The organism is Streptomyces sp. NPDC059355 (genome assembly GCF_042752335.1).
Lineage (GTDB): Bacteria > Actinomycetota > Actinomycetes > Streptomycetales > Streptomycetaceae > Streptomyces.
In genome coordinates, this window is record NZ_JBHYXN010000003.1 from 45296 (window position 1) to 271807 (window position 226512).

Sequence of the window (226512 nt, forward strand, 5' to 3'; positions counted from 1 at the left end):
CTCCGGGGGGGGGGTGGCCCGGGGGGTCACCCCTAAGGGGCGGCGGCGGGGGGGGGGGGGCCCGGCCCCGCCTCGGTGGTGCGGGGTGAAGTGGTGCGTACCGCCCCGCGGTGTTTCGTACGGCCTGCGTCGCCCGTACGGGGCATCAGCCGCCGGTGGCCGGCCGGGCCGCGGCCCGGGCCGTGGCGGCGGGCCGCTCGGCGTGGGCCGGACGGCGGCTGCCGGCCGGCGTGACCGGGGTCCGCTCGGACCGGATCAGGTGCGGCCGGCCGGAGACGTGCGCGGCGGCCCGGGGCACCGGGGCGTGCGCGGAGCCCGCGGCGGCCGCCTGCGCGGACGCCGGGACGGGCGCGGCGGAGGGCTCCGGCGGACCGGCGGGGCCGGTCGCGGGGGCGCCGTCGGCGAGCCGGAGCTGCCACTTGCCGCCCGCGGAGAGCAGCGGGGTGAGCGCGGTGGCGACCGGGACGGGCACGGTTCCGGTCTCCAGCCGGCGGCGCAGCCGCTCCCGCAGCGCGAAGACCCGGGCCTCGACGCCGGCGATCAGGGGCTCGAACCAGGGCAGCGCCAGCATGATCAGCAGGCCGGCGGTCCAGCCGAGCAGGACGTCGCTCACCCAGTGGGTGCCGAGATACACGGTGGTGGCGCCGACGCTCAGCGAGACGACCGCGGAGAGGATGGACAGCACCCGGCGGGTGACCGTGGTGGACGCCAGGTAGGCCAGGATCCCCCAGGTCACGACGGCGTTCGCGGTGTGGCCGGAAGGAAATATATCGCCGCCGGCGAAGAGTTCGGCGGAGCCGATCTGCGTGGCGTAGTGCGGACCGAGCCGGCCGAGGCCGAGCTTCACCGAGCCGACGGTGATGTTGAGCAGGAGCAGGGCGACGCCAAGGGCGATCAGCGGGCGCAGGGTGTGCTGGCGCCAGGAGCGCCAGCCGAGCCAGGCCGCGACCATCACCGCCGTGGGCCCGCGCTGGCCGAGGACGACCAGGTAGTCGAGGAAGGCGTGGATCTGCGGCCACTGCTCGTACGGCCGGAAGAACATGACCTGCCAGTCCAGGCGGACGAGCCAGGACGTGGTCAGGACGGCCACCACGATCGCGAGGTAGAACGCGAGGGTCGATCCGAGGAGCACGACGCGGTGCCGGCTCATCTGCGGTGTTTGCAGATGAGCCGGTCGCTCTGGTTCCCGGTCCAGCCGGGCGAACACCCGCTCCAGACGGGTCAGGATTTGGTCGGTACGCACTCAATCGACGTTACCGCGCGCCGATGGGCAGCCCGGTCGAATCAGGGGCTTTGTGATGACCATGTGATGTGGAGTTGGTCTCACGTGGAGCTTAATTCCGGGGATTCCGGCATTAGTTGGAGCCGCCTTGATCCAATGCCCTGGCCATTCTTTCGCATACGCAGCCGCGCTTTATCACCGCAGCTCAATTACTTTGCTGAAAGATGGATCGGAATGATCCATTCCGTTACGTGGTCCCACCACGGGCGCCGGGGCGAGCCCCTACGGAGGCCCCGACCCGTTCAGCCAGAAGGCCCCGTACAGCGCCGACGCCAGCGCCGCCGCCCCCAGCACCGCGACCGCCCGACCGGTCCGCCACCGGGCCAGCGCCACCGCCGCCGGCAGCAGCAGCGGGAACGCCGGGAGCAGCAGCCGCGGCTTGGAGCCGAAGTACCCCGACGCGCAGAGCGCCAGCGCCACGACGATTCCGCAGTAGACGAGGAGCGCGGCCGGCTGGCGCCGGCGTACGCACAGCCCGTACAGCCACAGCACCAGCACGACCCCCGCGATCAGCCCGATCCCGGCGGGCGCGGCGGAGGAGGCCAGCTTCGCCCCGATGAACCGGGCGAACGCCCAGCCGCCGTCGAAGCCGTTGCCCCAGCCGCCCTGCACGTCCAGGTAGCCGAGCAGCCCGTCGTCGGTGCGCGCCCCGACCCACAGCACGTACGCGGCCGCGCCCAGCGGAGCCAGCACCGCCCCCGCCGCCGTCCGCCAGGACCGCTCACCGCCCCGCCACGCCAGAGCGGCCGCCACCCAGACCGCCGCCACCACCGCGGCGCCGACCGGGCGGGTCAGCCCCGCCCCGGCCGCGAGCAGGCCGGCCGTCAGCCACCGGCCGCGCAGGGCCCCGTACAGCGCCCAGGCGGCCAGCGCCGTGAACAGCGACTCGCTGTAGGCCATGGACTGCACGATCCCGACGGGCAGCGCGGCCCAGACCCCGGCGGCGAACACCCCGGCCCGGCGGCCGTACAGGAGATCGGCGACGGCGAAGATCCCCCAGGCCGCCGCGAGCCCGGCCACCACCGAGACCACCAGTCCCGCGGATCCGTACGACAGCCCGGTCGGCGCCGAGACCAGCCGCTCCAGCCAGGGCAGCAACGGGAAGAAGGCCAGGTTCGAGTGGACGTCCCCGTTCGGGAGGTGCACCTCGTAGCCGTACCCCTCGGCGGCGATGCGGGCGTACCAGAGCGAGTCCCAGCGCGCCGACAGCAGCGTGTGCGGACTGCTGCCGACGGCCGCGCACCAGAGCGCGAGCACGGCAAGCCCGAGCAGCCGGACCGCCGCGAAGACGGCCAGGGCGGGCGCGGCCCGGCGAAATCCAAGATCCTTCACGGGCATGATTATCGGTGGCGTCCGCGCGTGCCGTCGGCGCAGAACCACGGGTCGTGACCGCGCGTGTACACGGAGGAGGGGAGAGGGGGCGGGCGGGGTGGAGCGAGTGGCGCACACCACACCGCGGCCGTCGCCGGGGTGAGAGCTTGGCCACGTGTCGGACAGGCGAACTCGCGTACGCTGTCGCTTCACTCGCGTGTCGATGCCGGACCCCGTAGGACGCCGCTCAGTGCACCACCGCCGTGGCTCCGCAAACGCTGGTCCGCCGAGTGCGAGCGATCATCTGGGAGGTACATGCATGTCGGGGACGAACGCGGCCGCCGTCCGGCTGAGGCTGCGCGCCGCCTCCGGCGGGACCAACCGCTGGCTCGTCCTCGGGGTCCTCTGCGTCAGCCTGGTCCTCGTCGCGCTCGACGCGACGATCCTGCACGTCGCCGTCCCCTCCGTCACCGAGGACCTGCGCCCCGGCCCGGTCGAGCTCCTGTGGATCGTCGACGCCTACCCGCTGGTCTGCGCGGCCCTGCTGATCCTCTTCGGCACCCTCGGTGACCGGGTCGGCCGCCGCCGGATACTCCTGCTCGGTTACGGGCTCTTCGGCGCGGCCTCCGCGCTGGCCGCCCTGGCCGACAACGCCCAGGTCCTGATCGCCGCCCGCGCGCTGCTCGGCGTCGGCGGCGCGATGATCATGCCGGCCACCCTGTCGATCCTGCGGCAGGTCTTCCCCGACCGGCGCGAGCGGGCCCTCGCCATCGGCATCTGGACCGCCGTCGCCGCCGTCGGCGCGGCCAGCGGACCGGTCCTCGGCGGGTTCCTCGTCCAGCACTTCTGGTGGGGCTCGGTCTTCCTCATCAACATCCCGCTCATGGCGCTGATCCTGCCGATCGGGCGCTGGCTGCTGCCGGAGTCGCGCGGCACCGCCGACGGGCCGTGGGACGTGGTCGGAGCGCTCATGGCCGCCGCCGGCGTGCTGGGCTTCGTCCTCGGGGTCAAGAGGATCGGCGCGGAACGCCGGCTCTTCGACGCCGAGGCGCTGGTGCCGCTGCTGCTGGGCGTGGCGCTGCTGATCTTCTTCGTACGGCGGCAGAGGCGGCGCACGCACCCGCTGATCGACATGCGGATGTTCTCGCGCGCCGCGTTCTCGACGTCCGTCGGCTGCATCGTGCTCGCCATGCTGGCGCTGGTCGGGCTGGAGCTGATCGCGGTCCAGTACCTGCAGCTGGTGCTGCACCTCAGCCCCCTGGAGACCGGGCTGCGCCTGCTGCCGCTGACCTTCGCGGCCATGGCCGCCGGGGCCACCGGGTCGTACACGCTGGCCCGGATCGGGCCGCGGACGATGGTGTCGCTGGGCTTCGTGCTGACGGCGTTCGCCGTGCTGCTGCTGACGTTCATGGGTCAGCACGACCGGCCGGTGCTGCTCACGGCCGGGTTCATCCTGCTCGGCTCCGGTCTGCAGACCACGCTGTTCGCGGCGTACGAGTCGATGCTGAGCGAGGCGCCCGCGGCCACGGCCGGCGGGGCGGCTTCCATAGGCGAGACCTCGTACCAGCTGGGCGCGGGGATGGGCATCGCGCTGCTCGGCAGTGTCATGAACGCGGCCTACGCTCCGGGGCTGACGCACGTCCCGGGGGTGTCGGCGTCGGACGCGGCGGGGGCCGCGAACTCCCTGGGCGAGGCGTACCAGATCGCGGGGGCGCTCGGGGGCGCGGCGGGGGAGTCGCTGTACGCCGCGGCGCGGCAGTCGTTCGTGCACGGGCTGCACGTCACGCTGGTGGTCAGCGCCGGGCTGTTGCTTGCGGGGGCCGTGATGGCGCTGAAGCTGCCGCGGGTGATGGAGTGTCCGGACCCCGCCGAGTGCGATGCCGGCGCCGAGCCGGTGCGGCTCCCCGCCCAGGCGGGCCCCGACGCCGCGCGCGTCCCCGCTGCCGCGCAGCCGGACCGCGACCCGGCTCCCCGCCCGGCCTGACCGCCGCGCGGGCAGGTGGGGGTGGACCGCGGGCGGCCGCGAGGACAAACTTGCACCGCTAGGTTTCGAACCGCAGGTCCGCACCAGGAGGCGCCGTGCCCTTCGTACCCACCGATCCGCTCGGGATCGACGAGCTCCTCGCGCCCGAGGACCTCGCCATCCGCGACACCGTGCGCGGCTGGGCCGCAGACCGGGTGCTGCCGCACATCGCCGGGTGGTACGAGAGCGGCGAGCTGCCCGGGATCCGGGAGCTGGCGAGAGAGCTCGGGGCCCTCGGGGCGCTCGGGATGTCGCTGGAGGGGTACGGCTGCGCCGGGGCCTCCGCCGTGCAGTACGGGCTCGCGTGCCTGGAGCTGGAGGCCGCCGACTCCGGGATCCGGTCCCTCGTCTCCGTACAGGGCTCGCTCGCGATGTACGCGATCTGGAAGTACGGCTCCGAGGAGCAGAAGCAGCGCTGGCTCCCCGGCATGGCCGCGGGCGAGCTGATCGGCTGTTTCGGGCTGACCGAGCCCGACGTCGGCTCCGACCCGGCGGCCATGCGCACGTACGCGAAGCGGGACGGCACCGACTGGGTGCTGAACGGGCGCAAGATGTGGATCACCAACGGCAGTGTCGCGGCCGTGGCCGTGGTGTGGGCGCAGACCGACGAGGGGATCCGCGGTTTCGCCGTCCCCACCGACTCGGCCGGGTTCTCCGCACCCGAGATCAAGCACAAGTGGTCGCTGCGTGCCTCCGTGACCAGCGAGCTCGTCATGGACGACGTACGGCTGCCCGCGGACGCGGTGCTTCCCGGGGTCACCGGGCTCAAGGGGCCGCTGGGCTGCCTCAGCCACGCGCGGTACGGGATCATCTGGGGGGCCATGGGCGCGGCGCGCGCCAGCTTCGAGGCCGCGCTCGACTACGCGAGGACGCGCGAGCAGTTCGGCAGGCCCATCGGCGGCTTCCAGCTCACCCAGGCGAAGCTCGCCGACATGGCGCTCGAACTCCACAAGGGCATCCTGCTCGCCCACCACCTGGGCCGGCGGATGGACGCGGGCACCCTGCGGCCGGAGCAGATCAGTTTCGGCAAGCTCAACAACGTCCGCGAGGCCATCGACATCTGCCGCACCGCGCGGACCATCCTCGGTGCCAACGGGATCTCGCTCGAATACCCCGTCATGCGGCACGCCACGAACCTCGAGTCGGTGCTCACCTACGAGGGCACCGTCGAGATGCACCAGCTCGTGCTGGGCAAGGCGCTCACCGGGCTCGACGCCTTCCGGTGAGGGCCCTGCTCAGCTCTGGTTGAAGAAGTCGCGCGAGCGGCCGGCGGGCTCGCCGCTCACGATCTGGGTGTCGGCCGGGGTCAGCAGGAAGACCCTGGTCGCCACCCGCTCGATCGAGCCGCGCAGGCCGAAGGTCAGACCGGCCGCGAAGTCGACCACGCGCTTGGCGTCGGCCGGGTCCATGGACGAGAGGTTCACGATCACCGGGACGCCCTCGCGGAACAGCTCGCCGATGCCGCGGGCGTCACGGAAGCCGTCCGGGGTGACCGTCGCGATCCGCCGGCCCTGATCGACGGCCGACTCGGACGCGACCTTGACACGGGGGTCGGTGACCCACTGGTCGCCGGGGCCCGAGACGGAACCCTGAGCGGCCTCCGCGTAGTCGTCGTCGTAGTAACGCTCGTCGTCGCTGTCCTCCACGAGACCCAACCAGGCACTCGCCTTGCGTACCGAACCCATGGACGCCTCCTTTCACCGCGGTCGGTTGTCTTCTCTCCGCTGCCCCTATGGTCGTCCATGATGCTGACAACGCGCCAAGTGGATAGCCGCCGCGCAGGGTTTTCGTGACGGTACTGGTGCAGAACATCCGTTGCACCGTCAAGCTTCCTGGCGGCTACCGCTGCTGTCTGAGTGAAAATACGACCGCTGCCGCCGTGTGGGTGACCGACACGGACGTATGGGTGAACGATCCCGCTCGATACGATGCGCATCACGCACGCGTATGACACACGGGGGACCGGTTTGTTCGGCATCGTCAGACCCTGCTCGCACCGGCTGGGAGAGCGCTTCAAGACCGAGTGGATGGCCCATCTCTGCGGGCTGTGCCTGGCACTTCGCGCGGATCACGGACAGTTCGCCCGGATCGTGACCAACTATGACGGCCTGCTCGTCTCCGTCCTGACGGAGGCTCAGTCCGGACCGGCGCCCGGCTCGCGGCGCACGGCCGGCCCCTGCCCGCTGCGCGGGATGCGGACCGCGGCGGTGGCCAAGGGAGAGGGCGCGCGGCTCGCGGCCGCCGTCTCGCTCGTCCTCGCCTCGGCGAAGGTACGGGACCACGTGGCGGACCGGGACGGGCTGTTGGCCCGCGCGCCGATCGCCGCCGCCGCGCGCAAGGTGGCCCGCGGCTGGGACCGGGCCGGCGCCCGTGCCGGGGCCCGGATCGGCTTCGACACGGCCGTCCTCGTCGACGCCGTGGACCGGCAGGAGGGCATCGAGGCGCTCGCCGGGCCCGGTACGCCGGTGCTCGTGGTGACCGAGCCCACGGAGACCGCGACCGCCGCCGCCTTCGCCCATACCGCGCAGCTGGCGGGACGGCCAGGCAACGCCCCCGCGCTCGCCGAGGCGGGCCGCTACTTCGGGCGTCTCGCGCACCTGCTGGACGCGGTCGAGGACCAGGCCGCGGACGCCGCCGCGGGCGCCTGGAACCCGCTCACGGCCACCGGGACCCCGCTCGCCGAGGCCCGGCGGCTGGCCGACGACGCCCTGCACGGCATCCGGCTGGCGCTGCGCGAGGTCGAGTTCGCGGACGCCGGGCTGGCCCACCGGCTGCTCGTGCACGAGCTGAAGACCTCGGTGGACCGGGCCTTCGGGGTCAGTGGCTGCGCGCACACGGGCGGGCGCGCGGACATGAACGCCGCGGGGCAGGGCGGCCACGGGGCGCCGCCGCAGGGCTACGGCCCGGGGCAGGCGGGCCCGTACGGCAGTGGTCCGTACGCCGGTCAGGGCGGTCAGGGCGGCACCCCGTACGGCGGGAATCCGTACGGCGGTGGAGGCGCGGGCGGGCCCGGCGGGCCGTGGCTGCCCGGGCCGCCCATGGGACCCGGCGGCGGCCTGCCCCCGCAGAAGCCGCGCCGCGGGCTGCTCGCCGGCTGCGCGGTCTCCATCGGGCTGTTCTGCACCTGCCAGCTGTGCTGCACCGACCACGAGGGCCCGTGGTCCCGCAAGAAGCGGGACGCGTGGTGCGAGGCCTGCGACTGCGGCAACGGCTGCCCCGACTGCAGCGGCTGCGGTGACTGCTGCAGCTGCGACGGGTGCTGCTGCGACGGGTGCTGCTGCGACTGCTGAGGCCCGGTCAGACACCCACGGGGCCGGACGGCGTACAGGGGAGATTCCCGTCCGGGTCCGTGTGGAAGGGTTGAGCGGCATGAGCGATGACTCAGATGACGCAGACGATCCGAAGACCGCCTGGCGGAAATGGCACGAGCATCGGGTGGCTTCCGTGTCCGCCCCCTACGGCCCTCTCTCCCTCATCGGCACCCACTGGCTCTCGGACTACCCGGAAGGTCGAATTCCGGCCGTTCCGGGGCGTTGGCGCGCCATCGAGGGCGGGGTGGCGCTGAGCGCCTCCACCGAGGACGGCCTCGGCCTCGACGGCGAGCCCTTCACCGGTGACGCCGTACTCGCCGCCGACGAGGCCCCACCCGCGCACTCCCGGGTCGCCGCCGCCCACGACCTCCGGATCACCGTGATCCGGCGCGAGGGGGAGTGGGCGGTCCGGGTCTTCGACCCCGGCTCCGCGGCTCGGCGCGCCTTCGCCGGCATCGAGGCCACCCCGTACGACCCGGACTTCGTGCTGCCGGGGCGCTTCCGGCCGTATGCCGAGGACCGGACCGTCCAGGTGGCGAACGTCGACGGGCGGGCGCGCGGGTTCGGTCTCGGCGGCGAGCTGAGCTTCGCGTACCGGGGCGCCGAGCACACCCTGCAGGTCGCCGTCGACGAGGACGACGGCAGCCTCTGGGCCGTGATCGGCGACGCCACCGCAGGGAGCTCCAGCTACCGCTTCCGCTTCCTCAAGCCGGGGGTTCCGGACCCGGTGGACGGCTCGATCACCGTCGACTTCAACCGGACCGTGCTGCCGCCCTGCGCCTTCGCCGACCATTTCATCTGCCCGTTCCCGCCACCCGGGAACACCCTGCCCTTCGAGGTCGCGGCAGGCGAGCGGAGGCTGAAAGATGCCCTTGCCGCCCGAATCTGACGCCGAGACACTCCCGACAGCGCCTTCCGAGGGCTTGTCAGGGGCACGACGAAATCCTGTGCGCCCGCCGTACCCCCGGCTGCGCCTGACGGGCTCCGGCGCCCCCCACTGTCCGCCGGGCCCCCGATCCCTCCCGGGAGGACGAGAAGTGAGGATCAAGAGCATCACCCGTACCCGGCTGCTCGCCGTGGCCGCCGGCCTGGCGGCCGTCGCCGGGCTCGCCGCCCCCACCGCGGCGAGCGCGGACACCGGCTTCAGCGCGGCGCGGCTCGCCGCGGCCGGAGCCTCCGTCCAGCGCGCCGACGTCGCCGGCACCGCCTGGTACACCGACCCGGCCGGCGGAACCCTCGTGGTCACCGCCGACTCCACCGTCTCCGCCGCGGACATCGCCAGGATCCGCAGCGAGGCCGGAGCCGACGCCGGGGCCCTGCGCATCGAGCGCACCCCCGGCAAGCTGCGCAAGCTGATCTCCGGCGGCGACGCCATCTACACCTCGGGCTGGCGCTGCTCGCTCGGCTTCAACGTGCGCAGCGGGAACACGTACTACGTGCTGACCGCCGGGCACTGCACCGACGGCGCCGGCACCTGGTGGACGAACTCCTCGCACACCACCACCGTCGGCTCGACCGTCGGTTCGAGCTTCCCGACCAACGACTACGGCCTGATCAAGTACGCCAGCAGCTCGCCGGTGCCGCCGGGCACCGTCGGCAGCCAGGACATCACCAGCGCCGCCAACGCCACCGTCGGGATGTCCGTCACCCGGCGCGGCTCCACCACCGGCACCCACGGCGGCTCGGTGACCGGCCTCAACGCCACGGTCAACTACGGCGGCGGCGACATCGTCTACGGCATGATCCGCACCAACGTCTGCGCCGAGCCCGGCGACAGCGGCGGTCCCCTCTACTCCGGCACCCGCGCCATCGGCCTCACCTCCGGGGGCAGCGGCGACTGCACCTCGGGCGGCACCACCTTCTTCCAGCCCGCGGTCGAGGCCCTCAGCGCCTACGGCGTGAGCGTGTACTGACCCGTCCGCCCTGCGGCACAATGAGCCCCCGCCCGACTCCCGGGCGGGGGCTCGTCTTTCGGGGGAATAGGAGTAGCGCACATGGCCGGTGCACCTTCCGCGCGGGGAGGCTCCGCATCCGACGCGCAGCGGCGGATCCGGCGCAACCGCTGGCTGTTCACCGCACCCCTGGTGCTGCTCTGCCTCCTGGGTGTCGTGCTCGTCTGGGAGATCGTGCGCGGGAACATGTCCGAAGCCTCCCGCGCCCACTGGCCCTGGCGGCTCCAGCTGATGGGCGCCGAACCCCTCGCGAGCCTGCTGGCCGTCGCGGCCGGCGCGGTCCTGGCCCGCGCCCAGTACGCCCGTACGGTACGGCCGATGCTGGGGTGGCGCTCCGAGTACGTGGCGGGGGAACTGCCGGGCGAGTCGAAGGCCTGGAGGACCGGAGTCCTCAACGGCGGCCAGCACAACGTGGGGGTGCATCGCGTCGACTACTTCGTGGTGATGCAGGGCGATCCGTCCGACGGGCGGCCGGTCCCCGAGGGGGCGTGGCTGAGCTTGGGCGAAGCCGGTGAGCGGCTGGGCGAGGTGGGGCTGCGGCCCGCGGTCGAATTCCGCCTGGTCAGCTTCGGGGCGGGATTCCCGCTGGTGGCGACCGGTACGTACGAGACGATAGCCGTGGGGGTGTTCTCGAAGCGGTTCATCGACGAGGTGCGGGCGCTCCACATGCGCATCCAGGTGGTGGACAGCGTCGGGGACATGCACGAGCGGGTCATCGACTGCCTCAAGGGGGCCCGGGAATCGGTGGCCGCGCCCGTGGAGCAGCCTCGGGCGGCTGCACCGACGGTGCCCGTCCCCCGGACCGCGCCGCCCGCCGGATGACACCCCTTACGGGGACACCCCCTGAGCCCGCAGCCAGTCCAGCGCCTCCGAGAGGGCGTACTGCGCCGCGAAATGGCCGGCTCCGGGCTTGAGCACCGCCGTGCCGTGCCCGATGCGTTCCGCGAGCCAGTGGAAGTGACCCACGGGGGAGAAGACGTCCTCGGCGCCGTGCCAGAGCATGACGGGCCCGGTGATCCCTCCCGGGTCGAAGCCCCAGGGCCGGCGGAACGCGAGGGAGTCGTCCAGCCATCCGTACGCGGAAGTCCGCAGCGCCTCACGGAAGTTGTCCAGGACGGTCCGGCGGACCCGGTCGTCGGCCAGGACCCGCAGGTCCGCGGCAGGGAGGTCCCCGCGCAAGTCCTCGAGCAGCCGGCCGGGATCCCGGCGGATCTCCTCCGCCCGGGCGGTGAGGCGCAGCTCCAGCGCCGCCGGGTCGTGGTCCGCGAGCGTGTAGTGCTCCACGTTGTACGGGGTCATGCCGGCGTACCAGTCGAGTCCGGCGCCTTCGCGGGGCGCCATGCCGACCAGGCAGGCCGTGGCCGTCACCCGGTCGGGGAGCAGGGCCGCGCAGGCGAGCGCGTGCGGGCCGCCCCCGGACCGGCCGACGACCGCGAATCGGCCGACGCCGAAGGCGTCCGCGACGGCGGCGGAGTCGGCGGCCGCGTCGGCCACGCATCGCCCCGGTGCTCGGCCGGAGTCCCCGTAGCCGGGCCGGTCGTAGGCGAGGAAGCGGACGTGCGGATGGCGCTCGGGGGCGTCGCCGAGCGCGACGCCGAGGCGGCTGCCCGGCATGCCGTGGTGCAGCAGGACCGGTGAGCCGTCGGGAGCCCCCCACTGCTGTGCGATCACCTTCCGCCCGCCGCCCCGGCCCACCTCGATGCGCATCCCGGCTCCCTCCCGCTCCGACGCCCCGTCTCCGATGGAAGCACGGCCGGTATGCGGCGGGGCGGGAGATGCGGGGAACGAGACGGTGGACGGACTCGTCCAGCGGGCGCCGACGGCGCTCGGCCGGTTCGAGGCCTTCGACCAGGAGCAGGTCGCCCACATCGTCAAGAAGGCCTCGCCGGCCGCCTTGGGGCAGCACGGTGAACTGGCCCGGCTCGCCGCCGAGGAGACCGGCCGCGGGCTGTTCGAGGACAAGGCCGTCAAGAACCTCTTCGCGTGCGAGCACGTCGTGAACTCGATGCGCGGTCCGAAGACCGCGGGCGTCATCCGGCGCGACGAGCTGAACGGCATCACCGAGATCGCCGAACCCGTCGGCGCCGTCTGCGCGATGACCCCGGTCGCCAACCCGGACTCGACCACCGTCTTCAAGGCGCTGATCGCCCTGAAGACCCGCAACCCGATCATCTTCGCCTTTTCCCCGCGCAGCGCTGCTCGGCCGAGGCGGCCAGGATCGTCCGGGACGCCGCTGTCGCGGCCGGCGCCCCCCGCCGACTGCGTGCAAGGGGTCGAGCAGCCCTCCATGGAGGCCACCGGCGCCCTCATGAACCACCCGGGCGTCTCCACCGTCCTCGCCACCGGCGGCAACGCGATGGTCAAGGCCGCCTACTGCGTGGCTCACGGCCGGGCCGGCGCCCTGCTGCTGCCGCATGTGATCCGGCACAACGGGACGGTCTGGCACAAGGCCACCCCGTGGCCGAAGGCCGGGGTCCACCGGGCCCCGGAGCGTTGCCAGGAGATCGCGAGGATGCTGGGCCTGCCTGCCTGCCTGCCTGCCGCGACCCCGGCCGAGGGCGTCGAATCGTACGCCCGCGCCGTCGAGGAGCTGCACGCCTGGTGCGGGATCCCGGCCTCGTTCGCGGAGGAGGGCGTGGGCGGGCAGGCCTTCCCGGAGGCCCTGCCGGCGCAGGCCGTGAACGCGTACGCCGACCGTGCGCGCCGACCGCCTGACACCAGATCACCGGGAACGCAAGGGCCCGCCCGGGCGCACGGAAACTCCCTGGCGGGCTTTCCGTGCACCCCCTCCTAGGTGTGCGGGACGAGCAGGGCCGCCGCCGAGCGGGCCCGCTCCAGGGACGCGGCCCGGTCGGCGCCGCGCTGCCCGAGCACCACCCGGGTGCTCAGCCCGTCCAGCAGCGCGAGCAGCTCCGAGGCCCGGGCGGGTACGTCCAGCGCGGCGGCGAAGCGGCCCTGGTCCACGCCCTTCGCGAGGAGGGCCTCCAGGTCCCGCTGCCAGCCGTCGTCGATCTCCTGCTGGGCGGCGCGCAGGTCCTCGTTGGCGGGGGTGCGGGGCCACAGCTCGATCCACAGGGTCCAGCGCGGATCGCGGGGGCCGCGCGGCAGGTACAGCTCCAGGAAGAGCGCGAGCTTGCGGTGCGCGGTGACCCGGCGTGCCAGCAACAGCGTGCGCTCCGCGGCGAGTCGGTCCTCGCTCCAGCGCAGGGCGGCCAGCAGCAGCCGGTCCTTGCTGCCGAAGTAGTAGAGGATGTGGCCGCCGCTGGTGCCGAGCCGCTCGGCGAGCGCGGACATCGTCAGCTCCGCCAGACCGCCCTCGGCGATCGCCGCCATGGCCTCCTCCAGCATCCGCTCCTGGGCGATCCGCCCGTCGCGCCGCCGTGCCGACCCCGCTGCCCCGGCTGCCCCGGCTGCTCCCGCCACCCCTGCCGCCTTCCCGATCTTCGTGGCCCGACCTTATCCCGGACAGGGTCTTGACGCGGTCCCGATCGGCGGCGCATCTTGAATGCCATTCAAGAACTTAGAACGTCATTCAAGGTTCAGCGGGTCCACAGTCAGGGGTACGGCGCATGACGCAGCAGGATGCGACGCAGGAGACGACGGCCGACGTCGACGAGGTGTTCCGGGTCGAGACCCACGGCATCGACCCCATCCCCGACGCCGAGCGGCACGGCGGCGCCCAGGACCTCTTCTGGCTCTGGTTCGGCTCCAACCTCACCTTCACCTACGTGATCAACGGCGCCCTCGCCGTGGCCTTCGGCCTCTCCTTCTGGCAGGCCACCGCCGTCGTCGTGATCAGCGGACTGTCCTTCTTCGCGGTCAGCGCCGCCGGGCTCAGCGGCATCCGCACCGGCACCGCCACCCTCGTCATCTCCCGGGCCGCCTTCGGCGTCCGCGGGAACTTCCCGGCCGGCGTCCTGAACTGGGTGGTGAGCATCGGCTACACCATCGTCAACACCGTGGTCGGCACGCTCGCCCTGGAGGTGTTCTTCGCCGAGGCCGGCCTCGGCGAAGGCACGGCGGTACGGGCCCTGGCGCTCGGGATCACCCTCGCGCTCACCTTCGCCGTCGCGATGTGGGGCCATGCCACCGTGCAGTTCGCCGAGCGCTGGATGGCCTACGTCCTCGCCCTCGGCTTCGGCGCGCTGCTCGTCTTCCTGCTGCCCGGCGCCCAGACCGCCGCCCCCGCCGGAGCCGCAGCCCCGGGCCTGTCCGGCTGGAGCCTGGCCTTCGTCGTGATGCTGGCCGGGCCCTTCTCGTACCTGCCGATGCCCGCCGACTACACCCGCTACCTGCCCCGGACCACCTCGCTGAAGTCGATCACCTGGATGGGCGCGCTCGGCGGGTTCGTCTCCTCCGTCGCCCTCGGCGTCGCCGGGGTCGCCGCGGCCACCCGGACCGACATGACCGACGCCGTCGCGGGGGCCGAGAGCCTGCTTCCGGGCTGGTTCCGGCCGGTGTTCCTGGCCCTCGTGCTCGGCGGCTCCGTCACCAACTCGATCATCACCCTCTACTCCTCCAGCCTGAACCTCCAGGTCCTCGGCATCCCGTGGAGCCGGGCCCGCGCCATCGTGATCAGCGCCGCGGTCACCGCCGCCGGTTCGCTCGCCGCGCTCTTCCTGACCGACTTCACCACCTCGCTGCTCTCCTTCCTCTCCCTCCTGATCATCGTGTTCGCGCCCTGGGGCGGGGTCTTCCTCGCCGACATGCTGCTGCGCCGCTGCCGCTACGACTCCGACGCGCTCCATGCCGGGAGCGCGGGCGCCTACTGGTACCGGGCCGGCTATCACCCCGCCGGCCTGGCCGCCCTGCTGGCCGGCATGGCCTTCGCGGCGCTGACCTGCGATTCCGAGCTGTGGACCGGCCCGCTGGTGGCCCCGCTCGGCGGCGCCGACCTGACCCTGCTCGGCTCGGTCGTCTCCGCGCTCACGTACTGGGCCCTCGCCCGCCGGGTGCCCGCGTACGTCCCGGCCGCCTGACCCCTCGTACCGCCCTCCGCCCCCTCCGCCCCCCTCTGCACAGGAGCACCACCCATGCCGCACCCCTTCCCCGCCGACCTGCTGCTCACCGGAGCCCGGATCCACACCGTCGACCCGGACCTGCCCGAGGCCGAGGCCCTGGCCGTGTCCGACGGCCGGATCGTCTGGCTCGGCCCGGACGCGGAGGCCGCCGCCTGGGCGGGCCCGGACACCGAGCGGATCGACGCGGGCGGCCGGCTGGTGCTGCCGGGGTTCGTCGACGCCCACAACCACGTCCGGCTCGGCTCCGACGACGCCTGCGTACAGCTGGCCGGAGTACGCACCCTGGAGGCGATCCTCGACCGGATCGGGGCCTGGCGGGAGGCGCATCCGGACGCCGAGTGGATCGAGGCCGAGGCCTTCGACTACTCCGCGATCCCGGGCGGGCGGATGCCCACCGCCGCCGACCTGGACCCGGTCACCGGGGAGGTCCCGGCGGTCGTGCTCTCGTACGACGTGCACACCGCCTGGCTGAACACGGCCGCGATGCGCCGCCTCGGGGTCGCGAAGGACCGTACCGACCTGCCGTTCGGCACCGCGGCCGTCGATCCGCAGACCGGCGAGCCCACCGGCTTCGTCAAGGACTTCGCGATCAAGGGGCTCTCCCGGGACGGCCACCGGGCGCTGCGCGAACTCGGCGTGCCGTGGGCCTCGCCGGACCGGCAGTACGGGCGCCTCGCCAAGAGCCTGGACGACGCGATCGGCTTCGGCATCACCACGGTCGTGGAGCCGCAGAACTCCCTGGACGACCTGGAGCTGTACGAGCGGGCCCGCGCCGAGGGCCGGCTGCGCTCGCGGATCGTGGCGGCGCTGTTCCACCCGCGCGGTACGACCGAGGAGGAGCTCGACGCGTTCGCGGCGGCGGCCCGCATGTACCCGGGTGACCGGCTGCGGGTCGGGCCGCTCAAGCTGTACATCGACGACGTGGTCGAGCCGCGCACGGCCGCCCTGCTGGAGCCGTACACCGGGTGCGGGGCGCACCGGGGCGAGACCTTCTACCCGGCGGAGGAGTTCGCGGAGCTGCTGGCGCGCCTCGACGCGCGCGGGTTCCAGTGCTTCGTGCACGCCACGGGCGACCGGGGGATCCGTACGGTGCTCGATGCCGTCGAGCACGCCCGTGCGGTCAACGGGCCGCGGGACGCCCGCCACCAGGTGGTGCACGTGGAATGCCTGGACCCGGCGGACGTGCCGCGCTTCGCCGGGCTCGGGGTGGTGGCCTGCATGCAGCCGCGGCACTGCGCGCCGGAGATCGCCGGGCCGGGTCAGGACTGGGCGGAGAACGTGGGCGAGGAGCGCTGGCACAAGGCGTGGCCGATGCGGAGCCTGGCCGAGGCGGGGGCGGTGCTGGCGTTCTCCAGCGACTGGAACGTGGCCGAGATGGACCCGATGATCGGGATCTACACGGCGGTCACCCGCCGCCCGCTGGACGGCGGGGACCCGTGGCAGCCGGCCGAGACGGTGGACGTGGCGACGGCGGTGTACGGCTACACGATGGGCTCGGCCTACGCCAACTTCCTGGAGGCGGACCGGGGGTCGCTGACGGTGGGCAAGGCGGCGGACTTCGTGGTGCTGTCCCGGGACATCCTGGCCGTGGCCCCGGAGCGGATCCCGGGCACGGTGGCCGAGACGGTGGTGGTCGCGGGCGAGGTGGTCCACAAGGCCCGGGTGTAAAACTGCCGGACGTTGGTTGCACACGGGTCTCCGAATGGACGGAGATCTGCCATGCCCCCTTCGCTGAAGCCGGTGAGGCCGAGCGCGCCCGGCTGGGCCAGGGCGCTCGGCTCCATCGGCTTGACGGAGACGGCCTGGGCGGCGGGGCCCTGGCGGTTGCGGAACCCGAGGAGGCCGTTGCCGTGCTCGCTGCCGCTCGTGCCGCCGCTGCTCGTGCTGCCGCCCGGGGTGCTCATCGAGCCGCCGCCGCCCCTTCACCGTCCGGCGCGTCGTCCGGGAGCCCACTGCCCACGGCGGCCCCCGGGCGACCCCTGCGGAAGACCGCGCAGGTCACGGTGACGGCCGAGCCGAGCACCGCCCAGGCGGCCAGCACCAGCACCGGCCCGGCCGCCGCACTGCCCTCGAAGTACGTGATCGAGCGCGCGGCGTACGTGCCCGCGCCCGGTGGCAGGGCCGGGCCGATGGCCCTCCAGAACGGCGGCAGCAGCGGATACGGGTAGGCGCCGCCCGCGCTCGGATTGCCGAACACCACCACCAGCAGGATCGCCAGGCCGATGCCGACGACGCCCGCCACCCCCTGGAAGGCCAGGGTGATCGCCCCGACCGCGAAGACGACGAGGGTGCCCAGCCCCCACAGGGCCATGATGCCGCCGGGGAGCGCGCCCAGGACCGGGCCCGCGATGACCGTGCCGAGCAGCCCGGCGGCGATCGCGTACAGCAGCAGCGCGCCGAGCCGGATGAAGGCGCGGGGGGAGTTGGCGGGCCGGGCGCCGGCGCTGATCGCGAGGATCGCGGCGCACAGGTAGCCGCCGACGCACCAGCCGATGACGAGGTAGAAGGCGCTCAGGCCGCGTGCGTCGCCTGCGGCGGCCGGGGCCACGTCGACGACCCGCACGGCTCTGCCCCGGGCCTGCTCGACGCGGCCGACGACCTGTTCGAGGGCCTGCGAGAGCGAGGCGCCGGCGCCGCTCGCGACCAGCAGCCGGTCGGCCGGGGCGGCCGGGTCGATGACCAGCGCCCCGTCCACGTCCCGGTCTTTCACCTCCGCCGTCGCGGCCGCCTCGTCCTGGACCGCGTGCGGGTCGAGCGGTTTCCCGGGCAGGTCGGCGAGCTGCTGCGCGGACTGCTCGGCGACCGGCCGGGCGGGGGCGGCCACGGCGATCGGGATCTCGCTGGGCTTCGGCTGGTGGAAGGCCCCGATGTAGGAGGTGACGAAGGCGAGCTGGAGCGCCAGTACCCCCACGAGCAGCAGGGCGGCCCGGACGGTCACGGCGTCCTTGACCTCGGCGAGGAACCCGGCGGACGGAGGCGGGGAGGTGGGCTGGGTCATGACTCACACGCTCGGCGTACGGGGGACGGCACGCAGCAGGGGCGGGCCGAATGGATGACGGGGTGGGAGGCGGCCCGACCAGCAGGGTCTTCGAACGAATGTTTCGCACGGATATTCGAATTGCTCTATGGTGGAGACGGGGGTGGTGTTCACGTTCGAGCGAAGCAGGAGGCCGCGGGTGCCTGGTTTTACGCATCTGCACACCGTTTCGGGGTTCTCCATGCGCTACGGAGGCTCCCACCCCGAACGGCTGGCGGAACGCGCCGCCGACCGGGGCATGGACGCCCTCGCCCTGACCGACCGCGACACCCTCGCGGGCGCCGTCCGGTTCGCGAAGGCCTGCGCCAAGGCCGGGATACGGCCGCTGTTCGGGGTCGACCTGGCCGTGTCGCACGCGGCGGGCTCCGCGGGGCCGGGGGGCTCCGCGGGACCGGCCGGGGCGGCCGGTCCGGCCGGCTCCGGCGAGCCGTCCCACCGGCGGCGCAGCCCCGTGGCCGGCGGAGCCTTCGTCGACGAGTCCGCACCCCGGGCCACCTTCCTGGCCCGCGACGGCGCCGCCGGCTGGGCCGAGCTGTGCCGCATGGTCACCGCCGCCCACGCCGCGGCCGGCGGCGGCCCGCCGCTGCTTCCCCGGGCGCAGCTGCGCGGCGAAGGGGTGTACGTACTGCTCGGGCCCGGCTCCGATGTGGGGCGGGCGCTGGCCGCCGGCCGGCCGGACCGGGCCACCCGGCTGCTCGCGCCCTGGCGGGAGGTCTACGGGGACTCCCTCCGCCTGGAGGCCGTCGACCACGGCCGCACCGGCACCGGCCCCGGCTCGCTGCGCCTGGCCGCCCGTACGGTCGGCTTCGCCGCCGAGCAGGGCGTCCCGGCCGTGCTGACCAACGCCGTCCGGTACGCCGACCCGGGCCAGGGCCCGGTCGCCGACGTCCTCGACGCGGCCCGCCGGCTCGTCCCCGTCGACCCCCGCGGTCTCGACGGCGGCGAGCGCTGGCTCAAGGGCCCCGCCGCCATGGCCGCGGCCGCTGACCGGATCTGCCGGGCCGCGGGCCTGCGCCCCGCCGACGCGCGCGGGCTGCTCGCGCAGACCCTGCGTACCGCCGAGGCCTGCGTGGTGGATCCCGAGGACGACCTCGGCATGGGCTCCGTGCACTTCCCCGAGGCCCACCTCGTCGGCGCGGCCCACCGCACCGCCCAGCGGGTCCTCGCCTCCCGGGTCTCCGCCGGCATGGTGCTGCGCGGCTACGCCGACGACCGCGCGTACTGGGAACGGATGCACCACGAGCTGGACATCATCGCCTACCACGGCTACGCCTCGTACTTCCTGACGGTCGCCCAGGTCGTGGACGACGTACGGGAGATGGGGATCCGGGTGGCCGCCCGCGGCTCCGGCGCCGGCTCCCTCGTCAACCACCTCCTCGGCATCGCCCACGCCGACCCCGTCGAACAGGGCCTGCTGATGGAGCGGTTCCTGTCCAAGCGCCGCCACGTCCTGCCCGACATCGACATCGACGTGGAGTCCGCCCTCCGGCTGGAGGTCTACCGGCGGATCATCGACCGCTTCGGCACCGAGCGCGTCGCCACCGTCTCCATGCCCGAGACCTACCGGGTCCGGCACGCGATCCGCGACGTCGGCGCCGCCCTGTCCATGGACCCGGCCACCGTCGACCGGCTCGCCAAGGCCTTCCCGCACATCCGGGCCCGCGACGCCCGCACGGCCCTCGCCGAACTACCGGAACTGCGCGGCGTACACGGCGGCGTGCGCGGGGAGGAGTACGGGCGGCTGTGGGAGCTCGTCGAGGCGCTGGACGCGCTGCCGCGCGGGATCGCCATGCACCCGTGCGGGGTGCTGCTCTCCGACGCCTCCCTGCTCGCGCGCACCCCCGTGGTGCCCACGAGCGGCGAGGGCTTCCCCATGTCCCAGTTCGACAAGGACGACGTGGAGGAGCTCGGGCTGCTCAAGCTCGACGTGCTGGGCGTACGGATGCAGTCCGCGATGGCGCACGCCGTCGCGGAGATCCGGCGCGGCACGGGGGAGGAACTCGACCTGGACGACCCGGCGCAGGTGCCGCCGGGCGACCCGGCGACGTACGAGCTGATCCGCTCGGCCGAGACGCTCGGCTGCTTCCAGATCGAGTCCCCGGGCCAGCGCGACCTGGTGGGACGGCTCCAGCCCGCCACCTTCGACGACCTGGTCGTCGACATCTCGCTGTTCCGGCCCGGGCCGGTCGCCGCCGACATGGTGCGGCCGTTCATCGAGGCGCGGCACGGGCGGGCCCCGGTCCGCTTCCCGCACGCGGACCTGGCGGACGCGCTGCGCGAGACGTACGGGGTGGTGGTCTTCCACGAGCAGATCATCGAGATCGTGCACGTCATGACCGGCTGCGGGCGCGACGAGGCGGACCGGGTGCGGCGCGGGCTCTCCGACCCGCAGTCGCAGGCGCGGATCAAGGTGTGGTTCGCGGCGACGGCGGGCGAACGGGGCTACTCGGCCGAGGTGATCGGCCGGACCTGGGAGATCGTCGAGGCGTTCGGCAGTTACGGCTTCTGCAAGGCGCACGCGGTGGCCTTCGCGGTCCCGACGTACCAGTCGGCGTGGCTGAAGGCGCACCACCCGGCCGCGTTCTACGCCGGGCTGCTCACGCACGACCCGGGGATGTACCCGAAGCGGCTGCTGCTGGCGGACGCGCGGCGGCGGGGCGTACCGGTGCTGCCGCTGGACGTGAACCGGTCGGCGGTGGCCCACCGCATCGAACTGGTGTCCGAGGCCGGGACTCCGCCGGTGTGGGGGCTCCGGCTGGCCCTGGCCGACGTCCACGGCATCAGCGAGGCGGAGGCGCGGCGGATCGAGGACGGGCAGCCGTACGGATCGCTGCGCGACTTCTGGGACCGGGCCCACCCGGGCCGGCCGGTCGCGGGGCGGCTCGCGCAGGTCGGGGCACTGGACGCCTTCGGCGCCAACCGGCGCGACCTGCTGCTGCACGTGGCCGAACTGCACGGCGCGCAGCGCTCGGCGGGAGCCCGGCCGGGCAATGTCCAACTCCCGCTGGACGGCGGGCGGTCCACGGCCCCGGTCGGCCTGCCCGACCTGAACGAGGCGGAGCGGCTCAGCGCGGAGCTGGGCGTGCTCGGCATGGACGCCTCGCGGCACCTGATGGGGGACCACCACGCCTTCCTCGCGGAGCTGGGGGTGGTCCCCGCCCGCAGACTGCGCGAGATGGAGCACGGCCGGACGGTGCTGGTCGCGGGGGCCAAGGCGGCCACCCAGACCCCGCCGATCCGGTCCGGGAGGCGGGTCATCTTCACCACGCTGGACGACGGGACGGGCCTGGTCGACCTCGCCTTCTTCGACGACAGCCACGAGGCGTGCGCGCACACCGTCTTCCACTCGTTCCTGCTGCTCGTACGGGGTGTCGTCCAGCGGCGCGGACCGCAGAGCCTGAGCGTGGTCGGCGCGGCGGCCTGGGACCTGGCCGAGCTGGTGGAACTGCGGGCCGCAGGCGGCCTGGAGGCGGTCGCCGCCCGCCTGGCGGAGCCGCTGCCGGGTGACGGGGACACGGCAGGTGCCGCCGATCCGGGGCGCCGCATCCACCTGTCCACCGGATACGAGATGAACCCGTGGGCCGACCTCCAGCCGGCCGGCGACCGCGCCGCCACCGGCCGCAAGCTGTGGCACTCCAGCCCGGGGAGCGCGGGATGACCCCGGCGGGCGGCGTCCTGCACGTACGGTGCGCTCCGGCGCTGGCCGAGGAGGGGTACCGCGAAGTCCTGGAACTCCTGCGGGAGTTCTCCCCGACGGTGCAGGCGCTGCCGCCCCGGGCGGCGCTGGTGCACGTACGCGGCGCGCAGCGGTACTTCGGCGCGGACGCCGGCCGGATCGCCGAACTGGTGCGGCTGCGCGCGCTCGCCCGGCTCGGCACCGACGTACGGATCGGGGTCGCCGGGACCTGGGCGGTGGCGGCGACGGCCTCCGCCCGGATCCCCGGGCCCGGCGGGGTCCTGGCCGTGCCCGAGGGCGGGGCGGACGCCTTCCTGGGGCCGCTGCCGGTGGAGGCCCTGCACGGCGTCGGCCCCAAGCAGGCGGAGGCGCTGCGCGGGTACGGACTGCACACGGTCGGCGCGGTCGCGGCCGTATCCCCGGGCACCGTCGAACGGATCCTGGGGCAGCGGGCGGGCCGGCTCGCGGCGGAACGCGCCCGCGGGATCGACCCGCGCCCCGTCACCCCGAAGGACCTGCCCCCGTCGGCCGCCGTCCGCAGCGGCTTCACCCGGCACGAGCTCGACGGCCCGCACGCCCGGGCCGTGCTCCTCGCCCTGGTGGTCCGCCTCGGCGCGGTGCTGCGCGGCCGGCGCCAGGCCGCCCGGGCCCTGTCGCTGACGCTGCAGTTCGCCGGCGGCACCCGCTGGGAGCGGACCCGGCGGCTCCCCGAGGCGTCAGGGCACGACGAGGACCTGCGGGCGGCGGCGTACCGCCTGCTGGACGCGGCCGGGCTGCAACGGGCCCGGCTGACCGGCATGGTGCTGCGCGCCGAGGACCTCACGGGCGCCGAACGGGCGTCCCGGCAGATCTCGCTGGACCCGGTCCGCGAGGCCCGCCTGACGGTGGAGGCGGCCGTCGACCGGGCGAACGCCCGCTTCGGCCCGGGCACGGTCCGCCCGGCGGCCACGTTCCGCCGCGCGGCCTAGGTCGTGTCGTCAAAGTCCCGTCTGACCGGCGGGGCCTGGCGGCGGTCCCGTGGGGCGGCGGCAACGCGTCCGCCTCGGGCGGGACTTGACGGACGATCGTCCCGGCCTCGCGCCGGGGGGCCGACACGCATTTTTTACTGACGCGTAACTTTCAAGTTTTGCTACTCGCCCGTAATTTGGCCGAAGCAGCACCCCCTTGTGATCCGGATCACGGGACAAACCCCCACGTATTTCCCTGACCCGCAAGGAGATCACTCGATGCTGCCTTGGCGACGCCTGCTCCGCCCGCTGGCCGTCCTCACCCTCGCCGCCGCCCTCGTCGCCCCCGCCGGCGCCGCGCAGGCCGCGTCGGCACCCAGCAGCGGCTGGAACGACTGGTCCTGCAAACCCTCCGCCGCCCACCCGCGCCCCGTCGTCCTCGTCCACGGCACGTTCGGCAACTCCGTGGACAACTGGCTCGGATTCGCGCCGTACCTCGTACACCGCGGGTACTGCGTCTACTCGCTCGACTACGGGCAACTGCCCGGCGTGCCCTTCTTCAACGGGCTCGGCCCCATCGACAAGTCGGCGGGCCAGCTCCAGGTGTTCGTCGACAAGGTGCTGGCCTCCACCGGGGCCCCGAAGACCGACATCGTCGGCCACTCGCAGGGCGGCATGATGCCGAACTACTACCTGAAGTTCCTCGGCGGCGCCCCCAAGGTCAACGCCCTGATCGGGCTCGCCCCCGACAACCACGGCACCACCCTGGCCGGGCTCACCCAGCTGCTCCCGTACTTCCCCGGCGCCGAGGACCTGATCAGCTCCGCGACCCCGGGGCTGGCCGACCAGATCGCCGGATCCCCCTTCGTCACCAAGCTGAACGCGGGTGGGGACACCGTCCCCGGGGTCCAGTACACGGTCATCGCGACGAAGTACGACGAGGTCGTCACGCCCTACCGCAGCGCCTTCCTCCAGGGGACCGGCTCCAACGTGCGCAACGTCGTGCTCCAGGACCTGTGCCCGCTGGACCTCTCCGAGCACGTCGCCATCGGGCTCACCGACCGGATCGCCTGGCACGAGGCGGTCAACTCCCTCGACCCGGCGCACGCCTCCCGGACCACCTGCGCGTCGGTCTTCGAGTGACGCGCAGGTGACGGGCCGAGGCCGGTGAAGCCCTCCGGCTAGCGGCCGCGGCGGCCTAGCGGCCGCGGCGGCCCGGCGCCGTCGCACGGCGTCGGGCCACGCCGAACATCACGGCCGCTCCGACGGCCAGTACGCCCGCCCCGGCGATCGCGATCGCCGGGGTCGCGGCGCTGCCGCCGGTTTCGGCGAGGTTGGTGCCCGCGGGAGAATCCGACGGGACGGGGACCGGGGCGAGGGCGGTGCTGCCGTTCGTCTTCGGGTCGTTGTCGCCGTGGCCGTTGTGCTCGACGGTGGATTTGCTCTCGCCGTCCGCGATCTGCTGGTCCGTCGGGGCCTTCGGCGCGTCCGAGGGGCGCTCGCCCCCGGTGGAGGGCTTGGTGGAGGGCTTCGTGCCGGTAGCCGTACTCGGCTTCGTGCTCGGGGTGGTGCCGGTGCCGCCGTTCGCGCCGCCGTTGCCCCCGCTCCCGCCGTTGTCCTTGCCGAACACCACGTCGGAGCAGGTGTAGAACGCCTCCGGGCTGTCCGAGCGCTGCCAGATGCTGTAGACCAGGTGCCGCCCGGACTTGTTCGGCACGCTGCCGGAGAACACGTAGTCCCCGTTCTGCATGCCCGGGTCGGTGGCCTTCGCGAACGGAGCCGGCTCCAGGTCCGACCACTTCAGCGGCTTCGACGGGTCGTAGCCGTCCTTCGTGACGTACAGCTCGAAGGAGCCCTTGTGCGGGGCGGTCCCCTTGTACCGGAAGGTGTGCGGGCCCGATGCCATCGGGCTGGCCGGCCAGTCGGCGCGGGCCAGGTCCAGGCCCCGGTACTTGTCGTTGCCGGCGGAGCAGAGCTGCCCGTTCGGGATCAAGGAGCGGTGGTTGCCCGCAGCGTTGGCGATGTTCACCGCGTTCCAGTCGTAGAACGCCTGCGCGCCGCTCGCCGCCACCGCCGCCTTGCAGGCCGCGGACTTCGGAGACTCCGGCCCCTCCGCGTAGCAGGCCGCCACCCGGCTGACCGGGTCCGTCATCGAGCCGTGCGCGGCCGCGGGCCCGGCGGCGTACGCGGCCACCGCGAGCGGGGCGAGGCCGACTGCGGCGATACGGGTCACGGTGCGGCGGGGGCTTGCGGGCATGGGCGGATCTCCTTCGGAGCGGCGATGGGGCACCACGGGCGTGGGTGTGCCGGGAGCCGGGCCGGGCGGCGCCGCCCCCCGTGGGATCCGACGCCGCCCCGTGCCCTCCTCGGCCCCGCCAAGCTAGCCCGCATCACCCCCGCCGCCACCCCGTTCGGCCCCCTCCCGAAGATCCTTACGCTCCGCTTAAGGCACCGGTAAGCAGCACCCAAGGAAGGGGGACCGCGGCCCCCTTCCACCCCAAGGTCTCTGGCTCCCCACCGTCCAAGTCAGTCCAGGAGAATCCGCTTCGTGTCGCCCCCGGTGGCTCCCCATCTGGCTCCCAGCTCCGAGCGCTGACCCTGCCCGGTTGGTTATGACATCGAGGGCTCGGCAACAGCACCGTCAGAGACCTGCCGTCACTGACCAGGAACGGCCCACAAGGGCTGCCGCGCCATGGAAGGGTGGAGCGATTCTGTACCGAAGGGCGATGGCATGTGCGTTCCGTCGGACGGGCCCGCAGATCGATTCGTGCCGGCGCCCGGCAGCCCCCATCGGCTGCACCTCGTCGAGTACCAAGGTGGCCTAGGTCTCTGCGAAGACGCGCCAGGGCTGCTGGTTGGCCCGACTGATCGACGGCTTCAGCTAGCTGGGCTCTATGTGACCAATGTGCGAGGAGTCGGGTACTACCCGGAGGCGGCGCGTCGGGCTGATCTGAGCCCAGGGCGCCCGCTGCGACTCGTGCCCGAGCTGCACGATCCCCATGACTACTTCCCCAACAGCCAGGCGTGAGCACGAAGGGCAGTCGACGGGGTCTTCCGCGGGGGCGGAGACACCGGCGACAGCCACGGACGGCCCAGGAGGACGGGAATCCGTCCTGACCTGCGGCGTACTTAAATGTCGCGGAACCTACAGCGCACGTCCGCGACCTGAGGGGACGCATGCAGCACCGATCTTGACCAGTCTGGGAGCAGCCGTCATTGGTCGGTGCTGGTCCCCCTAGGCCGCCCTTTGACGGCCCACCGACGGCCCAGGAGAGTGGACGCTCCCCAGGTGTAACCCGCTACAGCCCAGTTCATGCTCGGAGAAGTAGCGCTTCACCTCTCCTGCCGCAGGCTCCGAGCGGCATTCTTCGCTGCCTGCTCCACCTCGGAGCGCGACACTCTCTCAAGCGCCGCGTACGCGGTTACTGCCTCGTGAAACGTCTCGGCCGCCGTGCGCCATTCCTTCAGCTGCGCGTCGAAGGCTCCTCCTTCGAGGCCGGCGAGTTTCGCTTGGGCTTCCCTCGTCGATCGCTGCAGATCGATCAACTCGTCCGGGACGTCCGTCACGGCTCGGTGCCCACCTGCCTGCTGCTGTGGCCCAGGCGTGTGGTCTTTGGCTGCCGTATGGCGCGAATGTCCGTCGGCTTGCTGCTCCTTCCAGGTCCGCAGTGTCCCGTCCGTACTAGGTCGAGTTCCTACACCGTAGTGATCCACCCAGATCTGGTAGTCGCGGTTCGTCGTCCAGAAACCGCTCCGTTCCAGCGGCCTCACGGGCACGACCAAGCCGGCGGGAGCCTGACGTATGAAGTCGTCCAGAGTGATGGCAGTGGGCTGCGAGTCGACGTGAGTGGAGCCGCAGCCGGCAAAGCGCTTCAGGGGGCAGCGATGCCCCTCTCGGCTGGTGCACTTCCATGCAAGCACCTTCCGGTACCCACCAAGGATGCGAAGTTCGTAGCGCGGGTTCTCGATCTGTGGTAGGCGAGCCTGGTTGGAGCGGAGCATGGCGACGCTCGCCCCAGTGGCGATGATGGAACTGTCGGTATGCCAGGCAACTGCGTCCCGTTTGGCGGCCAGGGAGCGACGTGTCCGCTCCCTGGCTCCGTACCCTTGCTTGAATGGCGAGTGCTGCATCTCGTACGAGAGGTGCAGATCTCCAACGAGAAGAACATCGGAGCGCGTACGGCCGTCGCTGGCACGGGCCTCACGCCGAGACTCAAACCCTTCAGACTCACCTACCCGCTCGACGCGATCGCAGTACGCCTTGTGCTCATCGCTCTCCAACGCTTGGTACGGATGGTCGGCGCACTCATTGGGCTGATGGGCGATGACACGGCCGCCGTTGCGACAGAAGGTCCTCATCCAGTGGGTGACCTTGTCGTCATCCCAACACCAGGCGCATTTCACAAGCTGGCGGCGCGTGGAGTCACGATTGTCGGCGACCAGCTGCTTCCACTCGATGTCACTGAGCTTCGTGGCATCAACCTTGCCTCGGCCGTCGGTGAGGTAGATGAGGTTGTTGTGCACGACGGATCCGCTCCTCTGCTCCAGGGAACTTGAGTAGCCCAGTGACACTTGCGGGCATCCAGGGCCAATGGTGCAGCAGATCGCTGACAGCAAAGCCCCGCTTTTGTGGAGCGGGGCGTGCCTCCGCCCGCCGCTATTTCCCTCGCCTCGATTCGGAGAGGAGTCATCAGCGCCGACGGGCGCCGTGGGTTGAACCACCAACATTCACTTGGAGGTCTGACCAGTCGAGTCACCCACTTGCGTACTGTGCCGTCCTCAGCTCTCCAGATCATCGTGGAGGGCCCAAGTCAGCCAGGGCGAAGGTCTGCTGCGGTCAGCCTGGACAGGCAATCTGCCGTTGTGAGGTTGCCACTCTGCTCCTTTCACTGCAGCCATGACAAGACATAGATCGCTAGCGCGTTCATGCCCACGGCAGCAACCGTTTGAACCACCGTGGCCAGCGGCAGTGGTCCCAGTCCCTGAGGTGTTCCACTGCAGTCCGATCTGGCCGTCTTCTTCTGACAGCGACCCATGTGTGCCTCCTCCTGGTTGTACTTCCAGCATTGGGTGCTCCCCGCAGGGCATGCGCAGTTCGCGTCACAACCAGTCAGTTCGCGGGTTCGTGTAAGTGGCTGACCTGCAGCGGACACTCGTGCCATCCTGCGATGGAGACACTCGGAGACACTTGGGGGACCAGTGGGGACGGCAAGAGGGAAGCGCGGGCTGGCAATGCCGCCAGAGGAACAAGTGCCCCCTGGGCCACACCGCCAGATGCTTGCCGCACTGCATGACACCTACGCTGCAGCTGGCCGCCCGGGGCTTCGTCAGATCTCGCAGGGGCTACTGCTCGACGACTCCGCCCCGGCGACGCTCAACTATCAGGCAATCGGGAAGATCCTTAACGGCAAGCAAATCCCAAGCCCGAAGCAACTGACCAGTCTGGCTGGATGGCTCCTCCGCGAAGGGGTAAGCGACGGAAGGTCCGGAGAAAAGGAGTTCCGGCAATCCATCGATCGCCTTCAAGCCCTATGTCGGGCTATCCATCAAAGTCAGCAAGGAGTTCGAGCAGGTGGCGCAGAAGTGCCCCCCGCCTCAACAGTCAATTCAGATCGTCAAGTCGAAGACGAAAGGATGCTTCTAGGTTGCATGATACTGTCATCCGATGCAATTTCAGACACTGAAGGGGTGATTGGTCCAGACGACTTCACCGATGATTTCAATAGAAGGGTGTACCTCGCCCTGATGGATCTCTATGAAAACGGTAAGAGCGTCTCTCCCGAGGAAATCCTCGAAAGAATGGGCAGCCTATCGGCGATCATTCCGAGTCGAGCTGCGCACCTCCTGCACGGCATCGTGGCGGCTGCCCCTGAGCCCTACGCCGGAGAAATCTACTCCGCTCGAATGTCGAAGAGATCTCTGGCGCGCGAGATAGCCGCGGCCAGTGAAGAGGTGGCAGGGCTTGCAAAGTCAATATCCAAGGCCGACGAGCCGGATATCGAAATTCTGTCTCGACTCATAGAAGACAGGCTCCTTGGTGCTGCATTTCCGCAGTACTCAACATGCCGGGCAGTGGATGCCATTGAAGGAGCCCTTGATGTAGTGGAGGCGCTTGGTTCATCGCGGGTGCCCCTGGGTATACCTTCTGGGTTTCGAGACCTCGATCGCCTGAACTCGGGATTCCAGCCGGGTGAGCTGGTCGTGGTCGCGGGAGCTTCCAGGATGGGTAAATCCACGCTGGCGCTCAACTTCCTTCGCGCCTGCTCCATCGCCAGTAACCGCCCCAGCGTTCTAGTGTCCCTACAATTCACCCGCTATGAGATCATGATGCGCCTAATGTCAGCGGAGGCGCGTGTTGCACTACATCACATGACCTCCGGCGTCATGGATGATGTGGATTGGACCCGTCTTGCGCAGAGAATGCCGAGTATCAGTGGCGCCCCGATACACATAATTGACGAACCTGATTACTCGGTTGGTGAACTAATTCGAACCTGTAGAAAGCTAGCAAAAGTCGACGGGGTTTGCCTTGTGGTGATCGATAGTATCGATCTACTATTTCCTGGCCTCGAAATGGCGAGCGATGAAAGGGGGCGGAGTCTTGCTGCCGCGACGCGGGAGCTCCGTGCCATGGCGAAAGAGCTGGACCTTGTCGTGATAGCTTTCTATCAATTGGGGCGCGTTATGGTCGATCACCGCGGCACCCCCCGCCCTGAGCTGCATCACATTCCATGGGTCCTGGAAAGCGCAGCGGATATCGTGATTCTCCTACATCGCGAAGATGCGTACGAATTGGACACCCCTCGGGCGGGTGAAGCCGACTTCTTCATCGCCAAGAGCCGCACGGGTCCTTCCGGAGTTATCGTCACGGCTTTTCAGGGGCACTACGCGCGTTTTGTCGACATGAGTGAATCTTAGCTCTGCTTCCAACTCTTTGGGCTAATTACGCCTTCCTTGTCGGGGGAGTGCGCGCTGATGTTAATCCTCCGCTATGCGCCCAACGCGTTTAAGTGATTAGCGAAACTCGCCGTGAGGCCCGCCGGAACTGTATGAGCCTTTTCTGAGGTAGTGTGCGACGGGAAGCCGATAGTTTCACTCTTAGTGCATTCCCTCATTCCTGGTGTGAGAAGAAAAGGGTGCTCACTCGCATAGTGATTTGCTGCCTCGTAACCTGGGCGGGCGAGATCAGGGTCGGCGTGGAGCAGGATCGAGGTCTCGATCGCACCGGCGTGCATGTCGGCGTGGGACTTTCTGCACAGGTCGGCTTGCTCGCGAGCCCGGCCCCAGTCACTCAGCAGCTGGCGTGCGAGGCTTGGAGCATGCGGCAAGCCTCGGAAGGAGAACGAGTGTCGGAACAGATCAGTCCTCGCGGCACGTTCCTGAAGATCGCTGAACGTCTGAAGGCTCGGATCGTCGACGATGTGAGCATGGCTGAGCTTCCGTCACTGGCCGAAGTGATGGCTGAGTACGCCGTGTCCCGCGGGCTGGCGCTACGGGCGTTCAAGGTGCTCCAGCAAGAGGGCGTGGCTGAGCCGGTGCCTGGGGCTCGGTGGCGTGTCTTGCGTGAGGGGCAGTATGAAGATCGACGACCACTTGCCGAGAGGATCGCCGAACTGATCACGGCTGACGGGCTGGAGGTGGGGGCACCCTTCCTCAGCGAAGGAAAGCTGAGCGCCCGCTTCAAGGTGTCCCGCCCGACCATCAGCAAGGTTCTGACGCAGCTGGAGGCCGCCGGCCTGCTTACCGAAGGGGGGCAAGGTAAGCGGCGCTCAGTCCGGGCCCTGCCATCCCAACAGGAGGACTTGAAGTCTTGACCACCACCACGCTGACCGAATGGGCCTACCCCCTGGCTGAGTCGCTGCTCGCCGACCCGCTTCCGCGTCGCTGGGCGCATTCCCTCGGCGTCGCCGAGCGGGCCCGCGCCATCGCGGGAATCCTGGGTCCGGATGCCGAGCTGTTGGAGGCCGCGGCCGTGCTGCACGACATCGGCTACTCGCCGGACCTTGCCAAGACCGGGTTCCACCCGCTCGACGGCGCCCGTCACCTGCGGAGTGTAGGCGCAGACGAGCGCGTCGTGCGGCTCGTCGCACACCACTCGTGTGCGTGGATGGAGGCCGACGCGCGGGGCCTGCGGGACGTACTTGAGAGCGAGTTCCCGCGCGAGGAGGAAGACCTGGCTGACGCCCTCTGTTTCTGCGACATGAACACCACGCCGGACGGCATGCCCACGAACCCCATGGACCGGATCACGGAGATCGCTGGCCGTTACGGTCCGGAGAGTTTGATCGGGCGGTTCATCCGGCGAGCCGAGCCAGAGATCCTGATGTGCACGGTTCGCGTGCTCACCAGGCTCTCGACGGCGAAGGCAGCCCTGGCTTAGCCGATGTAGGGCGTGTTCCGGGCCGTGTCCATGGCGTGCTCGATTCGGAGCCGCATCGTGGAGTGGATATCGAGGTCGGCCAAGTCCGCAGGGGAAGCCCAGCGGACCTGCGTCGTCTCGTCACTCGTCCGAAGGTCCCCGCCGACCGGCCGCGCGCGGAAGCAGATGCTGAACTGCTGCCGGGCCTCACCGTCGTCGTACAGCATCACGTGGCCGGGGTCGGTGTAGATGCCCGACAGGTCGACGACCTCGGCCTTTATGCCGGTCTCCTCCCAGACCTCACGCACAACGGTGTCACTGATGGACTCGCCCACATCGTGGCCGCCCCCGGGAAGGGCCCAACGACCGTTATCCGAGCGCTGGATCACCAGCACCTCGCCCGCGTCGTTCTGCACGAAGGCCACGACGGAGGGGACGACGCTGTTCGGAGCTGGGCCGGCGGGGTCGTGTAGATAGTCGATACGTCCCATGCTCATGCTCCCGTGAAGTCGTGGTCGGCCACTGGGCGCGCTTGGCCCCAGGTCTGTTCGATGCTATTCGCGTAGGTGTCGAAGAGGCCGCCGCCAGGGAGACGGCGCAGGTGGAGCACCGGGGCCATGAAGGCGCCGATGCCGTACACGTGAGTGTTCACAAGCATGTCGTCATCGGCGCGGAACAGGCTGTTGTAAAGCGTCGCGTCATGGAGCCGGATCCCGATGTCAGGGTGGCCGGCGAGTAGCGGCCGGTAGTTCATCAGGGCATTGCGGATCTTGCCATCCATGATCCGATGACCTTCGTCGATGCCGCGCTGCCGGACCGCCTCGCAGCTAGGGTCCCCGAGTAGGAGGCGCACCTGGGTGCTGCCCGACACCTTTCTCTTCAAGATCTTGTGGAACTGCGGGTCCTCGGACAGCCAGAGCCCCGCGTAAACAAGCACGTCAACGTGACTCTTGGCACGGTCGTATATCTCGCGCCAGAGTCCTGCCGGCACCATGTGCCGGTGCGGGTAGACGGTTACGATCTCCGCCTTGCTCAGGTCCGTGGACGACTCGACTGCCCGCTCGTCGTCCCACAGTGTCGTGACGCTGACGCCGAGCTCAGCGGCTACGGCGTACTGGTGGCGCCGGTACGGAATCTTGCCCTGCGTGATCCAGCGTTCCACGGTCTTCGCGTTGACGCTGATGGCCTCCGCGAGCTGCTGAATGCTCATCTTCTTGGCGAGCAGGGCCGACCGTAAGCGCTCGTTGGACATCTACACCCCCTGGTGGGACGTCTTGGGAGCTCTTGACGGTAGCCAGAAGGCCCCGATGTGTCCACGTGCGAGGTAAACAACGCCCCTGACCTGGGCCGATTCTGATGGTGCGCCAGGAAGTCTCGGCGTGAAAGCGATGAACATCCGCGGACCTGCTTGACGGAAGTCGCTGTAGTACCTGTAATAGAGGTACCGCATCGGTTCGCGGGGAACGTGAAGCGCCCTACCCCTGCTTTGTCTGCTCCAGCTGGTCCCCATGCTTCGCGGTGGGTTTCCACGGCCGCTCCGGAGCGCTGTTTGAGAACTGAAGAGTGATCGTGCGGGGCTGACGCGAGTCGGCGGTCGCGGTAGGTGCCCAGGGCGAGGGTCCGGGGGCAAACCGCCGTGACGGACGCCGGCTCCCCCTATGCGCTCGGCAGGCGCCACCCGGATTCGGGTGGGGGGAAGGACAGCGGGGCCCCAACGCACGTGGCGGCAAGAGTGAGACCGCCCCCGTGACGACCGGGTGAAGTCGTCGGCGGCACGCCAACCTGCACCGATCCGTGCAGGCCGCCTGCTGGCGTCAGAGCAGTGACGATGACGCACCCGATTCCCGGTTCGGGACCTGCATGCAGCCCAATGGCGCACGGGTGAAGTCCGGTTTTCAACTCTTCTGGCCTCGCAGCTCTCGCGCTGCGGCCGACTGCCTCCTCCGCCCGTCTCGTACGGGCGGGGTTGAGGGGAGCCGGGGCCGGTTCGTCCGGCCGGTTTCACATTGTCTTCGCCTGCTCTCGTCTGGAGTTCTCGTGCACGCTGCAACGTTCGCGACTGTCTTCGCTGCCCTGTACGTCGCTCACAGAGTGGGTGACCACTGGGTGCAGTCCTCCTGCCAGGCCGCCGACAAGGGCAAGCCGGGCTGGACCGGCCGCCTGGCCGACACCCGCCACGTAGTCAGGCTGACCGTCACCAAGCTGGCTCTCCTGCTGCCGGTCGCCTTACTCCTCGACCTGCACCTCACCGCCGCCGGCCTGGTGCTCGGTCTGGGCGTGGACGCGGTCACCCACTGGTGGGCCGACCGCCGCTCCACCCTCGCCTGGCTCGCCAAGGTCACCGGCAAGAGCGAGTTCTACAGCCTCGGCACCCCCGCCCACCCTGCACACCCGGCCACTGCCGTCGGCGCCCCGGCAGCCCACCTCGGGACCGGGGCCTACGCGCTGGACCAGTCCTTCCACCACGTGTGGCTGCTGGTCGCTGCGCTGATCATCGCCACCGTCTGACCCACTCCACCTGCCAAACGCAGTGCAGCCCCCGGCGTTCCCGCGCCGAGGGCTGCTGAGCCGTACACCTGCTAGGGAGAACACGACTCATGAAGCACATCGCTGCACTTCAGGACGTTGTTACGCCGTGGTCCGACGGTTTGGAGCCGTCGGACGCGGAGCTGGACGCGATCGAGGCCGAGATGCCGCTGGTGCTGGCCGAGGTCGAGTTGCTGGACGCGCTGATCGTCCTGCTGGACCGGCCGGCGTCCGAGTTTGACGGCCGCCGGATCCGCCGGGCCCACCACCGGGTCCTGTCCGCCCGCCGGGACGCGGCCAACCGCGCCGCCGGTACGCAGGTCTCGGGGGACGCGGCATGAACGAGCGCACCGAAGCGGCTCACGCCGACCTGCTGGACGCGATCGTGGAAGCCCTCAACGTGCCGCTGCCCTCGATCGCCGATGCGGACGAGCGGCTCTACTACCGGCTGCTGGCCCGCCGAGCCCTGGCCGTGCGGATCGTCATCGCAACGAACCGCGTCGTCAGCCGGGACCCGCAGCTGGCCGCGGACGCGATCCGCGTCCAGACCGCCGAAGACCCCGTCACCTACGCCCTGTTCAAGGCCGCGAAGGACGGGGGCGAGTGGTGAGCGGCCGCCCGCTGACCGCGGCCCAGAAGGCTGTCCTCGGTCTCGCGTTCGCCCCGATGCTCGCCACGGGCGCGGCCGGCGGCTACGGCACCTACTCCAACATCAAGGGCGCCTACAACTCCGGCACCGCCCTCGGCGCGGTCGCCGCCGGTGAGGGCGCCACCGCCGTGCTGGCGCTGGTGCTGCTGGGGCTGACCATGCTGGGGCAGTCCTCACCGGCCGTGGTCCGCGCAGGCCTGTGGGCCCTGCCGACCGCCGCATCGGCCATGTCCGCCGTCGCCGCCCCCGACGGGCCCCGCACCGTGATCTACGCGATCACCCCGCTGGGCATGTCGGTCTCGGCCGAGGGCATGGCGTTCCTGGCCCGGCGGATCGTGGTGCATGTCGACGGCCGGGACGCCGAGGCCGAAGCGCGGGCGGCGGCCGTGGTCCAGGCCCTGGCCTACCACCGCGCCCGCGCCACCAACCACCCCGACAAGAAGATCCGCAAGCGCTCGGACCGGGCCTCGTGGCGCCTGGCCCGCAAGGTCGGCACCGCCGACACCACGCTCGGGGCGCGGCTGCTGGACGTCCAGCGGGAGCGGATCACCACCGGCGCGGACGTCGCCCTCGGCGACATGTTCGCGATCACCGTCACACCCCCCACCGCCCCCGTCACGGCAGGGCGTGACGCCGTCACGGCGGCCGTGACTCCCGCCCTCCCGCCAGCACCCGAACCGGGTGCCGGGGAGGGGACCGTCACGGATGAGCGTGACGGGGAAGACACGCAGGTCAACGACACGCTGACCGGCCTGGACGGAGAACGCGTCACACCCGCCGTCACGCCTGCCGTCACGCCCGTGACGCTCGACCAGCTCGCCGCCATCGCCGGAGTCTCCACCCCGCTGATCGGGGAGCCGCTGACCGACGAACAGATCGTCGTCGTCCTCCGGTACCTGCGCTACTCCGACGACCCGCCCTTGTCCTACCGGCAGACCGTGGCTGCGTTTCGCGAGTCCGGATTCACCGGCGGCGAAGCGCGCATCCGCAGCGCCTGGGCCACCCTCATGGCCCAGGAAGAGAGCCCCCGGTGACCACCGTCTACCGGTGGCGCCTGGCCCCCGACGGGCTCGCCACCCGCCGGCAGCTCCGAGCCCTCGGCCTGCGCCCCGGCGGACAGGACGTCGCCGCCCAGGTCGAGCGGCCCCGCCGCCGGCGCGGCCCGCTGATCGCCTACCTCTACCGGATCGACCTGGCCCGCCCGGTCCGGCCGATGAGCGTCCGCCGAGCCGCAGCCCTCGCGAAGGCCAACGCGACCCGCCGCTGGTGCCCGGCCTGCCGCCGGGATGCCGGATACGTGATCCCGGCCTCCCTCGGCATGTGCACCCCGTGCGCGGACACCCCGCGCCCCACCGCCTGAACACACCAACTCTTCAAGGAGTTCCAGTGACCTCCCAGACCGCCACCTCCACCACCGCCACCCAGGCCACCTCGCAGGGCTCCCACGCCTGGGTGCTGACCCTGGAACTGCCCGGGCGCGAGATGACCACGCAGTACGGCACGTGGACCCCGGCCAACGGCGCCACCCGCCACAACGTGTTCATCGCCCTCAAGGAGCACCTCGTCGCCCAGCAGCCGCAGATGGCCTCCGCCAACACGATCTTCTTCAGCCTGGAACCCAACCAGCTCTGACCCTGCGCGGCCCAAGCCCTGAAAGGAGGGAGCCGCCATGTCCGGTATCGACTGGGACGAGGAGTTCACCCGCATGAACACCGAAGCCCCCGAGAAGCCCAGCACGTCATCCAAGTTCTCCGCCACGATCGGCAAGCTCGGCGGGGTCCGCCGCAACACGGCCGCGCTCGCCGTGTGCGGCACGATCGCCGTCCTCGCGGTGTGCGGCACGGTCGTGGCCGTCACCAGCATGCAGGGCGAACAGGCCGCCCAGGACCGTGCGCGGGCCAAGGAGAACGCCGCGAACACCCTGGTCGAGGCACAGGCCGACAAGGAGCGCGCGCAGACCGAGGAAGCCGCGGCGAAGACCCTCTACGAGCGGGAGCTGGCCGTCTACCTGGAGTGCATGAAGGTCCGGGCGGCGGCCGTCGCCAAGGCCGCCTCATGGGAGGTCTCGAAGATCCCCGCCTGCACCGCCCCGACCCTCGGCGGCGGTACAGCCCCCAAGGCCAAGGAAGAGTCCACCGGCGCCGGCGGCTCCCTCACCTCCAGCCCCTGGCTGTGGGTGGCGCTCGTCGGCGGCGGCGGACTCATCGCCTACAAGAAGCTCTCCGCGCCCTCCGGTTCTAGCTCCGGCGCGGGCGTGATCGCCTCCGTGAACGACAAGGGATTCACCTTCGAGAAGGGTGCGTGAAATGACGCTCCAGTTCTTCGCTCTGGCCCTTTTCTGCTGGGCCGTGTTCTTCACCTTCAAGAAGACCAAGGGAAAGCAGATGGCGATCTGCCTGATGCTGATCGTCTCCGGGATCTTCCTGCCGTACACGCCGTTCAGTACCGAGATCCGCGGCACCCTCGAATCGGTCTTCAACACGGCGAACACCACGGTCAGCAACATCGGAACGTCACGCTAGGCAACCTCCGTACCCGGTTACCGGTTACCGGTTACAGCCCGCAGGCGCCCAGTTCTGAACGTACCGGGGGCCCGAACCGGCGTCCGCAGGGCCTGTAACCGGTAACCGGTAACCGCCATCAACTACACAGTGTCACCTAGGGAGGGTCGTGGAACTCCTCGTTCTCCTCGCCATCACCTACCTCGTAGGCGTCGACAGCACCCACGGCAAGTACGAGAAGGCGGGAATCAAGAAGCCCCCACCGAAAACGCAAGCCAAATGGTCTCCGACCCGGGCACCGGACACCTTCCGAAACGCCGCCTACAACGCAGCCGCGAAAACGCATTACGGGCTTCTGGCGGGCGCGCATTGGGCCGGGGGGCTTCGGGATGGGTGGCGTTCCGCCTACCTGAAAAAGCCGGGCGTTAAGCCTTCCGGTCCGCCCTTCTCTCAGCCTGCGCCGGGGGCCTCCGCACCCACCGCGGGGACCACCGTGCCGCCGAAGCCCACGGTGCCGCCCAAGCCGACCACACCCCCGACACCGCCGCCCACCGCAGCCCCGCCGGCGGGGCCGACGATCCCGCCGCCCGGCACGATCCCGCAGCCCCGCACCGTCAAGCTCCCCAACCAGATCAGGACGGACCCCGCGATGCAGCCCAACCCGCCCGTTCCGCACACCGCGACCGTGGACGCCAACGGCGTCCACGTCACCACCGCCGCCGGGAAGTCCCGTACCTACAGCGGGGGTGAGGTCATGACCCTGACCCAGGTCATCGACCTCGCCGAAGGCGCGGCCACCCTGTGCCAGACCACTTCCGAGGCCTGTTTGGCACTCGTCGACGAGTCCGAGCAGGTCGCCGCGGACTGCGACGTGCTCATCGCCGAGATCACCGAGAAGGACGTCGGCGCGAACCTCATCGCCAAGTGCGAGCACCTCAAGGAGCAGCTCGACCTCCAGGCCGCCGCCGCGAAGAAGCTGCACGACCAGATCCAGGGCGGCGAGGAAGCGTGCCGGACTGCGTCCGCGAACGCCGAGGTCCGCCACGGCGGCATCTTCCGGGCCGTGGCGGACTCCCCGCTGACCAAGCCCGCCGAACGCGACTTCTACAACGCCCGATAGCCGAGGAGAGGCCCGCATGTCTGCCACCGAATCCCTCAAGGACGCCGCGACCTACGCGGCCCTGCGCACCAAGCTCGCCTGGCTCACCCACCAGGTCCACGCCCACGCCGACACGGTCACCCAGCTCGCCTCCGACGTCGACGAGATCGCGGAGCAGATGCAGGACGCCGCCGAGACCATGAAGGCGCTGGCCGTGGACGACGCCACCACCGCCGAGTTCGCGGACGCGGCCCTGACCATGACCGGCGCCAAGGATGCGGCCAGCGCCTACACGGCCGCCGCGGACGGTGCGGCTGCGGCCGCCGATGACGCGAAGAGCACCGTCGAGTCCGATCACGGCGGCATCGCTGATGCCGTGGACACGTCTCCGGTCGAGATGGCCGAAGCCGCCTTCTACGCCCAGCAGTAGGGAGAAGGGCCATGGGGCCGACCCGAGCACAGTTCATCCAGTACGCGCCCGCCGCCCTCGCCGTGGCATCCGTGTCCGCCGGCCCCTGGTCCGCCCTCGCTGCAGGAGCGGCGGGAGTGGGGGCGTGGGCCGTCAGCGCCTCCGCCCCCGTCCTGCGCTCCCTGATCGCCTGCGGGATCACAGCCACCGGATGCGGCATCGCCGCTCACCAGGTCCTGGCGAGCGGAATGGATCCGCTGTTCGCCCTCGGGCTCGCTTTACCGGCCGGAGCGGCCGTCCTCGCGCACTACCGCAACACTGGCGGCGAACTCTCCGCGCTCCCGGCCGCGACCACGACCAAGGAGGGGCAGAGTTCGCAGGCTCAGCTCATCACCGCGTGGTGGACGGAGTTCATCTGCGGCCCGACCCAGACCGAGGGCCGCAAGCTCATCCAGCCCGGGGCCCGCCTCGCGCACGTCGCCCTCGAGGCCGGGGACGACTTTGTGTCGTTCACCGGGATCATCACCCTGCCCCAGGGCCAGCAGGTGAGGGTGAAGGCAGCGGACATCGCGTCCGTCTACCAGATCCCTGTCTCCCAGGTGGAGATGGGCGACCCCAAGCACTACGCCCCGAATGCGCTCCCGGTCACCGTCCACCTCAAGAAGGCAGCCCAGCAGCCGCAGATCGCCGCCGGCGGAGCGCCCAGGACACCTGAGGAGCTGTGGGCCGCGCACGTTGCTGTCCCGGAAGGGGCGATGCCCGGCACCACCCTGACCCTCACCCGCTACGACGGGCCCCTGGACTGGGAAGGGATCGCCACCCGCGACCGGAAGGCCATCGGGACCGTCAACATCCAAAACCTCGCCGGGAACCTGGACCTGGAGACGATCCAGATCGCTCTGGCCCCGGCTGACAAGCCCTCGCAGATGGGGGTGCGCGTGATGAAGGAGCACGCGCTGATGCACGGCACCATGCTCTCCGACGTGGTGGACGAGCTGGCCATGGACTCCCGCGGATACATCCGTCTCGGAACCTACATCGACGCCCGCCCCGCACTGATTCCCCTGGCCCAGCCCGGTTCCGGCGCCCGCCACCTCTACCTCGTCGGCGGGTCCCGCTCCGGGAAGTCCGGATGCCTGGAACAGGTCCTGCTCTCCGCCCACCGCTCCGGCATCGCCGTGATCCTGGCTTCCCCGCAGGCGGGAACGATCGCCGGAGCGGACCTGGCCGCGTACTGCGGCGACGGCCTGGACGAGGCGATGGGCGCGCTGCGGCTGGCGTACGCGCTGATGCTCGACCGCGAAGCCCGCTACCGCTCACCGGCCTTCCCCTTCACCGACCCGCTGATCCTGATCGTCATGGACGAAGCACACATGCTGCTGTCGGTCTCCTCGCCGTACCACGCGGAGGCCAAGGCGATCGTGGAGCAGCTCACCCGCCGGTCCCTCAAGCGCGGGATCGGCGTGGTCCTGGCCACCCAGACCCCGCTCGCCGAAGACCTCGGGAACTCCACCGTCATCCGCTCCCAGCTCCTGATCGGCGGCGGCGCGGTATTCCTGCGCTGCGCCAGGGGCCAGGGCTCCCTGGTCGGGGCGAACGCCGTCGAGGGCGCGGAGGGCATCGACCTGTCGATGATCCCCTCCTCCTGGCCCGGCCAGTACGCCAAGGTCGCCGACCGGGACATGAGCAGCGGTCTGGACACGGCGGCCGCCGCCGGTCCCGAGGACGGCACCTTCGGCCTGGGCTACCTCCTCACCCCCGGCTCGCAGGCCGTCCAGTTCCGCTCCCTGCACCTGGACGTCCCGCCCGCCTCCCTCGCCGGAAGCCACCCGCCCGTCACCGTCGAGGACTGCCAGGCCTGGCAGTACCGGGAGGCGATCACGCAGACCCCGGTGGTCGACCAGCGAGGCAAGAACCTGATCGGCAGCCTCACAGACCTCCTCACCAGGGCCGAGCAGGGCCCGGCTGTGCCGCAGCAGCAGACCCAGAACGACCCCGTCGGCCCCACGGCTGCCTCTGACGGACAGGAGCTGATCAAGCCGCGAATCCTCGAACTCCTGCGTCAGGAATCGATCCCCATGACCGCCGAGACCATCGCCCGAAAGCTCGGCACGTCCGCCAAGAACATCAAGCCGCGCCTGTCCGAGCTGAAGAAGCGAGACGAGATCACCAACGAACACGGCCTGTGGAGGGCAGCATGACCACCCGCACCGAAACCCACTTCACCCCCGTCGAGCAGGACCTGTACGCGAAGGCGTTCCAGCTCCTCGACCCCACCCCGGAACCGGTCGCCCTTGCGGCCCCGGCCGTTTCCTCACCGGTGTCCGTCATCCTCGCCGCGGGGCCGGTCCACCGGCCGGGCCCGGTCGAGGAGACCCTCAGCGACGCCCTCGCCTTCCTCGACACCCGCGGCTGGGCCAAGCACCGACTGATCCACCCCGAGGGTGCCCGCTGCTCCATCGGAGCGCTGCGCGCAGCGGCCGGCGCCCGCAACGCCGCTTACCGGGACGCCGGAAGGCTCCTCCTGGACGAGGCTCGCCGCCAGCACGGCCAGCACTGGGAGGCGATCCCGGCCTGGAACGACTCCCACACCGGACCGCAGGTCCGCAGCGTCTGGGAAGCCGCCATCCAGCGCGCCCACCACCAGAACATCTGAGGCTGGAGCCGTCCGTGTCGTTCTCGTTCACCGACCCCAAACCAGACCGCAACCGCTCCGACCGCTCCTTCACCTTCACCGAACCGGCGGACGTAGAAGAGAAGCTCCAGACGATCACCGATCTGGCCCACGAAATCCTCCGCCTCACCGCCGAGGTGCGCAGCCAGATCCGCAGCTGAGCACGCCCAGCAGAAACGACGAGGGCGGCCCCGTCTCACCAGAGTCCGGGCCGCCCTCACCCGTGTCCGGGCGCGCCACCGGCACCCTCAACAACCGCTGAAAGGCGACCGCGTGAACCAGCCCTTGAGGAGCGCGTCGCCGACGCGCTCGCCCTCCTAACCGGAACACGCACCATCCGCTGCCCGCACCCCGGATGCAGGGTCTCGGTCCGCTACCGCAACGTCACCCCCGACGAGGCCAAGCGCCTGACCGACCTGGCCACCGACCACACCCGCCACTGAGAACAGAGAGGGCGGCCCCGTCTCGCCAAAGCCGGGCCGCCCTCATCTCCCGATCGACTCAAGACCTGGAGGTCTCCAGCATGACCCAACAGATGCTGCCCGCGCACCTGCGCGTGGCGCTCGACCTCGCCCGCCGGGGCGTGCCCGTGCTGCCGTTACGGGCCGACAAGGGCCCCATGGGCAACTGCCCCCTCTGCCGTGACAACGCCTGCGGTGGTCGCCCCGGCATGAAGGTGCCCGGCCCCTGCCAGTGCCTGGCACCTTGCCACGCATGGGCAGCAGCCAGCACCGACGCCAGCCTGCTGACCTCGACCGCATGGCGTGCCGCGTGGCGTCAGGCGGGCGCGGTCGGCTACCACCCTGGCGGTGCCGGGGTGACCGTGGTTGACCTCGACAACCAGGCCGCAGTCACCTGGGCCCACCAGACCCTGCCTGCCACCCGCACCGTGAACAGCACCCGTGGCCAGCACTGGATCTACCGAGGCACCATGCCCTCCGCGAACGGCGTGCGGCCCGGCGTGGACGTCAAGTCCCTCATGGCCTACGCCCGCTGGCTGGGGCCCGGCACCGGCACCACAGCGCTCCTGCCCGATGCCGTCCGCGACCTCGCGGCGAAGGAAGAGGCCACCCCGCCCTCAGGGGTGGGGGTGGCCTCTTCATCTCCGGTCCGCGCCACGTGGGACCGCCACGTGGCCACCGGGTGCCGCCACACCGAGACCTACGTCCGTACCGGACTCACCACCGGCCTGGCCAAGGTCACGGCCTGCGAGAAGTCCGGGGCCGGATCGCAGGCCTTCGCTGTGGCCCGCTTCATCGCAGAGCAGCACACCGCCTGCCCCGGCCCCTGCGGGCTGGCTCTGCTCGGGCGGCAGATCACAGCCGCCGCGATCTCCGTCGGTGTCCCCGAGCCGTACGCCGAACGCGCCGTCCTCCGGGGCTTCGCTACGGCCGGGGCGGTCTCATGACCACCGCCGACCAGCACCCCGCCGAACCGGCCCCCGCCACAGGCAGCAGTAGCGCGCCGAAAGTCGTCGCCGAAGGCGTCCCTTCATCTGTTCGCCCTGACCCGCACGCCGACGACGGACGCCGGCCGATGGCCTGGCTCCACATCGGCGCGCCCGGCCGCGGGGTGACCCCCTCCGTCTGGTCGTGGTGCAGGTGCGGCAGGGACCTTTTCGCCGCCGGCCATCGGCGCGCGCTCGCCCTGATCGCCGACCACGAGCAGCACCGCGCTCTTTGTCCCCGCATCACTCCGCAGGAAGGGAGGAAGCCCGCATGAGCCTCGCCAAGGAGCTCCCCGCTCCGTCCAACCCTATGGCTGTCGCCCGCCGGATTGTGCCGGACTGGGAGGACGAGCAGGGGCGCTTGCGTTGCCGGCGCTGGCGGGGAGCGTGGATGCGCTGGACCGGGACCTGCTGGCGCGAGTTCGAGGAGCAGCAGATGCGCGCCGCCCTCTACAAGCAGTTGGAGCACGCCACCTACGTCGCCGGCACTGACAAGGACGGTCTGCCGGAGGTCAGGGAGTGGGCTCCCACCCGCACCAAGCTCAGCAACCTCCTGGACGCCCTCTCCGCCATCACCCTCCTGCCCTCCGAAGTGGACGCTCCATCCTGGATCGGGAGCGAGGACTCCGCGGCGGATCGCAGCCCGATCGTCGCCTGCCAGAACGGACTCCTGCGGATCCGGGACCGGGCGCTGCTGCCGCACACGCCCGGTTTCTTCAACCTCGTCTCTGTGCCGTTCGCCTACGACAGGCACGCGGCGGCCCCAGCCTGGGAGAAGTTCCTGCAACAGCTTTGGCCCGACGACCCCAGCGCCATCCAGGCCTTGCAGGAGTGGTTCGGCTACGTCCTCTCCGGTCGCACCGACCAGCAGAAGATCCTGCTCATGAAAGGGCCCACCCGGTCCGGGAAGGGCACCATCACCCGGATCCTGACCGAGTTCGTCGGAAAGAAGAACATCGCCGGACCCACCCTTGCCAGCCTCGGCACCAACTTCGGGCTGTCCTCGCTGGTCGACAAGCCCTTGGCCGTCATCTCCGACGCTCGTCTGACCGGCAACGAGGGAGGCCAGGTAGTAGAACGGCTCCTCACGATTTCGGGCGAGGACACCATCGACATCGACCGGAAGTACCGCGACCTGTGGACCGGAAAGCTTCCGACCCGGTTGATGATCCTCACCAACGAGCTGCCCAGCTTCGGGGACAGCAGTGGCGTGATCGCACGACGGTTCATCGTCCTCAACATGACCGTCTCGTGGCTCGGCAAGGAAGACACCACCCTTGACGAATCCCTCAAGCGCGAGATGCCTGGGATCCTGAACTGGGCCCTTGACGGACTCGCCCGGCTCCAGCAGACCGGACGGATCACCCAACCCGCCTCCTCGCAGGACGCGATCACGATCATGCAGGACACCGCGTCCCCGACCAGCGCATTCGTTCGCGAGCGCTGCACCACGGGCCCGGACTGCGATGTCCCCGTGGATGCCCTGTGGAATGTCTGGCGGGAGTGGGCCGAGGACAACGGCGTGCGTGCCGGAACCAAGCAGGTCTTCGGCCGCAACCTCCAGTCGGTCGTCCCCAAGCTCCACCGGGAACGTCCCCGAGACGAGTACGGCCGGCAGATCCCGACGTACACCGGGATCACGCTCAACCAGTCCGCTCCACATTCCCCTGAGTCGCGACTCAAGCGACTCAACCCCGCTCAGACCGCCCTCTGAGCCGCTCTGAGTCGCTTGAGTCGCGACTCAACGCAATGTGGATCCAACATCGCCCAAGACCGAGGAAGGACAGAGACCAGCCCATGGCTCTCGTGGTGGTGCCTGAAAGGCGACTGCACAGCGTTGAGGAAGCCGCGGAACTGTTGAGCGTGGGTCGTTCCACCGCCTACGAGGAGATCAGGCTCGGTCGCCTGCGCACTGTGCGCTCTGGCCGGCGACGTCTTGTCCCCACCGAGTACGTCGACGAGTACGTCGAGCTGCTCAAGCGTGAGGCCGAGGCCGCCGCGTAGCACGCAACGACCCTCAACGGGGCCGCCCCAAGTGGGGGCGGCCCCGTTCTCATGCATGAAAGGTGCCAATGGACGGAGAACGACCCGCCCGTAAGGCGGCGAATGGCGAAGACTCGATTTACTGGGACGCTTCCAAGGGCCGGTACGTCGGCGCGATCTCCCTTGGCTATACCGCGGCTGGCAAGCGCAACCGAGCCAAGGTCTCCGGGAAGACCAAGGCCGATGTCCGGCGGAAGCTGAGAGATCTCAAGAAGGAACTGGAGAAGGGCGCCAAGGCTCCGGCCAACTACACGGTCAAGCAGGCCGTTGAGGACTGGCTGGCGCAAGGACTCAAGGGCAAGGCGTCCACCAGCGTGGACACCTATCGCAGCCTTGCAGCCACGCACATCTACACGGAGCTGGGGGCAGCGAAACTCAGGCTGCTGGAGGCCGATGAGGTCGACGACTGGCTCGACGGTCGTGCGGAACTGCTCGCTACGACGTCTCTGCGAATGGTCCTCTCCATCCTGCGCCGGTCAATCACGCATGCCCAGCGGCGAGGCAAAGCCATCCGGAACGTAGCCGAGTTGGTTGAGGCCCCGGAAGGCAAGGACGGCAGGCCCAGCAAGTCACTTTCGCTGGAACAGGGAGAGGCCGTCCTGCGCGCCAAGACAGGCAGTTGGATCCATGCCTACGTGGTCCTGGCGTTGCTGGTCGGGGTGCGGCCGGAAGAAACTCGCCCGCTCACCTGGTCGCATGTTCATACCGGACTTGCTGATGGGCGCCAGCCGTATGTCGACGTATGGCGCTCCGTTCGCAGCCACGGCGACACGAAGACTCGTAAGAGCCGCCGATCCCTGGCCATGCCCAAGCAGGTGGCCGCAGTGATGGATGCCCACCGCGCACGGCAGCAGGCCGAGGCCAAGGGCGCCGGCCGTGAGTGGACCAGCGAGGGCCTCGTCTTCCCCACAGAGGACGGGGAGCTGCGGACCGCCTTGAACGTGCGCCGCAACTTCCGCATTCTGCTGAAGGAGGCCGGCATCGAACGGCCGGCGGAATGGACGACACGAGAGCTGCGGACGAGTTTCGTATCGCTGCTCTCCGACCACGGTCTATCCATCGAAGTGATCGCCCGCATCGTCGGACACACCGGCAGTAGCACGACCGAGCAGGTCTATCGGAAGCAGCTGCGGCCGGTGATCGCGGAGGGCGCGGAAGCGATGGATCAGATCTTCCCGCGCGGGGCGGCCGAGCCGCCCCTAGCTTCACCATCGCAGTGATTCACATCCCGTGGCTCCCAGCTTGGCTCCCCGGAGCCAAGCTGGGAGCACAGGGCAAGCCTCTGACGTGTTTTAACGCGCCTCTCGGGCCCTGCCCGCGCTTTACGCTCCGCTTAAGGCACCGGTAAGCAGCACCCAAGGAAGGGGGACCGCGGAGCCGCCCTATCCCACTTCGGCGCCTCTGCGGGCCCACTCCGTCGCCGAGAAACACGAGGCGAGCCACAAGGCCTCGGGCATGTTGAGGATGATCCCGCCGATCAACGGAATGGGCGCGATGCGCCGGAGTTCTTCCGGGAAATCGCTGCCGAACTCGGGGCCCGGCGAGGAGCCGCCCGGTATGAGCAGGCGGGCAGGGGTGATGGGAACCGGATCCCAGTCGAGGTCGCTGTGGAGGAGGGTGGCGTACGGCTCTCCCGGGCGCTGCCAGAAGATCAACTGCTCGTCGCAGTCGTTGACCCAGTGCAGGACACGGTCCGAGCGGTCGAACGAAACCCCCGCCATCTCGCCGAGGTGGGCCAGCACGGCGTTCCGGCCCCGGTACCCGCCGACGTACGCGCGGGCCTTGTCGACGAAGGCAGCCAAGGTGGCGTCGTCCAAGACCTCGGTGTCGGGCAGCCGGACGGTACGCGGCCGGCGCCCCTTCCGGCCCCCGACACGAAGCTGCTCGGTGGCGTTCGCCCAGTACAACCGCTCCGTATCCGGATCGAAGACGACGCAGAACACGGGCACATTCCCCTTGGCCCACGTCTCGGCGTGCTGTCGCACCGGTACTCCGTAGCCGTACGGCTTCCGCCACGAGGCACCGCCCTTGACCTGCACCTTGATGACGTCGTTGGTCACACGGCCGGCCTCGGCGAAGGTGACGAACAGGTCCTCGCCGTAGTCGTTCTGCCCTGAGATCTCCTCGACCACGTGGTCGTGCCTCTGCAGGAGGGTGCGCAGTGCGTTCACCGCCGCCTGCTCGATCCGCCGCCCACTGGGAATCGTCGTCATGCCCTGCCCCTTCACCACGCGTTGGTCCGACCACCCTGGCATCTGCCACTGACGCCGGGGTCACGGGAGCCGGGTTCAGGTGAGGAGGGCGGTCAGGCCTTGCGGGGTGTGGGCCCGGGCGGCCAGGGCGTCGAGGGCGCGGACGGCTTCCGCCGCCGCCTGCGGGTCGCTCTCCGCGAGGCCGCTCGCCGCGAACTCGTCCTCGTCCAGGCGCAGGACGGCCGCTCCGTCCGCCGAGACCCACAGGTCCAGGTCCAGGTCCTCGACGAGGATCCCGTCGTCCCGCACCTCCGCCGGGCGCGTGATGTCGCAGTACCAGCCCTTGAGGACGCCCTCGCCCGTCCGGACCTCCTTGACGGCGTACCAGCGGGTCCGCCAGAAGTGCTCGGTGAACACGTCGCCGGGCTCGAAGCGCACGAAGCCGAAGTCCCGCACGCCGTCCGCCGCCCAGGGCGCCCGTACGGAGATTCGGTCGCCCGTGTCGGCGACCAGGGCGGCGGGGTAGCGGATCTTGGTGCGGCCCGCCTTGGTGAGGGTGACGGTGAGGCGGTCGGTCATGTCCTGTCCTCCGGTTTCGTCTGCTTCTTGGCGAAGCGCGACTCGGTCGCGCAGATCTCGTACCCGAACCACTTGTTGACGGCGAGCATCGGCTCGTTCCCCGCGTCGTTGCCCGTGAAGGCCTCGGTGTAGCCGGCGGCACGGGCCCGGCGGAGCGAGTCCGTCTTGGCGAGCTTGGCCAGCCCGCGGCCGCGGAAGGCCCGCAGGGTGCCGGTCATCGCCGAGCCGTAGCGGGTGGCGCCGTCGGTGCGGGCGGCGCAGAACGCGGCCACGACCCCGTCGACCAGGACGACCCGGGTCAGCTCCCGGTCCAGGGCCGGCTCGTTCCAGACGCTGCCCAGCCAGTCCTCGTAGTCGTCCAACACCTCCGGTACGTCACCCGGCTCGTCGGCCGACACCGCCGCGTCGGCCTCGAACAGCGGGCGCGGGTCGGCGGCGAAGGCCGAGGCCGGGCGGAGCTCGACCCCGGCGGGCAGGACCGCCGGGAGCTCCGGCAGCGGGCCGGAGGCCAGGTCCAGGCGCAGGAAGTGTGCGGAGCGGGAGGCGCGGTAGCCGCGCCGCTCGGCGAAGGCGCGGTGGGCCGGCTCGTCGAGGACCCAGGCGTACGTGTCCACCGCGCCCTCCGCGGCCAGGTACTCCTCGGCCGCGTCCAGCAGTGCGGACCCGGCGCCGAGACGGCGGTGCGCGGGGTCCACGTAGGCGTTGACGAAGGCCTGGCCCGGCTCGGGGCTGCGGTGGGCGAGTCCGAGTTCGGCGGTGCCCACGACGAGGCCGTCCCCGGTCTCGGCGGTGAGGACGCGGTAGCGCTTGCCGGGGTGCGCGGTGGCCAGCTCGTAGGCCACACCGGCAGGTGTGGTGATCATGAAGGGCAGAGCGGCGCGGCGCACCCGTACGACGGACTCCGCGTCCGAGGGATCGCCCGGGCGGAGCTCGCGGATCTTTACGGTCATGGCGCCGACCGTAGGTGCGGGAGCGGGGCGAATGCCTCCGAATTTCCCGGCGGATGGGGGAGAATCGCCGGGTGACCTCGACGAACCTGAAGATCCGGATCGACGGCGCGGCCGGCGCCGCAGCCCCGTACGAGCAGCTGCGCGCGCAGATCGCGCAGGCGGCGCGCTCGGGGGAGCTGCCGGTCGGGTACAAGCTGCCGACGGTGCGCGGGCTCGCCGAGGAACTGGGGCTGGCGGCGAACACGGTCGCGAAGGCCTACCGGGCCCTGGAGGGCGACGGGGTGATCGAGACCCGCGGCCGGAACGGGACCTTCGTCGCGGCGGCCGGCGACGGGGCCGCCCGCGAGGCGGCCTCCGCCGCCCAGGCCTACGCGGAGCGCGCGAAGCGGCTGGGCCTGAGCTTCGACGAGGCGACGGCCGCCGCCCTGGACGCCCTGCGCGCCCGCTACGGGAAGTAGGGGTTGTCCGCTAGCTCTTGCGTCGCAGCAGCTGCGCCCGGAGGTGGTGCTGCAGGGGCTGTCCCATCGCCGCCATGTCCTGCTCGATCGTCAGCCCCTCTTCCCCGAAGGCGTACCGGCGCCGCATGGCCATGACCTCCTTGGCCTTGGGGGTGCGTGCCACGGTCTCCGTGGCGATCTCGATCTCCGATCCGGACACCCGGCCGACGTACGTCTCCACGATGCCGGTCGGGTGCGCGAGGACCACCTCCAGCGAGGCGTCGGGCAGGACCCGCCACCACCCGGATTCCCGCCCCGAGGGGCGCAGGACCGTGCCGGACCCGTCGATCAGCCAGGCCCGCGACTCGTAGCGCAGGAAGGGCCGGCCGTCGTGGCTGAAGGTGATCTCCTGCTCGTACCGGAACCCCTGTTCCAGGGTCGGGTACTCGCCCCGGCCCCGGCCGTGCCAGCGCCCGAGGAGGGACAGCACCGGCCGCAGCTGCGGGTGCGGCTCGGGGCCCTCGCCGAGGACGTGGCTGTCGGGGTACGGATTGTCCTGCGCCGGCTCGGGCACGTGCACTCTCCTGCTCGGTGGGTGTCCCCGGCTGCTCCGGCCGGGTCCGGGGCCCATTGTCTTCGGCGCGCGTGCGCGGCCGGTGCGCGCCCCGCCCGCGAGGGCACTACAGGTAGAGGCCGGGCTCCGCGCCGTGCAGGCCCTGCGGCGGCAGCAGCGACGCGGGGCCCGCGCCCCGGCGCAGCGCGAACAGCTCGGCCAGCGTGGCGCCCTCGCGCGACACCCCCTCGTCCGTGCCCAGCCAGTCCACCGCCTCGCCGTGCGTCAGCCGGCCGACCTCGATGCGGGCCAGGCAGCGGCCCGGCCGGACGACCGCCGGGTGGAGCCGCTCCAGGTCCTCGTTCGTGGTCACCCCGACCAGTACGTTGCGCCCCTGCCCCAGCAGCCCGTCCGTCAGGTTCAGCAGCCGCGAAAGCGCCTGGCCGGCCGTGTGCCGGGCCTCGCCGCGGATCAGCTCGTCGCAGTCCTCCAGCAGCAGGAGCCGCCAGCGGCCCTTCGCCGTGCCCTCGTCCTCGCCGATCGCGATGTCCATCAGATAGCCCACGTCGTTGAACAGCCGCTCCGGGTCCAGGACGCAGTCCACCTGGCACCAGTCCCGCCACGACCGGGCCAGTGTCCGCAGTGCGGAGGTCTTGCCCGTGCCCGGCGGCCCGTGCAGCAGGAGCAGCCGGCCCGCGATGTCGTCCGGGGTCACCTTCATCAGCCGGTCCATCGCCCCGGCGACCGGCGCCGTGTAGTTGGGCCGCACGTCCGCCCAGGTCCCGGCGGAGATCTGGCGGGTCGTCCGGTACGGGCCGCGGCGCGGGGAGACGTACCAGAAGCCCATCGTGACGGTCGAAGGCTGCGGTTCGGGCTCGTCCTGCACCCCCTCCGTGGCCTCGCCGAGCACGCAGGCGGCGAGTTCGTCGCTGACCGCCGTCACCGTGACGTCCGCGCCGCGGCTCCAGCGGGAGACGAGCATCGTCCAGCCCTCGCCCTCGACGAGCATGGCGCTGCGGTCGGAGTCGCGCGCGGAGCGCAGCACGGTGGCCCCGGGCGGCATCAGGGTCGCCTCCGCCTTCACCCGCTCGATCGTGACGCTGTGCGAGTACGGCTGTTCGCCGGATGCGAACCGGCCGAGGAACAGCGCGTCCACGACGTCAGACGGTGAATCGCTGTCATCGACATTGAGCCGGATCGGCAGCGCGTCATGCGGGTTGGCTGGCATGGCGCCCATGATCCGGCACGAAGTGGCCTCCTGCACCCGTGTTTCGCTGGATCGGGTGCCCAAGTTCCCTCTTCAAACGCACCGCTGGTGAAGGTTCGGGGCGCAACTTCGCGCCGAAAATTCTTGGCACAAACACTTCCGGCCATGCCCGGCTCCCATTACCACGGACTCAGGAGTAACTCCCGAGTAACCCCCGCGTACCTCCCCCCACAAGGAGCCGCACACATGAGCATGAAGATGTCGCGCTTCGCCGCCCTGACCTCCTCCCTGTTACTCGCCGCAGGCGCCGCCCTGTTCGGCGCGGGACAGGCGGCCGCCGCCACGGCCGACTTCGGCTACGTCGCCCTCGGCGACTCGTACTCCTCCGGCGTCGGCGCCGGCAACTACGACAGCGGGAGCGGCAACTGCAAGCGCACCACCCGCGCCTACCCGGCCCTGTGGGCCGCCGCCCACGCCCCGCAGACCTTCTCCTTCGCCGCCTGCTCGGGCGCCCGTACGGGTGACGTCCTCTCCGGCCAGCTCTCCCCGCTGAACTCCGGCACCGACCTGGTCAGCATCACCATCGGCGGCAACGACGCGGGATTCTCCGACGTCATGACGACCTGTGTGCTCCAGTCCGAGTCCACCTGCGTCAGCCGCGTCAACCAGGCCAAGGCGTACGTCGACTCTACCCTCCCCGGCCAGCTCGACCAGGTCTACGACGCGATCCACGGCCGCGCGCCCGGCGCCCACGTCGTCGTCCTCGGCTATCCCCGCTTCTACAAGCTGGGCGGAAACTGCGTCACCGGCCTCACCGAGGGGGAGCGCACCGCCATCAACGGCGCGGCCGACTACCTGAACGCCGCCATCGCCAAACGCGCCGCCAACCACGGGTTCACCTTCGCCTCGGTGGCCGGCGCCTTCACCGGCCACGAGATCTGCTCCGGCGACGCGTGGCTGCACAGCGTCAACTGGCTCAACATCGGCGAGTCGTACCACCCCACCGCCGCCGGACAGTCCGGTGGCTACCTGCCCGTGTTCACCAACGCCGCCTGATCGGGGCACTGCAAAGGGGCGCCGCAGAGCGGCGGCTCCGGGTCGGGGGCCACGCATCGCGGCTACGAATCGGCGGCCTCCGGGCCGGCCGCTTCCGACGCCGGAGCCTGCGCCTCCGGCGTTGTCGGCCCCGCGGGCACCGGCCCCGCGGGCACCGGCCCCGCGGGCACCGGCCCCGCGGGCACCGGCCCCGCCGTCACCGGGGCGGCCGGCGTACCGCTCGCACCGGGAGAGGGGGAGGCCCCGGCCGGCGGGGTCTCCCCCTCCCCTTCCGCCGCCTCGCAGGTGACGGAGAACTCCATCCACTCCGAGGCGGTCGGAGCGGCCCCCCGCACCTCCAGCCGGACCGCGTCGGTGAAGGTCGCGCTCGGGTAGTACGTCAGCTCGGTGTGGTCCAGCTGCCGGCTCGGGGGGCCGTCCGCCCCGTACGTGACGGACTGCCAGCCGGGGCCGGAGGTGACCCCGCTGCGGGTCGCCCAGCGGTACTCCAGCACGGCGGGCGTACGGTCCGCCTCGACCGTCGCCGTGAAGGCCGGCGCCCGCTCGGCCGGCGGCGGACACGTCCCGCGGAAGTCATCCCGCAGGGCGTGCACCGCCACTGCGAACCGCGGTGCGGGCGTGGCCGACGGGGAAGCGGACGCGGACTCCGACGGTGACGGTGACCGGGACCCGGAGGACGACTGCGATGCGGACGCGCTCCCGGACGTCTCCGGCGAGGCGGTGGCCGGGGCCGTCGTGCCGGTGCCCCCGGTCCCGCCCGACTCCTCGCGGTCCTTGAGCAGCAGCCATCCCAGGGCGACGACCGCCAGCAGCAGCACCACGATCCCGGCCGTCAGCACCGCCCCGGCCCGCCCCTCGCGCGGCGGCGCCCCGCCGCCGGGCCCGGATCCCTCCGGAGCGGGCCCCGCCGGAGACCCGGACAGGGGCAGGGGCATCGGCACGGGCATCGGCGGGGTCGGCCCGTCCTGGCGGCCGCCGTGCCCGCCGTGCCCATGGTGCGCCGTGGCCGTCGGGGAGTCCGGGCCCGACACCGCACCGCCGAAGGCGCGCAGGATCCCGCCCGCGCCGACGATCCGCAGCATCCGGGAAACCTCCGCCGCGGGCAGCCGCTCCTGCGGGTCCTTGCGCAGCAGCCCCTCCAGTACCGGCGTCAGGGGGCCGGCCCGGCGCGGCGGCGGCAGCTCGTCGTCCACCACCGCCCGCAGGGTGGACAGCGGGGTGTCGTGCCGGAAGGGCGTGACCCCCTCGACGGCGGCGTACAGCATCACCCCGAGCGACCACAGGTCCGACTCGGGTCCCGGGTCACGCCCGAGGGCCCGCTCCGGCGCGAGGTACTCGGGGGAGCCCACCACCTCGCCCGTCATCGTGATCGAGGACGAGCCCTCCAGGCTGGCGATCCCGAAATCGCTCAGCACCACCCGGCCGTCGTTGGCGATCAGCACGTTGGCGGGCTTCACGTCCCGGTGCAGCACCCCCGCCTCGTGCGCGGAGCGCAGCGCGGCCAGCACCTGCTCCCCGAAGTGCGCGGCCCGCTGCGGGGTGAGCGGCCCGTCGGCCTCCAGTACGTCGGCCAGCGAGAGTCCGCGTACGAGCTCCATCACGATCCAGGGCTTGCCGTCCTCCGTGGCCACGTCGTAGACGGTGACGACCCCGCGGTGCGAGACCCGGGCCGCCGCCCAGGCCTCCCGTTCGAGCCGCCGGTACATCCGCCCGATCGCGGCGCCGTCCAGTCCGGCCGGGGCCCGTACCTCCTTGACGGCCACCTCGCGGCCCAGCACCTCGTCGCGGGCCCGCCACACGGTGCCCATGCCGCCCCTGCCCAGCTGGTCGATCAGCCGGTACCGGCCCGAGACGACCCGACCCGGGGCGGATTCCCCGCCCGGTTCACCCATGTTGTCACTCATGCGAGCCCCCAGGTGTGTCCGTGTGTCGGCGGGCGGTCACTCCAAGTTAGCGCAGTGCGTGCCGCCTGGCCCCGGTCCGCTGCGGGGCGCGCGCGCCCGGCCGCCGAACGGCCCGGCGAGGCGCAGGCGAAGAGGCGGTCGGGGGCCCGCGCGAGATCGCCGAGGTGCCGGCCCCCTGCGGAGAGTAACCGTCGACTCCGCTGAGTAACCGTCAACTCCCCGTCGCCATAGGGGTAATTCACACCACCGGGATACCCGAGCACGACGTGGGGGCGATAGGGTTACCCTGCCCGGGCCGGGTGCCCTCGTACGGGTGGGGAGAGATCATGGAACAGATAGCAATGCGCAGCAGGCCGCCTCGCGTGCCTGCCATCACCTGTGGCAGCGGTGCGACCAGCTCGCGCCTCGACCGCCACCTCGCCGTGCTGGGCGGACCCGCCGTCCCCCACCGCGAGGCCGCGGAGGCGACGCTGCTGATGCGCGAACTGACGTCCCGCGACCACACGCACCGTCTGCGGAGCCGGAGCGCGCGCGTCTCGCTCTTCGCGCCGCTGCGCCGTCTGCGTCGCACGCTCTTCGGCAGCCGCCGCTCGTAACAACGTCCCCGACCGACATTGGTTTCGCCCCGGCCCTACGCGACCACACCATCCCGGCGAAGTGTCGTGATCTGCGCGCCCGTCATCCCCAGGGCGCGCAGCAGGGCCTCGGTGTGTTCGCCGAGCGCGGGCACCGCACCCATGTGCGGTGCCGCGCCTCCCGGCAGTCCGATCGGCGGCAGCAGTGCCCGCAGCGGACCGGCCGGTGATCCCACCTCGCGCCAGCGGTCCCGCGCCGCCAGCTGAGGGTGCTGCGCCAACTGCGCCACCGAGTTCAGCCGCGCGCAGGCGATGCCCGCCGCCTCCAGCCGCCCGATCGCCTCGTCCGCTCCGAGCCCGGCCAGCGCCTCGGCGACCACGGCGTCGGTCTTCTCCCGGCCCCGGGTGCGCGCCGCGTTGGTCGCGTACGCCGGATCCTCGGCCAACTCAGGCCGCTCCAACACCTGTTCGGCGAGCCGACGCCACTCGCGGTCGTTCTGCACCGACAGCAGCACCCGGTCCCCGTCCGCCGTCGGGTAGGCGTCGTACGGGGCGATGACGGCGTGCGCGAGGCCCGTCCGCACGGGCTGCTCCCCGCCGTGCATGGTGTGGTGCAGCGGATGGCCCATCCACTCGGCCAGCGCGTCGAGCATCGAGACCTCGACCCGGCCCCCGCGCCCGGTGACCCCGCGGCGCAGCAGGGCCGCGAGGACCCCGGAGAAGGCGTACATGGCCGCCGCGATGTCCGCGGCCGGGATTCCCGCCTTGACGGGCTGCCCGGGGGTGCCGGTCACCGAGACCAGCCCCGCCTCGCACTGCACGAGCATGTCGTACGCGCGCTTGTGGGCGTAGGGGCCCTCGGGCCCGTACCCGGAGATGTCGACGGCGACCAGCCGCCCGTACCGCGCGCACAGCGCGGCCGAGTCGAGGCCGAGCCGGGCGGCGGCTCCCTGGGCGAGGTTCTGGACGAACACGTCGGCCCCGTCGAGCAGCCCGTGCAGGACCTCCAGGCCGCGCGGGTCCTTCAGGTCGAGCGCGATCGACTCCTTGCCGCGGTTGGCCCAGACGAAATGCGAGGCCAGTCCGTGCGCGGCGGTGTCGTAGGCGCGTGCGAAGTCACCGCCGTCGGGCCGCTCGACCTTGATCACCCGGGCGCCGAGGTCGGCGAGCTGTCGGGTGGCGAAGGGGGCCGAGACGGCCTGTTCGACGGCGACGACGGTGACACCGTCGAGGGGGAGCGGTTCCACGGGGAGGGGTTCCGCGGGGCGTGCGGGTGCGGGTGAGTCGGCTGTCATGACAGCCTGCCTACCTGCTGGGACCCCGGCTTGTCACCAGGCGCGGCGCCGAGGCCGCCGGCGCCGCCGGCCGGGCGCACGGCTGCGCGTGCCGTCAGAGCAGGGCGAACTGGCCGCCCGGGCCCTCCTCGTGGTGGTCCAGTACGGAGGCCGGACGCCGGGCCCAGCGCGGCGGCGGCAGCACCCCGGCCGCCGTCAGCTCGGCGGCGGGCAGCGGCGGCCCGGCGGTGAACGCCGCCCGCTCCGGGGCCAGATCGGCCAGCAGGGCCAGGGTGGTCACCAGCGCCGGCAGCTCGGAGGTCCAGGACTGCGGCCACGCGGACGGACCGAGCGCCTCCAGTCCCTCGGCCTGCGGATCCCGGTGGGCGGTGCGGGCGGCGAACCAGGCCTCCAGCACCCGCGTACCGCCCTGCACCTCGTACTCCCAGGCGCCCGGCGGCACGGGGGAGACCGTCCCGGTCCCCAGGCTCAGGGTCTCGGTCTCCGGGTCGTACGCGAGCCCCTCAGGCCAGGCCTGGACCGCCGAGCGGACGTACGGGCGGCGTCCGCCCGGCAGCCGGGGCGGCTCCGAGCCGGGCCCGCCGCGCAGCTGGACGGTGAGCAGCCGGTGCCCCAGCTCCAGTCCGGCCCGCCAGCGCCCGGTATCGCCGGTCAGCGGGACCTCGTAACCCCGGGGGCCGGGGCGGCCCGCCGCGAGGATCCAGCACAGCACGTCCTGCGGGGTGACCCAGCCGCCGTAGCGCTCGCCCAGCAGTGGCAGAAGGCCCGGCGCGAGATTGGGCTCGGCGCCGCCGGGGCGCCGGTGCAGCGGGCGGATCCGGCCCAGCCTGCCGGCCGGGAGGTGCGGGGTGACCAGCAGCTCCGGGGTCTCGACGGCGAAGAGCTGGTGCTCGTCCAGGACCCGCCACAGCTCCGGCCGGGCCAGGTCGATGAGCCGCTGGTCGGGCAGCAGCCACTGCTCGTCGAAGGGATCGCGCAGCACCCGTACGGGGTCCGGGCAGGGTCCCGGCGCATCGGCGAAGCGGGCGGTCGACGGCGAGCGCCGGCCGGGCAGGGCAGCCGCGCCGGTGGTGGGCGTACGGCTGCGGCTCGGGCGGAACAGCCGCTCCCGCTCGGTGCCTTCGGCGCCGGTCAGGGCCGCCCAGCGGGCACGCAGGGCCGCGCGGTCGGGGGCCGCCACCCAGGCCCGGCCCAGGCGCAGGCCGCCCACGGCCCAGGGCATCAGGTCGTCCAGCAGCGGTACGTCTTCGCTCACCCGGCAGATGGTAGCGACGGGAGACGGCGGGCGGGGGCGTGGGAGCGGCATGGGCGGGGGCGTGGACGCGGGCGTGGCCGGGCTGGGTGCGGGCCGAAGGGCTACGCTCCCTATATATGGATATGTTCCGATGTCGAGGAGGAGGCGGACATGAGTCACTACGACGAATACACGACTCCGTCGCAGGCCGAGGGCGAGCGGCTCGACGAGGACATGGACGAGAAGGAGAAGCTGCAGCACCACCACCCCGAGACGGTGCGGACCACGCCGTCGCAGGCGGAGGGGGAGCGCAGCACGGACGACGAGGGGAAGTGACCCCCTCGGGGCGCGGCGGCCCGGCCGTCAGGTCGCGTCGACCGTCACCGTGAACGAGAACCGGTCACCCCGGTACCGGATCCGCGCCACGTCCACGACCCGCCCATCCTTGTCGTACGTCACGCCCGTGTAGTGCAGGATCGGGCTGAGCAGCGGCACCTGGAGCAGTTCCGCCGTCTCCGGGTCGGCGAGCCGCGCCTCGACCGTGTCCGTGATCCGGCTGATCTTCACGCCCACCACGTCGCGCAGTACCTTGGTCATGGGCCAGCGCGCCAGATCGGCCAGGTCCACGGCCTCGGCGAGCTCCGGGCGGACCGCGTTCTCCGCCCAGTTCGTCGGCTCGCCGCTCTCCCCGTCGTGACGCAGCCGGCGGTACGTGACCACCTCGGCCGTGTCCGGGAAGTGCTCCAGCAGCTCCCCGGACACGGCCGTCCGTGCGTGGCCGAGAATCGTCGTACGGTCGCCCGACTGCTGCGCCACGATCGCGTCGACCGATCCCAGCAGCCGTACCGGCGCCCCGCGCCGCGCGCCCGGCTCGATGAAGGTGCCGCGCCGCCGGTGGCGGCTGATCAGCCCCTCGCCCTCCAGCTCCTTGAGCGCCTGGCGCATGGTCAGCACGCTCACCCCGTAGTGCTCGGCGAGCTGCTCCTCGGTGGGCAGGCGCAGCGAGGCGTCCGGGGTGCGGCCCAGTATCGAGGCGCGCAGCGACTGCGACACCTGGTACCAGAGGGGCAGCTTCCGGTTGAGCACGAGCGAGTCGGGGGCGAAGGCGGTCACGGGTGGTTCTCCGTACGGACGGGGCGTGGGGCGCGGGGCGCGTGCTCCGGGGTGTGCGTGCTCCGGAGTACGCGCCTGGGGGTGTCCTGCCGGTCGGGCCGGGATCGCGGCGTGACACCCCCCGGCGATATTAGGCGCGGAAGTGGCGCTCGAGCCCCTGCCAGACGTCGTCGTATCCGCGCTGGAGGTGTTCGGCGCCGGCCGCCTGGGCGGTGGCGGTGATCGGCCAGCGGGTCTCGAACATGAAGGCCAGGCCGTCCTCGATCTTCTGCGGCTTCAGCTCGGCGGCGCTCGCCTTGTCGAAGGTCTCCCGGTCCGGTCCGTGCGCGGACATCATGTTGTGCAGTGAGCCGCCGCCCGGGACGAAGCCCTCCGCCTTGGCGTCGTAGGCGCCCTCGATCAGGCCCATGTACTCGCTCATGACGTTGCGGTGGAAGTACGGCGGGCGGAAGGTGTCCTCGCCGACCAGCCAGCGCGGGGCGAAGACCACGAAGTCCATGCCCGCCAGCCCCGGGGTGTCGGAGGGCGAGGTCAGCACCGTGAAGATCGACGGGTCCGGGTGGTCGTAGCTGATGGAGCCCAGGACGTTGAAACGGCGCAGGTCGTAGACGTACGGGGCGTGAGTGCCGTACCAGGCGACCACGTCGAGCGGGGAGTGGTCGTAGGTGGCGGTCCAGAGGTTGCCGCAGAACTTGTTGACCACCTCGGTCGGGCGCTCCACGTCCTCGTACGCGGCCACCGGGGCCCGGAAGTCGCGTGCGGCGGCGAGGCCGTTGGCGCCGATCGGGCCGAGGTCCGGCAGCTCGAAGGGGCGGCCGTAGTTCTCGCAGACGTACCCGCGGGCGTCCTCGTCCAGCAGCTCCACGCGGAAGCGCACGCCGCGCGGGATCAGGGCCACCTCGCCGGGGCCCGCGCTGAGCAGGCCGAGCTCGGTGCGCAGCAGCAGGCCGCCGCGCTCGGGGACGATCAGCAGCTCGCCGTCGGAGTCGCTGAACACCCGGTCGGTCATGGAGGCGTTGGCGGAGTAGAGGTGGATGGCCATGCCGCTGCGCTGGGTGGCGTCGCCGTTGCCGCCCAGGGTCCACAGGCCCGCCAGGAAGTCGGTGCCGGGGGCCGCGTCGGGGAGCGGGTTCCAGCGGAGCCGGTTGGGGTCCGCGGGGGCCTCGGTGAAGGGCGCGGAGCGCAGGGCGCCGTTGTCGGTCCGGGTGAAGGGCGGGTGGGCCGCCGAGGGGCGGATCCGGTAGAGCCAGGAGCGCCGGTTGTGCCCCCGGGGCTCCGTGAAGGCGCTGCCGCTGAGCTGCTCCGCGTACAGGCCGAGGGGGGAGCGCTGGGGCGAGTTGCGGCCGGCCGGCAGGGCGCCGGGGACGGCCTCCGAGCTGTGCTCGTTGCCGAAGCCGGTGAGGTACTCCAGTGCCTCGGCCGTCTTCCTGGCCTGCTCGGCCTGCTCGCTCATGGGTGCTCCCGCTCTGTGACAGTCGAAGGAATCCTATGGTCGACAGTAGGATTCCGCGGCTCGCGCGTCAATGGCGCCCGGGATTTCGCGCTGCCGCAGGGGATCCAAAAAGATGAACATTGCTCTACTCTCACGCGCATGTCGTGGACCCGCAGGTTCCCTGCCGTGCCGGCGGCGCTCCTCGCCGCCCTCCTCGTGCTCCTGTCCCTCTTCGCCGCCGCGCCCGCCGCCCGCGCGCACGAGGAGCGCCCCGTGACCCTGCCGGACGGCTCCGGGTCCGTGCCCCGGTACCGCACGGCCGAGCCCGATCTGGTGGTCTGCAAGACCGACCGGCCCGCCTTCGAACGCCGCATATCCGCCTTCCCCGAGGAGCTCAGGCAGCGCAACCTGGCCCTGTACGAGCGGTGCGAGAAGAGCGGCTACCGGCACCTCCAGGAAGCCGTCGACGCCGTGGACCGGCCCGGCGTGAACATCGCGATCCTCCCCGGCCTGTACGAGGAGGAGCCCTCGCTGCCGAAGCCGGCGGGGGAGTGCGCCGGGCTGAAGGCCCCCGACTCCGCGCTGGGCTACCAGATCCTGACGTACGAGCAGCAGGTGCAGTGCCGGCACAACCAGAACCTCGTCGCGATCCTCGGCAAGACGGACCTCCAGATCGAGGGCACGGGCGCGAGCCGCCAGGACGTGGTCATCGACGCCAAGTACCAGAAGCTGAACGCCATCCGCGCCGACAAGTCGAACGGCATCTACTTCCGCAACTTCACCGCGCAGCGGACCACCTTCAACTCGCTGTACGTGCTCGCGGGCGACGGGTTCGTCATCGACGACGTCCTGACCAGGTGGAACGACGAGTACGGCTTCCTGACCTTCGCCAGCGACCACGGGCTGTACAAGAACTGCGAGTCGTACGGGAACGGCGACTCCGGCATCTACCCCGGCAGTGCCTCCGACATCAACGACGGGCGCGGCTACGAGGTCCCGCGCTACTCCATCGAGATCACCGGCTGCCACAGCCACCACAACATGGTCGGCTACTCCGGCACGGCGGGGGACTCGGTCTGGGTCCACGACAACGAGTTCGACTCGAACATGGGCGGCGCCTCGATGGACAGCGCCTTCCCGGGGCACCCGGGACTCCCGCAGAACCACGCCAAGTTCGAGCGGAACCTGATCCACGACAACAACGCCGACTACTACGGGTACGTCGCCGACGGCACCTGCGCCAAGCCGCCGATCGAGCGCGGCTACGAGCAGGGGGTGGTCTGCCCGCAGATCTCCATGCCGCCGGGCACGGGGATCATCACGGCGGGCGGCAACTGGAACGTGTACGAGAACAACTGGGTGTACGGGCACCGGCGCGCGGGCTTCTTCCTCTCGGCGGTCCCGGCCTTCATCCGGGGCGAGGAGTCCTGGGGCAAGCAGGCGGACACCTCCCACCACAACCGGTACGCCGCGAACATCCTCGGCAAGGACAAGTCCGGCGCCTCCCGCCCCAACGGCATGGACGTGTGGTGGGACGGCCAGGGCCGCGGCAACTGCTGGCAGTCCGCACCCGACGGCTCCACCCCGGGCACGCTCCCGCACTGCGGGGACCGCCGCGGCGAGGTGTCGGGCGGCTCCTCCCGGCTGGTCGGCGAACCGGTGAAACTCGCCCAGCTCCTCGTCTGCGCCGACTACAGCGTCCAGGCGCGCAAGCTTCCGGCCGGCTGCGACTGGTACGGCGCACGCGGCCTGGAGCGGGTGGAGACCCAGATCGCGCTGGCGGTCGCGGCGGTTCTGCTCCTCGTCGGCGGGGTGCTGTGGTGGCGCCGCCTGCGCGGGTCCCGCCTGGGCACGGCGGCCTCGCTGCTGGGCCTGGCCGGGCTGGCCCTGGACGTGGCCGGCTCCACGACGCCGCTCGTGGGCACCGCCGTGCCGGCCCTGGCCCTGCTCCTGCTGGGCCTGTGGTGGACGGGCGCGGGCCTCGCCCTGCGGCCCACCCGCCCCTGGTCGGCGCGGCTGACCCTGCTCCTGGCGGCCCTCACCCTCCTCGACGCCTTCGACAAGGCCGTCCTGATGATCCCCTGGACCCCGATCGGCCCCTCCTGGGCGCGGGCCCTCGTGGCCGTGGTCTGGGTCCTGTGGGCGGTCGTGGCCTCGGCCCGCCCGGCCACCCCGGGCGGCGACCCCGGGGCCGACCGTGTGCCGGCGCCGGCGGCCCCGACCCCGGCGCCGCACACCGAGGCCGCCCCGGACCCGGCATGACCCCCTGCCCCGCCGGCCGCGGCCCCGACCCGACCCGAGCCCGCCCCGCGTACGGCGGCCTCCGAGGCGCGGGCGCCCCCCGAAGCACCGGCGACCCCGGATCCGGCACCGCGCCCCTCGCCCTGGCAGCGCCGAACACAGGAGGCCACCCGTGACCGACCGGCCCGAGAAGCCGCTCGACGACCGCCCTGCGCACCGGGCCGGGTGCAACGCCCGCGGTGTGCCGCCCCGCACGGCCCGCGGGCGCGGCCGAACCACCCGCACCGCGGCGCTGCTCACCGCCGCCCTCCTGCTCGTCGGCGGCGCGGCCGCGGGCTGCGGCGGGCGGGCCACCACCCACCACAAGCCCGGCACCAGCCACGAGCAGGCCACCGGCAGCGTCGGCACCCTGCTCGATGCCCAGGACCCCGCCAGCCACCGGCTCCGCGAGGTGCCGACCGAGGGTGCGCCGCAGGTGCAGCTCGCCGCCCGCCCCGACTCCGAGGACGGCTGGAACCTCCAGCTGACGGTGAAGAACTTCCGCTTCACCCCCGACAGCACCGGCGGCGCCGCCCTCCCGGGCGCCGGTCACGCGCACCTGGAGCTCGACGGCCGCAAACTGGCCCGGCTGTACGGCCCCTGGTTCCACCTGCCGGCGGCGCAGGTGCCCGAAGGCGCGCACACCCTGACCGTCCGCCTCTACGCCGACGACCACACCGCCTGGGCCGTCGCCGGCAAGGCGATCGAGGGCACGCTCCAGCTCAGCGCCGGCGCTGCCGGCCCCGGTCAGGCCGGCCACGGCCACACTCCGCCGTCGGCGCCCCCGTCACCGCCGCCGTCGCAGGCGCCCGCCGACCGCACGGTGACCATCACCGTCCGGGACGGCAAGGTCACCCCGGCCCCCGGCCGCACCGAGCTGCGGCGCGGGGAACGCCTCGCCCTGCGCGTCACCAGCGACCGCGCCGACACCCTGCACGTCCACGGCTACGACAAGGAACTCGCCCTGCCGGCAGGCCAGGAGGCCGTCCTGGTCCTGACGGCCGACCGTACGGGCCTCTTCGAGGTCGAGACCCACGAGTCCCGCCTCGTCCTGACCCAGCTCCTCGTCCGGTGACCCCGCCGCCGACCCGCCCCGCCCGGTTCCCCTTCCGCGGAGGGGAACAAAGCCGTACGGGCGAACCGTGGTGACCCCGGTCGTGCCGGGTCTCGGGCCCGGGCCCGGCGCGGGCGGTGGGGGCGGGGGCCGGGGCGTGGTCCTTCGCCCGGCCGATCCGCTCACCACACTCGCGCACGGGATCGGGTCCCAGCACGATCTGCCGATCTCTCCCTTCTACGCCTTCGCCGGCGCCTTCACCGCACTGCTCGTCTCCTTCCTCGCGCTCGGTCTGCTCTGGTCCTCCTCCCGGTTCCGCGGCGACCGGTCGGGCCTCGCCCTGCCCGCAGCCCTGGAGCGGATCGCCGACGCGCCGGCCACCCGCACCGCCTTGCGCGGACTCGGCCTCGCCGCCGCCCTCGCCGTCCTCCTCTCCCTCCTCCTCGGTCCCGACGACCCCGCGCGCAACCCCGCCCCCGGCGCCGTCTACGTCCTCCTCTGGGTCGGCCTCGTGCCCGCCTCCCTCCTCCTCGGCCCCGTCTGGCGCCTGCTCAACCCGCTCCGCACCCTCTACCGCCTGTGCCACCGGCTGTCCCGCGCCCTGCGGCGGCACGCGCACGCCCCCCTCCCCGTGCACGCCCCCCTTCCCGCCCGGCTCGGCCAATGGCCCGCCGCCGCCGGGCTGTTCGGCTTCACCTGGCTCGAACTCGCCGCTCCGGATCCCGCATCCACCACCACCCTCCTGACCGCCCTCGCCCTCTACACCGCCGTCCACCTCGCGCTCGCCGCCCGCTTCGGAGAACGCTGGTTCGCCGACGCCGACGCCTTCGAGGCGTATTCCGCCCTCCTGGCCCGGCTCTCCCCCCTCGGCCGCCGTAGCGACGGCCGCCTGGTGCTCCGCAACCCCTTCCACGGACTCGACGCGACACCCGAGCGGCCCGGACTCGTCGCCACCGCCTGCGTCCTGCTCGGCTCCACCGCCTACGACGGCTACTCCGACAACCCGTCGTGGATCGACACCCTCCAGACCTCCCCCCTCGGCCGCACCCCCACGGCCACGCTCGGACTGCTCGCTTCCATCGCCCTCGTCGCCACCCTGTACTGCCTCTGCGCGGCGGCCACCTGCCTGGTCTGCGGCCCGCACCCGGGCCCGCTGACCGCCTTCGCCCACTCACTCGTGCCGATCGCGCTCGCCTATCTCGTCGCCCACTACTTCTCCCTCCTCGTCACCGAAGGACCACGCACAGTAATCATGGCACTGGGCACTGACAACGCCCCGGAACCCTTGTCGCCACTGGGCCCCGGCGGCCTCGCCGCCCTCCAGGTGATCGCCGTCGTCACCGGCCACGTACTCGGAGTGATCGCGGCCCACGACCGCTCCGTACGCCTCTTCCCGCCCGCCAGGGCCGTCGCCGGCCAGCTGCCGCTGCTCGCGCTCATGATCACTTACACGATCGGGGGCATCGGCCTCCTGCTGAACTGAGACCGCTGCTGAACCGAGGAGCCAGGAGCGGCATGATGGACCCCGTGCCCCCCGCCCACCCCCTGCGCCGGACGCCGATCCAGCAGCGCAGCGCCGACCGGCTCGCCCGGATCCTCGACGCCTGCGCCGAACTGCTCGACGAGACCGGGTACGAGAACCTCAGCACCCGGGCCGTCGCCCTGCGTGCCGGCGTGCCCATCGGCTCGGTCTACCGCTTCTTCGGCAACAAGCGGGCCATGTCCATCGCCCTCGCCCACCGCAACCTGGACCGGTACACCGACGCCATCGCGGACCGCCTCGACGCGCTCCCGGCCGGCGACTGGCGGCCCGTCGTGGACGCCGTGCTCGACGAGTACCTGGCCATGAAGCGGACCGTCCCCGGTTTCGCGTTCGTCGACTTCGGGGTGCCCGCCCCGCCTGCCGAGGGCCCGGCCGCCGACCCCAACGGGCTGGTCGCCGTACGCCTCACCGAACTGCTCGGCGCCCACCTCGGCCTGACCCCGGACGCCACCCTGCAGCGGGCGGTCCTGGTAGCCGTCGAGGCCACGGACGCGCTGACGAAGCTGGCCTTCCGCGCCGATCCGGCCGGCGACCCCGGCATCGTGGCCGAGACCCGGGCCATGATGCACGCGTACCTGTCCCGCGTACTGGACTGACCCGCACTCGGGAGGCCCCTCCCGCGCACCGGCCCCTCCCCGCCGTGCCAACCGGTCGGTATGCTCGGACCCGCCCGCGTGTACGTGTCGCAGCCTGCCGCCCCTGGAGGGCCCATGCCCCGCACCGCCCTGCGCATCTGCCCCCTGTGCGAAGCCACCTGCGGCCTCACCCTCACCATCGAGGGCACCGCCGTCACCGGCGCCCGCGGGGACCGCGAAGACGTCTTCAGCCGCGGCTTCATCTGCCCCAAGGGCGCGGCCTTCGGCGCGCTCGACGCCGACCCCGACCGCCTGCGCACCCCCCTCGTCCGCCGCGACGGCCGCCTCCGGGAGGCCACCTGGGAGGAGGCGTACGAGGCCATCGCAGCCACCGTCCCGGCCCTCGTGCGGGAGTACGGAGCCCAGTCCGTCGGCGTCGTCCTCGGCAACCCGAACGTGCACACCATGGCGGGCAACCTGTACCCGCCGCTCCTGCTCAAAGCCCTCGGCACCCGCAACTTCTTCACCGCCAGCACCCTCGACCAGATGCCCAAGCACGTCTCCAGCGGGCTCCTCTTCGGCGACCCCTTCGCCATCCCGGTCCCCGACCTCGACCGCACCGACTTCCTGCTGCTCCTCGGCGCCAACCCGGTCGAGTCCAACGGCTCCCTGTGCACCGCGCCCGACTTCCCGGGCCGGCTCAAGGCGCTGCGCGCCCGCGGCGGCACCCTGGTCGTCGTCGACCCGCGCCGCACCCGCACCGCCAAGCTCGCCGACCTCCACCTCGCCCCGCGCCCCGGGAGCGACGCCCTGCTGCTGGCCGCCCTCGCGCACACCATCCTCGCCGAGGGGCTCGCCGCCCCGGGCGCCCTGGAGGAACGGACCGAGGGACTCGGGGAACTCGCCGACGCCCTCGCGCGTTTCACTCCTGAGGCCGTCGCCCCCGCCTGCGACCTCACGGCCGCCGAGATCCGCGACCTCGCCCGCGCCCTGGCGGCCGCGCCCACCGCCGCCGTCTACGGGCGGATCGGCAGTTGCACCGTCGAGTACGGCACGCTCGCCAGCTGGCTGGTCGACGTACTGAACATCCTCACCGGCAACCTCGACCGGCCCGGGGGCGTCCTCTTCCCGCTCCCGGCCGCCGGCCCGCGCCCGCGCCCCGCCGGGCCCGGAAAAGGCTTCACCCTGGGCCGCTGGCGCAGCCGGGTCAGCGGCCACCCCGAGGCCAAGAGCGAACTGCCCATCGCGGCCCTGGCCGAGGAGATCGAGACGGCCGGGGAGGGGCGGATCCGGGCCCTGGTCGCCATCGCTGCCAACCCGGTACTGTCCGCCCCCGACGGGCGGCGCCTCGACGCGGCCCTGTCCGGGCTCGACTTCATGGTCAGCATCGACCCGTACCTCAACGAGACCTCCCGCCACGCCCATGTCGTGCTGCCCCCGCCGCCGCCCTCGCAGAGCGCGCACCACGACTTCGCCTTCAACGGCTTCGCCATCCGCAACCAGGTGCGCTACAGCCGTCCTGCGGTCCCGCTCGAAGCGGGCCGGCTCGACGAGTGCGAGATCCACGCACGCCTCGTCCTCGCCGTCTCCGGCGAGTACGGGACCGCCGACCCGTCCGCGGTCGACGAGACGGTGATCCATGGCGTCCTCGCCAAGGAGACCGCCGACCCGCGCTCCCCGCTGCACGGGCAGGATCCGGCGCGCCTGGCCGGCCTGCTCACCGGGGAGAACGGCCCCGAGCGGCGGCTCGACCTGATGCTCCGACTCGGGCCGTACGGTGACCGGTTCGGCTCCGCCCCGCATGCGGGACCGGGCGAGAGTGAGGGCGAGGACGCGGGTACGGGTGAGTACGCGGGCGGAGGCGCAGGCGGGGGGCTCGGCCTGGAGCGGCTGCTCGCGCACCCGCACGGCATCGACCTGGGCCCGCTGGCGCCCCGGCTCCCGGGCGTGCTGAGGACGCGCAGCGGCAGGATCGAGCTGCTCCCGGACCCGATCGCGGCCGAGCTCCCCAGGCTGCGCGCGGCGCTCGCCGACCGCCCCGCCACCCTGGTGCTCGTGGGCCGCCGCCATCTGCGGTCCAACAACAGCTGGTTGCACAACGTTCCGGCCCTCACCGGAGGTTCCAACCGCTGCACCCTCCAGGTGAATCCCGAGGACGCCGGCCGTCTCGGCCTCACCGAGGGCGGCCTGGCCCGGATCACCGCCGACGGCGGCAGCCTGGAAGTCCCCGTCGAGGTCACCGACACCGTCCGCACCGGCGTCGTGAGCCTCCCGCACGGCTGGGGCCACGACCGCGAGGGGGCCCGGCTCTCCGTCGCCTCCGCCGCGCCCGGCGCCAACGTCAACCAGCTCCTCGACGGCTCCCGGCTCGACCCGCTGTCCGGTACCGCGGTGCTCAACGGCTTCCCCGTCGAACTGACACCACTGCCCTGAGCTGGGGTTTTGCTCGTATTGCTCACGCGCTGACGTCTTGTTGACGCGAGGAGGGGGGCACCTACGTTCCCTGCATGCTGACCTTCCTCGGCTTCGCCATGATCGCCACCTTCCTGGTTCTGATCATGATGAAGAAAATGTCGCCCATAGCGGCGCTCGTCCTCATCCCCGCGCTGTTCTGCGTGTTCGCAGGAAAGGGCGCCCACCTCGGCGACTACGTCATCGACGGCGTCGGCAAACTCGCACCGACCGCCGCCATGCTGATGTTCGCCATCGTCTACTTCGGCGTGATGATCGACGTCGGCCTGTTCGATCCGATCGTGCGCGGCATCCTGCGCTTCTGCAAGGCGGACCCGGTGCGGGTCGTGGTCGGCACCGCGGTCCTCGCCGCGATCGTCTCGCTCGACGGCGACGGCTCGACCACCTTCATGATCACCGTCTCGGCCATGTACCCGCTCTACAAGCGGCTCGGCCTCAGCCTGGTGGTCATGACGGGCGTGGCCGCCACCGCCAACGGAGTCATGAACACCCTGCCCTGGGGCGGGCCCACGGCCCGCGCCGCCACCGCCCTGAAGCTCGACGCCTCCGACATCTTCGTCCCGATGATCCCCGCCCTCGCGGTCGGCCTGCTGTTCGTGTTCGGCCTCGCGTACGTCCTCGGCCTCAAGGAACGCCGCCGGATCGGGACGCTGGTCATGCCCGGGGATGCGGAGCAGGTGGCAGCCGAGGCCGAGGCGCCCGCCGAGGAGCGTCTGCCGGTCGCCACCGCCACCGCCGCGGGGTCCGCCGACGCCGGGACCGTCGTCGGCTCCGCCGGGTCCGCGGCTCCGGCCGAGCCGTCCGCCCCCTCCGCCCGCACCGGCTCCGGTGACGACTCCGGCTCCGGCTCCGGCTCCGGTGACGACTCCGCCGCGCACGAGGGCGGCTTCCAGGGCCTCGACCCCCGCCGTCCGACCCTGCGCCCGCGCCTCTACTGGTTCAACGCCGGCCTCACCGTCGCCCTGCTCGCCGCGATGATCGCCGAGCTGCTGCCCATCCCGGTGCTCTTCCTCCTCGCCGCCGCCCTCGCCCTGACCGTCAACTTCCCGCACATGCCCGACCAGAAGGCCCGGATCGCCGCCCACGCCGACAACGTCCTGAACGTCGCCGGCATGGTCTTCGCCGCAGCCGTCTTCACCGGCGTCCTGAGCGGTACCGGCATGGTCAAGCACATGGCCGACTGGCTCGTCGGCGCCATCCCCGAGGGCATGGGCCCGCACATGGCACTGGTCACCGGCCTGCTCAGCCTGCCCCTCACCTATTTCATGTCCAACGACGGCTTCTACTTCGGCGTCCTGCCGGTCCTCGCCGAGGCCGGCGCCGCCCACGGCGTCTCGCCGCTCGAGATCGCCCGCGCCTCGCTGGTCGGCCAGGCCCTGCACATGTCCAGCCCGCTGGTTCCCGCCGTCTACGTCCTCGTCGGCATGGCCAAGGTCGAGTTCGGCGACCACACCCGCTTCACCGTGAAATGGGCGGCCCTCACCTCCCTCGTCGTCCTCGGGGCAGGGATGCTTTTCGGCATCATCTGACCCCCGGGGCACTGGCGGGCCGAAAACTACCGGCGGTAGTTTGTAGGGTGGTCGAACGAGGTCAGGTCTACGCGTCCACGTGTTCGTGCGTGCTCGGGAGGAAAGCCATGAAGGCCCACGACGGGATGTACATCGACGGCGCATGGCGGCCCGCCGCCGGACGCGAGCGGATCGAGGTGATCAACCCCGCCGACGAGCAGGTCATCGGCGGGGTCCCGGCCGGGAACGCCGACGACGTGGACGCGGCCGTGCGCGCGGCACGCGCCGCCTTCCCCGCCTGGGCGGCCACGGCCCCGGCCGAGCGGGCCGCCCTGATCGGGGCGCTGCGCGATGTGCTGGTCGCCCGCAAGGACGAGTTCGCCGAGATCATCACCGCCGAGCTCGGCTCCCCGCGGGGCTTCTCGGAGATGGTCCACGTGGGGGCGCCGATCGCGGTGTCCTCCTCGTTCGCCGAGCTGGGGGCCTCGTATGCCTTCGAGGAACGGATCGGCAACTCCACCGTGCTGCTGGAGCCGGTCGGTGTCGTCGGGGCCATCACGCCCTGGAACTACCCGCTGCACCAGATCGTTGCCAAGGTGGCACCCGCTCTCGCCGCCGGCTGCACCCTCGTCCTCAAGCCCGCCGAGGACACCCCGCTGACCGCACAGCTCTTCGCCGAGGCCGTGCACGAGGCGGGCATCCCGGCGGGCGTGTTCAACCTGGTGACCGGGACCGGCCCGGTCGCCGGCCAGGCACTGGCCGCGCACGAGGGGGTCGACCTCGTCTCCTTCACCGGCTCCACCGCGGTCGGCAAGCAGATCGGCGCCACGGCCGGCGCCGCAGTCAAGCGCGTCGCCCTCGAGCTCGGCGGCAAATCGGCCAACGTCATCCTGCCCGGGGCCGACCTGGCCAAGGCCGTCGCGGCGGGCGTGGGCCACGTCATGAACAACTCCGGCCAGAGCTGCAACGCGCTCACGCGGATGCTCGTCCACCGCGACCAGTACGAGGAGGCCGTCTCGCTCGCGGCCGCCGCCGTCGCCAAGTACCCCTCGGGCGACCCCGCCGAGCCGGGCACCCGCCTCGGCCCGGTCATCAACGCCAAGCAGCGCGACCGCATCCGCGGATACATCACGAAGGGCGTCGAGGAGGGCGCGCGGCTCGTCGCGGGCGGCCCCGAGGCGCCGTACGCGCAGGGGTACTTCATCGCCCCGACCGTGTTCGCGGACGTCACGCCCGAGATGACCATCGCGCAGGAGGAGATCTTCGGACCGGTGCTGTCGATCCTCCCGTACGAGGACCAGGACGAGGCCCTGCGCATCGCGAACGGGACCGTGTACGGGCTGGGCGGCGCGGTCTGGGCCGCGGACGAGGAGACCGCCGTCGCCTTCGCGCGCCGCATGGACACCGGCCAGGTGGACATCAACGGCGGCCGCTTCAACCCGCTCGCGCCCTTCGGCGGCTACAAGCAGTCGGGCGTCGGCCGCGAGCTCGGCCCGCACGGCCTGGCCGAGTACCTCCAGACCAAGTCGCTGCAGTTCTGAGCCGCCCGCACCAGCGCCAGCACCAGCAGCAGACCGGCACCAACACCAGCACCAGCACCAGCACCCGCTCCAAGCCGCCGCCCCGCACTCCTGAGCCCGAGAGACGGAATCGACCATGGTCCGCGCCGCCATCCTGCCCGCCGTCGGAGCCCCGCTGGAGATACGGGAGATCGTCCTGCCCGATCCCGGCCCCGGCCAGGTCCGGGTGCGGCTCGCCGCAGCCGGTGTCTGCCACTCCGACCTCTCCCTCACCGACGGCACCATGACGGTCCCCGTTCCCGCCGTCCTCGGCCACGAGGGAGCGGGGACGGTCCTGGCCGTCGGCGAGGGCGTCACGCACATCGCCCCCGGCGACGCCGTGGTGCTCAACTGGTCCCCGTCCTGCGGGGAGTGCCACCACTGCTCGATCGGCGAGGTCTGGCTCTGCGCCAAGGCGCTCAGCGGGGTCGGGGCCGTCTACGCCCACGACGCCGCGGGCACGCCGCTGCACCCGGGGCTGAACGTGGCCGCGTTCGCCGAGGAGACCGTGGTCGCGGCGAACTGCGTGCTGCCCGCGCCCGCCGGCATCCCGCTCGCCGAGGCCGCCCTGCTCGGCTGCGCCGTCCTCACCGGCTACGGCGCGGTCCGCAACAGCGCCCGGGTGCGCCCCGGCGAGTCCGTCGCCGTCTTCGGTGTCGGCGGAGTCGGCCTGGCCGCCCTCCAGGCGGCGCGGGTGGCCGAGGCGGGCCCGATCGTGGCCGTCGACGTCTCCCCGGCCAAGGAGGAGCTGGCCCGGGCGGCCGGGGCCACCGAGTTCGTGCTCGCCTCCGACACCACCGCCAAGCAGATCCGCGCCCTCACCGGCGGGCAGGGCGCCGACGTCGCCGTCGAGTGCGCGGGCCGGGCGGAGTCCATCCGCGGAGCCTGGGACTCGACCCGCCGCGGCGGCCGCACCACGGTCGTCGGCATCGGCGGAAAGGAGCAGAAGGTCGCCTTCCACGCCCTGGAGATCTTCCACTTCGCCCGCACCCTCACCGGCTGCGTGTACGGCAACAGCGACCCGGCGCGCGATCTCCCGCTGATCGCCGACCACGTCCGCGCGGGCCGCCTCGACCTCGGCTCGCTGGTCACCGACCGCATCACCCTGGACGGCATCCCGGCCGCCTTCGAGGCGATGCTCGCCGGCAAGGGCGGCCGCTCGCTCGTGGTGTTCTGACCGCCTTCGCCCCAACCGCCGTGCGTTCCGACGGCGTTTCGCTTTGACCGCGTTCCGTTCCAACCGCCTTGCGGCCGTCCGCTAACCGCCCGTCGCCCGACCCGTCAACGCCTCGTACTGGAGGGCCAGTCCGTCCAGCAGGGCGGCGAGGCCCGTCTCGAACGCGCCCTCGTCCACCTCGCGCCGGCGCTCCGCCAGCAGGTGGGCCTGGCCCAGGTGGGGGTAGTCCGACGGGTCGTATGCGCCCTCGTCGTCCACGAAACCCCCGGCGAACGAGCCCACCGCCGAGCCCAGGATGAAGTACCGCATCAGCGCGCCGATCCGGGTCGCCTGGGCCGGCGGCCACCCGGCCTCCGTCATCGCGCCGAACACCGCGTCCGCCACCCGCAGTCCCGCCGGGCGCCGGCCCGGACCGCGCGCCAGCACCGGAACGATGTTCGGATGGTCGGACAGCGCGTCTCTGTACGAGTGCGCCCAGTCGTGCAGGGCGCCCTGCCAGTCCCGGCCCGCTCCCGGCTCGAACATCGACAAGTCGACCCGCGCGCTCACCGCGTCCGCGACCGCGTCCAGGATCTCGTCCTTCGTGCGGAAGTGGTTGTACAGCGACGGCCCGCTGACCCCCAGCGCGGCGGCCAGCCGCCGCGTCGACACGGCCCCCAGCCCCTCCGCGTCCACCAGCGCGCCCGCCGCCTCGACGATGCGGTCTCTGCTGAGGAGGGGCTTGCGCGGTCTGGCCATGCGCCACATAGTAGGGCCTGCCCGCCATAAACTACCGGTGCTAGTTAACCTGCTGGTCGACCCGGCGCCGGACCGCCCGGAGGTGCCCGGTGAATCTGGAACTGAGCGAGGAGCAGGAAGCCGTGCGCCGGCTGGCCCGCGAGTTCACCGAGCGCGAGATCGTCCCGTACGCCGCCGAGTGGGACCGCGCGGAGAGCGTGGACCGGGCCATCGTCAAGAAGCTCGGCGACCTCGGCTTCCTCGGCCTGACCGTCCCGGAGGAGTACGGCGGCTCCGGCGGCGACCACCTCGCCTACGTCCTCGTCACCGAGGAGCTCGGCCGCGGCGACTCCGCCGTGCGCGGCATCGTGTCCGTCTCCCTCGGCCTGGTCGCCAAGACCCTCGCCGCCTGGGGGACCGAGGAGCAGAAGCGCGCCTGGCTGCCCCGCCTCTGCTCCGGCGAGGCGCTCGGCTGCTTCGGCCTGACCGAGCCCGGCACCGGTTCCGACGCGGGCAGCCTCACCACCCGCGCCGTGCGCGAGGGGGACGCGTACGTCATCAGCGGCAGCAAGATGTTCATCACCAACGGCACCTGGGCGGACGTGGTCCTGCTCTTCGCCCGCACCGGCGACGAGCCCGGCCACCGCGGGATATCCGCCTTCCTCGTCCCCGCCGAAACCCCCGGACTCACCCGCCGGGAGGTCCACGGCAAGCTCGGCCTGCGCGGCCAGGCCACCGCCGAACTCGCCCTCGACGGGGTCCGCGTCCCCGCCTCCGCGATGCTCGGCCCCGAGGGCAAGGGCTTCTCCGTGGCCATGTCGGCCCTCGCCAAGGGCCGGATGTCGGTCGCCGCAGGGTGCGTCGGCATCGCACAGGCGGCGCTGGACGCGGCCGTCTCGTACGCCGCCCAGCGCGAGCAGTTCGGCAAGCCGATCGCCCACCACCAGCTGGTCCAGGAGCTGATCGCCGACATCTCGGTCGACGTGGACGCGGCCCGGCTGCTGACCTGGCGGGTCGCCGACCTCATCGACCGCGGGCAGCCCTTCGCCACCGAGTCCTCCACCGCCAAGCTCTTCGCCTCCGAAGCCGCCGTGCGCGCCGCGGGCAACGCCCTCCAGGTCCACGGCGGTTACGGCTACATCGACGAGTACCCGGCCGGCAAGCTGCTGCGCGACGCCCGCGTGATGACCCTGTACGAGGGCACCAGCCAGATCCAGAAGCTGCTGATCGGCCGCGCCCGCACCGGAGTGTCCGCCTTCTGAGTACCGCATCGGTTCCGAGTGCGCATCGGTTCTGAGTACGCACTTGAGTACGTGCGCGGAGGCGGCCGCGGCCACCTCCGGCCGATGCTGGGCCCATGAACGAGACACCGGTCAAGCAGCGCAATTCGGCGGCGTATTACGGTCAGGCCCTCGCCTCCTTCGCCGTCGCCACCTGTGCCGTCGCCGTGGGGATCTACCACCTCCAGGTGGGCGGCTGGGTCCGCGCCTTCCTCGGCATCGCGGTCCTCTACCTCACCACCTCGGCCTTCACCCTCGCCAAGGTGATCCGGGACCGTCAGGAGCTCACCCAGATCGTCACCCGGGTCGACCAGGCCCGGATGGAGAAGATCATGGCCGACTACGACCCCTTCCAGCCGAAGGTCTGAGCGGCGGCCGCCGTGTCCCCCAAGGCTGCTAAGCGCTTGCTCACCCTCCGGTAAGGTGTTCCTTCCACAGGACGAAGAGGGTGAGCGAGCGATGGACAGCGCGGAGGAGACGACCGGCGGCTACCGGCCGTGGTCGGAGGTCACCCCCGACGCCGCACGGCGGCTGCTCGTCGCCGCCGTCGAAGCGTTCGCGGAGCGCGGGTACCACGCCACCACCACGCGTGACATCGCGGGACGGGCCGGGATGAGCCCGGCCGCGCTCTACATCCACTACAAGACCAAGGAAGAGCTGCTCCACCGGATCAGCCGGATCGGCCACGACAAGGCCCTGGAGATCCTGGAGAGCGCCGCTTGCGGCCCGGGTTCGGCCGCCGAGCGGCTCGACGCGGCCGTACGGTCCTTCGTGCTGTGGCACGCCGCGCACCACACCACCGCGCGCGTGGTCCAGTACGAGCTCGACGCCCTGGCCCCGGAGCACCGCTCCGAGATCGTGGAACTGCGCCGGCGGAGCGACGCCGCCGTGCGCCGCATCCTCGCCGACGGGGTCGCGGCGGGGGAGTTCGACGTCCCTGACGTCCCCGGCACCACGCTCGCCGTCCTGTCCCTCTGCATCGACGTGGCCCGCTGGTTCAACACGGCCGGCCACCGCACGCCCGACGAGGTCGGCGCGCTCTACTCCGACCTCGTCCTGCGCATGGTCGGAGCCGCCCCGGACGGACCCGGCACGTCTCGGTAGCCGCGCGGAACCGGAGCCGGGTCCGAACCGGGAGCGGCTCAGAAGTAGTAGCGGGACAACGACTCCGCGACGCACACCGGCTTGTCGCCGCCCTCGCGCTCGACCGTGACCGTCGCCGTGACCTGGACCCCGCCGCCCGCCTCCGTGACCTCCGTGATCACGGCGGTGGCGCGCAGCCGCGAGCCGACCGGGACCGGCGCCGGGAAACGGACCTTGTTCGTGCCGTAGTTGATGCCCATCTTCATCCCCTCGACCCGCATGATCTGCGGGACCAGGCTCGGCAGCAGCGACAGCGTCAGATATCCGTGGGCGATGGTGGAGCCGAAGGGTCCGCCCGCCGCCCGCTCGGGGTCCACGTGGATCCACTGGTGGTCGCCGGTGGCATCGGCGAACAGGTCGATCCGCTTCTGGTCCACCTCCAACCACCCGCTCGGACCGAGCGGTTCCCCGGTCCCTGCGCGCAGTTCCTCGGCGGACGTGAAGATCCTCGGCTCGGCCATGCGTCTCCCTCTCCCTGGCGATGTCGGGCGAATAAGCGCTTGCTCAGCGCGCTGCTCAGCATGCTGGGGCCGCATGTATCTGTCAACGACACGTCTGTCAACGAATGTCGGACCGGCCGACTACCCTCGGCCTCGTGCCGCAGATTCCCGAAAAAATCCACGAGCTCACCGTCGGCCAGCTGTCCGCCCGCAGCGGCGCGGCCGTCTCCGCGCTGCACTTCTACGAGACCAAGGGCCTGATCAGCAGCCGCCGCACCGCCGGCAACCAGCGCCGCTACAGCCGCGACGCCCTGCGCCGGGTGGCCTTCGTGCGCGCGGCCCAGCGCGTCGGGATCCCGCTCGCCGCCATCCGCGACGCCCTCGCGCAGCTCCCCGAGGGGCGCACCCCCAACCGGGAGGACTGGGCCCGGCTTTCGGAGGCCTGGCGCGCCGAACTCGAGCAGCGGATCACCCAGCTGGCGCGGCTGCGCGACCACCTGACCGACTGCATCGGCTGCGGGTGCCTCTCGCTGAAGAACTGCGCCCTGTCCAATCCGGACGACGTCTTCGGCGACCGGCTCACCGGCTCCCGGCTGTAGCCGCGGCACCGGCGATCTCGCGGGCCGCCGCCACCAGCTCGGCGTTCGACCGCGCCGGGCGGCCGTCCGGCAGGTGCAGTACGTCGCCCACGCCGATCCGCGCGCCCGCACCGCACCGCGCGGCCAGCCGCAGCACCGGCCAGGCGGCGGCCTCCCGGCCGAACAGCAGCAGCGGTACCGGCGGCAGCCACCTCAGCCCTGCCATCAGCGCCGGATCGGCCGAGGCCAGCTCCACCGCGAGCCGGATCCGCGCCGGATCCCGTACCGGCCAGGCCAGGAACCGCGCCAGCGGCCCGGGCTCGGTCCCCGGCCCGGCGCCCGGCTCCGCCGCAAGCCCGCCGTCCGCCTCCCCGCCCAGCGGAACCACCGCGTCCACGGCCACGCCACGCGCCAGCAGGGCCCGCGCCAGCTCCTCGGCCCCCGGCTCCGCGAAATGCACGACCGCCCGGTCCGGCAGCACCGTCCATGACCGGACCCGCTCCAGCCGCCCCGCCGGATCCGGCTCGGCCCCGATCCCCGCGGACACCGAAAGCGGTACGGAGACCCCCGCGCCCCGCATCGCCTCCAGCAGCGGCCCCACGACCCGGGGCGACAGGCTCTCCCGGCCGCACGGGGTCCGCGGATGGACCAGCACCTCCCCGGCCCCGGCGGCCACCGCCGCCAGCGCCGACTCCACCAGGTCCGGCGGGGACAGGGGCACGGCACCGCCCTCGGCGCCGCCGCGCGCCCCGTTCAGCGACACGGACACCGAAACCGGCCCCTCCGCGGAGACCGGCCCCTCCGCCGAAGCCGGCCCCGTCACCGCGCCACCCCGAGTCCCCGCCGGATCACGCCGCCCCCGCCGAAGCCGGGTCCGTCATCGACACGACGTCCGCCAGCGCCGGCCTCGGCACGACGATCCCGCAACCCGCGCACACCGGACCGTCCCAGGCCCAGGCACCCTCCCAGGTGCGATGCCCCGAACGGGGCCCCCGTCTCTGCCCCGGCCCGTGCGCGGGCCAGCGCAGCTCCTGCTCCCCGCAGACCGGGCACCCCGTCCCCGGCTCCGACTCCAGCGCCGCGACCAGCCGCCGCAGCACCTCGCCCAGCGTCCCGTCCGGCCGCACCCCCGGATCGGCGCAGCGCACCACCGCGTCCCCGCTGCCGCCCCAGGCCCACTCGGGCCGGCGCAGCCCGTGGTGCTTCTCCCGCCGCCGCCGCTCCGCGAACTGCCGCTCGTACTCCAGCCAGACCGCCCGCGCGTCCTCCAGCTCCTCCAACGCCGCCACCAGCCGCAGCGGATCGGCCCCCCGGTCCTCGGGTGCGATGCCGTGCCGGTCGCACAGATGCCACCACGTCGCCCGGTGCCCGTACGGAGCGAACCGCTCCAGGCAGCGGCGCAGCGAATGGCGCCGCAGGGCACGGTCATTGCGTGCGTCCCGCACCTGGTACGCCAGACTTCGGAATCCCGCCATCACACCTTCACCTCCGTCGCGCCCACGCCCGCACCGGGGGGGCGTCGTACTAGGTCGAACGACGACGCACCGTGAGATGTGCCCAACATGCCCGGCCGGGTGCGGGCGCATGCGGGGGCGGTCGAGGCGTACGGGTGGCACGTGGCCGGATGTCAGCGCCCCATGCGCCCCGCGGCAACCACGAGCCGGGCCAGCTCCTCGTGGCAGATGTCACTGTGCGCCCCCGACGGCGGACCGCCGCGGCGCACCACGGACCCGGTGTCCACACTGACGCAACCGGCCTCGGGGACCCCCGCGCGCAGGGCCGTTTCGAGGGTGAGCCGCGGCGCGCCGGGCACCGCCTGCACCCCGTCGTGACCGATCGCGCCCCACCGCTCGTCGAAGCCGAGGAGACCGGCCGAATCCCCTGCCATCCGCGAGGCCAGCGGGTAGAAGACCTTGAGGGCCGAATCGAACGGGGAGTGGCAGGCGACCACCGGGCCGTCGACCCTGCGCTGCATCCCGCGCAGGGCGCCGCCGCTGCCCTTGTCGTGGGGGAGCCGGTCGGTGAAGGCGTAGTGGGAGAAGGCCCCCTGGAGCAGGGTCGCGGATTTCACGTACCGGGCGCCGTCCGGCACCGCGCGCAGGGAGAAGGAGACCACCCGGGCCCCGAAGCTGTGCCCGATCAGATGGATCCGCAAGGCCGGTCGGCGGCCCGCCAGTTCGGCCAGCACCGGCCCGAGGCCTCGTTCGCCGACGACCCCGGCCCGCTTCTTCATCTGGTAGTACGTGGCCTGCCGCAGCAGCTCCTTGGCGCCGTTCCACAGCGCGTGCAGGCCGCCGCCGGGGGAGAAGCCGGGTCCGGCGGCGTCCCCGGACGGCGCGCCCGCCTCGACCAGCCCCTCGGTGAGGGCGCGGCACACCTCCAGCACGTCCAGCGTGAAGAGGGCGGGCACGTCCCGTACGGCCGGCCCGGCGACGGCGGCACCCGGCCCGGCGAGACCCACCGCACCCACCGCACCCGCCGCATCCACCACGTCCACGCCCGCCAGCTCCCGTACCAGCGCCCCGAACTCGGTGAAGGCCGCCGCCGACTCCGGCCGGTCCTCCAACAGTTCGGCGACCCGGTCCAGCTCCGCCACCCGCCCCGGCCAGAACTCCCCGAGCGCCCGCAGCGTGGCGGGGTCCAGGGCCGTCCCGTGGCCCGGCTCCGCGAGCGCGCCGTGGGGGTCGAAGTCCGGTATCGGCTCGTCCGAGAACCGGATCGAGGGCCAGACGACCCCCACGTACCCCAGCCGCACCCCCGACCCCACGAGCCCGGGGAAGGGCGCGTAGAAGCGGTCGAAGAGCCGGGTCGAGGTCGCCCGGTCACTGTTCCAGCCGTGCGCGAACACCAGCAGGTCGGTGGCCTCCAGCGCGGCCACCGCATCCCGGGTGCCCGGGTCCACGTCACCCTCGGCATCGAAGGTCAGCTCCGCGTACGGACCGACCCCGATCCCGCCGCCCGCCGCCGTTGCATCCGACATGAGGTCCCCTCCGCGCCGTCTCTCCGGTGCCGTCCAGCATCCTGCCGTCGCCCTTACCCGGCCAGACCCGTGCAGCCCACGGATTCACGAGAATTCACGAGGATTCACGGGTCATCACACGGATCGACACGCGTCCACGCGGGTTCAGGGGTAGAGCAGGTACCGCCCCCGCACCTCCGCGAACCGCTCCAGCCCCGCCGCCCAGTCGCCCGCGATCTCCTCGACCCCCGCCCCCGCGTCCACCATCTTCCGCACCCGGTCCGAGCCGGTCAGCTGGTCGATCCAGTGGTCCGAGCGCCAGGCGAAGCCGCTCCACGTCCGCTTCGCGGTCACCAGCAGCCCGATCCCGGCCCGCACCGGGTCGAAGGCCGCCCGGTCGTGCACGATCAGGCGGACCCCGCCGCACACCTTCCCGGTGAACTTGGAGAAGGTCGGCGTGAAGTACGCCTCCCGGAACCACACCCCGGGCAGCCCCAGCGCCTGCGCCGCCTCCGCCCAGCGCCGGTCCACGCCCTCCGCGCCGACCACCTCGAACGGCGTGGTCGTCCCGCGCCCCTCGGACAGGTTGGTGCCCTCGAACAGGCAGGTTCCGGCGTACACGAGGGCCGTGTCCGGCGTCGGCACGTTCGGACTCGGCGGCACCCAGGGCAGCCCGGCCGCCCCGAAGAAGGAGTCACGCCGCCACCCGGTCATCCGGACGGTGCTCAGGCTGACCGGCTTCGCCGCCAGGAACTCGGCGTTGAACAGCAGGGCCAGCTCGGCCACCGTCATCCCGTGCGCGAGCGCGATCGGCTCCCGGCCCACGCCGCTCGCGTACGCGCTCTGCAGTACGGGCCCGGCGGCCCGCCGGCCGCCCACCGGGTTCGGCCGGTCCAGCACCACCACCGCCTTGCCGGCCAGCGCGGCCGCGCGCATGCAGTCGTACAGGGTCCAGATGTAGGTGTAGAAGCGCGCCCCGACGTCCTGGATGTCGAAGACGACGGTGTCGATCCCGGCGGCCGTGAACACGTCCGCGAGGTTCTGGCCGCTCTTGCCGTACGTGTCGTACACCGGCAGCCCGGTCGCCGGATCGCGCCCGGCCGTCTCGGAGTCGCCCGCCTGCGCGGTGCCGCGGAACCCGTGCTCCGGCCCGAACACCGCCACCAGCTTCACCCGCGCGTCCGCGTGCAGTACGTCGACCAGGTGGCGGGCGTCGGCGGTGATCCCGGTGGGGTTGGTGACGACCCCCACCCGCCGGCCGGCGAGCAGCCCGTACCCGTCGGCGGCGAGCTGTTCGAAGCCGGTGCGCACCCGCTCGGCGGCCGCGTCCGCGTGGTCCGGGGCCGTGCCCGGCGCCGCGCCGACCGCTCCCAGGGCACCCAAGGCCCCCGTCGTCCCCGCCAGTCCCAGCAGCCCCCGTCGCGACAGCGTCATCCGGCCACGCTAGGTGCCGTCCCTCTTCCACCCCGACATACCGACCGGTTAGTCTGCCCGGCATCCGGCCATGAACGCCGTGAACGCCATGAACGCCATGAACGCCATGAACGCCATGAAAGGTGATCCCGTGAGCGCGTACCAGGACCAGCGAGTCGTCGTCACCGGCGCGGGCGGCGGCATCGGCGCCGCCCTCGCCCACCGCTTCGCCGCCGAGGGGGCCACGGTGGTGGTCAACGACCTCGACGCAGCCAAGGCCGCCGCCGTGGCGGGCGAGATCGGGGCCGGGGCGATCGCGGTGCCGGGCGACGCGTCGGCCGTCGTCGCGGAGGCCCGCGAGGCCCTCGGCGGCCGGGTGGACGTCTACTGCGCGAACGCCGGACTCGGGTCGGGCGGCGACGCGTTCGCCGACGAGTCCGTGTGGGAGGCGGCCTGGGACACCAACGTCATGGCGCACGTCCGCGCGGCGCGGCTGCTGCTGCCCGACTGGCTGGAGCGCGGGAGCGGGCGCTTCGTGTCCACCGTCTCGGCCGCAGGGCTGCTGACCATGATCGGGGCGGCGCCGTACAGTGTCACCAAGCACGGTGCGCTCGCCTTCGCGGAGTGGCTCTCGCTGACCTACCGCCACCGCGGCCTCCAGGTCCACGCTATCTGCCCGCAAGGGGTCCGCACCGACATGCTGACGGCAGCGGGCTCGGCGGGCGAACTCGTCCTCGCGCCGACCGCGATCGAGCCGGAACCGGTTGCGGACGCACTGTTCGACGGCATGGAGAAGGGCCGGTTCTTGATCCTCCCGCACCCCGAGGTGGCGGACTACTACGCCGCCCGGGCCACCGAACCGGACCGCTGGCTCACCGGCATGAACCACATCCAGCAGAAATGGGAGACCAGGTGACGCCGCCGAGCCCGCCCGCCCGGCCCTCCCGCTACGCCGCCAAGCCGTGGCTGGGCCTGCTCAGCCCGGCCCAGCGCGCCCCGGTCTCCCCGCCGCCCAGCCTGCTGCACGCCTTCCGCGAGGCCGTCGCCCGGGCCCCCGAGCGCACCGCGCTGGCCTACTTCGACGGCCGCATCGGCTACGCGGAGACCGACGCGCTCTCCGACTCCGTCGCCGGCCACCTCGCCGCGCACGGCATCGGCCGCGGCGACCGGGTCGCCGTCATGCTCCAGAACACCCCGCACTTCGTGCTCGCCGTCCTGGCCGCCTGGAAGGCCGGAGCGGTGGTCGTCCCGCTCAACCCCATGTACAAATCAGGCGAGATCGGGCACATCCTGCGCGACTCCGGGGCTGCCGCGCTGGTCTGCGACGGTCGCGCGTGGACGGCGTACGCGGCCGAGGCGGTCCGCGGCACGGCCGTACGGGTCGCCCTGACGGCCTCGGACCGGGACTTCCAGACCCGGAACGACCCGCGCGTCTTCACCCCGCCGGAGCCTGTGCCGACGGAACGGGACGCCGCTCCGACCGCCGGGCGGGACGCGGGGCAGGTCGCTGCGGTCGCCCCGGTGACCCTCGCCGACCGCACGGCCTCCGACCGCACCGCCTCCGGCCTCACCCCCGCCGACCTCACCGCCGTGGCCCGCCTGGGCCGGCCCGCCCCGCCGGACCCCGCCCTCACCGCCGCCGACACCGCGCTCATCAGCTACACCTCCGGCACCAGCGGCACCCCCAAGGGCGCCATGAACCCGCACGGGGCGCTCACCCACAACGCCGTCCGGCAGGTCACCGGGCACCCCCTTCCCGAGGGCGCCACCTACTTCGCCCTCGCCCCCCTCTTCCACATCACCGGCATGGTCTGCGAGCTCGGCGCCTGCTTCGCCAACGCCGGCACCCTCGTCCTCGCCCACCGCTTCGACGCCGGCGTCGTCCTCGACGCCTTCCTCGCGCACCGCCCCGCCTACACCGTCGGCCCGGCCACCGCCTTCATGGCCCTCGCCGCCCACCCCGAGGCCACCGCGGACCATTTCGCCTCCTTCCGGGTGCTCTCCTCCGGCGGCGCCCCGCTCCCGCCCGCCCTCGTCGAGCGCCTCCGCGCCGCCTACGGCTTCTACCTGCGCAACGGGTACGGCCTCACCGAGTGCACCGCCCCCTGCGCCTCCGTGCCCGTACACCTCGAAGCCCCGGTGGACCCCGCCTCCGGCACCCTCTCCGTGGGCCTGCCCGGCGCCGACACGCTCGTACGGATCCTGGACGAGCAGGGCGCCGAGGTGCCCTTCGGCGAGACCGGCGAGATCGCCGTCCGCGGACCCCAGGTCGTCCCCGGCTACTGGGGGCTGCCCGCGGACACCGCCAAGGCCTTCCCGGACGGCGAACTGCGCACCGGCGACGTCGGTTTCATGGACGCGGACGGCTGGCTCTACGTCGTCGACCGCAAGAAGGACATGATCAACGCCTCCGGGTTCAAGGTCTGGCCCCGCGAGGTCGAGGACGTGCTCTACACCCACCCCGCCGTGCGCGAGGCGGCCGTGGTCGGCGTCCCGGACCCGTACCGCGGGGAGAGCGTGAAGGCGTACGTGAGCCTGCGCCCCGGCGCCTCGGCGGAGCCGGAGGAGCTGTCCGCGTACTGCGCCGCGCGCATCGCCGCGTACAAGTACCCGCGCCAAGTGGAGATCCTGCCTGTCCTGCCGAAGACGACGAGTGGCAAGATCCTGCGACGGGAACTGTGCGACCGAGGCTGAAAACAGCCGTACGGTCGTACAGCGGCTCCCACGGCTGGTCGCACGGCTGGTCTCACGGACCAGGGAACAGGAAGGGAAGGTCAGCGCCATGGCTGCCAGGACCACGGAGCCCGAGGGCACGCACGAGACCCCGGTGCCGCAGCGGCTGCTGGCCGTCGCCACCCGGCTCTTCGCCGAGCGCGGCTACGACCGCACCTCCGTCCAGGAGATCGTCGAGGCGGCCGGAGTCACCAAGGGCGCGCTCTACCACTACTTCGGATCCAAGGACGACCTGCTGCACGAGGTGTACGCGCGGATGCTGCGCCTCCAGCAGCAGCGCCTCGACGTGGTGGCAGCCTCCGGCGCCCCGGTCGAGGAGCGGCTGCGCGCCGCGGCCGCCGACGTCGTGGTCACCACCATCGAGAACCTCGACGACGCGGCGATCTTCTTCCGGTCGATGCACCAGCTCAGCCCGGAGAAGTTCAAGCAGGTGCGGGCGGAGCGCCGGCGCTACCACGAGCGGTTCCGGGCGCTGGTCGAGGAAGGCCAGCGCACCGGGGTGTTCTCCACCGCCACCCCCGCGGACCTGGTGGTGGACTACCACTTCGGCTCGGTCCACCACCTGTCCACCTGGTACCGGGCGGACGGTCCGCTCACGCCGCAGCAGGTCGCCGATCACCTCGCCGACCTGCTGCTGCGCGCCCTGCGCCCCTAAGGTCCCCAGGTCCCCAGGGCCACCCCCTAGTACGTGATCTCCTCGCCGGCGGAGTTCCAGACCCGCGCGTAGCCCGGTTCGCTGCCCGGTATCCAGTTCGGCTCCAGGATCGACAGGCATCCCGGCTCGTGGCGGAACACCGGGGCGAGCTGCGGACCGGGGCTGTAGTCCGGCCACGCGACGAGGAGGTGGTCCCCCGGATCGAGGACCACCTCCCAGGCGAGCGGTTCGAACCACACGGACAGCGGGTCGGGGCCTTCTGCAGCCACCTTGAAATGGATCACGACCCGGAGCGTACGGGGCCGTCGGCTACGGGGCGACCTTCAGGAGCTTGTTCGCCGTGCCCGCCGAGGGGTTGGTCACGGCCCCGCTCGTGGCCGCGGCCGTCAGCGCCGCGGCCGTCTGCGCCGGGGTCGCGGACGGGTGCCCGGCCAGGTAGACCGCCGCGGCGCCCACCACGTGCGGGGTGGCCATCGAGGTGCCCGAGATGGTCTTCGTACCGGTGTCGCTGTCGTTCCAGTCGGACGTGATGTCCGAACCCGGCGCGTACAGGTCCACCACGGAGCCGAAGTTCGAGAACGAGGACTGCTCGTCGTCGATGGTGCTCGACGCCACGGTGATCGCCTCGGGAACCCGTGAGGGGGAGCCCTGTCCGGCGTCGGCGGACTCGTTGCCCGCCGCCACCGCGAAGGTGACACCCGAGGCGATGGCCCGCCGTACCGCCTCGTCGAGCGCCTCGTCCGCGCCGCCGCCCAGGCTCATGTTCGCCACCGAGGGGCCCGAGTGGTGCTGGGTGACCCAGTCGATCCCCGCGACCACCTGCTCGGTGGTGCCGGAGCCGTTGTCGTCCAGCACGCGCACCGCGACCAGCTTCGACTTCTTGGCGACGCCGTGCGCGGTCCCGGCTATGGTGCCCGCGACGTGCGTGCCGTGGCCGTTGCCGTCGTCGGCCTTGTCGTCGTTGTCCACCGCGTCGAACCCTGACGTCGCACGGCCGCCGAAGTCCTTGTGGGTCGTCCGTATGCCGGTGTCGATGACGTACGCCGTCACGCCCTCGCCGGCGCTGTCGGGATAGGCGTACTTCTTGTCGCCCGCCTTGGCCGTCTGGTCGATCCGGTCCAGACCCCATGACGGAGGGGTGTCCTGGGTGGCCTTGATGGTGAACTTCTTGTTCTGCACGACCTTGCCGACGGCCGGGTCCGCGGCGAGCCGCTTGGCCTCGGTCTCGCTCAGCCCGGCGGCCGAGAAGCCGTTGACCCCGGAGCTGTACGTGCGCTTCAGCTCGCCGCCGTACTTCTTGGCCAGCTCCTCCTTGTTCGCGGATGCGTCGAGGATGACGACGTAGCTACCGCTGATCGCACCGGGTGCGCCCAGTCCGTAGACCGTGCCCTCGGCCGGTGTCGCCGCCCCCGCTAAGGGGCTGGCGATCAGGGCCACGGCGGCCGCGGCCGCGGCTCCCGTGCCGACCGCCGCGTACCGGAAAGTGCGCGAGCGCTTGTGAGTTGCCATCTGGAGAGTTCTCCTCTTGCTGACGTGTGGGGCGTCAAACTTTCTGGAGAACCCTGTTCCGATTGACAGGCGCAAATCAAGAACGTACCGGCGGTTCGGGGTTGTTCAACAAGGTTTCTTGAAAGGCCCCCCGCACCGCCTTCACGCCGCACATGAGTTCGGACGAACTCCTGCACGATTTCTGCACGTTCAGGAGCGGCCCGCGTACTTCCTCAGCTCCCGGTGCGCCAGCGAGCGCTGGTGCACCTCGTCCGGCCCGTCCGCCAGCCGCAGCGTCCGCGCCGCCGCCCACAGCTCGGCCAGCGGGAAGTCCTGGCTCACCCCGCCCGCACCGTGCAGCTGCACCGCGTCGTCCAGGATCCGCACCACCGCCCGCGGGGTCGCGATCTTGATGGCCTGGATCTCGGTGTGCGCGCCCCGGTTGCCGACCGTGTCCATCAGCCAGGCCGTCTTCAGCACCAGCAGGCGCAGCTGCTCCACCGTGACCCGGGCGTCCGCGATCCAGTTCTGGACGACCCCCTGCGCGGCCAGCTCCTTGCCGAAGGCGGTACGGCCCACCGCGCGCCGGCACATCAGCTCGATGGCCCGCTCCGCCATGCCGATCAGCCGCATGCAGTGGTGGATCCGGCCCGGGCCGAGGCGGGCCTGGGCGATCGCGAAGCCGCCGCCCTCCTCGCCGATCAGGTGGGCGGCCGGCACCCGGGCCCCGTCGAAGACCACCTCGGCGTGGCCGCCGTGGTCGTGGTCCTCGTACCCGTACACGGTCATCGCGCGGCGCACCTCGACACCCGGGGTGTCGCGGGGGACCAGGATCATCGACTGCTGGCGGCGCGGATCGGCGCCTTCCGGGTCGGTCTTGCCCATGACGATGAAGATCTTGCAGTCCGGGTTCATGGCCCCGGAGATGAACCACTTGCGTCCGGTGACCGTGTACTCGTCGGCCCCGCCACCGCTCGCCGAACGCTCGATCCGCGTCTCGATGTTCGTCGCGTCCGAGGAGGCCACCTCCGGCTCGGTCATCGCGAAGGCGGACCGGATCTCCCCGGCCAGCAGCGGCTCCAGCCACTGCTTCTTCTGCTCCTCGCTGCCGAACTGTGCGAGCACTTCCATGTTCCCGGTGTCCGGGGCCGCGCAGTTGGTCGCCATCGGCGCCAGGTGCGGGCTGCGGCCGGTGATCTCGGCGAGCGGGGCGTACTGCAGGTTGGTCAGCCCGGCGCCGTGCTCCGCGTCGGGCAGGAACAGGTTCCACAGGCCCTGACGGCGCGCTTCGGCCTTCAGTTCACCGAAGACGGCCGGGGTGTCCCAGGGCGAGGCCAGCCGTGCGCGCTGCTCGGCGGCGACGGGTTCCGCCGGGTACACGTACTCGTCCATGAACGCGAGGAGCCGCTCGCGGAGTTCCTCGGTCCGGGCGTCGAATGCGAAGTCCATGGGTGTGTCTCAGCCTTCCTGGCCGTTTTCGAAGGGCTGGAGGCCCTGGAGGGTGGTCAGACCGTGCTCGATGAACACCGGGACCAGATCGCCGATCCGGTCGAAGCCCGCGCCCACCGTCTGCCCGAGCGTGTAGCGGTAGTGGATGCCCTCGAGGATCACGGCGAGCTTGAACCAGGCGAAGGCGGTGTACCAGGCGATCGCGCCGGTGTCCCGCCCGGAGCGGGCGGCGTACCTCTCGATCAGCTCGGCCGGCGTCGGGTGGCCGGGAGCGCCGCTCGTCGTGCTGACCGGGGAGTCCGTCAGCCCCAGGTCCGAGCTGTACATCACCAGCAGCCCGAGATCGGTCAGCGGATCCCCGAGCGTGGACATCTCCCAGTCCAGCACCGCCCGGATCGTGTCGTCCGGGCCGCCGATCAGTACGTTGTCCAGGCGGAAATCCCCGTGCACCACGGTCGGGGCCGGGGAGACGGGGAGCGAGCGGCCGAGCGCGGCGTGCAGCTCGTCGATGCCCGCGAGCTCACGCCCCCGGGAGGCGTCGAGCTGCTTGCCCCAGCGCCGCAGCTGCCGGTCGAGGAAGCCCTCGGGGCGGCCGAAGTCGGCCAGGCCCACCGCCTGCGGATCCACCGCGTGCAGGTCGACCAGGGTGTCCACCAGACCCAGCACCGCCCGCCGGGTCCGCTCGGGCCCGAGCCCGGCGAGCTGGCCGGCGCTGCGGTACGGGACCCCGTCCACGTACTCCATCACGTAGAAGGGCGCCCCGAGGACCGACTCGTCGTCGCACAGGAGCACCGGCTCGGGCACCGGCACGGCCGTGCCGTGCAGCGCCCGGATGACCCGGTGCTCGCGCTTCATGTCGTGTGCCGTGGCCAGGACGTGCCCGAGCGGAGGGCGGCGCACCACCCAGCGGCCGGCCCCGTCGGTGATCTCGTACGTGAGGTTCGACCGCCCTCCTTCGATCAGCCGACCGTGCAGCGCCCCGGCCACGAGCCCGGGCCGCGCCCGGTCGAGATGGCCGCGCAGCCGCTCCAGGTCGAGGCCCCGGGGGCCGGGCGAAGCGGACTCTGACGCTGAGGTCATGGTGCGCACCTCCGTGCGGAGTGGACGAGAAGGAACGAACGAGTGCCATCATGCCGACCAGTCGGTATGTCGTCCAGTGCGCACGGCGAACGAGTGCGGGCCGGAGGGGGGTCCCCTCCGGCCCGCACCCCGGCTCACGCGTGGCAGAGGATCGGCGTCCCGCCGTTCATCACCGTCATGTCCTGGAGCACCGCCAGTATGTCCAGCGGCGCCCCCTCCGGTCCCCCGGCGAGCTCCGCGTACGCCCGGTGCAGGTTCGCCACCAGCCGCTCGCTCTCCCGCCAGGCCGCGAACTCGCCGAGATCGGCCTCGCGCGCCGCCTCCAGCGGGCTCAGCCCCTTGGCCCGGCCCTCCCGGGCCAGCTCGGCCACGTACCGCAGGTAGCGCTCGGTGGCCTCGTACGCCGACGGGTCCGTCAGCGGCCCGTGCCCCGGTACGACGGTCTCCGCGCCCAGCGAGCGCAGCAGCTCCAGCGCCCGCAGCGAACCGGCCAGCGAGCCCATCGCCAGGAAGGGCGTGCCCTCGGCGAAGACCAGGTCGCCGGTGAAGACGATGCCCTGCCGCGGCAGGAACACGATCGAGTCCCCGGTGGTGTGCGCGACGCCGGGGTGGATGACCCGGACCTCCGTCTCGCCGAGGTGGAAGGTCATCCGGTCGTTGTACGTGAGGTCCGGCGCGGTGATCTCGACCGAGCCGAAATCGGTGGCCGGCCAGATCAGTTCCAGCTGGTGCCCGGCCGCGATCTGTTCGGTGCGCGCGTTGTCGTGCCCGAGGATCAGCGCCTCGGGGGCGAAGACGGCGTTGCCGTACGTGTGGTCGCCGTGGTGGTGGGTGTTGACCACCGTGCGCGGCAGCGGCACCCCGGCCGCCACGACCGCCTCGCGCAGGGCCAGGGCCCGCCGCTCGGTGGCCGCGGTGTCGATGAGCAGGGTCCGGCCGCCGTCGCTCACGAAGCCGGCGTTGTTCAGGCACCAGCCGCCGTCCGGCTGGACGTAGGCGTACACCCCGGTCGCGGGCTGGACGAGGTACGGCTCTTCGGCGGTCATGCGTGCTCTCCCCGGGTCGCTCTGACAAGCGGTCAGCATCCTGCCAGTCGCGGCGGCGCCGGGGGAGGGCGGGGTCAGTGGTCGTCGTAGTGGCCGTCGTGCTCGGCGTGCCGGTGCCCGTCGTGCACGTAGTCCACGTGGTCGCCGTGCTGCACCGCCTCGTGCCCGCAGGCCGGCCCGTGGGCGTGGTCGTGGTCCTCGTGGGCGGCGTGCCCCGCGGGCTCGCACTCGTCCCAGTGCCCCGCGTGCTCGCGGTGCAGATGGCCGTCGTGCGCGTAGTCGACGTGGTCCCTGTGGGAGACCTCGGTGTGCCCGCAGTCGGGGCCGTGGGCGTGCGCGTGGGTGGAGTGTTCCCGGTGCATGGTCGTCATGGCGCCGAGGCTAATGCGGAACATCCCTTATCGCCCGTTCTGTTCCGGGCGGCGCGGACAAGCCGGATCATCCGACAGGCAGCTCAGAAGATGACCGCCACCGCGAACACGGACAGCGCCACCGTGCACGCCACCGCCGCCAGCGCCACCCGCGGCGCGAGCCCCGGTGGCCGGGCCGCCGCCAGCTGCCGCACCCGGCGGTGCGCGATCGCCAGGAACGCCAGCCAGATCAGCACGATCACCGCCGCCCCGAGCACCTCCACCGCGGAGCCCGACCCGCGCAGCGCCGTCCGCAGGGCCAGCACCGCCGTCACCGAGCACGCCAGCGTCGTACGCCGCCACGCCAGCCGGGTCCGCTCGGGCTGCAGCCCCGCGTCGCGGCCCGCCGCACCCGAGGCCGTCACGGCCGGCTCGTCCAGCCCATCAGCACCACCAGCACCATCGACACCGCGACCAGCCCCACCCCCAGGCTCAGCACCACCGGGAACCGGGAGATCGGCAGGTCCTCGCCCCGCCGCATCGCCCGCTCGCACCGCACCCAGTGGTTCACCGCCCGCAGCGCGCACGCGGCGCCCACCGCGAGCAGCGCGAGGGACATCCCGACCCGCACCCCCCAGCGCAGGTCCGGCAGGAACTGGTCCACCGCGAATCCGCCGCCCACCAGGGCGAGCGCGGTCCGGATCCAGGCCAGGAAGGTCCGCTCGTTGGCGAGCGAGAACCGGTAGTCGGGGGTCGCGCCCTCGTCCCTCACCCGCTGCGGCGCGAACCACAGGCGCACGTCCTTGACGAAGTCGATCACCCCGTCAATCTACTGGTGACGCTGCCGGTGCGCGCGCAGCCGCCGGTACGCCTCCAGTCCGTCCGGCACCCACTCCCACCCACCGTCCGCGACCCGCCCCGCCAGCTCCTCCTCGAAGAGCCACGTGTGCCAGGCCACCTCCGATTCCTGAGGCCGCACCGGCAGCTCGCAGCGCACCTCGTGCACGTACGACCACCAGGCTCCGCCCGGCCCCTCGTACAGGAACTTGAACAGCGGCGCCGGCTGCGCCAGCCCCACGACGCCCAGCTCCTCCCCGGCCTCCCGCAGCGCGGCCTCGGCGTAGCTCTCGCCCGCGCCGACCACCCCGCCCACGAACATGTCGTACGCGGAGGGGAAGACCAGCTTCGACGCCGTCCGCCGGTGCACGAAGATCCGTCCCCGCGCGTCCCTGGCCTGTACGAACACGCACCGGTGGAGCAGTCCGCCCGCGTACACCTCGCCCCGCGGCGCCCGCCCCGTCACCCGGTCGTCCCGGTCCACCACGTCCAGCACTTCGTCAGCAGCACTCACGCGGCTCATCCAACCACCGCTGTTGACTGGTTACCGCTCCGTAGCCAAGGATCTGCCCCACCACCGACCGGAGGACGGGTTCGCCATGACGTACGACGCAGACGTGATCGTGATCGGGGCGGGGCTCGCCGGCCTCGTGGCCACCGCCGAGCTCGTCGACGCGGGCCGCAAGGTCATCCTGCTCGACCAGGAGCCCGAGCAGTCGATCGGCGGACAGGCGCACTGGTCCTTCGGCGGGCTGTTCTTCGTCGACTCGCCCGAACAGCGGAGGATGCGGATCAAGGACAGCCGCGAGCTCGCCCTCCAGGACTGGCGCGGCACCGCCGGCTTCGACCGCGAGGAGGACGCCTGGCCGCGCCGCTGGGCCGAGGCGTACGTCGACTTCGCGGCCGGTGAGAAGCGTCCCTGGCTGCACGCCCGGGGCGTCCGCTTCTTCCCGGTGGTCGGCTGGGCCGAACGCGGCGGCTACGACGCCAACGGCCACGGCAACTCCGTACCCCGCTTCCACATCACCTGGGGCACCGGACCCGGCCTCGTCGCCCCCTTCGAGCGGCGGGTCCGCGCCGGGGTGGCCCGCGGCCTGGTGCGGCTCTGCTTCCGCCACCGGGTCACCGGGCTCGCCCGGACGGCCGGCGCCCTGGACACCGTGACCGGCGAGATCCTGGAGCCCTCGGACGCCGTACGGGGCACCGCGAGCGGCCGCGAGAGCACCGGGGCGTTCTCCCTCCGGGCCCAGGCGGTGATCGTGACCAGCGGCGGCATCGGCGGCAACCACGACCTCGTGCGCAGGCAGTGGCCGCAGCGGCTCGCCGCCCCGCCGCAGCGGATGCTCTCCGGGGTCCCGGCGCACGTGGACGGCCTGATGCTCGGCATAGCGGAGGAGGCCGGGGCCAGCCACAAGGACCGGATGTGGCACTACACCGAGGGCATCGAGAACTGGAACCCGATCTGGGCCAGGCACGGCATCCGCATCCTGCCCGGCCCGTCCTCGCTCTGGCTCGACGCCACCGGCAAGCGGCTGCCCGTACCGCTCTTCCCCGGGTTCGACACCCTCGGCACCCTCGACCACATCATGAAGACCGGCCACGACCACACCTGGTTCGTGCTCAACCAGCGCATCATCGGCAAGGAGTTCGGCCTCTCCGGCTCCGAGCAGAACCCGGACCTGACCGGCAAGTCGGTCCGCGACGTCATCGACCGGGCGCGCCAGGCCGTACCGGGGCCGGTGAAGGCCTTCATGGAACACGGCGCGGACTTCGTCGTCGAACGCGACCTCGCCTCGCTGGTGCGCGGCATGAACGCGGTCACCAAGGAAGACCTGCTCGACGAGGAGACCGTCCGCCGGGAGGTCGTGGCCCGGGACCGGGAGATCGCCAACCCCTTCACCAAGGACCTCCAGGTGACGGCCATCCACGGCGCCCGCAGGTACCTCGGCGACAAGCTGATCCGCACCGCCGCCCCGCACCGGATCCTCGACCCGAAGGCGGGCCCGCTGATCGCCGTACGGCTCTCCATCCTGACCCGCAAGTCCCTGGGCGGCCTGGAGACCGACCTGTCGTCCCGGGTCCTCACCGGGTCGGGCGAACCGCTGCCCGGCCTGTACGCGGCGGGTGAGGCGGCCGGCTTCGGCGGCGGCGGGGTCCACGGCTACCGCGCCCTGGAGGGAACCTTCCTGGGCGGCTGCATCTTCTCGGGCCGCGCGGCCGGCCGCGCCGCGGCCGAGGCGGTGGGCTGACCCCTCAGGGGATCGGGAGTATCTCGACGACCCGGAAGCGTTCCGCGACGACCGGCGTGTCGTCGGCCACCGTGAACTCCGGGTCGCCGAGCACCTCCCGGATCTGCGGACCGTGCCAGTACCGCTCGTGCGCAGCGCGCCATTCGGCCACGGACCTGTACCCCTCGCCCTCGTCCAGCGCGTGCGCGAGGTCCACCTCCGCGAGCGGCAGCACCCGTACGCCCGTCACCTCCAGGACGGCCACCGGACGCTCCGCGGAGTCCATGACCGCCATCCGCTCGCTCACCACCGGCAGCGGATCGCCCACGACGGTCGCCGCCGCGGTGGCCGCGAACGAGTTGAATCGCGCCAACTGTCCTCATCTCCACACCAGTTGAAACGCGCCACGCAGTGGACTGGACCTTGACGCGGAGCTGTGCGTACCGGTTTGCTGTGCGTGATCATCCAGCCAAACCGTCCGCCCGCGCCCGTGTTCTGGAGGGAAACCCGCGGATGTCCCCGCCTCCGCCGCCCCTCGGCCGCGCCCGCAAGCGGGACGCCCAGCTCTTCGACCCGGCCCTGTGCGACACCGAACTGGTCGACGTGCGGTCCCAGTTCACCCAGGGCCGGTGGGCCAAGGCCCGCTCCCTCCTCGTCACCACCGGCGACGACTGGGACCGCCGCGGCCACCGCCTCGTCGTGCTCGCCGAAACCCCGGCCGCCACCGCCTGGGCCCGCGAATGGCTGCTCGCCGAACCCGAGAGCCCCGACGCCGCCACCCTGCTCGCCTGCGCCGCCGTCTTCACCGCCCTGCGCCGCAAGGGCACCCCCGAGGCCGCCGAGGAGGCCTGCCGCCGGGCCGCCGCCCTGCTCCCCGCCGACCCCACCCCCTGGCTGGGGCTGCTCATGCTCACCCGTGCCTTCGGCACCGAGGAGGAGTTCAGCCGCCACTTCGACCAGGTCCGGGCCCGCCACCGCGAGCACCACCACGCCCACCACCTGATGGTCGCCAAGCTGGCCGAGCACACCCCCGCCGCCGGCCAGGACCCGCTCCACGAGGTCTACGACTTCGCCGCCTGGGCCGCCGAGGAGTCCCCGGCCGACTCCCCGCTCGCCGTCCTCCCGGTCATCGCCCACGCCGAGCGCTACCGGGTGCTCGCCGCCACCCCGGGCCGCACCCCCGACGGGGCAGCCGCCCACTGGTCGAGCCGCCGGGCCCGCCAGGTGCTGCGCTCCGCCTTCGACTGGTGGCTGGAGTGGGAGCGCGAGGACCACCCCCGCAACCGGGTCGACCTCAACTTCCTGGCCCACGCCAAGCTCTGCGAGGGCCGCCCGGCCGAAGCCGCCGCACTCTTCCACCGCATCGGCAGCCATGCCACCCCCGCCCCCTGGTCCTACCCGGACCTCGACCCGCACAAGGCCTTCCTCGCCGCCCGCAGCGTCGCGCTCGGCACGGCCTGAAGCGGCAGGGCTGCACAGCACCCCGCTCGACCGCACCCCCGCCCCGCACGACCTTCCCCCGGACCTTCCCCCGAAAGGACCCGCCATGGCGACGGGCAGATCCACCACGCTCGGCACCGCGCCCGAGATCCGCACCTACAAGGGCCAGGACCGCGCCCTGCGCGCCGACCGCCTCGGCACCGCCGGACTGCTGCTCTCCGTACTCGCCGCCAGTGCGCCCCTGATGGTGGTCGCCGGCGTGATGCCCACCACCTTCGGTGTCATGGGCATCGTCGGCCAGCCCCTGCTGTTCGTGATCCTCGGCGTCGTGCTCGCGCTCTTCGGCATCGGCTACGCCGAGATGAGCCGACACGTCCACAACGCCGGCGCCTTCTACGCGTACATCGCCCGCGGCCTCGGCCCCACCGCGGGCGCAGGCGCCTCCCTCGTCGCCCTCGTCGCGTACAGCGCCATGCAGGTAGGCGTCTACGGCATCCTCGGCTTCGAGGTCTCCGGCCTCTTCGCCACCTACCTCCGGATCGACCTCGCCTGGTGGATACCGGCCCTGGCGGCCGTCGCCCTCACCGGCGCGCTCGGCTGGCTCAAGATCGACCTCAATGCCAAGGTCCTCGGAGTCCTCCTCCTCATCGAGGTCGTCCTCGTCCTCGTCTTCGACATCGCCGCCCTCGGCAAGCCCGCCGCCGAAGGCATCTCGCTGCACGCCTTCAACCCCGAGACCCTGAGCGGACCCGGCCTCGGCACGGCCCTGTGCTTCTGCATCGCCGCCTTCGTCGGCTTCGAGCAGTCCCCGGTCTATGCCGAGGAGACCAGCAAGCCCCACATCGTCGTCTCCCGCGTGATGTTCCTGGCCGTCGGCTTCGTCGCCCTCTTCTTCGCGTTCAGCGCCTGGGCCCTCACCGTCGCCACCGGCCCCTCCGAGGTGGTCAAGAGCTCCGCCGAAGCCGGACCCGGCCTGCTCTTCCAGCTCACCGAGGCCCGCCTCGGCACCACCTTCACCGACGTCCTGCACGTCCTCTTCGTGACCGGCATGTTCGCCGCCATGCTCAGCTTCCACAACGTGGTGGCCCGCTACGCCTTCGCCATGGGCCGCGAGGGCCTGCTCCCGGCCGCCTTCGGACGGACCAACGCGGGCACCGGTGCCCCTGCCACCGGCTCGCTCCTGCAGACCGTCGTGTCCGTCCTCGTCGTCCTGGCCTTCGCCGTCACCGACGACAAGCCGGCCGGGGACCCCACCACGCCCGTCCTGCACCTGTTCACCTGGATGGGCAACGTCGGCGCCCTCGGCGTGACCCTCCTCATGGCCGCCGCCTCCTTCGCCGTCATCGCCTTCTTCGTCCGCCGCGGCACCGCCGGCGCCCAGATCTGGCGGCTCGTCGCGGCCGGTGCCGCAGGGATCGCCCTGCTCGCCATCGCCGTCTACACGGTGAAGGACTTCGACGTCCTGGTCGCCGCCGAGAAGGGCTCCGCGCTCAGCTGGGTCCTGCCCGGGATCATCGGCGCGTCCGCCGCGGGCGGACTGCTGTACGGGGCCGTCCTGCGCGGCCGCCACCCCGAGGTGCACGCCCGCATCGGCCTCGGCAACGAGGCCTTCCGCCTCGACCAGGCCGCGGAGGCCGACCCCCGCACCTGAGGTCCGCTGCTGCGAGCCGCTGCCTCGCTTTCCAGTGCATGCATTGCCCCCGGCATCCGTTTCCATGGTCGCCGGGGGTTTCTGCGTGGGGAGGCCGGGTTTTGGCCAGGGCCGGGGCTCATGGTCTCCTGGGGCGACAAAAACCACCGGAACCCCGCACAGGTGACACCACCCAGCTCCCCTGCACGGCGGTCCGGGTCTGCCTGTCCCACCCACGAAGGCGAAGTCCTACATGAGTGACCGCACCTTGACCGAGGCCCCCGCCCCGGCGTCCTCCCGCCACGTCGACGCCGGTGACGAGGGGTACAGCAAGGACCTCAAGTCCCGCCACATCAACATGATCGCCATCGGCGGGGCGATAGGCACCGGCCTGTTCCTGGGCGCCGGAGGCCGGCTCGCCAACGCGGGCCCCTCCCTCGCGATCGCCTACGCGGTGTGCGGCATCTTCGCCTTCTTCGTCGTCCGGGCCCTCGGCGAGCTCGTGCTCTACCGCCCCTCCTCCGGCGCGTTCGTCTCCTACGCGCGCGAGTTCATGGGGGAGAAGGGCGCCTACACGGCCGGCTGGCTGTACTTCCTGAACTGGTCCACGACCACCGTGGCCGACATCACCGCCGCCGCGACCTACGCGCACTTCTGGTCCATGTTCACCAGCGTCCCGCAGTGGGTCCTCGCCCTGATCGCCCTCGCCGTGGTCCTCACCGCGAACCTGATCTCGGTGAAGTACTTCGGCGAGATGGAGTTCTGGTTCTCCCTGGTCAAGGTCGCGGCCCTGGGCATCTTCCTGCTCGTCGGCATCTACCTGGTCGTCACCGGCCACCCGATCGACGGCCACACCCCCGGCCTGTCCTCCATCACCGACAACGGCGGCATCTTCCCGTCCGGCATGCTCCCGATGCTCCTGCTGCTCCAGGGCGTGGTCTTCGCGTACGCCTCCGTCGAGCTGTGCGGAGTCGCCGCCGGCGAGACCGAGAACCTCGAGAAGATCATGCCGAAGGCGATCAACTCGATCATGTGGCGCGTCGGCCTCTTCTACGTCGGCTCGGTGATCCTGCTGGCGCTGCTGCTCCCGTACACCTCGTACTCCTCGGACCAGAGCCCCTTCGTCACCGTCTTCGACAAGCTGGGCGTCCCCGGCGCCGCCGGCGTCATGAACCTGGTCGTCCTGACCGCCGCGCTCTCCAGCCTGAACTCCGGGCTCTACTCCACCGGCCGCATCCTGCGCTCGATGGCCATGTCCGGCTCCGCGCCGAAGTTCACCGCCCGCATGAACAAGGGCAAGGTCCCCTACGGCGGCGTGCTCTTCACCGCCGCCTTCGGCCTCGCCGGTGTCGGCCTGAACTACCTGATGCCGAAGGACGCCTTCGAGCTCGTCCTGAACTTCGCCTCGCTGGGCATCCTCGGCACCTGGGCGATGGTCATGATCTGCTCGCTCTTCTTCTGGCGCCGCGCGCAGGAGGGCAGCCTGGAGCGCCCGTCCTACCGCCTGCCCTGGGCCCCGTACACGCAGATCGTCACGCTGGCGTTCCTGGTCGCCGTACTGGTCCTGATGTGGTGCGACGGCGGCGTCGGCCGCACCACGGTCCTGTGGGTCCCCGTCATCGGTGCCGCCCTCGTCGGCGGCTGGTTCCTGGTCCGCCGCCGCGTGGCGGAGATCGCCGCGAACCGCTGACCGACCCCGGACGCCCGCCGCCAAGCAGAAGGACCCCGCCCGAGGGCGGGGTCCTTCTGCTGTGTCGTGAGGCTTTGGATCAGGCCTTCTTGACCACGCCGGACTTCAGCTGCATGGCACCGAAGCCCTCGATCCTGCAGTCGATGTCGTGGCCGTCCACACCGTCGATGAGCCGGATGTTGCGCACCTTCGTGCCCGCCTTGATCCCGGACGGGCTGCCCTTGACCTTGAGGGCCTTGACCACGGTCACGCTGTCGCCGTCGCTGAGCACGTTGCCCACGGCGTCCTTGACGACCTTCTCGCCGGAACCCTCCCCGGCCTGCGCACCGCCCTCGGCGGGAACCCATTCGTGGCCGCACTCGGGGCACACCACGAGGGCGTTCATCTCGTAGGTGTACTCACAGGAGCATTTCGGGCAAGGGGGAAGGTTCTCGATCACGGCTTCAGGGTAGCCGCAGCGAGAACAGGCCGGACAACGCGAAGAACCCCACCGAAGTGGGGTTCTCGCTCTGTGTCCGAGGGGGGACTTGAACCCCCACGCCCGATAAAGGGCACTAGCACCTCAAGCTAGCGCGTCTGCCATTCCGCCACCCGGACAAGGTATCTGTCTCGCGTCCCTCGCGGGCCGTTCCGACGTGGAAAACATTACCAAACATTCCGGGGTCCTCGATCACACCCCCCGACGGCCGAGGATCCCCTTGGGGAGAGCGGGGTGAAGCGGGAGGATGGGGAGGCAGTCGGTACCGATCAGTGGGAGGAAGCAGCGTGAGCGAGTCGAGCGCGGGCAGGACCGTCTCGGGCGAGGACGAGGTCGTCGACCTCTGCCGGGACCTCATCCGGATCGACACCAGCAACTACGGGGACCACTCCGGTCCCGGGGAGCGCAAGGCGGCCGAGTGGGTCGCCGAGAAGCTCGCCGAGGTCGGGCTGGAGCCGCAGATCTTCGAGTCCCACAAGGGGCGCGCCTCGACCGTCGCGCGCATCGAGGGGGAGGACCCGTCGCGGCCGGCCCTGCTGATCCACGGGCACACCGACGTGGTCCCGGCCAACGCGGCCGACTGGACGTACGACCCCTTCTCGGGCGAGATCGCCGACGGCTGCGTGTGGGGCCGCGGGGCCGTCGACATGAAGGACATGGACGCGATGACGCTGGCCGTCGTGCGCGACCGTCTGCGCAGCGGCCGCAAGCCCCCGCGGGACATCGTGCTGGCCTTCCTCGCGGACGAGGAGGCGGGCGGCGTGTTCGGCGCCCGGCACCTCGTGGACAAGCACCCCGGGCTCTTCGACGGGGTCACCGAGGCGATCGGCGAGGTCGGCGGCTTCTCGTTCACCGTCAACGAGAACCTGCGGCTGTACCTGGTGGAGACCGCCCAGAAGGGTATGCACTGGATGCGGCTCACGGTGGAGGGCACCGCGGGCCACGGCTCGATGACGAACAACGACAACGCCATCACGGAGCTCTGCGAGGCCGTGGGCCGCCTCGGCCGCCACCAGTGGCCGGTGAGGGTCACCAAGACCGTACGGAGCTTCCTGGACGAGCTCTCGGACGCACTCGGCACCCCGCTCGACCCGGACGACATGGACGCGACCCTCGCCAAGCTCGGCGGCATCGCCAAGATGGTCGGCGCGACCCTGCGCAACTCGGCGGCCCCGACCATGCTCGGCGCCGGCTACAAGGTCAACGTCATCCCGGGCCAGGCCACCGCGCACGTCGACGGCCGCTTCCTGCCCGGCTACGAGGACGAGTTCTTCGCCGACCTGGACCGGATCCTCGGGCCGCGCGTGAAGTACGAGGACGTGCACGGGGACAGGGCGCTGGAGACGGACTTCGACGGGAAGCTCGTCGACGCCATGCAGGGCGCCCTCAAGGCCGAGGACCCGATCGCGCGGGCGGTCCCGTACATGCTCTCCGGCGGTACGGACGCGAAGTCCTTCGACGACCTCGGCATCCGCTGCTTCGGGTTCGCCCCGCTGCAGCTGCCGCCGGAGCTGGACTTCGCCGGGATGTTCCACGGAGTGGACGAGCGGGTGCCGGTCGACGGGCTGAAGTTCGGCGTGCGTGTGCTGGACCGATTCATCGACAACTGCTGAGAATCGGCAAGGTGTGCGTTTCTCACTGGGAAGAGTGAATGCACTCATACGCTCGTAGCCCTGGTGATGCCTCCTCGTTACAGGTGGTGCGGTCCGCGGCTGGGACCGCAATTGCCAACTAGGAGGAACAATGTTCAAGAAGGTTGTAGCTGCTGCGGCTGCCACTGGTGGTCTGGTTCTCGCGGGTGCGGGCCTGGCCCAGGCCGACGCGGGTGCCCAGGGTGCGGCCATCGGCTCCCCGGGCGTTCTGTCCGGCAACGTCGTCCAGGTCCCGGTCCACGTTCCCGTGAACGTCTGCGGTAACACGGTCAACATCATCGGCCTGCTGAACCCGGCCTTCGGCAACACCTGCGTCAACGCCTGACGTTTCTGAAGTCTTGGGCCCCGGAGCGCATTCCAGCGCTCCGGGGCCGCCGGGCTTCAGGGCCCGGCCGTTCGTACATCGCAGGGGGACAAACGCAATGCGACGACAGGCAGCGGTCACCAGGAAGACCCTGATCACCATGGCGGCGGCGGGGGGTGTGCTCGCGCTGGGTGGGGGTTACGCACACGCGGACTCCGGCACGTCCGGCCATGCCGTGAACTCTCCGGGCGTGGCGTCCGGGAACTCCGACCACGTACCCGTGGATGCTCCGGTGAACATCTGCGGCAACACCATCTCGGTGGTGGGGCTGCTCAACCCGGCCTTCGGGAACCGGTGTTCCAACGACTCGGCCACGCCGAACCACCCCGGTCACCCGGGGCACCCGGGCAACCCCGGCCACCCGGCCGAGCCCGATGAGCCGGACGAGCCGTGCGACGAGGACGAACCGCACCACCCGGGCCACCCCGGCAACCCGGGCCACCCCGGCACTCCTGGCAACCCCGGGACTCCCGGCAACCCCGGAACCCCGGGCACGCCCGGTCAGCCCGGCACTCCGGGCACGCCCGGCAACCCCGGCCAGCCCGGCACTCCTGGCACTCCGGGCAACCCCGGAACCCCGGGCAACCCCGGCCAGCCCGGCAACCCCGGCACTCCGGGCAACCCCGGAACCCCCGGCCAGCCCGGCAACCCGGGTACACCCGGCAACCCAGGTACGCCCACCGGGCCCGGCGCGGGCGGTCTCACGCCCGTCACCCACCCCGGCCAGGGGATCGCGCCGGCCCAGCAGGCCGGACTCGCCGCCACCGGCGCGGGAGACGTCCTCGGCGTGGGCCTTCCGCTCGCCGCGGGCACACTGCTGGCGGGGGCCGTGCTCTACCGGCGCGCCCGCAACGCCGCCTGACGGGCGGCGGCGGCCGTACGGCGCGGGCCCCGATCCGGGGCCCGCGTCACCCGTCCCGCGTCACCCGTCCCGCGTCACCCGTCCCGCGTCACCAGGTGGCGCGGACCTGACGGATGATCCTCCGGCGCAGCCGTACCCGGCGGCTGCCGTCCCGGTACAGCGCCAGCCGGTCGATCTCCCAGTTCCCGTACTCGGCATGGTCGGTGAGCAGGCGGGTCGCCTCCTTGCGGGGCACACCGCGGGGCACGTACACGTCGACAAATTCGTATTCCGGCATCGCATCTATTGTGCGGGCAGAGCCCTGCTACGGATAGCGTCTGCACTATGTCTGATGCCGCTCTGCCCAGTGTTGCCGAGGTACGCGCCGCCGCCGAGGCGGTCAAGGCCGCTCTCGACCGCCACCTCGCCGCGGTCGAGAGCAGGATCGGGGACGAGGACCCGGCCGTCTACGCCGCCTTCAACGAACTCGCCGCCGCCGCCGAGGAGTACGACGAGCTCCTCTACGACCGCTACGACGAGGTCACCCCGTTCGAGATCCCCACGCCCGAGGACGGTGTCCCGTACACCGGCCCGGCGGAGCCCGCGGCCTTCAGCGTGCTCATCCGCCGTGACTACGCCGTCGTCGAACCGCCGAGGCTGATCGCCCAGGCCGAGCGCGTCGCTGCGCACGACCGCGAGGCCGAGCTCGCCCTCGACGGTGGTACCGCCGGTGCGCTGGGCGTGCTCTTCGGGGAGTACGAGCCCGACGAGATCGCCTCCCGCTACAAGGAGTTCGGCCTGGAGGAGGGGGACTCCACGCTCTGGATCGCGGCCTCGGAGGAGGTGACGGAGCCGGGGGAGTGGCTGGGCTCGCCCTTCGGGCACACCGATCCGCAGGACGTACTGCACCGGTTCGACGTCAGCTCCGTCTTCGACGAGGAGACCGACGACTTCGACGGGGACGAGGAAGAGGGCGCGGGCGGCCAGGCGGCCCGGCCCGGCCTGACCCCCGCCTGATCCCGTTCCGCGCACACGACACCGCGGCCCCCGTCCCGGAAGGGCGGGGGCCGCGGTGCGTACGGGTCACTCCGGGATCATCGCGGTGTCACTCCGGCTGCTCCTGCGCCGCCGCCACGAGCGCCCGCAGCAGGCCGGTCAGCCGGGTCGTACGCGGCTTCGGCAGCACCCCGGCGACCGCCTGCGGCAACGCCTGGTCGACGCCGTGCACCACGGAAAGGTGCCGCTCCGCCCGCCCGAACGCCGTGTACACCCAGTCCCGGGAGAGGGCCTGCTCGGCGTCCTTGGGCAGCACGACCACCGCGGCCGGCCAGCGCGCGCCGACGGCCTGGTGCGCCGTCACCGCCCAGCCGTGCCGCACCTGCGCCTCCACCCGCTCCTTCGGTACGACGATCCGCGCGCCGGCCGCGTCCAGGTGCAGCCCCTGCGCGTCGGCCGACACCACCCGGGCCGGGACGGCCCGCCCGGGCGCGGGCACGTGCACGACGCGGTCGCCGGGGTCGAAGCCGCCGAACCGGCCGGGGCCCGGGTTCAGCCGCTCCTTGAGGGCCGCGTTGAGCGCCCTCGTACCCGCCGGGCCGCCGTGGCCCGGGGTGATCACCTGGACCGCGTCGGCCGGGATCCCGAAGGCGCGCGGTACGGACTCGGCCACCAGCTGCACGGCGCGGTGGACGGCCTCCCCGGCGGCCTGCACCGGGACGATGACGACCTCCTTGCCGGGGGCGTCGACCTGGTGGAGCTCGCCGATGCCGATGCCCGAGACGAGTTCGCCGATCGGGCCGGGGTCGGGGGTGCGGGAGACCAGCTGCGGGCAGGCGCGGGCCGCCAGGACATCGGCGAACACCCGGCCGGGTCCGGCGGATCCGAGTACACCGGGGTCCCCGGAGAGCACCAGGCGGGCCCCGTCGGGAACGGACTCGACGAGCGCGGCGGCGGTCTCCACGTCCAGCTGCGGGGCGTCGAGGACCACGAGCAGGTCCACGGCGAACTGCCCGTCGGCGTCCCGGCCGGGCCCGGCGGCGCCGGAGAGCAGGTCCGCGACGGTGACGGCGCCGTGCGCCGGGGTGTGCGCGGCCAGGCAGACGCGCAGGCCCTGGTCGCGGGCGGCGGCCAGCAGGGCCAGCGGTTCGGCGCGGGCGGCCTCGCCGCCGGTGTGGGTGACCAGGCCGTGGCCGGAGACGGCGCGGATCAGGTCGGCGCCGGGGCCGGCGGTGGCGGCCTTCTCCCAGTCCGCCGGATCGCCGAAGGTGTTGGCCAGCCGGGCCAGGCCGTCGGCCAGGCTCTCCTCGGCCAGCGCGTAGCCCTCCAGGCCGACGAGCACGCGGACGGGCTGCTCCTCGCCTTCGGCGGCGGGCGGGCCGAGCGGCTCCTGGAAGACGAGGACGGCGCCCTCGCCGATGGCCTGCTCCAGGGACTCGGCGGGGTCCGGGACGCCGTACTGGGCGAGGGCGGCTTCGAGGGTCGGTGCTTCGAGGGCGGTGTGCCCCTTGAGCGCGGCCTGCTCCAGCAGCCAGCCGAGGAGCGAGGCGGCCCGCCGCTCGTCGCCGGGACCCGCGCCCTGGCCGAGCAGGGCACGGGCGAAGCCGTCGGCCTGGGTGGGGCGCACGCCGGCGACGGCGAGGAGCCGCCAGGGGTCGTGGGCGAGCTGCTCGGCGGCGTCCTCGCCGAGGGCGGTGGCGGCCGGGAGGGCCAGTGCCTCGGGGGCGCCGCCGCGGGCGAGCACGGCGCGCACGCCGTCGACTCCCGCGGCGGTCGGGGCCGCGGCCGCGGGTTGGGGGGCCCGGGGGGCGGCCGGAGCCTCCGGGGCCCGGCGGGGGGCGGTGGGGGCCTCGTCGAAGTACACGGGGGAGGGCTTCTCCCCGCTCTCCACGGCCCGTACGGCGGCCAGCAGGTCGGCGGCCTTCCCGCTGAGGTTGGCCCCGGCCTCCACGGGCCCCTGCCGCTCCGCCTTGCGGCGGGCGATGCGCTCCCGCTCCACCTTCTGCGCGGCCAACTCGGCGGCGGCCTCGCTGACCACCGGCTGCGCGGCTTCCTCCGAGCCGCTCGGGGCCGCGGGCTCCGCGGCTTCCTGCGCCGCGCCGGCCTCGTCCTGCGTCGCGCCGGCCTCGTCCTGCGTCGCGCCGGGTGCGACCGCACCGGGGTCGGTGGGCCGGTCGTCCGTCCCGGCTCCTCCTGCGGGGCTTTCCCCCGCCCCGGTTTCCGAGGGTGGGGGCTCGGCCTGACGCCCGGCTTCGCCGGCGCCCTGCGGCTCCGCCGCTCCCGTGCTCCCGGCTTCGCCGGAGGGGGAGTCCTCGGCGCCCTGCGGCTCCACCAGGTCCGGGTCGGGGGCGGGCGTGGGGGCCGCGGAAGCGGCTTGCGCGGCTTGGCGGTCCGTGCTCACAGCGTGCTCCAGTCGTGGTCGGGGTAGCGGTGCACGGGCGCCGACACATCGTCCAGCGCCCGGCAGATCTCCTCCGGAAGAGTAAGCGGCTCCACCGACAACGCCTCGCTGAGCTGCGCGGACGTCCGCGCGCCCACGATCGGCGCGACCACCCCGGGCCGGTCCCGGATCCAGGCCAGAGCCACCTGCAGCGGGGTCACCGCCAGCCCCTGGGCGGCCGTGGCCACCGCGTCCACGATGCCGCCCGCCGCCTCGTCCAGGTACGGGTCCACGAAGCCGGCCATGGTCGGGGAGGCGGCCCGGGAGTCCGCCGGGGTCGTACCGTCCCGGTACTTGCCCGTCAGGACGCCGCGGCCCAGCGGGGAGGAGGGGAGCAGCCCGACGCCCAGGTCCAGGGCCGCGGGCAGGACCTCGCGCTCCACGCCCCGCTGGAGCAGCGAGTACTCCATCTGCGCCGATGCCAGTCGCGTCCGCGCCCCCGGCGCCGCCAGCTGCCACGTCGCCGCCTTCGCCAGCTGCCAGCCCGAGAAGCCGGCCACCCCCGCGTACCGGGCCCGGCCGCTGCTCACGGCCAGGTCCAGCGCTTGGAGGGTCTCCTCCAGCGGGGTCGTCGGGTCGAACGCGTGCACCTGCCACAGGTCGACGTGGTCCGTGCCGAGCCGGGACAGCGAATCGTCCAGCGCGGCCAGGAGGTGCCCGCGCGATCCGTCGACCCGGCGGTCGGCGGCCCGGACCGAGCCCGACTTCGTCGCGATCACCAGGTCACGGCGCGGGACCAGCCCGTCGATCAACTGCCCCAGCAGGTACTCCGCCTCACCGCCCCCGTACACGTCGGCGGTGTCGACGAGCGTCCCGCCCGCCTCCCAGAACGTCTTCAACTGCTCGGCAGCGCCCGACTCGTCCGGACCCTCCGCGGAACGGCCCCAGGTCAGGGTGCCGAGGCCGATCCGGGACACGCGCAGTCCGGTGCGGCCGAGATGCCTCTGCTCCATGACCGCTGAGACTACTGGGGCACTGCCGCGGGAGGCCTTGGCGCGCTACAGTCCCCCGCAGACGTACGTTACTGATCGGTAAACCGGCAACACCGTAAGGGGACGACACATGCGGCTCGGCATCAATCTCGGCTACTGGGGCGCTGGCATGGACGCCGACAACCTGGCCGTGGCCCAGGAGGCGGACCGCCTCGGCTACGACGTCTGCTGGGCGGCGGAGGCCTACGGCTCCGACGCCCCGACCGTGCTCGCCTGGGTCGCCGCCCAGACCGAGCGCATCGACGTCGGCTCCGCGATCCTCCAGATCCCGGCCCGCCAGCCCGCGATGACCGCCATGACGGCCGCCACCCTCGACTCCCTCACCAAGGGCCGCTTCCGGCTCGGCCTCGGCGTCTCCGGCCCCCAGGTCTCCGAGGGCTGGTACGGCGTCAAGTTCGACAAGCCGCTCGCCCGCACCCGCGAGTACGTGGAGATCGTCCGCAAGGCCATGACCCGCGAGCGCCTCAGCTACGAGGGCGAGCACTGGACCCTCCCGCTGCCCGGCGGCCCCGGCAAGCCGATCAAGCTCACCGTGCACCCGGAGCGCGAGCACATCCCGCTCTACATCGCCGCCATCGGGCCCAAGAACCTGGAGCAGACCGGCGAGATCGCCGACGGCGCCCTGCTCATCTTCCCCGCCGCCGAGCACCTGGAAGCCACCGCGCTCACCCACATCCGGGCGGGCCGCGAGAAGGCCGGACTGACCATGGAGGGCTTCGACGTCTGCCCGACGGTCCCGCTGGCCGTCGGCGAGGACGTGACCGCTCTGGCCGACATGTTCCGCCCGTACACCGCCCTGTACGTCGGCGGCATGGGCAGCCGGAAGCAGAACTTCTACAACCAGCTCGCCCAGCGCATGGGCTACGAGAAGGAAGCCGCCGAGATCCAGGACAAGTACCTGGCGGGCGACAAGACGGGCGCGGCCGCGGCCGTCCCGCACTCCCTGATCGACTCGACCACCCTGCTCGGCTCCGTCGAGCGGATCGCGGACGGGATGCGGGCCTACGCCGAGGCCGGGGTCACCACCCTCACGCTCGCCCCGGCCGGTTTCACCCTGGACGAGCGGATCACCGCCCTGCGGGCCGGCACGGAGGCCATGGAGCGCGCCGGCCTGGCGTGAGTCCGGGAGGGGCCTCTGCGGCCGTGGTGGGGGCTCGGGGGTCTTCCCCGCCACGGCCGACACAGGCACAACGCGGGCGGCGCCCTCCGGGTTACGCCCGCGCCCCCACGCCTTCCCGTCGTTCATTCGGCCGAGTGGCGCCACCCCACGGTTGCCGGGCCCCCGGATCGGCCGTTGACTCGATGCATGCTCTCTGCCCGCAGCCTGTTCCAGGAGATCGTCGACAATGACGACTCGTTCCAGCTGTTCTGCTCCATCGCCGCCAGCGGGGAGTCCCAGGGCGGCTGGGAGAACGCCCGGATCGCGGCGCTGGTGCCCGGGGGCATGCGCGAGCTCGCGCCGAAGATCACCCGGCACGGCGCCGACGAGGACAAGCACGGCCGGATCTTCAACGCCCTGCTCCGCAAGCGCGGCCTGCCGCCCGTCCCCGTGCCGCCGGAGACCGACTACACCATGCTGCTGGAGCGGCGCGGCATCGGCCTCGCGCACGAGAAGCTGCGCCGCGACGAGCCGCTGACCGAGGAGGACATCCTCGTCTACCTCGCCCACAGCCGGGTCACAGAGCAGCGCGCCGCCGACCAGATGCTCATGCTCGTCCGGTGGTTCGGGGACCACCCCGAGGTCGGCAGGGCCGTCCGCATGATCAGCCACGACGAGGACAACCACCTCGCCTACTGCCACGAGGAGCTGCTCCGCCTCGTCCGCGCGGGGCACGGCCGGACCGTCCAGCGGGCGCTGCGCGACAGCGCCCTCGCCGAGATCTCCATCTACCGGGACGTGAGCCTCGCCGTCATGGACCACATGGGCCGGCTGCTGCGCTGGCCCGCGCCCAAGGCGGCCGCGCTGGCCGCCGGGATCCGCGCGACGTACGCGTACGAGCGGTTCGCCGGCTGGCACCGGATGATCGGCCTGCGCATGCCGGAGCGGCGCGACGCGCTGGGCGGCGTACCGGTGACCACGCCCGAGTACGCGTGACGCCGCTGCCGGCTACAGCCAGCCGCGGGTCTTGAACAGGCGGTGCAGGCCCAGACAGGCGCCCACCATCACCAGGATCACGACCGGATAGCCCCAGGGCTGCCGCAGCTCCCACATGTGGTCGAAGTTCATCCCGTAGATGCCCGCCACCATCGTCGGGACGGCCGCCATCGCCGCCCACGCCGAGATCTTGCGCATGTCGTCGTTCTGCCGGACGCCCATCTGCGCCAGGTGCGCGGCCAGGGCGTCCGACAGCAGCCGGTCCAGGCCCTCGATGTACTCGCTCGCCTTGGTCAGGTGGTCGGCGACGTCGCGGAAGAACGGCTGCGCGTGCTCGTGCACGAAGGGCACGTTCCCGAAGGCCAGCCGGTCCATCGGCTGGAGCAGCGGGCTCGTCGCCCGGCGGAACTCCAGCACCTGCCGCTTGAAGCCGTAGATCCGGGCGGCGGTGTTCTTGGTGTCCGTGGCCTGCGGAGCGAAGACGTCCGCCTCCACCTCCTCCAGGTCGGCCTGGAGCTCGGCCGCGACCTCGATGTAGTGGTCGACCACCGCGTCGGACACCGCGTACAGCACCGCCGTCGGACCGTGCCGCAGGACCTCCGGCTCGTGCTCCAGCCGGTGGCGTACGGCGCGCAGCGCGGCTCCCTCGCCGTGCCGGACCGTGACCACGAAGGAGTCTCCGATGAAGAGCATCAGCTCGCCCGTGGTCACCGTGTCGGTGTCGTCGTCGTACATGACCGGCTTGAGGACGACGAACAGCGAGTCGTCGTACACCTCCAGCTTGGGGCGCTGGTGCGCGGTCAGCGCGTCCTCCACCGCCAGCCTGTGCAGCCGGAACTCCTTGCTGACGTGCTCGAACTCCTCCTCCGTCGGCTCGTACATGCCGACCCAGAGGAAGGCGTCCCCACTGGCCCGCGCCTCGTCGAGGGCGTCCGAGAGATCCTCGGGCGCAGGAGAGCGGCGGCCGTCCCGGTACATGGCGCAGTCGACTATCACGGACGGCATTCTCCCCCGCCCGCACCCGGCCCGCACGCAGCGGCCACGCCTTAGGCTGAGCGCCATGGCCACGCTGATCCTCGTACGACACGGGCGGTCCACCGCCAACACCGCAGGGCTGCTCGCCGGATGGACGCCGGGAGTGGCCCTTGACGAGCGCGGCGCCGAGCAGGCGGCCGCGCTGCCCGAGCGGCTCGCCGCGGTCCCGCTCGCCGCCGCCGTCACCAGCCCGCTCCAGCGCTGCAAGGAGACCCTCGCCCCGCTGCTCGCCGCGCGCCCGGAACTGGAGCTGCACACCGACGACCGGATCGGCGAATGCCATTACGGGGAATGGTCGAACCGCAAGCTCTCGGAGCTCTCCGACGAACCCCTGATGAAGATCGTCCAGCAGCACCCCTCGGCCGCCGCCTTCCCCGGCGGGGAGTCGATGCGCGCCATGCAGGCGCGCGCCGTGGACGCCGTACGGGAGTGGAACGCGCGGATCGAGGAGGAGCACGGGAGCGACGCCGTCTTCCTGATGTGCTCGCACGGGGACATCATCAAGTCCCTCGTCGCGGACGCCCTGGGCATGCACCTCGACCTCTTCCAGCGCATCCACGTGGACCCCTGCTCGGTCACGGCCGTCCGCTACACGCCGACGCGCCCCTTCCTGCTCCGGCTCGGCGACACCGGGGACTTCGGCTCCCTCGCCCCGCGCCCCGCCCCGGCACCGGACGCCGCGGCCGCCGCCGCGGCGGACACGCTGACCTTCGAGAGCGCGACCGAGGACGGCGGGAACGCCGTCGTGGGGGGCGGTGCGGGCGCGGCTTGATCGAACGGCGCAGTAGGGTGGACTGGCTCAAATAATCGCCGCACCCGTGCAGCACCGCCCCCGCCACCGAGACTTGGAGACTGGACGTGCCCCGTCAGGTGTTCCTCTACGACCCGCCGGACCGCTTCGTGGCGGGCACGGTCGGCCTGCCGGGACGCCGTACGTTCTTCCTGCAGGCCTCCTCCGGCCCCCGCGTCACCAGCGTCTCCCTGGAGAAGACCCAGGTCGCGGCGCTGGCCGAGCGGATGGACGAGCTGCTGGACGAGGTCGTACGGCGCACCGGGGGCAACGCCCCGGTCCCGGCCGTCGCCCCCGCCGAGGCCGCCGACACCGCGCCGCTGGACGTCCCGGTCGACGAGGAGTTCCGCGTCGGCACCATGGCCCTGGCCTGGGACGGCGAGGAACAGCGGATGATCGTCGAGGCGCAGGCGCTGGTGGAGCTCGACGCCGACTCGGAGGAGGACCTCGCCGAAGCGGAGGAGCGACTGCTCCAGGACGAGGAGAACGGCCCGCCGATGCTGCGGGTCCGCCTCACCGGCGCCCAGGCCCGGGCCTTCGCCAAGCGGGCCCTGGACGTGGTCAACGCGGGCCGGCCGCCGTGCCCGCTCTGCAGCCTGCCGCTGGACCCCGAGGGGCACGTCTGCCCGCGCCAGAACGGCTACCGGCGCCAGGCGTGAGCGCCACGGGGGAACTTGAGGAGCTGCTCGCCCGGGGCGAGCTCACGGTCGTCGGCCGGATCCGCGAGGCGTCCAACGCCGTGCTGCTGTGCACGGTGGCGTACGGGGGCGTGAGCGCCGACTGCGTGTACAAGCCCGTCAAGGGCGAGCGCCCGCTGTGGGACTTCCCGGACGGGAACCTGGCCCGGCGCGAGGTCGCCGCCTACCTGGTCTCCGAGGCCACGGGGTGGGGCCTGGTGCCGCCGACCGTGCTGCGCGACGGACCGTACGGCGAGGGCATGGTCCAGCTGTGGATCGAGTCCGGGGGCGACGGGAACGGGGACGGGGCTTCCGGGGACGCCGGGCTCCCGTCCGGGGACGCCGGGCCCCCGTCCGGGGACAGGTCCCCGGACGGGGAGAGCGGCGACGGCAGCGGCCTGCTGGCCCTCGTCGAGGGCGAGGAGGCGGGGGAGGGCTGGAAGCCGGTCGCCCTCGCCGACGTCGGACAGGGCCGCACCGCCCTGCTCGTCCACGCCGACGACCCGCGGCTGCGCCGGCTCGCCGTCCTCGACGCCGTGATCAACAACGGCGACCGCAAGGGCGGCCACCTGCTGCCCGCACCCGGCGGGCGGCTCTACGGCATCGACCACGGCGTGACCTTCCACCGCGAGGACAAGCTGCGCACCCTGCTCTGGGGCTGGGCGGGCGAACCGCTGACCGGCGAGGCGCGCGAGGTGCTCACCGCCCTGGCCGCCCGGCTGGCCGACGGGGAGCCGCTCGCCACCCGGCTGGCCGAACTGATCACCCCGGTCGAGCTGGCCGCCGTACGGGACCGGGTGGCCGATCTGCTGCGCACCGGAGTGCACCCCCAGCCGTCCGGGCAGTGGCCGGCGATCCCCTGGCCGCCCGTCTGAGCAGGCCGGTCGGGGCGGACACCGCTCTGGCACAGATCCGGCCAGACCACAAGACCGCCGATCAAGCCAACAGTGCAGGTCCGGTTCGTTTTCGAAACACACGTCCGGTTAGGCTCGACACATGCATGCCTGGCCCGCTTCTGAGGTCCCCGCTCTTCCTGGCAAGGGCCGCGACCTCCAGATCCACGACACCGCGACCCAGGGGACGATCACCCTCGCCCCCGGTCCCGTCGCCCGTATCTACGTCTGCGGCATCACTCCGTACGACGCGACCCACATCGGTCACGCGGCGACCTACAACGCGTTCGACCTCGTACAGCGCGTGTGGCTCGACACCAAGCGGCAGGTCATCTACGTCCAGAACGTCACGGACGTGGACGATCCTCTGCTGGAGCGGGCACTGCGCGACGGCCAGGACTGGACCGAGCTCGCGGAGCGCGAGACGGCCCTCTTCCGCGAGGACATGACCGCCCTGCGGATGCTGCCGCCGCAGCACTACATCGGCGCCGTCGAGGCCATACCGGGCATCGTGCCGCTGGTGGAGCGGCTGCGCGAGGCCGGCGCCGCGTACGACCTGGACGGCGACGTCTACTTCTCGGTGGAGTCCGACGCCAACTTCGGCGCCGTCTCCCACCTCGACGCCGAGGCGATGCGGCTGCTGTCCGCGGAGCGCGGCGGCGACCCGGAGCGCCCGGGCAAGAAGAACCCGCTGGACCCGATGCTGTGGATGGCCGCCCGTCCGGGCGAGCCGAGCTGGGACGGCGGCTCGCTGGGCCGCGGCCGGCCCGGCTGGCACATCGAGTGCGTCGCCATCGCCCTGGACCACCTGGGCATGGGCTTCGACATCCAGGGCGGCGGCTCCGACCTGGTGTTCCCGCACCACGAGATGGGCGCTTCGCACGCGCAGGTGCTGACGGGCGAGTTCCCGATGGCCAAGGCCTACGTGCACGCGGGCATGGTCGCGCTGCACGGCGAGAAGATGTCGAAGTCGAAGGGCAACCTGGTCTTCGTCTCCGCGCTGCGGCGCGCCGGGGTGGATCCGGCGGCGATCCGCCTCGCGCTGCTCTCGCACCACTACCGGGCCGACTGGGAGTGGACGGACGAGGTCCTGGAGCAGGCGGTGGCCCGCCTGGAGCGCTGGCGCGCGGCCGTGTCCCGCCCGGACGGCCTCCCGGCCGACGCCCTCGTCGAGGAGGTCCGCGAGGCCCTGGCGAACGACCTGGACGCCCCGGCCGCCCTGGCGGCCGTGGACCGCTGGGCGGACGCCCAGAACGCCTCCGACGGGGACGACGAGTCCGCGCCGGGCCTGGTCTCGCGCACGGTCGACGCCCTCCTGGGCGTGGCCCTGTAAGGCACCGCGGTTGAAACCGCCGATGCCCCCCGACCGTCCGGTCGGGGGGCATCGGCGGTTTCGGCTACGCCTCGGGGGCGTCATCCTCGCCGGGCTCGGTGTCGGCCCCCGGCTCGGGGTCCGGCGTGCGCTTGGGCGGGCGGGTCAGGCCGCTGCTCGTATCGCGCAGGTACGAGCCGTCGCCCGGCTCGGCCGAGGGGGCCGCCGGGTCACGGCGGCGCAGGTACCGCTCGAACTCCCGGGCGATGGCGTCGCCCGAGGCCTCCGGCAGGTCCGCCGTGTCCCGCGCCTCCTCCAGCGTCTGGACGTACTCCGCCACCTCGCTGTCCTCAGCGGCCAGTTGGTCCACGCCGAGCTGCCACGCCCGCGCGTCCTCCGGGAGTTCGCCCAGCGGGATCCGGATGTCGATCAGGTCCTCCAGCCGGTTCAGCAGGGCCAGCGTCGCCTTCGGGTTCGGCGGCTGCGAGACGTAGTGCGGCACCGCCGCCCACAGCGAGACCGCGGGGACGCCCGCGTGGGTGCAGGCCTCCTGCAGGATGCCCACGATCCCCGTCGGTCCCTCGTACTTGGTCTCCTCCAGGTCCATCGTCCGAGCCAGGTCCGCGTCCGAGGTGACCCCGCTGACCGGCACCGGCCGGGTGTGCGGGGTGTCCCCGAGCAGCGCGCCCAGGATCACGACCATCTCCACGCCCAGTTCGTGCGCGAAGCCGAGGATCTCGTTGCAGAACGACCGCCACCGCATGGACGGTTCGATGCCCCGCACGAGCACGAGGTCACGCGGCTTCGCGCCGCCGATCCGCACCACCGACAGCCTCGTCGTCGGCCATGTGATCTTCCGTACCCCGTTGTCCAGCCACACCGTCGGCCGGTTGACCTGGAAGTCGTAGTAGTCCTCGGCGTCCAGTGCCGCGAAGACCTCGCCCTTCCACTCCCGGTCCAGGTGCGCGACCGCACCGGAGGCCGCGTCACCCGCGTCGTTCCAGCCCTCGAACGCGGCCACCATGACCGGGTCGATCAGCTCGGGCACGCCCTCAAGCTCGATCACCCAGGTCTCCTTCCGAAGTTCCCTTGCGTACGTGGGCCAGCCTAAGCCTTGAGGGGACACCGGCCACAGCCCACGACAGAGGGGCGGTTCCCCTCGGAACCGCCCCTCTTCCCCACCTGCGTACGAGCTATGCCTTGCGGCCCAGCATCTCCTGGACCCGCGCGCGCACGGAGTCGTCGTCGAGGCCGCGGACCGTCACCGTGGTGCGGCGGCGCAGCACGTCGTCGACCGTCTCGGCCCACTCGTTGTCACGGGCGTAGGCGACCTGCGCCCAGATCTCCGGGCCGTCCGGGTGGATCCGCTCGGCCAGCGCCTGGTCCTCGTTCGCGAGGCGCGCGATGTCGAAGGCCAGCGAGCCGTAGTGCGAGGCCAGGTGGCGGGCGGTGAGCGGGTCCATCCGCGTGCCGGGCTCGCGGTCCACCAGGAGGCGGTGCGCGACGGCGTTCGGGTTGGCGACACCGGGCAGCGGCACGCGGCGTACGAGCGACTTCACCGGCTCCATGTCGTCGGTGAGCGGGCTGCCGGGCAGCTTGGCCAGCTTGTCCATGACCACGCGGCCGATGTGCCGGTACGTCGTCCACTTGCCGCCGGCCACCGACAGCATGCCGCCGGCGCCCTCGGAGACGACGGTCTCGCGCTTGGCCTTCTCGACGCCGCCGGGGCCGCCGGGCAGCACCCGCAGGCCGGCGAAGGCGTACGTCATCAGCGAGCGGTCCAGGTCGGCGTCCTTCACCGAGAAGGCCGCCTCGTCCAGGATCTGCTGGATGTCGGCCTCGGTGGCGCGCACGTCCGCCGGGTCGCCCTCGTACACCTCGTCGGTGGTGCCGAGCAGCAGCTGGTCCTCCCAGGGGAGGGCGAAGGTGATGCGGTACTTGTCGATCGGGGTGGCCATGGCGGCCTTCCACGGCGACTTGCGCTTCATGACGATGTGCGCGCCCTTGGAGAGGCGGATCGACGGCATCGAGTGCTTGTCTTCCATGCGCCGCAGGTGGTCCACCCACGGGCCGGTGGCGTTGAGCACGACGCGTGCGTCGACGCCGAACTCGGTGCCGTCGAGGCGGTCCTTGAGCTCGGCACCGGTGACCCGGCCGCGCGTCGTGCGCAGGCCGGTGACCTCGGCGTGGTTGAGGACGACGGCGCCCGACTCGACGGCCGCGCGGACCGTCATGACGGCGACGCGGGAGTCGTTCATCTGGTGGTCGTAGTAGACCGCGACGGCCTTGAGGTTGTCCGTCTTCAGACCCGGGTTGTCGGCGGCGGCACGGGCCGGGGATATGACCTTGCCCATGCCGTCGCCGAAGGCCGAGAGGGCGGAGTAGGCGAAGACGCCCGCGCCCAGCTTGGCCGCACCGACCGGTCCGCCCTTGTAGACCGGCAGGTAGAAGGTGAGCGGGTTGACCAGGTGCGGGGCCACGTCCTTGGCCAGCACCCGGCGCTCGTGGTGGTTCTCGGCGACCAGCTTGACCGCGCCGGTCTGCAGGTAGCGCAGACCGCCGTGGACGAGCTTGGAGGAGGCCGAGGAGGTGGCGCCGGCGAAGTCGCCGGCGTCCACCATGGCGACCCGCAGACCCGACTGCGCGGCGTGCCAGGCCACCGAGGTGCCCAGGATTCCACCGCCGATGACCAGCAGGTCGTACGTGGCCTTGGCCAGCTGCTCACGGGTCTCGGCGCGGCTCGCGTTGGAACCGGCGGTCGGGTGCGTACCCAGCGTGGGAACGCTCTGCGGGTTGCTCATATCTCTCTTAGCTCCTCGTCGATTGACTCAGCTGGTGCGGTCAGCTGGCGTCTTCGTCGTCGACCCAGCCCATGGACCGCTCCACGGCCTTGAGCCAGCTCTTGTACTCGCGGTCCCGCTGTTCGGCGGGCATCCGCGGGGTCCACTCCGCCGCGCGGCGCCAGTTGGCGCGCAGGGCGTCGGTGTCGGGCCAGAAGCCGACGGCCAGGCCGGCGGCGTAGGCGGCGCCGAGGCAGGTGGTCTCCGCGACCATGGGACGGACCACGGGGGCGTCCACGAAGTCGGAGAGGGTCTGCATCAGCAGGTTGTTGGAGGTCATGCCGCCGTCGACCTTGAGGGCCGCGAGCTCGACGCCCGAGTCCTTGGTCATGGCGTCGGTGATCTCGCGGGTCTGCCAGGCGGTGGCCTCCAGGACGGCACGGGCGATGTGCGCCTTGGTGACGTACCGGGTGAGGCCGGCGATCACACCGCGGGCGTCGGAGCGCCAGTACGGGGCGAACAGGCCGGAGAAGGCCGGCACGAAGTAGGCGCCGCCGTTGTCCTCGACCGAGAGCGCGAGCGTCTCGATCTCGGCCGCGGTTTTGATCATGCCCATCTGGTCGCGCATCCACTGGACGAGCGAGCCGGTGACGGCGATGGAGCCCTCCAGCGCGTAGACCGGCTTCTGGTCGCCGATCTTGTAGCCGACCGTGGTCAGCAGGCCGCTGTAGGAGTTGATGACCTTGTCGCCGGTGTTCATCAGCATGAACGTGCCGGTGCCGTACGTGGACTTGGCCTCGCCCTCGGCGAAGCAGGTCTGGCCGAAGAGGGCGGCCTGCTGGTCACCGAGCGCCGAGGCGACGGGGACACCGGCGAGGACGCCTTCCTTGACGTGGCCGTAGACCTCGGCGGAGGACTTGATCTCGGGGAGGATGTCGGTCGGGACCTCCATCGACTCCGCGATCTTCGGGTCCCACTCCAGGGTGTGCAGGTTCATCAGCATGGTGCGCGAGGCGTTGGTGACGTCGGTGACGTGCACACCGCCCTCGGCGCCACCGGTGAGGTTCCAGATGACCCAGGAGTCCATGGTGCCGAAGAGGATGTCACCGGCTGCGGCGCGCTCGCGCAGGCCCTCGACGTTGTCGAGCAGCCAGCGGGCCTTCGGGCCGGCGAAGTAGCTCGCCAGCGGCAGGCCGGTCTCGCGGCGGAAGCGGTCCTGGCCGACGTTGCGGCCGAGCTCCTTGCAGAGGGCGTCGGTGCGGGTGTCCTGCCAGACCAGCGCGTTGTGCACCGGCAGGCCGGTGTTCTTGTCCCACAGGACGGTGGTCTCGCGCTGGTTGGTGATGCCGACGGCCTTGACGTCGGCGGCGGTGATCTCGGCCTTGGCGATGGCGCCGGCGACGACCTCCTGGACGTTGGTCCAGATCTCGGTGGCGTCGTGCTCGACCCAGCCCGGCTTCGGGAAGATCTGCTCGTGCTCCTTCTGGTCGACGGCGACGATGCGGCCGTCGCGGTCGAAGACGATGCAGCGGGAGGAGGTGGTGCCCTGGTCGATCGCGGCGATGAAGGGGCCGGTGCTGCTGGTCATGTGGCTGCTCCTGGCAGGTCTGGGTAGGCGGAATCAGGGGCGGTGCGGATCTTGCGAAACGTGCCGAGGCTGATCAGGCGAACGCGAGGTTGTACAGACCACCGGCGAGGGCGGCACCGACGAGCGGGCCGACCACCGGGATCCAGGAGTATCCCCAGTCGGAGCCGCCCTTGTTGGGAAGCGGCAGCAGGGCGTGGACGATGCGCGGGCCGAGGTCGCGGACCGGGTTGATGGCGTAGCCGGTCGGACCGCCGAGCGAGAGGCCGATGCCGACGACGACGAAGGAGGTGATCAGGACGCCGATGACGCCGAGGCCCTTGCCGTTGTCCTGCAGGCCCTGGGTCAGGATCGCCAGGACCAGGACGGCCGTGCCGATGATCTCGGTCGTGAGGTTCTGGACGACGTTGCGGATCTCGGGGCCGGTGGAGAAGACACCGAGCACCGGACCGGCCTGGTCGTGCGGGTGCGGGTCCTCGGGGCCGAGCGTGGCGTCACGGATGTGCTCCGGGTCCGCGAGGTGCACGCGGAACTGGCCGTAGTAGGTGACCCACATGAGGACCGCGCCGAGCATGGCGCCGAGGAGCTGGCCGGCGAAGTAGACCGGAACGTTGCTCCAGTCGCCGTTCTTGATGGCCAGGCCGACGGTGACCGCCGGGTTGAGGTGCGCGCCGGAGAGCGGGGCGGCAACGTAGGCGGCGATCAGAACGGCGAAGCCCCAGCCGAACGTGATCGAGAGCCAGCCTGCGTTCCGTGCCTTGGAGCTCTTGAGCGTGACGGCGGCGCAGACGCCACCGCCGAGCAGGGTGAGCAGGGCGGTACCGATGGTCTCGCCGATGAAGATGTCGGAGGTGGACACCCGCGACTCCTTTGTCTTGCAGGGGTGGGCGGACACCGGGTCCCGTCCGGTGGTCCGCGCACTCGGTGAGTGGTTCACCGGTCCTTGGCCTTGCCACAGCCTAACGCGTATTGCCGGTAGGTGTTCGACAATGCCGACCGATGAACGGCAGTTTTCATCCCAGGTGAAGAACGCGTCAAGGGTTGGCCAGGCCAAAGTGTCGGATCGTTACCACTAGGTGCGATCAGCCAAACCCAGCCATCAGGTGGCCGGGATATGGCGAAAAGAGGGCAGAAAGCGGCCAGGGAGTGGCCGAAAACGCGCTGAAGGGGTCTAGAACCGGCCCGCGCCGAGATCGCGTGAAACAGCACGCGCACAGTCCCGTACGGACGCCACGAGGCTCGCACGGGGCTCCCCGGACTCCCCGCACACCCGCTCCACGGCCCCCGCGACCGCCACCGCGCCCACCGGCATCCGGCGCCGGTCGTGGATCGGCGCCGCCACCGAGGCGATGCCGTCCCACGTCTCCTCGACGTCCGCGGCCCAGCCGCGCGCCCGGGTCAGGTCGAGGATCTCCTCGAAGCCCGCGCCGTCGGTGACCGTCCGGGGCGTGAACGCCTCGCGGTCCGCCTCCATCACCTCCGTATGGGCGACGGGGTCGTACGCGGAGAGCACCTTGCCCAGCGCCGTCGAGTGCAGCGGCTGCATCGCCCCCACCTCCAGCACCTGGCGGCTGTCGTCCGGGCGGAACACGTGGTGCATGATCAGCACCCCGCTCTTGTGGAGCACGCCCACGTACACGCTCTCGCCGCTCGCCCGGGCCAGATCATCCGTCCAGACCAGCGCGCGGGCGCGCAGCTCGTGGACGTCCAGATAGCTGTTGCCCAGGCGCAGCAGCTCCGCGCCCAGCTGGTAGCGGCCCGAGGCGGGGTCCTGCTCCACGAAGCCCTCGGCCTGCAGCGTGCGCAGGATCCCGTGGGCCGTGCCCTTGGCCAGGCCCAGGGAACTGGCCACGTCCGAGAGGCCCAGCCGGCGCTCGCCGCCCGCCAGGAGTCGCAGCATCGCAGCGGCTCGTTCGAGCGACTGGATGTTCCGTGCCATCGCGCAGCCTCCTGCTGACGTAGTTCGACAATGCCGAACAGTACCGGCCCATGCCGACCTTCCGCATGGTTGGGCAACTGTTCAAGCCTCCGTCGACCAGGACACCCCTGGTAGACCCCCGCGCACAGAATGCAGTCCGCCACGTGGGACAGCCTCACCGGGGCAGGTGCTGCGCGGTTACCCTGACCGCGTGCACCCTTGACACAGCGAGGGTGCAAAGCCGACAGCCGTCGCATCCCAGGGAGCACAACCATGGCCTCGTTGCCGAACCCGCCCGCTGACACCCAGACCCGGGCCGATGCCCTCCGGGAGGCGCTCGCGACCCGCGTGGTCGTCGCCGACGGAGCCATGGGAACGATGCTCCAGGCGCAGGACCCCTCCATGGAGGACTTCCAGCAGCTCGAAGGCTGCAACGAGGTGCTGAACGCCACCCGCCCCGACATCGTGCGCTCCGTCCACGACGCGTACTTCGCGGTGGGTGTGGACTGCGTCGAGACCAACACCTTCGGTGCGAACTTCGCGGCGCTCGCCGAGTACGACATCCCCGAACGCAACTTCGAGCTGTCGGAGTCCGGAGCCCGCATCGCCCGCGAGGTCGCCGACGAGTACACCGCCCGGACCGGACAGCAGCGCTGGGTCCTCGGCTCCATGGGCCCCGGCACCAAGCTTCCCACCCTGGGCCACATCGACTACGCGACGATCCGCGACGCCTACCAGGTCAACGCCGAGGGCCTGATCTCCGGCGGGGCCGACGCCCTGCTCGTCGAGACCACCCAGGACCTCCTGCAGACCAAGTCCTCCGTCATCGGCGCCCGCCGCGCCATGGAGGCACTCGGCGTCTCCGTCCCGCTGATCTGCTCCGTCACCGTCGAGACCACCGGCACCATGCTGCTGGGCTCCGAGATCGGCGCCGCGCTCACCGCGCTGGAGCCGCTCGGCATCGACATGATCGGCCTGAACTGCGCCACCGGCCCCGCCGAGATGAGCGAGCACCTGCGCTACCTGGCCCGCAACGCGCGCATCCCGCTCTCCTGCATGCCCAACGCCGGCCTGCCCGTCCTCGGCAAGAACGGCGCGCACTACCCGCTGTCCGCCCCCGAGCTCGCCGACGCCCAGGAGACCTTCGTCCGCGAGTACGGGCTCTCCCTCGTCGGCGGCTGCTGCGGCACGACGCCGGAGCACCTGCGCCAGGTCGTCGAGCGGGTCCGCGGGCTCAGCCCGGCCGTCCGCGAGCCCCGCCCGGAGCCGGGCGCGTCCTCGCTCTACCAGACCGTCCCGTTCCGCCAGGACACCGCGTACATGGCGATCGGCGAGCGGACGAACGCGAACGGCTCGAAGAAGTTCCGCGAGGCCATGCTCGACGCCCGCTGGGACGACTGCGTCGAGATGGCCCGCGACCAGATCCGCGAGGGCGCGCACATGCTCGACCTCTGCGTGGACTACGTCGGCCGCGACGGCGTCGCCGACATGAAGGAGCTCGCCGGCCGCTTCGCCACGGCCTCGACGCTGCCGATCGTCCTGGACTCCACCGAGGTCCCCGTGCTCCAGGCGGGCCTGGAGAAGCTGGGCGGCCGCGCCGTCATCAACTCGGTGAACTACGAGGACGGCGACGGCCCCGACTCCCGCTTCGCGAAGGTCACCCGGCTGGCCCGCGAGCACGGCGCCGCGCTGATCGCGCTGACCATCGACGAGGAGGGCCAGGCCCGTACCGTCGAACACAAGGTCGCCATCGCCGAGCGCCTGATCGGCGACCTGACCGGCAACTGGGGCATCAACGAGTCGGACATCCTCATCGACACGCTGACCTTCACCATCTGCACCGGCCAGGAGGAATCCCGCAAGGACGGCATCGCGACGATCGAGTCGATCCGCGAGCTCAAGCGCCGCCACCCCGACGTCCAGACCACGCTCGGCCTGTCCAACATCTCCTTCGGCCTGAACCCGGCCGCCCGCGTCCTGCTGAACTCGGTCTTCCTCGACGAGTGCGTCAAGGCCGGCCTGGACTCGGCGATCGTCCACGCCTCCAAGATCCTGCCCATCGCGCGCTTCGACGAGGAGCAGGTCACCACCGCCCTCGACCTGGTCTACGACCGGCGCGCCGAGGACTACGACCCGCTCCAGAAGCTGATGGCCCTCTTCGAGGGCGTCAACACCAAGTCCCTCAAGGCCGGCCGCGCCGAGGAGCTCATGGCGCTCCCGCTCGACGAGCGGCTCCAGCGCCGCATCATCGACGGCGAGAAGAACGGCCTGGAGGCCGACCTCGACGAGGCCCTGCAGACCCGCCCCGCCCTCGACATCGTCAACGACACCCTCCTGGAGGGCATGAAGGTCGTCGGCGAGCTCTTCGGCTCCGGCCAGATGCAGCTGCCCTTCGTGCTCCAGTCCGCCGAGGTCATGAAGACCGCGGTCGCCTTCCTCGAACCGCACATGGAGAAGACCGACGACGAGGGCAAGGGCACCATCGTGCTCGCCACCGTCCGCGGCGACGTCCACGACATCGGCAAGAACCTCGTCGACATCATCCTCACCAACAACGGCTACAACGTCGTGAACATCGGCATCAAGCAGCCGGTCTCCGCGATCCTCGAAGCCGCGCAGGAGCACAAGGCCGACGTCATCGGCATGTCCGGCCTGCTCGTGAAGTCGACCGTGATCATGAAGGAGAACCTGGAGGAGCTCAACCAGCGCAAGCTGGCGGCCGACTACCCGGTGATCCTCGGCGGCGCCGCCCTCACCCGCGCCTATGTCGAACAGGACCTCCACGAGATCTACGAGGGCGAGGTCCGCTACGCCCGCGACGCGTTCGAGGGCCTGCGCCTGATGGACGCCCTGATCGCCGTCAAGCGCGGCGTGCCCGGCGCCTCCCTGCCCGAGCTCAAGCAGCGCCGCGTCGCCAAGCGGGACACGCCCGCCCTCCAGGTCGAGGAGCCCGAGGAGAAGGGCGGCCGCTCCGACGTCGCCGTCGACAACCCGGTCCCCACCCCGCCGTTCTGGGGCACCCGCGTGGTCAAGGGCATCCCGCTGAAGGACTACGCCTCCTGGCTGGACGAGGGCGCGCTGTTCAAGGGCCAGTGGGGCCTCAAGCAGGCCCGCGCCGGCGGGGCCACGTACGAGGAGCTCGTGGAGGGCGAGGGCCGGCCGCGGCTGCGCGGCCTCCTCGACAAGCTGCACACCGAGAACCTGCTCGAGGCCGCGGTGGTCTACGGGTACTTCCCCTGCGTCTCCAAGGGCGAGGACCTGATCATCCTCGACGACGACGGGAACGAGCGGACCCGCTTCACCTTCCCGCGCCAGCGCCGCGGCCGGCGCCTGTGCCTGGCCGACTTCTTCCGCCCGGAGGAGTCCGGCGAGACCGACGTGGTCGGCCTCCAGGTGGTCACCGTCGGGTCCAGGATCGGCGAGGCCACGGCCAAGCTGTTCGAGTCCGACTCGTACCGCGAGTACCTGGAGCTGCACGGCCTGTCGGTCCAGCTCGCCGAGGCCATGGCCGAGTACTGGCACGCCCGCGTCCGAGCCGAGCTCGGCTTCGGCGGCGAGGACCCGGCCGCCGTGGAGGACATGTTCGACCTGAAGTACCGCGGCGCGCGCTTCTCGCTGGGCTACGGGGCCTGCCCCGACCTGGAGGACCGCGCCAAGATCGCCGACCTCCTCCGGCCGGAGCGGATCGGCGTCCACCTCTCCGAGGAGTTCCAGCTCCACCCGGAGCAGTCCACCGACGCGATCGTCATCCACCACCCCGAAGCGAAGTATTTCAACGCACGCTGACGCGGACCGACGTACACTTGTCGGTCCCATACAGGCCGGCCGCCTGTTCCCCGGGTCATGCCCGCGGGGAAGAGGCGGCCGGCCTTCTCGTCCCCTGAGAGAGGTGTGTGCCGGATGACCAGCACCGTTCCCGCGTCCGTCGCCCGTACGGCCGACGGGCATGCCCTGCAGGCGGTGCTGCTGGACATGGACGGCACCCTCGTCGACACCGAGGGCTTCTGGTGGGAGATCGAGGTGGACGTCTTCGGCGAGCTCGGCCACCGGCTGGAGGAGTCCTGGCACGATGTCGTCGTCGGCGGGCCGATGACGCGCAGCGCCGCCTTCCTCATCGAGTCCACCGGCGCCGCCATCACCCTTTCGGAGCTGAGCGTCCTGCTGAACGAGCGATTCGAGGCACGGATCGCCGATCAGGTCCCGCTGATGCCCGGCGCCGAGCGGCTGCTGGCCGAGCTGGCCCTGCACAACGTGCCCACCGCCCTCGTCTCCGCCTCGCACCGCAGCGTCATCGACCGGGTGCTGCGCACCCTGGGCCCCGAGCGGTTCGCGCTGAGCGTGGCCGGCGACGAGGTGGCCCGTACGAAGCCGCACCCCGACCCGTACCTGCTCGCGGCCCGCACCCTCGGCGCGCACCCCTCGCGCTGCGCGGTCATCGAGGACACCGCGACGGGCGTGGCCTCCGCCGAGGCCGCCGGCTGCCGGGTCGTGGCCGTGCCCTCCGTCGGCACCATCGCGCCCGCGCCCGGCCGCACCATCGTCCGCTCGCTGGAGGAAGTGGACCTTCCGTTCCTGCGCTCCCTCATCACTCCGATGAACTGATCGCATACGCTCAGTGCCGAACGGAATCGTGGTGTGACCGAGGTCCCACGGAAGGATCTTCCGTTCCATGGCCTGGAGGCTGAAATTCCATCCTTTCCGTGGCAGTTTTAACAGGTGACCTTTGTCACCCGCCAAGCCCCCGACGGACCTGTCCGGGGGCTTGGAAACCTGCCCTTGTGTCCGGATTGATCAGCTCCTGACCGAATCTGCGATGACCGGGACATAGACAGGCAGTCCGCACCCATCACCGTGCGATTACGCCCCAAGTCCTGCCAGTTCAAGCCATCCCCTCCCAGACCACTAATGTCGACGCGGGCACTACGCCGCACCTCTGCCGTCCCGGACGCACACCCATGTGCCGGAACCGCGTGGACCGATCGTCACAACACCGGCCCGATCGTTCCGCCCTGAACGGGCGACCGCCGCGAAGTGCCCTTTACGCCGCTTTGAGCAAGTGCCGGTCAAGGGAGTACTTCCAGCATGAACCGCAAGACCCTGGTGCTGACGGCCGCGGCCGGACTGCTCACCCCCACGCTCGCCGCCTGCGGCAGCACGAGCGGAGGCGGAGCGGGATCCGGAGTGATCGTCGTCGGAACCACCGACCGGTTCGAGGCGGCCGACTACGCCCCCGCACCGTTCGACCCGGCCTACGCCTACGACGCCGGTGCCTGGAACATCCTGCGGCAGACCGTCCAGACGCTGATGCACACCCCCCGCGGCGGCGGCCAGCCCGTCCCCGAAGCGGCCTCCGACTGCCGCTTCACCGACACGGGCAACGAGAGCTACCGCTGCACCCTGCGCTCCGGCCTCAAGTTCGCGAGCGGCGAGCCCCTCACGGCCAAGGACGTCAAGTTCTCCATCGACCGCGTCCTCGCCATCAAGGACGAGAACGGCCCCTCCTCGCTGCTCTCCACCCTCGACACCGTCGAGGTGAAGTCCGCGGACACCGTCGTCTTCCACCTGAAGACCCCGGACGCGACCTTCCCGTACAAGCTCTCCACCCCGGCCGCCGGCATCGTCAGCGAGAAGAACTACGACGCGAAGAAGCTCCGCGAGGGCTTCGCCGTCGACGGATCCGGCCCGTACACGATGAAGGCCGAGGTCAAGGACAACCACGTCGTCCGGGCCGTCTTCACCAAGAACCCCAACTACAAGGGCGACTTGAAGCTGCAGAACGACAAGGTCGAGCTGCGCACCTTCGGCGACTCCGCGGCCATGGGCAAGGCCCTCACCGCCGGATCCGTCCACATGGTCTCGCGCACCCTGTCGCCCGCCCAGATCACCGAGTTCGCCGCCAAGCCGCCCAAGGGCGTCAAGCTGGTCCCGATGCCCGGCCTGGAGATCCGCTACATCGGCTTCAACACCGATGCCCCGGCCGTCAAGGACAAGGCCGTACGCCAGGCCCTCGCCGCCGCCGTCGACCGCAACGCGATCATCGACAAGGTCTACGGCAAGTCCGCGCAGCCTCTGTACTCGCTGGTCCCCTCCTCCGTGCCCGGCCACGTCAACTCCTTCTTCAACAAGTACGGCGAGGCCAACACCGCGAAGGCCGCCGACCTGCTGAAGGCCGCCGGGATCAAGACCCCGGTCAAGCTGACGCTGAACTACGCCAAGGACCACTACGGCGACGGCACGGCCACCGAGTTCGAGACCCTGAAGAACCAGCTGAACTCCACCCAGCTGTTCGACGTCACCGTCCAGGGCTCCGACTGGTCCGACTTCCGGCCCGCGCAGAAGAAGGGCGACTACGCCGCCTACGGGCTCGGCTGGTTCCCCGACTACCCGGACGCCGACAACTTCCTCGCCCCGTTCCTGGAGCAGGACAACTTCCTGGGCACGCCGTACGCCAACGCCGCGGTGCGCACCAAGCTCATCCCCGAATCCCGGCGCGCCGTCGACCGCAACGTCGCCGTCCCCGCGATCACGGAGATGCAGGACATCGTCGCCGAGGACGTGCCCGTCCTGCCCCTGTGGCAGGGCAAGCAGTACGTCGCCGCACGCGACGGGATCACCGGAGTGGAGTGGTCGGTCAACGCCATCTCCGACCTCCAGCTGTGGGAACTCGGCCGCGGCGTCAGCGGCTGAGACCGGCAGTACCGGCAGTACCGGCAGTACCGGCAGTACCGGCGGCGGGTGTCGCAGGCCGGCGCAACGAAACAGTTCGACTGACTGTGAAGGACGTTCGCGTGATGAGACGTAACCAGTGGCTTGCGGCCCCGCTCGGCGCGGCCACCGCCGCCGCACTGCTCAGCGGTTGCGGTTCGACCGGCAGCCCCACCGCCGACGGCGGCGGCAAGGGCGTGGTCATGGGCATATCCGACCGGGTACGGTCCACCGACCCCGCCTCCGGCTACGACGCCGGGTCCTGGCTGCTCTTCAACAACGTCTTCCAGTCCCTGCTGGCCTTCCCCAAGGGCGGCGGCACCACGCCGGAGCCCGACGCCGCGCAGAGCTGCAACTTCGAGGGCGGCGACAGCAAGCTCTACAAGTGCACCCTGCGCGCCGGCCTGAAGTTCAGCAACGGCCACGCGCTCACCTCCAAGGACGTCAAGTACTCCTTCGAGCGCACGCTGAAGATCAACGACGACAACGGCCCCGCCGTGATGCTCTCGTCGATCGCCGGCATCGACACCCCCGACGACAAGACCGTCGTCTTCCGCCTCAAGACCTCCGACGCGACCTTCCCCAGCAAGATCGCCTCGGGCGCGGGCTCCATCGTCGACCACAGCGAGTACCCGGCTGACAAGCTCCGCACCGACAACAAGGCCGTCGGCTCGGGCGTCTACAAGCTGGACTCCTTCAACGACAAGAGCGCCGGGTTCTCCGTCAACGAGAACTACAGCGGCAAGGCCAAGGCGAAGAACACCGGCGTCACGCTCAAGTTCTTCAACGGCGACCAGGCCGCCCTGAAGAAGGTCCTGGAAGGCGGCGACGTCGACTTCGCCTTCCGCGGCCTCGCCGCCAAGGACATCGCCGCCATGTCCTCCACCAAGACCGGCGACAACAAGGTCGAGGTCGTCCAGGGCACCGGCGCCGAAGTCGAGCACCTCGTCTTCAACATGAACGACCCGATCGCCGGCAAGCTCCCGATCCGCAAGGCCATGGCCTACCTCGTGGACCGCGAAGCGATCGTCAAGGAGGTCTACGACGGCACCACGACCTCCCTCTACTCGATCGTCCCGGCAGGCATCGCCTCCCACAACACCGCCTTCTTCGACCGCTACGGCGGCAGCCCGCAGCCGAAGAAGGCCGAGGCCGTCCTGCGCGCCGCCGGCATCAAGGACAAGGTGAAGATCACCCTGTACTCGACGACGACCCGCAACGGCGCCTCCACGGACCAGCAGTTCCAGCTCATCGCCAAGCAGCTCAACGAGAGCGGACTCTTCGAGGCCGACGTCAAGTCCGTCGAGTTCACGCAGTACCAGAAGGACATCCAGGACGGCAAGTACGGCGTGTACGTCAAGGGCTGGGTCCCCGACTACCCCGACGCCGACAGCTTCACCCAGCCGTTCTTCGGCCCGGACAACGTCGTGCACAACAACTACGACAACAAGGAGATCAGCGGGACGATCATCCCGTCGACCGCCGCCAAGTCCGACCGCACCGCAGCCAACACGGACTACAACCGGCTGCAGGACATCGTCGCCGACGAGATCCCGCTGCTCCCGCTCTGGCAGAGCAAGCAGTACGCCGTCACCCGCCAGAACGTGACCGGCCTGCAGTGGTCGCTGGACGCCTCCACCGTCTTCCGCTTCTGGGAGATCAGCAAGGGCTGACCCGACCCGGTACGGCGAAGGGGCCGGCAGCCGCACGATGCGGCCGCCGGCCCCTTCGGCCGTCTCGGGCGGTGCTACGCCCCGGCGCCCGGCCGCACCAGACCGCTCTCGTACGCGTACACCGCCGCCTGGACCCGGTCGCGCAGGCCGAGCTTCGTCAGCACGTGCCCCACATGCGTCTTCACCGTCGTCTCGCTGACGAACAGGTCCGCCGCGATCTCCGCGTTCGACAGGCCGCGCGCCACCAGCTTCAGCACCTCGACCTCGCGCTCGGTCAGCGTGCCCAGCGTGTCCGGCAGGCTCTCCTCGCCCGACGGCAGATGGCCCGCGTACTTGTCCAGCAGCCGCCGCGTGATGCTCGGCGCCAGCATCGCCTCACCGCCCGCGACCACCCGGATCGCCTGCACCAGCTCGACGGCCGGCGCGTCCTTCAGCAGGAACCCGCTCGCCCCCGCCCGCAGCGCCTCCACCACGTACTCGTCCAGGTCGAACGTGGTCAGCACGAGCACCTTCGCCGGGCCGTCCCGGCCCGGACCCGTGATCTGCCGGGTCGCCTCCACCCCGTCCATCCGGGGCATCCGGATGTCCATCAGCACCACGTCGGGCTGCAGCGCCCGTACCTGGTCCAGAGCCTGCAGACCGTCCCCGGCCTCGCCGACGACCGCCAGGTCCTGCTCGGCCTCCAGGATCATCCGGAAGCCGGTGCGCAGCAGCGGCTGGTCGTCGACCAGTAGGACGCGGATCGCCACGGTGGGGTACCTCGTATTCGTACGGCGGCATCGACGGACGCCGCCCATTCTGCCCTGGCCGGCCCCTCAGGATTCCGCGGCCCCGGCCCCGGCCCCAGGCTCGGTCCCGGCCCCGGGCCTCGGGGCGATCACCAGCGGATAGACCGGGGGAGTCCCGCCGAACTCCGGACACACCGCCTGGTGATCGCACCAGCCGCACAGCTTCGTCGGCCGCGGGCGCCAGTCACCCGTCTCCGTCGCCTCCTTGATCGCGTCCCACAGCGCCAGCAGCTTGCGCTCCACCCGCTCCAGATCGGCGATCACCGGGTCGTACGTCAGCACGTCCCCACTGCCCAGGTACACCAGCTGCAGCCGCCGCGGCACGACCTGCTTCAGCCGCCACACCACCAGCGCGTAGAACTTCATCTGGAACAGGGCGCCCTCGGCGTACTCCGGCCGCGGCGCCTTGCCCGTCTTGTAGTCGACGATCCGCACCTCGCCCGACGGCGCCACGTCCACCCGGTCGATGATCCCGCGCAGCCGCAGCCCCGACTCCAGCTCCGTCTCCACGAAGAACTCCCGCTCCACCGGCTCCAGCCGCGTCGGGTCCTCCAGCGTGAACCACCGCTCCACCAGCGCCTCGGCCTCCGTCAGCCAGCGCGCCAGCCCCGCCCCCTCGTCCGCCTCCGGGAACAGCTCCACCAGCTCCGGCTTCGACTCCAGCAGCCGGTCCCACTGCCCCGGGATCAGCGCCTTCGCCCGCGGCGCCGTCCGCTCCACCGCCGGGTGGTCGAAGAGCCGCTCCAGCACCGCGTGCACCAGCGTGCCCCGCGTCGCCGCCGCACTCGGCTTCTCCGGCAGCTTGTCGATCACCCGGAACCGGTACAGCAGCGGGCACTGCATGAAATCGCTCGCCCGCGAAGGGGAGAGCGAAGAGGGCGCCACAGCGCGCGGCGCTGCGTCGGCATCGGCTGCGCCAGGAACCGGACCGGGGCTCGTCGTCATGGACAAAACCCTACGACCCGCCACCGACAGCGCGCGCATACCATCGACGACGAGCACCCTCGCACTGCATGATCGGAGCATCACACCGCGCTACCGGAACCCCGCCCCGCACCGAACGTGCACCTGCACCACACTGAAAGCACCGCCGGCCGCAACCCGCCGGACAGCACCGAACGAAGGACAGCCGTGGCAGACACCGACGAAACCGGCGAGCGCGCAGACAAGCGCTCCGGACCGGGCGGCGGCATCCTCATGGGCCGCCCCTTCGGCGTGCCCGTCTACGTCTCGCCCAGCTGGTTCCTCGTCGCCGCTCTCATCACCTGGGTCTTCGGCGACCAGCTCGACCGCGTCCTGCCCGACCTCGGCCCGGCCCGCTACCTCGTCTCCCTCTTCTTCGCCGTCGCCTTCTACGCCTCGGTCCTCGTCCACGAACTCGCCCACACCGTCGCCGCGCTGCGCTTCAAACTGCCCGTGCGCCGGATCCAGCTCCAGTTCTTCGGCGGCGTCTCCGAGATCGAGAAGGAGTCCGAGACCCCCGGCCGCGAATTCGTCCTCGCCTTCGTCGGCCCCCTCCTGTCGATCCTCCTCGCCGGCGCCTTCTACCTCGGCATGGAGCTCGTCGACCCGGCCACCGTCCCCGGCGTCCTGCTCGCCGGCCTGATGATCTCCAACCTGCTCGTCGCCGCGTTCAACCTGCTCCCCGGCCTCCCCCTCGACGGGGGCCGCATGCTGCGCGCCGTCATCTGGGGCATCACGGGCAAGCCCATGACGGGCACCGTCGCCGCCGCCTGGGTCGGCCGGGGCCTCGCCGTCGCCGTCCTCATCGGACTCCCGATGATCACCCACACCGGCATCCTGGGCACGGGCGCGGGTGCCGTCGAGTCGACCGGCATGAACACCGTCATGGACGCCCTGCTCGCCGCGATCCTCGCCGCCATCATCTGGACCGGCGCCGGCAACAGCCTGCGCATGGCCCGCCTGCGCGAACGCCTCCCCGGACTGCGCGCCCGCACCCTCACCCGGCGCGCCGTCCCCGTCGAGAACGCCACCCCGCTCTCGGAGGCCCTGCGCCGGGCCAACGCCCACGGAGCCCGCGCCATCGTCGTCGTGGACGGCCACGGCGATCCGCTGTCCATCGTCCGCGAGAGCGCCATCGCCTCCGTCCCCGAACACCGCCGCCCCTGGGTCGCCGTGAGCACCCTCGCCCAGGAGCTCACCGACGGCATGAAGGTCTCGGCCGAACTCTCCGGCGAGGAGCTCCTCGACCACCTCAGGGCCACCCCCGCCACCGAGTACCTCGTCCTCGAACCCTCCGGGGAGATCTACGGCGTCCTGTCCACCCTCGACGTCGAGAAGGCCTTCGTGAAGGCCATGGCGCGGCCCCAGTCCTGAAGCCAATACACTGGTCACATGTCCGAACCGACCGGTGCCGCCCGCCGACGCGGGCCCTTCGAGGTCGGGGACCAGGTTCAGCTCACCGACCCCAAGGGCCGCCACTACACGTTCACGCTCGAAGCCGGGAAGAATTTCCACACCCACAAGGGTTCCTTCCCGCACGACGAGCTGATCGGCTCCCCCGAGGGAAGCGTCGTCCGTACCACGGGCAACGTCGCCTATCTCGCGCTGCGTCCCCTGCTCCCCGACTATGTCCTGTCCATGCCCCGCGGCGCCGCCGTGGTCTACCCCAAGGACGCGGGCCAGATCCTGGCCTTCGCCGACATCTTCCCCGGCGCCCGCGTCGTGGAGGCGGGGGTGGGATCCGGCTCCCTGAGCAGCTTCCTGCTGCGCGCCATCGGCGACCAGGGCATGCTCCACAGCTACGAGCGCCGCGCGGACTTCGCCGAGATCGCCACCGCCAACGTGGAACGCTACTTCGGCGGCCCCCACCCGGCCTGGCAGCTGACCGTCGGCGACCTCCAGGACAACCTGTCCGACACGGACGTCGACCGCGTGATCCTCGACATGCTCGCCCCCTGGGAGTGCCTGGAGGCCGTCTCCAAGGCGCTGGTCCCCGGCGGCATCCTGTGCTGCTACGTGGCCACCACCACCCAGCTCTCCAAGACCGTCGAGTCCATCCGCGAGATCGGCTGCTTCGCCGAGCCGCAGCCGTGGGAATCGATGATCCGCAACTGGCACGTCGAGGGCCTGGCCGTCCGCCCGGACCACCGGATGATCGGCCACACCGGCTTCCTCGTCACCGCCCGCCGCCTCGCCGACGGCGTCGAGCCGCCCATGCGCCGCCGCCGCCCCGCCAAGGGCGCCTACGGCGAGGACTACGACGGACCCGGCAGCGACCGCTCCGCATAGCCGGCGGCGAGGCCGCCCGGCCCAGCCAACACCAAGGCGCTGTGGCGCAGTTCCCCGGACGATCCGGGAACTGCGCCACAGCGCCTTTTCGTTGTCCCACCAGTGGCTCCCCATACCGGTCCCAGCCGACACGGACCCGGCCGTTCCGCCCCGGTGTGAGGTGTGGCACGATGCTGGCTCCCCGTCACCCTTCGCACAGGAGACACCCCGCGTGCCGCACCGCCCCGCCGAGCTGACGCCGACACCGGAATTCCTGGGCCACAGCAGCGCCAGGCCCCTGCACTGGCTCGCCACGGCCACCGCCATGGCCGCCGTCATAGCCGCCGCGGGACTCGTCCAGCCGGACGCCTCCGCCACCGGCCACGCCGGCCCTGAGGCGGCCCCCGCGAGCGGCCCGCAGGCGACCGCCCCCGACCCGGCCGCGGTCACGTACCCGCTGGACTGCAAGGGCCTCCCGACGGCCGTCACGGCCACCGCCCAGGGCGACCTCGACGGCGACGGCCGCCCCGAGACCGTGGTCGCCGTGCGCTGCGACGCCGGATCCGGCACCCCGCCCCACGCGATCTACGTACTGGCCCAGGACAAGGCGCCGGGCTCGACGCCCAGGGTCGTGGCCACCCTGCTGGAGGCCGGGAAGAGGCAGACCGCCACCGAGCTCACCGTGCGCGACGGAGTCGTCACCGCCAGCCTCCTCGGTTACTCCTCGCCCCAGGTGCCCCGCTACAGCCCCGACGTGAAACAGCTCGCCAAGTGGCGCTGGAGCGGCGGAAAATTCCGCCAGGAGCTGACGAACTCAGACGCCAGAAGTGTTTGAACCGTCACTCCGCGTCGGGGCCGTAGACCTCGACCCTGTCCGAAACGCGCCTTACGTGGATGCAGTCGCCCGGGCATTCCTTCGCCGAGTCCACCACGTCCTGCAGGAGCGTGAGGGGAACCGGAGTCGTCGCTCCCGCGTCCACCAGAAGCTCGTCCTCGGAGCTCTTCACGTACGCCAGACCGTCGATGTCCAGCTCGAACACCTCCGGCGCGTACTGCACACAGATGCCGTCACCGGTGCACAGGTCCTGGTCGATCCAGACCTCGAGCGGCTCGCCGGCCTGCCCGGCACCACCCGTGGGAGCCTCCTGCTGCACGGTCATATCTCCTGCCGTTCCCTGTGCTCAGTGATCCGTTTCCGCCACAAGCCGCGGCAAGTCGCGCGAGCCCTGACGGGTGTTGAACAGTTCGACCTTACAACCGGCCGCTTTCCGATGTTGATGGGTGGGTATTTCCTTGGCGTGAGGGAGTACGCAAGGGTGAAGATCGGACACACCTCTACCGTCTTTGTGATCTAGGGGTTTCAATCACCACCAGCCCAGGTAGGGTCAGGAAGCGTCCAGCTCCCCTTGGAGGAGGTGAGGACCGTGGCAGCCCACGACGACGACATCAACCGCGGCATCCGGCCGGGGCGAGGGTCTGAGGACCCCGCCGGTCAGGTTGCCTATCTCGAGCAGGAAATCGCCGTCCTGCGACGTAAGCTCGCCGACTCTCCGCGACACACGAGGATTCTCGAAGAGCGGATCGTCGAGCTCCAGACAAACCTGGCCGGCGTCTCCGCGCAAAACGAGCGACTGGCAAATACGCTCCGTGAGGCCCGCGACCAGATCATCGCACTCAAGGAGGAAGTCGACCGGCTCGCGCAGCCGCCGGCCGGCTTCGGTGTCTTCCTTCAGGCGAACGAAGACGGCACCGTCGACATCTTCACCGGCGGCCGAAAGCTCCGCGTGAACGTCAGCCCCAGCGTCGAACCGGAAGACCTCCGGCGCGGCCAGGAGGTCATGCTCAACGAGGCCCTCAACGTGGTCGAGGCCATGGAGTTCGAACGGGCCGGGGACATCGTCACCCTCAAGGAGATCCTCGAGGACGGCGAGCGCGCCCTGGTGGTCGGGCACACCGACGAGGAAAGGGTGGTGAGGCTCGCCGAGCCGCTCCTGGACATCACCATCCGCCCCGGCGACGCCCTCCTGCTCGAGCCCCGCTCCGGCTACGTCTACGAGGTCGTCCCCAAGAGCGAGGTCGAGGACCTGGTCCTCGAAGAGGTCCCGGACATCGACTACGACAAGATCGGCGGCCTGGGCGACCAGATCGAGCTGATCCGCGACGCGGTCGAGCTCCCGTACCTCTACCCCGACCTCTTCAAGGAACACGAACTGCGGCCCCCGAAGGGCATCCTGCTCTACGGCCCTCCCGGCTGCGGCAAGACGCTCATCGCCAAGGCAGTGGCCAACTCCCTTGCCAAGAAGGTCGCCGAGGTGACCGGACAGGCCCAGGGCAAGTCCTACTTCCTGAACATCAAGGGCCCCGAACTCCTCAACAAGTACGTCGGCGAGACCGAGCGGCACATCCGCCTCGTCTTCCAGCGTGCTCGTGAGAAGGCCAGCGAGGGCACCCCCGTCATCGTCTTCTTCGACGAGATGGAATCCCTCTTCCGCACCCGCGGATCCGGAGTCAGCTCGGACGTGGAGAACACCATCGTCCCCCAGCTGCTCGCCGAGATCGACGGTGTGGAGGGCCTGGAGAACGTCATCGTGATCGGCGCCTCCAACCGCGAGGACATGATCGACCCGGCCATCCTGCGCCCCGGCCGGCTCGACGTGAAGATCAAGATCGAGCGCCCCGACGCCGAAGCGGCGAAGGACATCTTCGCCAAGTACCTCAAGGCCTCGCTGCCGCTCCACACCGACGACCTCACCGAGCACTCCGGCTCGCCCGAGGTCGCCGTCCACAGCATGATCCAGACCGTCGTCGAGCAGATGTACGCCGAAACCGAGGAAAACCGCTTCCTCGAGGTCACGTACGCCAACGGCGACAAGGAGGTCCTGTACTTCAAGGACTTCAACTCCGGCGCCATGATCCAGAACATCGTGGACCGGGCCAAGAAGATGGCCATCAAGGCCTTCCTCGAACACAACCAGAAGGGCCTCCGGGTCTCCCACCTCCTCCAGGCTTGCGTGGACGAGTTCAAGGAGAACGAGGACCTTCCGAACACCACCAACCCGGACGACTGGGCCCGGATCTCCGGCAAGAAGGGCGAGCGGATCGTATTCATCCGCACGCTCGTCACCGGAAAGCAGGGCGCGGACACCGGACGCTCCATCGACACGGTGGCGAACACCGGTCAGTACCTCTGATCGAACAGGGCGGCTGCGGATGCCCTACCCGGGCACCCGCAGCCGACTGCTTTACCAACTGCTCTTTTCAGCCGGTGACGGGGTGAAGTCAATGACTGAAATGATCTCCCCACCAGCGCGGAGTGGTTCTAGGCTCTTCCGTACCGCCGGTCGCGCAGTGCGGGGACGGGCACCGCACACGCACCGGAGCACCAGCGGTACTTGAGCGCCGCTCCCGAACGGGAGCGTCGCCGGGCAAGGAGGGCCGCATGACCGTACGGCGAGTAATGGGAATCGAGACGGAGTACGGGATCTCCGTCCCGGGGCACCCGAACGCCAATGCCATGCTCACCTCGTCCCAGATCGTCAACGCCTACGCGGCGGCGATGCACCGGGCGCGCCGCGCCCGCTGGGACTTCGAGGAGGAGAACCCGCTGCGGGACGCCCGCGGCTTCGACCTCGCCCGCGAGGCCGCCGACAACAGCCAGCTCACCGACGAGGACATCGGCCTCGCCAACGTCATCCTGACCAACGGCGCACGGCTCTACGTCGACCACGCGCACCCCGAGTACAGCTCCCCGGAGATCACCAATCCGCTCGACGCCGTCCTCTGGGACAAGGCCGGCGAGCGGATCATGGCCGAGGCCGCCGTCCGGGCCGCCCAGCTGCCCGGTGCCCAGCCCATCCACCTCTACAAGAACAACACCGACAACAAGGGCGCCTCCTACGGCACGCACGAGAACTACCTGATGAAGCGGGAGACCCCCTTCTCGGAGATCGTGCGCCACCTGACCCCCTTCTTCGTCTCCCGCCAGGTCGTGACCGGCGCGGGACGGGTCGGGATCGGCCAGGACGGCCGCGAGCACGGCTTCCAGATCAGCCAGCGCGCGGACTACTTCGAGGTCGAGGTCGGTCTGGAGACGACACTCAAGCGGCCCATCATCAACACGCGCGACGAGCCGCACTCGGACGCCGAGAAGTACCGCCGGCTGCACGTGATCATCGGCGACGCCAACCTCTCCGAGATCTCGACGTACCTCAAGCTCGGCACCACCGCCCTCGTCCTCTCGATGATCGAGGACTCCTTCATCAACGTCGACCTGGCCGTGGACCAGCCCGTACGGACCCTGCACCAGGTCTCCCACGACCCCGACCTGCAACACCTGATCACGCTGCGCAGCGGCCGCACGCTGACCGCCGTGCAACTCCAGATGGAGTACTTCGAGCTGGCCAGGAAGTACGTGGACGAGCGTTTCGGCTCCGACGCGGACGAGCAGACCAAGGATGTGCTGGTCCGCTGGGAGGACGTGCTGGGCCGGCTGGAGAGCGACCCGATGAGCCTGTCGGGCGAGCTGGACTGGATCGCGAAGCGCGAGATCCTGGAGGGCTACCGGAGGCGGGACGGGCTCGGCTGGGACGCCGCCCGGCTCCACCTGGTGGACCTGCAGTACGCGGACGTACGGCCCGAGAAGGGCCTCTACAACCGCCTGGTGGCCCGCGGCAAGATGAAGCGGCTGGTGGAGGAGTCGGCGGTAGAGCGGGCGGAGGGCAAGCCGCCGGAGGACACCCGGGCGTACTTCCGGGGCCGGTGCCTGGAGCAGTACGCGGACGACGTGGCCGCGGCCTCCTGGGACTCGGTGATCTTCGACCTCCCGGGCCGTGACTCGCTGCAGCGCGTCCCGACGCTGGAACCCCTGCGGGGTACGCGCAAGCACGTGAAGGAGCTCCTGGACCGCTGCCGCACGGCGGAGGACCTGGTGCGGGTACTCAGCGGGAACTGAGGGCTGAAAAGTCACCGTTCCGGGAATCATGAAAGCAGCCGCACGTTATGAAAGTGCGGGGACGAATGCCGGACCCTCCTTGTAGGGTCCGACGTAGGGTCTGATCTTGAGAGATCCCGATCCCGGGGTCTCTCGACATGAGCGCGCGAACCGAGCGGGGTGAGGTAGACATGGCGACCAAGGACACCGGCGGCGGACAGCAGAAGGCGACTCGCTCGACCGAGGAGGTCGAGGAGGCGGCGGTCGAGGAATCGACCGACCTCAAGGAGCGCCAGGAAAAGCTCTCCGACGACGTCGACTCAGTTCTTGACGAGATTGACGATGTACTCGAGGAGAATGCCGAGGACTTCGTGCGATCCTTCGTTCAAAAGGGTGGTCAGTAAGACCCCTCTGCCTTCGATTCGAAGGTAATGGTGGGCGAAATGGCCAGGTTGGAGCAGAGCGCCGTCGCGCGCCCGATGCGGTGAGCAGGAGCCGCGTCGGGCGTTCGCTCCCGTAGGTTGATCATCGCCGTGGGGCGGGTAGGGTCCGTGGCGTACTTTGCTTCAACTGCAATTCAGGTCTTGGCGTGTTGAAAGACAACCCCGACCGCATGCGTCGGGCCGCCGCTCATTTGGAGGGAACGCGTGGAAGCCAACACTCGTAGCACGGGGCGGCTGCCGGCAGCCTTCCTGACGCCGGGGTCCTCGTCCTTCATGGACTTCCTCGGGGCGCACTCGCCCGAGATGCTGCCGGGGAACCGGAAGCTGCCCGACGGCATTGTCGAGGCGCCTCACGGGACGACCATCGTCGCCACCACGTTCCCCGGCGGGGTCGTGCTCGCCGGTGACCGGCGGGCGACCATGGGGAACATGATCGCGCAGCGGGACATCGAGAAGGTGTTCCCCGCCGACGAGTACTCCGCGGTGGGCATCGCCGGTACGGCCGGCCTGGCCGTGGAGATGGTGAAGCTGTTCCAGCTGGAGCTGGAGCACTTCGAGAAGGTGGAGGGGGCGACCCTCTCCCTGGAGGGCAAGGCCAACCGGCTCTCCACCATGATCCGGAGCAATCTGGGCATGGCGATGCAGGGGCTGGCGGTCGTCCCGCTGTTCGCCGGGTACGACGAGGCCAAGGAGAAGGGCCGGATCTTCTCCTACGACGTGACCGGCGGCCGCTCCGAGGAGCACGGCTACGCGGCCACCGGATCGGGCTCCATCTTCGCCCGGGGCTCCATGAAGAAGCTCTACCGCCCCGATCTGACGGAGGAGCAGGCCACCACGCTGGTCGTGCAGGCGCTGTACGACGCCGCCGACGACGACTCGGCGACCGGTGGGCCGGACCTGTACCGCCACATCTACCCCATCGTCACCGTCATCACCGACGAGGGATTCCGCAGGCTGACGGACGATCAGTCGCAGGAACTCGCCCGCAGCGTCACCGACCGGCGGCTCGAGCAGCCCGACGGGCCGCGCGCGGCCCTGCTCTGACCAGTCCTCCTCGTCGCCCAGAAGAAAGGGACGGATAACCGGTGTCGACTCCGTTCTACGTCTCACCCCAGCAGGCCATGGCCGACCGGGCGGAATACGCCCGGAAGGGCATCGCCCGCGGTCGCAGCCTTGTCGTGCTGCAGTACGCCGACGGCATCGTGTTCGTCGGCGAGAACCCGTCCCGCGCGCTGCACAAGTTCAGCGAGATCTACGACCGGATCGGCTTCGCGGCCGCCGGCAAGTACAACGAGTACGAGAACCTGCGGATCGGCGGCGTTCGCTACGCCGATCTGCGCGGATACACCTACGACCGCGACGATGTGACGGCCCGTGGGCTGGCCAACGTCTACGCGCAGACGCTGGGCACGATCTTCTCCAGCGCCGGCGAGAAGCCGTACGAGGTGGAGCTGGTCGTGGCCGAGGTCGGCGCGACGGCCGCGGGCGACCAGATCTACCGGCTGCCGCACGACGGTTCGATCGTGGACGAGCACGGCTCGGTCGCGGTCGGCGGCAATGCCGAGCAGATCAGCACGTACCTGGACCAGCGCCACCAGGACGGGATGACCCTGTCCGAGGCGCTGAAGCTGGCGGTGCAGGCCCTGTCGAGCCAGGCGAACGGCGCGGACAAGACGATCCCGGCCGAGCGGCTGGAGGTCGCGGTGCTGGACCGGACGCGGGCCCAGCAGCGGAAGTTCAAGCGGATCCGGGGCAGGCAGCTGTCGCGGCTGCTGGAGGCGGACGTCACGGCGGCCGTGCAGGCCGACGCCGTGTCGAACGACGAGGCTCCCGAGGACGATTCCGAGTAGGGATCCACGCGCGAACGGCGCCCCCGGCCCACCGGCCGGGGGCGCTTTCGCGTTTCAGGCGGGGGCCGGGCCCGTGGAGGCGCGGACGATCAGGTCGACCGGGAGGTCGGGGGCGGTCCAGGGGGTGCCGTCCAGGACGGCGAGGAGGGCGGTCATGCCCTGTTCGCCGACGCGTTCGGCGGGCAGGTGGACGGTGGTGAGCTCGGGTTCGACGGCGGTGGCGAGGGCGAGGTCGTCGAAGCCGGTGACGGAGAGGTCCTCGGGGACGCGCAGGCCGAGGCGGCGGGCGGCCTTGCAGGCGCCGGCGGCCAGGATGTCGTCGTCGCAGACGACGGCGGTGGGCCGGCCCCCGGGGGCCGCGAGGACCGCCTCCATGGCCGTATGGGCGTCGGCGACGGTGAGCGGGGCCCGTACGGTGCGCAGCTCGGCGTGGGGGCCCAGCAGGGCGGCCAGGGCTTCGGCGCGGACGTCGAAGGTCCAGGAGTCGACGGCGGAGGCGAGGTGGAGGACGCGGCGGTGGCCGAGGGCGAGGAGGTGCTCGGTGATCTGGCGCATGCCGTCGGCCATGGCGAGGTTGACGTGGGCGGCGGCGCGCGTGGCGGTGGGGTCGCTGTCGAGCATGACGAGGGGGAGCTCGGCGTCGCCGATGGCGTCGAGGGCATGGGCGGCCATGGAGGAGGCGATGACCCCGTCGAGGGCGGCACGGGCGGAGGCGAAGGGGTCGCGGGCGGGGCCGGTGCCGTCGGGGGAGGGGTAGAGGACGACGCCGAAGCCGTGTTCGGCGGCGATGCGGGCGGCGCCGGTGTAGACGCGGGCGAAGAACTCGTTGGTGAGGGCGGGGACGACGAGGAGGGCGGTGCGGGTGGAGCCGAGCCGGAGGCTGCGGGCGGCGAGGTTGGGCCGGTAGCCGAGGGTGGTGGCGGCTTCGCGGACCAGGCCGGCGGTGCGTTCGGAGACGCGGCCGCGCCACTTGTCGCCGAGGACGAGGGAGACGGTGGCCTGCGAGACCCCGGCGGCGGTGGCCACGTCCCGGCTGGTGGGTCTCGTCACACCGTGCTCCTGTTGTACGAGGTCGGCGGGGGTGGGGGTGATGGTCGGGTTGGACCCCCGTGGTGTGGCCATGGTACGTATGACCTCCGACGTTATACGTATTACTAGATTGACTCCCGGCTGGACTCCGGGCAGAAGGGGGCGGACATGGCCGCGGGATACGCGGAGCTGCTCAGGACCCGGCACGCCGCGAGGCTGCTGGCGGGCACGCTCGTCGGCCGGCTGCCGAACGCCACCGCGGCCATCGCGATCGTGCTGTTCACGCGCGCGGAGGGCGGCAGCTACAGCCTCGCGGGCGCGCTCGCCGCGGTCTACGGGGTGGCGAACGCGGTGGGCCAGCCGCTTCTCGGGCGGGCCGTGGACCTCTTCGGGCAGCCGCGGGTGCAGCTGCCGGCCGCGGTGCTCTCGGCGCTGGGCATGGCGTGGCTCGCGTTCGCGGGCACCGGGTCGGCTGCGGCCGCGTACGGGGCCGTGGTCGTCGGCGGATTCTTCGTGCCGCCGCTGGAGGGCGGGCTGCGGGCGCTGTGGCCCTCGGTGCTCGGGGGCAAGGAGGAGCGGGTGCACGCCGCGTACGCGATGGACGCGGTGGCGCAGGAGATCATGTACACGGTCGGACCGCTGCTGGTGACGCTGTGCGTCTCGCTGTGGAATCCGGCCGGGGCGCTGCTGGTGATCCATGCCCTCGGTGTCCTGGGGGCGCTGTCCGTGGTGCTCAGCGAGCCTTCGCGGAGGTGGCGTTCGGAGCCGCGCGAGGCGCACTGGCTGGGCGCGCTGCGCTCGACGGGGCTGCGGGCGCTGCTGGGTGCGTTCTTCTTCGTGGGCATGGCGCTGGGTTCGATCACGGTGGCGGGTGTGGCGTACGCCGACGACCACGGGGGCCAGTCGGTGTACGGCTGGCTGATGGCGGCGCTGGGTCTGGGCGCGCTGGGCGGCGGGGTGCTCTACGGGGCGCGGCAGTGGGCGGGTGCGCCGGAGCGGCGGCTGCGGGTGATCGTGGCGCTGTTGGCGGTGTGCTACCTGCCGCTGGTGCTGGTTCCGGGGCCGGTGGCGATGACGGCGCTGGCGGCGCTGGCGGGCGTGTTCCTGGCGCCGGCGCTGGCGTGCGCGTTCATCGTCGTGGACCGTCACGCTCCGGTGGGGACGGTGACGGAGGCCTTCTCGTGGCTGGTGACGTTCTTCGGTGTGGGCGCGGCGATCGGTACGGCCGCGGCGGGGCCGGCGGTGGAACTGGGTGGTTCGGCGAGCGGGTTCGGCGTGGCGTGTGTCGCGGGTGCGTCGGCGCTGCTGGTGCTGACGCTCACTCAGCGCGTCATGGCCGCTCCGGGCCGGACCCGTACGGTGGCGGGCTCCCCGGCCATGGCCGGGGAAGGCGTCGGCGGGGGCGCGGTGGAGGGGTCCGCGGGCGGTCCGGCGGGCGGTCCGGCGGAGCGGCTCGTCGGCAACTGATCGAAACGGCGTTCACGAACCCGGTTTCAGAACAGTGCGGAAGGCGTAATGTTCAGTCATGGACCGCCGCATTTTCGGGCTGGAGAACGAGTACGGCGTCACGTGCACGTTCAGGGGACAGCGCCGACTGTCTCCTGACGAAGTGGCGCGCTACCTCTTCCGCCGTGTTGTGTCATGGGGCCGCAGCAGCAATGTCTTCCTGCGGAACGGCGCCCGCCTGTACCTCGACGTGGGTTCGCATCCGGAATACGCAACTCCCGAATGCGACAACGTGACGGAACTCGTCACGCACGACAAGGCAGGCGAGCGCATTCTCGAAGGTCTGCTCGTCGACGCCGAACGCCGCCTGCACGAGGAGGGAATCGCGGGCGACGTCTATCTCTTCAAGAACAACACCGACTCGGCGGGCAACTCGTACGGCTGCCACGAGAACTATCTGGTGGCCCGGCACGGGGAATTCTCCCGCCTGGCGGACATCCTCATTCCGTTCCTCGTCACGCGCCAGCTGATCTGCGGCGCGGGCAAGGTGCTGCAGACCCCCCGGAGCGCGGTCTACTGCGTGAGCCAGCGGGCCGAGCACATCTGGGAGGGCGTCAGCTCCGCGACGACCCGGTCGCGGCCGATCATCAACACCCGCGACGAGCCGCACGCGGACGCCGAGCGCTACCGCCGTCTGCACGTGATCGTCGGGGACTCGAACATGTCCGAGACGACCATGCTGCTCAAGGTCGGGGCCACCGACCTGGTGCTGCGCATGATCGAGGCGGGCACGGTGATGCGGGACCTGACCCTGGAGAACCCGATCCGGGCGATCCGCGAGGTCAGCCACGACATCACGGGCCAGCGCAAGGTGCGCCTGGCGAGCGGCCGGGAGGCCTCGGCGCTGGAGATCCAGCGCGAGTACTACGACAAGGCCGTGGACTTCGCCGAGCGCCGGGGTATCCGTACCGGCACGGTGGACCAGGTGCTGGAGCTGTGGGGCCGCACCCTCGACGCGATCGACGCGGAGGACCTGGACCGGATCGGGACCGAGATCGACTGGGTCATGAAGTACCAGCTGATCGAGCGGTACCGGGCCAAGCACGGCATGACCATGTCGAACCCGCGCGTGGCCCAGATAGACCTCGCGTACCACGACATCCACCGCCGGCGCGGGCTGTACTACCTGCTGGAGCGCAAGGGGCAGGCGGCGCGGATCTGCAACGACCTCAAGATCTTCGAGGGCAAGTCGGTGCCCCCGCAGACCACACGGGCGCGGCTGCGCGGCGACTTCATCCGCCGGGCGCAGGAGCAGCGGCGGGACTTCACGGTCGACTGGGTGCACCTCAAGCTGAACGACCAGGCGCAGCGGACCGTGCTCTGCAAGGACCCGTTCCGGTCGGTGGACGACCGGGTGGAGAAGCTGATCGCCGGGATGTGAGATCGCGCTGATCTCGTGCAGGGCCCCGTACGGATCTCGTACGGGGCCCTGCGCACGCCTTAGAGTGGCGACGACCGCACCGCCGTCTGAGATCTGAGGAACACGTGCGCCGACTTGCCGGCCTGCTTGTCGTACCCCTTCTGCTGCTGTCGACAGCAGCCTGTGGCGACAGCGGCTCCGACTCCGCCGAGATGAAGAACGGGGCGCCCGCGATCACCAAGGGCGCCAAGTTCGGTGAGACCCCGACCCTGGCCAAGGGCAAGGGCGACCCGCCGAAGGAGCTGAAGGTGGTGACCGTCAGCGAGGGCAACGGCCCGGTGCTGAAGAAGGGCGATGTCGCTCAGGTCAACTACTACGGCCAGGTCTGGGACGGCAAGGAGCCGTTCGACCAGAGCTTCGGCAAGGGCAAGCCGTTCGAGGTGACCATCGGTGCCGGAATGGTCATCAAGGGCTGGGACCAGGGTCTTGAGGGCAAGAAGGTCGGCAGCCGCCTGGAGCTCGTGATCCCGCCGGACCTCGGTTACGGCGACAAGGGATCCGGCGACAAGATCAAGCCGAACGCCACGCTGGTCTTCGTCGTGGACATCGTCAAGGGCACCTCGGTCCCGGCCTCGGCCAAGGGCAAGGAGGTCGCGCAGGACGACAAGGACCTGCCGAAGATCGGTACGAACACGGACGGCAAGGAAGTCTCCGTGACCGTCCCGAAGGACGTGACGCCGCCGGCGAAGCTGGTGTCGAACTACGTGCTGGAGGGTGACGGCCCGGCCGTCAAGGACACCGACAGCGTCGTGGTCAAGTTCAACGGCAAGACGTGGAAGGACGACAAGACCTTCGAAAGCACGTACGCCACGGACCAGACGGTCACCTGGCCGATGGACCAGCTGTCGGTCAAGGGTCTCAAGGAAGGCCTGACCGGCAAGAAGGTCGGCAGCCGCATCCTGCTGGTCATCCCGCCGGACCAGGGCTTCGGCGACAAGGAGACGGGCACCATCCCGGCCAACTCGACGCTGGTCTTCAGCCTCGACATCCTCGCCGTGATGTAAGACTGTCCGAGTTGACCTGATTCAGTTTTGAGGAGCAGTTCCGTGAGCAACCAGCTCGAGAAGCCCGAGATCGACTTCCCCGACTTCCCGGTTCCGGCCGACCTCGTCATCGAGGACGTCTGGGTGGGCGAAGGCGCCGAGGCCACGGCCGGCAACAAGGTCTCCGTCCACTACGTGGGCGTGGCCTATTCCACCGGCGAGGAGTTCGACGCCTCCTGGGGCCGCGGCGCCCCGCTGCAGTTCATCCTGGGCATCGGCCAGGTCATCCCGGGCTGGGACAAGGGCATCGAGGGCATGAAGGTCGGCGGCCGGCGCAAGCTGGTCATCCCGGCCCACCTCGCGTACGGCGACCGCGGCGCCGGCGGCGCCATCAAGCCGGGCGAGACGCTGATCTTCGTCTGCGACCTGATGGGCGTCTGATTCGACGACCCGCGATCGGTGAAGGGGCCCCCGCCGTCAGGCGGGGGCCCTCGCTTTTGCCGGGGCCCGCCGGGGCGGTACGGTCAACGGTCACGGAGGTGTGCGCCGTGCGTGCTCGCGCGTGTCGCACCTGCCGGACGAGTGCCAACGTGTAAGCGGAGAAGGGCGGAAGGGCGTCGATGGCGATTGCCAAGGCCGAGCGGCTGATGAATCTGGCGCTGTGTCTGCTGGGGACCCGCCGGCCGCTCAGCAAGCGCGAGCTGCGCGGTTCCATCGAGGCGTACATGGAAGCCGGCAACGACGAGTCGTTCAACCGCATGTTCGAGCGGGACAAGGACGATCTGCGCGAACTCGGCCTGGTCATCGAGACGGTGGAGAACCTGGAGGGCGAGACCGGCTACCTCGCCCGCCGCGACAGCAACCGGCTGCCGCCCGTCTCCCTCGACGCCGAGGAGGCCGCCGCCCTCGGGCTCGCGGCCAAGGTCTGGCAGCAGGCCCGCCTCGCCGGAGCCGCCAGCGGCGCCCTGCAGAAGCTGCGCGCCGGCGGGATGCCGGAGGCGGGGGACCCGTACGAGGGCCAGCACAGCGCCATCGAACCGCGCATCCCGGTCCACGAGGCGGCCTTCGAACCGCTGATGCTCGCCTGCCGTGACCGCCGGCCGGTCGCCTTCGACTACCGCAAGTCCACCGCCGCGCGGCCCGAGACCCGGCAGGTGGAGCCGTGGGCGCTGGAGTGCTGGCGCGGCCACTGGTACCTGGCCGGCTACGACCGCGACCGCGGGGCGGAGCGGGTGTTCCGGCTCTCCCGGATCACCGGCAAGGTCAAGTCCCGTGCGGCCAGGTACACCGCCGAGGTCCCGGACGTGGTGACCGTACGGGAGACCGTGGCGAGCTGGGCCGGGGAGAGCGCGGACCGCTCCGCGCTGATCCGGCTGCGGGCCGGGGCCGGGTACCCGCTGCGGGCCAAGGCCACCGCGGTGCGCGAGGGCGGGGACGGCTGGGACGAGCTGGAGATCCCGTACGGGCACGGGCTCGACGCCTGGCTGGTCGAGTTCGGGCCGGACGTGGTGGTCGTGGGCCCCGCCGACCTGCGGGCGGACGTCGTGGACCGGCTGCGCGCCGTGGCCGCGGGCTGAGGCCGCCCGGCGGACCGGACCGGCAGATCCGATCTGCCGGGCCCGGCGCGGCCGCCGCCCGATCCGCCGCACCGATCGCACCACCGCACCGTTCACAAGACGTGCCCTGAGGGGGAGACGTACCAGCATGGCTGCCAACGCCATCGACCAGACCCGCCGGATGCTGTCCCTGGTGACCTACCTGCGCGAGCGCCCCGGGGCGCACGTCGCGGACGTCGCCCGTGCCTTCGGGATCACCGAGGACGAGCTGATCTCGGACCTCGACGTGCTGCCCATGTGCGGGACCAGCTTCCGCGGCGGGGACCTGCTCGACATCGACACCGACGGGGAGCGCATCTGGTGGCGCAACCCCGACGCCTCGGGGGAGTCCACCGCCGAGCCGCTGCGCCTGGCCGCCGACGAGGCGACCGCGCTGCTGGTCGCCGCCCGCGCCGTGGCCACGCTGCCGGGGCTGCGCGAGAGCGACCGGGACGCGCTGCTGCGGGCCACCGCGAAGCTGGAGGCCGCCGCGGGCGAGGCGGCCGGGGCCAGCTCCCGGCTGTCGGTGACCTTCGAGGCGGAGGGCGGGGTCTTCGCCGACGTCGACCGGGCAATCGCGGAGCGCCGGCGGCTGTGGCTGCGCTACTACTCGCCCGCCCGCGACGAGCTGACCGAGCGCAAGGTCGACCCGATCCGGCTCTTCGCGGTGGGCCACACCTACATGGAGGGCTGGTGCCACCTCTCCGAGGCCCGGCGCACCTTCCGCCTCGACCGGGTCGCCGAGATCCGGCTGCTGGACGAGCGGGCCGATCCGCCCGCCATCGAGCCGCGCGATCTGTCCGAGGGGCTCGTCCAGCCGGCCGCCGAGGACCCGGAGGTCGTGGTCGAGGTCGGACCGGGCGGCCGCTGGGTCGCCGAGTACTACCCGCACGACAGCGCCGAGGAGCTCTCCGGCGGCGGCCTGCGGATCACGCTGCGCAGCCCGGATCCGGCCTCGCTGCGCCGGCTCGCGCTGCGGCTGGGCCGCGAGGGCCGGATCGTGGCTCCCGCGGAGCTGGCCGACAGCGCGCGGCAGGCGGCGCGGGAGGCGCTCGCCGGCTACGGGGACCAGGGCTGAAGAAGCGGTACGAGCAGGGCTGGGCAAGGGGAAGCGGCGGGGCCGTGCGGTACGGGCCCGGCCGTACGGGAGCCGCGCCGTCAGCGAGCGGACGGCATGAGGGGAGCGCCGAGCGATGTCGCCAATGTCCGGGCCACGGGGTGTGCAGGCGGCCGCGGGGCCGCCGGTCTCCTTCAAAGCGGCCTGTTCCGACTGCCGGGCCCGCTTCGAGCTGGACGCGGGGTCCCTGCGGCTGGTGATCGGCGGAAGCCGGCGCACCACGTTCTACTCGTTCACCTGTCCCGAGTGCGGGGCCTCCGTACGCAAACCGGCCGGTGAGCGCATCGTGGAACTGCTGACCGGCGGCGGCGTGAGCACCCTGCGCAGCGTCTGAGGCGGCCGGTGGCCTAGGCTCGGAGCATGCTGTGGCCGATGCTCGCAATCGCCCTGGGTTTCCTCGGGCTCGCCGTCCTCGCCGTCCTCGCGGTGCGCGTCTTCGTGGAGGTGCGGCGGCTGTCCGGCCAGGTCGAGCTGGCCAGCCGGCGGATCGCGGACGCCTCGGGAGACCTGGAGCGCGCGGCGAGCGACCTGGCACGCTCGGGCGGCGCCGTCCGGCCGTGAAAACGGTACAAACCACAGGATCGCGTCCCGCAGATCTCTGGAAAGTGCGGGTCAGGACCCGTACCGTCGGTCCCAGCCGCACGCAAGGCGGGATACCCCGGGGGATTGCCGGGCGTTAACCCCCGGGGGTTACGATCCTTGCCTGAGGGGTCACGGATCACGGTCCGGGGCCGCCGACACCACAACCAGCCGTTTCGGTGAGAAGGAAGTCAGACATGATCGGCAATCTGAAGCCTCTTGAGATCCTCCTGATCATCGCCGTGATCTTCCTGCTGTTCGGTGCCAAGAAGCTCCCCGACATGGCGCGCTCCCTCGGCAAGTCGGCCCGCATCCTCAAGAGCGAGGCCAAGGCCATGAAGGCGGAGGGCGCCGCGGAGGACAACGCCACCGCCGCGACCGTCGCCGACCAGGCCCCGCAGCAGGCCGCCGCCCCGCGCACCATCAAGGCCGCTCCCGGCGACGTGACCAGCTCGCGTCCGGTCAACGAGCCGAACCACACCACCCAGGGCTGATCGCCCGGCCGCCGGGCTGTCCGCCCGCGGCCCTGATCACGCCGGTCATCTGCAACGAGACAAGGGACGTGGGTTGCTCAAGTCTGCCCGCAAGCAGGAGAAGCAGGACAAGCAGGCCAAGGACGCCGAAGGGCGGATGCCTCTTGTCGAGCACCTGCGTGAGCTGAGAAACCGCCTGTTGAAGTCGGTCCTGGCGATCCTGGTGATCACCATCGTGGCTGCCTTCTACTACAAGGACCTCATCGACTTCATGCTGAAGCCGATGCTGGACTCCGTCGGCTGCACCAACGGGGTGGTCTCACAGCGCAACGGCCGGCCCTGCGCCGACATGACGGTGAACGGCCTCATCGCCCCGTTCTCCATCGCCCTCAAGGTCTCGCTCACCGCCGGTGTGGTGCTTTCGGCGCCGGTCTGGCTCTACCAGCTCTGGGCCTTCGTCGCCCCGGGCCTGCACAACCACGAGAAGCGCTACGCGGTCGGCTTCGTGGCCGTCGGCGCTCCGCTGTTCGCCGCCGGTGGGGTGCTCGCCTACAAGCTGCTGCCGCAGACCGCGACGATCCTCCTCGAGTTCACCCCGGACAACGCGCGCAACCTGCTCCCGGTCGACGACTACCTCGACCTGGTTACGCGCATGGTCATCGTCTTCGGCCTCGCCTTCGAGCTGCCGCTGCTGCTGATCCTCCTCAACTTCACCGGGATCCTCACCGCGAAGCGGCTGGCGAGCTGGTGGCGGGCCATGGTGCTGGGCATCACGATCTTCGCCGCGTTCGCCACGCCCACCGGTGACCCGCTGACCATGATCTCGCTGGCCGCTCCGATCGTCGCCCTCTACTTCATCGCCCTCGGGATCTGCCTGGTCAACGACCGCAGGCGGGGCCGCGGCAACCCCGACGCACTCCTCGACGACGACGAGGCCTCCGAGCTGGACCTGACGCCCGCGCCCATCGGTGAGATGGAGCCCGTCCAGGCCCCGACCGCGCTGCCCGAGCAGGCCGACGGCGGCCGCCGGCAGATCAACGGTTACGACGACGCGACCTGACAGGTACATTCCCCGGGTGAGTGCTGAGATCACCCTCCTCGTCAATCCCACCGCGGGACGCGGCCGGGGCGCGCACGCCGCGCAGCCGGCCGCTTCCGCGCTCCGGGCCGCCGGGTTCTCCGTACGGACGGTGCTCGGCGCCGATGCCGCGGACGCGCTGTCGCGGCTGCGCACCGCCGTCCGGGAGGGCACGGGCGCGGTGATCGCCGTCGGCGGCGACGGCGTGGTCTCGCTGGCCCTGCAGGCCCTGGCCGGGACGCTGGTACCGCTCGGGGTGGTCGCCGTGGGGACCGGGAACGACTTCGCGCGGGCCATGGGGCTGCCCGTGGGGGAGCCCGCGCAGGCGGGGCGGCTCGCCGCCGAAGCGCTCAAGGAGGGCCGGATCCGCGAGATCGACCTCGGGCGGGTGGCGGGGATCCCGGACCAGGGGGAGACCTGGTACGGGACCGTGCTGTGCTCCGGCTTCGATTCGCGGGTCAACGACCGGGGCAACCGGATGCGGCTCCCGGCGGGACGGTTCAAGTACGACCTGGCGATCCTCGCGGAGCTGGCCTCCTTCCGGCCGTTCCCGTACCGGATCACCCTCGACGACGGTCCGGTGATCGAGACCGAGGCCGCGCTGGTCGCCGTCGGCAACGGGTCCTCGTACGGCGGCGGCATGCGCATCTGCGCGGACGCCGTCCCGGACGACGGGCTCTTCGACGTGACGGTGGTCGGGGACTGCAGCCGGACCACCTTGCTGAAGGTCTTTCCGCAGGTCTACAAGGGGACGCACCTCAGCCACCCGAAGGTGACCGTCCACCGGGCCGCGAAGATCACCCTGGAGGCCGCCGGGATCACCGCGTACGCCGACGGCGAGCCGCTCGGACCGCTGCCGGTGACCGCCGACTGCGTGCCCGGGGCCCTGCGGCTGCTGTCGTAGCGCCGTCGCCGCGGCGGCCCGCGCAGTCCGTATAAATGATCGCGACTGTTGTCAGGGGCGGCGGGTAGGCTCGAAGACAAGATGACCGAAGAACTCTCACCGGCGGAGCGGTACGCCGCTGCCCGGATCCGCGCCGCCGAAGAGGCCTCCGCCCTGGCCCCCTTCCGCGAGATGTACGAATTCGACCTGGACGCGTACCAGGTCGACGCCTGCAAGGCACTGGAGGCAGGCAAGGGCGTCCTCGTCGCCGCCCCGACCGGCTCGGGCAAGACGATCGTCGGCGAGTTCGCCGTGCACCTCGCCCTCGGCCAGGGCCGCAAGTGCTTCTACACGACGCCCATCAAGGCGCTGTCGAACCAGAAGTACGCCGACCTCGTCAAGCGCTACGGCGCCGACAAGGTGGGCCTGCTGACCGGTGACAACAGCGTCAACTCCGAGGCGCCCGTGGTCGTGATGACCACGGAGGTGCTCCGCAACATGCTGTACGCGGGCTCGCAGTCGCTGCGCGGCCTCGGCTACGTCGTGATGGACGAGGTGCACTACCTCTCCGACCGGTTCCGCGGAGCCGTCTGGGAGGAAGTGATCATCCACCTCCCCGAGTCGGTCACGCTGGTGTCCCTTTCGGCCACCGTGTCCAACGCCGAGGAGTTCGGCGACTGGCTGGACACCGTGCGAGGCGACACCGAGGTGATCGTCTCCGAGGAGCGGCCCGTCCCGCTGTGGCAGCACGTCATGGCCGGCCGCAAGATCTACGACCTCTTCGAGGAGGAGTCCGACCACGGAGGCCGCGGCTCCGCGCGCCGGGAGGTCAACCCCGACCTGCTGCGCATGGCGCGCGAGGAGAACACCCGTACGTACAGTCCGAAGGACCGGCGGCGCGGCAAGATGGTCCGCGAGGCCGACCGCGAGCGCGAGCGGCGCTCCCGCGGCCGGATCTGGACCCCGAGCCGGCCCGAGGTCATCGCCCGCCTCGACGGCGACGGGCTGCTGCCCGCCATCAACTTCATCTTCAGCCGGGCCGGCTGCGAGGCCGCCGTCCAGCAGTGCCTGTTCGCGGGCCTGCGGCTCAATGACGACACGGCCCGTCTGAGGGTCCGCGAGATCGTCGAGGAGCGGACCGCCTCCATCCCCACCGAGGACCTGCACGTCCTCGGATACTACGAGTGGCTCGAAGGCCTGGAGCGGGGCATCGCCGCGCACCACGCCGGCATGCTGCCCACCTTCAAGGAGGTCGTGGAGGAGCTGTTCGTCCGCGGTCTCGTCAAGGCCGTCTTCGCCACCGAGACCCTGGCGCTGGGCATCAACATGCCCGCGCGCACGGTGATCCTGGAGAAGCTGGTCAAGTGGAACGGCGAGCAGCACGCCGACATCACCCCCGGCGAGTACACGCAGCTCACCGGCCGGGCCGGACGGCGCGGCATCGACGTCGAGGGCCACGCCGTGGTGCTGTGGCAGCGGGGCATGGACCCGGCGGGGCTCGCCGGGCTCGCGGGCACCCGTACGTATCCGCTGCGCTCCAGCTTCAAGCCCTCGTACAACATGGCCGTGAACCTGGTCAGCCAGTTCGGGCGGCACCGCTCGCGCGAGCTGCTGGAGACCTCGTTCGCGCAGTTCCAGGCCGACCGCTCGGTCGTCGGGATCTCCCGGCAGGTGCAGCGCAACGAGGAGGGCCTGGAGGGCTACCGGGAGGGCATGACCTGCCACCTCGGGAACTTCGAGGAGTACGCGCAGCTGCGCCGCGACCTCAAGGACCGCGAGACGGACCTGGCCAAGCAGGGCGCGGCCCAGCGCCGGGTGCAGGCGGCCGGTTCGCTGGAGAAGCTCAAGCCGGGCGACATCATCCACGTGCCGACCGGCAAGTTCGCCGGGCTCGCGCTGGTCCTGGACCCGGGCGTGCCGGCCGGCCGGGTCAACGGGCACCGGGGGTTCGAGTACGCCGAGGGGCCGCGGCCGCTGGTGCTGACCGCGGAGCGGCAGGTCAAGCGGCTCGCCGCGATCGACTTCCCGGTCCCGGTCGAGGCGATCGAGCGGATGCGGATCCCCAAGACCTTCAACGCGCGCTCGCCGCAGTCCCGTCGGGATCTGGCGTCCCAACTGCGGGCCAAGGCCGGACACATCGCGCCGGAGCGGCGCGGGCGCGGCCGGGCCGCGGCCGCCGACGACCGCGAGATCGCGCGGCTGCGCGCCGAGCTGCGGGCGCACCCCTGCCACGGGTGCGACGAGCGCGAGGACCACGCCCGCTGGGCGGAGCGCTACCACCGCCTCAGGCGGGACACCCAGCAGCTGGAGCGGCGCATCGAGGGCCGTACGAACACGATCGCCCGCACCTTCGACCGGATCCACGCGCTGCTCACCGAGCTGGACTACCTGCGCGAGAACGAGGTGACCGTGCACGGCAAGCGGCTCGCCCGGCTGTACGGGGAGCTCGACCTGCTGGCGTCGGAGTGCCTGCGCGAGGGCGTCTGGGAGGGGCTGTCCCCGGCGGAACTGGCCGCCTGCGTCTCGGCGTTGGTGTTCGAGGCGCGGCAGTCCGACGATGCGGTGGCGCCGAAGGTGCCCGGTGGTGCCGCGAAGGCGGCGCTGGGCGAGATGGTTCGCATCTGGGGCCGGCTCGACGCGCTGGAGGAGGAGCACCGCATCAACCAGGCGGAGGGCGTGGGCCAGCGCGAGCCGGACCTGGGCTTCGCGTGGGCCGCGTACCAGTGGGCCTCCGATAAGAGCCTGGACGAGGTGCTGCGGGAGGCGGAGATGCCCGCCGGCGACTTCGTGCGCTGGTGCAAGCAGGTCATCGACGTGCTGGGGCAGATCGCGGCCGCGGCCCCCTCTGCGTCCGGTGACAGCGGGAGCACGGTGGCCCGCAATGCCCGCAAGGCCGTGGACGCGCTGCTGCGCGGCGTGGTGGCCTACAGCTCGGTCGGCTAGGCGGCCACGACCTGGGGAGTGTCGTCAAAGTGGCGTCGGCCGCCCGAGCGTGCGTGCCAGGCCCCGCCGGCCAGACGGGACTTTGACGACACGACCTAGAGGTCCTCGGGGCTGTCGGGACCTCGCCATCCGGCGAGGTCCTGCCAGGCCGTGAGGCTCAGGCCGCTCTCGAAGCGGTGCGGGGTGCCGGTGACCGGGTCGGTGAACGACACCGTACGGGCCAGGAGTTGGATCGGTCTGCGGTAGTCGTCCGGAGCCGGGTCGGTGACCTCCGGGTACACCGGGTCGCCGAGGATCGGCAGGCCGAGGCCGTTCATGTGCACCCGCAGCTGGTGGGTGCGCCCGGTGTGCGGGGTCAGCCGGTAGCGGCCCAGCTCCCCCTTGGTGTCGATGAGTTCGACCAGGCTCTCGGCGTTCGGCTCCGCGCCGGGGATCTCGGCCGCCGCCATCACCCCGCGGGTCTTCTCGATGTGGCTGCGGACCGTGCGGGGGAGCGCGACGGCCGGGTCGTGGCGCGCGAGCGCCTCGTACCGCTTGAGGACCCGCCGCTCCTGGAACAGCAGCTGGTACGCGCCGCGGTCCTCGGGGCGGATGCTGAACATCACCAGTCCGGCCGTCAGCCGGTCCAGCCGGTGCGCCGGGCTGAGCTCGGGCAGGTCGAGCTCGGCGCGCAGCCGGGCCAGGGCGGTCTGCGTGACGTGGCTGCCGCGTGGGGTGGTCGCCAGGAAGTGCGGCTTGTCCACGACCAGCAGGTGCGCGTCCCGGTGGACGACGCGGATCGGGAACGGCACCACGGGCTCCGGCTCCATGTCCCGGTGGAACCAGAGGTAGGCGCCCGGCTCGTACGGGTCCTGCGGGCCCAGGGCCCGCCCGCCGGGGCCGAACACCCGCCCGGCGCGCAGCAGGTGCGCGATGGACTGCGCGCCGCGGGTGCCGGCGTACCGCTCGGCGAGGTAGCCGCCGAGGTCGGGCCAGCGCCCGTCGGGGTCGGCGGGCAGCCGCAGCCGGACCGGGTCGATGCCGGCGACCTGGGGGAGGGGCGAGGGGGGTGCCTGGGCTCTGCGTCTCATCGGGTCCAGGCTATGCCGCTACGGCTTGGTGAAGGTGCCCAGGTGGGTGGCGTCCAGGTACTCGATGCGGACCGTGCCGTCCTTGAAGACCACCCCGGTGCGGCCGACGGCGTTCTCGCCGGCGGTCACGTAGCTGAAGGTGTCCCCGTCGTAGTGGGTGAGCGGGAAGCGCATCGGCTTCGGGCCGAGGGAGAGGGTCAGGCCGCCGCCGGCGTTCGCCGTCACGGTCAGTTTCCCGTAGTACGGGCTGACGTAGGTCCCGGTGTACGCACTGTCGGCGCGGGCCGGCTTCGCCCCCGCGGGCGGGTGCGCGTAGTCGGTGGTGGAGCGGCCGGGGTCGAGGGCCTGGGCGTACAGCTGGGCGAAGAGGGGGAGCCACTCGGTGGTCGGTCTGCCGTGCTCGGCGGTGTCGAAGAAGTCCTCGGCTATGGCGTCGGCGACGCCGACCGGGGCGCCGTTGGTGAGGACGATGATGCCGAGCTTCTCCAGGGGCAGCATGGTGACGTTGGTGTTGGCACCGAGGTCGAAGGCGCCGGAGTGGCTGAGGCGGAGCCGGCCCGCGTCGTCGTACGAGACGTTCCAGCCGAGCCCGTAGAAGCCGGTGTGGTCCAGGGGCGGGGTCGGGGCCTGGGACAGGATCTGCGGCAGGTGGGTGGTGGCGAGGGTGTCGGCGGGGACGATCCGCTTCCCGTCGAGGGTGCCGCCGGCCAGCTGGAGGCGCAGCCAGCGGGCCATGTCGGTGGCGGTGGAGCTCACGCCGCCGGCGGGGGCCTGGGCGTCGGGGTCGCGTACGTAGCGGGGCGACCAGGTGCCGTCCGGGTTCTTGACGTGGGTGGCGGCGTGGTCGGGGGCATTGACGAAGGCCGAGAACTCGGTGCTGGTGCGGGTCATGCCGGCGGGCTTGAAGAGGGTGTCGTCGGCGAGCTTCTGCCAGCTGGTGCCGTGCTGCCGGGCGACGGCCTCGGCGGCCGCGGTGAAGCCGAAGTTGGTGTAGGCGTAGCTCGCGCGGAACGGGGAGAGGGGTTCCAGGCGGAGGTGGTCGAGGATGTACGCCTGGTCGTAGCCGAGGTCTTCGAGGAGGTCCCCCGCGTGGTCGGGGAGGCCGCTGCGGTGCGAGAACAGGTCGGCGGTGGTGACGTGGCCGGTGACCCAGGGGTCCTTCAGCGCGAAGCCGGGGAGTTCGGTGCGGCGGTCCCAGTCGGCGGGGTTCTTGAGGGTGCCGGCCACCACCGTGGAGGAGATCGGCTTCGAGAGGGAAGCGATCTGGAAGACGGTGCCGGGGCCGATGGCACCGGGCGCGTCGGTGCGCCGGACGCCGAAGCCCTTGAGGTAGACGACCTTGTCGTCGTGGACGACGGCGACGGCGGCTCCGGGAACCCCGGTGCTGCGCAGGGCGTCGGTGACGTACCCGGTCAGGCGCCCCAGCGCGGCGTCCACTTCCGCGTCCGTGATCCGGGGCTTCGGCGCGGGCGGCGGGCTGGGCGCGGCGGCGGCGCCGGTCGCGGCCGTCGCAGCGAAGACGACGGCGGCTCCGGCCGCAACGAGCATGCGGAGCGTGCGCATGGAGACATTGTCACGCCGAACGGGTGACCTCGCCCCGCGAGGCGGGGGCGGCCCGGTGCGGTCAGGCGGCGGACTCCTGCTCGGCCATGACCGTGGCGTTCCAGTCGCGCTTGATCGCCCGCCAGCCCTCGTCCGTCTCGCCCTGGCGCCAGTAGCCGGAGATCGACAGGCGCTCCTTGGGGACGCCGCGCTCCAGGCGCAGGTGGCTGCGGAGGTCCTTCACGAAGCCGGCTTCGCCGTGGACGAAGGCGTGGACGTCGCGGGAGGGGAACTCCAGGGTCCTGACCGCCTCGACGAGCGTCCGGCCGACCGGGCCGGAGCCGCGGTGCAGCCAGACCGGGACGATGCCGTCGGGGGTGGCGATCTTCTGCTCGTCGTCCGGGCCCTCGACCTCCACGAACGCGTGTACCCGCGCGCCCGCCGGCATCCGCTCCATCGCGGCCGCGATGGCCGGCAGGGCGCTCTCGTCACCCACCAGCAGGTGCCAGTCGGCCGTCGGGTCCGGCGCGTACGCGCCGCCCGGGCCGAGGAAGCGGACGAGTTCACCCGGCTGGACGCGGGCCGCCCAGGGACCGGCCAGCCCCTCGTCGCCGTGGACGACGAAGTCGAGCGTCAGCTCCAGGTGCACCGGGTCCCACGAGCGGACCGTGTATGCCCGCTGGCGCGGCCAGGCGTCCCGCGCGTACTCGGCGCGGATCCGGTCCAGGTCCCACGGCGAGGGGTAGGTGACGCCTTCGGGGGCGAACAACAGCTTGATGTAATGGTCCGCGAACTCGCCCGCACTGAACCGGACCAGTCCGGCGCCGCCCAGCACCACGCGCACCATGTGCGGCGTCAGCCGCTCTGTGCGCACGACGACTGCGGTGCCGATCTTGCGGGCGCGTCCTTCTGCCACGGCGTCTCCCCTTGCTCCCCTGAAACTTAGGATTACCTAAGTTAGCACCTCAAGGGCGCAGCGCGCTGCCGAGACGCAACACGGCTCCGCCAAGACCCCACCGGCGCGCCAGCGCGTCGACGAGTTCCGGCTGCGCGGGCACCGCGGGCAGAGCCGGGTCGAACTCCGGAAGAGGGACGTCGGAGGCCACCTGGACCACCTTCGGGGCCACCGCCAGATACGGCCGGGATTCGTCCAGCCGCTTGCGCTGCGTGGGCGTCAGCTTCGACTTCGGGTCGTCGATCGCCGCGATGATCCCGGCCAGCGAGCCGTACGCGTCCAGCAGCTTCGCCGCCGTCTTCTCGCCGATCCCCGGGACCCCCGGCAGCCCGTCGCTCGGGTCCCCGCGCAGCAGCGCCAGGTCCGCGTACCCCGCGCCGTCCACCCCGTACTTCTCGCGCAGCCACGCCTCGTCCGTCACCTGGAGCGTGCCGACCCCCTTCAACGGGTACAGCACGCGCCGCTGCCGGGCGTCGTCCACCAGCTGGTACAGGTCGCGGTCGCCGGTGACGATGTCCACCGGACCCGTGGCGCGCCCCGTCAGCGTGCCGATCACGTCGTCGGCCTCGTACCCGGCGACGCCCACCCGGGCGATCCCGAACGCGTCCAGCGCTGCCTCGATGATCGGCACCTGCGGGGACAGGGTGTCGGGAGTCTCCTCCACGTCCGGACCGCTCTCGGTCTCCTCGGCGACGCGGTGCGCCTTGTACGAGGGGATCAGCTCCACCCGCCAGTGCGGCCGCCAGTCGGCGTCCATGCAGGCCACCAGATCGTCGGGGCGGTGGTCCTGGACGAGGCGCCCGATGAAGTCGAGCAGCCCGCGCACCGCGTTGACCGGGGTGCCGTCCGGGGCCTTCACGGAGTCCGGCACGCCGAAGTACGCGCGGTAGTAGAGGGAGGCGGTGTCCAGCAGCATCAGGCGTCGAGTCGTCGTCACGGTGACGATGATGCCGCAACCCCCGGGTGCGCCCGCAGCCGACGGTTACGCCCGGGGGCACGGAAAGTGGCCGTCAGTGCGCTCGAACATGGCACGGGAGTTTCACCCGGGGCGTACCCTTGTCGGCTCTTGCACGCGAAACCGGGGGCGGTTGCTGCGTAAGGTGCTTACAGCACACCGATGTGAGACGGACGCCGACGCACCAGACAAGGGGAGGGCAGCCCCGCCATGGACGACAGGGACGGCTCGGACGACAAGGAACGGGACAAGGACGCCAAGGAACCGCTCCGGGTGGGTGTGGCCGTGCGCAAGCGGCGCCGGGCACTGCACCTCACCCTCGCCGCCGTATCGGCGCGCAGCGGCCTGTCGGTGCCCTTCCTCAGCCAGATAGAGAACGAGCGGGCCCGGCCCAGCATGCGGTCCCTCGAACGGGTCGCGGACGCGCTGGAGACCACGGCCGTCGAGCTGCTGGCCGCCTCCGACACCGCGCGCACGGTCGACCTCGTGCGGGCCGGGGACGACTCCGGACTCACGCCGGTCCCGGGGGTGCGCCCCCTCGTACGCGGACACCACCAGCTGCACGCGCTGGAGTTCACCGGGGACCAGGACGCCGGCCGCGAGTACCAGCACCGCAACGACGAGCTGATGTACGTGGTCTCGGGCGCCTGCCAGGTGGAGGCCGAGGGGCGGGCGTACCGGCTGGAGAGCGGGGACGCGCTGTTCCTGTCCGGCGGCGTACGGCACCGCTGGCGAGCCGTCTCCGAGGACACCCGGCTCCTGGTCGTGGCGGTCGGCGACCACATCCACGCCACCTCCGAGCCGCCCTCGCCCGGGCGGTGAGCCGCGGCCGGACGCGGGTCGTCTCGCTCGTCCCCTCGCTGACCGAGGCGGTGGCGGTCAGCGCCCCCGGGCTGCTCGTCGGGGTCACCGACTGGTGCACGCACCCCGCGGACCTCGACGGGCGGGGCGCGGTGCGCGTCGGGGGTACGAAGAACCCCGACGTGGAGCGGATCACGGCGCTGCGCCCGGACCTGGTGATCGCCAACGAGGAGGAGAACCGCGCCCCGGACCTGGCGGCGCTGCGCGCGGCCGGGGTGGAGGTGCTGGTCACCGAGGTGCGGGAGCTGCCGCAGGCGCTGACCGAGCTGTCCCGGGTGCTGGTGGGGGCCCTGGGGCTGGCGCGGCCGCGGTGGCTGGACGAGGCCGAGGCGGCCTGGGCGCGGGTGGAGACGGCCGGCCCGCGGCGGGCCTTCGTGCCGGTGTGGCGGCGCCCCTGGATGGTGCTCGGCCGCGACACGTTCGCGGGCGATCTGCTCGCCCGGCTGGGTGTGGACAACATCTACGCCGGGAACGCCGAGCGGTATCCGAGGGTGCCGGTGGAGGAGCTGGCCGCCGCCGACTGCGATCTGGTGGTGCTCCCCGACGAGCCGTACCGCTTCACGCGCGAGGACGGCCCGGAAGCCTTCCCGGGCCGTCCCTCCGCCCTCGTCAGCGGCCGCCATCTCACCTGGTACGGGCCCTCGCTGGCCGAGGCCCCGGCCGTACTGGCGGCGGCGCTGCGGGCCGCCCGCTGACGGCGGTCCGTCAGCGGGGCAGCAGCGCGCCGGTGAACAGGCCGCGCAGCGTGTGGGCCGCGGCAAGCACCCAGGCGGTCAGCAGGCCGAGGAACAGGGCGGTCGCGAGCCAGGCGAAGGCGGTCAGGCCGGTGTGGCGGGCCAGGCCCGCGGCGCCGGTGACGCAGGTGCCGACGGGGAACGTCAGCGCCCACCAGGTCATCGCGAAGCCCATGCCGTTACGGGCGGCCCGCACCAGCATCGCGGCCGCCAGAGCCAGCCACAGCAGGGCGAAGCCCATCACGGGCACTCCGTAGACCACCGCGAAGGCGCCGAGCGCTCCGGCGTAGGGGGCGCCGATCGCCTCGGGGGCCACGTCGGCGAGCTGGTTGACGGCGGTGGTGGACTGGCCGAGGGGGCCCAGGACCAGGAACAGGGTGGGGGTCAGCAGCAGGGGCAGGGGGCCGCCCACGATCAGCCGGCCGAAGACCAGGGGCAGCATCAGCAGGGTGGCCAGCAGGCTGATGCCGAACATGGCGTAGCAGGCCAGCAGCAGCGCCTCGCGGGGCTGGCCGGCGGGCAGGTGGGGTATCAGCAGGGGGCCCAGGGCGGCGGAGACCATGGGGGCGACCAGGGGCAGCAGCCACACGGGGGTGGCCTGGGCGGCCTCGACCTTGTGCCGGACCACCATCAGGTACGGCACCACCACGGCCATGAGCAGGCCGATCGCGGTTCCGGCGGTGAAGAGCACGGCGTCGACGGCGACGGCTGCGGGCACGCCGATGAGGTCCTTGCCGACGATCAGGGTGCCACCGCCGACGGCCAGCAGGGCCATCGCGAGACACCCGTAGAAGGGGGCCACCGCGGGGTCGAGGAGGTGGGCGCGGGCCTGGTCGCGGTGGTGGAGCCAGTGGCCGGCGCGGGCGGTGAGCAGCAGGGCGAGGGCCGCCGCGGACAGGGCCCAGACGATCTGGCAGGCCACGCGCTGGCCGGGCACCTGGTACGGGAGGGTCGCGCCGGCGTTGGCGACGATCGCCGTGCCCATGACGGACGCGTACCAGTTGGGGCCGAGGTGGCGGAGCGCCGCGAAGGCCTTGTGGGCCTCGGGGTTCCGGGAGGTGTGGGCGCGGGGTCGCGCGAGGGTGGTGGCCATGGATCCAGCCTCGTGGCGGAGCCGGGCGGACGGCAGAGGCCGTCTCTCTATAAGGCCATAAACTGACTTTATGGGTAACGAGGAGTGGGTTCCGCTGGCACACCGGGTACCGGACCTGGGGGCGCTGGAGCTGCTGCTCGCGGTCGCCCGCATCGGCAGTCTGAGCGGCGCGGCCAAGCGCATGGGCATCACGCAGCCCGCCGCGAGCAGCCGGATCCGGGCGATGGAGACGCGGCTGGGGGTGGCGCTGGTGGACCGCTCGCCGCGGGGGTCGACCCTGACGGCCGAGGGGGCGCTCGTCACCGACTGGGCGCGGCGCGTGGTGGATGCGGCGGAGGCCTTCGACGCCGGGGCGCAGGCGCTGCGCGGGCGGCGGGACTCGCGGCTGCGGGTGGCCGCCAGCATGACCATCGCGGAGTACCTGCTGCCGGGGTGGCTGATCGCGTTGCGCGGGCAGCGGCCGGGGACGGCGGTGTCGCTGCACGCGGGGAACTCGGCCGTGGTCGCGGAGCGGGTGCTGGCCCATGAGGCGGACCTGGGGTTCGTGGAGGGGCTGTCGGTGCCGGAGGGGCTGGACTCGGTGGTGATCGCGCAGGACCGGCTGGTGGTGGCGGTGGCCCCGGGGCACGCGTGGGCGCGCCGCACGCGGGGGGTGGCGGCGGCGGAGCTGGCGGCGACCCCGCTGATCCTGCGGGAGTGGGGATCGGGGACCCGGCAGGTGCTGGACGCCGCGCTGGCGCAGAGCGGGGGGCTGGCGGCTCCGCTGCTGGAGCTGGCGTCGACGACCGCGGTGAAGGCGGCTGCGCTGAGCGGGGCGGGGCCGTGCGTGCTGTCGGAGCTGGCGCTGGGCGAGGAGCTGGCGGCGCGGCGCCTCGTCGAGGTACCGGTGACGGGGGCCGCCCTGGGGCGGGCCCTGCGGGCGGTGTGGCCGGTGGGGAACAGGCCGGCGGGCCCGGCCCGCGACCTGCTGTCGCTGACCCGGGCCCGCTCGTGACCTCCGGTCCTTGACCGGTCGCCTGTTGCGGCCGTGCAGGGGCATGCCGTGCCTGCCGTGCCCCTGCGGGACCGCGCCCGCGCCCGCGCACGTGCTTGTGCCGGGGGCCGGCCGGCGGGTCCGTCAGGCCAAGGACGCCGCCGTGAGGGTGGCCGCTTCGACCAGCGCGGACATCACGCGGGTGTCCTTGTCGCGTTCCGGGTGCCACTGGACGCCGAGGACCCAGTGCCCCGGGTCGGGGAGTTCGATGGCCTCCACCGTTCCGTCGACCGCGTGCGCCGAGGCGATCAGGCCCTCGCCCAGCCGCTCGACGGCCTGGTGGTGGTAGGTCGGAACCTCCGCCTCCTCCGGGACCAGCGCCGCGTACCGGGTGCCCTCGACCGGGCGGACCGGGTGCCAGGACATGACGCCCGGGGCCGCCACATGGCCGTCGATGTGCTGGATCAGCGTGCCGCCCAGGGCCACGTTCAGCGCCTGCATGCCCCGGCAGATGCCCAGTACCGGCAGGCCCGCCGCCAAGGCCGCCTCGATCAGTGCGAGTTCCCACTCGTCCCGCTTGGTCGCGGGAGCGCCCGTACGGGGGTCCCGGTCGGCCCCGTAGCGGACCGGGTCCACATCGGGGCCGCCCGCGACGACCAGGCCGTCCAGCCGGCTCAGCACCTCCGCCGCCGAACCGGGTTCGTCCGGCGGGAGCAGCACGGCCGCGCCGCCCGCCGCCTGGACGAGTTCGTAGTACCCGGTGGGCACGAGGGACGTCGGGACGTCCCACACCGCGTAGCGGGTGGATTCCTCCACGTAGGTCGTGATGCCGATGAGCGGCCTGGGCACGGTTCCTGCCTCCAAGGGGTCGAGTAACGGCGGTCAGTCGCGGGTGAGTTCGGCCTCGGCCTCGGCCAGCGCCGCGAACTCCTCCTCCGGCGCGGAGGCCACGAGGTGGTGCCGACTGTAGAACGCGAAGTAGGCGAGGGCGACCGCGTACACACCGAGGGCGATGAACGCCGCGTCCTTGTCCACCAGGAAGGTGGCGACGAGGGCCGAGAGGGCGAGGACGAAGGCCACCGAGGAGGTGGCGATGCCTCCGGGCGTGCGGTACGGGCGCTCCAGGCCCGGCTCCCGCCTGCGGAGCACGATGTGGGACAGGGCCATCAGCGCGTACGAGATGGTCGCTCCGAACACCGCGATGTTGAGCATGCGCGGGCCGTTCCCGGTGGCCGCGGCGAGCGCGAAGCCGATCGCGCCGGGGATGAGCAGGCCGAGGTACGGGGCCTTGCGCTTCGAGGTGAGGGAGAGGAAGCGCGGCAGGTAACCGGCCCGGGAGAGGGCGAAGAGCTGGCGGGAACCGGCGTAGATGAGGGAGAAGAAGGAGGCCACGAGGCCCGCGAGACCGGCGTAGTTGACGAAGGTCTTCAGCCAGGAGAGGCCGGGGTTGCCGTCGAGGGCGACGACCAGCGGATTCCCGGCGTCCTTGATGGCGTCGGCGCCGCGCGCCCCGGTCGAGGCCAGGAAGGTGAGCAGGGCCAGCAGGACCAGGATGCCCATGGAGATCGACAGGGCCCGGGGCATGGAGCGCACCGGGTCCTTGGCCTCCTCGGCGGCCAGCGGTACGCCCTCGACACCGAGGAAGAACCACATCCCGAAGGGGAAGGCGGCCCAGATCCCGAGCACGCCCAGCGGCAGCCAGGAGCTCGATCCGGCGGCGGTGGTGTCCACGGCGATGTCGTCGAGGTTCGAGGGGTCGAACTCGGTGAAGGCGCCCAGCGCGAAGACGATCAGCGCGAGCACGGCGATCGCGGTGACGACGAGGGAGAAGCGCAGGGCCTCGCCGACGCCCCACAGGTGGATGCCGATGAAGATCGCGAAGCAGGCGAGGTAGACCGGCCAGCCGGAGGTGAGGCCGAAGAGGTTCAGGGATTCGACGTAGTCGCCGATGAAGATGGAGATCGCGGCCGGGGCCAGGATGTACTCGATGAGGATCGCGGTGCCGGTGAGGAACCCGCCCCAGGTGCCGAGCGCCCGGCGGGCGAAGCCGTAGCCGCCGCCCGCCGTGGGCAGGATCGCGGAGAGTTCGGCGAGGGAGAAGACGAGGCAGGCGTACATCGCGCCCATGAGGACGGTGGCGATGGCGAGCCCGCCGAAGCCGCCCTGGGCGAGGCCGACGTTCCAGCCGGAGAAGTCGCCGGAGACGACGTACGCGACGCCGAGGCCGGTCAGCAGCAGCCAGCCGGCGCTGCCGCGGCGCAGCGTACGGCGTTCCAGGTAGCTGTCCGCGCCCTCGGGGGACGTGGTGGGTTCGGGTACGGCTGCGAGCCGTGCCTCGGTGTCGTCGGCCATGTGCGCTCCTGCCTAGGGCAATGGTTGTGGGGCGTACCTTTGCCGTAGCGGAGTGGAGTGCGCAAGACCCCTGCGTTAAACAGGGGTTACGAAAACCTCTCGGGCCGCTCCCGCCGCGTCCGTTTCCGCGCCGGTTCCAGGGGGTGTCTTGCCGATCGGGCCGGGCTCCGGCCCGATCGGCAAGACACCCCCTAGGTCAGAAATCCGCGCAGCAGGGCGGCCGTTCCGCAGCAGTGTTCGCGCATCACCTCGCGCGCCGCGTCGGCGTGGCGCTCCAGCACCGCCTCCACGAGCGCGCTGTGCTGCTGCTGGGAGTGCTCCAGGTTGCGCACCAGCAGCGGGATGCAGTCCAGCAGGTCGTTCACGGTGGCCCGGACGGCGGCGTACTGGGCCGTGAGGCTGGCCGATCCGGCGAGCTCGCACAGGGTGAGGTGGAAGAGCGTGTCCTGGCGGCGGTAGTCGGTCAGCGGCGCGTCATGGGTGGCGGTCAGTGCGCCGAGCAGCCGCTCGGAGCCCTCCTCGGTCAGCCCCTGGGAGGCGCACAGTCCGGCCGCGCCCACCTCCAGGACCTCGCGGAACCGCAGAGCGTCCTCGATGTCCACGCCCACCACGCGCCGGCGCAGCTCGTCCTCGGTGCCGCCGGCCGGGGTGTCGGGGCGGGGGAGCACGAACGTTCCGCCGTACCGTCCGCGACGGGCCTCCACCAGGCCCTGGTCCTGGAGAACCTTCAGCACCTCGCGCAGGGTGACCCGGCTGATCCCCATCCGCTCCGCCAGCTCCCGCTCGGGCGGCAGCCGTTCGCCGCCCGGCACCAGGCCCAGTCGGACCACCTGGAGGATCTGCTCCAGGGCCTCTTCGAAACCGTTGCCCGCCCGCACCTGCCGCAGTACCGGATTCAGCCGCGCGATCGCGCCGCCTTCGCTCGCCGTGTCGGTCATCTCGGCTCCTCCCCTTCCCAAGCAATGGTTCTATTCAATACCTTAGGGCTTCTCGGCTCACCGAAGGAGAGATTCCAGTGGTAGACCGCAAGCCGCCGCTCGCGCCCGAGGAGCTCCGCGCTCTCGTGGCGAGCGGCGAGATCGACACCGTGGTCCTGGCCTTCCCCGACATGCAGGGGCGGCTCCAGGGCAAGCGGTTCGCCGCACAGTTCTTCCTCGACGAGGTCCTCGCCCACGGCACCGAGGGCTGCAACTACCTCCTCGCCGTCGACACGGACATGAACACCGTCGACGGATACGAGATGTCCTCCTGGGACCGGGGCTACGGCGACTTCGCCATGCACCCCGACCTCGCGACCCTGCGCCGGATCCCCTGGAACCCCGGCAGCGCCTTCCTCCTGGCCGACCTCGCCTGGAACGACGGCTCGCCCGTGGTCGCCGCGCCCCGGCAGATCCTGCGCCGCCAGCTCGAGCGCCTCGCCGGGCACGGGTACACGGCCATGGTCGGCACCGAGCTGGAATTCATGGTCTTCCAGGACACCTACGAGCAGGCCTGGAACTCCAACTACCGCGGGCTGACCCCCGCCAACCAGTACAACATCGACTACTCGGTCCTCGGGACCGGCCGCATCGAGCCCCTGCTGCGCCGGATCCGCAACGAGATGCAGGCCGCGGGCCTGGTCGTCGAGTCCGCGAAGGGCGAGTGCAACCTCGGCCAGCACGAGATCGCCTTCCGCTACGACGAGGCGCTGACCACCTGCGACCAGCACGCCGTCTACAAGACGGGCGCCAAGGAGATCGCCTCCCAGGAAGGCGTCTCGCTCACCTTCATGGCCAAGTTCGACGAGCGCGAGGGCAACTCCTGCCATATCCACCTCTCGCTGGGCGACGCCGACGGGCACAACGCGATGGCCGGCGACGGTCCGGGCGGAATGTCACCGGTGATGCGACACTTCCTGGCCGGCCAGCTGGCCGCGCTGCGCGACTTCTCCCTTCTCTACGCCCCGAACATCAACTCGTACAAGCGTTTCCGGCCGGGATCCTTCGCGCCGACCGCCGTCGCCTGGGGCGTGGACAACCGGACCTGTGCGCTCCGAGTCGTCGGCCACGGTCGCTCCATGCGCTTCGAGAACCGCCTCCCGGGCGGGGACGTGAACCCGTACCTCGCCGTCGCCGGCCTGGTCGCGGCCGGGCTCTACGGCGTCGAGAACCGCCTCGAACTGCCCGAGGCCTGCGCGGGCAACGCCTACACGGCCGACTTCGCGCACGTCCCCACCACCCTGCGCGAGGCCGCGGAGCTCTGGGAGAACAGCGAGATCGCCAAGGCCGCCTTCGGGCCCGAAGTGGTCGCCCACTACCGCAACATGGCCCGCGTGGAACTGGACGCGTACGACTCCGCCGTCACCGACTGGGAGCTGCGCCGCTCCTTCGAACGCCTGTAGCCACCCCCCCGTAGCCACCCTCACCGAACTCCTGAGAGGCACCACGTGTCCGATGCGCCGGCCCCCTTCAATCTGAGCGTGTTGAATCCGGCCACCGAGGAAGTCGTCGCCATCGTCCCGGCCGCCACACGGGACGATGTCGACGCCGCCGTCGCCCGGGCCGCCGCCGCCCAGCGCGGCTGGGCGGCCGCGGCCCCCGCCGACCGGGCCCGGCTGCTGCGCCGCTTCGCCGCGGTCGTCGACGGGCACATCGAGGAGCTGGCCCAGCTGGAGGTCCGCGAGGCCGGACACACCATCGGCAACGCCCGCTGGGAAGCCGGCAACGTCCGCGACCTGCTCGAATTCGCCGCCGGGGGAGTGGAGCGGCTCTCCGGCCGGCAGATCCCCGTCGCCGGCGGCATCGACGTCACCTTCCTCGAACCCCTCGGCGTCATCGGCGTGATCGCCCCGTGGAACTTCCCCATGCCGATCGCCGCCTGGGGCCTCGCCCCGGCCCTGGCGGCCGGCAACGCCGTCCTCCTCAAGCCCGCCGAGACCACCCCGCTCACCGCACTGCGCCTCGCCGAACTCGCCCTCGAAGCCGGGATCCCCGAGCACCTCTTCCAGGTGCTCCCCGGCCTCGGCACCGTGGCCGGGGACGCGCTCGTCGAGCACCCGGGCGTCGCGAAGATCGTCTTCACCGGATCCACCCCGGTCGGCAAGCAGATCATGGCCAAGTGCGCCGACCGGGTGAAGCGGGTCACCCTCGAACTCGGCGGCAAGAGCCCCAACATCGTCTTCGCCGACGCGGATCTGGAGGCGGCCGCCGCGGCGGCGCCGATGGCCTTCCTCGACAACACCGGCCAGGACTGCTGCGCCCGTACACGGATCCTCGTCCAGCGCTCCGCGTACGGCCGGTTCCTGGAGCTGCTCGCCCCCGGCATCGAGGGCGTCGTGGTCGGCGACCCCGCCGACGAGAAGACCCAGATGGGGCCGCTGATCTCCCGCGCGCAGCTGGACCGCGTACGGTCGTACGTCACCGACGACCTCACCGCGATCCGCGGCACCGCCCCCGACGGCCCCGGCTTCTGGTACCCGCCGACCCTCGTCACGGACGTCGCCCCCACCGCGCCCGTGGCGACCGCGGAAGTGTTCGGCCCCGTCGCCGTCGTCCTGCCCTTCGAGGACGAGGAGGACGCCGTACGCCTGGCCAACGCGACGGAGTACGGGCTCTCCGGCTCCCTCTGGACCCGCGACATCGGCCGCGCGCTGCGCGTCTCGCGCGCCGTCGCCGCGGGCAACCTGTCCGTCAACTCCCACAGCAGCGTCCGCTACTGGACCCCCTTCGGCGGCTACAAGCAGTCCGGACTCGGCCGCGAGCTCGGACCCGACGCCCTCACCGCATTCACCGAGACCAAGAACGTCTTCATCAGCACGGAGGCCTGAGCCCATCATGACCACTTCTGACACCGAGATCGTCTGCCGCCGCCTGGTCGGCCGCACCGCCGTCATCACCGGAGCCGGCAGCGGCATCGGCCTCGCCACCGCTCGCCGCCTGGCCTCCGAGGGCGCCAACGTGGTCTGCGCCGACATCGACGGGACGGCCGGCAAGGCCGCCGCCGAGGAGGTCGGCGGCCTGTTCGTGAAGGTCGACGTCACCAGCCCGGAGGAGGTCGAGGCCCTCTTCAAGACCGCCTTCGACACCTACGGCTCCGTCGACATCGCCTTCAACAACGCGGGCATCTCGCCCCCGGACGACGACTCGATCCTCACCACCGGCCTGGAGGCCTGGAAGCGGGTCCAGGACGTCAACCTCACCTCCGTCTACCTGTGCTGCAAGGCCGCCCTGCCGTACATGCAGCGCCAGGGCCGCGGCTCCATCATCAACACCGCCTCCTTCGTGGCCATCATGGGCGCCGCCACCTCGCAGATCTCGTACACCGCCTCCAAGGGCGGCGTGCTCGCCATGTCCCGTGAGCTCGGCGTGCAGTTCGCCCGCGAGGGCATCCGCGTGAACGCGCTGTGCCCGGGGCCGGTCAACACCCCGCTGCTGCAGGAGCTGTTCGCCAAGGACCCGGAGCGGGCGGCCCGCCGCCTCGTGCACATCCCGCTGGGCCGGTTCGCGGAGCCCACCGAGATCGCGGCCGCCGTCGCCTTCCTGGCCAGCGACGACTCCTCGTTCATCAACGCCACCGACTTCCTGGTCGACGGAGGCATCTCGGGCGCGTACGTCACCCCCCTGTAGGCCTCCGCCGGCGGGCGCCGCGGCCCCCGACCGTTCACCCGCATGCCTTCCCCACGACAGCCGGGCGTCGCACGACGCCCGGCTGTCGTGTTCTACCGTCCGAGATGATCTTCGTAGGAACGTTAGGGAGTGTTCACCTCAGTGACCCCACGTAGCACCGTCCGACGGCTCCAGGCCGTCGGCGCCGCCGCAGCGATCGCCGCCGGCACCCTCGTCGCCAGCGCGCCCGCCGCCCAGGCGGCCCACTGCACCACCCCACGGCTCGCGGCCGGCTGGTACGGGGACAACCAGGCCCGGCTCCAGCAGCTGATCGACGAGTACGGCAAGTGCAACCCGTACCGGCCGAACCGCACCAAGCCCGTCGCGGTCTTCGACTGGGACAACACCGTCGTCAAGAACGACGTCGGCGACGCCCAGATGTACTGGCTGCTGCGCAGCGGCAAGATCCGCCAGCCCGCCGCCGGGGACTGGACCACCACCAGCCGCTACCTCACCCCGGCCGCCGCCCGGGCCCTCGCCGACGCCTGCGGCGCCCTCGCCCGTCCCGGCGCCCCGCTGCCCACCGGCACCCCCGCGGGCACGGGCTGCGCAGACGAACTCGCCGCCGTCTACGGCACCGCCGCGACCCGCTCGGGCGCCGCCGCCTTCGCCGGCTGGGACCACCGCACCATCGAGCCCGCGTACGCCTGGCTGCCCCAGCTGATGCAGGGCTGGACCGCCCGCGAGGTCCGCGGCTTCGCGGCGGCCGCGCGGGCCGAGAACCTGGCCGCGCCCGTCGGCGCCAAGCAGCGGGTCGGCACCGCCGACGTCACCGGCTGGGTCCGCTACTACGACCAGCAGAAGGACCTCATCGGCGGCCTGCAGAAGGCCGGCTTCGACGTCTGGATCAGCTCGGCCTCGCCGCAGCCGGTCGTCGAGGTCTGGGCCCGGGGCGTCGGCGTCGCCGCGGACCACGTCATCGGCATACGCAACACGACCGCGTCCGGCGGGAAGCTCACCGCGCACCTGCAGGGCTGCGGGTCGGTGAAGGACGGCGCCGACACGATGATCACGTACATCGACGGCAAGCGCTGCTGGATCAACAAGGAGGTCTTCGGCGTGCGCGGCGCGGCCGCCGAGAAGGTCCAGCCGGCCGCCCGCCGCCAGGTGTTCGCCGCGGGCGACTCCGACACCGACATCTCGTTCCTGCGGGACGCGACCGCGCTGCGGCTGGTGGTGAACCGCAACAAGAACGAGCTGATGTGCCGCGCCTACGACGACAGCGACGGCAAGTGGATCGTGAACCCGATGTTCATCGAGCCGAAGAAGCAGAAGAGCACCCCGTACCCGTGCTCGACCACGGGCTACGTCGACCGCGACGGCACCCCGGGCCCCGTCCGCCGGGGCGACACGAGCGTCATCCCCGACCAGACGGACACCGTCTACTAGAGGAAGGTACGGCCCTCGCCCCGGTAGGTCGGGGCGGTGGCCGTCACCCGGTCGCCCTCGACGAGGTGCAACTCGTCGAAGCGCTCGCACAGTTCGCCCGCCTTGGCGTGACGGAACCAGACCCGGTCGCCGATCAGCAGATCGTCGGCCGGGCTGCCGAGCAGCGGCGTCTGCACCTCGCCGGCCCCCTCCTGGGGGTCGTAGCGCAGACCCTGCGGGAGGTACGGGACCGGGAGCCGGTCCGCGCCGGCCGCGCCCGAGGCGGGGTATCCGCCGCCCAGGACGGTGACCACGCCGACGCCGGGCCTGCGGACCACCGGCTGGGCGAAGAGGGCGGCCGGGCGGCCGCGGAAGGACGTGTAGTTGTCGAACAGCCGCGGTACGTAGAGCCCCGAGCCGGCGGCGATCTCCGTGACCGCGTCCTCGGCGGCGGTCTGCTGGACGCTGCCGGTGCCGCCGCCGTTGACGAACTCCAGGTCCGGGACGACCGCGCGGACGGCCCGTACGGCCTCGGCGCGACGGGCCGCGAGCTCCTTGCGGGCGGTGGCCTGCATGAGCCGGATGGCGCGGGAGCGGAAGGGACGCCCGGCGAGGGCGTCCCCGACGCCGGCGACGTGGCCCTCGTACCCCATGATCCCGACGACGCGGAAGCCGGGGCGGGCGGAGACGGTACGGGCGAGGTCCGCGAGCTGGGCGGGCTCGCGCAGCGGCGAACGGCGGGCGCCGACGCGGATCCTGCCGCCGAGGATGTGGAGGGCGGTGTCGAGCTCCAGGCAGACGCGGATCTCCTGCGTCCCGCCTTCGCGTGCCCCGTCGATCAGTTCCAGCTGGGCGGGGTCGTCGACCATGACGGTGACGGCCGCGGCCAGCTTGGGGTCGCCCGCGAGCTCGGCGAAGCCGGTGCGGTCGGCGGAGGGGTAGGCGAGGAGTACGTCCTCGAACCCGGAGCGGGCCAGCCAGATGCTCTCGGCGAGGGTGTACGACATGATCCCGGCGAACCCGGGCCGGGCGAGGACCCGTTCGAGGAGTGCACGGCAGCGGACGGACTTGCTGGCGACGCGGATCGGCTTGCCGGCCGCGCGGCGGACGAGATCGTCGGCGTTGGCGTCGAACGCGGCGAGATCGACGATGGCCAGGGGCGCGTCGAGGTGCGCGGTGGCCCGGTCGTAACGGGCCCGGTCTCCACTGGCGGGAAGATTCATGGCGGCAGCCTGCCAGATGGTTCTACCGGTGGGTAGGGGCGTGCGGCCGCTGGGCGGCCCGTGACCGCGCCCGGACATCACGCCCCGATCGACGGCGGGGCCGCAGCGGCCCGGGGCGGGGCGGTGAGGGCGCGTAGAGTACGGGTGGCAGCCGGACGGAACGGGGGGCGGAGCCGCCGGATGAGTGCGTCTACACCGCAGACCGCGGTCCTGGCCGAGCCCGTGGCCCGATCCGGACCGGGGCGGCGCGGGGCCGGGCGCGGCGCCGCCGTCGTGGTGTGCGCCGTGCTCGGGGTCGGCCTCCTCGGGGGAGCAGGGGTCAGCGGATGGGCCGAACAGCGCGACGCCCACCGGCCCTTGGCCGCCGGCGCCGCCTACCGCAAAGCCGGATCGCTGTGGCGTGAGACGCCCGTGGACAGCCTGTTCCCGCCCGTCCTCGACGGCGGCGAGGCAGGACCCGGCGGAGCGGACCGCACCTGGACGCGGGTCGCGCTCGCACCCGACTCCGACTGCGGACCCGCGCTCGCCGCCGACTGGCAGGCGGCCCTCGCCGCCACCGGCTGCACCCGGGTCCTGCGCGCCACCTACAGCGACGCCACCCGCAGTTCCCTCGTCACCGTCGGCATGGTCTTCACCCCCGCCGACGCGGTGGGGATGGAGGCGCTGCGCGGACGCCTCCCGGCCCCGCCCGGCTACGGCTTCGCCGACAGCCAGCGCGCCGCCTGGACCGCGTCGGTGGTTCCGCAGGCCCCCGTCGTCGTCTACGCCGTCTCAGCGTTCACCGACGGCCGCACGCTCGACGCCCCCCGCCCCGCCGAGGACATGATGCGCAAGGACGCCACCGGAGCCGTGGCCCAGGCCGGCCTCGGCCACGAGGCCAAGGCCGTCGCCGACCGGATGCAGCGCACGCTCCGCACCCTCGCCGCACCGACCGCCCCCGCCGGAGACCCGCGATGACCCCCTCCCGGGCCGCCGTCGCCCTCGTGCTCGGGGCGGTGCTCGTCGGGGTCGGCGCAGGGCCGGCCGGCGCCGACAACATCCGCGATCGGCAGTGGGGGCTCACCGCGTTGCGGGCCGAGGAGGCCTGGGGGACCACCCGGGGCGCCGGGGTCACCGTCGCCGTTCTCGACACCGGGGTCGACGGCTCCCACCCCGACCTGGCCGGGCAGGTCCTCGACGGGACCGATCTGATCGGGATGGGCGCCGGGCGCGGCGATCGGGCCTGGGCCCGGCACGGGACCGCCATGGCCGGGATCATCGCCGGGCACGGCCACGGCGGCAACCGCCGCCAGGGCGTCCTCGGCATCGCCCCCCAGGCCAGGATCCTCCCCGTCCGCGTGATCCTCGAAGAGGGCGACCCCGGCCGGGCCGAGGCCCGCGAGAGCAAGGGCGGCGCGCTCGCCGAGGGCATCCGCTGGGCCGCCGACCACGGCGCGAACGTGATCAACCTCTCCCTCGGCGACGACAGCGACTCCGCCCACCACGAGGCCGCCGAGGACGAGGCCGTCCAGTACGCCCTCGCCAAGGGCGTGGTCGTCGTGGCGTCGGCGGGCAACGGCGGCCGGCAGGGCGACCACGCCTCCTACCCGGCCGCCTACCCCGGGGTCATCGCCGTCACCGCCGTCGACCGCGGCGGCCGCAAGGCCGACTTCTCCACCAGCAACTGGTACGCCACCGTCAGCGCCCCCGGGGTCGACGTCGTCATCGCCGCCCCCGACCGCGCCTACTACGAGGGCTGGGGCACCAGCGCGGCCTCCGCCTTCGTCTCCGGCGCCGTGGCGCTCGTCAAGGCCGCCCACCCGGACCTCTCCCCGGCCCAGATCAAGAGACTGCTGGAGCAGACCGCCTCTGACACCCCGCCCGGCGGCCGCGACGACTCCCGCGGCCACGGACTCGTGGACCCCGTCGCCGCCCTCCAGGCCGCCGACGCGCTGCGCGCCGAGCCGCCGGTCCCCGTACCCGTCGCGGCCGGGCAGCCGTACTTCGGCCCCGGCCCCGAGCCGGTCCGGGCCGCCGGGCGCGGTACCCGGCTCGGGGCCCCGGCGGCCGCGGCCGCCGGGCTCGCGCTGCTCGTACTGGCCCTCGTACTGGCCCGCCGCCCGCGAGGCGCCCGACGGGACCCGGACCCGGACCGGGATAGGGTCGGGTAACTGTGGCGAACAAAAACATTCCCGACCCCGGCTTCTCCGACGACGACGGCTCCGCCGACCCCCGGCTGAGCGCGGCCCTGGCCGCCTGGTCCGCGGACCGGGCGAAGGAGCCGGACGTGCTGGCGGCCCTCAAGGGCGCCCGCCTGCTGGTCCCGGTGGTCGCCGTGCTCGGCGAGGTCGAGACCGACCCGGAGACGGGCCTCAGGCGCGAGAAGACCAGCGACATGGCCGTCCCGACCCTGCGCGCGGGGGACCGGCGGGCACTGCCGGCGTTCACCTCGATCGCCTCGCTGGCCCTCTGGGACCCGGCCGCCCGACCGGTCGCCGTACCGCTGCACCAGGCCCTGGCCGCCGCCGCGCACGAGAAGGCCGACACCGTGGTCCTGGACCTGGCCGGCCCCGTCACCTACCAGCTCACCGGCCCCGCGCTGCTCGCGCTGGCCGAGGGCCGCACCGACGCCGGCCCGCTGGCCGATCCCGCGGTGCGCGAAGCCGTACGGGCCGCCGTGGCCGCGGAGCCGGCCGTGCTCCGCGCCCACCTCGGGCCGGGCGGGGCGGACGCCGACGGCACGCTCGCGATCGTGCTGGCCCCGGGGGCCCCGGGGGCGCAGGCCCACACCGCGGCCCGCCGCGTGGCCGAGGCGCTGGCCGCCGACGAGACCCTGCGGGCCCGCCTCGTGCACGGGCTGGACCTGGCCCTGCTCCCGGAGGAGGCCCCGGCCCCGTCCGGTGAGCCGCTCTTCACCCGCTGAGCGCCGGAAACGCCGGAACCCCCGGAAATGCTGGAAACGACGAAGGGCCGGGGCAGTGCCCCGGCCCTTCGCCGTACGTGTACGGGCGGCTCAGCCGAAGACCGGGCCCGTGAACTTCTCGCCCGGACCCTGGCCCGGCTCGTCCGGCACGATCGAGGCCTCACGGAAGGCGAGCTGCAGCGACTTCAGGCCGTCGCGCAGCGGGGCCGCGTGGAAGGAGCTGATCTCGGTGGCGCTCGCCGTGACCAGGCCGGCGAGGGCCGTGATCAGCTTGCGGGCCTCGTCGAGGTCCTTGTGCTCGGAGTCCGGCTTGTCCAGGCCCAGGTTGACCGCAGCGGCGCTCAGCAGGTGCACGGCCACCGTGGTGATCACCTCGACGGCGGGCACGTCCGCGATGTCGCGGGTTATGGCGTCGTAGTCGGGGGCGTCCGGCGTGCTGCCGGCCTCGGTGGCGGGGGTGGGGGTCGCGTCAGTCATGCCTCACACGATAAGCCGGGCCGTGCACGCCGCCGACCGGGCCCCGGGTCGGCACGACGGCGACCGGGCCCGGGTCGGGACCGCGCCGACACCGCCGGGTGAGCGGACCTGCCGCGGAATGCTATATTGGGCTGACGACCGGCCGGAGACGTATGTCCCCGGCCCACAAGTGGAGGCTCCGCTCTCCCACCCGACCACCCTCCGGGGCGGCGGGTCACCGGTCAGGTGGCATCCATCGTTCCGTACGGACGATGGAAAGCTGCCCGAGTCTGCGCCCCGCGATCGCATGCGGCGGTGCTCCGGTTGTATTGGAGCCCCTGCCTGTGCCTCGGCGGGGCATTTTTCATGTTCCGCCGCGGTTGGTCTGACGACATCAGACGTCAGCGGCTGTCTGCCAGGCAGCCGTGTGGTGCTACCGAGGAGGATCCATCAGCACCGAGCCCCGCATCAACGACCGGATTCGCGTTCCCGAGGTACGACTCGTCGGTCCCAGCGGTGAGCAGGTCGGCATCGTGCCGCTTGCCAAGGCCCTTGAGCTGGCGCAGGAGTACGACCTCGACCTGGTCGAGGTCGCGGCGTCCGCACGCCCGCCGGTCTGCAAGCTCATGGACTACGGCAAGTTCAAGTACGAGTCGGCCATGAAGGCCCGTGAGGCGCGCAAGAACCAGGCGCACACGGTCATCAAGGAAATGAAGCTCCGGCCGAAGATCGACCCGCACGACTATGACACCAAGAAGGGTCACGTCGTTCGGTTCCTCAAGCAGGGCGACAAGGTCAAGATCACGATCATGTTCCGTGGTCGCGAGCAGTCCCGGCCGGAACTCGGCTACCGACTGCTGCAGCGTCTCGCTTCGGACGTCGAGGACCTCGGGTTCATCGAGTCGAACCCGAAGCAGGACGGCCGCAACATGATCATGGTCCTCGGTCCGCACAAGAAGAAGACCGAGGCGATGGCCGAAGCCCGCGAGGCGCAGGCCGCCCGCAAGGCCGAGCGCCAGGGTGTCGCCACCGACGAGGCTCCTTCCGAGGACGCCCCCGTCGAGGAAGGCACCGAGGTCGTCTCTGCCGAGACCGAAGCCGCGGCCGACGCCGAGGCCGAGGTCACCGAGGCCGCCTCTCCCGAGGCACCGGCCGAGGCCTGATTCCGAGGCAGCCTGTCTCGGATCACCGACACAACATGACGCTCCCTGGCGCCGGTCCCCCACCGGACCGGCGGGGGCGCCACCGACGAGGAGATAACGGCGCCATGCCGAAGAACAAGACGCACAGCGGTACCAAGAAGCGCTTCAAGGTCACCGGCTCCGGCAAGGTGCTCCGCGAGCGCGCCGGCAAGCGCCACCTGCTCGAGCACAAGTCGTCCCGTGTCACCCGCCGCCTGACCGGCACCGCGGAGATGGCCCCCGGCGACGCCGCGAAGATCAAGAAGCTTCTCGGCAAGTGATGTTCTCCGCTCCCGCGCAGGGAGCGGATGAGCGTCAAGACCGGGACCCCATCGAATTCGGGCCGTGTGAAGACACCCGCGGCCCCGCTACAAGGAGTTAAAAAGTGGCACGCGTCAAGCGGGCAGTAAACGCCCACAAGAAGCGCCGGGCGATCCTCGAGGCGGCCTCCGGCTACCGCGGTCAGCGTTCGCGCCTGTACCGCAAGGCCAAGGAGCAGGTCACCCACTCGCTGGTCTACAACTTCAACGACCGCAAGAAGCGCAAGGGCGACTTCCGTCAGCTGTGGATCCAGCGCATCAACGCCGCTGCCCGCCAGAACGGCATGACGTACAACCGCCTCATCCAGGGTCTGAAGGCCGCCAACATCGAGGTGGACCGCAAGATCCTCGCGGAGCTGGCCGTCAACGACGCCAACGCCTTCGCCGCGCTCGTCGAGGTTGCGCAGAAGGCGCTCCCGGCCGACGTGAACGCCCCGAAGGCCGCTGCCGCCGCCTAAGCAGCAGGCAGCAAGCAGCACGCTTCGCGCGCAGCAAGCCCTTCACAGGCTTCAGCCCGGACCCGCAGGCCCCGTGCCTGCGGGTCCGGTGCGTTGTAGCCGATCCACCTGTTTCGACCCGCAGTACGTACGGAAGCGAGCCGACCGCCATGGGTACCCCCGCCCCCGCCGAGCTGATCTCCCCCCGATCCCCGCGGGTGGCCGCCGCCAGGCGACTGGCGCGGCGCAACTTCCGCACCAAGGAGCGCCGGTTCATCGCCGAGGGCCCGCAGGCCGTCCGCGAGGCCGTCGAGCACCGGGGCGCCGGCGGCGCGTCGACCCTGATCGAGCTGTTCGCGACCGTGGAGGCCGCCGAGCGCTACGAAGGGATCGTCGAGGCCGCGCTGGCCGCCGGCGCGCGCGTCCACTACGCCTCCGACGAGGTGCTCGCCGAGGTCTCGCAGACCGTCACCCCGCAGGGGCTCGTCGGCGTCTGCCACTTCCTCGACTCGCCGTTCGAGGACATCCTCAGGGCCGAGCCCAAGCTGGTCGCCGTCCTCGCGCACGTCCGCGACCCCGGGAACGCCGGCACGGTGCTGCGCTGCGCCGACGCCGCCGGGGCGGACGCCGTCGTCCTGACCGACGCCTCCGTGGACCTCTACAACCCGAAGTCCGTACGCGCCTCCGTGGGCTCGCTCTTCCACCTGCCGGTGGCGGTCGGCGTCCCCGTCGAGCAGGCCGTCGAAGGGCTGCGGGCGGCCGGCGTGCGGATCCTCGCCGCCGACGGGGCCGGCGAGGACGACCTGGACGCCGAGCTCGACGCGGGCACCATGGGCGGTCCCTCGGCCTGGGTCTTCGGCAACGAGGCGTGGGGCCTGCCCGAGGAGACCAGGGCGCTCGCCGACGCCGTCGTACGCGTCCCGATCCACGGCAAGGCCGAGAGCCTGAACCTCGCCACGGCCGCCGCCGTGTGCCTCTACGCGTCCGCGCGTGCACAGCGGGCTCCCGGAGGGTGCCGCTCCGTGACCCCCAGCTAGTAATGTGGCGGCCCGGGGGGCCCACTGCGCTACTCGGAGATGTGGGGTACGGGGAGATGACCGTCGGTACGAACAGCTCGCCAGGGGCCGTGGCGGCGTCCGGGACGCCGTCCCTGGCGGCCGTGCCCCCGCAGGGCGGCGCGGGCCGCGCCGCTCCGGCCGCACCCGAGGCCCGTGAACCGCGCGAGACCCGCGACCCGTCCGGGCCCGGCGAGGTCCCCGGGTTCACCGCGCTCGGGATCGACCCCGACGACCTCCCCGACGGGCTCGTCGTCGCCGACCACGCCGGCCGGGTGATCTGCTTCAACTCCGCCGCCGCCCGGATCACCGCGCTGGCCCCCGGCGGGGCGCTCGGCGTACGGATCGACCGGGCGCTGCCGCTGGAGGACCTCGACGGCCGCCGCTGGTGGGCGCTGACCGATCCGTACGGGGGCCTCGCCACCCGGCGCGGCCAGCCCGAGCGCAACCTCCTGCTGCCCGGCGGTCGCGAGGTGCTCGTCTCCGCCCGCTACGTACGCACCCATCCCACCGGCCCGCTGCGCCACCTCGTCGTCACCCTGCGCGGCACCGAGGCGCGCCGGCGCACCGAGCGCAGCCACGCCGAGCTGATCGCCACGGTCGCGCACGAGCTGCGCTCGCCGCTGACCTCCGTCAAGGGGTTCACCGCGACCCTGCTGGCCAAGTGGGAGCGGTTCACCGACGACCAGAAGCGGCTGATGCTGGAGACCGTCGACGCCGACGCCAACCGCGTCACCCGCCTCATCACCGAGCTCCTCGACATCTCCCGCATCGACTCCGGCCGCCTGGAGGTGCGCCGCCAGCCGGTGGACATCGCCACCGCCGTGGGCCGCCACGTCCAGGCGCTCACCGCGAACGGCCAGGCGCCCGACCGGTTCCTCGTACGGGTCGGCTGCGAGCTCCCCGATCTGTGGGCAGACCCGGACAAGATCGACCAGATCCTCGGCAACCTCCTCGAAAATGCGGTGCGGCACGGCGAGGGAACGGTCACCATCGACGTATCGCCGACCAGCCTGACGAACGCAGCGGGCAAGACCGAGAAGGGAACCGCCGTCACCGTGACCGATGAGGGCCCCGGTATCCCCGAGGAGTCCATGGGCCGCGTCTTCACCCGCTTCTGGCGGGGCAGCAAGCGCGGCGGCACCGGTCTGGGCCTGTACATCGTCAAGGGCATCGTCGAGGCCCACGGCGGCACCATCACGGTCGGCCGCGGCCCCGGCGGCGGCGCCGAGTTCCGATTTATCCTGCCCGTGGGAGCGCCTGCCTACCTCACGCAGTAACCCTGCGGAGCGTCTCGCCAGGCGGCCCACGGGCTCCTTCACCCCCAGCGACCTTTAGACTCGTCCTTTGGCACCTTTGCGTCCTTGTGCCGAGCGCGTCGAGCGTGTCGCGCGGGGGACCCACCAGCCAGCCATCGGAAGTACGGGAAGAGATGTCGGCACCGAACAAGTCGTACGACCCTGTCGAGGTCGAGGCACTGAAACCGGAAGAGATCGAGCGCATGCGGGACGAGGCGCTCGCCGCCTTCGCGACCGCCGGCGACCTCGACGCGCTGCGTGAGGCGAAGACCGCGCACATGGGCGACCGCTCGCCCCTGGCGCTCGCCAACCGCGAGATCGGCGCCCTGCCGCCGCAGGCCAAGGCCGAGGCGGGCAAGCGCGTGGGCCAGGCCCGCGGCGCCGTCAACAAGGCCTTCGGGGCCCGCACGGTCGAGCTCGAAGCGGAGCGCGACGAGCGGGTGCTGGTCGAGGAGGCGGTGGACGTCACGCTGCCCCACGACCGCGTCCCCGCCGGTGCCCGGCACCCCCTGACCACGCTGATGGACCGCATCGCGGACATCTTCACGGCCATGGGCTACGAGGTGGCCGAGGGCCCCGAGGTCGAGGCGGAGTGGTTCAACTTCGACGCCCTCAACTTCACGCCCGACCACCCGGCGCGCCAGATGCAGGACACGTTCTTCGTCCAGGGCCCCAAGGGGACCGAGGGCGACGAGTCCGGCGTCGTGCTGCGCACCCACACCTCCCCGGTGCAGGCGCGCTCGCTGCTCGACCGGGAGCCTCCCGTGTACGTGGTGTGCCCGGGCCGGGTGTTCCGCACCGACGAGCTCGATGCGACGCACACCCCGGTCTTCCACCAGGTCGAGCTGCTCGCCGTGGACGAGGGCCTGACCATGGCCGACCTCAAGGGCACCCTGGACCACATGGTCCAGGCGCTCTTCGGCAAGGACATGACCACCCGGCTGCGCCCGAACTTCTTCCCGTTCACCGAGCCGTCCGCCGAGATGGACATGCAGTGCTACGTGTGCCGCGGCGAGTCGGTGGGCAACCCCGACCGTCCGTGCCGCACCTGCTCCAGCGAGGGCTGGATCGAGCTCGGCGGCTGCGGAATGGTCAACCCCAAGGTGCTCATCGCCTGCGGTGTGGACCCCGAGAAGTACAGCGGGTTCGCCTTCGGGTTCGGCATCGAGCGGATGCTGATGTTCCGCCACAACGTCGAAGACATGCGAGACATGGTCGAGGGTGACGTCCGGTTCACCCGGCCGTTCGGGATGGAGATCTGATGCGGGTCCCGCTTTCTTGGCTGCGGGAGTACGTCGACCTGCCCGCGGGCGAAACCGGTCGTGACGTACAGGCCAAGCTCGTAGATGCCGGCCTCGAGGTCGAGAGGGTCGAGCAGCTCGGCGCCGGCCTCAAGGGCCCCCTGGTCGTCGGCCAGGTGCTGACCATCGAGGAGCTCGAGGGCTTCCGCAAGCCGATCCGTTTCTGCACGGTCGACGTCGGCCGGGCCAACGGCACCGGTGAGCCGCAGGAGATCGTCTGCGGCGCCCGGAACTTCTCCGTCGGCGACAAGGTCGTCGTGGTCCTGCCCGGCGCGGTGCTGCCCGGTGACTTCGCGATCGCCTCGCGCAAGACGTACGGCCGCACCTCGCACGGCATGATCTGCTCCGGCGACGAGCTGGGCATGGGCGACGACGGCACGCACGGCATCATCGTGCTCCCGCCGGAGCACGAGGTCGGGACCGACGCGATCGAGCTGCTCCAGCTCGTCGACGAGGTCCTCGACATCGCCGTCACCCCGGACCGCGGCTACTGCCTGTCCATGCGCGGCGTGGCCCGTGAGACCGCCACCGCGTACGGCCTGCCGCTGCGCGACCCGGCGCTGCTCGACGTGCCCGCGCCGAACTCCTACGGCTACCTGGTCAAGATCGACGACCCGGCCGGCTGCGACCGCTTCACCGCCCGTACGGTGACCGGCCTCGACCCCGAGGCGAAGTCCCCGATCTGGCTCACGCGGCGCCTGCAGAAGGCCGGCATGCGCCCGATCTCGCTCGCCGTCGACGTCACCAATTACGTGATGCTCGAACTGGGCCAGCCGCTGCACGCGTACGACCGCTCCCGCCTGGACGGCGCCATCGGCGTGCGCCGCGCCGAGCAGGGCGAGAAGTTCACCACCCTCGACGGGGTCAAGCGCACGCTCGACGCCGAGGACCTGGTGATCACCGACAACAGCGGGCCGATCGGCCTCGCCGGTGTCATGGGCGGCGCCAACACCGAGATCGCCGACTCCGTGACCGACCCCGAGACCGGCATCGTCTCGGGCACCACGGACGTCGTGATCGAGGCGGCCCACTTCGACGCCCTGACGATCTCGCGCTCCGCCCGCCGCCACAAGCTCGCCTCCGAGGCCTCCAAGCGCTTCGAGCGCGGCGTCGACCCGCAGGCGCCCTCCGCGGCCGCGCAGCGGACCGTCGACCTGCTCGTGCTGCTCGCGGGCGGCACCGCCGAGGCCGGGGTCACCGAGCTCACCGCCCCGGGCGCCCCGCGTACCGTCGCGATGCGCGCGGACCACCCGGACCGGGTCGCGGGCATGGACTACGGCCGCGAGACCGTCGTCCGCCGCCTCCAGGAGGTCGGCTGCGACGTCTACGGCCAGGACGAGCTCGTCGTCACCGTCCCCTCGTGGCGGCCCGACCTCGCCGAGCCCAACGACCTCGCCGAAGAGGTCATCCGGCTGGAGGGCTACGGGAACCTCCCGTCGACCCTCCCGAAGCTGCCCTCCGGCCGCGGTCTGACCGCACGCCAGCAGCTGCACCGCCGGGTCGGCCGCGCGCTGGCCGGCGCCGGCTACGTCGAGGCGCTCAGCTACCCGTTCGTCGGCGAGGGCGTCTTCGACCAGCTCCAGCTGCCCGCGCACGACGCGGCCCGCCAGGTCGTCAAGCTGGTCAACCCGCTCTCCGACGAGGAGCCGGCGCTGCGCACCACGCTGCTGCCGGGCCTGCTGGGCGCGCTGCGCCGCAACGACAGCCGGGGCAGCCACGACCTCGCCCTCTTCGAGACGGGCTCGGTCTTCCGGGCCGGCCCGCGGCCGGGTGTCGCCGTACGGCTGCCCGTCGACCGGCGTCCCACGGCCGAGGAGATCGCCACGCTGAACGCCGCCCTGCCGGCCCAGCCGCGGTACGCCGCGGTCGTGCTGGCCGGTGCGCGCGAGCAGGCCGGCTGGTGGGGCAAGGGCCGCCCGGCCGACTGGGCGGACGCGGTGCAGGCCGCGCGCTCGCTGGCCGCCGAGGCCGGTGTGGACCTCGTCGTGCGCCAGGGCCGGTACGGGCCGTGGCACCCGGGCCGGTGCGCCGAGCTGATCGTCACCCTGAACGGGGTGGAGACGGTCATCGGGCACGCCGGTGAGCTGCACCCGCGCGTCGTCAAGGCGATGGGCCTGCCGGCCCGCACCAGCGCCATGGAGCTCGACCTGGACCGCCTCGCGGCGGCCGGCGGCGAGGCCGTGGAGGCGCCCCGGATCTCCACCTTCCCGGTGGCGACCCAGGACGTCGCGCTGATCGTCGACGCCTCGGTCCCGGCGGCCGACGTCGAGACCGCGCTGTGCAAGGGCGCCGGCGAACTGCTGGAGTCCCTGCGGCTGTTCGACGTGTTCACCGGTGAGCAGGTGGGCGAGGGCAAGAAGTCCCTGGCGTACGCGCTGCGCTTCCGCGCGGCCGACCGCACGCTGACCGCCGAGGAGTCCACCGCCGCGCGCGACGCGGCGGTGGCGCTGGCGGGCGAGCGTACGGGCGCGGTGCTGCGCGGGGCGTAACCGCTGCGTGGAGCAAGGCCTGAGGGGCGTGTCCGGTGGTCCGGACACGCCCCTTGCGCATGGGGCGGGCGTGAGGGGACCCCGCTCACTCATTCGGGTGAGAACGCAGGTGACCCGTGTCTCGGGCTTCCGGCTGTCGACAGAATCGTTGCGGCCGAGGGGAGGCCGGAACGATGATCACGGGCGGGGAGATGCCCCAGGTGCGTCGGGTGTGCGTCCTTGCATGGGGCGCCGCCGCGGTGTCCTGGGAGCTGTCCACCCCCGGGCGGCTGGGCGCCAGCCTGGCCAGCTGCGCGGCGTTCCTGTTACTGGCCGCCGGGTGTGCCCTGCACATCCGGCGCGAGCTGACGGCGGAGCTGCGGCGGATGCGGGAGATCGCGGGCGCGGCGCAGCGGGCCCTGCTGCGGCCCCTGCCGGGGAGGATCGGGGGCCTGACGCTGGCGGCGGCGCAACTGTCGGCGAGCCGGGGCGCGGCGGTGGGCGGGGACCTGTACGAGGCCGTGCCGACGGCGTACGGGGTCCGGGTGGTGATCGGGGACGTACGGGGGCACGGGCTGCCGGCGCTGGGCGCGGCGGCCGCGGTGCTCGGGGCCTTTCGGGAGGCGGCGTACGACGAACCCGCGCTCGGCGGGGTGCTGGTGCGCATGGAACGGGCCCTGTCCCGGCACGTCCTGGCGCAGGACGCCGCGGAGGAGTTCGTGACGGTGCTGCTGCTCCAGATCGCGGAGGACGGCTCCGTCCTGGCCCTGAACCGAGGCCACCCGTGGCCGTACCTCCTCCGCGAGCCGCAGCCGCTCGAACCCTGCGGGGCCCCGCCCCGCACCGCCCTCTCGGAGCCCGGGAAACGGAGAAGGGGCGGGGCGGGGAGAGGCTGCGCTCGGCGGGGCTCGGACGTGCGGACCCTCGACGGGGGCGAGACGTTCCCGCCGCTCGGGGTGGTGCCCGTACAGCCGGACGTCCAGCCGCAGGACTGCGGACAGCTGTGGCCCGGCGACGTCCTGTTCCTGCACACCGACGGCGCCGAAGACGCACGCGACCACGACGGGCGGTTCTTCCCGCTGCGCAGCGTGCTCGCGGAGCAGGCCGACGGCACGCCCGCGCGGCTGGTCGCGGGCGTGCACGCCGCACTGCTTCGCCACACCGGCGGGCAGCTCACCGACGACGTCGCCCTCTTGGTGCTGCGCAGCGACCACAACGCCTGAACCGGAGGGGACCGCACACCGGGCCCGGTGGGAGGGCCCGGCGCGCGTTCCACGGCCCCTGCCGGGGCCCGGCGACCAACCGGGCCCCGGCGGAGCCGGAGCGCGCCGCCCGCCTGCCATGGAGTGTCGGGCAGACAGCAAGGCGGGCGGCGCGCTGCGGGTCGTCGCACTGTACGAGGGGGAGCCGACGACCCGAGCTGCCTCTTTGGCGAGGCTCTTAAGTGAACCGCCCCCAGGGCTCGTTGCGGCAGGGTGCGTATCGCATTTATGCGCGTTCTCGGTTCACACCCCGTGTGAACCGCGCACCCACTAGCCTGAGACCGAAGAGCCCTTGGAGGGGCCCATGCAGCCCAACGCCCTTCTCGACGCCCTCCTCGCCGAGGCGGGCATGTCCCACGCCGGACTCGCGGCGCACGTCAACCAGGCGGGCCGATCCCGCGGGCTCGCCCTGCGCTACGAACACACCGCCGTCACCCGGTGGTTGAAGGGCCAGCGGCCGCGCGGCCAGGTGCCCGACCTGATCTGCGAGGTGCTCGGCGGCCGGCTCCGGCGCCCGGTGTCGCTGGACGACGTCGGGCTCGGCGTTCCGGGCCAGCCCGTCTCCCCGCACGGCTCCCCGCTCAGCGGCTTCGTCGACCGGGCCGCCGCCCTGTGGCGCTCCGACGAGCAGGGCCGTGTCCAGCTGCTCACCGCCGAGGCCGTCACCGGGACGCCCGCCGTCATCCCGGTCTGGGAGTGGGAGAACCCGCCCGAGGACGCCGACGTCTCCCGGGACGGGCCGAACCGGATCGGCCCGCAGCACATCGAGATCCTCCGGGCCGCCCGCGCACACTACGAGCTGATGTACCGCCGCGCCGGCGGGGTGGCCACCCGGGCCCGCATCATCCGCTTCCTCGGCAGCGAGACCGCGCCGATGCTGCGCGGGAGCTACCCCGACGGGCTCGGCCGCCAGCTGCACCGGGCCACCGGCTCCCTCGTGGCGGTGGCCGGGATCTGCGCGTACGACTCGGACGCCCACGGGCTCGCCCAGCGGTACTTCCACCAGGCGCTGCGGCTCGCGAAGGCCAGCGGGGACCGGGGGCTCGGCGCCTACGTCATCGCGCTGATCGTCAACCAGTCGCTGCACCTGCGGGAGTACCGCCAGGCCGTCGCCTTCGCCGAGGCCGCGCTGCGCGCCGCGGGCCGGCACACCACCCCGGCCCTGGCCGCCGACCTGTACGCCATGCAGGCCAAGGCGTACGCGCAACTCGGCGACACCACGGCCGCGTTGGCCTGCATCCGCAATGCCGAGGCGGCCGCCGAACGGATCCGGCCCGGCACGGAGCCGGACGAGACGGGGTACGTACAGCCCGGGCTGGTCAACGTACAGGTGGCCGAGGCGCTGCTCAGCCTCGGTGACCTGCACGCCGCCCACGAGCAGGCGACGGCGGCGGTCGGGACTCCGGCACACGACCGCGGGCGGGTCCACCGGCTGGCGATGCTCTGCGAGATCCAGCTGCGCCAGGGCGAGGCGGACCGGGCGGTGGCGGCCGCGGCCGAGATGGCCGAGCGGGCCAAGGGGATGGAGTCGCTGCGACTGCGGGACCGGTTGCGGGCGGTCCGTGAACAGCTGCTGACCAGCGGATGTTCCGGCGCGGAGGAGACCGCGCAGCTGATCGACGGGGCGCTGCGCGTTCCCCTGTGAGCGCGTGAACTGCTGCCATGTTGCCACCTACTCGAACGGAAGGTGGCACAACCGTGCAGTGGACGAACCTGAGTGAGCAGACCGTGTACAAGAACCGCTGGTTCGACGTGAATCTCGCCGATGTGGAACTCCCCGACGGCCGGCACCTGGACCACTTCGTGATCCGGCTGCGGCCCGTCGCCGTCGCCACGGCCGTCAACGAGGCCAACGAGGTGCTGCTGCTGTGGCGGCACCGGTTCATCACCGACAGCTGGGGCTGGGAACTGCCCGCGGGCGTGGTCGAGGACGGCGAGGACATCGCGGCGGCCGCGGCCCGGGAGATGGAGGAGGAGTCGGGCTGGCGGCCCGGGCCCCTCCACCACCTGATCACCGTCGAACCGGCCAACGGGCTGACCGATGCCCGCCACCATCTCTACTGGGCGGACGGGGCGACGTACATCGGACATCCCGAGGACGACTTCGAGTCCTCACGCCGCGAGTGGGTAGCGCTCAAACTCGTGCCGGACATGATCGCGCGCGGCGAGATCCCGGCCGCCAACATGGCGGCCGGGCTGCTGCTCCTGCACCATCTGCGGCTCGGCTGACCCCGCCGGCCGCGGGTCGCGGCAGAACGGGATCAGCCGTACGGGTAGAAGCCCGAGCCGGTCTTGCGGCCCAGGCGGCCCGCGTCGACCATCCGCTGCAGCAGCGGGGGAGCGGCGTACAGCGGCTCCTTGTACTCCGCGTACATCGAGTCGGCGATCGAGGCGATCGTGTCCAGGCCGATCAGGTCGGAGAGCTTGAGCGGGCCCATCGGGTGGGCGCAGCCCAGCTCCATGCCGTTGTCGATGTCCTCGCGGCTCGCGATGCCGGACTCGAACATCCGGATCGCCGACAGCAGGTACGGGACCAGGAGCGCGTTGACGACGAAGCCCGACCGGTCCTGGGCGCGGATGGCGTGCTTGCCCAGGACCTTCGCCACCAGGGCCTCGGCCCGCTTGACGGTCTCGTCGCTCGTGGTCAGCGCCGGGATCAGCTCGACGAGCTGCTGCACCGGGGCCGGGTTGAAGAAGTGGATGCCGATCACCTGGTCGGGCCGCGAGGTCGTGACGGCCAGCTTGACCAGCGGGATCGAGGAGGTGTTGGAGGCGAGGATCGCGTCCGGGCGGGTGATCACCTGGTCGAGGACCTGGAAGATCTCCGTCTTGACCTGCTCGTTCTCGACGACGGCCTCGATGACGAGGTCACGGTCGGCGAACTCGCCGAGATCGGTGGTGAAGGTGAGGCGGGCCAGGGTGGCGTCCCGCTCCTCCTCGCTGATCTTGCCGCGTTCGGCGGCCTTGGTCAGGGAGTTGTGCAGCCGGGTGCGCCCGATCTCCAGGGCCTCGCCGGTGGTCTCGGCGACCTTCACCTCGAGGCCGCTGCGGGCGCACACCTCGGCGATGCCCGCGCCCATCTGGCCACAGCCCACTACGCCGACTCGGGTGATGTCGGAAGGGAGGTCAGTCACTTCGTGCCTTTCGCTGCTCATCCGTCGGCGGGTCCCCCGTGCTGTGCAGTGTCACTGCGTTCCGGCGCCCGCCACGCCCCACGACGTTACCCCCGACCTTGACCCTGCCGGCGGGCCGGGGCGGGCATGCTGTCAGATGCACGGCACTGTCACGCAACGGAACGGGGTCATCACATGGGGTACATCGGGCGTCGGGGGCTGCTGGCGGGGGCCGCCGGGCTGCTGGCGGCGACGGGCGGGGCGGCCCCCGCGCGGGCGGCCCGTGGGCGGCGCCCGCGCCGCAAGACGGCCGCCGAGTTCCGCGCGATGTGGATCGCCTCTGTGGAGAACGTCGACTGGCCCTCCGACAGCGGGCTGGACGCCGGGGAGCAGCGCGACGAGCTGATCCGCCTCCTCGACACCGCCGTCGCCCGCCGCCTCAACGCCGTGGTCCTCCAGGTCCGGCCCGCCGCCGACGCGATGTGGCCCGGAGCCCGGGAGCCCTGGTCGCAGTGGCTGACGGGGGAGCAGGGTGAAGACCCCGGCTGGGACCCGCTCGGCACGGCGGTCGCCGAAGCCCATGCCCGGGGGCTGGAGCTGCACGCCTGGTTCAACCCGTACCGGGTCGCCAACCACACCGACCCCGGCCTCCTGGCCGCGGACCATCCGGCCCGGCGCAACCCCGGCTGGACGGTCGCCTACAACAAGAAGCTGTACTACAACCCCGGGCTGCCCGAGGTGCGCGCCTTCGTGCAGGAGGCCATGCTCGACGCCGTCTCCCGGTATGAGGTGGACGGGGTGCACTGGGACGACTACTTCTACCCGTACCCCGTCGAGGGGGAGGCGTTCGACGACGACGACGCGTACGCGCGCCACGGCGCCGGCTTCGCCTCCCGCGCTGACTGGCGGCGCGGCAACACCGACGCGCTCGTCCATGAGATGTCCGAGCGGGTGCGGGCGATCCGCCCGGCGGCGCGCTTCGGCATCAGCCCCTTCGCGGTCTGGCGCAACAGCGAGCGGGATCCGCTCGGTTCGCCGACGCAGGCGGGCGTCGAAACGTACGACGACCTGTACGCGGACACCCGCAAGTGGGTGCGGGAGGGCTGGATCGACTACATCGTGCCGCAGGTCTACTGGCAGATCGGCCACCCGACCGCCGACTACGCCAAGATCGTCCCCTGGTGGGCGAAGACCGTCGCCGGCACCGATGTGGCGCTGTACGTGGGCGAGGCCCTGTACCGCTGCGACCGCAACAGCGCCACCGCGGCGTGGCGCGATCCGAAGGAGCTGTCGAAGCACCTGACGTTCGCCCGCGATTACCCCGAGGTCCGCGGCCACGTCTACTTCTCGGCGAAGCAGGTGGTCGCGGACCCCAATGGTGCGATGGCCAGGGTCGTTGCCGACCATTATCCGACGGCCGTGCCGCCGAGGTGACGCATGGCCGTGCCGGCCGCGTCGAGTGGGCAGTCAGGGCATGGGCTCCGTCGGGTGCTTCACGACGCAGTCGGGGCCCGGAGACATGACTGCCTCGTGACCGTCGGCGAAACGGACCCGGTAGGGAGGGGTGCCGTTCTCGCCGAGTACCTGAGTGATTTCACCGACCTTGTCGTGCTGCCCCACGATCCTGCCGTGCTGCACCAGCTGGTCGCCCTCGGTCGCGCGCATTGCTGACCTCCTCGGAGGCGGTCTGAATCCGGTGACAGCAGTTTACGGCGATTCGTACACATTAGGCCCGCTGGGTCACGGCGATGCAGACCAGGACCGCACAGGCGGCGGCCGGGGCGGCGGGGGAGAGGTGCTCGCCCAGCAGCGCCACCGACCAGACCAGGGTCAGCAGCGGCTGGGCGAGCTGCAGCTGGCTGGCCCGCGGGGCGCCGATCTCCGCCATCCCGCGGTACCAGACGTACAGGCCGAGGAAGGTGGAGCCGGCCGCCGCCCAGAGGAGGCCGGCCAGTCCGTGGCCCGTCAGGTGCACAGGCTCGTACGCGAGCCCCAGCGCGGAGCCGGCCAGGCTGAGCGGCAGGCACAGCACCAGCGCCCAGCCGATGACCTGCCAGCCGGGCAGGACCCGGGCCAGGCGTCCGCCCTCGGTGTACCCGGCCGCGCACACCAGCAGGGCCCCGAAGAGGTAGCCGTCGCCGGCCGAGAGGGCGCCGCCGCTCTGGGCCAGGGTGAAGCCGAGCACGACGGCGGCTCCGGCGACGGCCGCGCCCCAGAACCGGCGCGAGGGGCGGGCGCCGGTGCGCAGAGCGGACACGGCGGCCGTGGTGAGCGGGAGCAGGCCGACGACGACGGCGGCGTGCGAGGTGGTGGAGGTGGTCAGCGCCAGGGTGGTGAGCAGCGGGAAGCCGACGACGACGCCGGCGGCGACCACGGCGAGGCCCGCCCAGTGCGCCCGGGCGGGCAGCGGCACCCGCCCGGCCAGCAGGAAGGCCCCCGCGATGAGTGCGGCGAGGAGGCTGCGCACGGCGACGAAGGACCAGGGGCCGAAGCTCTCCAGGCCCCAGGCGGTGGCGGGGAAGGTCAGCGAGAAGGCGATGACGCCGAGTGAGGCGAGGGCGGTGCCTCCGCGGACGCGCCCCGCAAGACGACCGCGTCCGCCGAGACCGCCGCTCCCGTCGGGCCCTGGCCGGTGCGCGGGGCGCTCCACCGCTATCGCCGTCTGGGGAGTAGCGCTATTCTGTGCTGTCATGTACGAGCGTAGCAGTGTGGCGGAGCTGGCAGAATCCCTGCGGTCGGAGCTCGACCGCTACTCGGTGGGTGGAAAGCTCCCGTCGAGCCGGGCCCTGGTCGAGCGCTACCGGGTCAGCCCCGTCACCGTCTCCCGCGCCCTCGCGCAGCTGGCCTCCGAGGGGCTGGTCGTCACCCGGCCCGGCGCCGGGGTGTTCCGGGCCCTGCCGCGTACCGCGGAGCCCGTGCCCGGGGACACCTCCTGGCAGGAGGTCGCCCTGAGCGCGGAGGGCGCCGGCGAGGTGGTCCCGCGTTCGGTGGACGCCTCCGGGGTGCTGGCCTGTCTGGCCGCGCCGCCCTCCGGGGTGATCGGGCTCAACAGCGGCTACCTGCACCCCTCCATCCAGCCCGAGCGGGCCATGGCCGCGGCGCTGGCCCGGGCCGGCCGGCGTCCCGGGGCCTGGGAGCGGCCGCCCATGGAGGGGCTGCCCGAGCTGCGCGACTGGTTCGCCCGGGAGATCGGCGGGGCGGCCGGGGCCGTCGGAGCCGCCGATGTGCTCGTCACCGCGGGCGGGCAGAGCGCGCTCACCACCGCCCTGCGGGCGCTGGCCCCGCCCGGGGCGCCGATCCTCGTGGAGTCCCCGACCTACCCCGGGCTGCTGGCCATCGCCCGGGCCTCCGGATGCCGGCCGGTGCCCGTCCCGGTGGATGCCGAGGGGGTCCGGCCGGAACTGCTGGCCGCCGCCTTCGAAGCGACCGGCGCGCGGGTCTTCGTATGCCAGCCGCTGTTCCAGAACCCGACCGGTGCCGTGCTGGCTCCCGGGCGGCGGGCCGAGGTGCTGCGGATCGCGCGGGCCGCCGGGGCCTTCGTGGTGGAGGACGACTACGCCCGGGCGCTGGGCCACGACGACGCCGGTCCGCTCCCCCCGACGCTGGCCGCCGAGGACCACGACGGGGTGGTCGTCCACGTCCGGTCCCTGACCAAGGCCACCTCGCCCAGCCTGCGGGTCGGCGCGCTCGCCGCCCGGGGCCCGGTGCTGGACCGGCTGCGGGCCATCCAGATCGTGGACTCCTTCTTCGTGTCCCGGCCGCTCCAGGAAGCCGCCCTGGAGCTGGTCGGTGCGCCCGCCTGGCCCCGCCACCTGAGGTCCGTCGCCGCCGAGCTGCGCCACCGGCGGGATCTGCTCGCGGGCGCGCTGCGCCGGGAGCTGCCCGGGCTGACCCTGCCCCATCTGCCCTCGGGCGGCTACCAGTTGTGGGCACGGATGGCCGAGGGCGACGACGACGCGGCGTTCGCGGCCGCGGCCCTGCGCGCCGGGGTCGCGGTCGCCGCCGGCCGCCCGTACTTCTGCGCGGAACCGCCCGGTCCGTACGTACGGCTCAGCTTCGCCGGGGTCTCGGGCGCGGCTGAGCTGGGCGAGGCCGTACGGCGGCTGCGCTCGCTCCGGGCCCCGGCCTAAATCGCTGGAGCGCGCCGCTCCACCGCCCTACCCTGCGGCCATGGACGGAATCAAGATCACCACCCTTGCGCAGCGACCGGAACTCGCCGAGCGGCTCTGGGACATGAAGGACACCTGGCCGGAGTTCGCCCAGCACGACTCGGTCGCCTGGCTCCTCTATCCGAGGATGGTCAAGGAGCTGGCCGACTACGTCCTGGTCGCCACCGACGGCGATGCGGTGATCGCCCGCGGGTTCAGCGTGCCCTTCGCCCAGCACGCGCCCGGCCGGGACGGGGTGCTGCCCGCGCGGGGCTGGGACCAGGTCCTCCTGTGGGCCTTCTCCGACCTGCGGCGCGGGGTGGCCCCCGACACGGTGAGCGCCATCGAGATCACCGTCGCCACCGACCGGCTCGGCGAGGGCCTGTCCGGCCGGATGCTGGCCGTGATGCGGGAGAACGCGCGCGCCCGGGGCTTCGCCGAGGTGGTGGCCCCCGTCCGGCCCAGCGGGAAGCCGGCCGAGCCGGACACCTTGATCGAGGAGTACGCGTACCGCACGCGCGAGGACGGTCTCCCGTACGACCCGTGGCTGCGGGTCCACGTCCGCGCGGGGGCGGTGATCGACTCGGTGGCACCGCTGTCGATGACGATCACCGGCTCGCTCGCCGAGTGGCGGGAGTGGACCGGGCTGCCCTTCGACACGACGGGTCCGGTGCGGGTGCCCGGGGCGCTGGCCCCGGTCCGCTGCGAGGCCGAACAGGGCTACGCGGCGTACGTGGAGCCGAACGTCTGGGTCCGCCACGTGCTGGACGGCCCGGCGTAGGGATTGCGGCCCGGCGCGGGGGTTTCCGTCAGGGCGTGACGATCGCGAAGTCGGGGTCGGGCTCGGTGAGGTGGGCGGTCAGCTCGGCGAGCCGGGCCGGATCGCCCGAGACCTCGGCCCGGCCCCGGTCGACCAGGTCCGCGAGCGCGGTCCGGCCGAGCAGGAGGGCGCGCAGGGCCGGCTCGTCCAGGGTGATCTCCACGTCCGGCTCGCCGGCGGCCGGGCCGAGCCCCCGGACGTGGGTGAGCACGCCGTTCTTCAGACGCAGGGTGCTGGGATCGCGGCCGTCGGTGAACCGCCAGCGGACGGTGACGTCCGCGTCCCAGCTGCCCGGGCCGTCGACGCGGATCGCCAGGGAGTCGAAGAGCTGGTCGAGCGTCAGGGTGCTGATCAGGTCCTCGGAGGCGCTGGAGGCGGAGGTGCCGACCGGGCCGTGGCGCAGTTCGTGGGCGCCGGTGAGGAAGAAGTTGCGCCAGGTGCCGTTCTCGCTGCCGTAGCCGAGCTGCTCCAGGGTGTCCGCCTGCAGGGCGCGGGCCTCGGCGTTGTCGGGGTCGGCGAACAGAACGTGGCCGACGACCTCCGCGACCCAGCGGAAATCGCCCTGCGCGTAGGACTGGCGGGCACGGCGCAGCACCTCGTCGGCGCCGCCCATGAAGTCGACGTAGCGGGCGGCGGCCTCGGTGGGCGGGTGGGCCCACAGGCGGGCCGGGTTGCCGTCGAACCAGCCCATGTACCGCTGGTAGACGGCCTTGGCGTTGTGGCTGACGGAGCCGTAGTAGCCGTGGGTGTGCCAGGCCCGCTCCAGCGCGGGCGGCAGCCGCATCTCCTCGGCGATCTCCGGCCCGGTGAGCCCCTGGTTGATCATGCGCAGCGTCTGGTCGTGGAGGTAGGCGTACAGGTCGCGCTGCTCGGAGAGGAAGGCGAGGGCGTCCCCGCGGCCCCAGACCGGCCAGTGGTGCGAGGCGAACACGACGTCGGTGGCGGCGCCGAAGAGCTGGACGGTCTCGGTCAGGTACCGGGCCCAGTCGTGCGGGTCGCGGACCTGGGCGCCGCGCAGCGTGAGCAGGTTGTGCAGGGTGTGGGTGGCGTTCTCGGCGGTGCACAGGGCCGCGTGGTCGGGGAAGTGGATGTTGAGTTCGGCCGGGGCCTCGGTGCCCGGGGTCATCTGGAACACCATGCGGATCCCGTCGACGGTCTCGCTCTGCCCCGTGCGGGCGATGGTGAGCGTCGGCGGGATGAGGGTGACCGTTCCCGTGGACGTCGTGGGGCCCAGCCCCGAGCCGATCTGCCCGCGGGGGCCCTTGGGCAGGGCGGCGCCGTACATGTACGTGGCGCGGCGGCTCATGGCGGTGCCGGCGTAGACGTTCTCGCTGACGGCGTGCTCCAGGAACCCCTCCGGGGCGAGCACCGGAACCCCGGCCGCGACCTCCTCGACGCTGATGACGCCCTTGACGCCGCCGAAGTGGTCGGCATGGCTGTGGGTGTAGAGGACGCCGGTGACGGGTCGCCCGCCGCGGTGGCGGCGGTACAGCGCGAGCGCGGCGGCGGCGGTCTCCGTGGAGATCAGCGGGTCGATGACCAGGATGCCGCGCTCGCCTTCGACCACGGTCATGTTGGACAGGTCGAAGCCGCGCACCTGGTAGATCCCCGGGACCACCTCGAACAGTCCGTGGCCGCCGGCAAGTCTGCTCTGGCGCCACAGGCTCGGGTGGGCGGTGGGCGGGCAGTCCCCGTCCAGGAACCCGTAGGCGTCCAGGTCCCACACCACGCGGCCGTCCGCGTCCCGGATCCCGGATTCCGCGACCGTGCCGAGGAATCCGCGGCGTTCGTCCTCCAGGTCGCGGGTGTCGTCGAACGCCGGGCCCCGCGCCGCGGCGCCGTTGGCCTCCGCGACGACGGCTTCGGCGTCCCCGGGGGTGGCCTTCATTGCGTGCCGCCCCCGCAGAAGGTCTTGGCGGCGAGCGCGGCGCCGTTGTCGTAGCCCTTCTGCCAATTGGGGTCGACCTCGCCCAGGGTGTTCGGCTGCTTGGCGCTGCAGTTGGCCTTGACGCCCTCGAAACCGGTCCTGTAGCCGTTGTCGCCCTTGACCGTGACCGTCTTTCCGGCGTAGAACCCGGAACCCGTGACCTTCAGTTGGCTGCCGCCCCCGTAGCTGAGCTCATCGCTGACCGCGCACGTGGCGGCGGGTACGCGCGGGGGCGCGGCCGCGGCGTGGGCCGAGGCGGCCGGCCCGAGGGGCAGGGGGGAGACCGTCAGCGGGGCCAGGACGGCCATCCGAACGCGCTGCTTCATCGTGGTGCCTCCCAAATCGGTGTCCGGGAACCCCCAACGTCATCTTCCCGTGCTCCGGCGGGGCCCGCAGAGTGATCACCGCAGGGCTTTGCATAAAACTGCGACGGTACGTATAGTCATGCCATCGAGGAGGAGGGTCCGATGGTGGTACGTGTAGCGGTGGCCGGAGCGAGCGGGTACGCGGGCGGGGAAGTCCTGCGCCTGCTGCTCTCCCACCCCGAGGTGGAGATCGGCGCCCTGACCGGCAACTCCAACGCCGGACAGCTCTTCGGCAGCCTGCAGCCGCAGCTGGTGCCGCTCGCCGGCCGGACCCTGGAGGCGACCACGCCCGAGGTCCTCGCCGGCCACGATGTGGTCTTCCTGGCGCTGCCCCACGGGCAGTCCGCCGCCGTCGCCGCGGAGCTCGGCCCGGACGTCCTCGTCGTCGACATGGGCGCCGACCACCGGCTCAAGGACTCCGCCGACTGGGACGCGTTCTACGGCGCCCCGCACGCCGGAACCTGGCCGTACGGGCTCCCCGAGCTGCCCGGTGCCCGCGCCGCGCTGGAGGGGTGCAAGCGCATCGCGGTTCCCGGGTGCTTCCCCACCGCCGTCACCCTCGCCCTCTTCCCGGCGTACGCCGCGCAGCTGGCCGAGCCGGAGGCCGTGATCGTCGCCGCCACCGGCACCTCCGGCGCCGGCAAGGCGCTCAAGCCGCACCTGCTCGGCTCCGAGGTCATGGGCTCCGTCAGCCCGTACGGGGTGGGCGGCGGCCACCGGCACACCCCCGAGATGGTGCAGAACCTCAGCCCGATCGCCGGGCGGAAGGTCTCCGTCTCCTTCACGCCGACCCTCGTGCCGATGTCGCGCGGCATCCTGGCCACCTGCTCCGCCAAAGCCCTCCCCGGCACCACCGCCGACGCGGTGCGCGCCGCGTACGAGAAGGCGTACGCGGACGAGCCCTTCGTGCACCTGCTGCCCGAGGGTCAGTGGCCGGCGACCTCGTCGGTCCACGGTTCCAACGCCGTCCAGATCCAGGTCGCGTACGACGGGTCCGCGCAGCGGATCATCGCGATCAGCGCCATCGACAACCTCGCCAAGGGCACCGCCGGTGGCGCGGTGCAGAGCATGAACATCGCCCTCGGGTTCGCAGAAGAGCTCGGGCTTTCCACGATCGGAGTCGCGCCGTGACCGTTACGGCAGCACAGGGATTCACGGCCGCCGGCATCGCGGCCGGGATCAAGGCGAACGGCAACCCGGACCTGGCCCTCGTGGTCAACAACGGTCCTCGGCAGGCCGCGGCGGGCGTCTTCACCTCCAACCGCGTCAAGGCCGCGCCCGTGCTCTGGTCCGAGCAGGTCCTGCGCGGCTCCGTCATCAGCGCGGTCGTCCTCAACTCCGGCGGCGCCAACGCCTGCACCGGCCCCAGGGGCTTCCAGGACACCCACGCCACCGCCGAGAAGGCCGCCGAGGCGCTGGGAGGCGAGCACAACGCCGGCGAGGTCGCCGTCGCCTCCACCGGCCTGATCGGCGTCCTGCTCCCCATGGACAAGCTGCTGCCCGGCATCGACACCGCCGTCGCGGCCCTCTCCGCCGACGGCGGCGAGGACGCCGCCATCGCCATCAAGACCACGGACACCGTGCACAAGACGGCTGCCGTGACCCAGGACGGCTGGACGGTCGGCGGCATGGCCAAGGGTGCGGGCATGCTCGCCCCGGGCCTCGCCACCATGCTCGTCGTCCTCACCACCGACGCCGACGTGGACAGTGCCACCCTCGACATGGCGCTGCGCTCCGCCACCCGCACCACCTTCGACCGGGTCGACTCCGACGGCTGCATGTCCACCAACGACACGGTGCTGCTGCTCGCCTCCGGGGCCTCCGGCCAGGTGCCGGCGTACGAGGCCTTCGCGGAGGCCGTACGGACCGTCTGCGACGACCTCGCCCGCCAGCTGATCGGCGACGCCGAAGGCGCCAGCAAGGACATCCGCATCGAGGTCGTCGGCGCGCTCACCGAGGGCGACGCGGTCGAGGTCGGCCGGTCCATCGCCCGCAACAACCTGCTCAAGTGCGCCATCCACGGCGAGGACCCCAACTGGGGCCGGGTGCTCTCCGCCATCGGCACCACCCGGGCCGCCTTCGACCCGGACCGGCTCAACGTGGCCATCAACGGTGTCTGGGTCTGCAAGAACGGCTCGGTCGGCGAGGACCGCGACCTGGTCTCCATGAAGGACCGCGAGGTCCGCATCACCGCCGACCTGGCCACCGGCTCCGAGTCCGCCGTGATCTGGGCCAACGACCTCACCGCCGAGTACGTCCACGAGAACAGCGCCTACAGCTCATGAGCGACGAGAAGGCCGGCCAGCCCGGCACCGGAACCGCGCGCAAGCACACCGCGCTGCCCAAGGCGCAGATCCTCATCGAGGCGCTGCCCTGGCTCACCCGCCACAACGGCAAGGTCGTCGTCGTCAAGTTCGGCGGCAACGCCATGATCGACGAGGACCTGAAGGCGGCCTTCGCCCAGGACGTGGTCTTCCTGCGCCAGGCCGGCCTCAAGCCGGTCGTGGTCCACGGCGGCGGCCCCCAGATCAACGCCCAGCTCGACAGGCACGGCCTGGTCAGCGAGTTCAAGGCGGGGCTGCGCGTCACGACCCCCGAGGCCATGGACGTCGTACGCATGGTCCTGGCCGGCCAGGTCCAGCGGGAGCTGGTCGGGCTGCTCAACCAGCACGGGCCGCTCGCCGTCGGCATGACCGGCGAGGACGCCCACACCATCACCGCCACCCGGCACACCCCGGAGATCGACGGCGAGCTCGTCGACATCGGCCGGGTCGGCGAGATCACCGCCATCGACACCGGCGCCATCGAGGCATTGCTGGCGGACGGCCGGATCCCGGTCATCTCCTCCATCGCGCGCAGCGCCGACGACCACCACGTGTACAACGTGAACGCCGACACGGCGGCCGCGGCGCTCGCCGCCGCACTGGGCGCCGAGACGCTGATGGTGCTCACGGACGTCGAGGGCCTCTACGCGGACTGGCCGAGCAGCGACGAGGTCATCAGCCGGCTCACCGTCAGCGAGCTGGAGAAGCTGCTGCCCGAGCTGTCCAGCGGGATGGTGCCCAAGATGGAGGGCTGCCTGCACGCCGTACGGGGCGGGGTGAGCACGGCCCGCGTGATCGACGGGCGGGTGCCGCACTCGATCCTGCTGGAGATCTTCACCGACGAGGGAATCGGCACGATGGTCGTGCCCGACGCACAGGGAGGGGAACCCGCGTGACCGGCAACCAGGAGTTCGCGGCCCGCTGGCAGCGTGCGCTGACCGACAACTACGGCACCCCCGCACTGGCCCTCGTACGCGGCGAAGGCGCCCAGGTCTGGGACGCGGACGGCAAGCAGTACACCGACTTCGTCGGCGGCATCGCGGTCAATGCCCTCGGCCACGCCCACCCGGCGATCGTCCAGGCCGTGACCGCACAGATCTCCACCCTCGGCCACGTCTCCAACCTCTACGCCTCCGAGCCGGTCCTCGCGCTCGGCGAGCGGCTGCTCCAGCTCTTCGGACGCCCCGGCCGGATTTTCTTCTGCAACTCCGGAGCCGAGGCCGTCGAGGCCGCCTTCAAGATCGGCCGGCTGACCGGGCGGACCCATATGGTCGCCACCGACGGCGGCTTCCACGGCCGGACGATGGGCGCCCTCGCGCTCACCGGCCAGCCGAAGAAGCAGGGCCCGTTCCTGCCGCTGCCCGGCGAGGTCACGCACGTCCCCTATGGTGATGTCGAGGCCCTGCGGGCCGCCGTCACCGAGGAGACGGCCCTCGTGGTCATCGAGCCGATCCAGGGCGAGAACGGCGTCGTCGTCCCCCCGGCCGGATATCTGACGGCCGCCCGGGAGATCACCCGGGCCACCGGCACCCTGCTCGTCCTCGACGAGGTGCAGACCGGGATCGGACGCTGCGGCCATTGGTGCGAGCACCAGGCCCACGAGGGTGTCGAGCCGGATCTCGTCACGCTCGCGAAGGGTCTGGGAGGCGGACTGCCGATCGGTGCGGTGGCCGCTTTCGGGCCGGCCGCGGAACTGCTCCAGCCCGGCCAGCACGGCACGACCTTCGGCGGGAACCCCGTCGCGTGCGCCGCCGGCCTCGCCGTCGTCGACACCATCGCCGCCGAGGGCCTGCTCGATCAGGTCAAGGCGCGCGGGGAGCGGCTGCGCTCCGGAATCGAGGCCTCCGGGCACCCGCTGGTCTCCCATGTCCGTGGTGAAGGCCTTCTCCTGGGTATCGTGCTGACCGGGCCGCTCGCACCGCAGGTGCAGCAGGCGGCCCAAGATGCCGGCTTCCTGGTCAACGCGCCCGCCCCCGACGTCGTACGGCTCATGCCCCCGTACGTACTCTCCGAGGCCGAGGCGGACGCGTTCGTCCGGGCCCTGCCCGGCATCCTGGACGCAGCCAACGGGGACGGACACACCGGGGAATGAGACGACGATGAGCCAGGCCCAGGACCACGGGGAGTGGGGCTCCCCCCGGACCGAGTCCGGGGGCGGGCCGTCCGTTCCGCAGACCCGCACCGCCCGCCACCGCCGGATCGTGGACATCCTCAACCGGCAGCCGGTCCGCTCGCAGAGCCAGCTGGCCAAGCTGCTGGCCGACGACGGGCTGAGCGTCACCCAGGCGACGCTCTCCCGCGACCTCGACGAGCTGGGCGCGGTGAAGATCCGCAACACCGGCGGCGAGCTGATCTACGCGGTGCCCAGCGAGGGCGGTTTCCGCACCCCGCAGGCACCGCTCGGCGAGTCGGCGAAGGAGGAGCGCATGCGGCGCCTCTCCGGGGAACTGCTGATCTCGGCGGAGGCCTCCGCGAACCTCGTCGTCCTGCGCACCCCGCCGGGCGCGGCCCAGTTCCTCGCCTCCGCGATCGACCAGGCCGAACTCCGCGAGATCCTCGGCACGATCGCCGGAGACGACACGCTGATGCTGATCAGCCGTGACCCGTCGGGCGGCCAGGCCCTCGCGGACCACCTGCTGAGGCTGGCCCAGAAGGAGGGCTGACCGCCCCCGCGCGGATTCACGGTCCGTCAGCTCCCGGTGCCCGAGTCGGCGGCGGGGCGGATATCCGGTGTACCGCCTCCCGCAGGGCCGCCTAGGCTCGGCGTGTGCATGCCTACACCCTCGCCGGTGTCGCCGTGCCCGTCACAGCCGCGCTGTACGGGCTGAACGGCATGGTCCGGCGCCGCACCGCGCTACGGCACCGCCGCGCCCTCGACCGGTGGGCCGCCGTCCTGGCCGACCCGTACCAGGCCGCCGTGGGGCGCTGGTGGCCGAACGACGCGGTCCAGGCCGCCGCGGCCCGGCTGGTCCTGGACGGGCTCGTCACCGTCAACCACCGCGGCAATCTGAGCCCCGCCCCGGCCGCCACCGACCCCGCCCGCAGCCCCGGCCATCCACTGCCCGAGGCGCTGCTGGCCGCCCTGCTGCGCCGCAGCGCCCCCGCCACCCTCGGCAGCATCGTGCTGCGGGACGCGCAGTTCGGGACGGCCCTCCGGGAGTTCCTGAAGGCCCGCCCGGAACTCCTCTCGGTCGACGAACCCGCCGGCCCGACCGGACCCGGGCTGTACCTGGTCCTGGCCGAGATGCTCTTCTGCGTCTTCGGCCTGATGTCGCTGCAGCCCGACGGCGACGCCGAATGGACGGCCGCCTGGGCCGCGTGGACCGGGGTGATCGCCCAAATCATCTGGTTCCCCGTCTACGGCCGAACCCGCGGGGCCGGCTGGAAGGGGGATGCCGGCGCAGCGGCGGCCGCGCACCACGGGACCCCTCATCCGGCGCTCCAGGCCCTGGACGCCCGCGATCCGGAAGCCCTCCGCCGGCTGCGCGTGAGCCGCCTGCGGACCCGCCGCGGCCGCAACCGGGGCCGACCGCGCCGCCGGGCACCCGCCGAGAGCGGCGCGCCCCTCAGTAGCGGGTGACGGCGAGCGGTCCCTCCTGCGTCCCGATGGCGATGTGCGGGCGGCGGCGCGGGTCGGCCCAGCGCAGGATCGCGCGCATCGCCCGCTCCGGCACGGACACGCAACCGGCCGTCGCCCCCTTGCCGTTGACGTGCAGGAAGATGCCCGCGCCCCGGCCGTGCACCGGCCGCTCGTAGTTGAAGCCGATGACCAGAGCGTGCGCGTACTGCTTCTCGTACGTGACCAGGTGCTCCGCCTCGCCGGGCGCGCAGTCCGCGGGAAGCGGCTCGGTCCACCGGTTGTAGGCGGCCGACGCGTTGTCCTGGCACCACCAGGAATCGGGGGTCACCCGCCGGTAGCCGAAATCCGTCCCGGCCGGCGCGCGGCGGATCCCGAAGGCGTACGGGAGCTCGTAGAGGCCCGCCGGCGTCGTGTTCGTGCCCTGGGTGCGGGTCGCGCCCTCGGTCAGACCGTTCGCGCCGAAGCGCGCCTCGGCGCTGCCGGCCTCGTACCAGCGCCCCGCCCAGCGGTCCCACCAGGTCACCCGCCCGGTGGTGGATCCGGGGGCCGGGGCGACGGCCGTGATGAGCTGGCTGCCGCCGCCGGTGTCGGCGAGGCGGGCGGGCAGCGGCTCGGACCCGTACGGGCCCTGCGAGAGCAGGCTGGTGACGATCAGTGAGCCGGTGACGAGAGCGGTACGCAGCACATGTCAGACGGTACGGGGCGGAAGGGGCAGCGGCAGCGCAGGCAGGCCGTCGACGCTCGATCCGATGAACTCCTTCTTCTCGCAGTACGCGCCGAACTCCTCGTCCGTCTTGCGGCCGAAGTACTCCGCGTGGAGGGTGCGCTCGCCCTGGTACTCCATGAACGGGACGGCGTACCCGCACACATCGGCGATCCGGCGGGCGTGCACCACGATGACCGCCCGTGCCGAGGGACCGTCGGCCGCCCCGAACAGGCCGATCAGCTCACCCCAGCGGGGGTCGTCGCGGAAGACGGCCTCGCCCTCGCCGTGGATGCGCACGATGTTCGGCGGGCCGCTGAACGCGCACCACATCAGCGTGATCCGGCCGTTCTCGCGGACGTGGGCGATGGTCTCGGCGCCGCTGCCGCCGAAGTCGAGGTAGGCGAGGGTCTGCTCGTCGATGACGACGAGCGTGCCCGCGCGGCCCTTGGGGGACAGGTTGACGTGGCCGTTCCCGGCGAGCGGGGCGGTGGCCGTGAAGAAGACCGGCTGCGCCTCGATGAACGTGCGGAGCCGGCCGTCTATGCGTTCGTAGAGCTTTCCCATGAGGATCATTGTCCGATCGGCTCGGACGCGGCGCGGGGAATTCCGAGCCGCGACCGCATCCGCTCCATGACGTGAGCGCTGAACAGCCCGGTGCAGCGGTCCAGCAGCGCCGCCACCTCCGGGTCGCCCCGGGGCAGCTCGCACGGCCGGTACGGGGACCACAGGCTCTGCACGCGCTGCGCGGCGACCCGGCGCAGCCCCGGGTCGGCGTCCGCCAGCAGCTCCACGGAGGCCCGCAGCCCGATGACCCCGCCGCGTGCGTGCAGCACCCGGTACGCGGCCCGGCGCGTGTGCGCGGGGCGGTCGGGTGCGATCCGCTCCAGCAGCCAGTCGGCGGGCAGCCGCTCCCCGGCCCCGGCCAGGCTCACGGACGCTTCCCGGGCCACCGCGGCCGACGGGTCGTCGAGCAGCGGCCGCAGCAGGTCCACGTCGGTCGTGTCCAGCAAGCGCAGGGCGGCGACCGCCGCCGCCCGCACCGCCCCCGCGGGATGGTCCAGCAGCCCGCGCAGCAGCGGCGCGTCCGCCCGCCGGGCGCATTCGGCGAAGCCGGTGACGGCGTACGCGCTCACGCGGGCCGGGTCCTCGACGAGAGCGCGGCAGTGCGCGTACGGGTCTTTGCCGCCCTGCTTGACCAGCCAGCGCGCGCAGGCCCGCACCAGCCCGGACCGGTCGGCCAGGAAGCCGGCCGCCTCGCCCGAGCGCCCGGCCCGCCGCAGCGCCGTGACCCCGCCCGAGCGCACCACGGGCATGTGCCCGCGCAGCAGGAGGCCGATCGCCTCGTCGTCGGGTCCGTCGGCGGCCAGCGCGGCCAGTGCGGCGTCCGCCCACAGCCGGGCCGTCGCCGGATCGCGCTCCTCGCCGGCCCGCCGGGCCAGCTCCCGTACGCCGAACAGCCCGGCGTCGAGCGTGATGCGCGTGGCGAACCGCCGGGTCGCCAGGTCCCCGCTGCGCCTGAGCCAGCCGAGCACGGTGTCGGGCTGCTCGCCGGTCATCGTGCGGGCGTCCCGCGCCGGGCGCCACCACTGCGCGGGGCGCGCGGGACGCCACCAGGGGCTGAGGACCGGGTCCTCGGCGCCGAGGGCCTCCTCGAAGAGCTCGCGCGCCCAGCGGCCCTGTTCGCGCCCGGCCAGGCGCAGGACGAGCGGGGTGAGGTCGAGCAGCGTCCGCGCAGGGTCGGCGGCCAGGCTCCCGGCGAGCACCTGCCGGGCGCGTTCGCGTACGGCGGGCACCCAGTCGGCGCAGCGGATCGCGACGAGCGGGAGCGGCGGGTCCGCCACCCGGAGGGCGGCCTCGCGGATCCGGCCGTCGGGGTGGCACAGGCGCACCTCGATCCGGTCGGCGCCGCGGGGCCCGGGGAACCAGGGGGAGTGATGCCGGCGGACCTCCGCGTCGAAGGCGATCCAGGAGGCCGGCAGGACGGGGCGGCGCGCGCCGCCGATCCCGAGACGTCCGCCGCGCAGCAGTTCCGCCGCCGCGGCCCGGCCCTCTTCGGCGTGGCGCTGCGTGTCGACTCCCATGTGCCCTCCCCTTGTGGTGCAGACCGCCGATCGTAGGCCGTCGGTTCCGCGTGCGCCCCTGTTATTCGTGCTGGTCAGGGGCGTCCGCCTGCGGTCGATTGACGAAACATACGGAGCAGTGCATAGTTATGCCTGTACCTGGATGGACCGCTGGATGCCAGTAAGGAGAAGCCCGTGACCGAGCGCGTCGTACTCGCCTATTCAGGCGGACTGGACACCTCCGTCGCCATCGGCTGGATCGCCGAGGAGACGGGCGCAGAGGTCATCGCCGTTGCCGTGGACGTCGGCCAGGGCGGCGAGGACCTGGACGTCATCCGCAAGCGCGCCCTCGCCTGCGGCGCGGTGGAAGCCGAGGTCGCGGACGCCAAGGACGAGTTCGCCGACGAGTACTGCCTCCCGGCGATCAAGGCCAACGCCCTCTACATGGACCGGTACCCGCTGGTCTCGGCGCTCTCCCGGCCCGTCATCGTCAAGCACCTGGTCGCCGCCGCGAAGAGGCACGGCGCCGGCACCGTCGCCCACGGCTGCACGGGCAAGGGCAACGACCAGGTCCGCTTCGAGGCCGGCATCCAGACCCTCGGCCCCGACCTGAAGTGCATCGCCCCGGTCCGCGACTACGCCATGACCCGGGACAAGGCCATCGCCTTCTGCGAGGCCGGGAACCTCCCGATCGCGACCACCAGGAAGTCCCCGTACTCCATCGACCAGAACGTCTTCGGACGCGCCGTCGAGACGGGCTTCCTGGAAGACATCTGGAACGCGCCGATCGAGGACATCTACGAGTACACCGCCGACCCCGCCGAACCGCGCGAGGCCGACGAGGTCGTCATCTCCTTCAAGGAGGGCGCCCCCGTGGCCATCGACGGCCGGCCCGTCACCGTGCTCCAGGCGATCCGGCAGCTCAACGCCCGGGCCGGTGCCCAGGGCATCGGCCGGATCGACATGGTCGAGGACCGCCTCGTGGGCATCAAGTCCCGCGAGGTGTACGAGGCTCCCGGCGCGATCGCGCTGATCACCGCCCACCAGGAGCTGGAGAACGTCACCGTGGAGCGCGAACTGGCCCGCTACAAGCGGCAGGTCGAGCAGCGCTGGGGCGAGCTGGTCTACGACGGCCAGTGGTTCTCCCCCCTCAAGCGGGCCCTGGACGGCTTCGTCGACGAGGCCAGTCGGCACGTCACCGGCGACATCCGGATGACCCTGCACGGCGGCCGCGCCGTGGTCACCGGCCGCAAGTCGGACGAGTCGCTGTACGACTTCAACCTGGCGACCTACGACTCGGGCGACACCTTCGACCAGTCCAAGGCCCAGGGATTCATAGAGATCTTCGGCCTCTCGTCGAAGATCGCGGCACGCCGCGACCTGGCCTGAGCCCGACTCGTTACGCCAGTGCCGAGTCGGCCTCCCCGTAACCTCCGCGACGGGGAGGCCGACGTACATCCACGCACACGTTCTTGAGGAGCAGCAGCTGTGAGCAGCAACAACGGTGGTGACGTCCGGCTCTGGGGCGGCCGGTTCGCCGACGGCCCCGCCGAGGCCCTCGCGAAGCTGTCCGCGTCGGTCCACTTCGACTGGCGCCTCGCGCCGTACGACATCGCCGGATCCCGCGCCCACGCCCGCGTGCTCGCCAAGGCGGGCCTGCTCACGGCGGACGAGCTCGACCGCATGATCGCGGGCCTGGACCGGCTCGAAGCCGACGTCGCCGACGGATCCCTCACCGGCACCATCGCCGACGAGGACGTGCACACCGCCCTGGAGCGGGGCCTGCTGGAGCGGCTCGGCGCCGACCTCGGCGGCAAGCTGCGGGCCGGCCGGTCCCGCAACGACCAGGTCGCCACCCTGTTCCGGATGTACCTGCGCGACCACGCCCGGATCGTCGGCGGGCTGATCGCCGAGCTCCAGGACGCGCTGGTCGGCCTCGCCGAGACCCACCACGACGTGGCCATGCCCGGCCGGACCCACCTCCAGCACGCCCAGCCGGTGCTCTTCGCGCACCACGTGCTGGCCCATGTACAGGCGCTGTCCCGGGACGCGGAGCGGCTGCGGCAGTGGGACACCCGGACCGCGGTCTCCCCGTACGGCTCCGGGGCGCTCGCCGGCTCCTCGCTGGGGCTGGACCCGGAGGCGGTCGCCGCCGACCTGGGCTTCGAGCGGGGCTCGGTCGGCAACTCCATCGACGGCACGGCCTCGCGCGACTTCGTCGCCGAGTTCGCCTTCATCACCGCGATGATCGGGATCAACCTGTCCCGGATCGCGGAGGAGATCATCATCTGGAACACGAAGGAGTTCTCCTTCGTGACCCTGCACGACGCCTTCTCGACCGGGTCGTCGATCATGCCGCAGAAGAAGAACCCGGACATCGCGGAGCTGGCGCGCGGCAAGTCGGGCCGGCTCATCGGCAATCTGACGGGCCTGCTCGCCACGCTGAAGGCGCTGCCGCTGGCCTACAACCGGGACCTCCAGGAGGACAAGGAGCCCGTCTTCGACTCCTGCGACACCCTCGAAGTCCTGCTCCCGGCCTTCACCGGCATGATGGCCACCCTCACGGTCAACCGGGAGCGGATGGAGGAGCTGGCCCCGGCGGGCTTCTCCCTCGCCACGGACATCGCGGAGTGGCTGGTCAAGCAGGGCGTGCCGTTCCGCGTCGCGCACGAGGTGGCCGGCGAGTGCGTGAAGGAGTGCGAGGCGCTCGGGATCGAGCTCGACGAGCTCACGGACGAGCAGTTCGCGAAGATCTCGGAGCACCTGACGCCCGAGGTCCGCACGGTCCTCAACGTGCCGGGAGCCCTCGCCTCCCGCAACGGCCGCGGCGGAACCGCTCCCTCGGCGGTCGCGAAGCAGCTCGCGGAGCTGAAGGCCGACCTGGTCATCCAGCACGCCTGGGCCACCCACAAGCAGTAGCCGCACGGCGCTGCCCCTTCCGTTCCCGCGGCCATGCGGCCCGCACGCCCGCGCCCCCTCCGGGGCCCGGGCCCTGCACCCCCGCACGCCGCGGAACGCCCGCGGGGGCGGCCGGAGCCCGGGCTCCGGCCGCCCCCGCGTCGTGCCGCCCCCCGCTTTCCCTCGTCCTTCGGGTCGTCCGGCGGCGCACCCGTTACGCGGCCCAGCGCGCCAGCGCGTCGAAGTCCGGGCGGGTCAGGCCGATCTGCTCGTCGATGCGCAGCAGCAGGGCCCGTGCGGGGTGGCGCTGGTCCACGTACTCCCGGTCCATCGCCGTGATGTCGTCGTCGATCCACGCGAACTCCCGTGCGCCCGCGTACTCCAGGACGTACTGCGTCTTCCAGAAGGTCCCGCGCGGGGCCCGCCCGTGCATCTGCGGCCAGTCGATGTACGGGAGCCGCGGAAGACCCAGGTGCGGGCCTATCCAGTCGTTCGCCTCGTCCTTCCACGTGGTGGCCCAGACCAGCTCGTACGAGCGCGCCAGCGCGAGCAGCTCCGCTCCGTGGGCGTGGTTCAGCCAGACCCGAAGCGGCCGCCGGCTCTCGGCCTCCGTCCATCCGGTCGGGCGCATCCGGTGGGTGGAGTACCCCGCCGGGCGGCGCTCGGCCTGGGCCGCGTAGGGGTTCAGCGGACCGTCCACGTCGATCAGCAGCAGTGGCTTCATGGGGCGAGGATTCCTCTCCGGCCGCCCGGGGGCAGCTCATTTTCGGCTCTGGTGAGACATTCGCGTCTCATTCGGGGTATGCTTGTCTCATGGCCATGGATCGTGACCAGGTGCTCCGCGACGCCGCAGCCCTGCTCTCCCGCAAATCGACCGCGACGATGGACGAGGTCGCCCGCGCCGCAGGCATCGGGCGCGCGACCCTCCACCGGCACTTCGCCGGGCGCGACGCCCTCGTGAGGGCCCTCGAGGAACTCGGCATCCGCCAGTTCGAGACGGCCTTCGACAACGCCCGCCTCGAAGAGGGCACGGCGGTCGAGGCCCTGCGCCGGCTCGTGGCCGAGTCCGAGCGCGACGCCCAGCTGCTGGCCTTCCTCGTCACCGAGAACCAGCTCTTCGAGGGCGACCAGGTCAACGAGGGCTGGGCCCGGCTCGACGCCCGCGTCGGCGCGCTCTTCCGGCGCGGACAGGCGGAGGGCGACATCCGGATCGACCTGAGCCCCGCCTGGCTCACCGAGGCCCTCTACGGCCTCATCGGCACCTGCGCCTGGGCCGTCATGGACGGCGGGGTCGCCGCGAAGGACTTCCAGTACATGATCATCGAGCTGCTGCTCGGTGGCGCACGACGGAGCGTGGAGAAATGAGCCGCACGGAACAGCTGACCCAGAGGCAGGGGACGGGGGCGAGCAGGGCCGGGGAAACCGGGGGGAACAGGGGAGACGTGGGGAGCAAGGGGCGCTGGCTGGCGCTCTGCGTGCTCGTCCTGGCCGTCCTGCTGGTCGCGGTGGACGCCACCGTACTCGGCCTCGCCACGCCCTCCATCAGTGAAGACCTCAAGCCGTCCGGCACCCAGCTGCTGTGGATCGGCGACATCTACTCGTTCGTCATCGCCGGCCTGCTCGTCTCCATGGGCTCCCTCGGTGACCGCATCGGCCGCAAGAAGCTGCTCCTGGTCGGCGCCACCGCCTTCGGCGCCGTCTCCGTCCTCAACGCCTACGCCACCAGCCCCGAGATGATGATCGTGGCCCGCGCCCTGCTCGGCGTGGCCGGCGCGACGCTGATGCCCTCGACCCTCGCCCTGATCCGGAACATATTCCACGACCCCAAGGAGCGCAGCCTCGCCATCGGCATCTGGGGCGCCACCGCCTCGGCCGGCGCGGCCGTCGGGCCCGTCGTCGGCGGAGTCCTGCTCCAGCACTTCTGGTGGGGCTCGGTCTTCCTCATCAACGTGCCCGTGATGGTCGCCCTGGTCCTCGTCGGCATCAAGCTGCTGCCCGAGTCGAAGAACCCGGTGTCCGGCCCCTGGGACCTGCTGAGCGTCGCCCTCTCGCTCGTCGGCGTCATCGGAGTCGTCTACGCCGTCAAGGAAGTGGCCACCCACGGTGTGACCTGGGGCGTCGCGGTCTCCGCCGTCCTCGGTGCCGCGTGCCTGTACGGCTTCGTGCGCCGCCAGTTCAGCCTGCCGTCGCCGCTCCTCGACATGCGGCTCTTCAAGCACCGCGGCTTCTCCGGCGCGGTCCTCGCCGACCTGCTGACCGTCTTCGGCCTCTCCGGCCTCGTCTTCTTCCTCTCCCAGTTCCTCCAGCTGGTCCAGGGCCGCGACACCCTCGAGGCGGGCCTCGCCGAACTGCCCGCCGCCATCGGCGCGGTGGTCACGGGCCTGGTCGCCGGCCGCTACGCCCGCCGGTACTCGGTGCGGTCGGTCGTCACCGGCGGCCTCGCGGCCATCGGGCTCGCGCTCGGCGCGCTCACCCTGGTCCACAAGGAGAGCGGCTACCCGCTGCTCGGCGCGGCCCTGCTGGTCGTCGGCCTCGGCGCCGGCTTCTCCTTCACGGTCACCGCCGACGTGATCCTCTCCAGCGTCCCCAAGGAGCAGGCCGGTTCGGCCTCGGCCGTCTCCGAGACGGCGTACGAACTCGGCGCGGCCCTCGGCATCGCCCTGCTCGGCTCCATCGTCACCGGCGTCTACCAGAGCTTCACCGCCCCGGCCTCGGTCCCCGGACCGGTCGCCGACGCCGCGCACGAATCGCTGGGCGGCGCCGTCGAAGCCGCCAAGGCACTGGACCCCGCGACCGCGCAGACGATGGTGGGCGCGGCGCAGGACGCCTTCGTGGACGGGCTGCGGCTCGCCTCCGGCGTGGGCGCGGCCGTACTTCTGGCCACCGCGGTGGCGGCCTGGTTCCTGCTCAGGGGCCAGCGGCTCCAGGACGGCATCGAGCACTGACCGACCCCAAGGGGTGGTGTCCTGAACAGAGTTGACACTCCGTTGACCTGCAGGACACCATCCCGGCGATGGAGATCACCGAACTGACCCCGGCCGAACGCCGCGTATGGGAAGCCTTTCCGCGCGGCGACGGCGTCGACTTCCGGGAACATCCCGAGGACAGCTCCGTGGACGGGGCCGGGTGGGGCCCGGAGCGCACCGTACGGGCGGATGTGCTCCGCGCCCTGCTGCTGGGCGCGGCCACCGCCGAGGAGGGCCGGGTCGCCGGACTCAAGATCAAGGGTGCACGGATCGTCGGCGACCTCGACCTCAGGTACGCGGTCGTCGACCACCCCATACGCCTGCGCGACTGCTGGTTCGAGCGCAAGCCCCTGCTGTACGGGTCCCGGCTGAAGGCGCTCGTCCTCGGCTACTCCACCCTCCCCGGCCTCACCGCCGCCACGATGCGCGTCGAGGTGGTTCTGCGGCTCTCCTGCTGCCGGATCACCGGCCCCGTCCGGCTCCAGGGCGCCAAGGTGGACGGCGGCCTCTTCCTCCAGGGGGCGGTGATCGGACCGACGACGGGCGACGAGGCGGATGAGCCCCCGCTCCAGCTCAACCACATCGAAATCGGCACCGACATCATCGCGAACGACCTGACGGTCCACGGCCAGATGCGGCTGAACGGTGCCACCGTGGGCGGACAGGTCCAGCTCGACCGGGCCCGTCTGCTCACTCCCGGCGGCATAGCCCTGCACGCCGAGACGCTGACCGTCGGGACCGACCTGCGCGCGCACCGGCTGCACGCCCGCGGAATGGTCAACCTCACCGGCTCCCGCATCCCCGGCCAGGCACATCTCACCCGCGCCGACCTCGCCAACCCCGGCGGAACCGCACTGCGCGCCTCCAGCTGCGCCATCGGCGAGCTGTGGCTGCGCCACTGTCCACCGGTCCAGGGCGACGTGAACCTGCGCAGGTCCACCTTCGACCTGCTCCACGTCGAGCCCGGTTCCTGGCCCGAGCGCATAGCCATCGACGGCCTCACCTACCGCACCCTCGCCCCGCACCTGCCGCCCGAACAGCGGCTGCCCGCGCTGGAGCGGGAGGAGTCCGGCTACCTCCCGTACGCGTACGAGCAGCTCGGCGCGGCCTACCGCACGGTGGGCGACGAGGCGGGGGCACGCACGGTCCAGCTCGCCAAGCTGCGGCGGCACCGCAGCACCCTGCCCCGGCACGCCAGGGTCTGGGGACTGCTCCAGGACGCCACCGTCGGCTACGGCTTCCGGCCGCTGCGGGCGGCGGGCTGGCTGGCGGCGCTGCTGCTGACGGGCTCGATCGCGTATGGCCTGCACCCGCCGAGGGAGCTCAAGGCGGGGGAGGCGCCGGAATTCAATCCGGTGTTCTACACGATCGACCTGATGCTGCCGATCGTCGGCTTCGGCCAAGAGGGCGCCTTCGCGCCGAACGGCTGGTACCAGTGGCTCTCGTACGTGCTGATCGTGACCGGCTGGGTCCTCGCCACGACGACCGCGGCGGGCGTCAGCCGGTCACTCCAGCGGCAGTAGGACCGCAGCTACGCGGCCTTCGCCTTGGTGGCGTACATGTCCACGTACTCCTGGCCCGAGAGCCGCATGACCTCCGCCATCACCGAGTCCGTGACGGCGCGCAGCACGTAGCGGTCGCGGTCCATGCCCTCGTAGCGGGAGAACTCCATCGGCTCGCCGAAGCGGACGGTGACCCGGCCCGGGCGCGGCATGCCCTTGCCGCCCGGCTGGAGCTTGTCGGTGCCGATCATCGCGAAGGGGACCACGGGGGCGCCGGTCATCAGGGTGAGCCGGGCGATGCCGGTGCGGCCGCGGTACAGGCGGCCGTCGGGGGAGCGGGTGCCCTCGGGGTAGATCCCGAAGATCTTGCCCTCTTCGAGGATGCGGCGGCCGGTCATCAGGGCGGCGACGCCGCCGTTGGCGCCGTCACGGTCGACCGGGATCATGCCGGCCCCGGTGAAGAACCAGGCCATGGCGCGGCCCCTGATGCCCTTGCCCGTCACGTACTCGTCCTTGCCGATGAAGTGGACCGTGCGGTCGCACACCAGCGGAAGGATCATGGAGTCGATGAAGGTGAGGTGGTTGCCCGCCAGGATCACCGGACCGGTGCCCGGGATGTTCTCGATGCCCTCCACACGGGTGCGGAACATCATGCGCATGACCGGTCCGACAGTGGCTTTGATGAGCGATGTACGGAACAACGTGAGCCCTCCGGCATCGAAACGCGATTTTCGCACCACACGGGGGTAGTGCAGGTGAGGACGATACTCGCGGGTCAGCTCCGAGCGCACATCGGGTTCACGAGGTGGATACGCAGTGTTGACGCACGTTTCCGCCATGTTCCCCCCGGGCCCACCCCCGCGCCACCGGCTGCTGCCTACGATGCGCACGCCGAATCGGGCCGCTCGGACCCGCAGACCCCGGGTACCGCCCGGCCCCCTCAGACGACTGGAGTGGCATTCATGACGCAGGGTGGGGCAGCACGGCGCACGGTCCTGGGAGCGGCCGTCCTGGCAGCGGGCGGCGGTATGGCCGGAATTTCGGCGGGATCCGCCTCCGCCGCCGAGGGAGCGGGGGCCGTGGACGCGGCGCGGGCGGCAGAGGCGGCCTACGCCGCCGACGTACGCCGCGGCGGCTACCGGAACCTTCCCGTCCCGTTGGTCATCGGCCACCGCGGGGCCTGCGGCTACCGGCCCGAGCACACCCTCGGCTCGTACCAGCTCGCCCTCGACCTGGGCGCGGACGTCGTCGAGCAGGACCTGGTGCCCACCAAGGACGGCCACCTGGTGTGCCGCCACGAGAACGAGATCGGCGGCACCACGGACGTCGCCGACCACCCCGGGTTCGCCTCCCGGCGTACGACCAAGTCGATCGACGGGGTCGCGGTCACGGGCTGGTTCACCGAGGACTTCACCCTCGCCGAGCTGAAGACCCTGCGGGCGAAGGAACGCATCCCCGCCGTCCGTCAGCGCAACACCCTCTACGACGGCCGGTGGGACGTGCCCACCTTCGAAGAAGTGCTGCGCTGGGCCGACCGCGAGGGCAAGCGCCGCGGCAGGCGCGTCTGGCTGCACGTCGAGACCAAGCACCCCACGTACTTCCGGTCCCTGGGCCTGGGCCTCGAAGAGCCCCTCGCCAAGCTGCTGCGCCGCTACGGCCGCGACGGCCTGGGCGCTCCCCTCTTCCTGCAGTCCTTCGAGCCCTCCAGCATCCAGCGGCTCTCCCGGCTGGTCTCCGCGCCGCGCGTGGTCCTGCTGTCCGCCGCCGGCACCCGGCCCTGGGACTTCGAACAGGCCAAGGACCCGCGCACGGTGTCGGACCTGGTCAAGCCCGAGGGCCTGAAGTGGATCGCCGGATTCGCCCAGGGCATCGGCCCCACCATGGACCTGATCCTCCCGCGCGACGCTTCCGGCAAGCTCGGCGCCCCGACCACGCTGGTCAAGGACGCCCACGCCCGCGGGCTGGTGCTGCACCCCTATACCGCGCGCAACGAGAACACCTTCCTGCCGGCCGAGTACCGCAAGGGCACCGACCCGAACGCGTACGGGGACGCGTTCGGCGCCTTCAAGACGTACTTCGAGCAGGGCATCGACGGCATCTTCACGGACAACGCGGACACCGGACTGCTCGCGGCGGAGGCCTTCCGCCCGGGGCGCGGCCGCTGAGGAGAGAGGGCCGGCTTTCTGCCGACTCCGAGGCCCCGCACCGTCAACAGATAAGCGGAATATCACGTACGGGTGGGCTGTGCCGGGTGCGGAAACCGCCGGGCACGGCCCGCGCGTCCCGCCCGGCATGGACCTGCTGAAGGACTCCGACCTGCTGAACGAACTGGGCCCGCTGCTCTCCGCCGAGGCGGCCGCGGAGGCCCCGGGCGCCGGAGTGGAAGCGGCCGACCTGGAACAAGCCGTCTGGGTCAGGCTGCTGGAACACGACCCCGCCCCCGCCGAGCCGGCCCGCTGGCTGCGCCGGGCGGTGCGCGCCGAAGCCCGGCTCGCCCGGCGCCGCGCCCGCCGCGAGATCCCGTACGGCGGCCGGCCCGGCAGCGCGGGCGCCGAGCCCGAAGACGCCCTGCTGCACGGGGAGGAGAACCGGGCCCTCCGATCGGCGGTCGCCCGATTGCCCGGACGGTGTCCGGAGCTCATGGGGGCACTTCTTTCGCCCAGAGACCTCACCTACCGTGAAATCGCAGGAGAGTTGGGTATCTCACAAGGAAGTTTAGGACCCGTCCGTTCCCGTTGCCTGGGATGTCTGCGCAGAATGCTCGCGTCAGAGGTTGCGGCTCCCCGCCTTCGGGGAAGGGAGCGGTAGACCAATGGGCTACCAGGTGAGCGGGAGGCATGCGCACATGGGCATGAGCGTGACCATTTCGGCGGCAGCTGCCGAGGACACTGAGCAGATCCTCAAACTGCAGTACCTGGCGTTCCAGCGTGAGGCCGAGCTGTACGGCAACTACCGCATCCAGCCGCTCACCCAGACCCTGGACTCCCTCAGGGCGGAGCTGGAGTCGGACACCGTGCTCGTGGCCCGGCTCGGCGACGAAGTGGTCGGCACCGTGCGCGGCAGCGTCGACGAGGACGGCACCGGCAAGATCGCCAAGCTCTGCGTCCACCCGCGCCTGCAGGGCCACGGGCTCGGCGCCCGGCTGCTGCGCGCCGTCGAGGAGGCCCTCGTGGGCCACGCCGAGACCACCCGCTTCCGCCTGCACACCGGCCACAAGAGCGAGTCCAACCTGCGTCTCTACCGCAAGGCCGGTTACGTACAGGTCGGCGGCCGCACGGCCTCCGACGGCGTACGCCTGGTCATCCTGGAGAAGGAGGCCACCGACGCGGCCGACTTCGCGGTCAGCGCCTGACGTTCGGGCGTTCGGGGCTCAGCGCCTGAGCCCGGTACCCGGCATTCAGCGCTTCGTGCGCAGCCAGAGCATCCCGGTGATCGGCAGGATCACCGGGATGAACAGGTAGCCCATCCCGAAGTCCGACCAGACGGTCGCGTCCGGGAAGGCCTCGGGGCGCACCAGTGTCCAGGTGCCCACGGCCAGTACGCCGGCCAGCTCGGCGGCGCAGCAGAAGAGCGCCGCCCGGCGGGCCGTCTCCCCGCCGCGCACCAGCGAGTACGTGATGAACGCGTAGACCAGGGCCGCCGCGCCGGACAGCGAGTACGCCAGCGGCGCCCGGTCGAACTCGGTGGAGATCTGGTAGGCCGAGCGCGACAGCGCGCCCACCACCATCACCCCGTACAGCCAGACCAGCAGCAGTCCGGGTCCGGAGACCAGCCGCTTGCGTTCGCCCGGAGTGGCGGTCGTCGTGTCAGGCACCGGGGGTCCCCCAGATGTCGTAGAGGCGTACTTCGAGGACGGCGAGGACGAGTGCGCCCGCGGCCACCGTCACCGAGCCCCACTTGGTCCGCTCGCTGAGCGAGAGCAGCCCGGCGGCCGGGACCGCCGCGAAGGCGCCCACCAGGTAGGCCACGAAGATCACCGTGCCCTCGTCGGGCTTGCCGCCCCGAGCCAGCTCGACCACGCCGACCACCAGCTGGGCCAGGGCAAGCAGGGTCACCACGCCCATGCCGATGAAGTGCCAGTCCTTGGTGGGCTGGTCCCGCATGGCGGCGAATCCGCACCAGGCGGCGAGGGCGAGTGCGGCCGCGCCGAGGGCGACCGTCAGGGCGTCGAGCATGCAGCGAGGGTATTACGGGCCGAAAGGCCCGGTGCGCGCACCCCTGCGCGCGGGCCGGGCCGCCGGGATGCGGACCGTGGCCTTGACCACAACGCACCCCGCCGCCGAGCTCGACGCGGACGTGGTCGTACGGGACCTCCCGGCCGTGTCCGTGCAGGTCGGCGAGGGCCGCATGACGGTGTCCGCGGGCGGCCGGGGCTGACCGAGGTCGTCCGGAATGTGGTCGGATTCCGTCCGGTATGCGGACAGCTTTGATCGGTGACGGGATACGTCTGCTTTACTGGGGCCCATGACCACGACGAGCAGCCGCACCCTTGCGACCGAGGCGACGATGACGCCCGGTGCTCGTTGTATGTGTCGAATGTGCGCCTTCTGAGGGCCCCTCTCCTGCGTCTCGCGCCCCGAAGCGAGACCCGGCCGAGCCCGTCCACACCGCGGACCGCTCCTGCCCCACGCATGCGTTGACGCCGCCTTTTTGTGACGGTTCGACCCGTATCGCGTCCCCAGATGTTTGCCCCGTGTCGGCACCCCGCTGCGCCGCGCACTCGACAGCGACGGAATTCCTGTGATCACCACATCGGGCCTCACGAAGGTCTACCAGTCCCGTGGCCGCGAGGTCACCGCCCTGGACGGCGTCGATCTGCACGTCCGCGAGGGCGAGGTCTACGGAGTCATCGGCCAGAGCGGCGCCGGCAAGTCCTCCCTGATCCGCTGCGTGAACCTGCTGGAGCGCCCCACCACCGGCACCGTGACCGTCGACGGCGTCGACCTCACCGCGCGCGCCGGCCGCGGCCGGCGCGCCGGCAAGGAGCTCCGCGAGGCCCGCAGCCGCATCGGCATGGTCTTCCAGCACTTCAACCTGCTGTCCTCGCGCACCGTCCAGGGCAACATCGAACTGCCCCTGGAGATCCTCGGCGTCTCCGGCCGCGAGCGTTCCCGCAAGGCCCTCGAACTGCTCGACCTCGTCGGCCTCTCCGACAAGGCCAAGGCCTACCCCGGCCAGCTCTCCGGCGGCCAGAAGCAGCGCGTCGGCATCGCCCGCGCCCTGGCCGGCGACCCCAAGGTGCTCCTCTCCGACGAGGCCACCAGCGCCCTGGACCCCGAGACCACGCGCTCGATCCTCCAGCTGCTGCGCGACCTCAACCAGCAGCTCGGCCTGACCGTCCTGCTCATCACCCACGAGATGGACGTCGTCAAGACGGTCTGCGACTCGGCCGCCCTCATGAAGCGGGGCCGCATCATCGAGTCCGGCACCGTCGCCGAACTGCTCGCCACCCCCGGCTCCGAGCTCGCCCGCGAGCTCTTCCCCGTCAGCGGCACCGCCACCGGCCCCGACCGCACGGTCGTCGACGTCACCTTCCACGGCGAGGCCGCCACCCAGCCGGTCATCTCCCAGCTGTCGCGGACGTACAACATCGACATCTCGATCCTCGGCGCCGCGATGGACACCGTCGCCGGCCGCCAGATCGGCCGCATGCGCATCGAGCTGCCCGGCCGCTACGAGGACAACGTCGTGCCCGTCGGCTTCCTGCGCGAGCAGGGCCTCCAGGTGGACGTGGTCGAGGAAGAGGACGCCGCCGACGCGATCGAGAACGAACTGGCCGCACTGGTCAAGGATGGTGCCAAGTGACCTGGTCCGAGATGCAGCCCCTGCTCACCCAGGGCACGTACGACACCCTCTACATGGTGCTGTGGTCCACCCTGGTGACCGTCCTCGGCGGACTGCCCATCGGCGTCCTCCTCGTCCTCACCGACAAGGGCGGCCTCCTGCAGAACCGGCCGCTCAACAAGGTCCTCGGCGTGATCGTGAACATGGGCCGCTCGCTGCCGTTCATCATCCTGCTGATCGCCCTGATCCCGGTCACCACCGCAGTCGTCGGCACCTTCATCGGCCCCACCGCCATGATCGTCCCGCTGGCCATCGGGGCCATCCCCTTCTTCGCCCGCCTCGTCGAGACGGCCGTCCGCGAGGTGGACCACGGCCTGATCGAGGCCGTCGAGTCCATGGGCGGCGGCGTTCCCACCCTCGTCGGCAAGGTGCTGCTCCCGCAGGCCCTGCCCTCGCTGGTCGCGGCCGTCACCACCACGCTGATCACCCTGATCGGCTACTCCGCCATGGCCGGCGCGGTCGGCGGCGAGGGCCTCGGCTCCAAGGCCATCACGTACGGCTTCCAGCGCTTCGAGACCGGCTTCATGCTCGCCACCGTCGTGGTCCTGATCGCCATCGTCACGGTGATCCAGCTGATCGGCGACGGCGTGGTACGCCTCCTCGCCCGCCGCGGCCGGACAGCCTGAACCGGGCCCACGGCACCCCCAGAACCTCCCCTCTCCGAATGCCCGCACTTGTCGTGCTTGGGCCTCCATCCGGAAAAAAGCAAGAAAGGCACTCTTCGTGCGCAAGAACATCAAGCTCACCGCTTTCGCCGCCGCTTCCGCCGCGCTCGCCCTCGGCCTCACGGCCTGCGGCAGCTCCTCGGACCCGTCCTCCACCAAGGCCGGCGGCGGCAAGGTCGACGAGAGCAAGCCGCTCGTCATAGCGGCCTCCCCGAGCCCGCACGCCGACATCCTGAACTTCGTCAAGGACAAGCTGGCGGCCAAGGAGGGCCTCAAGCTGGAGGTGAAGGAGTTCACGGACTACGTGCTCCCCAACACCGCCACCGAGCAGGGCCAGGTCGACGGCAACTACTTCCAGCACAAGCCGTACCTCGACGACTTCAACAAGAAGAACGGCACCCACATCGTGCCCGTCGTGAACGTGCACCTGGAGCCGCTCGGCCTCTACTCCAAGAAGGTCAAGGCCCTCGCCGACATCAAGGCCGGCCAGACCATCGCCGTCCCCAACGACACCACCAACGAGGGCCGCGCGCTCCAGCTGCTCGCCGCGAACAACCTGATCACCCTCAAGGAAGGTGTCGGCACCGGCGCCAAGCTGTCCGACATCACCGACAAGAAGGGCCTGGAGTTCAAGGAGCTGGAGGCCGCCACGGTCCCGCGCGCCCTGAACGACGTGGACGCCGCGGTGATCAACGGCAACTACGCCCTGGAGGCCAAGCTCTCGCCCGCCAAGGACGCGCTGGTCCTGGAGAAGTCCGAGGGCAACCCGTACGCCAACTTCCTCGCGGTGAAGGCCGGCAACGAGAAGGACCCGCGGATCGAGAAGCTCGCCAAGCTCCTCAACTCCGACGAGGTCAAGAAGTTCATCGAGGACAAGTACCAGGGCTCGGTCGTCCCCGCCTTCGGCACCCCCGCGTCCTGATCTCCCGCCCCACCGCCGATCGCCACCACTGATCGGCACCGCTGTTCGGCCCCGTACGCCCCTCGTGGGAGTACGGGGCCGAACGCTGCCCGCTTCCGGGCAACCCGGCCGCCACATCCCACCGCCGATGCTGCATGCTGTGCCTACGGCCCGCACAAAGGTCCAGCAACGGCATGGAGCTGCGCATGACTACCACCTTCCCGGACGTCACCATCAGCACGGACCGGCTGGTGCTGCGCCCCTTCGACGGGGAGGACGTCACCGCGCTCGCCGAGATGATGAACGACGAGCACGTCACCGCCTGGACCTCCGTACCGCACCCCTACACCCACGCCGACGCCGACGCCTGGGCCACCCGGGACTCCCACGCGGAGCGCACCGAGGGCAGAGGCATCGTTTTTGCCGTCGCCGAATTCCTCACCCAGCGCCTCGTCGGCATCGTGCACCTCAGGAACACCAACTGGCGCACCCGCAGCACAGAGGTCGGCTACGTCACCGCCCCCTGGGCCCGCGGCGAGGGCTACGCCAGCGAGTCCGTACTCGCCGTCGCCCAATGGCTCTTCCACGACCAGCGCTTCGAACGCCTCGAACTGCGCACCGCCGCCGACAACACCGCCTCCCAGCAGGTGGCCCAGAAGATCGGCTGCATCAGCGAAGGCGTCCTGCGCAACGCGTGGATGGTGCGCACCCGGCCCGAAAACGCAACAGACGGCTCCTGGACGGACACCCGCACCGACCTCATCGTCTGGAGCCTGCTCCCCGAGGACATCGACGACATGGAGGAGTCGGACGGCTACAACGGCCACGACGACTACGGGTACGGCCGCGGCGCCCGGGCGGGCGCGAGCGGCTTCGCCGTCGGCGCCGACTGGAGCTGACCGGACCGACCCGATGACCAGGTAGTCTCACCGTGCCTGGTGCCCGCCCGCCGGCCCCTGCCGGCGAAGCTCCTCCCGCCCCCACCCCAGGAGACTGACGACGATGGCCGACCGGGTCACGGTGATCGGCTGGGACGGCTCGCCCCTGACCGCGGCCGCCCGGTCCGCGCTCTCCGCCGCCACCCTCGTGGCCGGCGCCGCCCACCACCTCGCCCTCCCCGAGGTACCGCCCGCCGCCGAGCGCATCCGCCTCGGCAGCCTCGGCCTCGCCGCCCGCCGCATCGCAGGCCACCGCGGCACCGCGGTCGTCTTCGCCGACGGGGACCCCGGCTTCTTCGGCGCCGTACGGACGCTGCGCGCCCCGGAGCACGGCCTCGAGGTCGAGGTCGTTCCCGCCGTGTCCGCCGTCGCGGCCGCCTTCGCCCGCGCCGGGATGCCCTGGGACGACGCCCAGGTAGTCGTCGCCCACCCCCGTACGCTGCGCCGCGCCGTCAACGTCTGCCGTGCCCACGGCAAGGTCGCCGTCCTCACCTCGCCCGGCGCCGGCCCCGCCGAACTGGCCCTGCTGCTCGGCGGGGTCCACCGCACCTTCGTGATCTGCGAGGAGCTCGGCACCGCCAAGGAGCAGGTCACCGTCCTGACCTCCGACCGGGTCCCCGACCACAGCTGGCGCGACCCCAACGTCGTCATCGTCATCGGCGGACAGGCCGCCGCCCCCGCCGCGCACTCCGCCGCGGCTGCCGATCCGGCCTGGCTGCTCGGCCAGAACGCCGCCCACACCGGCGGACGCGGCTGGGCCCGGCCCGGGCCCGACGGAGGCGAAGGGGAGTCGGCGCTGCTGCGCGCCGCCCAGCTCGCCCGCCTCGGCCCGCGCACCGGCGACCTGGTCTGGGACATCGGCACCGGCTCCGGCGCCCTTGCGGTGGAGGCCGCCGCGTTCGGCGCCGCCGTCATCGCGGTCGACGCCGACCCGCGCGCCTGCGAACGCGCAACTGCCGCCGCCCGCAAGCGGGGCGTACAGCTCCAGGTCGTCGCCGGGCGTGCTCCGCACGTACTGGAGGACCTCCCCGAACCCGACGTCGTCCGCGTCGGCGGCGGGGGAGCCGAGGTCGCCCGGGCCGTCGCCGACCGCCGCCCCGAACGGATCGTCAGCCACGCCTCCACCCGCGACGAGGCGGAGGCGATCGGCCGTGCGCTCGCCGAGGGCGGATACACCGTCGAGTGCGCGCTCCTCCAGTCGGTGGGACTGGACACCCGTACCTGGGGCGAACAGGACCGTTCCGTCGTCTTCCTCCTGGCAGCCGAACGCCCCGTGAACCGCTGAGCGGTCTCGGGGTAGGCTGGCCGATCATCGTACCGCCCTGGCATCTCCGGGGGTGACGGCACCGCCGGACGCGCGACGTGGCGCAGTCCACAGCGCACCATGCCGGTTATGGCCGCCATGGTGGCTCACGGGCGCGACAATGCTTACGGGTTGTCGTGCGGGGCGTGCGCGTGACGGACACGTCGTACGGCAACCCCGCTCGGGCGCCGGGCGATCGAAGACGCACAACCGATGGGCGAGGGGTACGCATGACTGACACCGGCCAGGTACCGGGCGAGGGTCTCCCGGACAACGCGGGCATGGTGGATCAGCAGGGCATTCCCGCTCCGGTCCAGCACCCGGGCCCCGCCCCCGCTCCCGTCCAGGGCGGCTACGCCTTCCAGGACCTCGTGGACAACCCGGCCGAGCCGGAGGACGAGGAACTGCTGCTGATGCCGAGCGGCCAGGGCTCGTGGAGCGACCCCCAGGTCGTCCCGCCGGCGCCGGTCTTCCCCGCCCCGGCCTCCTACGGTGAAGCGCCCTACGCCGAGTACCCCGAGGCTCTGGCCGTGTACACCGAGCCCGGCCACCCCGCCCGGTCCGAGTTCCCCGACCCGTCGTACGGCGACGCCTCGTACGCCGACGCGTCGTACAGCGCGGGCGCGCACGAGGCCGGCGGCCGTGACTCCGGCGCCCTGGACCTCGGCGGCCTCGTTGTCCCGCAGGCGGCGGCCCCGGTGGCCCAGGCCGCGCCCGCGGCCCCCGTCGCGCCCTCGCGCCGACCACTGCACATGGGCCCGCCCGTGCCCGAGGCCACCGGCGGAGTCGTACGTTCCCTCGCCGACCGCGGCCCGGCCGCGGCCCCCGTCGTGCCCCTGGCGCAGGTGGCTGCGCCCGCCGCTCCCGTGGCCGCGCCCGTAGCCGCAACGGTGGTGCCGATCCCGGTGCAGGTGGCCGGTCCGCCGACCCTGGGCCCCGAGTACCTGGACGTCCCGCGGCCCGAGGCCGCCACCGTGCCGGCCGCGCCGCAGCCCGGCGAGACCCCGCCGCAGGCCGGCGCCCCGTGGTCGGCGGAGCCGGCACCGGAGCCCGCGGCCGTCCCGGAGCCCGTGATGGCGCCGGAGCCCGCCGTCGTCGCGGAGGCCGTCGTGGTCCCGGAGCCCGTGATGGCGCCGGAGCCCGCCGTCGTCCCGGAGGCCGTCGTGGTCCCCGAGCCCGTGATGGCGCCGGAGCCCGTCATGGCGCCCGAGCCTGTGATGGTGCCCGCGCCCGTGGTGGTGCCCGAGCCCGTCATGGTGCCCGAGGCGCCGGTGGCTGCCGAGGTCCCCGCCGAAGCCCCCGCCGCCCCGGAGGCCCCCCAGCCGCAGCCGGTCGCGGCGTCGGAGCCCGAGCCGGCCGCGGCCGCCGCGGAGCCGGCGCCGGAGCCCGCGGCCGAGGCGCCGGTCGCCGCAGAGCCCGTCGAGGCCCCGGCGGCGCCCGCCGCGGAGCCCGAGCCGGTCGTGGCCGAGGCCGCGCCGGTGGAGGCGCCGGCCGCCGAGCCGGAGCCGGCGGCCCTGCCCGCGGAAACGGTGGTCCAGGTCCCCGAGGCCGTCCAGGTCGTCGAGCCCGTCGCCCCCGAGGCGCCCGCGGTCCCCGTCGCCGTGGAGCCCGTACCGGAAGCGGCCCCGCAGGCCGAGCCCGTGGAGCCCGAAGCCGCTGCCGAGCCCGCCCCGGAGCCCGAGCCGGTCGCCGTAGCGGCCGCCGAGCCGGTCGCGGAGGCCGTCACCGAGCCCGAGCCCGGGTCCGAGTCCGGCGCGCCCCTCGGAGCCGTCCCCGAGCACTCCGCGGGCGAGGCGGCCCCCGCCTACACCGACGCCGAGCGCGAGGCCGTCCTGCGCGTCATGCGCGAGCGCCGCGACATCCGCAACGGCTTCCGCACCGACCCGATCCCGCACGAGGTGCTGCTGCGCGTCCTGGAAGCCGCGCACCACGCGCCCAGCGTGGGCCACTCCCAGCCCTGGGACTTCGTCGTCATCCGCTCGGCCGAGACCCGCCGCACGATGCACGAGCTCGCCCAGCGCCAGCGCGAGGCCTACGCGAAGTCGCTGCCCAAGGGCCGGGCGAAGCAGTTCAAGCAACTCAAGATCGAGGCCATCCTCGACACCCCGGTGAACATCGTCGTCACCGCCGACCCCACCCGCGGCGGCCGCCACACCCTCGGCCGGCACACCCAGCCGCAGATGGCCCCGTACTCCTCGGCCCTCGCCGTCGAGAACCTCTGGCTCGCCGCGCGCGCCGAAGGCCTCGGCGTCGGCTGGGTCAGCTTCTTCGACGAGCGCGAGATGGTCCGCGAGCTCGGCCTGCCGGAGCACCTGGAGGTCGTCGCGTACCTGTGCGTCGGCTACGTCGACGAGTTCCCGGAGGAGCCCGAGCTGGCGCAGGCCGGCTGGTCGCAGCGCCGGCCGCTGGCCTGGGTCGTCCACGAGGAGACGTACGGGCGGCGCGCCCTGCCCGGCGAGGAGCCGCACGACCTGCTCTCGGAAACGGTCGCCAGCATCCGCCCGCTCGACGCGAAGGCGCTGGGCGAGGCGTGGGAGCGCCAGAAGCGCATGACCAAGCCCGCCGGCGCCCTGGGCATGCTCGAAATCATCTCCGCACAGTTGTCCGGCCTCTCCCGGGTCTGCCCGCCGCCGATCCCGGAGCCGGCGGCGGTCGCGATCTTCGCGGGCGACCACGGGGTGCACGCCCAGGGCGTCACGCCGTGGCCCCAGGAGGTCACCACGCAGATGGTGGCCAACTTCCTGGGCGGCGGCGCGGTCTGCAACGCGTTCGCCAACCAGGTCGGCGCCGAGGTCTGCGTGATCGACGTCGGCGTGGCCGGGGACCTCCCCGCCACCCCCGGCCTGCTCCCGCGCAAGGTCCGCCCGGGCACCGCGGACCTCTCCACCGGCCCGGCGATGACCCGCGAGGAGGCGATCGCGGCCATCGAGGTGGGCATCGAGACGGCCCGCGACCTGGTGGCGGCGGGCAACAAGGCACTGCTGACCGGCGAGATGGGCATCGCGAACACGACGGTGTCGGCCGCGCTGATCTCGGTCTTCACGGGCGTCGACCCGGCGGAGGTCACCGGTCGCGGCACGGGCATCAACGACGAGACGCACGCCCGCAAGGTCGAGGTCGTACGCCGCGCACTGGAGCTCCACCAGCCGGACCCGGCGGACCCGATCGGCGTCCTGGCGGCCATCGGCGGCCTGGAGCACGCGGCGATCGTGGGCCTCCTGCTCGGCGGCGCATCCCTGCGCACCCCGGTGATCCTGGACGGCGTGAGCGCGGGCGCGGCGGCCCTGGTGGCCCGGGCCATCGCCCCGGAGTCCCTGTCGGCGTGCATCGCGGGCCACCGCAGCGCGGAGCCGGGCCACGTCGCGGCCCTGAACAAGCTGGGCCTGCGTCCGCTGATCGACCTGGACCTCCGCCTCGGCGAGGGCACGGGCGCGCTGCTGGCCCTCCCGCTGGTCCAGAGCGCGGCCCGCGCGATGCACGAGGTGGCCACCTTCGACGCGGCCGGAGTCACCGAGAAGTAGCCGGGATCAGCCGAGCGGGGCCGGGATCGCCGTGCAGCGGCGGCCTCGGCCCCGCCGGCGTTCGTGGCGCGGGCTCCGTGGCGCGGCCCCGGAACGGGAAGGGGCGGGGGGAAGGCCCCGCGCGGCGGTCCCACCGGTCAGTGCCGGGGGTGGAGCCCCGGGGGCGACGGCGCGGGTCGTATCGTGGACCCGGACACCAAAACCGCACGTCACACTCCGACAGCCGCTCCAGCGCAGCAGCGGCCAGCACACACCGCCGCATCAGGAGCCGCACCGCCATGGCCGAACACCCCGCGTACCCCGTAGGACTCCGCCTCGCCGGCCGCCGCGTCGTCGTCATCGGCGGCGGCCAGGTCGCCCAGCGCCGGCTGCCCGCGCTGATCGCGGCCGGCGCCGACGTCCTCCTCGTCTCGCCCTCCGCCACGCCCTCCGTGGACGCCATGGCCGGTACCGGTGAGATCCGCTGGGAGCGCCGCCGCTACCAGGACGGGGACCTGGACGGTGCCTGGTACGCGCTGATCGCGACCCGGGACCGGGCCGCCAACGACGCCGCCTCCGCCGAGGCCGAGGCCCGCCGGGTCTGGTGCGTGCGCGCCGACGACGCCGAGGCGGCCACCGCCTGGACCCCGGCCACCGGCCGCGTCGAGGGGGTCACCGTCGCCGTCCTCAGCGGCAACGACCCCCGCCGCTCCGCCGCCGTCCGCGACGCCGTCGTCGAGGGGCTGCGCGACGGCTCCCTCACCGCGAACCGCACCCGCACCCCCGGCGTCTCGCTCGTCGGCGGCGGCCCCGGCGACCCCGACCTGATCACCGTCCGCGGGCGCCGCCTCCTCGCCGAGGCCGACGTGGTCATCGCCGACCGGCTCGGCCCCCGCGACCTGCTCGACGAACTCCCGCCGCACGTCGAGGTCATCGACGCCGCGAAGATCCCGTACGGCCGTTTCATGGCCCAGGAGGCCATCAACAACGCCCTGATCGAGCACGCCAAGGCCGGCAAGGCCGTGGTGCGGCTCAAGGGCGGGGACCCGTACGTCTTCGGCCGCGGCATGGAGGAGCTCCAGGCCCTCGCCGAGGCCGGCATCCCCTGCACCGTCGTCCCCGGCATCTCCAGCTCCATCTCGGTGCCCGGCGCCGTCGGCATCCCGGTCACCCACCGCGGTGTGGCGCACGAGTTCACCGTGGTCAGCGGCCACGTCGGCCCCGACGACCCGCGCTCCCTCGTGGACTGGGCCTCCCTCGCCAAGCTCACCGGCACCCTGGTGATCCTGATGGGCGTGGACAAGATCGGCCTGATCGCCGAGGCCCTGGTGCGGCACGGCCGCCCCGCGGGCACCCCGGTCGCGGTCGTCCAGGAGGGCACCACGGCCACCCAGCGCCGCGTGGACGCCACCCTTGCCACCGTCGGCGCGACCGTACGGGAGCAGGAGGTCCGTCCGCCCGCGGTCATCGTGATCGGCGAGGTCGTCAACGTCGGGGCCCCCGCCGCCCCCACCGCCTGAAACATCCGCGGCCCGCACGGCCGTTGGCACCACAACCCGGACAAGGCAGTATCACCCTGTGGCTGATCTCATCACCGTCGAAGACCCCGACGATCCGCGCCTGCGCGACTACACGGGCCTGACCGACGTCGAACTCCGGCGCCGGCGCGAGCCCGCGGAGGGCCTGTTCATCGCCGAGGGCGAGAAGGTCATCAGACGCGCCAAGGACGCCGGGTACGAGATGCGCTCGATGCTGCTCTCCGCCAAGTGGGTCGACGTCATGCGTGACGTCATCGACGAACTCCCGGCCCCGGTCTACGCCGTCACCCCGGAGCTCGCCGAGCGCGTCACCGGCTACCACGTGCACCGGGGCGCCCTCGCCTCGATGCAGCGTAAGCCGCTGCCCGCGGCCGACGAACTGCTCGCGGCGGAGGGGGCGGGCGCGGGCCACCGGATCGCGGTCTTCGAGGGCTTCGTCGACCACGCCAACCTGGGCGCCGCCTTCCGCAGCGCCGCGGCCCTCGGCATCAGCGCGATACTGCTCTCCCCGGACTGCGCGGATCCGCTCTACCGGCGCGCCATCAAGGTCTCCATGGGCTCCGTGTTCTCGGTTCCCTACGCGCGCCTGGACCAGTGGCCCGCCGACCTGGAGAAGGTCCGCGAGGCGGGCTACCGGATCCTTGCCATGACGCCGAGCCCCAAGGCCACGCCGCTGGACCAGGTCCCGCCGGAGCGCTTCGAGCGTTCGGCGATCATGCTCGGCTCCGAGGGGCACGGCCTGTCCACGTACGCGCTGCGCGCCGCCGACGAGTGGGTCCGGATCCCGATGGCGGAGGGCATCGACTCGCTGAACGTGGCCGCGGCCTCCGCGGTGGCCTTCTACGCGACCCGCCCGCCCCAGGCCGCCGCTTCCGCGGAGGTCTAGAACTTCTGGGCGGCGGCGATCCCCAGCGCCACGATCAGCGTGACCACGACGAACACGATCAGCCGCTGCCGCATCAGCCGGGGGTCCGGCCGTGAGGGGCGCCGCCCCGCTCCCGTCGTGCGCGGGGCCTGGCGGCCGCCCGTACGCCCCGCTGTCGGGCGGGAGGACGGGCCGCCCGGGTTCCGCGAGGACGAAGGCCGGGGGGACGAGGGCCGGGAGGACGAGGACCGAGGGTGCCCGCCGCTGTGCGGCCCCTGCCCCTGCCCTTGGCCCTGGCCCTGGTCCGGTCCCTGGGGCGCCGGAGTGCCGCCCGTACGCCGCTCCGTGTGCTGGTCCGCGTACGCGTCGGCCAGCCGCCCCGTCGGCCGCTCGGCGGCCCGTGCGCGCTGCGCCGGAGGGCGTCCGTCGGACAGCCCCTGCGCCTCGCGGGCCGCGATCTCCTTCAGCCGCATCGACAGCTGGAGCGTGCTGGGCCGCTCCTCGGGGTCCTTGGCGAGGCATGCCTGTACGAGCGGGGCCAGCGCGTCCGGGACCCCCACCAGATGCGGCTCCTCGTGCACCACGCGGTACAGCATGACCTCGGAACTGCCGTGCCCGAAGGGCGAATCGGCGGTCGCCGCGTAGGCGAGGGTGGCCCCCAGGGCGAACACGTCGGTCGCCGGGGTGACGGCGGCCCCGCGCACCTGTTCGGGCGCGAGGAATCCGGGGGAGCCGACGGCGGTGCCGACATGGGTGAGGGTGCTCGCACCCGTGGCCCAGGCGATCCCGAAGTCGATGATCCGGGGGCCCTTGGGGGACAGAAGAATGTTCGAGGGCTTGAGATCGCGGTGGACGACCCCCGCCTCGTGCACGGCGACCAGTCCCTCGGAGAGCGCGGCCCCGATCGCGGCGATCTGCGCGGCCGTGAGGGGACCCTCCTCGGCCACCTTGTCGTGCAGGGAAGGGCCGGGCACGTACTGGGTGGCGAACCACGGACGCTCCGCGTCCAGGTCCGCGGCCACCAGGCGTGCGGTGCACCCGCCGCGGATCCGCCGCGCGGCGGACACCTCGCGCGCGAAGCGAGAGCGGAACTCCTGGTCCTCGGCCAGGTCGGGCCGGATCACCTTGAGCGCGACCCGCTGGCCGCGCCGGTCCGATCCCAGGTAGACCACACCCATGCCGCCGGCCCCGAGCCGCCGGTGCAGCCTGAATGATCCGACGACACGCGGGTCCTCGCGCCGGAGCCGCATCATCGCCATGTCCACCCCGCTGACCGGTCGTCCTGTTGACGTGCCACAGCTTACGGACGATCCGCCACGAGCGCTCAGAGGCCGCGCCCTCGCCGGAAGATTCGATGGTCAGTGCGGGGCAACCCACTTGAGGGTTCCTCACCCGCACGGACCCCTGCCCGTAAGGCACTTGCCCGTACGGCCAAACGGCCCTCGGGCCAAGGGGATTGGGCATCCGGCCGGGGTCGTGTGCGGGGCGCCCGGCAGCCGGCGGCGCGTGCGCAGGGCAGGCGTGCGGGGTGATCTCGGGCTTACCCCGTCGGCGGACACACATGCGCGGGGAGTGACGGAAGTGAGCGAACTCACCACCCTCCGGTCATCCCCTCCGGGATGACCCTCACACCGGGGGGCCGGTCTCCACCCAGGGGAGTACACGCACGGCGGCCCGTCATCCTCCTGGAGGCCTGCCAAGGGGTACGAGGGCAGGACGCCAGGGGACTTCGCCGCGCCTAGTGTTGAAGACAAGCGGCGGGTGGAGCACTCGTCCCCCGAGGTCACAAGCCCGCCGCTGCCAACCGACAGGGAGAGGACCATGGCGGACATCGCACGGCACGGACGCAAGGCATTCGCGTTCAACGGCCATGAGTCCGGCACGCGCCATCCACTGGTGGCCGCGGCCATGGTGCTCCCCCTGGCCGCCCTCCTGCTCTTCCTCTTCGGAGGATTCGACCAGGTGGCGGCACAGGCGTCGTCCGTGGGCGTGATGCTGGGGCGCTGAGCGGCGCCCCGGGTCCGGGAGAGCGGCCCGGACCGGGACATCGGCCCGTCGAACCCCGTGGGGACGGGGGCGCGACGGACGGCAGGTGAAGGGTGCTGCCCGTACGACTGGGGAGTCGGACGGGCAGCACCCTTTTTCATGCCCTCCCGCACCGCCGTCCACGGCTTCATGCGGCCGCGCGGTTCCGTAACCTGCTTCCGAGACGCCAGTGACGGGAGCCGTGGAACCGCGATGAACCAGGAGCCACTGCCCGCAGCCCTCGCGGCGTACGCCGGCGCGGGGGAGCGGGGCGCCCCGTACGAGCTGCTCGCCGAGCGCGAGGACGGCACGGTCGTGCGCTGCGGCGAGATCGTGGCCAAGGCGCACGCCGGGGACAGCGACCGCGCGGGCCTCGCCGTACGGATGCGGATCGCCGCGGACGAGGCGCTGGCCGGGGTGCTGCTGGCCCCGCTGCGCCCCGAGGTCGGCTACCTCGGGGGCCGGCCCGTGTCCCTCTGGCCGTACGGGGCCCCGGTCGACCCGGAGCGTCCCGAGGACGCCCCCTGGGAGGCGGCCGGGCGGCTGCTGGCGGCCCTGCACCAGGTGCCCGTGCACCGGCTGCCCGGACCGGTCCCCCCGATGCGCGGCCCGGCCAAGCTCGCCCGCGCCCTGCGCCGTCTGTCCCGGGCCACGGCCGCCGGCGCGGTCGGTGGCCGAGACGGTGTCCGAAGCCCCGAGGGCGCCCGGAGTCCCGCCGGGGCGCGGTCCGGGGCCGCGCTCGTGCCCGGCCCCGCCGAGGGCCGGTCCGCCGGCGACCTCGTACGGGCGGCGGCGCGGACCCTGCCCGCCTGGGTGCGCGGGGAGGCCCCGGCTCCCCGGGGCGGGGCCCTGTGCCACGGGGACCTGCACCTGGGGCAGTTGGTGCGGGGGCCCGGCCCCGACGGGGGCTGGCGCCTCATCGACGTGGACGACCTCGGCATCGGGACCCCCGCCTGGGATCTGGCCCGGCCCGCGGCCTGGTACGCCGCCGGGCTGCTCGACACCGGAGCCTGGGTCCGCTTCCTCGACTCCTACCGCGCCGCCGGCGGCCCCGCGGCCGGGCCGCCCGGCTCCGACCCCTGGCCGGAACTGGACCTCGCCGCCCGGGCCCTGACCGTGCAGACCGCCGCCCTCGCCCTGGCCAAATCAGCCGAAAGCCGACGCCGACTCGAAGACGTGGAACGGCTGATGGTGGAATCCTGCGCCCGGATTGCCTCCCTCCCGCCCGACTTGGAGGCGCTGGCTCCGTCGTAGGGTGAGCTTCACGCCACCGGGCATGCATCCGGTGTCGAAGCAGACGGCGAGGAGTTGATCCGGTCATGCAGTGTCCGAAGTGTCACGCGATGATGCACACCTACACCCGCAACGGTGTCCAGATCGAGCAGTGCAGCAACTGCCGCGGCATCTTCCTCGACTACGGCGAGCTGGAGGCGCTGACCCGCCTGGAGTCCCAGTACACCGGCGGCCAGTACGGCCAGGTCCCGCCGCCCGCCGCGCCCCCGGCCCCCTACCCGGCCGCGCACGCCCCGGCGCCCGCCTGGGGCGCCCCGCACCACGGCGGCCACGGCCACGGTCACCACGGCCACCACAAGGGCGGCTTCGGCCGGATGCTCTTCTCCTCCTGAGCCGCCCCGGCAACGCGGAAGCCCCGGCCGTGAGAACGGCCGGGGCTTCCGGAGGTGGTGCGCGATACTGGGATTGAACCAGTGACCTCTTCCGTGTCAGGGAAGCGCTCTCCCGCTGAGCTAATCGCGCGGGACCGCGGTGCGAAACCGCAGTTCAAGCAGGTGGTGCGTGTACTGCGTGCGCGATACTGGGATTGAACCAGTGACCTCTTCCGTGTCAGGGAAGCGCTCTCCCGCTGAGCTAATCGCGCGGGGATC

General features: G+C 72.1%; 212 protein-coding genes, 3 tRNA genes and 1 pseudogene. 139 read left to right on the forward strand and 77 right to left on the reverse strand.

Annotated elements, in window-relative coordinates; genetic code table 11:
- Nucleotides 1-145: 145 nt before the first annotated feature.
- Both ACFXGI_RS03840 and ACFXGI_RS03845 read right to left on the reverse strand, forming a co-directional pair.
- Nucleotides 146-1243 carry a phosphatase PAP2 family protein gene (locus ACFXGI_RS03840; protein ID WP_384702825.1) on the reverse strand — a complete coding sequence of 366 codons (1098 nt, stop codon included), beginning with the start codon at nt 1241-1243 and terminating at the stop codon, nt 146-148.
- A gap of 261 nt (nt 1244-1504) precedes the next feature.
- The gene (locus tag ACFXGI_RS03845; RefSeq protein ID WP_384702828.1) at nt 1505-2620 is read right to left on the reverse strand and encodes a hypothetical protein; all 1116 of its coding nucleotides are present in this window, start codon (nt 2618-2620) and stop codon (nt 1505-1507) included.
- A gap of 292 nt (nt 2621-2912) precedes the next feature.
- On the opposite strand from ACFXGI_RS03845, the gene ACFXGI_RS03850 reads away from it, so the two are divergent.
- Both ACFXGI_RS03850 and ACFXGI_RS03855 read left to right on the forward strand, forming a co-directional pair.
- The gene (locus tag ACFXGI_RS03850; RefSeq protein WP_384702831.1) at nt 2913-4577 is read left to right on the forward strand and encodes an MFS transporter; all 1665 of its coding nucleotides are present in this window, start codon (nt 2913-2915) and stop codon (nt 4575-4577) included.
- A gap of 95 nt (nt 4578-4672) precedes the next feature.
- The gene (locus ACFXGI_RS03855) at nt 4673-5842 is read left to right on the forward strand and encodes an acyl-CoA dehydrogenase family protein (protein WP_351771731.1); all 1170 of its coding nucleotides are present in this window, start codon (nt 4673-4675) and stop codon (nt 5840-5842) included.
- Between the two features lie 9 nt (nt 5843-5851).
- On the opposite strand, the gene ACFXGI_RS03860 is transcribed toward ACFXGI_RS03855, so the two are convergent.
- Complete coding sequence (locus ACFXGI_RS03860) at nt 5852-6301, reverse strand: cell division protein SepF (protein ID WP_327282719.1); 450 nt, start codon at nt 6299-6301, stop codon at nt 5852-5854.
- A 282-nt stretch (nt 6302-6583) separates the two neighbouring features.
- Here ACFXGI_RS03860 and ACFXGI_RS03865 point away from each other — a divergent pair, with 282 nt between their 5' ends.
- From ACFXGI_RS03865 to ACFXGI_RS03880, 4 genes are all read left to right on the forward strand, one after another.
- Complete coding sequence (locus tag ACFXGI_RS03865) at nt 6584-7906, forward strand: DUF5685 family protein (RefSeq protein ID WP_384702835.1); 1323 nt, start codon at nt 6584-6586, stop codon at nt 7904-7906.
- A gap of 79 nt (nt 7907-7985) precedes the next feature.
- Nucleotides 7986-8816 (forward strand): DUF1684 domain-containing protein, encoded by an 831-nt coding sequence (locus ACFXGI_RS03870; protein ID WP_384702838.1) that lies wholly within the window; start codon nt 7986-7988, stop codon nt 8814-8816.
- A gap of 148 nt (nt 8817-8964) precedes the next feature.
- Complete coding sequence (locus tag ACFXGI_RS03875) at nt 8965-9840, forward strand: S1 family peptidase (RefSeq protein WP_384702840.1); 876 nt, start codon at nt 8965-8967, stop codon at nt 9838-9840.
- A gap of 81 nt (nt 9841-9921) precedes the next feature.
- The gene (locus ACFXGI_RS03880; RefSeq protein WP_384702843.1) at nt 9922-10701 is read left to right on the forward strand and encodes a hypothetical protein; all 780 of its coding nucleotides are present in this window, start codon (nt 9922-9924) and stop codon (nt 10699-10701) included.
- A gap of 6 nt (nt 10702-10707) precedes the next feature.
- On the opposite strand, the gene ACFXGI_RS03885 is transcribed toward ACFXGI_RS03880, so the two are convergent.
- A complete protein-coding gene (locus ACFXGI_RS03885; protein WP_384702846.1) occupies nt 10708-11586 on the reverse strand; it encodes an alpha/beta fold hydrolase in 879 nt (292 codons plus the stop codon).
- Between the two features lie 34 nt (nt 11587-11620).
- Here ACFXGI_RS03885 and ACFXGI_RS03890 point away from each other — a divergent pair, with 34 nt between their 5' ends.
- Nucleotides 11621-12673 carry an iron-containing alcohol dehydrogenase gene (locus ACFXGI_RS03890; protein ID WP_384702849.1) on the forward strand — a complete coding sequence of 351 codons (1053 nt, stop codon included), beginning with the start codon at nt 11621-11623 and terminating at the stop codon, nt 12671-12673.
- Here the strand turns inward: ACFXGI_RS03890 and ACFXGI_RS03895 are convergent.
- The gene (locus tag ACFXGI_RS03895) at nt 12670-13227 is read right to left on the reverse strand and encodes a TetR/AcrR family transcriptional regulator (protein WP_384703409.1); all 558 of its coding nucleotides are present in this window, start codon (nt 13225-13227) and stop codon (nt 12670-12672) included. The two genes, ACFXGI_RS03890 and ACFXGI_RS03895, sit on opposite strands and share 4 nt — an antisense overlap.
- 221 nt (nt 13228-13448) lie before the next feature.
- Here ACFXGI_RS03895 and ACFXGI_RS03900 point away from each other — a divergent pair, with 221 nt between their 5' ends.
- On the forward strand, nt 13449-14858 hold the full coding sequence (locus tag ACFXGI_RS03900) for a purine-cytosine permease family protein (RefSeq protein WP_384702852.1): 1410 nt from the start codon (nt 13449-13451) through the stop codon (nt 14856-14858).
- Nucleotides 14859-14912: 54 nt separating this feature from the next.
- Entirely contained in the window at nt 14913-16568 is a 1656-nt protein-coding gene (locus ACFXGI_RS03905) for an amidohydrolase (RefSeq protein WP_384702855.1), read from the forward strand.
- A 232-nt stretch (nt 16569-16800) separates the two neighbouring features.
- On the opposite strand, the gene ACFXGI_RS03910 is transcribed toward ACFXGI_RS03905, so the two are convergent.
- A complete protein-coding gene (locus ACFXGI_RS03910; RefSeq protein ID WP_384702858.1) occupies nt 16801-17898 on the reverse strand; it encodes a DUF3533 domain-containing protein in 1098 nt (365 codons plus the stop codon).
- A gap of 178 nt (nt 17899-18076) precedes the next feature.
- On the opposite strand from ACFXGI_RS03910, the gene ACFXGI_RS03915 reads away from it, so the two are divergent.
- The 3 genes from ACFXGI_RS03915 to ACFXGI_RS03925 all read left to right on the forward strand — a co-directional run bounded on the left by ACFXGI_RS03915 (nt 18077) and on the right by ACFXGI_RS03925 (nt 23703).
- Complete coding sequence (locus tag ACFXGI_RS03915) at nt 18077-21595, forward strand: DNA polymerase III subunit alpha (protein WP_384702861.1); 3519 nt, start codon at nt 18077-18079, stop codon at nt 21593-21595.
- Nucleotides 21592-22581, forward strand: coding sequence for a hypothetical protein (locus ACFXGI_RS03920; protein WP_384702863.1), 990 nt, complete (start codon nt 21592-21594; stop codon nt 22579-22581). Before ACFXGI_RS03915 ends, ACFXGI_RS03920 begins: the two co-directional genes overlap by 4 nt.
- A 258-nt stretch (nt 22582-22839) precedes the next feature.
- Complete coding sequence (locus tag ACFXGI_RS03925; protein ID WP_384702866.1) at nt 22840-23703, forward strand: esterase/lipase family protein; 864 nt, start codon at nt 22840-22842, stop codon at nt 23701-23703.
- A 55-nt stretch (nt 23704-23758) separates the two neighbouring features.
- On the opposite strand, the gene ACFXGI_RS03930 is transcribed toward ACFXGI_RS03925, so the two are convergent.
- Nucleotides 23759-24817 carry a lytic polysaccharide monooxygenase gene (locus ACFXGI_RS03930; protein ID WP_384702868.1) on the reverse strand — a complete coding sequence of 353 codons (1059 nt, stop codon included), beginning with the start codon at nt 24815-24817 and terminating at the stop codon, nt 23759-23761.
- Nucleotides 24818-25893: 1076 nt separating this feature from the next.
- Nucleotides 25894-27084, reverse strand: a complete 1191-nt coding sequence (locus tag ACFXGI_RS03935) for a hypothetical protein (protein WP_384702871.1) — start codon at nt 27082-27084, stop codon at nt 25894-25896.
- 750 nt (nt 27085-27834) lie between these two features.
- On the opposite strand from ACFXGI_RS03935, the gene ACFXGI_RS03940 reads away from it, so the two are divergent.
- On the forward strand, nt 27835-29478 hold the full coding sequence (locus ACFXGI_RS03940) for a replicative DNA helicase (protein WP_384702873.1): 1644 nt from the start codon (nt 27835-27837) through the stop codon (nt 29476-29478).
- Between the two features lie 71 nt (nt 29479-29549).
- On the opposite strand, the gene ACFXGI_RS03945 is transcribed toward ACFXGI_RS03940, so the two are convergent.
- A complete protein-coding gene (locus tag ACFXGI_RS03945) occupies nt 29550-29888 on the reverse strand; it encodes a creatininase family protein (protein WP_384702876.1) in 339 nt (112 codons plus the stop codon).
- A gap of 18 nt (nt 29889-29906) precedes the next feature.
- Between ACFXGI_RS03945 and ACFXGI_RS03950 the strand changes: the two genes are divergently transcribed.
- Nucleotides 29907-30374, forward strand: coding sequence for a GntR family transcriptional regulator (locus ACFXGI_RS03950; RefSeq protein ID WP_384702879.1), 468 nt, complete (start codon nt 29907-29909; stop codon nt 30372-30374).
- Nucleotides 30371-30940, forward strand: a complete 570-nt coding sequence (locus tag ACFXGI_RS03955) for an HD domain-containing protein (RefSeq protein ID WP_384702882.1) — start codon at nt 30371-30373, stop codon at nt 30938-30940. The genes ACFXGI_RS03950 and ACFXGI_RS03955 overlap by 4 nt, the downstream gene beginning before the upstream one ends.
- On the opposite strand, the gene ACFXGI_RS03960 is transcribed toward ACFXGI_RS03955, so the two are convergent.
- Together ACFXGI_RS03960 and ACFXGI_RS03965 are read right to left on the reverse strand one after the other, a co-directional pair.
- Nucleotides 30937-31410 (reverse strand): NUDIX domain-containing protein, encoded by a 474-nt coding sequence (locus ACFXGI_RS03960; protein WP_384702885.1) that lies wholly within the window; start codon nt 31408-31410, stop codon nt 30937-30939. The genes ACFXGI_RS03955 and ACFXGI_RS03960 overlap by 4 nt on opposite strands.
- 2 nt (nt 31411-31412) lie before the next feature.
- The gene (locus ACFXGI_RS03965; protein ID WP_384702888.1) at nt 31413-32171 is read right to left on the reverse strand and encodes an XRE family transcriptional regulator; all 759 of its coding nucleotides are present in this window, start codon (nt 32169-32171) and stop codon (nt 31413-31415) included.
- A 785-nt stretch (nt 32172-32956) separates the two neighbouring features.
- On the opposite strand from ACFXGI_RS03965, the gene ACFXGI_RS03970 reads away from it, so the two are divergent.
- The 17 genes from ACFXGI_RS03970 (at nt 32957) to xerC (ending at nt 45487) form a co-directional block, all read left to right on the forward strand.
- Nucleotides 32957-33427: a transcriptional regulator gene (locus ACFXGI_RS03970; RefSeq protein ID WP_384702891.1), complete on the forward strand. Its 471-nt coding sequence runs from the start codon at nt 32957-32959 to the stop codon at nt 33425-33427.
- An 89-nt stretch (nt 33428-33516) separates the two neighbouring features.
- Nucleotides 33517-33786, forward strand: coding sequence for a DUF6284 family protein (locus ACFXGI_RS03975; protein WP_384702894.1), 270 nt, complete (start codon nt 33517-33519; stop codon nt 33784-33786).
- The gene (locus tag ACFXGI_RS03980) at nt 33783-34055 is read left to right on the forward strand and encodes a hypothetical protein (RefSeq protein WP_384702897.1); all 273 of its coding nucleotides are present in this window, start codon (nt 33783-33785) and stop codon (nt 34053-34055) included. Before ACFXGI_RS03975 ends, ACFXGI_RS03980 begins: the two co-directional genes overlap by 4 nt.
- 56 nt (nt 34056-34111) lie before the next feature.
- Nucleotides 34112-35128 (forward strand): hypothetical protein, encoded by a 1017-nt coding sequence (locus ACFXGI_RS03985; protein WP_384703412.1) that lies wholly within the window; start codon nt 34112-34114, stop codon nt 35126-35128.
- Complete coding sequence (locus ACFXGI_RS03990) at nt 35125-35454, forward strand: RRQRL motif-containing zinc-binding protein (RefSeq protein ID WP_384702899.1); 330 nt, start codon at nt 35125-35127, stop codon at nt 35452-35454. Before ACFXGI_RS03985 ends, ACFXGI_RS03990 begins: the two co-directional genes overlap by 4 nt.
- Before the next feature lie 26 nt (nt 35455-35480).
- Entirely contained in the window at nt 35481-35726 is a 246-nt protein-coding gene (locus tag ACFXGI_RS03995; protein WP_384702902.1) for a hypothetical protein, read from the forward strand.
- 37 nt (nt 35727-35763) lie between these two features.
- On the forward strand, nt 35764-36399 hold the full coding sequence (locus tag ACFXGI_RS04000; protein WP_384702905.1) for a hypothetical protein: 636 nt from the start codon (nt 35764-35766) through the stop codon (nt 36397-36399).
- Nucleotide 36400: 1 nt separating this feature from the next.
- Nucleotides 36401-36616, forward strand: coding sequence for a hypothetical protein (locus ACFXGI_RS04005; RefSeq protein WP_384702908.1), 216 nt, complete (start codon nt 36401-36403; stop codon nt 36614-36616).
- 472 nt (nt 36617-37088) lie between these two features.
- On the forward strand, nt 37089-37715 hold the full coding sequence (locus tag ACFXGI_RS04010; RefSeq protein WP_384702911.1) for a hypothetical protein: 627 nt from the start codon (nt 37089-37091) through the stop codon (nt 37713-37715).
- Nucleotides 37716-37731: 16 nt separating this feature from the next.
- A complete protein-coding gene (locus ACFXGI_RS04015; protein WP_384702914.1) occupies nt 37732-38124 on the forward strand; it encodes a hypothetical protein in 393 nt (130 codons plus the stop codon).
- An 11-nt stretch (nt 38125-38135) separates the two neighbouring features.
- Complete coding sequence (locus ACFXGI_RS04020; RefSeq protein ID WP_384702917.1) at nt 38136-40304, forward strand: type IV secretory system conjugative DNA transfer family protein; 2169 nt, start codon at nt 38136-38138, stop codon at nt 40302-40304.
- Entirely contained in the window at nt 40301-40759 is a 459-nt protein-coding gene (locus ACFXGI_RS04025; RefSeq protein WP_384702919.1) for a hypothetical protein, read from the forward strand. The genes ACFXGI_RS04020 and ACFXGI_RS04025 overlap by 4 nt, the downstream gene beginning before the upstream one ends.
- A gap of 14 nt (nt 40760-40773) precedes the next feature.
- On the forward strand, nt 40774-40938 hold the full coding sequence (locus tag ACFXGI_RS04030) for a hypothetical protein (protein ID WP_384702922.1): 165 nt from the start codon (nt 40774-40776) through the stop codon (nt 40936-40938).
- Nucleotides 40939-41300: 362 nt separating this feature from the next.
- A complete protein-coding gene (locus ACFXGI_RS04035) occupies nt 41301-42185 on the forward strand; it encodes a bifunctional DNA primase/polymerase (protein WP_384702925.1) in 885 nt (294 codons plus the stop codon).
- Nucleotides 42186-42534: 349 nt separating this feature from the next.
- A complete protein-coding gene (locus ACFXGI_RS04040; RefSeq protein ID WP_384703415.1) occupies nt 42535-43938 on the forward strand; it encodes a phage/plasmid primase, P4 family in 1404 nt (467 codons plus the stop codon).
- Between the two features lie 83 nt (nt 43939-44021).
- Complete coding sequence (locus tag ACFXGI_RS04045) at nt 44022-44228, forward strand: excisionase family DNA-binding protein (protein WP_030304166.1); 207 nt, start codon at nt 44022-44024, stop codon at nt 44226-44228.
- 68 nt (nt 44229-44296) lie between these two features.
- Nucleotides 44297-45487 carry a tyrosine recombinase XerC gene (gene xerC / locus ACFXGI_RS04050; protein ID WP_384702928.1) on the forward strand — a complete coding sequence of 397 codons (1191 nt, stop codon included), beginning with the start codon at nt 44297-44299 and terminating at the stop codon, nt 45485-45487.
- 162 nt (nt 45488-45649) lie between these two features.
- On the opposite strand, the gene ACFXGI_RS04055 is transcribed toward xerC, so the two are convergent.
- The 3 genes from ACFXGI_RS04055 to ACFXGI_RS04065 form a co-directional block, all read right to left on the reverse strand.
- Nucleotides 45650-46480 carry a DUF4365 domain-containing protein gene (locus ACFXGI_RS04055; protein ID WP_384702931.1) on the reverse strand — a complete coding sequence of 277 codons (831 nt, stop codon included), beginning with the start codon at nt 46478-46480 and terminating at the stop codon, nt 45650-45652.
- 75 nt (nt 46481-46555) lie between these two features.
- The gene (locus ACFXGI_RS04060) at nt 46556-47038 is read right to left on the reverse strand and encodes a DUF402 domain-containing protein (protein WP_384702933.1); all 483 of its coding nucleotides are present in this window, start codon (nt 47036-47038) and stop codon (nt 46556-46558) included.
- Nucleotides 47035-47988, reverse strand: coding sequence for a GNAT family N-acetyltransferase (locus ACFXGI_RS04065; RefSeq protein WP_384702936.1), 954 nt, complete (start codon nt 47986-47988; stop codon nt 47035-47037). The genes ACFXGI_RS04060 and ACFXGI_RS04065 overlap by 4 nt, the downstream gene beginning before the upstream one ends.
- Nucleotides 47989-48041: 53 nt before the next feature.
- Between ACFXGI_RS04065 and ACFXGI_RS04070 the strand changes: the two genes are divergently transcribed.
- Nucleotides 48042-48446, forward strand: a complete 405-nt coding sequence (locus ACFXGI_RS04070) for a GntR family transcriptional regulator (protein ID WP_384702939.1) — start codon at nt 48042-48044, stop codon at nt 48444-48446.
- 10 nt (nt 48447-48456) lie between these two features.
- On the opposite strand, the gene ACFXGI_RS04075 is transcribed toward ACFXGI_RS04070, so the two are convergent.
- Together ACFXGI_RS04075 and ACFXGI_RS04080 are read right to left on the reverse strand one after the other, a co-directional pair.
- Nucleotides 48457-48999 carry an FABP family protein gene (locus ACFXGI_RS04075; RefSeq protein ID WP_384702942.1) on the reverse strand — a complete coding sequence of 181 codons (543 nt, stop codon included), beginning with the start codon at nt 48997-48999 and terminating at the stop codon, nt 48457-48459.
- Nucleotides 49000-49105: 106 nt separating this feature from the next.
- Complete coding sequence (locus tag ACFXGI_RS04080) at nt 49106-50215, reverse strand: DUF5925 domain-containing protein (protein ID WP_384702945.1); 1110 nt, start codon at nt 50213-50215, stop codon at nt 49106-49108.
- 222 nt (nt 50216-50437) lie between these two features.
- Here ACFXGI_RS04080 and ACFXGI_RS04085 point away from each other — a divergent pair, with 222 nt between their 5' ends.
- Complete coding sequence (locus ACFXGI_RS04085; RefSeq protein ID WP_384703418.1) at nt 50438-51241, forward strand: SGNH/GDSL hydrolase family protein; 804 nt, start codon at nt 50438-50440, stop codon at nt 51239-51241.
- 62 nt (nt 51242-51303) lie between these two features.
- Here ACFXGI_RS04085 and ACFXGI_RS04090 read toward each other — a convergent pair whose 3' ends face one another.
- Nucleotides 51304-53145: a protein kinase gene (locus ACFXGI_RS04090; protein WP_384702948.1), complete on the reverse strand. Its 1842-nt coding sequence runs from the start codon at nt 53143-53145 to the stop codon at nt 51304-51306.
- A gap of 326 nt (nt 53146-53471) precedes the next feature.
- Here ACFXGI_RS04090 and ACFXGI_RS04095 point away from each other — a divergent pair, with 326 nt between their 5' ends.
- Nucleotides 53472-53741, forward strand: a complete 270-nt coding sequence (locus ACFXGI_RS04095) for a hypothetical protein (protein ID WP_266876723.1) — start codon at nt 53472-53474, stop codon at nt 53739-53741.
- A 35-nt stretch (nt 53742-53776) separates the two neighbouring features.
- Here the strand turns inward: ACFXGI_RS04095 and ACFXGI_RS04100 are convergent, their stop codons facing one another.
- Both ACFXGI_RS04100 and ACFXGI_RS04105 read right to left on the reverse strand, forming a co-directional pair.
- Nucleotides 53777-55015, reverse strand: a complete 1239-nt coding sequence (locus tag ACFXGI_RS04100; protein ID WP_384702950.1) for a CaiB/BaiF CoA transferase family protein — start codon at nt 55013-55015, stop codon at nt 53777-53779.
- A gap of 94 nt (nt 55016-55109) precedes the next feature.
- Nucleotides 55110-56237 carry a type ISP restriction/modification enzyme gene (locus ACFXGI_RS04105; protein ID WP_384703421.1) on the reverse strand — a complete coding sequence of 376 codons (1128 nt, stop codon included), beginning with the start codon at nt 56235-56237 and terminating at the stop codon, nt 55110-55112.
- Nucleotides 56238-56420: 183 nt separating this feature from the next.
- Between ACFXGI_RS04105 and ACFXGI_RS04110 the strand changes: the two genes are divergently transcribed.
- Nucleotides 56421-56585, forward strand: a complete 165-nt coding sequence (locus ACFXGI_RS04110; RefSeq protein WP_384702953.1) for a hypothetical protein — start codon at nt 56421-56423, stop codon at nt 56583-56585.
- Nucleotides 56586-56612: 27 nt separating this feature from the next.
- Here ACFXGI_RS04110 and ACFXGI_RS04115 read toward each other — a convergent pair whose 3' ends face one another.
- Nucleotides 56613-57362: a GntR family transcriptional regulator gene (locus ACFXGI_RS04115; RefSeq protein ID WP_384702956.1), complete on the reverse strand. Its 750-nt coding sequence runs from the start codon at nt 57360-57362 to the stop codon at nt 56613-56615.
- A gap of 130 nt (nt 57363-57492) precedes the next feature.
- Complete coding sequence (gene hmgA, locus ACFXGI_RS04120) at nt 57493-58815, reverse strand: homogentisate 1,2-dioxygenase (protein ID WP_384702959.1); 1323 nt, start codon at nt 58813-58815, stop codon at nt 57493-57495.
- A gap of 138 nt (nt 58816-58953) precedes the next feature.
- On the opposite strand from hmgA, the gene ACFXGI_RS04125 reads away from it, so the two are divergent.
- The 8 genes from ACFXGI_RS04125 to ACFXGI_RS04160 all read left to right on the forward strand — a co-directional run bounded on the left by ACFXGI_RS04125 (nt 58954) and on the right by ACFXGI_RS04160 (nt 70962).
- Nucleotides 58954-61056, forward strand: coding sequence for a right-handed parallel beta-helix repeat-containing protein (locus ACFXGI_RS04125; RefSeq protein WP_384702962.1), 2103 nt, complete (start codon nt 58954-58956; stop codon nt 61054-61056).
- Between the two features lie 220 nt (nt 61057-61276).
- A complete protein-coding gene (locus tag ACFXGI_RS04130) occupies nt 61277-62149 on the forward strand; it encodes a hypothetical protein (protein WP_384703424.1) in 873 nt (290 codons plus the stop codon).
- A gap of 136 nt (nt 62150-62285) precedes the next feature.
- Nucleotides 62286-63611 carry a hypothetical protein gene (locus ACFXGI_RS04135; RefSeq protein WP_384702965.1) on the forward strand — a complete coding sequence of 442 codons (1326 nt, stop codon included), beginning with the start codon at nt 62286-62288 and terminating at the stop codon, nt 63609-63611.
- A gap of 35 nt (nt 63612-63646) precedes the next feature.
- Nucleotides 63647-64267, forward strand: a complete 621-nt coding sequence (locus ACFXGI_RS04140; protein ID WP_384703427.1) for a TetR family transcriptional regulator — start codon at nt 63647-63649, stop codon at nt 64265-64267.
- A gap of 114 nt (nt 64268-64381) precedes the next feature.
- Entirely contained in the window at nt 64382-66679 is a 2298-nt protein-coding gene (locus ACFXGI_RS04145; RefSeq protein WP_384702968.1) for a molybdopterin-dependent oxidoreductase, read from the forward strand.
- A 74-nt stretch (nt 66680-66753) separates the two neighbouring features.
- Nucleotides 66754-68247 (forward strand): CitMHS family transporter, encoded by a 1494-nt coding sequence (locus ACFXGI_RS04150; RefSeq protein ID WP_384702971.1) that lies wholly within the window; start codon nt 66754-66756, stop codon nt 68245-68247.
- A 107-nt stretch (nt 68248-68354) separates the two neighbouring features.
- Complete coding sequence (locus ACFXGI_RS04155; RefSeq protein ID WP_384702974.1) at nt 68355-69767, forward strand: aldehyde dehydrogenase family protein; 1413 nt, start codon at nt 68355-68357, stop codon at nt 69765-69767.
- A 115-nt stretch (nt 69768-69882) separates the two neighbouring features.
- Nucleotides 69883-70962, forward strand: a complete 1080-nt coding sequence (locus ACFXGI_RS04160; protein ID WP_384702977.1) for a Zn-dependent alcohol dehydrogenase — start codon at nt 69883-69885, stop codon at nt 70960-70962.
- Nucleotides 70963-71043: 81 nt separating this feature from the next.
- Here ACFXGI_RS04160 and ACFXGI_RS04165 read toward each other — a convergent pair whose 3' ends face one another.
- Nucleotides 71044-71709, reverse strand: coding sequence for a TetR/AcrR family transcriptional regulator (locus ACFXGI_RS04165; RefSeq protein WP_384702980.1), 666 nt, complete (start codon nt 71707-71709; stop codon nt 71044-71046).
- 80 nt (nt 71710-71789) lie between these two features.
- On the opposite strand from ACFXGI_RS04165, the gene ACFXGI_RS04170 reads away from it, so the two are divergent.
- From ACFXGI_RS04170 to ACFXGI_RS04180, 3 genes are all read left to right on the forward strand, one after another.
- Entirely contained in the window at nt 71790-72941 is a 1152-nt protein-coding gene (locus ACFXGI_RS04170; protein WP_384702983.1) for an acyl-CoA dehydrogenase family protein, read from the forward strand.
- Between the two features lie 95 nt (nt 72942-73036).
- On the forward strand, nt 73037-73327 hold the full coding sequence (locus ACFXGI_RS04175) for a YiaA/YiaB family inner membrane protein (RefSeq protein ID WP_384702986.1): 291 nt from the start codon (nt 73037-73039) through the stop codon (nt 73325-73327).
- Nucleotides 73328-73418: 91 nt separating this feature from the next.
- A complete protein-coding gene (locus tag ACFXGI_RS04180) occupies nt 73419-74063 on the forward strand; it encodes a TetR/AcrR family transcriptional regulator (RefSeq protein WP_384702989.1) in 645 nt (214 codons plus the stop codon).
- A 38-nt stretch (nt 74064-74101) separates the two neighbouring features.
- Here ACFXGI_RS04180 and ACFXGI_RS04185 read toward each other — a convergent pair whose 3' ends face one another.
- Nucleotides 74102-74563 carry a MaoC family dehydratase gene (locus tag ACFXGI_RS04185; protein WP_384702992.1) on the reverse strand — a complete coding sequence of 154 codons (462 nt, stop codon included), beginning with the start codon at nt 74561-74563 and terminating at the stop codon, nt 74102-74104.
- Nucleotides 74564-74697: 134 nt separating this feature from the next.
- On the opposite strand from ACFXGI_RS04185, the gene soxR reads away from it, so the two are divergent.
- Complete coding sequence (soxR, locus tag ACFXGI_RS04190; RefSeq protein WP_030860370.1) at nt 74698-75141, forward strand: redox-sensitive transcriptional activator SoxR; 444 nt, start codon at nt 74698-74700, stop codon at nt 75139-75141.
- On the opposite strand, the gene ACFXGI_RS04195 is transcribed toward soxR, so the two are convergent.
- From ACFXGI_RS04195 to ACFXGI_RS04210, 4 genes are all read right to left on the reverse strand, one after another.
- Entirely contained in the window at nt 75122-75889 is a 768-nt protein-coding gene (locus ACFXGI_RS04195) for a 3-keto-5-aminohexanoate cleavage protein (protein WP_384702995.1), read from the reverse strand. The genes soxR and ACFXGI_RS04195 overlap by 20 nt on opposite strands.
- A 79-nt stretch (nt 75890-75968) precedes the next feature.
- Entirely contained in the window at nt 75969-76595 is a 627-nt protein-coding gene (locus tag ACFXGI_RS04200; protein WP_384702998.1) for a hypothetical protein, read from the reverse strand.
- 152 nt (nt 76596-76747) lie between these two features.
- Nucleotides 76748-78100 (reverse strand): serine-threonine protein kinase, encoded by a 1353-nt coding sequence (locus ACFXGI_RS04205; RefSeq protein WP_384703001.1) that lies wholly within the window; start codon nt 78098-78100, stop codon nt 76748-76750.
- 144 nt (nt 78101-78244) lie between these two features.
- Complete coding sequence (locus ACFXGI_RS04210) at nt 78245-79513, reverse strand: exo-beta-N-acetylmuramidase NamZ domain-containing protein (protein WP_384703004.1); 1269 nt, start codon at nt 79511-79513, stop codon at nt 78245-78247.
- A gap of 115 nt (nt 79514-79628) precedes the next feature.
- On the opposite strand from ACFXGI_RS04210, the gene ACFXGI_RS04215 reads away from it, so the two are divergent.
- The 3 genes from ACFXGI_RS04215 to ACFXGI_RS04225 all read left to right on the forward strand — a co-directional run bounded on the left by ACFXGI_RS04215 (nt 79629) and on the right by ACFXGI_RS04225 (nt 82880).
- On the forward strand, nt 79629-80408 hold the full coding sequence (locus ACFXGI_RS04215) for an SDR family oxidoreductase (protein ID WP_384703430.1): 780 nt from the start codon (nt 79629-79631) through the stop codon (nt 80406-80408).
- Nucleotides 80393-82186: an AMP-binding protein gene (locus ACFXGI_RS04220; RefSeq protein ID WP_384703007.1), complete on the forward strand. Its 1794-nt coding sequence runs from the start codon at nt 80393-80395 to the stop codon at nt 82184-82186. Before ACFXGI_RS04215 ends, ACFXGI_RS04220 begins: the two co-directional genes overlap by 16 nt.
- Before the next feature lie 88 nt (nt 82187-82274).
- Nucleotides 82275-82880, forward strand: a complete 606-nt coding sequence (locus ACFXGI_RS04225; RefSeq protein WP_384703010.1) for a TetR/AcrR family transcriptional regulator — start codon at nt 82275-82277, stop codon at nt 82878-82880.
- A 26-nt stretch (nt 82881-82906) separates the two neighbouring features.
- Here ACFXGI_RS04225 and ACFXGI_RS04230 read toward each other — a convergent pair whose 3' ends face one another.
- The 9 genes from ACFXGI_RS04230 to ACFXGI_RS04270 form a co-directional block, all read right to left on the reverse strand.
- Entirely contained in the window at nt 82907-83164 is a 258-nt protein-coding gene (locus ACFXGI_RS04230; RefSeq protein WP_030163053.1) for a hypothetical protein, read from the reverse strand.
- Between the two features lie 25 nt (nt 83165-83189).
- A complete protein-coding gene (locus ACFXGI_RS04235; RefSeq protein WP_384703013.1) occupies nt 83190-84389 on the reverse strand; it encodes a S8 family serine peptidase in 1200 nt (399 codons plus the stop codon).
- A 189-nt stretch (nt 84390-84578) separates the two neighbouring features.
- Complete coding sequence (locus tag ACFXGI_RS04240) at nt 84579-85817, reverse strand: acyl-CoA dehydrogenase family protein (protein ID WP_384703016.1); 1239 nt, start codon at nt 85815-85817, stop codon at nt 84579-84581.
- A 9-nt stretch (nt 85818-85826) separates the two neighbouring features.
- On the reverse strand, nt 85827-86897 hold the full coding sequence (locus ACFXGI_RS04245) for a phosphotransferase family protein (protein ID WP_384703019.1): 1071 nt from the start codon (nt 86895-86897) through the stop codon (nt 85827-85829).
- 134 nt (nt 86898-87031) lie between these two features.
- Nucleotides 87032-87943 (reverse strand): MBL fold metallo-hydrolase, encoded by a 912-nt coding sequence (locus ACFXGI_RS04250; protein WP_384703022.1) that lies wholly within the window; start codon nt 87941-87943, stop codon nt 87032-87034.
- 74 nt (nt 87944-88017) lie between these two features.
- Nucleotides 88018-88314 (reverse strand): hypothetical protein, encoded by a 297-nt coding sequence (locus ACFXGI_RS04255; RefSeq protein ID WP_384703025.1) that lies wholly within the window; start codon nt 88312-88314, stop codon nt 88018-88020.
- Nucleotides 88315-88397: 83 nt separating this feature from the next.
- The gene (locus tag ACFXGI_RS04260) at nt 88398-88718 is read right to left on the reverse strand and encodes a DUF202 domain-containing protein (protein ID WP_384703028.1); all 321 of its coding nucleotides are present in this window, start codon (nt 88716-88718) and stop codon (nt 88398-88400) included.
- Nucleotides 88715-89113 (reverse strand): YidH family protein, encoded by a 399-nt coding sequence (locus tag ACFXGI_RS04265; RefSeq protein ID WP_384703031.1) that lies wholly within the window; start codon nt 89111-89113, stop codon nt 88715-88717. Before ACFXGI_RS04265 ends, ACFXGI_RS04260 begins: the two co-directional genes overlap by 4 nt.
- 9 nt (nt 89114-89122) lie before the next feature.
- A complete protein-coding gene (locus ACFXGI_RS04270; RefSeq protein WP_384703034.1) occupies nt 89123-89644 on the reverse strand; it encodes an NUDIX hydrolase in 522 nt (173 codons plus the stop codon).
- Nucleotides 89645-89729: 85 nt separating this feature from the next.
- On the opposite strand from ACFXGI_RS04270, the gene ACFXGI_RS04275 reads away from it, so the two are divergent.
- Nucleotides 89730-91379 carry an FAD-binding dehydrogenase gene (locus ACFXGI_RS04275; RefSeq protein WP_384703037.1) on the forward strand — a complete coding sequence of 550 codons (1650 nt, stop codon included), beginning with the start codon at nt 89730-89732 and terminating at the stop codon, nt 91377-91379.
- 4 nt (nt 91380-91383) lie between these two features.
- Here the strand turns inward: ACFXGI_RS04275 and ACFXGI_RS04280 are convergent, their stop codons facing one another.
- Nucleotides 91384-91731, reverse strand: coding sequence for an ASCH domain-containing protein (locus ACFXGI_RS04280; protein ID WP_384703040.1), 348 nt, complete (start codon nt 91729-91731; stop codon nt 91384-91386).
- A gap of 140 nt (nt 91732-91871) precedes the next feature.
- Here ACFXGI_RS04280 and ACFXGI_RS04285 point away from each other — a divergent pair, with 140 nt between their 5' ends.
- The 3 genes from ACFXGI_RS04285 (at nt 91872) to ACFXGI_RS04295 (ending at nt 96118) form a co-directional block, all read left to right on the forward strand.
- On the forward strand, nt 91872-92819 hold the full coding sequence (locus tag ACFXGI_RS04285; protein WP_384703043.1) for a hypothetical protein: 948 nt from the start codon (nt 91872-91874) through the stop codon (nt 92817-92819).
- 85 nt (nt 92820-92904) lie between these two features.
- A complete protein-coding gene (locus ACFXGI_RS04290) occupies nt 92905-94449 on the forward strand; it encodes an APC family permease (protein WP_384703046.1) in 1545 nt (514 codons plus the stop codon).
- 232 nt (nt 94450-94681) lie between these two features.
- Nucleotides 94682-96118 carry an amino acid permease gene (locus ACFXGI_RS04295; protein WP_384703049.1) on the forward strand — a complete coding sequence of 479 codons (1437 nt, stop codon included), beginning with the start codon at nt 94682-94684 and terminating at the stop codon, nt 96116-96118.
- A gap of 79 nt (nt 96119-96197) precedes the next feature.
- On the opposite strand, the gene ACFXGI_RS04300 is transcribed toward ACFXGI_RS04295, so the two are convergent.
- Both ACFXGI_RS04300 and ACFXGI_RS04305 read right to left on the reverse strand, forming a co-directional pair.
- Entirely contained in the window at nt 96198-96557 is a 360-nt protein-coding gene (locus ACFXGI_RS04300) for a zinc ribbon domain-containing protein YjdM (protein ID WP_384703052.1), read from the reverse strand.
- Nucleotides 96558-96630: 73 nt separating this feature from the next.
- Nucleotides 96631-96715, reverse strand: a tRNA-Leu gene (locus tag ACFXGI_RS04305).
- Between the two features lie 168 nt (nt 96716-96883).
- On the opposite strand from ACFXGI_RS04305, the gene ACFXGI_RS04310 reads away from it, so the two are divergent.
- The 3 genes from ACFXGI_RS04310 to ACFXGI_RS04320 all read left to right on the forward strand — a co-directional run bounded on the left by ACFXGI_RS04310 (nt 96884) and on the right by ACFXGI_RS04320 (nt 99474).
- On the forward strand, nt 96884-98209 hold the full coding sequence (locus tag ACFXGI_RS04310) for a M20/M25/M40 family metallo-hydrolase (protein ID WP_030860323.1): 1326 nt from the start codon (nt 96884-96886) through the stop codon (nt 98207-98209).
- A gap of 130 nt (nt 98210-98339) precedes the next feature.
- Entirely contained in the window at nt 98340-98573 is a 234-nt protein-coding gene (chpH, locus tag ACFXGI_RS04315) for a chaplin ChpH (protein WP_384703055.1), read from the forward strand.
- 97 nt (nt 98574-98670) lie between these two features.
- Nucleotides 98671-99474 carry a chaplin family protein gene (locus ACFXGI_RS04320; RefSeq protein ID WP_384703058.1) on the forward strand — a complete coding sequence of 268 codons (804 nt, stop codon included), beginning with the start codon at nt 98671-98673 and terminating at the stop codon, nt 99472-99474.
- Between the two features lie 88 nt (nt 99475-99562).
- On the opposite strand, the gene ACFXGI_RS04325 is transcribed toward ACFXGI_RS04320, so the two are convergent.
- Entirely contained in the window at nt 99563-99751 is a 189-nt protein-coding gene (locus tag ACFXGI_RS04325) for a DUF5703 family protein (protein ID WP_030860319.1), read from the reverse strand.
- Between the two features lie 47 nt (nt 99752-99798).
- Here ACFXGI_RS04325 and ACFXGI_RS04330 point away from each other — a divergent pair, with 47 nt between their 5' ends.
- On the forward strand, nt 99799-100470 hold the full coding sequence (locus ACFXGI_RS04330) for a hypothetical protein (RefSeq protein ID WP_384703061.1): 672 nt from the start codon (nt 99799-99801) through the stop codon (nt 100468-100470).
- Between the two features lie 88 nt (nt 100471-100558).
- Here the strand turns inward: ACFXGI_RS04330 and ACFXGI_RS04335 are convergent, their stop codons facing one another.
- Entirely contained in the window at nt 100559-102784 is a 2226-nt protein-coding gene (locus ACFXGI_RS04335) for an ATP-dependent RecD-like DNA helicase (RefSeq protein ID WP_384703433.1), read from the reverse strand.
- 62 nt (nt 102785-102846) lie between these two features.
- The gene (locus tag ACFXGI_RS04340) at nt 102847-103842 is read right to left on the reverse strand and encodes an aldo/keto reductase (RefSeq protein ID WP_384703064.1); all 996 of its coding nucleotides are present in this window, start codon (nt 103840-103842) and stop codon (nt 102847-102849) included.
- Between the two features lie 109 nt (nt 103843-103951).
- On the opposite strand from ACFXGI_RS04340, the gene ACFXGI_RS04345 reads away from it, so the two are divergent.
- Entirely contained in the window at nt 103952-105001 is a 1050-nt protein-coding gene (locus tag ACFXGI_RS04345) for an LLM class F420-dependent oxidoreductase (protein ID WP_030860312.1), read from the forward strand.
- A gap of 186 nt (nt 105002-105187) precedes the next feature.
- Entirely contained in the window at nt 105188-105976 is a 789-nt protein-coding gene (locus ACFXGI_RS04350; RefSeq protein WP_384703067.1) for a ferritin-like domain-containing protein, read from the forward strand.
- Nucleotides 105977-105988: 12 nt separating this feature from the next.
- Here the strand turns inward: ACFXGI_RS04350 and ACFXGI_RS04355 are convergent, their stop codons facing one another.
- Nucleotides 105989-106981 carry a magnesium and cobalt transport protein CorA gene (locus tag ACFXGI_RS04355; RefSeq protein WP_384703069.1) on the reverse strand — a complete coding sequence of 331 codons (993 nt, stop codon included), beginning with the start codon at nt 106979-106981 and terminating at the stop codon, nt 105989-105991.
- A 55-nt stretch (nt 106982-107036) separates the two neighbouring features.
- Between ACFXGI_RS04355 and ACFXGI_RS04360 the strand changes: the two genes are divergently transcribed.
- From ACFXGI_RS04360 to mshC, 4 genes are all read left to right on the forward strand, one after another.
- A complete protein-coding gene (locus ACFXGI_RS04360) occupies nt 107037-107783 on the forward strand; it encodes a histidine phosphatase family protein (RefSeq protein ID WP_384703072.1) in 747 nt (248 codons plus the stop codon).
- An 86-nt stretch (nt 107784-107869) separates the two neighbouring features.
- A complete protein-coding gene (locus ACFXGI_RS04365; RefSeq protein ID WP_030157160.1) occupies nt 107870-108460 on the forward strand; it encodes a DUF3090 domain-containing protein in 591 nt (196 codons plus the stop codon).
- Nucleotides 108424-109353 carry an SCO1664 family protein gene (locus tag ACFXGI_RS04370; protein WP_384703436.1) on the forward strand — a complete coding sequence of 310 codons (930 nt, stop codon included), beginning with the start codon at nt 108424-108426 and terminating at the stop codon, nt 109351-109353. The genes ACFXGI_RS04365 and ACFXGI_RS04370 overlap by 37 nt, the downstream gene beginning before the upstream one ends.
- A 121-nt stretch (nt 109354-109474) precedes the next feature.
- Nucleotides 109475-110704 (forward strand): cysteine--1-D-myo-inosityl 2-amino-2-deoxy-alpha-D-glucopyranoside ligase, encoded by a 1230-nt coding sequence (gene mshC, locus ACFXGI_RS04375; protein WP_384703075.1) that lies wholly within the window; start codon nt 109475-109477, stop codon nt 110702-110704.
- A 64-nt stretch (nt 110705-110768) separates the two neighbouring features.
- Here mshC and ACFXGI_RS04380 read toward each other — a convergent pair whose 3' ends face one another.
- The 5 genes from ACFXGI_RS04380 to ACFXGI_RS04400 all read right to left on the reverse strand — a co-directional run bounded on the left by ACFXGI_RS04380 (nt 110769) and on the right by ACFXGI_RS04400 (nt 116987).
- Nucleotides 110769-111749 (reverse strand): PAC2 family protein, encoded by a 981-nt coding sequence (locus tag ACFXGI_RS04380; protein WP_384703078.1) that lies wholly within the window; start codon nt 111747-111749, stop codon nt 110769-110771.
- A 127-nt stretch (nt 111750-111876) separates the two neighbouring features.
- The gene (locus ACFXGI_RS04385; protein ID WP_384703081.1) at nt 111877-113484 is read right to left on the reverse strand and encodes an FAD-dependent oxidoreductase; all 1608 of its coding nucleotides are present in this window, start codon (nt 113482-113484) and stop codon (nt 111877-111879) included.
- A gap of 40 nt (nt 113485-113524) precedes the next feature.
- Entirely contained in the window at nt 113525-115051 is a 1527-nt protein-coding gene (gene glpK, locus ACFXGI_RS04390) for a glycerol kinase GlpK (protein WP_384703084.1), read from the reverse strand.
- 73 nt (nt 115052-115124) lie between these two features.
- Nucleotides 115125-115907, reverse strand: coding sequence for an MIP/aquaporin family protein (locus ACFXGI_RS04395; protein ID WP_384703087.1), 783 nt, complete (start codon nt 115905-115907; stop codon nt 115125-115127).
- Nucleotides 115908-116219: 312 nt separating this feature from the next.
- The gene (locus ACFXGI_RS04400) at nt 116220-116987 is read right to left on the reverse strand and encodes an IclR family transcriptional regulator (protein ID WP_384703090.1); all 768 of its coding nucleotides are present in this window, start codon (nt 116985-116987) and stop codon (nt 116220-116222) included.
- 252 nt (nt 116988-117239) lie between these two features.
- Here ACFXGI_RS04400 and metH point away from each other — a divergent pair, with 252 nt between their 5' ends.
- From metH to ACFXGI_RS04420, 4 genes are all read left to right on the forward strand, one after another.
- Nucleotides 117240-120752: a methionine synthase gene (gene metH, locus ACFXGI_RS04405; RefSeq protein ID WP_384703093.1), complete on the forward strand. Its 3513-nt coding sequence runs from the start codon at nt 117240-117242 to the stop codon at nt 120750-120752.
- Nucleotides 120753-120866: 114 nt separating this feature from the next.
- Entirely contained in the window at nt 120867-121568 is a 702-nt protein-coding gene (locus ACFXGI_RS04410; protein ID WP_384703096.1) for an HAD family hydrolase, read from the forward strand.
- Nucleotides 121569-122048: 480 nt separating this feature from the next.
- On the forward strand, nt 122049-123653 hold the full coding sequence (locus ACFXGI_RS04415) for an ABC transporter substrate-binding protein (protein WP_384703099.1): 1605 nt from the start codon (nt 122049-122051) through the stop codon (nt 123651-123653).
- 104 nt (nt 123654-123757) lie between these two features.
- Entirely contained in the window at nt 123758-125344 is a 1587-nt protein-coding gene (locus ACFXGI_RS04420) for an ABC transporter substrate-binding protein (protein ID WP_384703101.1), read from the forward strand.
- Nucleotides 125345-125418: 74 nt separating this feature from the next.
- On the opposite strand, the gene ACFXGI_RS04425 is transcribed toward ACFXGI_RS04420, so the two are convergent.
- Together ACFXGI_RS04425 and ACFXGI_RS04430 are read right to left on the reverse strand one after the other, a co-directional pair.
- A complete protein-coding gene (locus tag ACFXGI_RS04425; protein WP_053688739.1) occupies nt 125419-126093 on the reverse strand; it encodes a response regulator transcription factor in 675 nt (224 codons plus the stop codon).
- Nucleotides 126094-126159: 66 nt separating this feature from the next.
- Complete coding sequence (locus ACFXGI_RS04430) at nt 126160-127077, reverse strand: RecB family exonuclease (RefSeq protein ID WP_384703104.1); 918 nt, start codon at nt 127075-127077, stop codon at nt 126160-126162.
- A gap of 186 nt (nt 127078-127263) precedes the next feature.
- Here ACFXGI_RS04430 and ACFXGI_RS04435 point away from each other — a divergent pair, with 186 nt between their 5' ends.
- From ACFXGI_RS04435 to ACFXGI_RS04445, 3 genes are all read left to right on the forward strand, one after another.
- Nucleotides 127264-128469: a site-2 protease family protein gene (locus ACFXGI_RS04435; RefSeq protein WP_384703107.1), complete on the forward strand. Its 1206-nt coding sequence runs from the start codon at nt 127264-127266 to the stop codon at nt 128467-128469.
- Between the two features lie 18 nt (nt 128470-128487).
- Nucleotides 128488-129384 carry a tRNA (adenine-N1)-methyltransferase gene (locus ACFXGI_RS04440; protein ID WP_030157179.1) on the forward strand — a complete coding sequence of 299 codons (897 nt, stop codon included), beginning with the start codon at nt 128488-128490 and terminating at the stop codon, nt 129382-129384.
- A 211-nt stretch (nt 129385-129595) separates the two neighbouring features.
- Nucleotides 129596-130198 carry a hypothetical protein gene (locus tag ACFXGI_RS04445; RefSeq protein WP_384703110.1) on the forward strand — a complete coding sequence of 201 codons (603 nt, stop codon included), beginning with the start codon at nt 129596-129598 and terminating at the stop codon, nt 130196-130198.
- Between the two features lie 4 nt (nt 130199-130202).
- Here the strand turns inward: ACFXGI_RS04445 and ACFXGI_RS04450 are convergent, their stop codons facing one another.
- Nucleotides 130203-130523 (reverse strand): ferredoxin, encoded by a 321-nt coding sequence (locus ACFXGI_RS04450; RefSeq protein ID WP_384703113.1) that lies wholly within the window; start codon nt 130521-130523, stop codon nt 130203-130205.
- Between the two features lie 264 nt (nt 130524-130787).
- On the opposite strand from ACFXGI_RS04450, the gene arc reads away from it, so the two are divergent.
- The 6 genes and pseudogenes from arc to prcA all read left to right on the forward strand — a co-directional run bounded on the left by arc (nt 130788) and on the right by prcA (nt 136586).
- Complete coding sequence (gene arc, locus ACFXGI_RS04455; RefSeq protein ID WP_030860268.1) at nt 130788-132554, forward strand: proteasome ATPase; 1767 nt, start codon at nt 130788-130790, stop codon at nt 132552-132554.
- 248 nt (nt 132555-132802) lie between these two features.
- Nucleotides 132803-134314: a depupylase/deamidase Dop gene (gene dop, locus ACFXGI_RS04460; protein WP_030860265.1), complete on the forward strand. Its 1512-nt coding sequence runs from the start codon at nt 132803-132805 to the stop codon at nt 134312-134314.
- 170 nt (nt 134315-134484) lie between these two features.
- A complete protein-coding gene (locus tag ACFXGI_RS04465) occupies nt 134485-134697 on the forward strand; it encodes a ubiquitin-like protein Pup (protein WP_030016348.1) in 213 nt (70 codons plus the stop codon).
- Nucleotides 134698-134813: 116 nt separating this feature from the next.
- Nucleotides 134814-134989: pseudogene (locus ACFXGI_RS04470) on the forward strand (endonuclease domain-containing protein); the annotation flags it as partial.
- Complete coding sequence (prcB, locus tag ACFXGI_RS04475; protein WP_384703118.1) at nt 134941-135780, forward strand: proteasome subunit beta; 840 nt, start codon at nt 134941-134943, stop codon at nt 135778-135780. The pseudogene ACFXGI_RS04470 and the gene prcB, both read left to right, overlap by 49 nt.
- A 41-nt stretch (nt 135781-135821) precedes the next feature.
- The gene (gene prcA, locus ACFXGI_RS04480; RefSeq protein WP_030157191.1) at nt 135822-136586 is read left to right on the forward strand and encodes a proteasome subunit alpha; all 765 of its coding nucleotides are present in this window, start codon (nt 135822-135824) and stop codon (nt 136584-136586) included.
- A 54-nt stretch (nt 136587-136640) separates the two neighbouring features.
- Here the strand turns inward: prcA and ACFXGI_RS04485 are convergent, their stop codons facing one another.
- Entirely contained in the window at nt 136641-137636 is a 996-nt protein-coding gene (locus ACFXGI_RS04485) for a LacI family DNA-binding transcriptional regulator (RefSeq protein ID WP_384703122.1), read from the reverse strand.
- A gap of 147 nt (nt 137637-137783) precedes the next feature.
- Between ACFXGI_RS04485 and ACFXGI_RS04490 the strand changes: the two genes are divergently transcribed.
- The 12 genes from ACFXGI_RS04490 (at nt 137784) to ACFXGI_RS04545 (ending at nt 150192) form a co-directional block, all read left to right on the forward strand.
- Entirely contained in the window at nt 137784-139082 is a 1299-nt protein-coding gene (locus tag ACFXGI_RS04490; RefSeq protein ID WP_384703125.1) for an MFS transporter, read from the forward strand.
- Between the two features lie 58 nt (nt 139083-139140).
- Nucleotides 139141-140502 (forward strand): Pup--protein ligase, encoded by a 1362-nt coding sequence (gene pafA, locus ACFXGI_RS04495; protein ID WP_384703128.1) that lies wholly within the window; start codon nt 139141-139143, stop codon nt 140500-140502.
- A gap of 104 nt (nt 140503-140606) precedes the next feature.
- Nucleotides 140607-141545 carry an FKBP-type peptidyl-prolyl cis-trans isomerase gene (locus tag ACFXGI_RS04500; protein ID WP_384703131.1) on the forward strand — a complete coding sequence of 313 codons (939 nt, stop codon included), beginning with the start codon at nt 140607-140609 and terminating at the stop codon, nt 141543-141545.
- A gap of 42 nt (nt 141546-141587) precedes the next feature.
- A complete protein-coding gene (locus ACFXGI_RS04505; protein WP_030860252.1) occupies nt 141588-141965 on the forward strand; it encodes an FKBP-type peptidyl-prolyl cis-trans isomerase in 378 nt (125 codons plus the stop codon).
- Between the two features lie 179 nt (nt 141966-142144).
- On the forward strand, nt 142145-143101 hold the full coding sequence (locus tag ACFXGI_RS04510; protein ID WP_384703134.1) for a helix-turn-helix transcriptional regulator: 957 nt from the start codon (nt 142145-142147) through the stop codon (nt 143099-143101).
- Nucleotides 143102-143228: 127 nt separating this feature from the next.
- Nucleotides 143229-144197 carry a helix-turn-helix transcriptional regulator gene (locus tag ACFXGI_RS04515; RefSeq protein ID WP_384703137.1) on the forward strand — a complete coding sequence of 323 codons (969 nt, stop codon included), beginning with the start codon at nt 143229-143231 and terminating at the stop codon, nt 144195-144197.
- Between the two features lie 124 nt (nt 144198-144321).
- Nucleotides 144322-144570 (forward strand): hypothetical protein, encoded by a 249-nt coding sequence (locus ACFXGI_RS04520; RefSeq protein WP_384703139.1) that lies wholly within the window; start codon nt 144322-144324, stop codon nt 144568-144570.
- 26 nt (nt 144571-144596) lie between these two features.
- Complete coding sequence (locus ACFXGI_RS04525) at nt 144597-144797, forward strand: hypothetical protein (protein WP_030860243.1); 201 nt, start codon at nt 144597-144599, stop codon at nt 144795-144797.
- Nucleotides 144798-145012: 215 nt separating this feature from the next.
- The gene (tatA, locus tag ACFXGI_RS04530; RefSeq protein WP_384703142.1) at nt 145013-145309 is read left to right on the forward strand and encodes a Sec-independent protein translocase subunit TatA; all 297 of its coding nucleotides are present in this window, start codon (nt 145013-145015) and stop codon (nt 145307-145309) included.
- 73 nt (nt 145310-145382) lie between these two features.
- Complete coding sequence (tatC, locus tag ACFXGI_RS04535; protein ID WP_384703145.1) at nt 145383-146348, forward strand: twin-arginine translocase subunit TatC; 966 nt, start codon at nt 145383-145385, stop codon at nt 146346-146348.
- Between the two features lie 16 nt (nt 146349-146364).
- Nucleotides 146365-147270, forward strand: coding sequence for a diacylglycerol kinase (locus tag ACFXGI_RS04540; RefSeq protein ID WP_384703147.1), 906 nt, complete (start codon nt 146365-146367; stop codon nt 147268-147270).
- 81 nt (nt 147271-147351) lie between these two features.
- The gene (locus ACFXGI_RS04545) at nt 147352-150192 is read left to right on the forward strand and encodes a DEAD/DEAH box helicase (protein WP_384703149.1); all 2841 of its coding nucleotides are present in this window, start codon (nt 147352-147354) and stop codon (nt 150190-150192) included.
- 95 nt (nt 150193-150287) lie between these two features.
- Here ACFXGI_RS04545 and ACFXGI_RS04550 read toward each other — a convergent pair whose 3' ends face one another.
- The 4 genes from ACFXGI_RS04550 to ACFXGI_RS04565 all read right to left on the reverse strand — a co-directional run bounded on the left by ACFXGI_RS04550 (nt 150288) and on the right by ACFXGI_RS04565 (nt 154675).
- The gene (locus ACFXGI_RS04550) at nt 150288-151262 is read right to left on the reverse strand and encodes an RluA family pseudouridine synthase (protein WP_384703152.1); all 975 of its coding nucleotides are present in this window, start codon (nt 151260-151262) and stop codon (nt 150288-150290) included.
- Between the two features lie 18 nt (nt 151263-151280).
- Complete coding sequence (locus ACFXGI_RS04555; RefSeq protein WP_384703160.1) at nt 151281-152825, reverse strand: serine hydrolase; 1545 nt, start codon at nt 152823-152825, stop codon at nt 151281-151283.
- Between the two features lie 61 nt (nt 152826-152886).
- Nucleotides 152887-153720 carry a siderophore-interacting protein gene (locus ACFXGI_RS04560; protein WP_384703162.1) on the reverse strand — a complete coding sequence of 278 codons (834 nt, stop codon included), beginning with the start codon at nt 153718-153720 and terminating at the stop codon, nt 152887-152889.
- 49 nt (nt 153721-153769) lie between these two features.
- Nucleotides 153770-154675, reverse strand: a complete 906-nt coding sequence (locus ACFXGI_RS04565; protein ID WP_384703439.1) for a 5'-3' exonuclease H3TH domain-containing protein — start codon at nt 154673-154675, stop codon at nt 153770-153772.
- A gap of 249 nt (nt 154676-154924) precedes the next feature.
- Between ACFXGI_RS04565 and ACFXGI_RS04570 the strand changes: the two genes are divergently transcribed.
- Both ACFXGI_RS04570 and ACFXGI_RS04575 read left to right on the forward strand, forming a co-directional pair.
- Entirely contained in the window at nt 154925-155536 is a 612-nt protein-coding gene (locus ACFXGI_RS04570) for a helix-turn-helix domain-containing protein (RefSeq protein ID WP_051805130.1), read from the forward strand.
- Complete coding sequence (locus ACFXGI_RS04575) at nt 155533-156270, forward strand: helical backbone metal receptor (protein ID WP_384703165.1); 738 nt, start codon at nt 155533-155535, stop codon at nt 156268-156270. Before ACFXGI_RS04570 ends, ACFXGI_RS04575 begins: the two co-directional genes overlap by 4 nt.
- A gap of 10 nt (nt 156271-156280) precedes the next feature.
- Here the strand turns inward: ACFXGI_RS04575 and ACFXGI_RS04580 are convergent, their stop codons facing one another.
- Nucleotides 156281-157402: a TDT family transporter gene (locus ACFXGI_RS04580; protein ID WP_384703168.1), complete on the reverse strand. Its 1122-nt coding sequence runs from the start codon at nt 157400-157402 to the stop codon at nt 156281-156283.
- 70 nt (nt 157403-157472) lie between these two features.
- On the opposite strand from ACFXGI_RS04580, the gene ACFXGI_RS04585 reads away from it, so the two are divergent.
- A complete protein-coding gene (locus tag ACFXGI_RS04585; RefSeq protein WP_384703171.1) occupies nt 157473-158396 on the forward strand; it encodes a LysR family transcriptional regulator in 924 nt (307 codons plus the stop codon).
- Between the two features lie 123 nt (nt 158397-158519).
- On the opposite strand, the gene ACFXGI_RS04590 is transcribed toward ACFXGI_RS04585, so the two are convergent.
- The 3 genes from ACFXGI_RS04590 to ACFXGI_RS04600 form a co-directional block, all read right to left on the reverse strand.
- Complete coding sequence (locus tag ACFXGI_RS04590; RefSeq protein ID WP_384703174.1) at nt 158520-159224, reverse strand: gamma-glutamyl-gamma-aminobutyrate hydrolase family protein; 705 nt, start codon at nt 159222-159224, stop codon at nt 158520-158522.
- Nucleotides 159225-159257: 33 nt separating this feature from the next.
- Entirely contained in the window at nt 159258-160727 is a 1470-nt protein-coding gene (eat, locus tag ACFXGI_RS04595; protein WP_384703177.1) for an ethanolamine permease, read from the reverse strand.
- 191 nt (nt 160728-160918) lie between these two features.
- The gene (locus ACFXGI_RS04600) at nt 160919-161665 is read right to left on the reverse strand and encodes a FadR/GntR family transcriptional regulator (protein WP_384703180.1); all 747 of its coding nucleotides are present in this window, start codon (nt 161663-161665) and stop codon (nt 160919-160921) included.
- 77 nt (nt 161666-161742) lie between these two features.
- On the opposite strand from ACFXGI_RS04600, the gene ACFXGI_RS04605 reads away from it, so the two are divergent.
- The 4 genes from ACFXGI_RS04605 (at nt 161743) to ACFXGI_RS04620 (ending at nt 166759) form a co-directional block, all read left to right on the forward strand.
- Nucleotides 161743-163107: a glutamine synthetase family protein gene (locus ACFXGI_RS04605; RefSeq protein WP_384703183.1), complete on the forward strand. Its 1365-nt coding sequence runs from the start codon at nt 161743-161745 to the stop codon at nt 163105-163107.
- A gap of 72 nt (nt 163108-163179) precedes the next feature.
- Entirely contained in the window at nt 163180-164532 is a 1353-nt protein-coding gene (locus ACFXGI_RS04610; RefSeq protein ID WP_384703442.1) for an aldehyde dehydrogenase family protein, read from the forward strand.
- Nucleotides 164533-164539: 7 nt separating this feature from the next.
- The gene (locus ACFXGI_RS04615) at nt 164540-165331 is read left to right on the forward strand and encodes a 3-oxoacyl-ACP reductase (protein ID WP_384703186.1); all 792 of its coding nucleotides are present in this window, start codon (nt 164540-164542) and stop codon (nt 165329-165331) included.
- A gap of 141 nt (nt 165332-165472) precedes the next feature.
- Nucleotides 165473-166759: a haloacid dehalogenase-like hydrolase gene (locus ACFXGI_RS04620; protein WP_384703188.1), complete on the forward strand. Its 1287-nt coding sequence runs from the start codon at nt 165473-165475 to the stop codon at nt 166757-166759.
- Here the strand turns inward: ACFXGI_RS04620 and ACFXGI_RS04625 are convergent.
- Nucleotides 166756-167961 carry an amino acid deaminase/aldolase gene (locus ACFXGI_RS04625; RefSeq protein ID WP_384703191.1) on the reverse strand — a complete coding sequence of 402 codons (1206 nt, stop codon included), beginning with the start codon at nt 167959-167961 and terminating at the stop codon, nt 166756-166758. The two genes, ACFXGI_RS04620 and ACFXGI_RS04625, sit on opposite strands and share 4 nt — an antisense overlap.
- A gap of 180 nt (nt 167962-168141) precedes the next feature.
- Here ACFXGI_RS04625 and ACFXGI_RS04630 point away from each other — a divergent pair, with 180 nt between their 5' ends.
- Genes ACFXGI_RS04630 through ACFXGI_RS04640 form a run of 3 tightly spaced genes read left to right on the forward strand, consistent with a single transcriptional unit; the run spans nt 168142 to nt 170863 of the window.
- Complete coding sequence (locus ACFXGI_RS04630) at nt 168142-168918, forward strand: hypothetical protein (protein ID WP_384703194.1); 777 nt, start codon at nt 168142-168144, stop codon at nt 168916-168918.
- On the forward strand, nt 168915-170111 hold the full coding sequence (mycP, locus tag ACFXGI_RS04635) for a type VII secretion-associated serine protease mycosin (RefSeq protein ID WP_384703196.1): 1197 nt from the start codon (nt 168915-168917) through the stop codon (nt 170109-170111). Before ACFXGI_RS04630 ends, mycP begins: the two co-directional genes overlap by 4 nt.
- A gap of 2 nt (nt 170112-170113) precedes the next feature.
- Nucleotides 170114-170863, forward strand: a complete 750-nt coding sequence (locus ACFXGI_RS04640; RefSeq protein ID WP_384703199.1) for an SseB family protein — start codon at nt 170114-170116, stop codon at nt 170861-170863.
- Nucleotides 170864-170953: 90 nt separating this feature from the next.
- Here ACFXGI_RS04640 and ACFXGI_RS04645 read toward each other — a convergent pair whose 3' ends face one another.
- Entirely contained in the window at nt 170954-171340 is a 387-nt protein-coding gene (locus ACFXGI_RS04645) for a DUF1844 domain-containing protein (protein ID WP_384703202.1), read from the reverse strand.
- Nucleotides 171341-171744: 404 nt separating this feature from the next.
- Here ACFXGI_RS04645 and infC point away from each other — a divergent pair, with 404 nt between their 5' ends.
- The 10 genes from infC (at nt 171745) to ACFXGI_RS04695 (ending at nt 182870) form a co-directional block, all read left to right on the forward strand.
- A complete protein-coding gene (gene infC / locus ACFXGI_RS04650; protein WP_384703205.1) occupies nt 171745-172482 on the forward strand; it encodes a translation initiation factor IF-3 in 738 nt (245 codons plus the stop codon).
- Between the two features lie 104 nt (nt 172483-172586).
- Entirely contained in the window at nt 172587-172781 is a 195-nt protein-coding gene (gene rpmI, locus ACFXGI_RS04655) for a 50S ribosomal protein L35 (protein WP_030860183.1), read from the forward strand.
- Between the two features lie 104 nt (nt 172782-172885).
- Entirely contained in the window at nt 172886-173278 is a 393-nt protein-coding gene (gene rplT / locus ACFXGI_RS04660; RefSeq protein WP_030860181.1) for a 50S ribosomal protein L20, read from the forward strand.
- 149 nt (nt 173279-173427) lie between these two features.
- Nucleotides 173428-174294, forward strand: coding sequence for a TrmH family RNA methyltransferase (locus ACFXGI_RS04665; protein ID WP_384703209.1), 867 nt, complete (start codon nt 173428-173430; stop codon nt 174292-174294).
- 56 nt (nt 174295-174350) lie between these two features.
- Nucleotides 174351-175592, forward strand: coding sequence for an ATP-binding protein (locus ACFXGI_RS04670; RefSeq protein ID WP_384703212.1), 1242 nt, complete (start codon nt 174351-174353; stop codon nt 175590-175592).
- 152 nt (nt 175593-175744) lie between these two features.
- Nucleotides 175745-176872, forward strand: a complete 1128-nt coding sequence (gene pheS, locus ACFXGI_RS04675; protein WP_384703215.1) for a phenylalanine--tRNA ligase subunit alpha — start codon at nt 175745-175747, stop codon at nt 176870-176872.
- A complete protein-coding gene (pheT, locus tag ACFXGI_RS04680; RefSeq protein WP_384703218.1) occupies nt 176872-179400 on the forward strand; it encodes a phenylalanine--tRNA ligase subunit beta in 2529 nt (842 codons plus the stop codon). The genes pheS and pheT overlap by 1 nt, the downstream gene beginning before the upstream one ends.
- Before the next feature lie 209 nt (nt 179401-179609).
- Nucleotides 179610-180602, forward strand: coding sequence for a PP2C family protein-serine/threonine phosphatase (locus ACFXGI_RS04685; protein ID WP_384703221.1), 993 nt, complete (start codon nt 179610-179612; stop codon nt 180600-180602).
- Nucleotides 180603-180945: 343 nt separating this feature from the next.
- Entirely contained in the window at nt 180946-182286 is a 1341-nt protein-coding gene (locus tag ACFXGI_RS04690) for a transcriptional regulator (protein ID WP_384703224.1), read from the forward strand.
- 53 nt (nt 182287-182339) lie between these two features.
- Entirely contained in the window at nt 182340-182870 is a 531-nt protein-coding gene (locus ACFXGI_RS04695) for an NUDIX domain-containing protein (protein ID WP_384703226.1), read from the forward strand.
- Nucleotides 182871-182902: 32 nt separating this feature from the next.
- On the opposite strand, the gene ACFXGI_RS04700 is transcribed toward ACFXGI_RS04695, so the two are convergent.
- Nucleotides 182903-183796 (reverse strand): 3-hydroxybutyryl-CoA dehydrogenase, encoded by an 894-nt coding sequence (locus ACFXGI_RS04700; RefSeq protein ID WP_051805126.1) that lies wholly within the window; start codon nt 183794-183796, stop codon nt 182903-182905.
- A gap of 153 nt (nt 183797-183949) precedes the next feature.
- On the opposite strand from ACFXGI_RS04700, the gene ACFXGI_RS04705 reads away from it, so the two are divergent.
- Complete coding sequence (locus ACFXGI_RS04705; protein ID WP_384703229.1) at nt 183950-185188, forward strand: glycoside hydrolase family 10 protein; 1239 nt, start codon at nt 183950-183952, stop codon at nt 185186-185188.
- A 33-nt stretch (nt 185189-185221) separates the two neighbouring features.
- Here the strand turns inward: ACFXGI_RS04705 and ACFXGI_RS04710 are convergent, their stop codons facing one another.
- Together ACFXGI_RS04710 and ACFXGI_RS04715 are read right to left on the reverse strand one after the other, a co-directional pair.
- Entirely contained in the window at nt 185222-185419 is a 198-nt protein-coding gene (locus tag ACFXGI_RS04710) for a DUF1918 domain-containing protein (RefSeq protein WP_229341285.1), read from the reverse strand.
- A gap of 61 nt (nt 185420-185480) precedes the next feature.
- Entirely contained in the window at nt 185481-186446 is a 966-nt protein-coding gene (locus tag ACFXGI_RS04715; RefSeq protein WP_384703232.1) for a DMT family transporter, read from the reverse strand.
- Between ACFXGI_RS04715 and ACFXGI_RS04720 the strand changes: the two genes are divergently transcribed.
- Together ACFXGI_RS04720 and ACFXGI_RS04725 are read left to right on the forward strand one after the other, a co-directional pair.
- A complete protein-coding gene (locus ACFXGI_RS04720; RefSeq protein WP_384703235.1) occupies nt 186445-187884 on the forward strand; it encodes a PLP-dependent aminotransferase family protein in 1440 nt (479 codons plus the stop codon). The genes ACFXGI_RS04715 and ACFXGI_RS04720 overlap by 2 nt on opposite strands.
- A 40-nt stretch (nt 187885-187924) precedes the next feature.
- Nucleotides 187925-188683, forward strand: a complete 759-nt coding sequence (locus ACFXGI_RS04725; RefSeq protein ID WP_384703238.1) for an N-acetyltransferase — start codon at nt 187925-187927, stop codon at nt 188681-188683.
- Between the two features lie 28 nt (nt 188684-188711).
- Here the strand turns inward: ACFXGI_RS04725 and ACFXGI_RS04730 are convergent, their stop codons facing one another.
- Nucleotides 188712-190610, reverse strand: coding sequence for an alkyl/aryl-sulfatase (locus ACFXGI_RS04730; protein WP_384703241.1), 1899 nt, complete (start codon nt 190608-190610; stop codon nt 188712-188714).
- On the reverse strand, nt 190607-190975 hold the full coding sequence (locus tag ACFXGI_RS04735; protein ID WP_384703244.1) for a hypothetical protein: 369 nt from the start codon (nt 190973-190975) through the stop codon (nt 190607-190609). The genes ACFXGI_RS04730 and ACFXGI_RS04735 overlap by 4 nt, the downstream gene beginning before the upstream one ends.
- A gap of 141 nt (nt 190976-191116) precedes the next feature.
- On the opposite strand from ACFXGI_RS04735, the gene argC reads away from it, so the two are divergent.
- The 6 genes from argC (at nt 191117) to ACFXGI_RS04765 (ending at nt 196918) form a co-directional block, all read left to right on the forward strand.
- The gene (gene argC, locus ACFXGI_RS04740) at nt 191117-192145 is read left to right on the forward strand and encodes an N-acetyl-gamma-glutamyl-phosphate reductase (protein ID WP_384703246.1); all 1029 of its coding nucleotides are present in this window, start codon (nt 191117-191119) and stop codon (nt 192143-192145) included.
- On the forward strand, nt 192142-193299 hold the full coding sequence (argJ, locus tag ACFXGI_RS04745) for a bifunctional glutamate N-acetyltransferase/amino-acid acetyltransferase ArgJ (RefSeq protein WP_384703249.1): 1158 nt from the start codon (nt 192142-192144) through the stop codon (nt 193297-193299). The genes argC and argJ overlap by 4 nt, the downstream gene beginning before the upstream one ends.
- A complete protein-coding gene (gene argB, locus ACFXGI_RS04750; protein ID WP_384703252.1) occupies nt 193296-194234 on the forward strand; it encodes an acetylglutamate kinase in 939 nt (312 codons plus the stop codon). Before argJ ends, argB begins: the two co-directional genes overlap by 4 nt.
- Nucleotides 194231-195430: an acetylornithine transaminase gene (locus ACFXGI_RS04755; protein WP_384703255.1), complete on the forward strand. Its 1200-nt coding sequence runs from the start codon at nt 194231-194233 to the stop codon at nt 195428-195430. The genes argB and ACFXGI_RS04755 overlap by 4 nt, the downstream gene beginning before the upstream one ends.
- A 7-nt stretch (nt 195431-195437) precedes the next feature.
- Nucleotides 195438-196001 (forward strand): arginine repressor, encoded by a 564-nt coding sequence (locus ACFXGI_RS04760; protein ID WP_384703258.1) that lies wholly within the window; start codon nt 195438-195440, stop codon nt 195999-196001.
- Nucleotides 196002-196105: 104 nt separating this feature from the next.
- The gene (locus ACFXGI_RS04765) at nt 196106-196918 is read left to right on the forward strand and encodes a hypothetical protein (RefSeq protein WP_384703260.1); all 813 of its coding nucleotides are present in this window, start codon (nt 196106-196108) and stop codon (nt 196916-196918) included.
- Here ACFXGI_RS04765 and ACFXGI_RS04770 read toward each other — a convergent pair.
- The 3 genes from ACFXGI_RS04770 to ACFXGI_RS04780 are packed head-to-tail and all read right to left on the reverse strand — an operon-like array spanning nt 196905 to nt 199705.
- Nucleotides 196905-197600 (reverse strand): L,D-transpeptidase, encoded by a 696-nt coding sequence (locus ACFXGI_RS04770; protein ID WP_384703445.1) that lies wholly within the window; start codon nt 197598-197600, stop codon nt 196905-196907. The two genes, ACFXGI_RS04765 and ACFXGI_RS04770, sit on opposite strands and share 14 nt — an antisense overlap.
- A 6-nt stretch (nt 197601-197606) precedes the next feature.
- Nucleotides 197607-198188 carry a pyridoxamine 5'-phosphate oxidase family protein gene (locus tag ACFXGI_RS04775; RefSeq protein WP_384703263.1) on the reverse strand — a complete coding sequence of 194 codons (582 nt, stop codon included), beginning with the start codon at nt 198186-198188 and terminating at the stop codon, nt 197607-197609.
- Between the two features lie 5 nt (nt 198189-198193).
- Nucleotides 198194-199705, reverse strand: coding sequence for a hypothetical protein (locus ACFXGI_RS04780; protein ID WP_384703266.1), 1512 nt, complete (start codon nt 199703-199705; stop codon nt 198194-198196).
- 174 nt (nt 199706-199879) lie between these two features.
- On the opposite strand from ACFXGI_RS04780, the gene ACFXGI_RS04785 reads away from it, so the two are divergent.
- Both ACFXGI_RS04785 and argH read left to right on the forward strand, forming a co-directional pair.
- The gene (locus ACFXGI_RS04785) at nt 199880-201073 is read left to right on the forward strand and encodes an argininosuccinate synthase (RefSeq protein ID WP_384703268.1); all 1194 of its coding nucleotides are present in this window, start codon (nt 199880-199882) and stop codon (nt 201071-201073) included.
- 99 nt (nt 201074-201172) lie between these two features.
- A complete protein-coding gene (argH, locus tag ACFXGI_RS04790) occupies nt 201173-202603 on the forward strand; it encodes an argininosuccinate lyase (protein WP_384703271.1) in 1431 nt (476 codons plus the stop codon).
- Between the two features lie 193 nt (nt 202604-202796).
- Here the strand turns inward: argH and ACFXGI_RS04795 are convergent, their stop codons facing one another.
- Nucleotides 202797-203306: an HAD domain-containing protein gene (locus ACFXGI_RS04795; RefSeq protein ID WP_384703273.1), complete on the reverse strand. Its 510-nt coding sequence runs from the start codon at nt 203304-203306 to the stop codon at nt 202797-202799.
- 89 nt (nt 203307-203395) lie between these two features.
- Here ACFXGI_RS04795 and ACFXGI_RS04800 point away from each other — a divergent pair, with 89 nt between their 5' ends.
- The 3 genes from ACFXGI_RS04800 to ACFXGI_RS04810 all read left to right on the forward strand — a co-directional run bounded on the left by ACFXGI_RS04800 (nt 203396) and on the right by ACFXGI_RS04810 (nt 207071).
- The gene (locus ACFXGI_RS04800; RefSeq protein WP_384703276.1) at nt 203396-203947 is read left to right on the forward strand and encodes a TetR/AcrR family transcriptional regulator; all 552 of its coding nucleotides are present in this window, start codon (nt 203396-203398) and stop codon (nt 203945-203947) included.
- Nucleotides 203944-205527, forward strand: coding sequence for an MFS transporter (locus ACFXGI_RS04805; RefSeq protein WP_384703279.1), 1584 nt, complete (start codon nt 203944-203946; stop codon nt 205525-205527). Before ACFXGI_RS04800 ends, ACFXGI_RS04805 begins: the two co-directional genes overlap by 4 nt.
- A gap of 68 nt (nt 205528-205595) precedes the next feature.
- Nucleotides 205596-207071, forward strand: a complete 1476-nt coding sequence (locus tag ACFXGI_RS04810) for a membrane-associated oxidoreductase (protein ID WP_384703282.1) — start codon at nt 205596-205598, stop codon at nt 207069-207071.
- Between the two features lie 8 nt (nt 207072-207079).
- On the opposite strand, the gene ACFXGI_RS04815 is transcribed toward ACFXGI_RS04810, so the two are convergent.
- Complete coding sequence (locus tag ACFXGI_RS04815) at nt 207080-207709, reverse strand: lysophospholipid acyltransferase family protein (protein WP_384703285.1); 630 nt, start codon at nt 207707-207709, stop codon at nt 207080-207082.
- Nucleotides 207710-208012: 303 nt separating this feature from the next.
- Between ACFXGI_RS04815 and ACFXGI_RS04820 the strand changes: the two genes are divergently transcribed.
- The 3 genes from ACFXGI_RS04820 (at nt 208013) to ACFXGI_RS04830 (ending at nt 210402) form a co-directional block, all read left to right on the forward strand.
- Nucleotides 208013-209215, forward strand: a complete 1203-nt coding sequence (locus ACFXGI_RS04820) for a glycerophosphodiester phosphodiesterase (protein WP_384703288.1) — start codon at nt 208013-208015, stop codon at nt 209213-209215.
- 127 nt (nt 209216-209342) lie between these two features.
- Nucleotides 209343-209858, forward strand: a complete 516-nt coding sequence (locus ACFXGI_RS04825; protein ID WP_351771965.1) for a sigma-70 family RNA polymerase sigma factor — start codon at nt 209343-209345, stop codon at nt 209856-209858.
- Nucleotides 209859-209895: 37 nt separating this feature from the next.
- A complete protein-coding gene (locus tag ACFXGI_RS04830) occupies nt 209896-210402 on the forward strand; it encodes a GNAT family N-acetyltransferase (protein WP_384703449.1) in 507 nt (168 codons plus the stop codon).
- Nucleotides 210403-210447: 45 nt separating this feature from the next.
- Here ACFXGI_RS04830 and ACFXGI_RS04835 read toward each other — a convergent pair whose 3' ends face one another.
- The gene (locus ACFXGI_RS04835) at nt 210448-210864 is read right to left on the reverse strand and encodes a hypothetical protein (RefSeq protein WP_384703291.1); all 417 of its coding nucleotides are present in this window, start codon (nt 210862-210864) and stop codon (nt 210448-210450) included.
- The gene (locus tag ACFXGI_RS04840; protein WP_384703294.1) at nt 210857-211225 is read right to left on the reverse strand and encodes a hypothetical protein; all 369 of its coding nucleotides are present in this window, start codon (nt 211223-211225) and stop codon (nt 210857-210859) included. The genes ACFXGI_RS04835 and ACFXGI_RS04840 overlap by 8 nt, the downstream gene beginning before the upstream one ends.
- A gap of 76 nt (nt 211226-211301) precedes the next feature.
- On the opposite strand from ACFXGI_RS04840, the gene ACFXGI_RS04845 reads away from it, so the two are divergent.
- The 9 genes from ACFXGI_RS04845 (at nt 211302) to ACFXGI_RS04885 (ending at nt 222625) form a co-directional block, all read left to right on the forward strand.
- Nucleotides 211302-211427 (forward strand): hypothetical protein, encoded by a 126-nt coding sequence (locus tag ACFXGI_RS04845; RefSeq protein ID WP_384703296.1) that lies wholly within the window; start codon nt 211302-211304, stop codon nt 211425-211427.
- A 363-nt stretch (nt 211428-211790) separates the two neighbouring features.
- On the forward strand, nt 211791-212855 hold the full coding sequence (locus ACFXGI_RS04850) for a methionine ABC transporter ATP-binding protein (RefSeq protein WP_384703298.1): 1065 nt from the start codon (nt 211791-211793) through the stop codon (nt 212853-212855).
- Entirely contained in the window at nt 212852-213520 is a 669-nt protein-coding gene (locus ACFXGI_RS04855; protein WP_384703301.1) for a methionine ABC transporter permease, read from the forward strand. The genes ACFXGI_RS04850 and ACFXGI_RS04855 overlap by 4 nt, the downstream gene beginning before the upstream one ends.
- A gap of 97 nt (nt 213521-213617) precedes the next feature.
- A complete protein-coding gene (locus tag ACFXGI_RS04860) occupies nt 213618-214481 on the forward strand; it encodes a MetQ/NlpA family ABC transporter substrate-binding protein (RefSeq protein WP_384703304.1) in 864 nt (287 codons plus the stop codon).
- Between the two features lie 185 nt (nt 214482-214666).
- Entirely contained in the window at nt 214667-215359 is a 693-nt protein-coding gene (locus tag ACFXGI_RS04865; protein WP_384703307.1) for a GNAT family N-acetyltransferase, read from the forward strand.
- 103 nt (nt 215360-215462) lie between these two features.
- On the forward strand, nt 215463-216683 hold the full coding sequence (cbiE, locus tag ACFXGI_RS04870) for a precorrin-6y C5,15-methyltransferase (decarboxylating) subunit CbiE (RefSeq protein ID WP_384703310.1): 1221 nt from the start codon (nt 215463-215465) through the stop codon (nt 216681-216683).
- 248 nt (nt 216684-216931) lie between these two features.
- The gene (cobT, locus tag ACFXGI_RS04875; RefSeq protein ID WP_384703313.1) at nt 216932-220222 is read left to right on the forward strand and encodes a nicotinate-nucleotide--dimethylbenzimidazole phosphoribosyltransferase; all 3291 of its coding nucleotides are present in this window, start codon (nt 216932-216934) and stop codon (nt 220220-220222) included.
- 278 nt (nt 220223-220500) lie between these two features.
- On the forward strand, nt 220501-221721 hold the full coding sequence (gene cobA, locus ACFXGI_RS04880) for a uroporphyrinogen-III C-methyltransferase (protein WP_384703316.1): 1221 nt from the start codon (nt 220501-220503) through the stop codon (nt 221719-221721).
- 58 nt (nt 221722-221779) lie between these two features.
- On the forward strand, nt 221780-222625 hold the full coding sequence (locus tag ACFXGI_RS04885) for a TrmH family RNA methyltransferase (protein WP_384703319.1): 846 nt from the start codon (nt 221780-221782) through the stop codon (nt 222623-222625).
- Here the strand turns inward: ACFXGI_RS04885 and ACFXGI_RS04890 are convergent.
- Nucleotides 222622-223863 carry a serine/threonine-protein kinase gene (locus ACFXGI_RS04890; RefSeq protein WP_384703322.1) on the reverse strand — a complete coding sequence of 414 codons (1242 nt, stop codon included), beginning with the start codon at nt 223861-223863 and terminating at the stop codon, nt 222622-222624. The genes ACFXGI_RS04885 and ACFXGI_RS04890 overlap by 4 nt on opposite strands.
- 562 nt (nt 223864-224425) lie before the next feature.
- Here ACFXGI_RS04890 and ACFXGI_RS04895 point away from each other — a divergent pair.
- The 3 genes from ACFXGI_RS04895 to ACFXGI_RS04905 all read left to right on the forward strand — a co-directional run bounded on the left by ACFXGI_RS04895 (nt 224426) and on the right by ACFXGI_RS04905 (nt 226254).
- Nucleotides 224426-224611 (forward strand): hypothetical protein, encoded by a 186-nt coding sequence (locus ACFXGI_RS04895; protein WP_030860094.1) that lies wholly within the window; start codon nt 224426-224428, stop codon nt 224609-224611.
- Nucleotides 224612-224842: 231 nt separating this feature from the next.
- Entirely contained in the window at nt 224843-225883 is a 1041-nt protein-coding gene (locus tag ACFXGI_RS04900; protein ID WP_384703325.1) for a phosphotransferase family protein, read from the forward strand.
- 65 nt (nt 225884-225948) lie between these two features.
- Entirely contained in the window at nt 225949-226254 is a 306-nt protein-coding gene (locus tag ACFXGI_RS04905; RefSeq protein WP_384703328.1) for a zf-TFIIB domain-containing protein, read from the forward strand.
- Between the two features lie 55 nt (nt 226255-226309).
- Here the strand turns inward: ACFXGI_RS04905 and ACFXGI_RS04910 are convergent.
- Together ACFXGI_RS04910 and ACFXGI_RS04915 are read right to left on the reverse strand one after the other, a co-directional pair.
- Nucleotides 226310-226384, reverse strand: a tRNA-Val gene (locus ACFXGI_RS04910).
- A gap of 49 nt (nt 226385-226433) precedes the next feature.
- Nucleotides 226434-226505 (reverse strand) — tRNA-Val (locus tag ACFXGI_RS04915).
- Between the last annotated feature and the right edge of the window lie 7 nt (nt 226506-226512).

Coding starts and splice junctions, on each gene's coding strand:
- ACFXGI_RS04350 (WP_384703067.1), top strand. CDS start 105,188: ATGCTCTCTGCCCGCAGCCTGTTCCAGGAGATCGTCGACAATGACGAC.
- ACFXGI_RS04345 (WP_030860312.1), top strand. CDS start 103,952: ATGCGGCTCGGCATCAATCTCGGCTACTGGGGCGCTGGCATGGACGCC.
- ACFXGI_RS04780 (WP_384703266.1), bottom strand. CDS start 199,705: ATGGGAGTCGACACGCAGCGCCACGCCGAAGAGGGCCGGGCCGCGGCG.
- xerC (WP_384702928.1), top strand. CDS start 44,297: ATGGACGGAGAACGACCCGCCCGTAAGGCGGCGAATGGCGAAGACTCG.
- ACFXGI_RS04720 (WP_384703235.1), top strand. CDS start 186,445: ATGTACGAGCGTAGCAGTGTGGCGGAGCTGGCAGAATCCCTGCGGTCG.
- ACFXGI_RS04200 (WP_384702998.1), bottom strand. CDS start 76,595: ATGGCGGGATTCCGAAGTCTGGCGTACCAGGTGCGGGACGCACGCAAT.
- ACFXGI_RS04705 (WP_384703229.1), top strand. CDS start 183,950: ATGGGGTACATCGGGCGTCGGGGGCTGCTGGCGGGGGCCGCCGGGCTG.
- ACFXGI_RS04840 (WP_384703294.1), bottom strand. CDS start 211,225: ATGCTCGACGCCCTGACGGTCGCCCTCGGCGCGGCCGCACTCGCCCTC.
- ACFXGI_RS04255 (WP_384703025.1), bottom strand. CDS start 88,314: ATGACGACCATGCACCGGGAACACTCCACCCACGCGCACGCCCACGGC.
- ACFXGI_RS04290 (WP_384703046.1), top strand. CDS start 92,905: ATGGCGACGGGCAGATCCACCACGCTCGGCACCGCGCCCGAGATCCGC.
- cobA (WP_384703316.1), top strand. CDS start 220,501: ATGGCCGAACACCCCGCGTACCCCGTAGGACTCCGCCTCGCCGGCCGC.
- ACFXGI_RS04285 (WP_384703043.1), top strand. CDS start 91,872: ATGTCCCCGCCTCCGCCGCCCCTCGGCCGCGCCCGCAAGCGGGACGCC.
- ACFXGI_RS04085 (WP_384703418.1), top strand. CDS start 50,438: ATGAAGATGTCGCGCTTCGCCGCCCTGACCTCCTCCCTGTTACTCGCC.
- ACFXGI_RS03905 (WP_384702855.1), top strand. CDS start 14,913: ATGCCGCACCCCTTCCCCGCCGACCTGCTGCTCACCGGAGCCCGGATC.
- ACFXGI_RS04430 (WP_384703104.1), bottom strand. CDS start 127,077: ATGACGACGAGCCCCGGTCCGGTTCCTGGCGCAGCCGATGCCGACGCA.
- ACFXGI_RS04665 (WP_384703209.1), top strand. CDS start 173,428: ATGGGTACCCCCGCCCCCGCCGAGCTGATCTCCCCCCGATCCCCGCGG.
- ACFXGI_RS03925 (WP_384702866.1), top strand. CDS start 22,840: ATGCTGCCTTGGCGACGCCTGCTCCGCCCGCTGGCCGTCCTCACCCTC.
- ACFXGI_RS03965 (WP_384702888.1), bottom strand. CDS start 32,171: ATGTCCAACGAGCGCTTACGGTCGGCCCTGCTCGCCAAGAAGATGAGC.
- ACFXGI_RS03930 (WP_384702868.1), bottom strand. CDS start 24,817: ATGCCCGCAAGCCCCCGCCGCACCGTGACCCGTATCGCCGCAGTCGGC.
- ACFXGI_RS04320 (WP_384703058.1), top strand. CDS start 98,671: ATGCGACGACAGGCAGCGGTCACCAGGAAGACCCTGATCACCATGGCG.
- ACFXGI_RS04440 (WP_030157179.1), top strand. CDS start 128,488: ATGTCCGAACCGACCGGTGCCGCCCGCCGACGCGGGCCCTTCGAGGTC.
- ACFXGI_RS04045 (WP_030304166.1), top strand. CDS start 44,022: ATGGCTCTCGTGGTGGTGCCTGAAAGGCGACTGCACAGCGTTGAGGAA.
- ACFXGI_RS04205 (WP_384703001.1), bottom strand. CDS start 78,100: ATGTCGGATGCAACGGCGGCGGGCGGCGGGATCGGGGTCGGTCCGTAC.
- ACFXGI_RS04160 (WP_384702977.1), top strand. CDS start 69,883: ATGGTCCGCGCCGCCATCCTGCCCGCCGTCGGAGCCCCGCTGGAGATA.
- ACFXGI_RS04215 (WP_384703430.1), top strand. CDS start 79,629: ATGAAAGGTGATCCCGTGAGCGCGTACCAGGACCAGCGAGTCGTCGTC.
- ACFXGI_RS04450 (WP_384703113.1), bottom strand. CDS start 130,523: ATGACCGTGCAGCAGGAGGCTCCCACGGGTGGTGCCGGGCAGGCCGGC.
- ACFXGI_RS04670 (WP_384703212.1), top strand. CDS start 174,351: ATGACCGTCGGTACGAACAGCTCGCCAGGGGCCGTGGCGGCGTCCGGG.
- ACFXGI_RS04800 (WP_384703276.1), top strand. CDS start 203,396: ATGGCCATGGATCGTGACCAGGTGCTCCGCGACGCCGCAGCCCTGCTC.
- metH (WP_384703093.1), top strand. CDS start 117,240: ATGGCCTCGTTGCCGAACCCGCCCGCTGACACCCAGACCCGGGCCGAT.
- ACFXGI_RS04185 (WP_384702992.1), bottom strand. CDS start 74,563: ATGGCCGAGCCGAGGATCTTCACGTCCGCCGAGGAACTGCGCGCAGGG.
- ACFXGI_RS04730 (WP_384703241.1), bottom strand. CDS start 190,610: ATGAAGGCCACCCCCGGGGACGCCGAAGCCGTCGTCGCGGAGGCCAAC.
- ACFXGI_RS03960 (WP_384702885.1), bottom strand. CDS start 31,410: ATGGGACGTATCGACTATCTACACGACCCCGCCGGCCCAGCTCCGAAC.
- ACFXGI_RS04145 (WP_384702968.1), top strand. CDS start 64,382: ATGCCCCGCACCGCCCTGCGCATCTGCCCCCTGTGCGAAGCCACCTGC.
- ACFXGI_RS04550 (WP_384703152.1), bottom strand. CDS start 151,262: ATGAGACGCAGAGCCCAGGCACCCCCCTCGCCCCTCCCCCAGGTCGCC.
- ACFXGI_RS04725 (WP_384703238.1), top strand. CDS start 187,925: ATGGACGGAATCAAGATCACCACCCTTGCGCAGCGACCGGAACTCGCC.
- ACFXGI_RS04820 (WP_384703288.1), top strand. CDS start 208,013: ATGACGCAGGGTGGGGCAGCACGGCGCACGGTCCTGGGAGCGGCCGTC.
- ACFXGI_RS04295 (WP_384703049.1), top strand. CDS start 94,682: ATGAGTGACCGCACCTTGACCGAGGCCCCCGCCCCGGCGTCCTCCCGC.
- ACFXGI_RS04420 (WP_384703101.1), top strand. CDS start 123,758: ATGAGACGTAACCAGTGGCTTGCGGCCCCGCTCGGCGCGGCCACCGCC.
- ACFXGI_RS04325 (WP_030860319.1), bottom strand. CDS start 99,751: ATGCCGGAATACGAATTTGTCGACGTGTACGTGCCCCGCGGTGTGCCC.
- ACFXGI_RS03850 (WP_384702831.1), top strand. CDS start 2,913: ATGTCGGGGACGAACGCGGCCGCCGTCCGGCTGAGGCTGCGCGCCGCC.
- ACFXGI_RS04090 (WP_384702948.1), bottom strand. CDS start 53,145: ATGAGTGACAACATGGGTGAACCGGGCGGGGAATCCGCCCCGGGTCGG.
- ACFXGI_RS04080 (WP_384702945.1), bottom strand. CDS start 50,215: ATGGGCGCCATGCCAGCCAACCCGCATGACGCGCTGCCGATCCGGCTC.
- ACFXGI_RS04795 (WP_384703273.1), bottom strand. CDS start 203,306: ATGAAGCCACTGCTGCTGATCGACGTGGACGGTCCGCTGAACCCCTAC.
- chpH (WP_384703055.1), top strand. CDS start 98,340: ATGTTCAAGAAGGTTGTAGCTGCTGCGGCTGCCACTGGTGGTCTGGTT.
- ACFXGI_RS04775 (WP_384703263.1), bottom strand. CDS start 198,188: ATGGGAAAGCTCTACGAACGCATAGACGGCCGGCTCCGCACGTTCATC.
- pheS (WP_384703215.1), top strand. CDS start 175,745: ATGTCGGCACCGAACAAGTCGTACGACCCTGTCGAGGTCGAGGCACTG.
- ACFXGI_RS03870 (WP_384702838.1), top strand. CDS start 7,986: ATGAGCGATGACTCAGATGACGCAGACGATCCGAAGACCGCCTGGCGG.
- ACFXGI_RS04110 (WP_384702953.1), top strand. CDS start 56,421: ATGAGTCACTACGACGAATACACGACTCCGTCGCAGGCCGAGGGCGAG.
- ACFXGI_RS03885 (WP_384702846.1), bottom strand. CDS start 11,586: ATGCGCATCGAGGTGGGCCGGGGCGGCGGGCGGAAGGTGATCGCACAG.
- argB (WP_384703252.1), top strand. CDS start 193,296: ATGAGCGACGAGAAGGCCGGCCAGCCCGGCACCGGAACCGCGCGCAAG.
- ACFXGI_RS04570 (WP_051805130.1), top strand. CDS start 154,925: ATGGACGACAGGGACGGCTCGGACGACAAGGAACGGGACAAGGACGCC.
- ACFXGI_RS04100 (WP_384702950.1), bottom strand. CDS start 55,015: ATGACAGCCGACTCACCCGCACCCGCACGCCCCGCGGAACCCCTCCCC.
- ACFXGI_RS04225 (WP_384703010.1), top strand. CDS start 82,275: ATGGCTGCCAGGACCACGGAGCCCGAGGGCACGCACGAGACCCCGGTG.
- ACFXGI_RS04700 (WP_051805126.1), bottom strand. CDS start 183,796: ATGAGCAGCGAAAGGCACGAAGTGACTGACCTCCCTTCCGACATCACC.
- ACFXGI_RS04400 (WP_384703090.1), bottom strand. CDS start 116,987: ATGGCACGGAACATCCAGTCGCTCGAACGAGCCGCTGCGATGCTGCGA.
- ACFXGI_RS04095 (WP_266876723.1), top strand. CDS start 53,472: ATGGAACAGATAGCAATGCGCAGCAGGCCGCCTCGCGTGCCTGCCATC.
- ACFXGI_RS04490 (WP_384703125.1), top strand. CDS start 137,784: ATGGCCGCGGGATACGCGGAGCTGCTCAGGACCCGGCACGCCGCGAGG.
- ACFXGI_RS04250 (WP_384703022.1), bottom strand. CDS start 87,943: ATGACCGCCGAAGAGCCGTACCTCGTCCAGCCCGCGACCGGGGTGTAC.
- ACFXGI_RS04385 (WP_384703081.1), bottom strand. CDS start 113,484: ATGAGCAACCCGCAGAGCGTTCCCACGCTGGGTACGCACCCGACCGCC.
- ACFXGI_RS04355 (WP_384703069.1), bottom strand. CDS start 106,981: ATGCCGTCCGTGATAGTCGACTGCGCCATGTACCGGGACGGCCGCCGC.
- ACFXGI_RS04235 (WP_384703013.1), bottom strand. CDS start 84,389: ATGGCAACTCACAAGCGCTCGCGCACTTTCCGGTACGCGGCGGTCGGC.
- ACFXGI_RS04760 (WP_384703258.1), top strand. CDS start 195,438: ATGAGCCAGGCCCAGGACCACGGGGAGTGGGGCTCCCCCCGGACCGAG.
- ACFXGI_RS04070 (WP_384702939.1), top strand. CDS start 48,042: ATGGGGGAGAATCGCCGGGTGACCTCGACGAACCTGAAGATCCGGATC.
- ACFXGI_RS04525 (WP_030860243.1), top strand. CDS start 144,597: ATGCTGTGGCCGATGCTCGCAATCGCCCTGGGTTTCCTCGGGCTCGCC.
- ACFXGI_RS04340 (WP_384703064.1), bottom strand. CDS start 103,842: ATGGAGCAGAGGCATCTCGGCCGCACCGGACTGCGCGTGTCCCGGATC.
- mycP (WP_384703196.1), top strand. CDS start 168,915: ATGACCCCCTCCCGGGCCGCCGTCGCCCTCGTGCTCGGGGCGGTGCTC.
- ACFXGI_RS04905 (WP_384703328.1), top strand. CDS start 225,949: ATGCAGTGTCCGAAGTGTCACGCGATGATGCACACCTACACCCGCAAC.
- rpmI (WP_030860183.1), top strand. CDS start 172,587: ATGCCGAAGAACAAGACGCACAGCGGTACCAAGAAGCGCTTCAAGGTC.
- ACFXGI_RS03940 (WP_384702873.1), top strand. CDS start 27,835: ATGCTTGCCGCACTGCATGACACCTACGCTGCAGCTGGCCGCCCGGGG.
- ACFXGI_RS04015 (WP_384702914.1), top strand. CDS start 37,732: ATGTCTGCCACCGAATCCCTCAAGGACGCCGCGACCTACGCGGCCCTG.
- ACFXGI_RS04020 (WP_384702917.1), top strand. CDS start 38,136: ATGGGGCCGACCCGAGCACAGTTCATCCAGTACGCGCCCGCCGCCCTC.
- ACFXGI_RS04060 (WP_384702933.1), bottom strand. CDS start 47,038: ATGACCGACCGCCTCACCGTCACCCTCACCAAGGCGGGCCGCACCAAG.
- ACFXGI_RS04830 (WP_384703449.1), top strand. CDS start 209,896: ATGGGCATGAGCGTGACCATTTCGGCGGCAGCTGCCGAGGACACTGAG.
- ACFXGI_RS03910 (WP_384702858.1), bottom strand. CDS start 17,898: ATGACCCAGCCCACCTCCCCGCCTCCGTCCGCCGGGTTCCTCGCCGAG.
- ACFXGI_RS04040 (WP_384703415.1), top strand. CDS start 42,535: ATGGCTGTCGCCCGCCGGATTGTGCCGGACTGGGAGGACGAGCAGGGG.
- ACFXGI_RS04180 (WP_384702989.1), top strand. CDS start 73,419: ATGGACAGCGCGGAGGAGACGACCGGCGGCTACCGGCCGTGGTCGGAG.
- ACFXGI_RS04710 (WP_229341285.1), bottom strand. CDS start 185,419: ATGCGCGCGACCGAGGGCGACCAGCTGGTGCAGCACGGCAGGATCGTG.
- ACFXGI_RS04360 (WP_384703072.1), top strand. CDS start 107,037: ATGGCCACGCTGATCCTCGTACGACACGGGCGGTCCACCGCCAACACC.
- dop (WP_030860265.1), top strand. CDS start 132,803: ATGACCGTACGGCGAGTAATGGGAATCGAGACGGAGTACGGGATCTCC.
- ACFXGI_RS04000 (WP_384702905.1), top strand. CDS start 35,764: ATGTCCGGTATCGACTGGGACGAGGAGTTCACCCGCATGAACACCGAA.
- ACFXGI_RS04240 (WP_384703016.1), bottom strand. CDS start 85,817: ATGGACTTCGCATTCGACGCCCGGACCGAGGAACTCCGCGAGCGGCTC.
- ACFXGI_RS04210 (WP_384703004.1), bottom strand. CDS start 79,513: ATGACGCTGTCGCGACGGGGGCTGCTGGGACTGGCGGGGACGACGGGG.
- ACFXGI_RS04005 (WP_384702908.1), top strand. CDS start 36,401: ATGACGCTCCAGTTCTTCGCTCTGGCCCTTTTCTGCTGGGCCGTGTTC.
- ACFXGI_RS04175 (WP_384702986.1), top strand. CDS start 73,037: ATGAACGAGACACCGGTCAAGCAGCGCAATTCGGCGGCGTATTACGGT.
- ACFXGI_RS03890 (WP_384702849.1), top strand. CDS start 11,621: ATGGAAGCACGGCCGGTATGCGGCGGGGCGGGAGATGCGGGGAACGAG.
- ACFXGI_RS04125 (WP_384702962.1), top strand. CDS start 58,954: ATGTCGTGGACCCGCAGGTTCCCTGCCGTGCCGGCGGCGCTCCTCGCC.
- mshC (WP_384703075.1), top strand. CDS start 109,475: ATGCATGCCTGGCCCGCTTCTGAGGTCCCCGCTCTTCCTGGCAAGGGC.
- glpK (WP_384703084.1), bottom strand. CDS start 115,051: ATGACCAGCAGCACCGGCCCCTTCATCGCCGCGATCGACCAGGGCACC.
- ACFXGI_RS04615 (WP_384703186.1), top strand. CDS start 164,540: ATGACCACTTCTGACACCGAGATCGTCTGCCGCCGCCTGGTCGGCCGC.
- ACFXGI_RS03900 (WP_384702852.1), top strand. CDS start 13,449: ATGACGCAGCAGGATGCGACGCAGGAGACGACGGCCGACGTCGACGAG.
- ACFXGI_RS04245 (WP_384703019.1), bottom strand. CDS start 86,897: ATGACCTCAGCGTCAGAGTCCGCTTCGCCCGGCCCCCGGGGCCTCGAC.
- ACFXGI_RS04805 (WP_384703279.1), top strand. CDS start 203,944: ATGAGCCGCACGGAACAGCTGACCCAGAGGCAGGGGACGGGGGCGAGC.
- ACFXGI_RS04895 (WP_030860094.1), top strand. CDS start 224,426: ATGGCGGACATCGCACGGCACGGACGCAAGGCATTCGCGTTCAACGGC.
- ACFXGI_RS04035 (WP_384702925.1), top strand. CDS start 41,301: ATGACCCAACAGATGCTGCCCGCGCACCTGCGCGTGGCGCTCGACCTC.
- ACFXGI_RS04555 (WP_384703160.1), bottom strand. CDS start 152,825: ATGCGCACGCTCCGCATGCTCGTTGCGGCCGGAGCCGCCGTCGTCTTC.
- ACFXGI_RS04410 (WP_384703096.1), top strand. CDS start 120,867: ATGACCAGCACCGTTCCCGCGTCCGTCGCCCGTACGGCCGACGGGCAT.
- ACFXGI_RS04630 (WP_384703194.1), top strand. CDS start 168,142: ATGAGTGCGTCTACACCGCAGACCGCGGTCCTGGCCGAGCCCGTGGCC.
- ACFXGI_RS03920 (WP_384702863.1), top strand. CDS start 21,592: ATGACCCCGGCGGGCGGCGTCCTGCACGTACGGTGCGCTCCGGCGCTG.
- ACFXGI_RS04715 (WP_384703232.1), bottom strand. CDS start 186,446: ATGACAGCACAGAATAGCGCTACTCCCCAGACGGCGATAGCGGTGGAG.
- ACFXGI_RS04105 (WP_384703421.1), bottom strand. CDS start 56,237: ATGCCCTGGGCCGTGGGCGGCCTGCGCCTGGGCCGGGCCTGGGTGGCG.
- ACFXGI_RS04690 (WP_384703224.1), top strand. CDS start 180,946: ATGCAGCCCAACGCCCTTCTCGACGCCCTCCTCGCCGAGGCGGGCATG.
- ACFXGI_RS04150 (WP_384702971.1), top strand. CDS start 66,754: ATGCTGACCTTCCTCGGCTTCGCCATGATCGCCACCTTCCTGGTTCTG.
- ACFXGI_RS04055 (WP_384702931.1), bottom strand. CDS start 46,480: ATGACGACGATTCCCAGTGGGCGGCGGATCGAGCAGGCGGCGGTGAAC.
- cbiE (WP_384703310.1), top strand. CDS start 215,463: ATGGCCGACCGGGTCACGGTGATCGGCTGGGACGGCTCGCCCCTGACC.
- ACFXGI_RS03980 (WP_384702897.1), top strand. CDS start 33,783: ATGAACGAGCGCACCGAAGCGGCTCACGCCGACCTGCTGGACGCGATC.
- ACFXGI_RS04515 (WP_384703137.1), top strand. CDS start 143,229: ATGGCTGCCAACGCCATCGACCAGACCCGCCGGATGCTGTCCCTGGTG.
- ACFXGI_RS04165 (WP_384702980.1), bottom strand. CDS start 71,709: ATGTGGCGCATGGCCAGACCGCGCAAGCCCCTCCTCAGCAGAGACCGC.
- ACFXGI_RS04865 (WP_384703307.1), top strand. CDS start 214,667: ATGACTACCACCTTCCCGGACGTCACCATCAGCACGGACCGGCTGGTG.
- ACFXGI_RS04220 (WP_384703007.1), top strand. CDS start 80,393: ATGGGAGACCAGGTGACGCCGCCGAGCCCGCCCGCCCGGCCCTCCCGC.
- ACFXGI_RS04735 (WP_384703244.1), bottom strand. CDS start 190,975: ATGAAGCAGCGCGTTCGGATGGCCGTCCTGGCCCCGCTGACGGTCTCC.
- ACFXGI_RS04890 (WP_384703322.1), bottom strand. CDS start 223,863: ATGGCGATGATGCGGCTCCGGCGCGAGGACCCGCGTGTCGTCGGATCA.
- ACFXGI_RS03860 (WP_327282719.1), bottom strand. CDS start 6,301: ATGGGTTCGGTACGCAAGGCGAGTGCCTGGTTGGGTCTCGTGGAGGAC.
- ACFXGI_RS04465 (WP_030016348.1), top strand. CDS start 134,485: ATGGCGACCAAGGACACCGGCGGCGGACAGCAGAAGGCGACTCGCTCG.
- ACFXGI_RS04025 (WP_384702919.1), top strand. CDS start 40,301: ATGACCACCCGCACCGAAACCCACTTCACCCCCGTCGAGCAGGACCTG.
- ACFXGI_RS04415 (WP_384703099.1), top strand. CDS start 122,049: ATGAACCGCAAGACCCTGGTGCTGACGGCCGCGGCCGGACTGCTCACC.
- ACFXGI_RS04585 (WP_384703171.1), top strand. CDS start 157,473: ATGGGTAACGAGGAGTGGGTTCCGCTGGCACACCGGGTACCGGACCTG.
- ACFXGI_RS03985 (WP_384703412.1), top strand. CDS start 34,112: ATGCTCGCCACGGGCGCGGCCGGCGGCTACGGCACCTACTCCAACATC.
- ACFXGI_RS04625 (WP_384703191.1), bottom strand. CDS start 167,961: ATGAATCTTCCCGCCAGTGGAGACCGGGCCCGTTACGACCGGGCCACC.
- ACFXGI_RS04275 (WP_384703037.1), top strand. CDS start 89,730: ATGACGTACGACGCAGACGTGATCGTGATCGGGGCGGGGCTCGCCGGC.
- eat (WP_384703177.1), bottom strand. CDS start 160,727: ATGGCCGACGACACCGAGGCACGGCTCGCAGCCGTACCCGAACCCACC.
- pafA (WP_384703128.1), top strand. CDS start 139,141: ATGGACCGCCGCATTTTCGGGCTGGAGAACGAGTACGGCGTCACGTGC.
- ACFXGI_RS04155 (WP_384702974.1), top strand. CDS start 68,355: ATGAAGGCCCACGACGGGATGTACATCGACGGCGCATGGCGGCCCGCC.
- ACFXGI_RS03880 (WP_384702843.1), top strand. CDS start 9,922: ATGGCCGGTGCACCTTCCGCGCGGGGAGGCTCCGCATCCGACGCGCAG.
- cobT (WP_384703313.1), top strand. CDS start 216,932: ATGACTGACACCGGCCAGGTACCGGGCGAGGGTCTCCCGGACAACGCG.
- ACFXGI_RS04645 (WP_384703202.1), bottom strand. CDS start 171,340: ATGACTGACGCGACCCCCACCCCCGCCACCGAGGCCGGCAGCACGCCG.
- ACFXGI_RS04580 (WP_384703168.1), bottom strand. CDS start 157,402: ATGGCCACCACCCTCGCGCGACCCCGCGCCCACACCTCCCGGAACCCC.
- ACFXGI_RS04815 (WP_384703285.1), bottom strand. CDS start 207,709: ATGCGCATGATGTTCCGCACCCGTGTGGAGGGCATCGAGAACATCCCG.
- ACFXGI_RS04140 (WP_384703427.1), top strand. CDS start 63,647: ATGGACCCCGTGCCCCCCGCCCACCCCCTGCGCCGGACGCCGATCCAG.
- argC (WP_384703246.1), top strand. CDS start 191,117: ATGGTGGTACGTGTAGCGGTGGCCGGAGCGAGCGGGTACGCGGGCGGG.
- ACFXGI_RS04565 (WP_384703439.1), bottom strand. CDS start 154,675: ATGCTGCTGGACACCGCCTCCCTCTACTACCGCGCGTACTTCGGCGTG.
- hmgA (WP_384702959.1), bottom strand. CDS start 58,815: ATGAGCGAGCAGGCCGAGCAGGCCAGGAAGACGGCCGAGGCACTGGAG.
- ACFXGI_RS04065 (WP_384702936.1), bottom strand. CDS start 47,988: ATGACCGTAAAGATCCGCGAGCTCCGCCCGGGCGATCCCTCGGACGCG.
- ACFXGI_RS03895 (WP_384703409.1), bottom strand. CDS start 13,227: ATGCTGGAGGAGGCCATGGCGGCGATCGCCGAGGGCGGTCTGGCGGAG.
- ACFXGI_RS04825 (WP_351771965.1), top strand. CDS start 209,343: ATGGACCTGCTGAAGGACTCCGACCTGCTGAACGAACTGGGCCCGCTG.
- pheT (WP_384703218.1), top strand. CDS start 176,872: ATGCGGGTCCCGCTTTCTTGGCTGCGGGAGTACGTCGACCTGCCCGCG.
- ACFXGI_RS04810 (WP_384703282.1), top strand. CDS start 205,596: ATGGAGATCACCGAACTGACCCCGGCCGAACGCCGCGTATGGGAAGCC.
- ACFXGI_RS04520 (WP_384703139.1), top strand. CDS start 144,322: ATGTCCGGGCCACGGGGTGTGCAGGCGGCCGCGGGGCCGCCGGTCTCC.
- ACFXGI_RS03975 (WP_384702894.1), top strand. CDS start 33,517: ATGAAGCACATCGCTGCACTTCAGGACGTTGTTACGCCGTGGTCCGAC.
- ACFXGI_RS04510 (WP_384703134.1), top strand. CDS start 142,145: ATGGCGATTGCCAAGGCCGAGCGGCTGATGAATCTGGCGCTGTGTCTG.
- ACFXGI_RS04600 (WP_384703180.1), bottom strand. CDS start 161,665: ATGACCGACACGGCGAGCGAAGGCGGCGCGATCGCGCGGCTGAATCCG.
- ACFXGI_RS04900 (WP_384703325.1), top strand. CDS start 224,843: ATGAACCAGGAGCCACTGCCCGCAGCCCTCGCGGCGTACGCCGGCGCG.
- tatA (WP_384703142.1), top strand. CDS start 145,013: ATGATCGGCAATCTGAAGCCTCTTGAGATCCTCCTGATCATCGCCGTG.
- ACFXGI_RS03845 (WP_384702828.1), bottom strand. CDS start 2,620: ATGCCCGTGAAGGATCTTGGATTTCGCCGGGCCGCGCCCGCCCTGGCC.
- ACFXGI_RS04545 (WP_384703149.1), top strand. CDS start 147,352: ATGACCGAAGAACTCTCACCGGCGGAGCGGTACGCCGCTGCCCGGATC.
- ACFXGI_RS04330 (WP_384703061.1), top strand. CDS start 99,799: ATGTCTGATGCCGCTCTGCCCAGTGTTGCCGAGGTACGCGCCGCCGCC.